Annotated in this window: 233 protein-coding genes, 2 tRNA genes and 2 pseudogenes (2 of these 237 cut by a window edge); 120 read left to right on the forward strand and 117 right to left on the reverse strand. The window is 52.7% G+C overall.

Going from position 1 to position 229,520, the window contains the following annotated elements:
* The 7 genes from trpS to JMG82_RS05425 all read left to right on the forward strand — a co-directional run.
* Positions 1–292, forward strand: the 3' end of a protein-coding gene (trpS, locus tag JMG82_RS05395; protein WP_201353938.1) for a tryptophan--tRNA ligase. The gene continues 695 nt to the left of window position 1, outside the view; 292 of the gene's 987 nt are visible here — the last part of the coding sequence; its start codon lies off the left edge, out of view; it ends in the stop codon at positions 290–292.
* A 134-nt stretch (positions 293–426) separates the two neighbouring features.
* A complete protein-coding gene (locus JMG82_RS05400) occupies positions 427–777 on the forward strand; it encodes a DUF190 domain-containing protein (protein WP_201353940.1) in 351 nt (116 codons plus the stop codon).
* Positions 774–1,157: a fluoride efflux transporter CrcB gene (crcB, locus tag JMG82_RS05405; RefSeq protein ID WP_236579196.1), complete on the forward strand. Its 384-nt coding sequence runs from the start codon at positions 774–776 to the stop codon at positions 1,155–1,157. The genes JMG82_RS05400 and crcB overlap by 4 nt, the downstream gene beginning before the upstream one ends.
* 29 nt (positions 1,158–1,186) lie before the next feature.
* Complete coding sequence (locus JMG82_RS05410; protein WP_201353942.1) at positions 1,187–1,408, forward strand: hypothetical protein; 222 nt, start codon at positions 1,187–1,189, stop codon at positions 1,406–1,408.
* Between the two features lie 87 nt (positions 1,409–1,495).
* Positions 1,496–2,317, forward strand: coding sequence for a hypothetical protein (locus JMG82_RS05415; RefSeq protein ID WP_201353946.1), 822 nt, complete (start codon positions 1,496–1,498; stop codon positions 2,315–2,317).
* Positions 2,318–2,370: 53 nt separating this feature from the next.
* The gene (gene serS, locus JMG82_RS05420) at positions 2,371–3,615 is read left to right on the forward strand and encodes a serine--tRNA ligase (protein ID WP_201353948.1); all 1,245 of its coding nucleotides are present in this window, start codon (positions 2,371–2,373) and stop codon (positions 3,613–3,615) included.
* A 103-nt stretch (positions 3,616–3,718) separates the two neighbouring features.
* Positions 3,719–6,088 (forward strand): tetratricopeptide repeat protein, encoded by a 2,370-nt coding sequence (locus JMG82_RS05425; RefSeq protein ID WP_201353950.1) that lies wholly within the window; start codon positions 3,719–3,721, stop codon positions 6,086–6,088.
* Positions 6,089–6,110: 22 nt separating this feature from the next.
* Here the strand turns inward: JMG82_RS05425 and JMG82_RS05430 are convergent, their stop codons facing one another.
* From JMG82_RS05430 to JMG82_RS05470, 9 genes are all read right to left on the reverse strand, one after another.
* Complete coding sequence (locus JMG82_RS05430; protein WP_201353952.1) at positions 6,111–7,661, reverse strand: 2-isopropylmalate synthase; 1,551 nt, start codon at positions 7,659–7,661, stop codon at positions 6,111–6,113.
* 234 nt (positions 7,662–7,895) lie between these two features.
* Positions 7,896–8,621 (reverse strand): CDP-diacylglycerol--serine O-phosphatidyltransferase, encoded by a 726-nt coding sequence (pssA, locus tag JMG82_RS05435; RefSeq protein WP_201353954.1) that lies wholly within the window; start codon positions 8,619–8,621, stop codon positions 7,896–7,898.
* Positions 8,621–9,241 carry a phosphatidylserine decarboxylase gene (locus JMG82_RS05440; protein ID WP_201353956.1) on the reverse strand — a complete coding sequence of 207 codons (621 nt, stop codon included), beginning with the start codon at positions 9,239–9,241 and terminating at the stop codon, positions 8,621–8,623. Before JMG82_RS05440 ends, pssA begins: the two co-directional genes overlap by 1 nt.
* Positions 9,241–11,229: an ATP-dependent zinc metalloprotease FtsH gene (gene ftsH, locus JMG82_RS05445; RefSeq protein ID WP_201353958.1), complete on the reverse strand. Its 1,989-nt coding sequence runs from the start codon at positions 11,227–11,229 to the stop codon at positions 9,241–9,243. The genes JMG82_RS05440 and ftsH overlap by 1 nt, the downstream gene beginning before the upstream one ends.
* A gap of 2 nt (positions 11,230–11,231) precedes the next feature.
* Positions 11,232–12,062, reverse strand: coding sequence for a 50S ribosomal protein L11 methyltransferase (locus tag JMG82_RS05450; RefSeq protein ID WP_201353961.1), 831 nt, complete (start codon positions 12,060–12,062; stop codon positions 11,232–11,234).
* Entirely contained in the window at positions 12,062–12,439 is a 378-nt protein-coding gene (locus tag JMG82_RS05455) for a response regulator (RefSeq protein WP_201353963.1), read from the reverse strand. Before JMG82_RS05455 ends, JMG82_RS05450 begins: the two co-directional genes overlap by 1 nt.
* A 65-nt stretch (positions 12,440–12,504) precedes the next feature.
* Positions 12,505–13,215 (reverse strand): 1-(5-phosphoribosyl)-5-[(5-phosphoribosylamino)methylideneamino]imidazole-4-carboxamide isomerase, encoded by a 711-nt coding sequence (gene hisA / locus JMG82_RS05460; RefSeq protein ID WP_201353965.1) that lies wholly within the window; start codon positions 13,213–13,215, stop codon positions 12,505–12,507.
* Positions 13,215–13,838 (reverse strand): imidazole glycerol phosphate synthase subunit HisH, encoded by a 624-nt coding sequence (gene hisH / locus JMG82_RS05465; RefSeq protein WP_269089361.1) that lies wholly within the window; start codon positions 13,836–13,838, stop codon positions 13,215–13,217. The genes hisA and hisH overlap by 1 nt, the downstream gene beginning before the upstream one ends.
* Before the next feature lie 6 nt (positions 13,839–13,844).
* The gene (locus JMG82_RS05470; RefSeq protein WP_201353967.1) at positions 13,845–14,744 is read right to left on the reverse strand and encodes a PDC sensor domain-containing protein; all 900 of its coding nucleotides are present in this window, start codon (positions 14,742–14,744) and stop codon (positions 13,845–13,847) included.
* Positions 14,745–15,074: 330 nt separating this feature from the next.
* On the opposite strand from JMG82_RS05470, the gene JMG82_RS05475 reads away from it, so the two are divergent.
* The 25 genes from JMG82_RS05475 (at position 15,075) to waaF (ending at position 40,853) form a co-directional block, all read left to right on the forward strand.
* Complete coding sequence (locus JMG82_RS05475) at positions 15,075–18,494, forward strand: hypothetical protein (RefSeq protein ID WP_201353968.1); 3,420 nt, start codon at positions 15,075–15,077, stop codon at positions 18,492–18,494.
* Between the two features lie 150 nt (positions 18,495–18,644).
* The gene (locus JMG82_RS05480; RefSeq protein ID WP_201353970.1) at positions 18,645–19,379 is read left to right on the forward strand and encodes a hypothetical protein; all 735 of its coding nucleotides are present in this window, start codon (positions 18,645–18,647) and stop codon (positions 19,377–19,379) included.
* Entirely contained in the window at positions 19,372–19,773 is a 402-nt protein-coding gene (locus JMG82_RS05485) for a hypothetical protein (protein WP_201353972.1), read from the forward strand. Before JMG82_RS05480 ends, JMG82_RS05485 begins: the two co-directional genes overlap by 8 nt.
* On the forward strand, positions 19,770–20,282 hold the full coding sequence (locus JMG82_RS05490; protein WP_201353973.1) for a hypothetical protein: 513 nt from the start codon (positions 19,770–19,772) through the stop codon (positions 20,280–20,282). Before JMG82_RS05485 ends, JMG82_RS05490 begins: the two co-directional genes overlap by 4 nt.
* Positions 20,266–21,087, forward strand: coding sequence for a PDZ domain-containing protein (locus JMG82_RS05495; RefSeq protein WP_201353976.1), 822 nt, complete (start codon positions 20,266–20,268; stop codon positions 21,085–21,087). Before JMG82_RS05490 ends, JMG82_RS05495 begins: the two co-directional genes overlap by 17 nt.
* Complete coding sequence (locus tag JMG82_RS05500) at positions 21,074–22,909, forward strand: secretin N-terminal domain-containing protein (RefSeq protein ID WP_201353978.1); 1,836 nt, start codon at positions 21,074–21,076, stop codon at positions 22,907–22,909. Before JMG82_RS05495 ends, JMG82_RS05500 begins: the two co-directional genes overlap by 14 nt.
* Positions 22,893–24,383, forward strand: coding sequence for a GspE/PulE family protein (locus tag JMG82_RS05505; protein WP_201353980.1), 1,491 nt, complete (start codon positions 22,893–22,895; stop codon positions 24,381–24,383). Before JMG82_RS05500 ends, JMG82_RS05505 begins: the two co-directional genes overlap by 17 nt.
* Positions 24,380–25,576: a type II secretion system F family protein gene (locus JMG82_RS05510; protein ID WP_201353982.1), complete on the forward strand. Its 1,197-nt coding sequence runs from the start codon at positions 24,380–24,382 to the stop codon at positions 25,574–25,576. Before JMG82_RS05505 ends, JMG82_RS05510 begins: the two co-directional genes overlap by 4 nt.
* Positions 25,577–25,712: 136 nt before the next feature.
* Positions 25,713–26,177: a type II secretion system major pseudopilin GspG gene (gene gspG / locus JMG82_RS05515; protein ID WP_201353985.1), complete on the forward strand. Its 465-nt coding sequence runs from the start codon at positions 25,713–25,715 to the stop codon at positions 26,175–26,177.
* Between the two features lie 13 nt (positions 26,178–26,190).
* The gene (locus tag JMG82_RS05520; RefSeq protein WP_201353987.1) at positions 26,191–26,790 is read left to right on the forward strand and encodes a prepilin-type N-terminal cleavage/methylation domain-containing protein; all 600 of its coding nucleotides are present in this window, start codon (positions 26,191–26,193) and stop codon (positions 26,788–26,790) included.
* On the forward strand, positions 26,780–27,235 hold the full coding sequence (locus tag JMG82_RS05525) for a type IV pilus modification PilV family protein (RefSeq protein WP_201353989.1): 456 nt from the start codon (positions 26,780–26,782) through the stop codon (positions 27,233–27,235). The genes JMG82_RS05520 and JMG82_RS05525 overlap by 11 nt, the downstream gene beginning before the upstream one ends.
* Positions 27,235–27,843, forward strand: coding sequence for a PulJ/GspJ family protein (locus tag JMG82_RS05530; RefSeq protein WP_269089363.1), 609 nt, complete (start codon positions 27,235–27,237; stop codon positions 27,841–27,843). Before JMG82_RS05525 ends, JMG82_RS05530 begins: the two co-directional genes overlap by 1 nt.
* Positions 27,840–28,742 carry a hypothetical protein gene (locus tag JMG82_RS05535; RefSeq protein ID WP_201353993.1) on the forward strand — a complete coding sequence of 301 codons (903 nt, stop codon included), beginning with the start codon at positions 27,840–27,842 and terminating at the stop codon, positions 28,740–28,742. The genes JMG82_RS05530 and JMG82_RS05535 overlap by 4 nt, the downstream gene beginning before the upstream one ends.
* Positions 28,743–28,788: 46 nt before the next feature.
* A complete protein-coding gene (gene waaC / locus JMG82_RS05540) occupies positions 28,789–29,790 on the forward strand; it encodes a lipopolysaccharide heptosyltransferase I (RefSeq protein WP_201353996.1) in 1,002 nt (333 codons plus the stop codon).
* Positions 29,787–30,695, forward strand: a complete 909-nt coding sequence (locus tag JMG82_RS05545; RefSeq protein ID WP_201353998.1) for a lipid A biosynthesis lauroyl acyltransferase — start codon at positions 29,787–29,789, stop codon at positions 30,693–30,695. Before waaC ends, JMG82_RS05545 begins: the two co-directional genes overlap by 4 nt.
* Complete coding sequence (locus JMG82_RS05550) at positions 30,692–31,780, forward strand: glycosyltransferase family 4 protein (protein WP_201354000.1); 1,089 nt, start codon at positions 30,692–30,694, stop codon at positions 31,778–31,780. Before JMG82_RS05545 ends, JMG82_RS05550 begins: the two co-directional genes overlap by 4 nt.
* Complete coding sequence (locus tag JMG82_RS05555; protein WP_201354002.1) at positions 31,773–32,528, forward strand: glycosyltransferase family 2 protein; 756 nt, start codon at positions 31,773–31,775, stop codon at positions 32,526–32,528. Before JMG82_RS05550 ends, JMG82_RS05555 begins: the two co-directional genes overlap by 8 nt.
* Entirely contained in the window at positions 32,525–33,331 is an 807-nt protein-coding gene (locus tag JMG82_RS05560) for a glycosyltransferase family 2 protein (protein ID WP_201354003.1), read from the forward strand. Before JMG82_RS05555 ends, JMG82_RS05560 begins: the two co-directional genes overlap by 4 nt.
* Complete coding sequence (locus tag JMG82_RS05565) at positions 33,328–34,371, forward strand: glycosyltransferase family 4 protein (RefSeq protein WP_201354005.1); 1,044 nt, start codon at positions 33,328–33,330, stop codon at positions 34,369–34,371. The genes JMG82_RS05560 and JMG82_RS05565 overlap by 4 nt, the downstream gene beginning before the upstream one ends.
* Positions 34,368–34,982, forward strand: coding sequence for a YrbL family protein (locus JMG82_RS05570; protein WP_201354007.1), 615 nt, complete (start codon positions 34,368–34,370; stop codon positions 34,980–34,982). Before JMG82_RS05565 ends, JMG82_RS05570 begins: the two co-directional genes overlap by 4 nt.
* Positions 34,979–36,799 (forward strand): sulfatase-like hydrolase/transferase, encoded by a 1,821-nt coding sequence (locus JMG82_RS05575; protein WP_201354009.1) that lies wholly within the window; start codon positions 34,979–34,981, stop codon positions 36,797–36,799. Before JMG82_RS05570 ends, JMG82_RS05575 begins: the two co-directional genes overlap by 4 nt.
* Positions 36,774–37,865, forward strand: coding sequence for a glycosyltransferase (locus tag JMG82_RS05580; protein ID WP_201354011.1), 1,092 nt, complete (start codon positions 36,774–36,776; stop codon positions 37,863–37,865). Before JMG82_RS05575 ends, JMG82_RS05580 begins: the two co-directional genes overlap by 26 nt.
* Positions 37,866–37,870: 5 nt before the next feature.
* The gene (locus JMG82_RS05585) at positions 37,871–39,106 is read left to right on the forward strand and encodes an O-antigen ligase family protein (protein ID WP_201354013.1); all 1,236 of its coding nucleotides are present in this window, start codon (positions 37,871–37,873) and stop codon (positions 39,104–39,106) included.
* Positions 39,103–39,858 carry a glutamate racemase gene (murI, locus tag JMG82_RS05590; protein WP_201354015.1) on the forward strand — a complete coding sequence of 252 codons (756 nt, stop codon included), beginning with the start codon at positions 39,103–39,105 and terminating at the stop codon, positions 39,856–39,858. The genes JMG82_RS05585 and murI overlap by 4 nt, the downstream gene beginning before the upstream one ends.
* Positions 39,855–40,853: a lipopolysaccharide heptosyltransferase II gene (gene waaF / locus JMG82_RS05595; RefSeq protein WP_201354018.1), complete on the forward strand. Its 999-nt coding sequence runs from the start codon at positions 39,855–39,857 to the stop codon at positions 40,851–40,853. Before murI ends, waaF begins: the two co-directional genes overlap by 4 nt.
* A gap of 164 nt (positions 40,854–41,017) precedes the next feature.
* Here the strand turns inward: waaF and gmhA are convergent, their stop codons facing one another.
* From gmhA to JMG82_RS05640, 9 genes are all read right to left on the reverse strand, one after another.
* A complete protein-coding gene (gene gmhA, locus JMG82_RS05600; protein ID WP_201354021.1) occupies positions 41,018–41,584 on the reverse strand; it encodes a D-sedoheptulose 7-phosphate isomerase in 567 nt (188 codons plus the stop codon).
* An 82-nt stretch (positions 41,585–41,666) separates the two neighbouring features.
* The gene (rfaE1, locus tag JMG82_RS05605; RefSeq protein WP_201354024.1) at positions 41,667–43,103 is read right to left on the reverse strand and encodes a D-glycero-beta-D-manno-heptose-7-phosphate kinase; all 1,437 of its coding nucleotides are present in this window, start codon (positions 43,101–43,103) and stop codon (positions 41,667–41,669) included.
* Positions 43,096–43,497, reverse strand: coding sequence for a four helix bundle protein (locus tag JMG82_RS05610; protein WP_236579197.1), 402 nt, complete (start codon positions 43,495–43,497; stop codon positions 43,096–43,098). Before JMG82_RS05610 ends, rfaE1 begins: the two co-directional genes overlap by 8 nt.
* 60 nt (positions 43,498–43,557) lie before the next feature.
* Positions 43,558–44,553: an ADP-glyceromanno-heptose 6-epimerase gene (rfaD, locus tag JMG82_RS05615; protein ID WP_201354027.1), complete on the reverse strand. Its 996-nt coding sequence runs from the start codon at positions 44,551–44,553 to the stop codon at positions 43,558–43,560.
* Positions 44,543–45,028, reverse strand: coding sequence for a D-glycero-beta-D-manno-heptose 1,7-bisphosphate 7-phosphatase (gene gmhB / locus JMG82_RS05620; RefSeq protein ID WP_201354029.1), 486 nt, complete (start codon positions 45,026–45,028; stop codon positions 44,543–44,545). The genes rfaD and gmhB overlap by 11 nt, the downstream gene beginning before the upstream one ends.
* Before the next feature lie 177 nt (positions 45,029–45,205).
* Positions 45,206–45,436, reverse strand: a complete 231-nt coding sequence (gene ccoS, locus JMG82_RS05625) for a cbb3-type cytochrome oxidase assembly protein CcoS (RefSeq protein WP_201354038.1) — start codon at positions 45,434–45,436, stop codon at positions 45,206–45,208.
* Positions 45,437–45,733 (reverse strand): Dabb family protein, encoded by a 297-nt coding sequence (locus JMG82_RS05630; RefSeq protein WP_201354040.1) that lies wholly within the window; start codon positions 45,731–45,733, stop codon positions 45,437–45,439.
* Positions 45,734–45,803: 70 nt separating this feature from the next.
* Positions 45,804–46,142 (reverse strand): ferredoxin-thioredoxin reductase catalytic domain-containing protein, encoded by a 339-nt coding sequence (locus JMG82_RS05635; protein WP_201354042.1) that lies wholly within the window; start codon positions 46,140–46,142, stop codon positions 45,804–45,806.
* Between the two features lie 56 nt (positions 46,143–46,198).
* Positions 46,199–48,613, reverse strand: coding sequence for a heavy metal translocating P-type ATPase (locus JMG82_RS05640; protein WP_201354044.1), 2,415 nt, complete (start codon positions 48,611–48,613; stop codon positions 46,199–46,201).
* Positions 48,614–48,989: 376 nt separating this feature from the next.
* Here JMG82_RS05640 and JMG82_RS11710 point away from each other — a divergent pair, with 376 nt between their 5' ends.
* From JMG82_RS11710 to JMG82_RS05715, 15 genes are all read left to right on the forward strand, one after another.
* Complete coding sequence (locus tag JMG82_RS11710; RefSeq protein ID WP_236579198.1) at positions 48,990–49,286, forward strand: hypothetical protein; 297 nt, start codon at positions 48,990–48,992, stop codon at positions 49,284–49,286.
* 7 nt (positions 49,287–49,293) lie between these two features.
* Entirely contained in the window at positions 49,294–49,779 is a 486-nt protein-coding gene (locus JMG82_RS11715; protein ID WP_236579199.1) for a UDP-glucose 6-dehydrogenase family protein, read from the forward strand.
* Positions 49,780–49,930: 151 nt separating this feature from the next.
* Entirely contained in the window at positions 49,931–51,178 is a 1,248-nt protein-coding gene (locus JMG82_RS05655) for an oligosaccharide flippase family protein (protein ID WP_201354048.1), read from the forward strand.
* Complete coding sequence (locus tag JMG82_RS05660; RefSeq protein ID WP_201354050.1) at positions 51,171–52,241, forward strand: glycosyltransferase; 1,071 nt, start codon at positions 51,171–51,173, stop codon at positions 52,239–52,241. Before JMG82_RS05655 ends, JMG82_RS05660 begins: the two co-directional genes overlap by 8 nt.
* A gap of 80 nt (positions 52,242–52,321) precedes the next feature.
* Positions 52,322–53,548, forward strand: a complete 1,227-nt coding sequence (locus tag JMG82_RS05665) for an O-antigen polymerase (protein WP_201354052.1) — start codon at positions 52,322–52,324, stop codon at positions 53,546–53,548.
* Between the two features lie 112 nt (positions 53,549–53,660).
* A complete protein-coding gene (locus JMG82_RS05670; protein WP_201354054.1) occupies positions 53,661–54,737 on the forward strand; it encodes a glycosyltransferase family 4 protein in 1,077 nt (358 codons plus the stop codon).
* Entirely contained in the window at positions 54,737–55,288 is a 552-nt protein-coding gene (locus tag JMG82_RS05675) for a putative colanic acid biosynthesis acetyltransferase (RefSeq protein ID WP_201354056.1), read from the forward strand. Before JMG82_RS05670 ends, JMG82_RS05675 begins: the two co-directional genes overlap by 1 nt.
* Positions 55,275–56,504, forward strand: coding sequence for a WcaI family glycosyltransferase (locus JMG82_RS05680; RefSeq protein ID WP_201354058.1), 1,230 nt, complete (start codon positions 55,275–55,277; stop codon positions 56,502–56,504). The genes JMG82_RS05675 and JMG82_RS05680 overlap by 14 nt, the downstream gene beginning before the upstream one ends.
* Positions 56,505–56,716: 212 nt before the next feature.
* Entirely contained in the window at positions 56,717–57,907 is a 1,191-nt protein-coding gene (locus JMG82_RS05685; protein WP_236579200.1) for a sugar transferase, read from the forward strand.
* Between the two features lie 19 nt (positions 57,908–57,926).
* Complete coding sequence (locus tag JMG82_RS05690) at positions 57,927–59,117, forward strand: Wzz/FepE/Etk N-terminal domain-containing protein (protein ID WP_201354062.1); 1,191 nt, start codon at positions 57,927–57,929, stop codon at positions 59,115–59,117.
* A gap of 13 nt (positions 59,118–59,130) precedes the next feature.
* Positions 59,131–60,141: a UDP-glucose 4-epimerase GalE gene (gene galE / locus JMG82_RS05695; protein ID WP_201354064.1), complete on the forward strand. Its 1,011-nt coding sequence runs from the start codon at positions 59,131–59,133 to the stop codon at positions 60,139–60,141.
* Between the two features lie 24 nt (positions 60,142–60,165).
* A complete protein-coding gene (locus JMG82_RS05700) occupies positions 60,166–60,561 on the forward strand; it encodes a hypothetical protein (RefSeq protein ID WP_201354066.1) in 396 nt (131 codons plus the stop codon).
* A gap of 172 nt (positions 60,562–60,733) precedes the next feature.
* Positions 60,734–62,044 carry a transcription termination factor Rho gene (rho, locus tag JMG82_RS05705; protein WP_201354068.1) on the forward strand — a complete coding sequence of 437 codons (1,311 nt, stop codon included), beginning with the start codon at positions 60,734–60,736 and terminating at the stop codon, positions 62,042–62,044.
* A 182-nt stretch (positions 62,045–62,226) separates the two neighbouring features.
* Positions 62,227–63,954, forward strand: coding sequence for a DNA polymerase III subunit gamma/tau (locus tag JMG82_RS05710; protein WP_201354070.1), 1,728 nt, complete (start codon positions 62,227–62,229; stop codon positions 63,952–63,954).
* A 13-nt stretch (positions 63,955–63,967) separates the two neighbouring features.
* Entirely contained in the window at positions 63,968–65,254 is a 1,287-nt protein-coding gene (locus tag JMG82_RS05715) for an SH3 domain-containing C40 family peptidase (protein WP_201354072.1), read from the forward strand.
* 36 nt (positions 65,255–65,290) lie between these two features.
* Here the strand turns inward: JMG82_RS05715 and JMG82_RS05720 are convergent, their stop codons facing one another.
* The 15 genes from JMG82_RS05720 to yajC form a co-directional block, all read right to left on the reverse strand.
* Complete coding sequence (locus JMG82_RS05720; protein ID WP_201354074.1) at positions 65,291–65,953, reverse strand: 3-methyladenine DNA glycosylase; 663 nt, start codon at positions 65,951–65,953, stop codon at positions 65,291–65,293.
* Between the two features lie 119 nt (positions 65,954–66,072).
* Positions 66,073–66,885, reverse strand: coding sequence for a TIGR00282 family metallophosphoesterase (locus JMG82_RS05725; RefSeq protein ID WP_201354075.1), 813 nt, complete (start codon positions 66,883–66,885; stop codon positions 66,073–66,075).
* Between the two features lie 75 nt (positions 66,886–66,960).
* The gene (locus JMG82_RS05730) at positions 66,961–67,464 is read right to left on the reverse strand and encodes a SixA phosphatase family protein (RefSeq protein WP_201354077.1); all 504 of its coding nucleotides are present in this window, start codon (positions 67,462–67,464) and stop codon (positions 66,961–66,963) included.
* 12 nt (positions 67,465–67,476) lie between these two features.
* Positions 67,477–68,613: a S8 family peptidase gene (locus tag JMG82_RS05735; protein ID WP_201354079.1), complete on the reverse strand. Its 1,137-nt coding sequence runs from the start codon at positions 68,611–68,613 to the stop codon at positions 67,477–67,479.
* Positions 68,610–69,005 (reverse strand): S8 family serine peptidase, encoded by a 396-nt coding sequence (locus JMG82_RS05740; RefSeq protein WP_201354081.1) that lies wholly within the window; start codon positions 69,003–69,005, stop codon positions 68,610–68,612. Before JMG82_RS05740 ends, JMG82_RS05735 begins: the two co-directional genes overlap by 4 nt.
* A 43-nt stretch (positions 69,006–69,048) precedes the next feature.
* The gene (gene mfd, locus JMG82_RS05745; RefSeq protein WP_201354083.1) at positions 69,049–72,045 is read right to left on the reverse strand and encodes a transcription-repair coupling factor; all 2,997 of its coding nucleotides are present in this window, start codon (positions 72,043–72,045) and stop codon (positions 69,049–69,051) included.
* Positions 72,042–72,368, reverse strand: coding sequence for a bactofilin family protein (locus JMG82_RS05750; protein WP_201354085.1), 327 nt, complete (start codon positions 72,366–72,368; stop codon positions 72,042–72,044). The genes mfd and JMG82_RS05750 overlap by 4 nt, the downstream gene beginning before the upstream one ends.
* Positions 72,290–73,204, reverse strand: a complete 915-nt coding sequence (locus tag JMG82_RS05755) for a M23 family metallopeptidase (protein WP_201354087.1) — start codon at positions 73,202–73,204, stop codon at positions 72,290–72,292. Before JMG82_RS05755 ends, JMG82_RS05750 begins: the two co-directional genes overlap by 79 nt.
* A 2-nt stretch (positions 73,205–73,206) precedes the next feature.
* Positions 73,207–74,364: a bifunctional folylpolyglutamate synthase/dihydrofolate synthase gene (locus JMG82_RS05760; RefSeq protein ID WP_201354089.1), complete on the reverse strand. Its 1,158-nt coding sequence runs from the start codon at positions 74,362–74,364 to the stop codon at positions 73,207–73,209.
* Positions 74,364–75,899, reverse strand: coding sequence for a GGDEF domain-containing protein (locus JMG82_RS05765; protein ID WP_201354097.1), 1,536 nt, complete (start codon positions 75,897–75,899; stop codon positions 74,364–74,366). Before JMG82_RS05765 ends, JMG82_RS05760 begins: the two co-directional genes overlap by 1 nt.
* Positions 75,896–76,465 (reverse strand): LPS assembly lipoprotein LptE, encoded by a 570-nt coding sequence (gene lptE / locus JMG82_RS05770; protein WP_201354099.1) that lies wholly within the window; start codon positions 76,463–76,465, stop codon positions 75,896–75,898. Before lptE ends, JMG82_RS05765 begins: the two co-directional genes overlap by 4 nt.
* Positions 76,465–78,909, reverse strand: coding sequence for a leucine--tRNA ligase (gene leuS / locus JMG82_RS05775; protein ID WP_201354101.1), 2,445 nt, complete (start codon positions 78,907–78,909; stop codon positions 76,465–76,467). The genes lptE and leuS overlap by 1 nt, the downstream gene beginning before the upstream one ends.
* A 162-nt stretch (positions 78,910–79,071) precedes the next feature.
* The gene (gene secF / locus JMG82_RS05780) at positions 79,072–80,043 is read right to left on the reverse strand and encodes a protein translocase subunit SecF (protein WP_201354103.1); all 972 of its coding nucleotides are present in this window, start codon (positions 80,041–80,043) and stop codon (positions 79,072–79,074) included.
* Between the two features lie 118 nt (positions 80,044–80,161).
* Positions 80,162–81,739 (reverse strand): protein translocase subunit SecD, encoded by a 1,578-nt coding sequence (secD, locus tag JMG82_RS05785; protein WP_201351788.1) that lies wholly within the window; start codon positions 81,737–81,739, stop codon positions 80,162–80,164.
* Positions 81,729–82,013 carry a preprotein translocase subunit YajC gene (gene yajC / locus JMG82_RS05790; RefSeq protein ID WP_201351789.1) on the reverse strand — a complete coding sequence of 95 codons (285 nt, stop codon included), beginning with the start codon at positions 82,011–82,013 and terminating at the stop codon, positions 81,729–81,731. The genes secD and yajC overlap by 11 nt, the downstream gene beginning before the upstream one ends.
* Positions 82,014–82,041: 28 nt before the next feature.
* Between yajC and JMG82_RS05795 the strand changes: the two genes are divergently transcribed.
* The 4 genes from JMG82_RS05795 to JMG82_RS05810 all read left to right on the forward strand — a co-directional run bounded on the left by JMG82_RS05795 (position 82,042) and on the right by JMG82_RS05810 (position 85,526).
* Positions 82,042–83,271 (forward strand): apolipoprotein N-acyltransferase, encoded by a 1,230-nt coding sequence (locus JMG82_RS05795; protein WP_201351790.1) that lies wholly within the window; start codon positions 82,042–82,044, stop codon positions 83,269–83,271.
* Positions 83,272–83,413: 142 nt separating this feature from the next.
* Positions 83,414–84,334, forward strand: coding sequence for a cysteine synthase A (gene cysK, locus JMG82_RS05800; RefSeq protein ID WP_201351791.1), 921 nt, complete (start codon positions 83,414–83,416; stop codon positions 84,332–84,334).
* 138 nt (positions 84,335–84,472) lie between these two features.
* Positions 84,473–85,045 carry an aminotransferase class IV family protein gene (locus JMG82_RS05805; RefSeq protein ID WP_201351792.1) on the forward strand — a complete coding sequence of 191 codons (573 nt, stop codon included), beginning with the start codon at positions 84,473–84,475 and terminating at the stop codon, positions 85,043–85,045.
* Positions 85,046–85,085: 40 nt separating this feature from the next.
* Complete coding sequence (locus JMG82_RS05810; protein WP_236579103.1) at positions 85,086–85,526, forward strand: hypothetical protein; 441 nt, start codon at positions 85,086–85,088, stop codon at positions 85,524–85,526.
* 58 nt (positions 85,527–85,584) lie between these two features.
* On the opposite strand, the gene JMG82_RS05815 is transcribed toward JMG82_RS05810, so the two are convergent.
* A complete protein-coding gene (locus JMG82_RS05815; protein ID WP_201351794.1) occupies positions 85,585–86,490 on the reverse strand; it encodes a LysR family transcriptional regulator in 906 nt (301 codons plus the stop codon).
* 237 nt (positions 86,491–86,727) lie between these two features.
* Between JMG82_RS05815 and JMG82_RS05820 the strand changes: the two genes are divergently transcribed.
* From JMG82_RS05820 to JMG82_RS05835, 4 genes are all read left to right on the forward strand, one after another.
* Positions 86,728–88,773, forward strand: coding sequence for an ATP-dependent helicase (locus tag JMG82_RS05820; RefSeq protein ID WP_201351795.1), 2,046 nt, complete (start codon positions 86,728–86,730; stop codon positions 88,771–88,773).
* A gap of 79 nt (positions 88,774–88,852) precedes the next feature.
* The gene (gene truB / locus JMG82_RS05825; RefSeq protein WP_201351796.1) at positions 88,853–89,692 is read left to right on the forward strand and encodes a tRNA pseudouridine(55) synthase TruB; all 840 of its coding nucleotides are present in this window, start codon (positions 88,853–88,855) and stop codon (positions 89,690–89,692) included.
* Complete coding sequence (gene csrA / locus JMG82_RS05830) at positions 89,680–89,913, forward strand: carbon storage regulator CsrA (protein WP_201351797.1); 234 nt, start codon at positions 89,680–89,682, stop codon at positions 89,911–89,913. The genes truB and csrA overlap by 13 nt, the downstream gene beginning before the upstream one ends.
* Positions 89,910–90,707 carry a 4-(cytidine 5'-diphospho)-2-C-methyl-D-erythritol kinase gene (locus JMG82_RS05835; RefSeq protein ID WP_201351798.1) on the forward strand — a complete coding sequence of 266 codons (798 nt, stop codon included), beginning with the start codon at positions 89,910–89,912 and terminating at the stop codon, positions 90,705–90,707. The genes csrA and JMG82_RS05835 overlap by 4 nt, the downstream gene beginning before the upstream one ends.
* On the opposite strand, the gene JMG82_RS05840 is transcribed toward JMG82_RS05835, so the two are convergent.
* A complete protein-coding gene (locus tag JMG82_RS05840) occupies positions 90,696–92,438 on the reverse strand; it encodes a DUF4382 domain-containing protein (RefSeq protein ID WP_201351799.1) in 1,743 nt (580 codons plus the stop codon). The two genes, JMG82_RS05835 and JMG82_RS05840, sit on opposite strands and share 12 nt — an antisense overlap.
* A 149-nt stretch (positions 92,439–92,587) precedes the next feature.
* Between JMG82_RS05840 and smpB the strand changes: the two genes are divergently transcribed.
* Together smpB and JMG82_RS05850 are read left to right on the forward strand one after the other, a co-directional pair.
* Positions 92,588–93,046: an SsrA-binding protein SmpB gene (smpB, locus tag JMG82_RS05845; protein WP_201351800.1), complete on the forward strand. Its 459-nt coding sequence runs from the start codon at positions 92,588–92,590 to the stop codon at positions 93,044–93,046.
* A 397-nt stretch (positions 93,047–93,443) separates the two neighbouring features.
* Complete coding sequence (locus JMG82_RS05850) at positions 93,444–94,526, forward strand: hypothetical protein (RefSeq protein ID WP_201351801.1); 1,083 nt, start codon at positions 93,444–93,446, stop codon at positions 94,524–94,526.
* On the opposite strand, the gene JMG82_RS05855 is transcribed toward JMG82_RS05850, so the two are convergent.
* The 17 genes from JMG82_RS05855 to JMG82_RS05935 all read right to left on the reverse strand — a co-directional run bounded on the left by JMG82_RS05855 (position 94,523) and on the right by JMG82_RS05935 (position 110,058).
* A complete protein-coding gene (locus JMG82_RS05855) occupies positions 94,523–96,775 on the reverse strand; it encodes a sensor domain-containing protein (protein WP_201351802.1) in 2,253 nt (750 codons plus the stop codon). The two genes, JMG82_RS05850 and JMG82_RS05855, sit on opposite strands and share 4 nt — an antisense overlap.
* The gene (locus JMG82_RS05860; protein WP_201351803.1) at positions 96,776–97,906 is read right to left on the reverse strand and encodes an FIST signal transduction protein; all 1,131 of its coding nucleotides are present in this window, start codon (positions 97,904–97,906) and stop codon (positions 96,776–96,778) included.
* Positions 97,907–97,993: 87 nt separating this feature from the next.
* Complete coding sequence (locus JMG82_RS05865; RefSeq protein WP_236579211.1) at positions 97,994–98,533, reverse strand: peptidylprolyl isomerase; 540 nt, start codon at positions 98,531–98,533, stop codon at positions 97,994–97,996.
* Between the two features lie 148 nt (positions 98,534–98,681).
* Positions 98,682–99,041 carry a 50S ribosomal protein L19 gene (rplS, locus tag JMG82_RS05870; RefSeq protein ID WP_201351805.1) on the reverse strand — a complete coding sequence of 120 codons (360 nt, stop codon included), beginning with the start codon at positions 99,039–99,041 and terminating at the stop codon, positions 98,682–98,684.
* The gene (trmD, locus tag JMG82_RS05875) at positions 99,022–99,738 is read right to left on the reverse strand and encodes a tRNA (guanosine(37)-N1)-methyltransferase TrmD (RefSeq protein ID WP_201351806.1); all 717 of its coding nucleotides are present in this window, start codon (positions 99,736–99,738) and stop codon (positions 99,022–99,024) included. The genes rplS and trmD overlap by 20 nt, the downstream gene beginning before the upstream one ends.
* Positions 99,738–100,265 (reverse strand): ribosome maturation factor RimM, encoded by a 528-nt coding sequence (rimM, locus tag JMG82_RS05880; RefSeq protein ID WP_201351807.1) that lies wholly within the window; start codon positions 100,263–100,265, stop codon positions 99,738–99,740. Before rimM ends, trmD begins: the two co-directional genes overlap by 1 nt.
* A gap of 7 nt (positions 100,266–100,272) precedes the next feature.
* The gene (locus JMG82_RS05885; RefSeq protein WP_201351808.1) at positions 100,273–100,518 is read right to left on the reverse strand and encodes a KH domain-containing protein; all 246 of its coding nucleotides are present in this window, start codon (positions 100,516–100,518) and stop codon (positions 100,273–100,275) included.
* A gap of 4 nt (positions 100,519–100,522) precedes the next feature.
* A complete protein-coding gene (rpsP, locus tag JMG82_RS05890; protein ID WP_201351809.1) occupies positions 100,523–100,750 on the reverse strand; it encodes a 30S ribosomal protein S16 in 228 nt (75 codons plus the stop codon).
* Between the two features lie 97 nt (positions 100,751–100,847).
* A complete protein-coding gene (gene ffh, locus JMG82_RS05895) occupies positions 100,848–102,191 on the reverse strand; it encodes a signal recognition particle protein (RefSeq protein ID WP_201351810.1) in 1,344 nt (447 codons plus the stop codon).
* A 134-nt stretch (positions 102,192–102,325) separates the two neighbouring features.
* A complete protein-coding gene (locus tag JMG82_RS05900; RefSeq protein WP_201351811.1) occupies positions 102,326–103,072 on the reverse strand; it encodes an RluA family pseudouridine synthase in 747 nt (248 codons plus the stop codon).
* A gap of 154 nt (positions 103,073–103,226) precedes the next feature.
* Positions 103,227–103,514, reverse strand: coding sequence for a DUF167 domain-containing protein (locus tag JMG82_RS05905; protein WP_201351812.1), 288 nt, complete (start codon positions 103,512–103,514; stop codon positions 103,227–103,229).
* Positions 103,504–104,667, reverse strand: a complete 1,164-nt coding sequence (waaA, locus tag JMG82_RS05910) for a lipid IV(A) 3-deoxy-D-manno-octulosonic acid transferase (RefSeq protein ID WP_236579104.1) — start codon at positions 104,665–104,667, stop codon at positions 103,504–103,506. The genes JMG82_RS05905 and waaA overlap by 11 nt, the downstream gene beginning before the upstream one ends.
* 56 nt (positions 104,668–104,723) lie before the next feature.
* The gene (locus JMG82_RS05915; protein WP_201351813.1) at positions 104,724–105,452 is read right to left on the reverse strand and encodes a zinc ribbon domain-containing protein; all 729 of its coding nucleotides are present in this window, start codon (positions 105,450–105,452) and stop codon (positions 104,724–104,726) included.
* A 16-nt stretch (positions 105,453–105,468) separates the two neighbouring features.
* Positions 105,469–106,191, reverse strand: a complete 723-nt coding sequence (locus JMG82_RS05920) for a Nif3-like dinuclear metal center hexameric protein (protein WP_201351814.1) — start codon at positions 106,189–106,191, stop codon at positions 105,469–105,471.
* Positions 106,192–106,272: 81 nt separating this feature from the next.
* Positions 106,273–107,160, reverse strand: coding sequence for a glycine--tRNA ligase subunit alpha (gene glyQ / locus JMG82_RS05925; RefSeq protein ID WP_201351815.1), 888 nt, complete (start codon positions 107,158–107,160; stop codon positions 106,273–106,275).
* Entirely contained in the window at positions 107,157–107,414 is a 258-nt protein-coding gene (locus JMG82_RS05930) for a glutaredoxin family protein (protein WP_201351816.1), read from the reverse strand. Before JMG82_RS05930 ends, glyQ begins: the two co-directional genes overlap by 4 nt.
* A 34-nt stretch (positions 107,415–107,448) precedes the next feature.
* On the reverse strand, positions 107,449–110,058 hold the full coding sequence (locus JMG82_RS05935) for a YfiR/HmsC family protein (RefSeq protein WP_201351817.1): 2,610 nt from the start codon (positions 110,056–110,058) through the stop codon (positions 107,449–107,451).
* A gap of 139 nt (positions 110,059–110,197) precedes the next feature.
* Here JMG82_RS05935 and JMG82_RS05940 point away from each other — a divergent pair, with 139 nt between their 5' ends.
* Positions 110,198–112,273, forward strand: a complete 2,076-nt coding sequence (locus JMG82_RS05940) for a TonB-dependent receptor plug domain-containing protein (protein ID WP_201351818.1) — start codon at positions 110,198–110,200, stop codon at positions 112,271–112,273.
* Between the two features lie 23 nt (positions 112,274–112,296).
* On the opposite strand, the gene JMG82_RS05945 is transcribed toward JMG82_RS05940, so the two are convergent.
* The 9 genes and pseudogenes from JMG82_RS05945 to JMG82_RS05985 all read right to left on the reverse strand — a co-directional run bounded on the left by JMG82_RS05945 (position 112,297) and on the right by JMG82_RS05985 (position 121,238).
* The gene (locus JMG82_RS05945; protein WP_201351819.1) at positions 112,297–113,337 is read right to left on the reverse strand and encodes an HD-GYP domain-containing protein; all 1,041 of its coding nucleotides are present in this window, start codon (positions 113,335–113,337) and stop codon (positions 112,297–112,299) included.
* 12 nt (positions 113,338–113,349) lie between these two features.
* A complete protein-coding gene (locus tag JMG82_RS05950) occupies positions 113,350–113,847 on the reverse strand; it encodes a hypothetical protein (protein ID WP_201351820.1) in 498 nt (165 codons plus the stop codon).
* A complete protein-coding gene (locus JMG82_RS05955; RefSeq protein ID WP_201351821.1) occupies positions 113,840–114,709 on the reverse strand; it encodes a damage-control phosphatase ARMT1 family protein in 870 nt (289 codons plus the stop codon). The genes JMG82_RS05950 and JMG82_RS05955 overlap by 8 nt, the downstream gene beginning before the upstream one ends.
* Positions 114,706–115,191, reverse strand: a complete 486-nt coding sequence (locus JMG82_RS05960; protein ID WP_201351822.1) for a DUF3972 domain-containing protein — start codon at positions 115,189–115,191, stop codon at positions 114,706–114,708. Before JMG82_RS05960 ends, JMG82_RS05955 begins: the two co-directional genes overlap by 4 nt.
* A 69-nt stretch (positions 115,192–115,260) precedes the next feature.
* Positions 115,261–115,761 carry a 5-(carboxyamino)imidazole ribonucleotide mutase gene (purE, locus tag JMG82_RS05965; protein ID WP_201351823.1) on the reverse strand — a complete coding sequence of 167 codons (501 nt, stop codon included), beginning with the start codon at positions 115,759–115,761 and terminating at the stop codon, positions 115,261–115,263.
* Positions 115,762–115,797: 36 nt separating this feature from the next.
* Positions 115,798–116,139 (reverse strand): hypothetical protein, encoded by a 342-nt coding sequence (locus JMG82_RS05970; RefSeq protein ID WP_201351824.1) that lies wholly within the window; start codon positions 116,137–116,139, stop codon positions 115,798–115,800.
* Entirely contained in the window at positions 116,132–117,394 is a 1,263-nt protein-coding gene (locus JMG82_RS05975; protein WP_201351825.1) for a peptidase U32 family protein, read from the reverse strand. The genes JMG82_RS05970 and JMG82_RS05975 overlap by 8 nt, the downstream gene beginning before the upstream one ends.
* Positions 117,387–117,932 (reverse strand): annotated as a pseudogene (locus JMG82_RS05980) (chemotaxis protein); the annotation flags it as partial. The pseudogene JMG82_RS05980 and the gene JMG82_RS05975, both read right to left, overlap by 8 nt.
* Before the next feature lie 213 nt (positions 117,933–118,145).
* Complete coding sequence (locus JMG82_RS05985; protein WP_236579105.1) at positions 118,146–121,238, reverse strand: efflux RND transporter permease subunit; 3,093 nt, start codon at positions 121,236–121,238, stop codon at positions 118,146–118,148.
* Positions 121,239–121,350: 112 nt separating this feature from the next.
* Between JMG82_RS05985 and JMG82_RS05990 the strand changes: the two genes are divergently transcribed.
* Together JMG82_RS05990 and JMG82_RS05995 are read left to right on the forward strand one after the other, a co-directional pair.
* Positions 121,351–122,223, forward strand: a complete 873-nt coding sequence (locus JMG82_RS05990; RefSeq protein ID WP_201351827.1) for a CvfB family protein — start codon at positions 121,351–121,353, stop codon at positions 122,221–122,223.
* The gene (locus tag JMG82_RS05995) at positions 122,220–122,999 is read left to right on the forward strand and encodes a histidinol-phosphatase (protein ID WP_201351828.1); all 780 of its coding nucleotides are present in this window, start codon (positions 122,220–122,222) and stop codon (positions 122,997–122,999) included. Before JMG82_RS05990 ends, JMG82_RS05995 begins: the two co-directional genes overlap by 4 nt.
* Here JMG82_RS05995 and JMG82_RS06000 read toward each other — a convergent pair.
* Positions 122,996–124,057, reverse strand: a complete 1,062-nt coding sequence (locus JMG82_RS06000; RefSeq protein WP_201351829.1) for a hypothetical protein — start codon at positions 124,055–124,057, stop codon at positions 122,996–122,998. The genes JMG82_RS05995 and JMG82_RS06000 overlap by 4 nt on opposite strands.
* A gap of 155 nt (positions 124,058–124,212) precedes the next feature.
* On the opposite strand from JMG82_RS06000, the gene glnA reads away from it, so the two are divergent.
* The 4 genes from glnA (at position 124,213) to JMG82_RS06015 (ending at position 127,934) form a co-directional block, all read left to right on the forward strand.
* Positions 124,213–125,643 (forward strand): type I glutamate--ammonia ligase, encoded by a 1,431-nt coding sequence (gene glnA, locus JMG82_RS06005; RefSeq protein WP_201351830.1) that lies wholly within the window; start codon positions 124,213–124,215, stop codon positions 125,641–125,643.
* A gap of 137 nt (positions 125,644–125,780) precedes the next feature.
* Positions 125,781–125,909 (forward strand): hypothetical protein, encoded by a 129-nt coding sequence (locus JMG82_RS11785; protein WP_269089340.1) that lies wholly within the window; start codon positions 125,781–125,783, stop codon positions 125,907–125,909.
* A 109-nt stretch (positions 125,910–126,018) separates the two neighbouring features.
* On the forward strand, positions 126,019–126,684 hold the full coding sequence (locus JMG82_RS06010) for a response regulator (RefSeq protein WP_201351831.1): 666 nt from the start codon (positions 126,019–126,021) through the stop codon (positions 126,682–126,684).
* Complete coding sequence (locus tag JMG82_RS06015; RefSeq protein ID WP_201351832.1) at positions 126,681–127,934, forward strand: ArsS family sensor histidine kinase; 1,254 nt, start codon at positions 126,681–126,683, stop codon at positions 127,932–127,934. Before JMG82_RS06010 ends, JMG82_RS06015 begins: the two co-directional genes overlap by 4 nt.
* A gap of 4 nt (positions 127,935–127,938) precedes the next feature.
* Here the strand turns inward: JMG82_RS06015 and htpG are convergent, their stop codons facing one another.
* Positions 127,939–129,750, reverse strand: a complete 1,812-nt coding sequence (htpG, locus tag JMG82_RS06020; protein WP_201351833.1) for a molecular chaperone HtpG — start codon at positions 129,748–129,750, stop codon at positions 127,939–127,941.
* A gap of 203 nt (positions 129,751–129,953) precedes the next feature.
* Between htpG and JMG82_RS06025 the strand changes: the two genes are divergently transcribed.
* A complete protein-coding gene (locus tag JMG82_RS06025; protein ID WP_201351834.1) occupies positions 129,954–130,532 on the forward strand; it encodes a lipid-binding SYLF domain-containing protein in 579 nt (192 codons plus the stop codon).
* A 42-nt stretch (positions 130,533–130,574) separates the two neighbouring features.
* On the opposite strand, the gene JMG82_RS06030 is transcribed toward JMG82_RS06025, so the two are convergent.
* From JMG82_RS06030 to JMG82_RS06075, 10 genes are all read right to left on the reverse strand, one after another.
* A complete protein-coding gene (locus JMG82_RS06030; protein ID WP_201351835.1) occupies positions 130,575–131,954 on the reverse strand; it encodes a dynamin family protein in 1,380 nt (459 codons plus the stop codon).
* Positions 131,955–131,980: 26 nt separating this feature from the next.
* The gene (locus JMG82_RS06035; protein WP_346727037.1) at positions 131,981–133,912 is read right to left on the reverse strand and encodes a penicillin-binding protein 1A; all 1,932 of its coding nucleotides are present in this window, start codon (positions 133,910–133,912) and stop codon (positions 131,981–131,983) included.
* A gap of 11 nt (positions 133,913–133,923) precedes the next feature.
* Entirely contained in the window at positions 133,924–134,622 is a 699-nt protein-coding gene (locus JMG82_RS06040; protein WP_201351836.1) for an ATP-binding cassette domain-containing protein, read from the reverse strand.
* Positions 134,615–135,712 carry an aminotransferase class I/II-fold pyridoxal phosphate-dependent enzyme gene (locus JMG82_RS06045; RefSeq protein WP_201351837.1) on the reverse strand — a complete coding sequence of 366 codons (1,098 nt, stop codon included), beginning with the start codon at positions 135,710–135,712 and terminating at the stop codon, positions 134,615–134,617. The genes JMG82_RS06040 and JMG82_RS06045 overlap by 8 nt, the downstream gene beginning before the upstream one ends.
* A gap of 75 nt (positions 135,713–135,787) precedes the next feature.
* The gene (gene maf / locus JMG82_RS06050; RefSeq protein WP_201351838.1) at positions 135,788–136,339 is read right to left on the reverse strand and encodes a septum formation inhibitor Maf; all 552 of its coding nucleotides are present in this window, start codon (positions 136,337–136,339) and stop codon (positions 135,788–135,790) included.
* 3 nt (positions 136,340–136,342) lie between these two features.
* On the reverse strand, positions 136,343–136,834 hold the full coding sequence (locus JMG82_RS06055) for a hypothetical protein (RefSeq protein WP_201351839.1): 492 nt from the start codon (positions 136,832–136,834) through the stop codon (positions 136,343–136,345).
* Positions 136,835–136,921: 87 nt separating this feature from the next.
* A complete protein-coding gene (gene alaS / locus JMG82_RS06060; protein ID WP_201351840.1) occupies positions 136,922–139,492 on the reverse strand; it encodes an alanine--tRNA ligase in 2,571 nt (856 codons plus the stop codon).
* Between the two features lie 90 nt (positions 139,493–139,582).
* A complete protein-coding gene (locus JMG82_RS06065; RefSeq protein WP_201351841.1) occupies positions 139,583–139,879 on the reverse strand; it encodes a hypothetical protein in 297 nt (98 codons plus the stop codon).
* The gene (locus JMG82_RS06070) at positions 139,880–140,206 is read right to left on the reverse strand and encodes a hypothetical protein (protein WP_201351842.1); all 327 of its coding nucleotides are present in this window, start codon (positions 140,204–140,206) and stop codon (positions 139,880–139,882) included. It abuts the gene before it with no gap.
* Positions 140,206–140,541, reverse strand: coding sequence for an ElaB/YgaM/YqjD family protein (locus tag JMG82_RS06075; protein WP_201351843.1), 336 nt, complete (start codon positions 140,539–140,541; stop codon positions 140,206–140,208). The genes JMG82_RS06070 and JMG82_RS06075 overlap by 1 nt, the downstream gene beginning before the upstream one ends.
* A gap of 131 nt (positions 140,542–140,672) precedes the next feature.
* On the opposite strand from JMG82_RS06075, the gene JMG82_RS06080 reads away from it, so the two are divergent.
* The 3 genes from JMG82_RS06080 to JMG82_RS06090 are packed head-to-tail and all read left to right on the forward strand — an operon-like array spanning position 140,673 to position 142,457.
* Positions 140,673–141,407 carry a ferredoxin-thioredoxin reductase catalytic domain-containing protein gene (locus JMG82_RS06080; protein WP_201351844.1) on the forward strand — a complete coding sequence of 245 codons (735 nt, stop codon included), beginning with the start codon at positions 140,673–140,675 and terminating at the stop codon, positions 141,405–141,407.
* Positions 141,408–141,411: 4 nt separating this feature from the next.
* On the forward strand, positions 141,412–141,843 hold the full coding sequence (locus tag JMG82_RS06085) for an acyl-CoA thioesterase (RefSeq protein WP_201351845.1): 432 nt from the start codon (positions 141,412–141,414) through the stop codon (positions 141,841–141,843).
* Entirely contained in the window at positions 141,840–142,457 is a 618-nt protein-coding gene (locus tag JMG82_RS06090) for a DUF2238 domain-containing protein (protein ID WP_201351846.1), read from the forward strand. The genes JMG82_RS06085 and JMG82_RS06090 overlap by 4 nt, the downstream gene beginning before the upstream one ends.
* Here JMG82_RS06090 and JMG82_RS06095 read toward each other — a convergent pair.
* From JMG82_RS06095 to JMG82_RS06105, 3 genes are read right to left on the reverse strand one after another with little or no spacing between them, the layout of a single operon-like run.
* Positions 142,454–143,527, reverse strand: a complete 1,074-nt coding sequence (locus JMG82_RS06095; RefSeq protein WP_236579106.1) for a UDP-N-acetylglucosamine--N-acetylmuramyl-(pentapeptide) pyrophosphoryl-undecaprenol N-acetylglucosamine transferase — start codon at positions 143,525–143,527, stop codon at positions 142,454–142,456. The two genes, JMG82_RS06090 and JMG82_RS06095, sit on opposite strands and share 4 nt — an antisense overlap.
* Positions 143,528–143,556: 29 nt before the next feature.
* A complete protein-coding gene (locus tag JMG82_RS06100) occupies positions 143,557–144,252 on the reverse strand; it encodes a dUTP diphosphatase (RefSeq protein ID WP_236579212.1) in 696 nt (231 codons plus the stop codon).
* Positions 144,253–144,295: 43 nt separating this feature from the next.
* Complete coding sequence (locus JMG82_RS06105; protein WP_201351847.1) at positions 144,296–145,477, reverse strand: FtsW/RodA/SpoVE family cell cycle protein; 1,182 nt, start codon at positions 145,475–145,477, stop codon at positions 144,296–144,298.
* 47 nt (positions 145,478–145,524) lie between these two features.
* Here JMG82_RS06105 and JMG82_RS06110 point away from each other — a divergent pair, with 47 nt between their 5' ends.
* The 5 genes from JMG82_RS06110 (at position 145,525) to JMG82_RS06130 (ending at position 149,662) form a co-directional block, all read left to right on the forward strand.
* Positions 145,525–146,490: a glucosaminidase domain-containing protein gene (locus JMG82_RS06110; RefSeq protein ID WP_201351848.1), complete on the forward strand. Its 966-nt coding sequence runs from the start codon at positions 145,525–145,527 to the stop codon at positions 146,488–146,490.
* A 61-nt stretch (positions 146,491–146,551) separates the two neighbouring features.
* Complete coding sequence (gene flgB, locus JMG82_RS06115; RefSeq protein WP_201351849.1) at positions 146,552–146,974, forward strand: flagellar basal body rod protein FlgB; 423 nt, start codon at positions 146,552–146,554, stop codon at positions 146,972–146,974.
* A gap of 20 nt (positions 146,975–146,994) precedes the next feature.
* Complete coding sequence (flgC, locus tag JMG82_RS06120; protein WP_201351850.1) at positions 146,995–147,489, forward strand: flagellar basal body rod protein FlgC; 495 nt, start codon at positions 146,995–146,997, stop codon at positions 147,487–147,489.
* A 13-nt stretch (positions 147,490–147,502) separates the two neighbouring features.
* Positions 147,503–147,808 carry a flagellar hook-basal body complex protein FliE gene (gene fliE, locus JMG82_RS06125; RefSeq protein ID WP_201351851.1) on the forward strand — a complete coding sequence of 102 codons (306 nt, stop codon included), beginning with the start codon at positions 147,503–147,505 and terminating at the stop codon, positions 147,806–147,808.
* Positions 147,809–147,829: 21 nt separating this feature from the next.
* A complete protein-coding gene (locus JMG82_RS06130; RefSeq protein WP_236579107.1) occupies positions 147,830–149,662 on the forward strand; it encodes a peptidoglycan D,D-transpeptidase FtsI family protein in 1,833 nt (610 codons plus the stop codon).
* A 179-nt stretch (positions 149,663–149,841) separates the two neighbouring features.
* On the opposite strand, the gene panC is transcribed toward JMG82_RS06130, so the two are convergent.
* Positions 149,842–150,663, reverse strand: coding sequence for a pantoate--beta-alanine ligase (gene panC / locus JMG82_RS06135; protein ID WP_201351852.1), 822 nt, complete (start codon positions 150,661–150,663; stop codon positions 149,842–149,844).
* 61 nt (positions 150,664–150,724) lie between these two features.
* Between panC and prfB the strand changes: the two genes are divergently transcribed.
* The 13 genes from prfB to JMG82_RS06200 all read left to right on the forward strand — a co-directional run bounded on the left by prfB (position 150,725) and on the right by JMG82_RS06200 (position 163,030).
* Positions 150,725–151,840, forward strand: coding sequence for a peptide chain release factor 2 (gene prfB, locus JMG82_RS06140; protein ID WP_201351853.1), 1,116 nt, complete (start codon positions 150,725–150,727; stop codon positions 151,838–151,840).
* Positions 151,837–152,061 carry a dsRNA-binding motif domain-containing protein gene (locus tag JMG82_RS06145; RefSeq protein ID WP_201351854.1) on the forward strand — a complete coding sequence of 75 codons (225 nt, stop codon included), beginning with the start codon at positions 151,837–151,839 and terminating at the stop codon, positions 152,059–152,061. Before prfB ends, JMG82_RS06145 begins: the two co-directional genes overlap by 4 nt.
* 24 nt (positions 152,062–152,085) lie before the next feature.
* A complete protein-coding gene (locus tag JMG82_RS06150; protein WP_201351855.1) occupies positions 152,086–153,249 on the forward strand; it encodes an OmpP1/FadL family transporter in 1,164 nt (387 codons plus the stop codon).
* Between the two features lie 398 nt (positions 153,250–153,647).
* Positions 153,648–153,995, forward strand: a complete 348-nt coding sequence (gene ndhC, locus JMG82_RS06155; protein WP_201351856.1) for an NADH-quinone oxidoreductase subunit A — start codon at positions 153,648–153,650, stop codon at positions 153,993–153,995.
* On the forward strand, positions 153,992–154,465 hold the full coding sequence (locus tag JMG82_RS06160; RefSeq protein WP_201351857.1) for an NADH-quinone oxidoreductase subunit B: 474 nt from the start codon (positions 153,992–153,994) through the stop codon (positions 154,463–154,465). The genes ndhC and JMG82_RS06160 overlap by 4 nt, the downstream gene beginning before the upstream one ends.
* Complete coding sequence (locus tag JMG82_RS06165; RefSeq protein WP_201351858.1) at positions 154,465–156,108, forward strand: NADH-quinone oxidoreductase subunit D-related protein; 1,644 nt, start codon at positions 154,465–154,467, stop codon at positions 156,106–156,108. Before JMG82_RS06160 ends, JMG82_RS06165 begins: the two co-directional genes overlap by 1 nt.
* A 9-nt stretch (positions 156,109–156,117) precedes the next feature.
* On the forward strand, positions 156,118–157,077 hold the full coding sequence (locus JMG82_RS06170; protein WP_236579108.1) for a complex I subunit 1/NuoH family protein: 960 nt from the start codon (positions 156,118–156,120) through the stop codon (positions 157,075–157,077).
* 1 nt (position 157,078) lies between these two features.
* On the forward strand, positions 157,079–157,657 hold the full coding sequence (locus JMG82_RS06175) for a 4Fe-4S binding protein (protein WP_201351859.1): 579 nt from the start codon (positions 157,079–157,081) through the stop codon (positions 157,655–157,657).
* The gene (locus JMG82_RS06180) at positions 157,654–158,157 is read left to right on the forward strand and encodes an NADH-quinone oxidoreductase subunit J family protein (RefSeq protein WP_201351860.1); all 504 of its coding nucleotides are present in this window, start codon (positions 157,654–157,656) and stop codon (positions 158,155–158,157) included. The genes JMG82_RS06175 and JMG82_RS06180 overlap by 4 nt, the downstream gene beginning before the upstream one ends.
* Positions 158,144–158,443 carry an NADH-quinone oxidoreductase subunit NuoK gene (locus JMG82_RS06185; RefSeq protein ID WP_201351861.1) on the forward strand — a complete coding sequence of 100 codons (300 nt, stop codon included), beginning with the start codon at positions 158,144–158,146 and terminating at the stop codon, positions 158,441–158,443. The genes JMG82_RS06180 and JMG82_RS06185 overlap by 14 nt, the downstream gene beginning before the upstream one ends.
* A complete protein-coding gene (locus tag JMG82_RS06190) occupies positions 158,440–160,287 on the forward strand; it encodes an NADH-quinone oxidoreductase subunit 5 family protein (protein WP_201351862.1) in 1,848 nt (615 codons plus the stop codon). The genes JMG82_RS06185 and JMG82_RS06190 overlap by 4 nt, the downstream gene beginning before the upstream one ends.
* Complete coding sequence (locus JMG82_RS06195) at positions 160,284–161,723, forward strand: complex I subunit 4 family protein (RefSeq protein ID WP_201351863.1); 1,440 nt, start codon at positions 160,284–160,286, stop codon at positions 161,721–161,723. Before JMG82_RS06190 ends, JMG82_RS06195 begins: the two co-directional genes overlap by 4 nt.
* The gene (locus JMG82_RS06200) at positions 161,720–163,030 is read left to right on the forward strand and encodes an NADH-quinone oxidoreductase subunit N (protein ID WP_201351864.1); all 1,311 of its coding nucleotides are present in this window, start codon (positions 161,720–161,722) and stop codon (positions 163,028–163,030) included. Before JMG82_RS06195 ends, JMG82_RS06200 begins: the two co-directional genes overlap by 4 nt.
* Positions 163,031–163,150: 120 nt before the next feature.
* Here JMG82_RS06200 and JMG82_RS06205 read toward each other — a convergent pair whose 3' ends face one another.
* Genes JMG82_RS06205 through JMG82_RS06215 form a run of 3 tightly spaced genes read right to left on the reverse strand, consistent with a single transcriptional unit; the run spans position 163,151 to position 165,895 of the window.
* Positions 163,151–164,548, reverse strand: a complete 1,398-nt coding sequence (locus tag JMG82_RS06205) for a TolC family protein (RefSeq protein ID WP_201351865.1) — start codon at positions 164,546–164,548, stop codon at positions 163,151–163,153.
* Positions 164,549–164,561: 13 nt separating this feature from the next.
* Positions 164,562–165,518, reverse strand: coding sequence for an HlyD family secretion protein (locus JMG82_RS06210; protein WP_201351866.1), 957 nt, complete (start codon positions 165,516–165,518; stop codon positions 164,562–164,564).
* Positions 165,518–165,895 (reverse strand): DUF3302 domain-containing protein, encoded by a 378-nt coding sequence (locus JMG82_RS06215; protein WP_201351867.1) that lies wholly within the window; start codon positions 165,893–165,895, stop codon positions 165,518–165,520. The genes JMG82_RS06210 and JMG82_RS06215 overlap by 1 nt, the downstream gene beginning before the upstream one ends.
* A 524-nt stretch (positions 165,896–166,419) precedes the next feature.
* Between JMG82_RS06215 and JMG82_RS06220 the strand changes: the two genes are divergently transcribed.
* From JMG82_RS06220 to JMG82_RS06335, 25 genes and pseudogenes are all read left to right on the forward strand, one after another.
* Positions 166,420–167,550: a tyrosine-type recombinase/integrase gene (locus JMG82_RS06220; protein ID WP_201351868.1), complete on the forward strand. Its 1,131-nt coding sequence runs from the start codon at positions 166,420–166,422 to the stop codon at positions 167,548–167,550.
* A complete protein-coding gene (locus tag JMG82_RS06225; protein WP_201351869.1) occupies positions 167,547–168,335 on the forward strand; it encodes a hypothetical protein in 789 nt (262 codons plus the stop codon). Before JMG82_RS06220 ends, JMG82_RS06225 begins: the two co-directional genes overlap by 4 nt.
* 118 nt (positions 168,336–168,453) lie before the next feature.
* A complete protein-coding gene (locus tag JMG82_RS06230) occupies positions 168,454–168,642 on the forward strand; it encodes a helix-turn-helix transcriptional regulator (RefSeq protein ID WP_201351870.1) in 189 nt (62 codons plus the stop codon).
* Positions 168,643–168,818: 176 nt separating this feature from the next.
* Positions 168,819–169,190, forward strand: coding sequence for a hypothetical protein (locus tag JMG82_RS06235; RefSeq protein WP_201351871.1), 372 nt, complete (start codon positions 168,819–168,821; stop codon positions 169,188–169,190).
* A 129-nt stretch (positions 169,191–169,319) separates the two neighbouring features.
* A complete protein-coding gene (locus JMG82_RS06240) occupies positions 169,320–169,856 on the forward strand; it encodes a hypothetical protein (protein ID WP_201351872.1) in 537 nt (178 codons plus the stop codon).
* A gap of 66 nt (positions 169,857–169,922) precedes the next feature.
* A complete protein-coding gene (locus tag JMG82_RS06245) occupies positions 169,923–170,657 on the forward strand; it encodes a hypothetical protein (RefSeq protein WP_201351873.1) in 735 nt (244 codons plus the stop codon).
* Positions 170,658–170,937: 280 nt separating this feature from the next.
* Complete coding sequence (locus tag JMG82_RS06250) at positions 170,938–172,845, forward strand: helicase-related protein (protein WP_201351874.1); 1,908 nt, start codon at positions 170,938–170,940, stop codon at positions 172,843–172,845.
* The gene (locus JMG82_RS06255) at positions 172,817–173,323 is read left to right on the forward strand and encodes a hypothetical protein (protein ID WP_201351875.1); all 507 of its coding nucleotides are present in this window, start codon (positions 172,817–172,819) and stop codon (positions 173,321–173,323) included. The genes JMG82_RS06250 and JMG82_RS06255 overlap by 29 nt, the downstream gene beginning before the upstream one ends.
* Positions 173,310–173,549, forward strand: a complete 240-nt coding sequence (locus JMG82_RS06260; RefSeq protein ID WP_201351876.1) for a hypothetical protein — start codon at positions 173,310–173,312, stop codon at positions 173,547–173,549. Before JMG82_RS06255 ends, JMG82_RS06260 begins: the two co-directional genes overlap by 14 nt.
* 24 nt (positions 173,550–173,573) lie before the next feature.
* A complete protein-coding gene (locus JMG82_RS06265; RefSeq protein ID WP_201351877.1) occupies positions 173,574–173,903 on the forward strand; it encodes a hypothetical protein in 330 nt (109 codons plus the stop codon).
* A 15-nt stretch (positions 173,904–173,918) separates the two neighbouring features.
* Positions 173,919–175,748 (forward strand): hypothetical protein, encoded by a 1,830-nt coding sequence (locus JMG82_RS06270; RefSeq protein ID WP_201351878.1) that lies wholly within the window; start codon positions 173,919–173,921, stop codon positions 175,746–175,748.
* 96 nt (positions 175,749–175,844) lie between these two features.
* A complete protein-coding gene (locus JMG82_RS06275; RefSeq protein ID WP_201351879.1) occupies positions 175,845–176,117 on the forward strand; it encodes a hypothetical protein in 273 nt (90 codons plus the stop codon).
* Positions 176,110–176,511 carry a hypothetical protein gene (locus JMG82_RS06280; RefSeq protein ID WP_201351880.1) on the forward strand — a complete coding sequence of 134 codons (402 nt, stop codon included), beginning with the start codon at positions 176,110–176,112 and terminating at the stop codon, positions 176,509–176,511. The genes JMG82_RS06275 and JMG82_RS06280 overlap by 8 nt, the downstream gene beginning before the upstream one ends.
* Positions 176,508–177,083: a hypothetical protein gene (locus JMG82_RS06285; protein WP_201351881.1), complete on the forward strand. Its 576-nt coding sequence runs from the start codon at positions 176,508–176,510 to the stop codon at positions 177,081–177,083. The genes JMG82_RS06280 and JMG82_RS06285 overlap by 4 nt, the downstream gene beginning before the upstream one ends.
* Positions 177,067–177,438 (forward strand): HNH endonuclease, encoded by a 372-nt coding sequence (locus JMG82_RS11915; protein ID WP_488167827.1) that lies wholly within the window; start codon positions 177,067–177,069, stop codon positions 177,436–177,438. Before JMG82_RS06285 ends, JMG82_RS11915 begins: the two co-directional genes overlap by 17 nt.
* A 93-nt stretch (positions 177,439–177,531) precedes the next feature.
* Entirely contained in the window at positions 177,532–177,975 is a 444-nt protein-coding gene (locus tag JMG82_RS06295) for a phage terminase small subunit P27 family (RefSeq protein WP_201351883.1), read from the forward strand.
* Entirely contained in the window at positions 177,975–178,172 is a 198-nt protein-coding gene (locus JMG82_RS06300) for a hypothetical protein (protein WP_201351884.1), read from the forward strand. Before JMG82_RS06295 ends, JMG82_RS06300 begins: the two co-directional genes overlap by 1 nt.
* 339 nt (positions 178,173–178,511) lie before the next feature.
* Positions 178,512–178,664 (forward strand): annotated as a pseudogene (locus JMG82_RS11875) (IS1/IS1595 family N-terminal zinc-binding domain-containing protein); the annotation flags it as partial.
* 205 nt (positions 178,665–178,869) lie between these two features.
* Positions 178,870–179,559, forward strand: coding sequence for an SOS response-associated peptidase (locus tag JMG82_RS06305; RefSeq protein ID WP_201351885.1), 690 nt, complete (start codon positions 178,870–178,872; stop codon positions 179,557–179,559).
* Between the two features lie 80 nt (positions 179,560–179,639).
* Positions 179,640–179,810, forward strand: a complete 171-nt coding sequence (locus tag JMG82_RS06310) for a hypothetical protein (protein WP_201351886.1) — start codon at positions 179,640–179,642, stop codon at positions 179,808–179,810.
* A gap of 69 nt (positions 179,811–179,879) precedes the next feature.
* Entirely contained in the window at positions 179,880–180,308 is a 429-nt protein-coding gene (locus JMG82_RS06315; protein WP_201351887.1) for a class I SAM-dependent methyltransferase, read from the forward strand.
* The gene (locus JMG82_RS06320) at positions 180,305–180,640 is read left to right on the forward strand and encodes a hypothetical protein (RefSeq protein ID WP_201351888.1); all 336 of its coding nucleotides are present in this window, start codon (positions 180,305–180,307) and stop codon (positions 180,638–180,640) included. Before JMG82_RS06315 ends, JMG82_RS06320 begins: the two co-directional genes overlap by 4 nt.
* Positions 180,637–180,894 (forward strand): hypothetical protein, encoded by a 258-nt coding sequence (locus tag JMG82_RS06325; RefSeq protein ID WP_201351889.1) that lies wholly within the window; start codon positions 180,637–180,639, stop codon positions 180,892–180,894. The genes JMG82_RS06320 and JMG82_RS06325 overlap by 4 nt, the downstream gene beginning before the upstream one ends.
* Positions 180,884–181,117 carry a hypothetical protein gene (locus tag JMG82_RS06330; protein ID WP_201351890.1) on the forward strand — a complete coding sequence of 78 codons (234 nt, stop codon included), beginning with the start codon at positions 180,884–180,886 and terminating at the stop codon, positions 181,115–181,117. The genes JMG82_RS06325 and JMG82_RS06330 overlap by 11 nt, the downstream gene beginning before the upstream one ends.
* Before the next feature lie 53 nt (positions 181,118–181,170).
* On the forward strand, positions 181,171–181,350 hold the full coding sequence (locus JMG82_RS06335; RefSeq protein WP_201351891.1) for a hypothetical protein: 180 nt from the start codon (positions 181,171–181,173) through the stop codon (positions 181,348–181,350).
* Positions 181,351–181,567: 217 nt separating this feature from the next.
* Here JMG82_RS06335 and JMG82_RS06340 read toward each other — a convergent pair.
* The 5 genes from JMG82_RS06340 to mqnP all read right to left on the reverse strand — a co-directional run bounded on the left by JMG82_RS06340 (position 181,568) and on the right by mqnP (position 184,305).
* A tRNA-Arg gene (locus JMG82_RS06340) sits at positions 181,568–181,644 on the reverse strand.
* A 50-nt stretch (positions 181,645–181,694) separates the two neighbouring features.
* Positions 181,695–182,414, reverse strand: coding sequence for a uracil-DNA glycosylase family protein (locus JMG82_RS06345; protein WP_201351892.1), 720 nt, complete (start codon positions 182,412–182,414; stop codon positions 181,695–181,697).
* Complete coding sequence (locus tag JMG82_RS06350) at positions 182,407–182,925, reverse strand: DUF6115 domain-containing protein (RefSeq protein WP_201351893.1); 519 nt, start codon at positions 182,923–182,925, stop codon at positions 182,407–182,409. The genes JMG82_RS06345 and JMG82_RS06350 overlap by 8 nt, the downstream gene beginning before the upstream one ends.
* Positions 182,918–183,448, reverse strand: coding sequence for a hypothetical protein (locus tag JMG82_RS06355; protein WP_346727038.1), 531 nt, complete (start codon positions 183,446–183,448; stop codon positions 182,918–182,920). The genes JMG82_RS06350 and JMG82_RS06355 overlap by 8 nt, the downstream gene beginning before the upstream one ends.
* Complete coding sequence (gene mqnP, locus JMG82_RS06360) at positions 183,445–184,305, reverse strand: menaquinone biosynthesis prenyltransferase MqnP (protein WP_430408183.1); 861 nt, start codon at positions 184,303–184,305, stop codon at positions 183,445–183,447. Before mqnP ends, JMG82_RS06355 begins: the two co-directional genes overlap by 4 nt.
* Positions 184,306–184,346: 41 nt before the next feature.
* Between mqnP and miaA the strand changes: the two genes are divergently transcribed.
* A complete protein-coding gene (gene miaA / locus JMG82_RS06365; RefSeq protein ID WP_201351894.1) occupies positions 184,347–185,243 on the forward strand; it encodes a tRNA (adenosine(37)-N6)-dimethylallyltransferase MiaA in 897 nt (298 codons plus the stop codon).
* On the opposite strand, the gene JMG82_RS06370 is transcribed toward miaA, so the two are convergent.
* The 16 genes from JMG82_RS06370 to JMG82_RS06445 all read right to left on the reverse strand — a co-directional run bounded on the left by JMG82_RS06370 (position 185,223) and on the right by JMG82_RS06445 (position 204,944).
* On the reverse strand, positions 185,223–187,526 hold the full coding sequence (locus JMG82_RS06370) for a tetratricopeptide repeat protein (RefSeq protein ID WP_430408175.1): 2,304 nt from the start codon (positions 187,524–187,526) through the stop codon (positions 185,223–185,225). The two genes, miaA and JMG82_RS06370, sit on opposite strands and share 21 nt — an antisense overlap.
* A 107-nt stretch (positions 187,527–187,633) precedes the next feature.
* Entirely contained in the window at positions 187,634–189,121 is a 1,488-nt protein-coding gene (gene nuoN, locus JMG82_RS06375; protein ID WP_201351896.1) for an NADH-quinone oxidoreductase subunit NuoN, read from the reverse strand.
* Entirely contained in the window at positions 189,121–190,647 is a 1,527-nt protein-coding gene (locus JMG82_RS06380) for an NADH-quinone oxidoreductase subunit M (RefSeq protein WP_201351897.1), read from the reverse strand. The genes nuoN and JMG82_RS06380 overlap by 1 nt, the downstream gene beginning before the upstream one ends.
* 9 nt (positions 190,648–190,656) lie before the next feature.
* Complete coding sequence (gene nuoL / locus JMG82_RS06385) at positions 190,657–192,513, reverse strand: NADH-quinone oxidoreductase subunit L (RefSeq protein ID WP_201351898.1); 1,857 nt, start codon at positions 192,511–192,513, stop codon at positions 190,657–190,659.
* Between the two features lie 9 nt (positions 192,514–192,522).
* A complete protein-coding gene (gene nuoK, locus JMG82_RS06390) occupies positions 192,523–192,825 on the reverse strand; it encodes an NADH-quinone oxidoreductase subunit NuoK (RefSeq protein WP_201351899.1) in 303 nt (100 codons plus the stop codon).
* Positions 192,822–193,376 carry an NADH-quinone oxidoreductase subunit J gene (locus tag JMG82_RS06395; RefSeq protein ID WP_201351900.1) on the reverse strand — a complete coding sequence of 185 codons (555 nt, stop codon included), beginning with the start codon at positions 193,374–193,376 and terminating at the stop codon, positions 192,822–192,824. The genes nuoK and JMG82_RS06395 overlap by 4 nt, the downstream gene beginning before the upstream one ends.
* Positions 193,377–193,386: 10 nt before the next feature.
* Complete coding sequence (gene nuoI / locus JMG82_RS06400; RefSeq protein ID WP_201351901.1) at positions 193,387–194,001, reverse strand: NADH-quinone oxidoreductase subunit NuoI; 615 nt, start codon at positions 193,999–194,001, stop codon at positions 193,387–193,389.
* Between the two features lie 10 nt (positions 194,002–194,011).
* The gene (nuoH, locus tag JMG82_RS06405; protein WP_201351902.1) at positions 194,012–195,007 is read right to left on the reverse strand and encodes an NADH-quinone oxidoreductase subunit NuoH; all 996 of its coding nucleotides are present in this window, start codon (positions 195,005–195,007) and stop codon (positions 194,012–194,014) included.
* A gap of 3 nt (positions 195,008–195,010) precedes the next feature.
* The gene (locus tag JMG82_RS06410; RefSeq protein WP_201351903.1) at positions 195,011–197,497 is read right to left on the reverse strand and encodes an NADH-quinone oxidoreductase subunit G; all 2,487 of its coding nucleotides are present in this window, start codon (positions 197,495–197,497) and stop codon (positions 195,011–195,013) included.
* Entirely contained in the window at positions 197,490–199,757 is a 2,268-nt protein-coding gene (locus JMG82_RS06415; RefSeq protein WP_201351904.1) for a 2Fe-2S iron-sulfur cluster-binding protein, read from the reverse strand. Before JMG82_RS06415 ends, JMG82_RS06410 begins: the two co-directional genes overlap by 8 nt.
* Positions 199,758–199,767: 10 nt before the next feature.
* A complete protein-coding gene (locus tag JMG82_RS06420) occupies positions 199,768–201,771 on the reverse strand; it encodes an FAD-dependent oxidoreductase (protein ID WP_201351905.1) in 2,004 nt (667 codons plus the stop codon).
* Positions 201,771–202,001: an NADH-ubiquinone oxidoreductase subunit E family protein gene (locus JMG82_RS06425; RefSeq protein ID WP_201351906.1), complete on the reverse strand. Its 231-nt coding sequence runs from the start codon at positions 201,999–202,001 to the stop codon at positions 201,771–201,773. The genes JMG82_RS06420 and JMG82_RS06425 overlap by 1 nt, the downstream gene beginning before the upstream one ends.
* A gap of 10 nt (positions 202,002–202,011) precedes the next feature.
* Positions 202,012–203,244 (reverse strand): NADH dehydrogenase (quinone) subunit D, encoded by a 1,233-nt coding sequence (gene nuoD, locus JMG82_RS06430; RefSeq protein ID WP_201351907.1) that lies wholly within the window; start codon positions 203,242–203,244, stop codon positions 202,012–202,014.
* 10 nt (positions 203,245–203,254) lie between these two features.
* A complete protein-coding gene (locus tag JMG82_RS06435) occupies positions 203,255–204,064 on the reverse strand; it encodes an NADH-quinone oxidoreductase subunit C (RefSeq protein ID WP_201351908.1) in 810 nt (269 codons plus the stop codon).
* On the reverse strand, positions 204,064–204,573 hold the full coding sequence (locus JMG82_RS06440; protein WP_201351909.1) for a NuoB/complex I 20 kDa subunit family protein: 510 nt from the start codon (positions 204,571–204,573) through the stop codon (positions 204,064–204,066). Before JMG82_RS06440 ends, JMG82_RS06435 begins: the two co-directional genes overlap by 1 nt.
* A complete protein-coding gene (locus JMG82_RS06445; protein ID WP_201351910.1) occupies positions 204,555–204,944 on the reverse strand; it encodes an NAD(P)H-quinone oxidoreductase subunit 3 in 390 nt (129 codons plus the stop codon). The genes JMG82_RS06440 and JMG82_RS06445 overlap by 19 nt, the downstream gene beginning before the upstream one ends.
* Positions 204,945–205,078: 134 nt before the next feature.
* On the opposite strand from JMG82_RS06445, the gene JMG82_RS06450 reads away from it, so the two are divergent.
* The 3 genes from JMG82_RS06450 (at position 205,079) to JMG82_RS06460 (ending at position 207,493) form a co-directional block, all read left to right on the forward strand.
* Positions 205,079–205,372, forward strand: a complete 294-nt coding sequence (locus JMG82_RS06450; protein ID WP_201351911.1) for a hypothetical protein — start codon at positions 205,079–205,081, stop codon at positions 205,370–205,372.
* A gap of 188 nt (positions 205,373–205,560) precedes the next feature.
* Positions 205,561–206,373: a 5-bromo-4-chloroindolyl phosphate hydrolysis family protein gene (locus tag JMG82_RS06455; RefSeq protein ID WP_201351912.1), complete on the forward strand. Its 813-nt coding sequence runs from the start codon at positions 205,561–205,563 to the stop codon at positions 206,371–206,373.
* A 10-nt stretch (positions 206,374–206,383) separates the two neighbouring features.
* Complete coding sequence (locus JMG82_RS06460; protein ID WP_236579109.1) at positions 206,384–207,493, forward strand: toxic anion resistance protein; 1,110 nt, start codon at positions 206,384–206,386, stop codon at positions 207,491–207,493.
* Between the two features lie 30 nt (positions 207,494–207,523).
* Here JMG82_RS06460 and JMG82_RS06465 read toward each other — a convergent pair whose 3' ends face one another.
* Complete coding sequence (locus JMG82_RS06465; protein WP_201351913.1) at positions 207,524–207,829, reverse strand: hypothetical protein; 306 nt, start codon at positions 207,827–207,829, stop codon at positions 207,524–207,526.
* A gap of 124 nt (positions 207,830–207,953) precedes the next feature.
* Here JMG82_RS06465 and JMG82_RS06470 point away from each other — a divergent pair, with 124 nt between their 5' ends.
* Positions 207,954–208,940, forward strand: a complete 987-nt coding sequence (locus tag JMG82_RS06470; RefSeq protein ID WP_201351914.1) for an amidohydrolase family protein — start codon at positions 207,954–207,956, stop codon at positions 208,938–208,940.
* A gap of 15 nt (positions 208,941–208,955) precedes the next feature.
* Here JMG82_RS06470 and JMG82_RS06475 read toward each other — a convergent pair whose 3' ends face one another.
* The 5 genes from JMG82_RS06475 to JMG82_RS06495 all read right to left on the reverse strand — a co-directional run bounded on the left by JMG82_RS06475 (position 208,956) and on the right by JMG82_RS06495 (position 215,779).
* Positions 208,956–210,374 carry an NAD-binding protein gene (locus JMG82_RS06475; RefSeq protein WP_201351915.1) on the reverse strand — a complete coding sequence of 473 codons (1,419 nt, stop codon included), beginning with the start codon at positions 210,372–210,374 and terminating at the stop codon, positions 208,956–208,958.
* A gap of 6 nt (positions 210,375–210,380) precedes the next feature.
* The gene (locus tag JMG82_RS06480) at positions 210,381–211,091 is read right to left on the reverse strand and encodes a phosphoglycolate phosphatase (protein WP_201351916.1); all 711 of its coding nucleotides are present in this window, start codon (positions 211,089–211,091) and stop codon (positions 210,381–210,383) included.
* A gap of 34 nt (positions 211,092–211,125) precedes the next feature.
* Positions 211,126–212,862 carry an ATP-binding protein gene (locus JMG82_RS06485; RefSeq protein ID WP_201351917.1) on the reverse strand — a complete coding sequence of 579 codons (1,737 nt, stop codon included), beginning with the start codon at positions 212,860–212,862 and terminating at the stop codon, positions 211,126–211,128.
* An 89-nt stretch (positions 212,863–212,951) separates the two neighbouring features.
* Positions 212,952–214,511, reverse strand: a complete 1,560-nt coding sequence (locus tag JMG82_RS06490) for a fatty acid--CoA ligase (protein WP_201351918.1) — start codon at positions 214,509–214,511, stop codon at positions 212,952–212,954.
* The gene (locus JMG82_RS06495) at positions 214,511–215,779 is read right to left on the reverse strand and encodes an OmpP1/FadL family transporter (protein WP_201351919.1); all 1,269 of its coding nucleotides are present in this window, start codon (positions 215,777–215,779) and stop codon (positions 214,511–214,513) included. The genes JMG82_RS06490 and JMG82_RS06495 overlap by 1 nt, the downstream gene beginning before the upstream one ends.
* Before the next feature lie 129 nt (positions 215,780–215,908).
* Between JMG82_RS06495 and JMG82_RS06500 the strand changes: the two genes are divergently transcribed.
* On the forward strand, positions 215,909–217,957 hold the full coding sequence (locus JMG82_RS06500; RefSeq protein ID WP_201351920.1) for a hypothetical protein: 2,049 nt from the start codon (positions 215,909–215,911) through the stop codon (positions 217,955–217,957).
* Positions 217,958–217,961: 4 nt separating this feature from the next.
* On the opposite strand, the gene nfo is transcribed toward JMG82_RS06500, so the two are convergent.
* Positions 217,962–218,807: a deoxyribonuclease IV gene (nfo, locus tag JMG82_RS06505; protein WP_201351921.1), complete on the reverse strand. Its 846-nt coding sequence runs from the start codon at positions 218,805–218,807 to the stop codon at positions 217,962–217,964.
* 115 nt (positions 218,808–218,922) lie between these two features.
* Positions 218,923–219,381, reverse strand: coding sequence for a hypothetical protein (locus JMG82_RS06510; RefSeq protein WP_201351922.1), 459 nt, complete (start codon positions 219,379–219,381; stop codon positions 218,923–218,925).
* 91 nt (positions 219,382–219,472) lie between these two features.
* Here JMG82_RS06510 and JMG82_RS06515 point away from each other — a divergent pair.
* A tRNA-Glu gene (locus JMG82_RS06515) sits at positions 219,473–219,548 on the forward strand.
* A gap of 14 nt (positions 219,549–219,562) precedes the next feature.
* Here JMG82_RS06515 and JMG82_RS06520 read toward each other — a convergent pair.
* Entirely contained in the window at positions 219,563–220,069 is a 507-nt protein-coding gene (locus JMG82_RS06520; protein WP_201351923.1) for a Mut7-C RNAse domain-containing protein, read from the reverse strand.
* 131 nt (positions 220,070–220,200) lie between these two features.
* Here JMG82_RS06520 and JMG82_RS06525 point away from each other — a divergent pair, with 131 nt between their 5' ends.
* Entirely contained in the window at positions 220,201–221,511 is a 1,311-nt protein-coding gene (locus JMG82_RS06525) for a hypothetical protein (RefSeq protein ID WP_201351924.1), read from the forward strand.
* Between the two features lie 59 nt (positions 221,512–221,570).
* On the opposite strand, the gene JMG82_RS06530 is transcribed toward JMG82_RS06525, so the two are convergent.
* From JMG82_RS06530 to JMG82_RS06540, 3 genes are all read right to left on the reverse strand, one after another.
* On the reverse strand, positions 221,571–222,590 hold the full coding sequence (locus JMG82_RS06530) for an aldo/keto reductase (RefSeq protein WP_201351925.1): 1,020 nt from the start codon (positions 222,588–222,590) through the stop codon (positions 221,571–221,573).
* A 273-nt stretch (positions 222,591–222,863) separates the two neighbouring features.
* On the reverse strand, positions 222,864–225,425 hold the full coding sequence (locus tag JMG82_RS06535) for a sensor domain-containing protein (RefSeq protein WP_201351926.1): 2,562 nt from the start codon (positions 225,423–225,425) through the stop codon (positions 222,864–222,866).
* Position 225,426: 1 nt separating this feature from the next.
* The gene (locus tag JMG82_RS06540) at positions 225,427–226,086 is read right to left on the reverse strand and encodes a S24 family peptidase (RefSeq protein WP_201351927.1); all 660 of its coding nucleotides are present in this window, start codon (positions 226,084–226,086) and stop codon (positions 225,427–225,429) included.
* Between the two features lie 91 nt (positions 226,087–226,177).
* Between JMG82_RS06540 and JMG82_RS06545 the strand changes: the two genes are divergently transcribed.
* The gene (locus JMG82_RS06545) at positions 226,178–227,455 is read left to right on the forward strand and encodes a DNA polymerase Y family protein (protein WP_201351928.1); all 1,278 of its coding nucleotides are present in this window, start codon (positions 226,178–226,180) and stop codon (positions 227,453–227,455) included.
* 119 nt (positions 227,456–227,574) lie between these two features.
* Here JMG82_RS06545 and JMG82_RS06550 read toward each other — a convergent pair whose 3' ends face one another.
* From JMG82_RS06550 to JMG82_RS06565, 4 genes are all read right to left on the reverse strand, one after another.
* A complete protein-coding gene (locus JMG82_RS06550) occupies positions 227,575–228,093 on the reverse strand; it encodes an O-acetyl-ADP-ribose deacetylase (protein ID WP_201351929.1) in 519 nt (172 codons plus the stop codon).
* Entirely contained in the window at positions 228,093–228,344 is a 252-nt protein-coding gene (locus tag JMG82_RS06555) for a type II toxin-antitoxin system RelE family toxin (RefSeq protein WP_201351930.1), read from the reverse strand. The genes JMG82_RS06550 and JMG82_RS06555 overlap by 1 nt, the downstream gene beginning before the upstream one ends.
* A complete protein-coding gene (locus JMG82_RS06560) occupies positions 228,337–228,570 on the reverse strand; it encodes a ribbon-helix-helix protein, CopG family (RefSeq protein ID WP_201351931.1) in 234 nt (77 codons plus the stop codon). Before JMG82_RS06560 ends, JMG82_RS06555 begins: the two co-directional genes overlap by 8 nt.
* Before the next feature lie 119 nt (positions 228,571–228,689).
* A protein-coding gene (locus JMG82_RS06565; protein ID WP_201351932.1) for a vWA domain-containing protein crosses the window boundary here: on the reverse strand, positions 228,690–229,520 show its 3' portion. 345 nt of this gene lie beyond the right edge of the window; 831 of the gene's 1,176 nt are visible here — the last part of the coding sequence; the start codon falls outside the window, past its right edge — the gene reads right to left on this strand; its stop codon occupies positions 228,690–228,692.

Consider the following 229,520-nt stretch of genomic DNA (forward strand, 5'->3'; position numbering starts at 1 on the left):
TCCCGACGTCTGTCTCGTGTTCGACTACCACAAGGCATTGACAGACGACGTAACCGTTCAGAAGATCGACGCCGACTGCCGTGCCGGAACCATCGGCTGCATCGACTGCAAGAAAATCTGCGCCCAAAGCATCGACCGTCTCCTCGAACCGATGCGTGAACGCCGCGCCACTCTGGATGACGGGACGATCGACGCGATTGTCGAAGAGGGGAACGCCAGGGCCAAAAACGAGGCGGCCGCCACGATGGCGAAGGCGAACAAGGCGGTTTTTGAAATCTCATGCGACATTTAGCGGGCAATGGATAGCGAAACCTCCGCTTCGCGGACATGTCGGAGAGAAACGGTCCACGACCTTCCTGCTTGGGAAGCATAGCGGATACCCTGTCGCTTTCTTTAGCAGCACGCCATCTTGAAAGGATCTGAATTATGAAACGTTTTATCGGCAAACGCAAACTGATTCGAATTTTCATCAGCAACGAAGAGAAATGCCACGGCAAACCGCTTTGGGAACATCTGCTCCTGAAAGCGAAAGAGATGGATATTTCGGGCGCCACCGTTATCAAAGGGGTCGCAGGGTTCGGCGCCCATTCCGAGATCATGGCGTTCAATGTCTGGTCACTGAGCCAGAAACTTCCGCTTATCATCGAGATCATCGATACGGAGGAGAAGATCACGAAATTCATGCGAGCCGCCGATGACTGGATCGAAGAGGCTTTCGTCACGATGACCGATGTGGAAGTGGTCGCCTACAAACACCCCAAACACAGGCACCAATGATGCAGTTTTCCATCATTCTGGCTGTCGGAACGGGAGGGTTTGTCGGTGCGATACTCCGTTTTCTCATCAGTACATGGGTTCAGAAACTCTCCCCTCTCCTTTTCCCCATGGGGACGTTGAGCGTCAATGTGTTGGGCAGTTTCGTTATCGGGTTTTTGGCCCTTTATTTCGAAAATATCGTCGCTCCCCACCAAAAGGCGCTGCTTGTGACCGGCATGCTGGGGGCGCTCACCACCTTTTCGACCTTTTCGCTCGAGACCGTGTCGATGCTGCAAGACGGCCTGTGGGGACGGGCGGCGGCCAACGTCACCCTGAACGCTCTTTTATGCATCACGGCTACGATCGTCGGCATGATCGTTTTTAAGAAAATCTACGGATAATTCTGACATATATCCAAAAAAGGAGCATCATGTACACCATCGACATCGAAAAACGCTGCAGCTGTGTCAAAAAGGACGAGAATCTGGTTCTGCCACAAAGTTTCGAAAACAGAAGCGAAGCGGAACTGACCGCCCTGAAGCTGATCAACCACATGAATGCCAACTACTGCAAAAAACACCGCTTCTACGTCACCGAAGAGAAAGAGAAGCTGACGATCCGCGTCGAACTCTCCTGTCCGAAGGAGATTTGAGAGAGTCCAGGAACCTTTTTAGCGCATTGTCAATATCTTTGATGTAGAATGGATCCTGACATTTACGAAAAAGAAAAGGATACTGCCATGCGCATTCTCTCGGACGATGCATTCGTCACATCGCCGATCAATTCGGCCATGAACTATACATGGGCGGCACTCAGCGCAAGCTGGAAAAACACCCTGATCGTCGCGGTCACGCTTATACTCCTCTCGATTTTGCAGATGGTCCCGCTGATCGGTTTCATCGCCTCCTTCGTTCAGGCGATCGTTCTTTACGCCCTTGGCTACTGGGTCGTCGACAGGTTGAAAGAGAGTGCCGGATACGAAGCGTTCAAAACACAAATCGCCGGGGAAAATTTCAAGGCGATGATGGGAGAGTTTTTCGCGCCCGCGAGCGGATTTTATGTAGGGTTCTTCATCTTTTCTTTGATCATGATGGCGCTCACAGCATTTTTATTCTGGATAACGGGCGGGTTTGATATGATTGCCGCAATGCAGTCGCAAACGCCCGCCGCCCAAGCCTCGCCGGAGCAGGTTTATGCCTTTTACGCCCAGATTCTTGGCACCAGCTCTCCCGCTTTGCTCTTCGTTTTGATCACATCGCTCTTTTTCAGTTATCTCTGGCCCCTTGTCTACGGGTACGCGCTTTTGCAAAGAACCTTTACCGACGCCTTCAACGCCGTTTTCATGTTCTTTTCGACACGGTTCTGGAAAGCGGCTTTCAGGGGCGCCTATTTCAAAATCGTCTCACTCTGGATGCTGATTCTTCTGGGTACCGGTATTTTGATGGGCCTTTGCATCGGCATCGTCATCCTGCTGCCTCTGGGGATAGTGATACTTCTGTGGATGCTCTATTTTACGGCAATCGTCTCGGCGGAGACCTATAATCTCAGCGACGATATCTGATTTTCAATCGCTTTTTTGTAAAATCTGCCATTATCTGAAGATGAAGGATACCGATGGTCGACCTGCGACAGCTTGAAAAAGAGTTCGATACGGTTTCGGCAGCCCTGCAGCGCCGGGGAGTCGACGAAAACCTGCTCGAAAGAATCAAAACGCTTTTCGAAGAGAAAAAAACGGTGCAAAAACGGCTCGAGGCGGCCCAGGCCGAACAGAATGCCAAAAGCAGACTTTTCGGCCAGTACAAACGCGAAGGCAGGGACGTCTCGCAGCTTCAGAGAGAGGTGGCGGAGAACAAAGCGCGCATCGCGGCGCTGGGCGAAGAGCTGCGCGCGCTCGAGGAGAAGCTCACCGAGCTGGCGACGACGATTCCCAATATCCCGGATCCCGACGTACCGGACGGGGCGGATGAAGAGGACAATGTCGAAATCGGAAAAGTTCTAAAGCCCGCACCGTTTGCCTTCAAGCCCAAAGAGCACTGGGAGCTGGCGGAAGAGAACGGCTGGATCGACTTCGAACGGGGCGTCAAAATCGCCAAAAGCCGTTTCAGCGCGCTGCGTTTCGAAGGGGCCCGCCTCGAACGGGCGCTGATCAATTACATGCTCGATTTCAACCGGGACCGGGGGTTCGAAGAGGTTTACGTCCCCTTCATGGCCAACTCCGAATCGCTTTTTGGGACGGGTCAGCTTCCGAAATTCGCCGACGACCTCTTCAAGATCGAGGGGGAGGATCTCTACATGATCCCAACAGCCGAAGTTCCCGTCACCAATCTCTTCAGAGACGAGATACTCAAAAAAAAGGATCTGCCTCTGCGCCTTACCGCCTACACTCCCTGCTTCCGAAAAGAGGCGGGATCGGCAGGGAAGGATACGCGCGGAATGATCCGCCAGCATCAGTTCGACAAGGTTGAGCTGGTCTGCATCACAACGCCCGAAGAGAGCGACAAAGTCTTCGAGGAGATGGTCGCCTGCGCCTCCGATCTTCTCGCTTCGCTGGGGCTGCCCCACCGACTGATGCTTCTGTGTGCCGGAGACATGGGTTTTTCCGCCGCCAAAACCATCGACCTTGAAGTGTGGTTGCCCGGCCAGGGAAAATACCGTGAAATCAGCTCCGTTTCGAACACCCGCGATTTTCAGGCCAGGCGTGCGAAAATCCGTTTCAAGGACGAGAAAAAGAACCGTCTTGTCCACACGCTCAACGGCTCCAGCCTGGCGGTGGGGCGCACACTGATCGCCATCATGGAAAACTACCAGCAGGCGGACGGTTCCATCCTCGTTCCCGATGTATTGAGGCCCTATCTGTAAATGGAATTTGAGGTTTCGGATTTGGAGATTTGGTGTGTAGCGCAAAAGGAAAACACCCTTCTGCCCTCCCCAATCACCCTTCACCTTGAAGACGAGGGATATCATGGCGGCTGAAGAAGAGGTCATCATCCTGGAAGAAGGCGAGGAGGGAGGCGGCACTGCCGAATCTTTCAACGAGCAGGAAAGTCCGACATCCGAAACCCCCGGGCGAAAAAAGAGAAAACTCCTCTTTCTGCTGGGAGGTATCGGCGTGCTTCTGCTCCTCATGGTAGCCGCCCTCGTACTCCTTCTTGCCAAAAAAGAGAAACCGCCGATCGAGAAAGTCGATACCGCCGGTATCGCCAAAAAGATCAAATCCTCCGAAAAGGTCCGACCCCTCGCCACCCCCTCCCAGATCGAAAGAATGATCAAAAAAGCCAACCTGCTCTACGAGAGGGGAAACAAGAAGGAGGCTCTGTCGCTTTTCGAACAGATCGCTACCTACAGCGCATCGATCTCTTATTACAATCTCGGTGTGGCACAGATGAAGCAGGAGCGCTACGACGAGGCGATCGAATCGTTCAAACGGGCCATAAAAAACGGCGAAAACCGCTGCATCAGCGCCATCAATGCGGCCGCATGCGCCCTGCATCTGGGAGATCGGAAACGATTCGAGTACTATCTGCAGATCGCGGAAGGAAATCTGGCGGACAGCTACAACTCCTCCTTGTACAGCTATCTCTACGCCCTGATCAACTACTACAAGGGAAACTATTTCGAACTTCTGAGCGCGGCGACCCATCCTGTTTCGAAGAGTTACGACAAGGAGCTCAACCAGATCGGGGCCATCGGTTTTACCGTTTTCAACCGACCTCTCAAAGCGATCGACATGCTGGAGCGGAGCGCTACTCCGCGCGATTTTCTGGTCCTGGGACAGCTCTACGCGCAGATTGGCGACTACCCCGTTGCCGTTCAGTATCTCCAGCGTGCGCTCCATGAATCGGACTATCCCCTCGAGAGCCGCAAGTCGCTGGCCCTCGTGGAGCTGAAAAACATGATGCCGCAGCGCGCTTCGGAGATTCTTCAAAAGATGAAGAGCGATTTCAAGGGGCGGGGAGAGAAGCTCTATCCCATCCGAACGAAACTGCGACCGTCGGTCTACGATATCCAGGCGGCGCAGCGGCGCTACGCCATCACGGAGATGATCAATCCTCCCAACGCCTACAGGCTCCTTTTCGAATTCGCCCCGTTCAAAGTCTTCAATGCCACACAGACAATCAACTACATCAAAAAGGGCAACGCTTCGATCTATGTTGACGAAACGCCGGAAGCGACGAAGTATCTGAAACGAAGCTCCAGCATCTCCCGCGTGAACCTGAAGATTTCAAAAGCGATCGGAGCAGCCATCGACTACCGCCTGCGCAAAGCGAAGGCCCTGCTGCAGGATGCTCTCAAACACTATCCGAACCATTCGATCCTCCATTACAACCTGGGCCTCACTTACGCGAAACTCGGCAACTTCTCCAAGGCACACAAGCATTTTCTAAGAAGCTACCATCTCGATGCGACCAACTATCTTTCCGCCATCTTCGCCCTGATGTGCGAGAAACTGACCGGCAAACCGATTCCCCAGATCGAGCAGTTCGTCAACGACGATCTGAGCCAAATCGAAAAACCGACGGAGACAGAGCGCTTCTACCGGACACTTTTCTACTTCTATCGGGGTGACATATCGGCCGCTACGAAATGGGTGCAGAGCGAACACAGCAACCGTCCCATCTACCTGCTTCTGGATATCCTGGTCTCATCAAGCCAGGGGATGTGGAAAAGAGCGCAAAAGAGTGCGAAAAAGCTCAGAGACCGCCTGCGCGACGATCTCCTCTCCCATCTTCTTTATCTGCAGATCCGCTACAGGAACGAGGATATCAAACAGTTCAGCATCAAGGTCCAAAGATACCTCAAAAAACACCCACTGAACCTCGATGCCGTCTATTACGGCAGCGCTTTCACGAGAGAGAACTATATCGCCCTGCGCTTCGTAACCGGAACACTCTATCGTTTCAACCACAGACTGGAACAGAAGCTTCTAAGAGAAGTTGAGGATCCGGTGGGAATTGTCGAAGCACTGGCACTGAGCGACATCTTTTTGAAGCAGTACGAAAAAGCCTACGTCCTCTTCAATCAGCTGGTGGACAAGTACAACATGCAAGACAGCCGTACGCTCTTCCTGGCCGCGGTCGCCTCGGTAGGCGCGGGTCACCCCGCGAACGCGTCGGCACTGCTGGAACTTTCCAAACTCACCGATCCCAACAACCTCGAAAGCCGATACGCCCTCGGCCTTCTTTATCTGGAGCAGGGCAATACGGATGCGGCGATTATCCAGTTCTCGAAAATTCCGGACGGTGCCTGCAAACCGGACTATTTCGATTTCGAAATCAAAGATTTCGGGAAAATCGCTCCGGCCCCAGCCTCACCTTCAGCGCCAAACCGCTAACCCGTTCCCAGGCTACGGCGCTTTATACCCCTTCGCACTCATCGATCTGGCACTCGTCCGGAAGCATGGAGAGGTAGCTGTTCAAAGCGCCGATGTAGGCTTTGGCACTGGCGAGCATCGTGTCGATGCTAAGGCCGTGGCCGATCACCGCGTTTTTCGTCTCGTCGAACCGGACATTGACCACCACTTTCGCGAGCGCGTCTTTGCCCTGGGTCACCGCTTCGACACGGTAATCCATCAGCTGTCCGGTATGTCCGCTGATTCTATCGATCGTTTTGAAGATCGCATCCATCGTTCCGTCACCGATACCTGCATCGAGCAGCTCCTTGCCTTCGTGCCTGATTTTGACGGCGGCACTGGGTACCCCGCCCGAACAGTCGGCGATCTGCAGCCCCACCAGTTCGTATGTCTGGGGGATGTTGGTGATCTCGTTGGCGATCAGCATGCGTATATCGTCGTCGTAGATCTCTTTTTTCTTGTCAGCCAGGATTTTGAACCGTTCGAACGCTTTGTTTAGATCCTCGGGGCCAAGCTCGAAACCGAGCTCTTCGAGACGCTCTTTGAAAGCGTGGCGGCCCGAGTGTTTTCCCAGTACGATGCGGTTCGCCTCCAGGCCGATATCTTCGGCCCGCATGATCTCGTATGTCTCCTGACACTTCAAGACACCGTCTTGGTGGATGCCGCTTTCGTGTGCGAAGGCGTTCTTGCCCACGATCGCCTTGTTGGGCTGGGGCTCGATACCGGTAATCGCCGCGACAAGGCGGCTTGTGGGATAGATCTCTTTCGTATTGATGCCGGTTTCGACATCCGTAAAGATGTCGGAGCGGGTTTTTATCGCCATGACGATCTCTTCGAGGGCCGCGTTACCCGCGCGCTCACCGAGTCCGTTGATCGTGCACTCCACCTGCCGCGCACCGTTCATGACCGAAAAGAGCGAATTGGCCACTGCCAGCCCGAGGTCGTTGTGGCAGTGGACCGAAATGATCGCGCGCTCTCCCACATGACTGTGAAGCTCTCTGATCATCTCTCCCATCTCCTGGGGCAGGCGGTAACCCACCGTATCGGGAATGTTGAGCGTCGTCGCACCCGCTTCGATGACGGCATCGAGAATCTCTTTCAAAAATCCCATATCGCTTCGTCCGGCATCTTCGCAACTGAATTCGACATCCGCGGTGTAACCCTTGGCCAGTTTCACCGCCTCGACGGCTCTGCGCACCACCTCTTCGGGCCGCATTTTCAGCTTGTGCTCCATGTGTATCGGGCTCGTGGCGATAAAGGTATGGATCCGTTTGTTGGCCGCCGGTTCGAGGGATTCCCCGGCCTGGACAATATCTTTCTCGACAGCGCGTGCCAGGGAGCAGACGGTGCTTTTCTTCACCGCCTCGGCGATCCGGCGGATCGCGTCGAAATCGCCGGGACTCGCCGCCGCGAATCCCGCTTCGATGATGTCCACGCCCAGCTTTTCGAGCTGCATGGCGATCTTTATCTTCTCTTCGGTGTTCATCGACGCACCGGGGCTCTGCTCCCCGTCTCGTAATGTGGTATCGAATATATAGACTTTCTCTTTTTTCATAGGTTCAATCCTTCATCTTCTAAAAAAAATCGGTTTGTCGTTGTGGAGATTAAAAAAGGGGAGATAGGAGAGTGTTCTTTATTTCGATTTTCGGCAAATGCTTGATCGCGATAATACGGCCGGTTTCCGTCCCGTGCATCGTCTCTCCTTTCCTATTGAATTATGGAAGTATATCATATTGTCCCGCGACCTTTACTGATTTTTATTTTCTCATGATAATTTTTTTCCAATCTTTCAGGATCGGTTGGCACTCTTTCTGAAAAACAGCATGTAGACGGCCCGGCCGACCCCCCAGACGATGTAGAGCGTGATCATCAATGCGAACCCTTCGATCGGAAAAAGATAGAGCAGGGAGGCAACACCGATCAGAAGAATCAGCGTCTTTGTCAGCATTGGCTTTTTCAGCTGCACGGTTTTGAAACTGGGATAGCGGATGTGGCTTACCATAAGAAACGAGAGGAGCAAAACGGCAAAAAGAAGCATCCAGTCGAAGCGGTGCAGCGATTCGTAGCGTTCGTACATCAATACCCATATCGAAACGAATACCGCCGCCGTCGGAATCGGCACCCCGATGAAAACCGTCGGGTCGCTTTTGGGACTCATCACATTGAACCGGGCCAGGCGGATCGCGCCGAAGATGATGTAAAGGGCCGTGACAAGCACACCGAACCGTCCATACGCCTGGGCAACGTTTGTGTACAGAAGAATGGCGGGGGCGGCCCCGAAGGCGACGATATCGGCCTGGGAGTCGAATTCGGCACCGAACCGGCTGGTAGTGTGGGTCATGCGGGCGATCCGCCCGTCCAGGCCGTCGAAAAGCAAAGAGAGGAAGATAAGCCAGACCGCCTTCTTGAAATCGCCGTGAATCGAGGAGACGATGGAGATGACACCCGAAAAGATCGAGGCGGCGGTAAAGAGGTTGGGGAAGATATAGACAATCTGGAAATGGCGCTCTGCCATCAAAGATGTCCGTAGCCTAGAATCGAATAGCCTCCCCTGACCCTCTCTCCTTTTTCGACGGTCGGTGCGATCGGGCCCGGCATCGTGAGTTCCACGATGCCGTCGGTGAGTATCGCCTGGGGCTCTCCGGCAATGACAGGGCCTTTGTGTCGCCGCGCCGGAAGGCCCAGGGCGTACTTCCCGCAGACAACCCGCATCGTCAAGGGCATTTCGCCACAGAGGTATCGGATGGATGCCTGCTCGTTCAACGTGAATGCCTTGGGTGTCTCGGTACCCAGAAAAAGGCCGTGCAAGGGGGTGTGTCCTATCACCTCCCCGGCCACCGGCGATCTGACGACGGCGGGACCGAAAAGATCTTTTTTGATTCTTACCCTCACCCCGCTTTCGGATTTTTCCACGCTTTCGACCCAGCCGTCAACCGGCGAGACGATCGCGTCCTCACGGGTATCGAACGGGGTACGCTTTGGGATATAGAAGAGGTAGGCCGTCGCAAAACTGACAAGAAGCAGCAGCAGATTCACGATCACCTCGTCGCTGACGATCAGAACCAGCAGCGTTGCCGACCAGACAGGCAGTATGTATCGCCAGCCCTCCGGCAGTATGGCTCCTTCCGGGCGCATCAATCCTCTTTTTGGGAGGCCTCTTCCTGCTTGCGGGCCTCACGGGATTGCGCTTTGAGCTCTGTCTCTTCCGGTACGAGCTTCGATTTGATGCCATGCTTCTTTTCAAACTCTCGGATGATTTCACGCACCTTTTTGCCTTCGATCGTCTCCGATTTGAAGAGCTCTTCCACCATCTCCTCGATCGCTTCGCTGTACTCCTTGAGACGGGCGACCACATGTTTGTAGCGTTCGTTCAGGAAACTCCTGACAAAATCGTCCATCTCTTCGGCCGTCTTTTCGCTGTACTCCTTCTGACTGTATCCGCCACCGAGGAACATGTTGGTCTGTTTTTCAAGCACCATCAGCCCCGCCACGTCGCTCATGCCATAGAGACTCACCATCGCCTTGACGATATCGGTCGCCCGCTCCAGGTCGTTGCTGGCACCGGTGGAGATTTCGCCGATGAAGACCTCTTCGGCCGCTCTTCCGCCCAGCAATGTATCGATCTCGGCGACGAGTTCGTGTTTTTGCATCAGGTATTTGTTCTCTTCGGGCTTGTTCAGCGTATATCCCAGTGCCGCCAGTCCCCTGGGTATGATCGAGACTTTCGACACCTGTTTCGCGCCGGGGGTCGTTTCGGCGATCAGCGCGTGGCCGCTTTCGTGGTAGGCGACGATGCGCTTCTCTTTCGGAGAGATGCGGCGCGATTTTTTCTCGAGACCCGCGATGGCCCTCTCCACCGCTTCGAGAAAATCCTCCTGTTCTACCTGCTCCTTGTTCTGCCGGCCCGCCAGCAGCGCCGCCTCGTTGACGATATTGGCCAGGTCCGCCCCGGCCAGACCGGCGGTCAGGCGTGCGATCTCCTCAAGGTCGACATCGGGTGCCATCTTGATATGTTTGACATGCACCTGCAGAATCTTCACGCGGCCCTCGAAGTCCGGCTTGTCCACCAGCACCTGCCTATCGAAGCGTCCCGGTCGCAGAAGTGCGGGGTCGAGCACTTCGGGACGGTTGGTCGCCGCCAGGACGATGATCGGTGTATCGGAGCTGAAGCCGTCCATCTCCGCAAGAAGCTGGTTCAGCGTCTGCTCCCGCTCGTCGTTTCCGCCGATCTGGCCGCTGGCGGCCCGGCTCTTGCCGATGGCGTCGATCTCGTCGATGAAGATGATCGCCGGCGCCTCTTTTTTCGCCTGTTCGAAAAGATCGCGAACGCGCGCTGCCCCCACACCCACGAACATCTCGATGAAACTCGATCCGCTGACCGAGAAGAACGGGACGTTCGCTTCGCCGGCCACCGCCTTGGCCAGAAGGGTTTTGCCGGTTCCCGGAGGGCCCACCAGCAGCACCCCTTTGGGGATCTTCGCGCCGAGCCGGATGTATCGTTCCGGATACTTCAGAAATTCGACGATCTCCTTGACCTCCTCTTTCGCCTCTTCCACGCCCGCGACATCGTCGAACTTGACATTGGGTTTTTCGGAGTTGACAAGCTTTTTGGCACTTCCCATGCCAAGAATCCCGCCCCCCATGTTTTTCTGCATACGGCTTGCGAGGAACATCCAGATACCAAAAAAGATCAGGATCGGCAGCACCCAGCCGAAAAGTATCTCGCCAAGCCAGTTGTTTTCGGTGTAGCCGCTGTACTCCACATTCATCCTGTCCAGCAGCGGGATCAGGGTATTGTCCTCGCCGACTTTCTTGGCGATGTAGAGCGTCTTGAACCCTCCTTCGCTCGAAATCGCCTTGATCGAGGTCTCCCCGATCGAGACATATTTTATCTTGCCCTCTTTGATCATCTTCTTCAGATCGGAGTAGGGAATGGTTTTCGTCTGTGTCACGGGTGCCGTTCCCATCGCATTGGGATTGTTGGCACCGAACTGCCCCTCCTGCGTGCCTATGAAACTTTTGAAAAGAACGATGATCAAAAGCGAAAAGATCGCAAAAGTCAGCAGAGGATTTTTGTTGAAAAAATTCTGATCGTCCGGATTTTTTTTCGGATTGTCCGCCATTTTTATCCTTGTTTTCTGTAAATTTTGGTCCGCCACTCGCTATCGGCTATGGTCTCAAGCAGCTCGAGATCGCCGAATGCATCATCGATCTGCGCCTCTTTTGTATCAAGTATTCCGGAAAGTATCAATAGCCCGCCCTCTTTAGTCCGTTTTTTTAAGTCTTTGGCAATCATCCTGAGCACGTCCGCCACGATGTTCGCCACCACGACATCGTACTCTCTTTCGGCGGCGGGAACCGATCCCTCCCATATCTTTTGCGGCTTTTGATCGTTGAGAGAGAAGTTGTTTTGCGCGTTGTCCACCGCAAGCGGATCGGTGTCGCACGCATCGACCCGGGCACCGAGCATCGAAGCCGCGATCCCCAGGATGCCGCTTCCGCAGCCCACATCGAGAAATGCATCGCCCGGTTTGACATATTTTCCGATCGCTAACAGGCATCCGGCCGTGGTTTCGTGATGACCCGAACCGAAGGCGAGGGCGGGATCGATCATGATATTGCGTTTCCCCTCCTTCGGGGACTCCCAGCTCGGGTAGACATAGAATTCGCCCACTTCGACGGGGCGAATCGCTTCACGGTACTGCGCGATCCAGTCGACATTCTCCTTCGTCTGTGCCGACGTCTCGACACTAACCGCCTCGCCTGTCCTGGCAGCAAGGAGTTTCGCGAACTCCCTGGCGCTCTCGGCCAGCGGCGCCACATCCTCTTTCGATCGAATAATCAGGGAGGTGTCGGTTATTTCGATCGCTTCGGGAAAGAGAGACTGCAGAAAATCGAGGAAAAGGTCGAGATGAGCCGACGGCGTCACCGTCAACTCCCAGTAGGTATCTTTCATCAGTCGTTGAGGCCCAGTACCGCTTCGAGTTTCTCTTTGAGCACCTGCGGCGTGAATGGTTTGACGATATAGTTGTTGACACCCGCCTTGAGCGCCGTGATCACTTCCGCTTTGCCCCCTTCGGTCGTCACCATGATGATCGGGATATCCTCGAAAGAGGCCTCGCCACGCACCTTTTTCACAAGCTCCAGCCCATTCATGTTCGGCATGTTCCAGTCGGTGATCAACACCCCGATATCGTCTTTGTTCGCCTGCATCACTTCCCAGGCTTCCTGCCCATCCGCCGCCTCGAGCAGATCCTGGTACCCCAGCCGATTCAATGTATTTTTGATAATCCGACGCATCGTCGAACTGTCATCTACCACCATGATCTTCAAAGTCGGTCCTTCATCATTAAAAATAAAATTGTCTCCATTTTATCGTCCGCTCCATTTAAAGGAGTTTAAGCAACGATTTCGAACGCTTTTCGCAGATCGAGCGTTCCCTCGTAGAATGCCTTGCCGACGATGACACCGGCAATCTTCCCCGTCGCGAGCAGCGCTTCGATATCGTGCAGATCCCGAACACCGCCGCTGGCGATCGTGTCGATGCCGCTCGCCTCGGCGATACTCACGGTAAAATCGACATTTACACCCGAAAGTGTACCGTCGCGCCCAACATCGGTACAGATGATCGCCTCGACGCCGCAGTCGGCGAATGCCCTCGCCAGATCGGTCGCTTTCATACGGCTCACTTCGGCCCATCCTTCCACGGCGACGTAACCGTCGATCGCGTCGATTCCCACGGCGATCGGGTATTTCGCCGCCATCTCTTTGACGAAATCGGGATCTTTGACGGCGACGGAGCCGAGAATCAGCCGGTCGATTCCAAGATCAAGATAGCGCTCTATCGTCGCTTCGTCGCGGATGCCGCCGCCGAGTTCCATCTTCAGGTTGCAGTTTTTGCGGATCTTTTCGATCTGTACGAGATTTTTCGGTTCTCCGGCGAAAGCCCCGTTGAGATCGACGAGATGGAGCCATTTCGATCCCATCTCTTCGAAGGTTTTGGCCAGCCGCCACGGCACGTCGCTGTAGATTTTGGCGCTTTGCATCACCCCCTTTGTTAGGCGGACCGCTTTGCCGTCTTTCAGATCGATTGCCGGTAAAATTTCCATTATATCTCCACAAAATTTTTCAAAATTTTCAACCCGTTGTCATGGGACTTTTCCGGATGGGGCTGAATACCGAAGACATTGCCGTTTTGTACGGCACTGACAAATTCGTAGCCGTACCATGTCCGTCCGATCACGTACCGATCCGCCGTGACGGCGTGATAGGAGTGGACGAAATAGAGGTAGAAGCCTCGTTCAAGCCCTGCAAAAAGCGGCGTCTCCTTCTGAACGAAGAGTTCGTTCCATCCCATGTGCGGAATCTTGTGGGGCGTTTCGAAAAGACCGGAATCGAAAGGGACCACCTCCCCGGCAATGAGTCCCAGCCCCTCATGCTCTCCAAACTCGAGGCTTTTTGAAAAAAGTAGCTGCATCCCGAGGCAGATGCCGAGCATCGGCTTTCCGCTTTTGGCGAACGCCTTGACGGCTTCGTCCATGCCATTTTGTCTAAGATGCTCCATCGCATCCCCGAAGGCCCCGACCCCCGGCAGCAGCACTTTGTCGAAGCGGCCCACTTTTTCCGGATCGGAAACCACCTGCGAAGAGGCCCCGATTTTGGCCAGGGCGTTGCGGACGCTGGCGAGATTGCCCATATTGTAGTCGATAATCGCTATGAGTTGATTGTTCACTTTGGTCTAACGCTCTTTTCTGGTACTTGTGATGTAAAACGACAGGCCGAAAAGCAGCAGTGTAACACCGCCGATCAGATAGACGGCATAGGTCAGTTTTTCGGGGTCGATTATAGCAAATTTGAAGACAAGCATCAACGCTTCGATCGCCAGCGCAATGATGATGGAGCCAAGAAAGCGGACCATCGTTTTATGTATTTCGTCAGGCTCCCCTCTTTTGTGATGCCCCAGCACCTCCTCCTCGAAGATCGCCTTGACCAGATCGAAAATGGCCAGAGCCAATGTCAAAAGAATCGTCGCCTCGAACATCTCTTTGATATCGATATTGAAGACATTGAACTGGGCCGTGAAAAAACTTTTGACACCGTTGATGAAGAGAATGAGGGCAACAGCGAACAACGCCAGGGAAAAAGCGGCGTAGTTCAGGCGCGTGAAGCGACCGAAAACCGTCTCTCCCGAGGAGGGGTGGACCATGTGGAGCAGTTTGTCCAGGGGGATGTCGGCACAGACGACATATTGAAGCTGACCCTTGTCGTTATAGACCGGATAGGCCGCCGTGACAACGAGTATGCCCTCGATTCTTGAGGGGTAGGGATCGGTCAGAATGCACCGTTTTTCCCTGACGGCACGGTAGTAGTAGGCCCGATCGGCGCGGTTCTCGCCCTCGCCTTTGCGGAATGCCTGTGTTCTGCTGATATTGTTGATCAGCTGGCGTCCTTTGGCATCGAGCACATACAGCGTATCGATCTCCTTGACCTCTTTTTTGATTCTTTTAAGAGCCGTGACAATCGTCTCCAGCGTTACTTCCGGCGTTTTGTTCGGAATATTCCTCGCAAGCAGGTAACAGAGATAGGCCCGCGCCTTGGGCCGTATTTCCGAATACTGCTGAATCTCTTTGATGACCATGGAATACTCCTTGACCTTTTTTAAAATTTTAACGAAGAAAGAGCGTTTTTCAAACTTCTGATTTCATTTGGCAGTGGTTGACATTGTTTTTTACCGATTTTTATTAACTGATGTTGCGCAGTAGACGTCATCATCCACGGCACCAGCGCCGCATAATCTCCGCGTTGCGGCGCCATCGGCGTAGCTTCGGCTATGCCCGAACCTTTTCGCCTCGCATTGCATACGTTCTCGTTGGACGGATGGCGGTGTACATTGCATAACATCAGTTATTAAAAAATATTCCAAGTGTCCGATATTACCATCACACTGTTATCAATTCAAGGAGAATGTATGCGAATCAAGTTTGGAAATATGAGCGTTGTTGCCAGTGCGCTGCTCACAAGTACCCTGCTGTTTACAGGCTGCGGCGGAGGCGGAGGCGGAAGCTCTGTCGATGTCACTCCCCAAAGCACCACCATTTCTGGAAAAGCGGTCGACGGCTACCTGCAAAAATCTCTGGTATGGCTCGACCTCGATGCCGACGGAGTCCTGGACGAAGGGGAGCCTTCGGATATCTCCGACGAAAACGGCCAATTTCACCTGACCATTACGGAAGAGGTCAAAAACGATCCCAATTTCGCGAAAGCCCAGATCGTCGCAAAAGGCGGTATCGACAAAGATACCGGCAAAAAATTCCCCGGAAAGATTATGGCGCCCAACACGGGCGAGGAGAAGATCAACCTATCTCCTGTCACCACGCTGGTCGCCAAACTTGTCGAAAAAGGGGAAGATGTCAAGAAGGCCGAACGGAAAGTCAAAGTCTCTTTGGGCATTTCCGAAAATGTCGATCTCTTCGAAGATCCGAAAAAACTTGAAGAAAGCGGTCAAAAAGAGTTGATCGCAGCGGCGCTCTCTTTGCAAAAGAGTATCGAAATGATCGCGGCGGCCGCCAGCGGAGACGATGAAGAAAAAGCCGCAAAACTGCAGGAAGAACTCTACGATGCGTTTGCCTCGGTGCTTGCCGAAGAGAACACAGAGGGATCGGACGAAGCCTCCGGTGAGGAGACCTCTTCAAAACAAGGCGTAGAGGGGCTTCTTGATGCGGCCAAAGACAAGAATGCCTTGCCCGAAGATATCGAAGACGAACATATTGACGATGCAAAGAGTTTGGCCAAAGATGTCAAAGAGGCGGTCGAAAGCGGCAGGGATTCCGGTGACGTGGAAAAAGCGGCTGCCCTCTACACGGCCGATACGATCTCAGGAACGGTCACCTCTTTTGATGATCTTATTTCAAAAACCAATGAACTAGAAAAAAAATTCCTCGTCTATCGGCTCAAAGATCTGAACCTCGAAGATGCCGATGCTTTGGCGGATGCCCTGCTTGCGGCCGGATTCGATGCCGACAAACTGATCGATCCGAGCGACGAAACACTGGAAGCACTGAAAAACAACGAAAAATTCAAAAGAGTCTATGCCGCGCTTCTTAAAGAGAAAAAAGAAGTAGAGGATGAGAGCGAAGAAGCATCGACACCCCAGGGAAGCGTCGCCGCGACCATCAAACCGGGCTTTGTTTTCTATGAAGTCGATGCGGACGAAGAGGACGGGAGAATCGAGATCGAATTTCAGACCCACTCGCTCAATGCCGACGGCACGGTGGGAGAGAGCGAAAAAGCCTTCGTCAACGGCCATTGGATCACGGATGAGGAACACAGCGACGACAGCGACTATGTCCTCACATCCGACGGCTGGGTGAAGGAGAACGGCAACGACAGGTATGTCATCAATGACGACGGGTCCGTTACGATAAACAATAGGTTCAAAGTCGCCATCGCCAAAGAGAAGGATATCAGCGGCACCTACATCGTACCGCTGGGCGATACGGTCGCCGAGATCGAGATGCCGGCAGGAGCGAAAGAGTACCTCAATACCTATGAGACGATAGCGAAGGGGTATTACATCTGGGACAAAGAGCGTGCCTGGGGCATCGAAGGGCAGGAATACTACGCGAATCTCGGAGAGTTCATAGCGCATCAGTGCGGCGAACACTGGTTCGACGGCAATCACGAAGGCGGTGTCGCATTCGCCGGCACACAAAACGAAGACGGATCCTGGTCCTGCGACGCAAGCGCCACGAGCGGTACGCTTTTTGAAGTAAAAGGCGGCGACGAAACGCATCCGGCGACAATCGTCTCCGAAGATGCCGGAACATGGAAGATCGAAACCGTCAACGGTGTCAAGATTCTGGTGATCCATCCGAAAAATCCGGAATATGCCGACGAAGATGGTGAGACGATCTTCACGGAATTTGATGGAGCGGTCTGGCGTGGAGAGGCCGAACCCGCAGGTCGGCACGAAACCTGGCACGCCTACAACAAAACCGCCTACGAGGCGATCGAACAGTATGTGGAAAATCTGGCATCGTCGCAAACGGATGAGAGTGAGAATACAAACAAAGAGAGCGGTAGCGGCATCGATGCCAAAACCCTCTTCGCCGGCAAAACGGTCTATACTCCGATTTCCGGGCAAAACGGCACTCTGGAACGATGGGTTTTCAGCAATGATTTCAGCAGCGTGACATGGACGGAAATCGAAGGTGGCAACGAGAGCGCGACAGAAAGCATTACCGATGTCGAGGGCGCCTCTTTCGTCACACACGACGGTGAAGAGGAAAGCCGCATCACCATCACCAAGGTAAGCGATGGATATTTCGAATTCACGGTCAATGGCACAATACAGGAGCGCGGCTACTTTGACGAAACGCTCGCCAGAGCCAATCTTCTGGGTGAAGGCGGCAACGAGGGGTCGGCGGAAGAGGGTTCGGGCACATCCGGGAACCCTGACGATGGCGATCATCTCACCGACGAAGAGAAAGCGCTTCTAAACGCCACCCCGATTCTGAAACTCTCGGCGGGATACACCTTCTACGAATTTGACGCAGAAGACGAAGACGGGGGAATTGAAATCGGCACCGGCGTCTATACGCTCGGAAGCGACAACAAAATCTCCGTTACGGAACGCCGATACGAAGGGGGTCAATGGATCGAGGATGACGAAAACGACGATCTGGTGCTAACGGCAGCCGGTTGGGCCCCTGAGACCAACACACCTGCCTACCGGATCAACGAAGATGGCAGCATCGTCGTAGACGGAGCGGAAAAGATCGCGGTCGTCAAAGAGACGGATATTTCAGGAGAGTATACCTACAGAACCGAAGATGGCCAGAGTGTCACCGTCACGATGCCCGCCGGATCGAAAGAATACAAGAACAGCTATGAAAAAGTGGCGCCCCAGTACTATCTGTGGGAGAAGAAACGGACCCACGGCAATATCGAAGGCCAGGAATATTACACCTCTTTCGGTGAATTCATTGAAAACCAGTGCGGTGACCGCTGGTTCGCGGGTGACGAGCATGGCGGCATAGCGTTCGCCGGAACCCAAGACAACGATGGGCACTACGTTTGTGACCCCAATGCCAAGAGCGGAAAACTTTTTGCCGTACAAGGTGGCGACGAAACGCATCCGTCGACTGTGGTTTCGGAAGATGCCGGATCGTGGGAGATCAAAAATGTCAACGGAACCGAAATTCTGTTCATCCATCCGAACAATCCCGACTATCAGGATAGAGAGGAAGAGAGAATTTTCAGCGTCTACAACGGCACTCTCTGGAAAGGGTCGTACGAAAAAGCCGGAATCAAGGATATCTGGACATCCTACAACCAAACGGCGTTCAACGCACTAAAAAGTGCGGCCGAAGGGGGAGATTTCGAATAGAAGACACCCTCTTCTTCGTCCGGGGACACCCTTCCCCGGACACTCCTCTGACGTAGTCGCGATCTTGCGAAGGTACAATGGTTTAACATTCATTTATTCACTATTTATCAAGATTCGGTTACACTATAAAAAAACTTCCCAAGGCGTTTTTTGGCACTGTACTATATTCGAGAAAACGAAACCATTATCAAAGAATCGGAAAACGATATCGTCGTGATATCGCCGACACTCTATTGGTATGCCTTTGCCCAATTTCCCACCAAGTCGTTGGCCAAAGCCCGCAGACTCGCCGACGCCTATCTCGACTCCCGACCCGAATCCTACCGAGACATCCATGTCGAAAAAAAGGAGGAGGGTTTTGATTGCTACGCCTATGACAAAGAGTACCTCACTGCCAAACTCGAAGAGCTCGGAGTTTCGAAGGCACCGGCCTATTTTCTTCAGCAGCTCTCTTCGCAGATGCCGTTGCGCATCGACGAAAAACTCGTCGCCGACGTCATCAACGGCATCTGCATCGAGCTGCCTGACGAAAGCAGGACGCTTCCGACACTCGATTCGCTCGATTTCGAAGCGGTCGCGAAGCCTTTCAACAAACGAGGGTCGGCGACGGTGCCGAAAAAACCGCTCATCGCGCTCGTCGCCCTGCTTTCGATAACGATGCTTCTTGACCTTTCGCTCCGCTACCAGCAGTATGCGGCCATCCGGGACGCCATCGAAAAAATCGGGCTGGACCGCTCCGTCTACGAACTGAAGTCCCTGGTTACGCGCTACGAAAAGAGAGCATCCGAGCAGGCGAAACTCCGCCAGGCCATCCGCAAGGCTCTGAAACAACAGGGCCTCAAAAAACTCAAATGCACTCCCGCCAAAGGGTGCCGGTATGAATAATCCTTTCATCAGAATCTCCCTCGCGAGTGTCGCAGCACTCCTGCTCGTATGGACAGGAGCGGCACTTCTTTTAAAATCCAAAACCGCTTCGGCACAAAAGGAGTATCAAGAAAAGAGTCTTTTGGCGGGCCGGTACGAAAGTCTGAAAAAGGTATGGTCGAAAAAGAGCCAGAAGTATGCGCAGAAAAAACTGAAAACGCTTCTGAGACTCTACAGTATCCGACCCGAAATCAGGAAAAAGCGCCATGAAAAAATCTACACTTTCCAAGTAGATAGAAGAAACGCCGACGCGGTGCTTGGCAAGCTTCTTAACAGTGGACTCGCCCTTTCGAGTTTCCGTGTCGAAAAGATCGATGCCGGGCACCTGAGAGTGCGTGTGGGGGTTCCTCTGTGATCTGGGTCAAACGCGCGGGCATCGCCATTGTCTCCCTCGTGCTCTGGCTCGCACTGGCTGCCGCTTTGGTCTCCAAGGAGCGCCTCTGCAACGCGGTAATCAACAGTGTCGCCCATCAGGAAAACATAACCCTCTGCTACGATGGGCGAACCACAACGTCCACGGGATGCACGATGCGCTACGTGCATCTTCTCTTCGCCCACTCCGCCGTCGCGAAGATCAAAACCTTCTCGGCGACACCGTGGCGCATCACCGCGGAAGGGATCCGGCTGGAGGGAATGGCCGCCGACGCATGGCCGCCTCGCATCAAATCTTTCATACTTTCGCCTTGGAGCGGGCGCATCCACGCCGAGGGGGATTTCGGCATTCTTGATGGCACCTTCTCTGTGGCCAAACGGAGGGTGGCCCTGCAACTGACACCCTCTTCGATCATGCGGCGGCAGTACCGTTCGACACTTCGCATGTTCAAACAGAAAAACGGAAAGTTCGTCTATGAAACGGCGTTTTGACAAACTTCTGCCGGCAGCGGTATGGCTGGGCATTTTTTTGTTCGGTGCCAAACTGGGTGCGCTGGTGGCGGAGATGTTTCTGCCACCGCTTCCGCAGCTTGAATGCCAAAGCGCCCTTTCGCATCCGAAGGAGCGCTACCCTTTCGCCGAAGCCTTTGGGCTCAAGAGCTCATCCGCCCGCCCAAAACCCTCTTCCCGTCCTGCGCCGAAAGTCTCTTTGAGGGGGTATCAGCTGACGATGACGGCGATCGGCGAACCGAGCATGGCCATCATTGTCCACCAGCGAAAAAGCAGGCTGCTCACCGTCGGAGAGACGATCGACGGCTTCAGACTCACGGAAGTCTATACCGACCGGGTCAAACTCGTCAAAAACGGCCAGAGTTACTGGCTGACGATGAAAAAATCGAAATCGTCCATTCGCACGAGACCCCGCCCCTCCGTCCGCGGGAGCAGACCCTCCGCCTACACGGAACAGATCCGGCACGAGGGCGACACCTATTATGTCCCCCGCGAGCTGCTCGAAGAGATGCACGACATCAAAAAAATCTTCAAATATATCTCGCTCAAGCCGATTTACAGGAACAACAAGATGGTCGGTTTCGGTATCGCGAAAGTGAAAAAAGGCTCCGTTTTTGATAAAATGGGTCTACGTAAACGTGATATCATCGAAAAGATTGACGGCAGCCCGCTGACCAGTGAGACGGAAGCGTTCAAATATTTCAACAAAATCAATGAATTGAGTTCACTCTCTTTGACGATCAAACGGGGAAGCGAGCACAAGGAGCTGCATTATGAGATTTTTTAAATATGTTTTATTGATGTTACTTTTGATGCCGGCTGTCGCATCGGCCGAGAAAATCACGATCAATTTCAACAACACCCCCATCAAGGATGTCATACGCTTCGTCGCGAAAGAGACCCACAACAACATTTTGATGAGCGACAAAATCAGCGGTACCGTCAATTTCGTCTCGGAAGAGCCCATCGAGAAGGATGAGCTCATCCCTCTGTTGACCCAGATTCTGCAAAACCGGGGATACACGCTGATCAACGGCAACAACGGCTATTTGATGGTAACTCGCGCGGCCAACGCGAAAAAGCTGGCCAGCCCCTACGAAAACGCGGAAGCGGGCATGGTCACGAAAATCATACGGGTCCACTACGTCAAAGCGAGCGACGCGGTCCAGAAGCTCCGGTATCTCAGCAGCCAGTTCGCCTCGGTCACTTTCGACAACAAGAAAAATGTCATCATCATGACCGATTATCCCAAACACATAAAAAATTTCGAAAAGACGCTTCGCAAAATCGATCAGCCGATGAAGAAGGAGATACGTTTCGTCTCGCTGGACAACGCCGACGCGACATCGGCCATCAAGGAACTCAATACCATTTTCAAGGCGCTGAGTACCACATTCCGATTCCCCGTGACACTGAGCGCCGATGCCAAGAGCAACAAAATCGTCGTTATCGCCGATGCCCACGACATTGCGAAAGCGACTCAGATTGTCAGGCGTTTCGACAGCCAGAACAGAGCCAAAGAGGTGATGAGCGACGTCATTTTCCTCAACAATGCCGAAGCGGCCGCGACGGTCAAGATTCTGACGGGTCTGATGAAAAGTTTCGACAAGGAGACCCAGGCCCACGTATCGGTCCAGGCCAAGGAAGATATCAACGCCATCGCCATCACCGGCACACCCCAGGCCGTTAAACTCATCACCAAGGTCATCAAGAAGCTCGACATCGAGCAGCAGCAGGTCTACGTCAAGGCCCATATCTACGAAATAAGCCAGCGTAAAATGGAAAGTCTGGGAATCAAGTGGGGTGCCGTCGCCGGAGGCATCACCGGAAACGTCCTGCTGACGGGACAGCTTCAGATGGGCGGCAGCGTTTTCACCCTTCCCGATATTCTTCGCGGCGCCCTGAATCTTGATGAAATCGATGCCAATGTCGCGGTCGGCGCCATCATCGACCTGATGAAGCAAAACGGTGCCGTCAACGTGATCAGCGAACCCAACATCCTCTGCATCAACAACAAAAAATCATCCGTCTACATCGGTAAGACCATCTCGATTCTCACCAGCCAGTCGACGGGAGACCAGACCACATCGACCACCCGAAACACCTACTCCCGGGAAGATATCGGTCTGACACTCGAGGTAAAACCGCAGATCGCCAGCGACAACAAAGTCCTGATGGAAGTGAAAACAAAACTCGAGGACATCGACCAGTCGAGCACCAAAGTCGCCGACCGGCCCACCACCTTCAAGCGGGAAGTCCAGACCGTCGCGATCGTCAGAGACGGTGAAAACGTCATCATCGGCGGCCTTTTGAAAGACTATTACTCCAAAGGAGTGACGAAAGTGCCCCTATTGGGGGACCTGCCGATCATCGGATCGATCTTCACATCGAAAAATGATATCAAGGACCAGATCAACGTCATCATTGTTCTGACACCCTATATCGTCAAAGACAGCCAGTCGCTGGCCGAAATCCAGATGAAAATCGCCAAAACCGAAGAGCTCAAAGCCGACCTGGCCAAAGTCCTCGAGAAGCGGCTCAAAGAGCGCAAAGCCACGTTCGAGCGCGATGAAAACGAAAGTGTTCCGACCGATGTTTTCGACCGTTAAAAATCTCGATCTGCCGGCATTTTCGGAGATACCCAACCTCGATTTCTATCTGAAAAACGGCCTGCTATTTGGCATCTACGAAGAGAAACCCCATGCCTGCATTCGTGAAAACCCCGACGCCAACATGCTCAACGCCCTCTCCCACCTGGGCGGAAAATATCCCCTGCTGGTACTCGATGAAGAGAGTTACGACAAACTGAAAAACAGATTCCTGGAGGCGCGAAGCGAAGAGGGTATCGGAGAGGTCGAAGGGTTCGAAACGCCGGAGGAAATCGAAAATTTCCTGCAGAACGAGGATCTGCTCAACAGTGAAAACTCCGCGCCGATCATCCGCTACGTCAACTCCCTGTTCGTCCAGGCGGTCAAAAGACGCGCGACCGATATTCACATCGAAACTTTCGAAAAGGAGGGGGATGTCCGCTTCCGTATCGACGGCGTGCTCAACAAGATCGCGACACTGAAAAGAGGGGCGATCGAATCGATCATCAACCGCATCAAGGTCATCTCAAATCTCGACATTTCCGAAACACGCATCCCCCAGGACGGCCGAACGAAGGTCACCATCGCCGGCTCGGGTGTGGATGTGAGGGTTTCGATTCTGCCGACCTACTACGGCGAGAAGGTGGTCATGCGACTTCTGATGAAGGGCGAATCGATCCCGTCGCTGCACAATCTCGGCTTCTCTGTTGAAATCTACAACAAACTCAAGTCACTGCTCAAACACAGTTACGGCATGATTTTGATCACCGGTCCCACCGGAAGCGGCAAATCGACGACGCTCCACTCCTTTCTCAAAGAGATCGATCACGAGCACTTCAATATCGTCACGATCGAGAACCCGGTGGAATACAATGCGCCGGGCGTCAACCAGATCCAGGTCAACGAAAAGGTCAATCTCACCTTCTCCGAAGCGCTGCGGTCCATACTTCGGCAGGATCCCGATGTCATCATGGTCGGGGAGATGCGGGACAAGGAGACGGCGAAAATCGCCACCCAGGCGGCGATGACGGGCCATCTGCTTCTTTCGACACTCCATACCAACAGCGCCGTGGCGGCAATTCCCCGGCTTTTCGACATGGGCATCGACCCCTTTCTCGTCCGATCCACGCTCATCGGGATTCTGGCCCAGCGGCTGGTGCGCAAACTCTGCCCCTACTGCAAGGTCGCCTATGCACCGAGCGAAGACGACATCGAGTATTTCTATCTCGAAAGCGACACGAAGGTCTACGGCCCAAAAGGGTGTAAAAAATGCGGCTTCACCGGGTATCGCGGACGACGGGCGATCGGCGAGATCATCCTCGTCGACGATGCATTCGGCGCAAAGATAAAGTACGGCGCCGACGAGCAGACCCTTCGGAACTATCTGATCGAAGAGACCGATTTCAGACCGATGTTCGAAGAGCTCAGAAGCATGGTCATCAGCGGTGAAACGAGTATTTCGGAAGCCATCCGCATCGGAGTCAAAGGGGTATGACGTTCACCTACAAGGGGTATGACAAAGCAGGCAAACGTATCCGGGGGACACTGAGCGCCACCTCCCTCGAAGCAGCGAAAGAGCAGCTGAAACATCGCGGATTCCTGATCGAGTCGATCAAACAAAAAACGCAGCTCTTCGTCCGTCCGATTCCTCCCGCTCTCATCGCCGCGTTGGGTCGCAACCTCAGCCTCTACCTCAAAGCCGGCATCTCCCTCAACCAGGGCCTGCACCTCATCGCAGACAACTATCCGAAAAAGAGCAAACAGCATCTCTTTCTACAGGAGGTCGCCCGGTATATCGAAAGCGGAGGCTCTTTTTCCGACGCCCTTGCGGCCCAGAGCATCTACACCGTGCCCTCCTACTTTCTCCATACCATCAAAGTGGCCCAAAAGAGCGGAAACCTCGAAATGGTTCTGCTCGAACTCTCCGACTATGTCCAGGAGCAGGAGCGCATCAAACGGGACGTCACCAAAGCGTTCATCTACCCCTCTTTCATCTTGCTCATCGCCATCGCGATGATCAATTTCATGCTCACGACCATCATTCCGAAAATCGTCGACATGTTCGAATCGACAAAAAGCGAACTGCCCACATCCACCAAAATCACACTCGCCCTCTCGCACTTTTTCCAGACCTATTCGTGGCTGCTGCTGATCGTAACGGTCATCGCAATCGCGGCATTGGCACTCACCTGGAAACGGAACGAAAAATTCGGTTATGCGATGGACCGCTTCGTCTTGAAAATCCCGCTTTTCGGTGAGATGATCGTCTTCATGGAGCTGGGTCGCTTCGGAAGGGTCATGGCCCTGCTGCTGCAAAGCGGTGTCCCTTTCGCCCAGGCACTCAATTTTGCGGCTCAGACCATCGGCAACCGCTACCTGCGGAAACTTTTCGCCAAAATCGCCGAACAGATCGTGGAGGGCAAAAGCTTCACCCAGGCCGTGCGCGAAAACGTCAAATCCCAAGAAATCCCCAACGACTTCGTCAACGCCGTCGCTCTCGGGGAAAAAAGTTCGCACCTCGCCTTCTCGCTCAAGAGCCTCTCCGAGCTATACGCCCAGCAGAACCGCGACAGAATCGAAGTGCTGCTCGCCCTGCTTGAGCCGGTGCTGATGCTCACCATCGGCGGGATCATCGGCTTTTTGGTCATCTCGATGCTGCTGCCGATTTTCTCGATCAGCCTGCAATGAGAGTGCGCAGCGAGACGTCGATCGGCAGCCATAGAGCTACGGAGTTGATCACCCGGATTTACATAGGCATCGAAATAGGATATATTTCCAAAATGCTTCATGCTTCAAAGAAAACTCATCAAACAAAGGAGAGATCATGAAATCTACCCGCAACCCGTTAACTTCCAACCGAACGAAAAAGCGCAAGGCTTTTTCGCTGTTGGAGCTGATGATCGTTATCATCATTCTGGGGCTTTTGAGCGCACTGGTGCTGCCGAACCTCCTGGGAAAGGCCGAAAGCGCCAAACGGAAACTGGTCTGCATCCAGATGAAACAGATCCAGGAGGCTCTCAAATCTTTCAAGTTCGACAACGGCATGTACCCCACCACCGAAGAGGGGCTCGAAGCGCTCCTTAAAAACCCCGATCCGGAAAAGTACACCAATTACGCCCCCACGGGTTATCTGGAGAGCAAAGCGCTGCCTCGCGACCCGTGGAAACATCCTTACGTCTACATCAGTGACGGAACCTCCGTCAACATCATCAGTCTGGGAGCCGACGGCAGAGAGGGGGGCGAAGGCGACGCCAAAGACATCACCCTGCAGGAGTGCGAACGGCAATAACGGGAAACGGTGAATGATTAACGCGAAACCGGTTGGAAGATCCATCATCAAAGCGCTCAAGCCGCCCGCTGAGAACTACAGAGCGCAAGGCGGTGCTTTTACTTTGATCGAACTTCTCATCGTCTTGCTGCTTATGGGCATCGTGTATGCGATCGCGTTCAACAATGTCATTCCGAAAACATCGAAAAAGGCAACGGCGAGCCTTTCGCTGCGGACGATCGACGGCTATTTCAAGAGTCTCTCCGCCTACCGCACGATGGATCTCGTTCTCTATGGCACAGAAAACGGAACGTGTTACCTTACAGGCAACGGGAAAATTCTTGAAACACTGAATCTTCCCCGCGTCGGCGAAGGGTACAGACTCAACCCGGACGAAACGCTTCAAAGCATCGACTATCCCCACCTGAAAATCGGAACGACGGAATTTGCGCCCGTCTTCTCCATCCGTTGTCGAAAAGACGGTATGCTGGATCCGCAGATCATCCGTGTAAACGAGAAATGGCTCTATATCCATCCTTTCGAACCACCGAAACTCTTCGACAATGCCGTTGAGATGGTCTCCTACATCCGCCAAAGCGATTATCTTCCGGACAGGGCCGGCTATGCACAGTAACCAAAATCTAAAATCGGAAATCGGAAAACACCCGCCGTTCACCGCTCGCTATTGCCGGGGCTTCACCCTTCTTGAAGTTCTGCTGAGCATTCTCATTCTTTTCACGATGGGACTGGCACTTTTGAAATTCGACGGATGGATCAAAGAGGATCTTTACCGATACCGCCAAAAAGCCGTACTTCTCTACCAGACGACACCGCTGCTATACGCGAGTATCCAGCGCATCCGTCGCAAGAATGTCTCCGTCTTCGACACGGCACGCTTCACCAAACTCAGAGATGACGAACTCTTCTGGCTCAGAAGTCTCAAAGGGAGAGTCACGGTAGGCAAAGAGGAGAAAAAAACCCTTTTTCAAAGCGGCGAGCTCGATCTGACCTACCGCTACTATCCGCTGCGTCTTGAACAGGGCGAAACGAGCGTCAGCTTCATCAGGATCAAACCGTAATGCCCATTCAAAGAGAAGAAACCGGGTTTCGGAAATCGGAAAATTCTTCCTTCTCCCCAATTTTCAATTTTCAATTATCAACTATCAATTCGACCACGCGCGCCTTCACCCTCATCGAAATGCTTATCTCCATCCTGCTGACCGCCATCGTCTTCACCTATCTCTATGCCACGCTTGAGAGTGTCAGGGGAGATCACGCACGTTACACGAAATCGGTCGGGAGCGTAACGACCAGCCAGAAGATCTACACGCTGCTGATGCAGGATATTACGCAGATGCGAAGTGCCGTGGAGATCATTCACGAGGCGGGGTATGACCGCATCGCATTCAAAACGGACCACTCCGTCTACGGAATGGCCCGCCCCTGGGTCCATTACTACATAAGCCGCAACGAAGAGGCGCTCATCCGTATTGAGGCGACCGCTCCGATCGACTTCTTCCGTACCAACTATGTCGGGGACAGCAACGGCACCTACTTTTTCGCCGACAGACTCGCTGCCGGATGCAGCTCCCTGCGCTTCACACTCAGCGGCCCGCGCATCAATCTGCTTCTTAGATGCAAAGATATCACCCCGATTGTCGCGGTCTTCTACAAGGGGGACCAGTGAGACGCGGTATCGTTCTTTTCATTACGCTGGGTATTTTGATGCTGCTTGCTTCCATCATTTTCCTCTTCCTGCAGCAAAGCGGAACCCTGAAAAAGAGTGTACGCAAAAATGTCGCAGTCATCCAGACCAATCTGATTCTCAGCGACCTGAGTGGCTTTCTCAAATCCCAGAACTTCTCCCAGGACGATCTTTTCTACGGATCCGGGATTCCGGTGTCACTCGACCTGGGACCGATATCCAGTTTTCTCACGATCGATTCCGCCCAGCGCAAAATCAACCTCAACGCGATTCTCGCGTCGGTACAGAAAGACCAGATCGCGTTCGATACGTTCTTGGATTGGATGGAGCGGCACAATGTCAAAAATCCGCGACTGATGCTCGCGCTGCTGCTGGACACCTACGATACCGACGTTTACGAAAGAGAGAGAGGCAGTGAAATCCGGCTCAACCAACCCTGGTTCCAAAATGGTGCCATCGCCAACGCCAAGGCCCTGGAGACGATACTCGAGACCTACCGTATTCTTGGCAATGAAGAGAATCTCTCCTTGCGGCTGTGGAAAGATGTTTTCGGTTTCGAAGGGAGCACTTTCGATCTCAATTACGCCACCAGCGATCAGCTGCAGCTCCTCTACCCGGACTATCCCCAAACGACCCTTTCGAAACTCTCCGCCCATACCGAACGGTACGAAAAGCCCGACGATATTCCGATCGACGACGAATACAAGATGACGATTCTGCAGCCACGTTTTGGCATCACGCCGGTGCTTTCGACGCAGACCATCGCCATTTCGGTCGATTTCAATACGACACAGGAGTGCAGCGGTTCTATGGGATTTTGGATGGGGATGAAAAAGAAAAAAATCACCCATCTGACACTCTCTCCGATTCTTTGTCCCTGATTTTTCAATATTTTTCGATATAATATCAACAAAAATTAAGGTTTGTATGCGCGTTGCAATTGTCCGTCTGACCGCGATGGGGGATGTGATTCACACATTGGCGAGTCTGCAGTTTGTCAAAGAAAAAAGTGCCGATATCGAATTGACATGGTTCGTGGAAGAGAAATTCGCCCCGATTCTTTTCAACAATCCCGACATCGACCATGTCGTGCCTTTGAATCTTCACAGCCTCAAAGAGAAGCTCTCTTTCGACGTGATTGGCGATATCTACAAAAAAATAAAAAGAGCGGGGCCTTTCGACCTCGTCATCGATGTACAAGGTCTCATCAAATCGGCCATCGTCGCAAAGATAGCGGGCCAAAAAACCGCAGGGCTCGACAGGAACTCCGCCAAAGAGGGTATTGCCTCATTCTTTTATCGCCATCGCTATCGTGTGGACTGCGCCAACATCGCGCCGGTGCGCTTCGCCTCGCTCATCGCACAGGCACTCGGCATGGAGATAACGAGGGAGATGCTTTTGAAAAAAAAGCCCTATCTTTTTTTCGACAAAGGGCGCATCGATACCGATATCGACACTCTGTTTTCAAAAAAAAGCAGAAACGTTCTTGTCGTCACCGCCGCCAGTAACGCCAGCAAAACCTATCCCGCAGAGAGGTTCGTCGAACTCATCGAAGAGCTTCGGGACCACAACGTTCTTCTGATAGCCGGAAGCGCTGCGGAGCGCAGAGAGGCCGAAGAGATCGCCCGAAATTCCCACGCCACACTCCTGCCGGCCATGGACCTCAACACCCTCAAATACGCCGTCGGACGATGCGATCTGCTCATCGGCGGGGACACGGGCCCAAGCCATATAGCGTGGGCCATGAACAAACCGTCGATACTTCTCTTCGGTGCCACACCCAAAACGATGATGATGGAAACCCCCGTCAACGTCGCCATCACCTCAGGTATGAGGGTCCACCCCTGCCGTTTCGACAAAGGCGACCGTTCCATCGCGACCATTCCTCCCGAAAAAGTGGCCGAAACGGCCCAAAGGCTGCTGGCGTGAAAGATTTCGCTTACGTCACTTTGTACCGTCTTTTTCGGCTTTTTGTTCTCTATACGCCAAAATCCGTCCGTTTCCCTGTCGTTCGGTCGATGGCACGGTTCGCCTACATCCTCGACCGTCGCCACAGACGCATCGCTTATGTCAATCTCGACATCGCCTTTGACGACACCCTTCCCGCTGAGGAAAAAAAGCGTATCGTCAAACGCACCTACGAAAACCTGCTTTTTCTTATCCATGATTTTGTGCTAAATCAGTCGATCGGAAAAACCGATCTGCTCGAAAAAGTGAAGATCGTCGACCGACACTATATCGATGAAGCCGCTTCCCGAGACAAGCCTCTTATTTTCATAACCGCCCACTATGGCAACTGGGAAATCGCCCCTCTTGTGAGTGCCGCGCTTTACGGACCCATCACCATCGTGGGACGTCCCCTCGATTCGAGAAAAATGAACGAGATTCTCAAAAGAGGCAGGGAGCGGTTTGATGTGGAGCTTGTGGAAAAAAGAGGGGCCATGCGCCGGTTGATCACGGCGCTTAGAAATGGAAGAAACGTGGGGTTGTTGGTCGATCAGAACACCACCCGGGACGAGGGGATCGAAGTGCAGTTTTTCGGAAAAACGGTGCGCCACACGCCCGCCGCCGCCCTGTTGGCCAGGCGGCTGGATCTGGCGGTCGTGCCCATTTTCGTCCGTTCCGACGATCACGAACACTACACGATCAAAGTCTACCCGCCCATCGAACCGGTCAAAACCGAGAATGCGGAAGAGGATATCAAACGCCATGTCCAGGCGCAGGCCGATGTGACGGAACGGGCCATTCGCGAAAAGCCCGACGAGTGGTTCTGGCTGCACAAACGGTGGCGGAGCCATTACAACACCCTCTATGAGAAAGGGCCTGCCCGATGAGAATTCTGCATACCGAATGGATCCGCACAAAAGGGGGCCAGAGCATGCGGGTACTGGAGGACCTCAAGATCATCGAGGAGCTAGGGCATACGCCCTATCTCGCCTGCCGGAAAGAGAGCTGGCTCTATGAAGAGGCGCGCCGCAGGGGCTTTGAAACGTTCGCCCTCCCTTTCGGCCATCTGGCCGATCCGAAACCCTACCTTGAAATGGTACGGCTGATTCAGCACCTCAGAGTGGAGATCGTCCATACCCACAGCAGCAAAGACAGCTATCCCGCCACCTATGCCGCCAAACTGCTCGGCATAAAAACGGTGCGCAGCCGCCATATCGAACTGACCAAAAAGCCGGGGCATCTTTTCCGCCTGGCCGACCGTATCGTCACCACGGGAGAGCGCATCAAAGAAGAGCTTCTCGATTGCGGCCTATCGGAGAAAAAAGTGGTCTCCATCCCGACCTATCCCGACCCGCGGCGCTTCGTCCCCTCCATCGACCGGCGCCGGGCTTTCCGGCATAATTTGACGATAGGCACCGATACGGTCGTCATCGGCACGATGGCCGGCGCGGGAAATCGCAAGCGGGGATGGGCGCTTGTCGACATGATGCCCGCCATCCTCCAAACCCGTCCCGAGACCGTACTGCTCATCGCCGGTGACAGCCGAGGCGATGCGGCCGAGAGACTGCAGGCGCGAATCGACGCCCTTGGCTTGCAAAACCGTGTCCGGTTTGTCGGGTATGTGCAGCCCGAAACTTTTCTGGATGCCGTCGATATCTACGCCTGCCCTTCCGAAAAAGAGGGGCTTCCCCAGGCACTGATGCAGGCGATGATGATGGGCAAAGCCTGCCTCTCCACCGATGTGGGAAGCATTCCGGAGCTGAATGCGGAAGAGAATCTTCTTCTAACCGATAAAGAGGACCTGGCCGGTTTTGCGACGCTACTGCAAAATCTGGCCGGTGATAGAGACCGGATTCGCCGACTGGGCGAAACGAACCGGCGCCTCGCCCTCGAACGCTTCAACCGGGATGTCATGAAAGCAAAAAGCGACCGGCTCTATCGGGAGTTGGCGGAAGGTGTAAAGCGTGGTTGATGCCGTCACCGTCACGATATTGACGAAAAATTCGGAAAAATATCTCGCGAAGTGTCTTAATGCGCTGCAAGATTTCGACGAGGTCCTCGTTTTGGACAACGGATCGGAAGACAACACGCTCTCCATCGCCCGCGGGTATTCCAATGTCCGAATCATCGAACATCCCTTCATCGGGTTCGGCCCCATGAAAAACCTGGCGGCCCGAAGCGCCCGCAACGATTGGATTTTGAGTATCGACAGCGACGAAATTCTGACAGCGCAGTTGCTCGACTCCATCCGGCTTCTGAATCCGAAAACGAAAAACCGGGTCTATACGATGAACCGTCTCAACCATTACCGCCAAAAGCCCATCCGGTGCTGCGGGTGGTACCCGGATGTTGTGGCAAGGCTCTATAACCGTACCCATACACGCTTCAGCGATGCGATGGTCCATGAAAGTCTGATCATAAAACCCGATACCCGAAAAACAAGCCTCAAAGGCCAGATCCTCCACTACCCCTTCGACAGCGCTGCCGCGTTGATCGAGAAAATGCAAAGCTACTCCACGCTCTATGCCGAAGAGAAAAAAAGTGCTTCGTCCCCCGCCAAAGCGTTCTGGCGGGCATGTTTCTCTTTTTTCAAAAACTACATTTTCCGCCGGGGATTTCTCTGCGGCTACGAAGGGCTTCTCATCAGCGTCTCCAACGCCAACGGGGTCTTTTACAAATATATCAAACTTTACGAAAAAACGTTGGAGAAAAAACGGTGAAAACCTCCGTCATCGTCACCACCTACAACTGGCCCGAAGCGCTTTCACTCACTCTCGACTCTCTGCTGCGCCAGACACGCCTGCCCGACGAAGTGATCATAGCCGACGACGGCTCCGGCAAAGCGACCGCCGAAGTCGTGGAAGCGTTCGCGGCCAAAGCCCCCTTCCCCGTCCTCCACGCATGGCAGGAGGATGAAGGTTTCAGGCTGGCGATGTCCCGCAACCGTGCCATCGCCAAGGCCAAAGGAGAGTACATCATTGTCATCGACGGCGATCTGATTTTGCACGAAGCCTTCGTGGAAGATCACCTCAAAAACGCGCAGCCCGGGCTCTATCTTCAGGGCGGACGGGTTCTTCTGGGAGAGAGAATGACGAAAGATATCTTTGCCAAAAGTTTCGACCCGCGAAACATCGGCCCCTTTTCACCCGACCTCGGCAACCGCAAAAACGCCCTGCGAAACAGGCTTCTCTCCAGACTCTTTTTACGCTCCTCCACTACGATGAAGGGAATCAAAGGGTGCAACTTTTCCCTTTTCAAAAAGGAGATTCTTGCCGTCAACGGGTTCGACAACCGATTCGTCGGATGGGGCAGAGAAGACAGCGAATTCGTCGCCAGGCTTTACAAAGCCGGCATGCAGCGCAAAAATCTCAAATTCGCCGCCGTCGCATACCATCTCTACCATCCGGAAAACGAACGGGCCGCACTGCCGCAAAACGACGAGAGACTGCAAAAGACTCTTTTGGGCGATCGTATCCGATGTGAAGACGGAATCGACAGATTTTTGAAGAGGGTGGAGGAATGAAGAAAATCTACTTCGTTCGCCGTCAACACAACCCCTTCGGCGGAGTGGAGCGCTATTTCGAGCGATTGGTCAAAGAGATGAAACGGCGCGGAAAATTCGATGTGGAAGTACTGCATATCACGCAACCGAAATGGATGCCCTCCTGGATCAAACTGCCATGGTACGACTACCAGGTCTGCAGTACGCGCAAAGAGGGGGTCTACTTTTCCAACGACCGCCTCTCCTGTCTGGACATCCACCGCGCCGGCGGCGGTACTCACAAAACGTTTCTAAAGGTCAAGGGATTCAGCCTCAACCCCCTCCATCCCGTTTATCTCTGGCTGGAAAAAAGGGCGCTGGAAAACAGCCGACAGATCATTGCCATTTCCAAAATGGTCAAACGCAATATCATCGATGACTACGGTATCGACGAAAAGAAAATCACCGTTATCTACAACGGCATCGACATGGAAGAGATTCCGGAAGAGGCGATACACGAAAAAAAAGTGAAAATATTCGAAGAGTTCGCGCTTGAAGAGATGGACCTGCCTGTTATTCTCTATGTAGGCAGCGGTTACGAACGCAAAGGGGTTTGGGAATTTCTCGAAATCCTGTCCAGATTAAAATCGCCTTTTCACGCCTTTGTCGTGGGAAAAGAAAAACACATGCGAAAATATATTCAACGGGCCGAAACACTCGGCATTGCCAAGCGTGTTACCTTTGCCGGCCCACGCCGTGACGTGGAGAATTTCTATGCCGCTTCCGATATTTTTCTTTTTCCGTCCCACTACGAACCTTTCGGAAGTGTCGTTTTGGAGGCCATGCATTTCGGGAACGCCATAATCACCACCCGGCAAACCGGTGCAGGAGAAATCCTGGAAACAGAACCCCGGATGGAGACACCGAAAGATTTTACAATTATTCCCTATATAGAAGAGCTGTTACAAAACCGTTCAAAGCTTGAGAATATAAAAAAACACAACCGTACCCTGGTCGAAAACTACTCCATGAAACGCAATGTGGATGAAACCATCGCGGTCATCGAAAAGGTTCTGGATTGAAAGAACGGGTAAAGATCGATCCCGAGCTCTTCATCGGTGACGGAACGGAGAGGCTCTGTTACCTTCACCCCGGAAACCGCGCATGGTGCATCAAAATCCCCCGCTCCTCTTCCCATACGAAACAGCATCGCCACGATCTCAAAATTTATAATAAACTGGCGAAAAGAGAGAACGGTTTTCGTCATATCGCCGCATTCAGGGGAACCGTCATAACGGAAAGAGGCGAAGGCCTGCTCTTCGAGACGGTTCGAAACGGCGACGGCAGTGTGGCGAAAAGTCTGCTGCACTATCTCTACAATGCCCCGGATCGAATCGACGAAGAGATGATTTCGGCACTTCGGGAGTTGGAAAATTTCATAAAAAAGGAGCGGATCATTCTCAAAGACCCGAGCCCGTCCAACCTTCTTTACCAACAAAACGGAAGCGGTGGACGATTCGTCATCATCGACGGTATCGATCTGCCTGCCGTTCCGCTCTTCGCGGATTTCAAAATATCGAAACAGTGGGAGAAAGTCCTCCGTCGTCTCTATCGGGAGAGCGGTGACAATCCTGCGGTTAGGAAACTCCTAGCTGCCTCATGGCCCAATCTGTTTTCACAGGAAGCACAATGAATCTACCCGTCGAGCGGTTGAAGCTCTTTTTCAAGATCAACTTTTTCATCACTTCTCTCTTCTTTTTGGGTTTTCTGATATTCAACAAAGAGACGAAAACCCTCTATTTCACGATTCCCGCGGCCGTATCGACCGCCGCTTTGCTGTATCTGCTCTATTTCATTCTGCTGCGTCCCTTTTTCCGTTTTTACAGAGTCGTCCTTCCTTTGATGACGGCTCTTTTCATCGTAACGAACTATCTGCTGCTCTTCGATTTTTTCCTATTTAGGATCTGGAAATTCCACATCAACGCCATGGTCCTCAACATCATCTTCTCTCCGGCGGCCTACGACAGCATCCAGGTAGGCTACGGCCCGCCGCTGGTAACGGCGCTTTACTTCACTCTTTTTACCGCTTTGGAACTTTGGCTCATTCGTTTCATCAAACGCCACGATGAGCAACTTTTTTCTTGGAACCGCCTGTTCAACAAAACGGTATTGCCGGCCGTCATCGCGCTGTTTTTGTGGGAGAAGGTCTATTACGGCCTGCAAAACATGAAAGCCAACGATCTGATATTAGAAAGCGTCAAACCCATTCCTCTCTATCAACCCTTCACTTTCGCGCGATTTGCAAGCAGATACCTGGGCATCGAAAAGGTTGAACGCAAAACGACCGACATCGCCACCCGCAAGGACGCCAAAGTCCACTATCCTCTCGAGCCTGTCAAAATCGGAAAAACCCATCCCGTTCCCATCTTCATTTTTGGCTCCGATGCGGTTCGTACCGATATGATCACACAGGAAATCATGCCCAGCGTCACGGCCTTTTCCCGAGATGCCACCTTTTACCGAGGCGTGATTACAGGCGGCAACTGTACCCGTTTCGGCCTCTTCAGCTTCTTCTACGGCCTCAACGCCCCTTACTGGTTCGCCTTTCTCCATGCCAAAAAGGGGCCGGTCCTCTTCGATGTCCTGAAACGTCTCCAATATCAGATCGGAATATTCTACAGCACCGATACCCGCTGGCCGGAGTTTCGTCAAACGATCTTTTACGATGTCAAAACACGGATTCATGACCATATGCCGGGCGCACCGTGGCAAATGGATGCGACCCTGACCGAAAAATGGCTGCAATGGATCGATGAACAGAATCTCTCCAAACCCATCTTCTCCTTCGTTTTCCTGGACGCTCCCCACGGTCGATCCTATCCCCAAGAGGCGGCCATATTCCAGCCCGACGGCGGGGGAAGAACCAACTACACCACCGCAAGCGCCAAAGACAGAAAAGAACTTTTCAACCAATACAAAAACGCCATTCATTACGATGATGCGCTTTTGGGGAAAATGCTCGACAAACTCAAACGAACCGGACTCTACGATCGCTCCGTCATCGTTTTCATGTCCGACCACGGGGAGGAGTTTTTCGAACACGGCCATTTCAGCCACAACAACGCCTTCGACAAAGAGCAGACCAATTCATCTCTGATCGTGAAGCTTCCCGGACACTCTCCCAAGAGCATCGACCAACTCGCTTCAAGCATCGATTTCATCCCCTCACTTCTGAAATATTTGGGAGTAAGAAACGCCCTTTCCACTTTTTCCAATGCCCAAAACATGTTCTCCAAATCCTATCACCGAACTTTCGCCACCTGCGGCAACTGGTACCACAATGCGATAATCACACCGAGTTATACTTTTGTCTTTTCCAATCTTCCCAACGAAATTTTGAAAACAAAAGTGTATAAAACCGACGATTACAGCCGCGTATACCATCCCAAAGGGGATATCAGCAAAATTATCTTAGAGGTTTTGAATGAAAACAGAAAATTCATCCAGTAACCGACCGCCCTGCATCGTGCTTTTCAACATGACCCTCTCCGGGGGAGCGGGAAATTACATTGTCACACTGGCGGACGCCTTGGCGAAACAGGGGGTGCAAACCCATATCGTTATTTACAAAGATGCCGTCGATTACGCGATACCCCAGGGCGTTCAACTGCATAAACTTTTGGCGAAAAACAGAAAGGATCTCAAAGGCGAGTTGCGGAATCTGTTGGCGTCATTGAAGCCAGTCGATCTGATTCTCTCCAACTCCACTCCTTCGAACAAGATTCTCTCCAGCCTCCATCTGCCCAATGCGATGCACATAGTTCACAGTGCGGAGACCAAAACGTATCGCGGCTTTTTCGCTCCGCTGAAGTGGTGGTGGCGCAAACGCACCTATCGAAAACTCTACTCAGACAAACACCTCATCACCGTCTCCAAAGGCTTGCAAGAATATATCGTCAATACCCTAAGCGCCCGCCCGCTTTCGATTCATACCTTATACAACCCGTTCAATATCAAGGAAATTCGTCATCTTGCAGATCAAAAGCCAAAAGAGATTCCGGCAAGGCCCTATCTTCTGCATGTTGGGCGATTGAATGTCGGCCAAAAACGTCATGATTTGCTACTGGAAGCCTACAAAAAAGCTGCTATTCCTTACAAACTATATATCGTCGGCGAAGGACCGGATCGGGATCGCATTCAATCGCTCATCGATCAAATGGGCCTTACGGAGCAAGTGATTTTACAAGGACACAGTGACAATCCATACGCATGGATGCGCCATGCCAAACTTTTAATTCTCTCCTCCGATTACGAAGGTTTTTCTCGGGTCCTCGCCGAAGCGCTGATCGTGGGGACTCCCGTCGTCAGTACTGATTGTCCCAGTGGACCTTCGGAAATTCTTACCGGCCAATTGAAAGCCTATCTTTCCCCCCCCGGTAATTTCGATGCTTTGGCTCTTAATATTCAAAAAGCACTCAAGGCGTATCCGGATCTCTCAAGATTCGATCTCTCCCATTTAGATGCCGGGTGCATCGCCCAGGAATTGGTAAAATCCATAATGGCGATGAAAAAATGAGCCTTATGCAATACAATGACCGCTTAAAAAAACGGATTTCTTTTCTACTCAATCTCTTTTTGGTAGTTTATGCAGCACTGCTTCCTTTTTCATACGCATTCACCATCTATACCGGTCCACTTCTGTTGGTTTTTTTGTGGTTGGCGGAAGGGGAGCTGCACCAAAAAACCAAAGCTCTGATTTCCAATAAAGCACTACTTTTTCTCTTGCTCTTTTTCGCTGTGCATATGCTCTCTGTGTTATGGAGTGACAACATTCATGCAGCTATGCGAATTTTGAAACACTATTTTGCAATCATCGTACTTATGGTCGTTATGTACACATCTTTGAAAAAATCTTTTGTACCCTATCTCCTCCTCACCTTTCTTTTTTCCATGTTCGTGAGCGAAATTCTTCTGTACGGCGTCTTTTTTGAATGGTGGCATTTCAAAAAAGCGTCAGTGGCCAACCCCTCTCCCATTATGCACCATGTTTTTTACAGTATCTTTGTGGCGGTTACCAGCCTGTTGCTCCTTTGGCAGCTTTTCAATCCGAAAAACCCATTAAAAATAAAAATATTGGAATTCTTCTTTCTAATATCGACCACCACCAATCTCTTTCTCAATAGCGGAAGAACCGGTCAGCTCGGCTTTATCTTTGCCCTGTTCGTGTTTACAATCAAATTTGCAGGATTCAAAAAAAAATATCTTCTTGGTACATTGAGCGCTTTGCTTGCTCTTTTCCTCTCAGCCTACCAATTCTCTCCCATCTTTCACGCAAAAGTTCACCAGGGAATTTCCGATGTCCGAGGTATCTTCCATGGAAATCTCGACACATCTTGGGGGCTGAGAGTGGCCATGAAGAAAGTAGGCATCCGGATTGTCAAAGATCATCCACTGCTCGGGGTCGGTGTGGGAGATGTGATAGAGACTTTTCAAAGCTATCTCGAAAAGTCAAAAGAGAAAAAATATTCCTTTTTATCCACGATCACCCATGTTCACGACCAGTGGTTGCAGATCACGTTGCAAACCGGCATTGTCGGGCTTATCCTTTTTGTCCTCTCTCTTGTTCAACTTTACAAAATGCCTTTCCACGCCCCCTTGATCCAAGCGACCTTTCACGCGATACTCACTATATTCATCGTCGCTTTTTTCACCGACGTTCCTTTGAGGAATTTCACGGCAGCGCTTTTCGGTTTTACCGTAGGCCTTTTTCTTTTCCTGAGCCGAACCTATTCTACTCTTGAGGAAAGTTATTCATGAAACATTCTCAACGTGTTGGCATTTTCGACAGCGGCGCCGGTGGCCTGACCGTCGTCAAGAGCATTATGGAGCACCGGTTTTTCGATGAAATCATCTACTACGGCGACACGGCGCGCGTCCCCTACGGCACCAAAGATGCCGCCACCATCACCCGTTACGCCCTCGAAGCACTGGAATTTTTCAAAAATTTCGACATCGACCTGCTTATCACCGCCTGCAATTCCGTCAGCGCCCACGCCCTGCCGGAGATGCGCGCCAATGCCGAAATTCCCATCTACGGCGTCATCGACCCTGGTGTCAAAGCCCTGCAAAACAGTGGCCTCGACCCATCTTCGCGCATTCTGATTCTGGGTACCCGCGCCACGATCCAAAGCGGCCGCTATCAAAAAGGCATCGAGGCGATCGGGTACAAAAACATCGAATCGATCGCCCCTTCTCTTTTCGTTCCCGTGGTCGAAGAGGGTGTTTTCGAAGGACCCGTGCTTCAAAGCGTCATGACCCACTATTTCAAAGCCATCGAAACACCCGATGCTGTGATCCTTGGATGCACCCACTTTCCCCTCATCGCCGAAGCCATTCGCGACTATTTCCCCAACGCCCCTCTGCTCATTCACTCGGGGGAAGCGATCGCGGAGCATCTTGAAGAACAAGGATACCTGTCCAAGCGAGTGGAAAAGACCAAACTCAAAATTTTCGCATCGGAAAATCCCGACAATCTCAAGGCGATCGCCGCAAAATGGCTGCAGCAATGAAAATTCTCGTCGAACTGCCCACCTGGCTGGGCGATGCCGTCATGACCACTCCGGCGCTTGAAAACCTTTTCGCCGCCTATCCCGATGCCCATATCACCCTCGTCGGCTCTTATGTGGCCACCGAAGCGCTTAAAGCCCACCCCCGTATCACCCAAACCGTCCTCGACACAACCAAATCGGAAGGATTCCGCCCCCTCAACGTCTATCGCCTTGCCAAAACCCTCGGTTCCCACGACATCGCCCTGACTTTCCGCAGCCACCTCTACTCTAAACTGCTCTTGAAGCTGACCGGCTCAATAAAGATATTCCAATACAAAAAACCTTCCCACTTCTCACTCCCCACTTCTCACTCGGCTTCTGTCGCCTCCGTCCACCAGGTCCAACGCTACCAGGCTTTCATCGACACCGTCACTGGCCGACACGACACACCCGGCATTCTGCTCCTCCATTGGCCTAAAAAAAGCTACGAGCGTCCGACACTGGGTATCAACCCCGGCGCGACCTACGGCAGCGCCAAGCGGTGGTACCCCGAAAAGTTCGCCGAAGTCGCCGCGACCCTCTCCGACCTCTTCGACATCGTCATCTTCGGAGGACCTGCAGAAACCGATATCGCCAGAGACATTGAAACGATTCTCATACAAAAAGGGGTGGAGAACATTCTGAATCTCGCGGGAAAAACCACGATACCCGAACTCTGCAGCGCCATCGGCGGACTGGATTTGTTCATCACCGGCGACAGCGGCCCCATGCACATCGCCGCCGCCTACCAGGTCCCCACCGTCGCCCTTTTCGGACCGACGAAGCACGAAGAGACCTGCCAATGGATGAACCCCCCAAGCACCATTGTCCGCCACGAAATGGCCTGCGCCCCCTGCATGAAACGCACCTGTCCTCTCAAACATCACGCCTGCATGAAAGAGATAACGCCCCAGGAGGTCGTGAACGCAGTCCATGCCATGATGAATAGAGTGTTCAAACAGGAGAAGAGAGAATAAGGGAGCAAAAATCAGCAGCCTGCTTGATGTAGCACACTGGACGCATGCAACGAATGTTCGGCTTATCTTCCTATTGATTGGCATATTGCCAAAGACACCATCGTCCAACCGGACAATCTCATTCTCTGCTATGAACCAACGGCAAGGTGTCAGAGACGACGGATTTATCGATATTCGTTGTCCACCAGCTGACAAAGAATATGGCCGATGAGAATGTGCATCTCCTGAATGCGCGCCGTATCGTCGGAGGGCACGATGATATTAAGATCGCAGACATTGTTCATCTCTCCACCGCCCTTGCCGCTGAGGCCTATCGTTTTGCATCCGAAATTTTTGGCCGTCTCCAGGGCATAGACGACGTTGAGGCTGTTGCCGCTGGTTGAGATGCCGATAAGCACATCCCCCTCATTCGCCAGGGCGGCCACCTGACGGGAGAAAATCTGATCGAAACCGTAATCGTTTCCGATGGCTGTCAATGCCGATGTATCGGTTGTTAGAGCGATGCCCGGCAGCGGTTTTCTTTCGCTCTTGAAACGGCCCATCAGCTCCGCGGCGATATGCTGGGCGTCCGCCGCGCTGCCCCCGTTGCCGCAGAGCATCACCTTGTTTCCTGCCTGAAGCGCTTCCGTGACAATCACACCCGCCGTGTAGATGAAATGCTGCAATCCCACGACAGTCTGCTCCAGGACTTTTTTGTGCGCGTCTAACTCTTTTTCTATGACACTCAGCATGGCTTTATCCTTTCATGTATCCATGGGCGTTGAAGTTCGCTTGCCAATCGACACCGGCTCGCTCTGCGTTTCTGGTTGCGTTTCACGATTTAGAGGCCGAGTCCCTCATTCTCTCTATGGTTTTCGTCGTGCTTTTCCCTTCGACGAAATCGACCAGCCGCACCTCTTTGGCGATATCGCTTCCTACAACCTCCTTACCCTCGTAATCACCTCCTTTGACCAGCACATCGGGCCGGACGACCTTGATGAGTTCGTAGGGGGTATCTTCATCAAAAATCGTTACGAAATCGACCGAATCGAGAGCCGCCAGCAGGTAAGCACGGTCGAATTCCGGATTGACGGGACGCTCGGGACCCTTGAGGCGGCGTACCGACGCATCGGAATTGACGCCGACGATCAGCACATCACCGAAACTTTTGGCTTTCTCGAGGTATTTGACGTGCCCCAGATGCAAAATGTCGAAACAGCCGTTGGTGAAGACAATGCGTTTGCCCCGGTTTTTCAAGCGCTCGACACTCTTTGCCAGCGCCTCCTGCGACTTGATGCGGTGCTCCGTCGTCGATTCGTGAAGCGCCGTTTCGTAGGCGATGATCTCATCCCATGTCGCCGTAGCGCTGCCCAGCTTGCCCACGACCACCGCCGCGGCGGCGTTGGCGATGCGCGCCGCTTCATCGATGTCCCCGCCGCAGGCCAGCACGAACCCCAGAGTCGAAAGCACCGTATCGCCCGCTCCGGTCACATCGTAGACCTCCTGGGCCACCGTGGGAATCGTGCGCATCGTCTCGTCGAAAATCGCCATCCCCTCTTCGGAGAGGGTAATCATCGCCATGTTGAGGTTCAGGTCGTTTTTCAGCCTAAAACCCGCTTCCCGCAAGCTCGCTTCGTCGACGATGTCGATCCCCGTCGCTTCGCTCGCCTCTTTTTTGTTGGGCGTAACAAGCGTCGCGCCTGCATACTTGGAGTAATCCCTCCCCTTGGGGTCCACCAGCACCTTCACGCCGGCGGCCCGCGCCATTTCGATGACATGGCGCGTCAGACGTTCGCTGAGCACCCCTTTGCCGTAATCGGAAAGCAAAATGATGTCGGTCAGAAAAAGTTGGCGCTGTACTGAAGCGAGAATTTTATCCTCCGTCTCTTTGGCGATCTCCTGCCGCGTCTCGCTGTCGAACCGCACCACCTGCTGATGGGAGGCGATCACACGGCTCTTTCGGGTCGTCTTGCGCTGCGGTTCGGTCACAAGGGCATCGGTCTTGACCCCCAGCGATTTGAGCATCAGTCCCAACCGCCTGCCGTTTTCATCTTTTCCGATCGCCGAAGCGACGCTCACATCGGCTCCCAGGGCGATCAAGTTGTTCACCACGTTTCCCGCGCCGCCAAGCACTTCGCTCTCTTCCTGCACGTCGATCACTGGCACCGGTGCCTCCGGCGAAATCCGTTCCGTTTTTCCCCAGAGATAATGGTCGATCATCAGGTCGCCGACGACGAGAATGGCGGGTTTTAGGGTTTGGTATTTACGCATGAACATCCTTTTCGGATGGGTCGTTAGTCGTTGGTCGTTGGTCGTTGGTTTTTTTCTCCAAAGACCGTCTCAACCCATTGATCATACGCCCTATGCTTTCAAGTTCCCGAATCCCGCCTTTTCCTTTTTCCAACTCTATATAATTGATTTTCATGCCAATATAGATTTGGGTTTTCAGTTCCGCTGCAGAACCCAGTGCAATATCTAAAAAACGCCAACTCTCTTTGTCCGAATTCCTCTCCAACCCTTCAGCGATATTACTGGGAATGGAAAGCCCGGAACGTGTAATCTGATCTTTGAATCCGAAATTTTTCAGATCCCGAAATACAACATAATTTTCGGCACTCAAAGCATCTGCCTTCTTCCACACATCCAAGGACTCACATTTCATCATTATCCCCTACTTTGCATACATTCAAGAGAAACACTCCCACTGACGACCAACGACCAACGATTAACGACCACTAACCTCCGTCTCATAAAGCCGCTTGATCTCCGGCAAATACCGTCGTATACCCTCTTCCAGCGACACTTCCGGTTCGTATCCGAGACACTCTCTTGTCGGCTCGATGTCGGCCTGGGTGAAGAACTGGTATTGCCCGATGTAGGGGTTGGGGATGTAATCGCAGGGCAGGTCGGTGCCGAGCTGGGCCTGCAATATGTCGACGATATCCTGAAAACTCCGGGCTTTTCCGGTACCCACATTGTAGACGCCGCTTCGTTTGGGATTGCAGGCTCTGATGTTGGCCTGGATCACGTCGTCAATGTAGATGAAGTCGCGCAGAATTTTGTCGCTCCCTTCGAAGAGCCTCGGGTTCTTCCCCGCCAAAATCTGGTGCCCGAACTGCAGCACCATGGAAGCGGTTTTGTTTTTATAAAACTCCCGGGGGCCGTAGACGTTGAAATAGCGCAATCCCACCACCGGCAGGTCGGTCGTTTCCATCCAGTCATACGCCAGATGGTCCATCGCCAGTTTGCTGAAGCCATAGATGTTGGCGGGCTCTTCCCGCCCCACGGTCTGGGGCGCGGGAGCATTGCCGTAGGTGGCACCGGAGCTGGCGTATATCATCGCCGCTCCCATCTCTTCGGCCATTTTCAGAAGGTCTTTGAAAGCGTTGAGATTGGTGTCGATCATGATCTTCTGATCATATACCGTCGTGTCGCTGATGGCCGCCTCGTGGAATATGTAGTCGAACCTGAAATCTCTGAGCCTTTTCAAATCCTCGGGCTTCGTGATGTCTCCGGCGATGATTTCGCCCTTGAAACCTATCAGGTTTTTGTAGTGACCGAAACTTTTGAGATTGCCGTTGGAGAATGTCTCACCCGTTCTGAAAAGGTCGAACACCACCACTTTTGCGTCGGGATAATTGTCCTGAAAATAAAACGCCAGATTGGAGCCGATGAAACCCGCTCCTCCGGTAATGAGTATTGTTTTGCCATTAAAATCCATGCAATTCCTTTACATCAATTGTGCGATTTTTCTCTACCAGAAGCGTATGCCCCACGCCGGCACGTTTCGCCGCTTCCACGTCGCTCGGCTTGTCGCCGATCATCCACGATTGCGCCATGTCAATACCAAAACGTTTTTGGGCGGCCAGAAACATGCCCGGCATCGGTTTCCGGCAGTCGCATCCCGCAGCCGGATCGTGGGGGCAAGAGAAAACCTGTTCACGGGTGATGTCGATACCCGCTTCTCTCATTTTCTCGATCATCCACGTTGTCAGCTTTTCGAAATCCTCTTCGCTGTAATACCCGCGACCGATACCGGACTGGTTGGTCACGATAACAGGCAGGTATCCCTTTTTCTGGGCTTTTTTGACAAACGCCAAAATCCCGTCGACAAATTCGAAATCTTCGATCCGGCTCACATACCCGTGATCGACATTGATAACCCCATCACGGTCTAGAAAGAGTGCTTTTCTCATCGTTTCTCGATCAGCCAAACCAGTCCCATGATCAACAAGATAAGTGCCGCCCAGGTCAGGAAACCGGGAAGTGCAGCGGTATTGACCGCATGACCACCCGTCGGCATATAGGCAGGGCCCATACTCCATATCCTCCCATTCTCAATTTTCAGTTTTCTCCCGATACCACTACGCGACTCATTCGGGCATTACCCGTTTGTCTTTGCGCTTCTCTTCGATCTTTTTTCTCTTTTTTTCCATCATGACGGCGTCTTTGAGCTCATCTTCCCCGTCATAAAGCGCTCCGTCGAGAAATTTGTGTTTGTCTTCGAATTGGCCCGTTTTGTGACCCCACAGCAATGCAAACAGACCGAACGCCCCTAGCAAAGTGGAGACGCCCAGCATCATTGCCAGAATACCCGAACTCACTTACGCTTCCTTTTCGTAATCGACCACACGGCTCTCCAGCGTCACCTCCTTGATCACCGCAACGACCTTTTGGTGCGCCGGATGGATGCGGTAGCTCTCCAGCCCCGCTCTGTCGTCGAAAGTCGAAGTGAGCACCAGATCCATCGAGCGTTCGGAGCGGGAGAAGTCGACCCCCACCTCCATCGACCGAAGTGACGGGATCTCTCGAGGCAAGGCCTCCAACATCGCTTTCACCTTTTCGATATTTTCACTTTTGTTCTCATCTTTAAACCGAAACATCACAATATGCACAACCATACCATCTCACCTTCTTAAAAAAGGGGCAAGGCCCCATTCAAACGACCAACAATTAAACCCAAAGACGGATTTAGTGATCATGCGTCGCGGCATACTCCGGCGTACAGAAGATACCGCAGTGACACTTGCCCTCTTCGGGAATCTCGTGCTCAATGGCGGGCTTGCAGGGGCACAGACGGTTGTCCGCGCTCACGTGATTGCCCTCTTCATCCTCGATCACCATATAGCAGGGGCACCATCGCTTGCCATAGAGCATCTTGTTGCGGGCCAATCCCATCATCACCCCTTCGTTGACATCCTCATTGGGGTTGTAGACCCAGCCAAACTGCTTGCAAACCTTGTCCGTGAACTTTTTCGTCTTTTCGAATTCCGCCAGGAACTCGTCCGAACTCATATCCACATATTCCATTTTCCCGCCTTCTCTACAATATCGTTTATGCTATCACGCCGACTCTGCATATCCACTTAATTTTTCTTTTTAAAGGCACTCTTGATCCTCATCGAATTGCCGACAACCATCAGCGAGCTCAAACTCATCGACAGCGCCGCCACCAACGGTATGACATACCCAGCCACCGCCAGGGGGATCGTAACGGAGTTGTAGACGACCGAGAGGGCAAGATTCTGTTTGACGAACCTGAAGGTCCGACGGCTGATCAAAAAGGCATCCCGCAGTGAGGTGATGCGATCATCCAGCAAGACCACGTCGCTGACTTCCAATGCCACATCCGAACCGCTTCCCATGGCGATGGCGATATCACTTTTGGAAAGCGCCAGGGCGTCGTTTATGCCGTCACCCGCCATCACGACGATACGCCCTTGGGCATGGAGTTTGTCTATCTTTTTTGCCTTCTCTTCGGGAAAAAGCGCGGCTTTGAACCGGGGAATGCCCACCTCTTCGGCGACCCTAGCCGCCGCTTTCTCGTTGTCACCGGTCAGCATGATGACATCGATACCCAATTTTCCAATCTCTTCGATCGCCTCTTTCGCCCCCTGTTTCGGAAGATCCCGCAGCTCAAATCTCGCCACAGCCTTTCCATCCACGGCGAAATAGAATAGTGTGTATTCGCTATCCTCTTTGACTTCGATGCCGAACTCCTCCATCATTTTCGCGTTGCCGCCCTGCAGGGTATGGCCATTGAACTCGGCCGTGATCCCTCTGGCCTGCACCTGTTTTACCTGCTCCAACGGCACCTCCTCGAGGTACTCGTTGTGCGCTTTGAGATAATGGACGATCCCCTGACTCACCGGATGGATGGAGCTTTTAACCAGCGAATAGAGCCAGTTCACATCGCATTGACCATAGGTTTCGTAGCTTACGACATGGGGTTTGCCCTCCGTAATCGTCCCGGTTTTGTCCAGAACCAGCACATCGGCTTTGGCCATCGTCTCGATGAACGCCGCCTCTTTGAAAAGCACACCGCGCCGCGCCGCCAGGTTGATGCCTATCAGTGTCGCCACGGGCGTCGCCAGCCCCAAAGCGCAGGGACAGGCGATGACGATGACCGATATGGAGACCACCAGCGCCCGTTCGAATTCGCCCGACATCCAGAGCCACCCTAAAAATGTCAAAAAAGCGATGCTCAGAATGGTCAGCGAAAACCAGCCCGAAATCTCGTTGGCAAGACGCTCGATTTTGGGCTTTTTGGTCAGCGACTCTTCCAACAGCCCCACCAGTGTCGTCAGCATGGAGGAGCTGTAGTCTTTCGTCGCCTCGTAGCGGACCACCCCGTCGATCGCCACGCTGCCGCTGACAATCTCGTCACCCGGCCGCTTGTAGATGGGCTCGCTCTCGCCCGTTAGGGAGCTTTCATCAAAACTCCCCTCCCCCGAGACGACGACCCCGTCGATCGCCACCTTCTCTCCCGGCCGTACCTCGATAATGTCACCCGGCTGCACCTCTTCGACCGGAATCATCGCCTTTTCACCGTTTTGCACAACCGTCACTTCCGTGGGGAGGGCGCTGGTCAGTGCATCCATCGTATCCGCCGCGCGCTTCTTGCTCAAAACCTCCAGATATTTTCCTGCGAGCACGAAGGTAATGATCATCGTCACCGAATCGAAATAGACCTCCCCTTTGCCCGTCACCATCGCCCACAGGGAGTAGAGATAGGCCAGTGACGCACCCGCCGCCACCAGAAGGTCCATGTTCACGAAGCGGTTTTTCAGTCCGTACCACGCCCCGCGGAAAAAGACCCATCCACTGTAAAAAAGCGTCGGCGTCGCCAGTACCCATTCGGCCACATTGAGCACCTGCTTCACATCGCTGCGCATTCCAGTGAACATGCCCGTATATTGCGCCACCGCGATCCACATGATGTTCATCGTTGCGAAAATCGCCACCAAAAGGCGGCTGTAGTAGTCCCGCCGCGCCCTGTTGGCCCGTTCCTCCTGCAGTTTCGGATCGTACGGATAGGCATTGTAGCCGATCGCCCGAATCTTTTCGATGATCTGCGAAAGCTTGATCTCCTCCGGGTCCCATACCACATGGGCCTTGTTGGTCGTGTAGTTGATCGTCGCTTCGACAATCCCCTGCGTCTGGTGCAGCACCTTTTCGTTTAGCCAGACACAGGCAGCGCAGTGAATCCCTTCGATGATCAGAAAGATTTCGTAAAGCCCGTCACTTCGCTCGACTATGTATTTCTTCTTGAATCCTTCCAGATCGAATTTGTGCAGATCGTCCGAAAGCTCTTTGGGCGGCTCGAGTCGATTCTTGCCAAGCTTGTCGTAAAAAGTATCGAGCCCTTCGGAGCGAAGAAGATGGTAGATCCCCTGACACCCTTTGCAGCAGAAATAGTGGGTGTCTTCTCCCTCTTTTTCGGTGATCATCACCGATTCGTCGAACTCCAGGTGGCAGTGTGTGCATGGAACTTTGGCCAAAAAAAAATCCTCTTGTTGTTTTGAAGTCAAATTATATCTTATACTGAATATATGGGTTAACCCTCATTGGCATTTGATGATATTGTGCCAAAACAGAAGGTGCCTGTCCGATCAAAGAATTCTTGGCCTTCTACAACCGCAACCGACTTCATGCGTCACTGTATAATGAATATGTGCCTCCACTATGCAGATAGCGGTCTAAGATGCTTGAAAGATGGCCAGTGAAAAATATTGTCATGACAAATGTGGGCAGTTTACGATAGCCATTTTTGCTTTTAATGCATATTCAAAGACAATTAGGATATTATTCGCAACAAAAATCCATATAATCATATGAAAATCTATTCATCCAAAGAAAACAATGCACTCCAATGAAATGAAGAAGTATAGAATCGCCATAGCAGGGTCTAGGTATGTAGACCCCTCCAATGGCCTGCTTCTAGCCCAACACTCGGAAATCAAAACAATTATCAAATCGATGACACCGATAGGATTTACAAAATTTCTCAAAAAGAAGTTCAAAACCGAAAACATCATCTTCTCTTCAAAATTTTCAAGAAAGAGCAAAACACTGTATTACAACCTCTACCCCGGCCATATTATCGTTAAAGAACAGAGTAAAAGAGTAGGAATTTTCGCCAATCTCCTTGCGCAAAGCGCCAAAGAAAGATGATATTTCAATGTTGTTTACCGAAAACACAGAAGCGGAAGCCATCAAATTTAATGCATACCTCGCTATGCGTATCACCTATTTCAACAAACTAAACAGCTACTGCGAAACCTCCTATGGGCTGAAAACACCACATATTATTGTTATTGGAATAGAAAGCGCAGGACTCGATCCTTGTATTGGCATACATTACGACAATCCCTCGTTCGATTACAGTGGCTACTGCCCCTCGAAAGATACAGAACAGTTGTTCAGCAACTACAAAGACGTACCTTCTAATAATACGCGCCATCGTCGAAGCCAACCGAACCCACAAAGACTTCATCGCCAATCAGATCATTTCGAAATTGCCCAAAGACTCCCATGGGTTTCCAACAGTTATGGTAGAAATTTATCATCTGACTATGAAACCGAGTTCGGACAATTTCAGAAGTTCAGCCATACAAGGCTTTATGAAGTGTATGAAAGCAAAAGGTATAGGTGTTATTCTCCATGAACCGATATACAATGAATTTGAATTTTTATCTCCAAGGCTATAAGAAACATGAATGAATTTAAAAAGATGATTGACATTATACTCGCGAACAGACTTTATGTTCAGAACAAAGTATATACTCATGATATTTTCGGCAGCAGTATTTGAATAAATGATTAAAATAGCAAAGGATAAAAGACAATTATTAGCTAATTTCTTTTCTTTATCGGTGCTGCAAGGTGCAAACTTCATTTTACCTTTAATTACTTTACCCTATCTCGTTCGAATTTTGGGAACAGAAAAATTTGGACTGGTTGCGTTTGCCCAAGCATTTATCATGTATTTCAATATTTTTGTAGATTATGGCTTCAATCTCTCGGCCACTAGAGAAATCTCCGTTCATAAAGAAAATCAACAAAAAATAATGGAAATATTTTCAGCAGTGATGACGCTCAAAATCATGTTGCTATTTTTTTCTTTTCTCGTTCTATTGTTTTTGACGAATGTATTTTCAAAATTTGCATCCGATCGCCTACTATATCTACTGACTTTTGGTGTAGTTATTGGACAAGCCATTTTCCCCATTTGGTTTTTTCAAGGTATAGAAAAAATGAAATATATTACAATTTTAAATATTTTAGCAAAACTAATTTTTACAATTGCGATTTTTTTATTCGTAAAGGAACCAAACAACTATTTATTCGTTCCAATTCTCAACTCACTCGGTTTTATAATAGCGGGGATTTTATCTCTATTCATCATCAAATTTATTTTCCATATACATTGGATTTATCCAAAAAGAGACTCTGTCGTGCGTCTTTTCAAAGAAAGCACTCATTTGTTTATTTCCAATCTCTCCGTAACACTTTTTAGTGTCAGTAATACATTCATATTGGGAATACTTACAAACAATACAATGGTTGGTATCTATGCAAGTATCGAAAAAGTCATTGTGGCAATCAAAAATCTATATGTTCCCCTTTATCAAGCCCTCTTTCCCTGGCTTTCAAAAAAGGATCCTCAAAATATCAGAATGATTATAAAAAAGATGGTACCACTCATTTTTGCTGTAAGTTTCATCATTTTTCTGATACTTTTTGTTTTTGCAGAAGATATACTAAGTTTATTGTACAACAACAATAATATTATAAAATATTCTTATATTTTCAAATTGTTTGCAATGATTTCTATTTTTGCCTCCTTGAATATGTTATTTAATATGCTTTATCTTACATCTATAAAAGCCTATAAGGAGCGAATGTCCATCATGCTCAAAAGTGGTTTTTTCAGTATCGTGACAACTTTCACATGTACGTTTATATTTGGAATAACCGGGACCGCTATTTCGGCCGTTTCGACGGAATTCTTATTGCTTATTCTTGGAGGCACTTATTATTTGAAAGCGGAAAAAAATGTCTAAATTACTTATACTTCAAACTGCAGCACCAGATTACCGTAAAAAATTTTTTGATTTACTGCGACACAAATTGGGAAAAGATTTCATACTCTATGCAGGTGAGGACTATTTTGAACCTACCATTCAAACCAGCCCAAATATAAAATTCAGAAAACGGGTAAAAAATTTCTACTTTTTTGGAAGAAGATTTTTATGGCAAAGTGGAATGTGGAAGGATGCTTTATCATCGAATATCCTTGTGATGGAGATGAATCCTCGAATACTTTCCAATTGGATAATTCTTTGTATCAGAAAGACAATCGGTAAAAAAAATATTCTTTGGGGACATGCATGGCCAAGAAGCGGGAAAAACAGTCGTAGCGATATTGTAAGAAACACCATGCGGATGCTTGCAGATATTATTGTTACATATACCAAAACTCAAGCAAAGGAACTAAAAGAAAGAATGCCGAATAAAGATATTCGGTATGCTCCCAATGCTTTATATTATAGCCATGAGATGGTTCCATCAAACAACAGAAATCCAATAAATATCATTTATGTAGGAAGACTCACTAAAAACAAAAAGCCTTCTTTGCTGATTGAAGCCTTTGTGAAAGCCCTTCCTTATATTCCCATGGAAGCCAAACTCATCATGATCGGAGATGGAGATGAAAGAAAAAATATTGAAAAGCTGGTTAAAAAACTAAATATAGAAAATCGTGTAGAAATGCCGGGGCATATTGGTGATTATTATACATTAGCAAAACTATATGCCACTGCACTTTTCAGCGTATCACCAGGCTATGTAGGACTTTCTATCACTCAAAGCTTTGGATTTGGGGTCCCCATGCTCATTTCAAGAGATGAAAACCATTCACCGGAAATTGAAGCGGCAATCGAAAATGAAAATTCAATTTTTTTTAACACCAATGACATTGAGGATTTTGCTGAAAAAATTTTGTTTTTTTATGAAAAAAAAATATCTTGGTTAAACAAAAGAAAAGCTATTTGTGACAATTGCAGAAGCTTTTACTCTATAGAAGCTATGGCTAATACTTTTTTAAATATAACAAAGAGTGAATAATGTTTTTTTTAATTAAGTTGAACTTTTTTATTTTGTTTTTTTTGTATTTTTATGCTTTCATAAAATTAATAAAACAAAAAATGGGATTTTCTCTCGGTATAATATGTGGAGTTCTATATTTTATTTTTATACCTGTTGTTGTTTTTGTTTTTACAGAAAAAATTGAAATTTTTACAATAGACTTTTCAAATACTAATTTAACAGATGTAAATTTATCCACAAATATTTACACATCACTTATATTGATGGCCTATCTTTATTCAATATTGATTTACATTTTTTTTTCGGAATTTTATAAAAAAGAAAGGATTCATTATTTTTTTAATAATCCTTCAGTCAATTGGAAATTTTATTTTTCAATATCTATTTTTCTTGGATTCATAATTTTTCTTGCAGCAGGTATTATGGAAGGGGGCAATTGGTATGTTAGCAGGGAAGAATTTTTCAAAAAAAGTGGAATTTTAGGACTGATACTAATAGATAGTTTTGCAGCGATGAAGATACTATTTATTGCATCTTTAATATATGAATATTATATCTATAAAAAACTTTCAACCATTATTTTTATCACTATTATTTTTTTATTTTCTGTAATAGATATTATAATGACTGGAAATAGGATATATGTATTTGTTGTATTCGCTATAGTTTTTATCGAGTTAATAAAAGCATATGCTGGAAAAATATTATGGATTATTGTTGCTCTTATACCTTTTGGTTACATGATGTCTATTTATAGACATATTCGTGGAAACCTTTTTATTGAGGGATTACCTACAGGAAGCGACTTATTCAGATTGATTCAAGAAACAATTGAAAAGGAACCTCCTGCTATAAAAAATTTTCTATTGGGTATAAGTGAGTCTGTAAATTTCAATGTTTTATATGAAATATTTCACCACACCACATTTCAAAATGCATTATGGGGAAGTACATTTATAAAAACTGTTGTTTTTTTTATCCCAAGATCATTGTGGCCTGACAAACCTTTAAGTATTACTCAGGTGGCGGGAAAATATTTTGCTCCACAGGCGGAACATTTATCCCTTGTAACAACTTTGATTGGAGAAGTACATATGAATTTTTACTTTTTTGGCATAGTTTTTTTACCTTTTATATTAATATTCACAAAGTTCCTCCTAGAAAAATTATTTAATCAAAATAATTTTACTCAAATATTATTATTTATTTTTGGATTATTGATTTTTAGAATGCCATATTCAGATATTTTATTGTTATCTTTTTTTGTTCTTTTTTACTATAAATTCATTTTAATTATAAAAAAGTTCGGAGTACAAATTATATGAATTTATTATTAACAAACCCTCAATCAAACCCAATAAAGGGATTACATTTTGAAAATCAAGCAATGTTAAACTTTCTGTCCACCCATTGTGAGTCAAACTTTTTGGAATTGTTATGAAAATCTTACTAATAGGCCCTTTGCCAAAACCAATCACCGGTGTAAGTCTAGCAAATCAAATAGTTGCAAACTATTTACCGAAATATACTAATACACAAGTAGATATTATCAATACAAGTTATAAAGTTTTGAAAGAAGATATTGGAAGATTTAGCATTAAAAAAATTTTACATTATCTCATACAATACAAAGAACTTCATAAAATTAAAAGAGCTAATAAAGTTTATATTACTATCGGTCAGACATTTTTTGGCGTAGTAAAATATTATCCATTTTTTTTAATAGCCAATATCTATAAAAAAGAAATCATAGTTCATGTTCACGGCAACCATTTATGGAAAGAGTACCTTGATTTGAATGGCATAAAGAAAAAAATCTTTTACAGTATACTGTCTATGGCAGAAAAAGGCATCGTGCTTTCAAAATCACTAGAAAAAAATATGCTACCTTTCATAGATAAGAAGAATATTTATATTCTTGAAAATTTTGTTGAGGATTTTTTGTTTGAGAAGATTAAACCTAAAAAATTTGATTGTTTAAAAATAATTTTTTTAAGCAATTTAATGGAAGAAAAAGGAATAATCGATTTACTTGAAGCATTAATAATATTAAAAAAACAAGGTGTTCCATTTCAAGCTAAAATAGCAGGAGGAATGGATGTTTCAATGCAAGATAAACTAAATGATTATTTTGAGCAATTAAAAAAGAATGTTGAATACTTCGGTTTGGTATATGGAAAAGAAAAAAAAGAATTATTAGATTGGGGAAATGTTTTTGTTTTTCCAACTTATTATAGTATGGAAGGGCAACCCATATCTTTATTCGAAGCTATGGCAACTGGCAATATTATCTTAACTACTCAGCATGCTGGAATACCCGATGTGTTTAAAGAAAATATCAATGGTTTTTATGTAGACAAACAATCCCCACTTTCGATTGCTAATAAACTAATTGAACTAGACAAAAACTTGCGGAGCTACAAATATATATCTGACAACAACATGAATGAAGCAAAAAGGAAATATAGGGTTGAAAACTTTATATTGAAATTAAATGACATTTTGGAAAAATAATGCAAAAATTAAACAGATTCAAACTTCCAAAAAAATTCCGAGGTCGTTCAAATTTAGTCGTGCAATTCTGGTGGTTTACTGATTTTTTTTTCTTTAAACTCTCTCCACAGGTCATGTATGGCTGGAGAAGATTTCTACTGCGTTTGTTTGGTGCAAAGATAGGCAAAGATGTCCTCATTCGTCCAAGTGTCACTATTACATATCCTTGGAAAGTTTCTATAGGCGATTACAGTTGGATAGGCGATAATGTAGAACTTTATAGTTTAGGGGAAATTAAAATCGGTTCAAATGTTGTCATTTCGCAAAAGTCGTATCTTTGTGCTGCTTCACATGACTACAATAAAGAAGATTTTCCTATATGGTCGAAGAAAATCACCATAGAAGATGAGTGTTGGCTAGCGACCGATGTTTATGTGGCTCCTGGTATTACGATAGGAAAAGGTACAATCGTGGGTGCGAGAAGTAGTGTATTTAAAGATTTACCTCCAGGAAAAGTGTGTGTCGGCTCTCCTGCGAAACCCATAAAGGACCGAGTGGTTGAAAAAAAATAATATTACGATCATAGGTGTAAATTTTTACCCTGAAGACAGTTCCACGGGTCTTTATACTACCCAAATGGCCGAGTATCTTTCGAAAAAAGACTACGAAGTCAGTGTCATAACCGGATTTCCCTATTACCCGGAATGGAAAATACGAAAAGAGTATAAAGATAAACCAAAGTATATTGTGGAAACAAAAGAGAATATAACGATATACAGATACAAACAATATGTTCCCACCAATCCGACATTCAAAACCAGAACCTTCCATCTTCTCGATTTTACATTAGGTAGTTTTTTCAACCTCTTCAAGATTGAAAAATGCGATCTTGTCATTTCCGTCGTGCCGTTTACCAGTACCATTTTTATTGGTAAGCTTCTATCTTGGCGAAAAAATGCCAAACTTTGGGCGCATATTCAGGATTTCGAAGTTGACGCAATTTTAGACAGCGGGATCGCATCAAATTCAACTGGCTTCAAAAAACTTCTTTTCACTCTACTTTTTGGAATAGAGAAAAAATTATTAGACAGTGCCGATATCACAAGCACCATCAGTTTTTCCATGATGGAAAAACTCAAAAGCAAAACAACAACACCCCATTACTACTTTCCAAACTGGATCGATGATGATTTTATCGATCCGAAAAAAGCGCAACGGCACCCCTATCTCGAAAGCGATCGGTTTAAAATTCTCTACTCTGGTAACATCGGTGCGAAGCAGGATTGGGATTTTTTTCTTCGCATCGTAAGACATTTTCAGAATCACTCGGATATTGAGTTTATCGTTGTAGGAGCGGGGGCCAAAAAAGAGTGGCTTGTCGAACAGACTAAAGAGATAGAAAACGTCATACACCACATGCCCGTGGAATACGAAGAACTTCCCGATCTGCTCTGCAGTGCCGATATGCATATACTTTTTCAAAAGAACGACGTCATCGATGCTGTCATGCCTTCAAAACTGCTGGGAATGATGGGAAGTAAAAAACCTTCGGTCGTTACCGGCAATGTGGCTTCGGAAGTGGCGACAGTATTTAAAAAATCGAATGGTGGACTTTTTTTCGACAGCAGCGATTTCGAAGGCGTCGTAGAAGCGATAAAAATGCTTTCGAAATCTCCCAACAGACGTGATCAAATGGGACGCAATGCAAGAGAATATATCATTGAACATTTCGCAAAAGAGAAAGTATTGAAAAACTTCGAGAAACAAATACAAAGTTTACTGCGCTGATATTGTGTAAAATCTTTCATCACTCGATAAGCTCAAATTAGTTACTATATAAATTTAAATAACTCATATTGGGAAAGATCACATTGAACAGATATATAGCAAAAATTATTCTCGTGTTTCTCGATATTTTGGCTATTTTTCTGTCAATCGTGACTGCCTATATATTTAGAACCCTCTTTGCTCCTCTTTTTGGAACACAGCATGCTGTACCAATGTCCTATTATACTGATTACTGGCCTGCCTATGGTGTCATTCTTCTGATGTTTTTCTACGAAGGCATTTATACACGCCGTTACGACTTTTGGCATGAAAGCAGACAGATACTCAAAGCGCTTTTTTTCTCATTTTTGATTGTCATGGCGATTCTTTCGCTTTCGAAGACTCCTTACAGCTATTCCCGAACTGTCATTGTTCTGGCTTTCGTTTTTATGTCGTTTTTCATTCCTCTTTTAAAAAACATTACCAAAAAGCTCCTTTTCAAAGTGGGAATATGGAAAAGAGCCGCCACTATATTCGGAGATGACACATTTATACGCGAGGAAATATTCGGAAACCCTTACCTGGGATATATCGAAGCGGATGAAAACAAATCCCAAACTGTATTTGTAAATTCGAAAGGATACGATGCCGAAAGATTGCGTGAAATCATCGATAAAGAGATTTCCAAAAGAAAAGAGGTCGTTTTCATTCCCCTTGTCAACAGTTACGATCTTACCCAGTCCATTATTTATGAATTAACCCATGCTAGAACCAATCTTATCGTCTTCCAAAACCGCCTCAAAAGCGTTCCACGACGTCTTTTTAAAACTTCTTTTGACTATGTCGTAAGTATTCTACTTCTTCCTCTACTGCTTCCGATTCTTGGGATAATTGCACTGTTGATAAAAAGGGAGGAGCCTCACGCCTCGATTCTTTTCAAACAGAAAAGATTGGGTGAAGGTGGCAAACTTTTCGTATGTTACAAATTTCGTACTATGGTAGAAGATGGCGATGAAATATTGAAAATCTATCTCGAAAAACATCCGGAAGAGATACAGTATTACAACAAATACCACAAATACATGAATGACCCCCGCATTACGAAAGTGGGAACTTTTTTACGTAAAACATCCCTGGATGAACTTCCCCAAATTTTCAACGTTCTAAAAAATGAAATGAGCCTCGTGGGGCCGCGTCCCTATCTGCCGGATGAAAAACAGAAAATGGGAGCAGCCGCCGAGACCATTCTTCTCGTCAAACCCGGCATTACCGGTCTGTGGCAGGTGAGCGGCAGAAGTGAGGTCGATTTCTTTCAGCGAATCGACATGGATGTCTGGTACATCAGAAACTGGAACCTGTGGATGGATATATTGATTTTGCTGAAAACCGTAAAGACCGTTATCGTCCGCGAAGGCGCATCTTGATTATGGAGAAACAACCAACATGAATGAAAAGAAAAATCCGTCCGAGAACGAACCCCAAATCGTCATGCCCTACGGCTATATGCCGTACTGCCTGCCGGAAGAAGAAAAAATAGATTTACGGGAATTGTGGGAAATTCTGAAACGGCGGAAAAAAACCGTTTGGCTGACAACTTTGTTATTCGGTATTCTGGCAGGCATTTACCTTCTTTTCGCGCAGCCAATCTACGAAGCGAAAGCGACCATAGCGATAGGCAAACAGCTTGTTAAAAAGAGTGACGGCACACTGGAGACCAAATATTTCGACAATGCCACGACTTTGAAAAAAATGCTCGATGTCAAATACGACACAGCGGGAAAATATCGGGATGACAATGTAACGACCTATGTCGCAAGCGTTGAGGTCCCTAAAAAAACGGAAAATTTTTTGACAATTACAGCGGCCGGTCCCGGAAACAAAGAGGCCGTCGCTATGCTGAAAAAACCGATTGACGAGATTCTTTCGAAACATCAAGTCTATATGCAAAGCATCCTTGACGTTGCCAAGCACAAAATGGAAACACTTTCGGAACAGTTGGAGTACTATAAAACCATAGAGCTGACACGATTGAAAAAAGAATTGGATCTTGTTCAAAAGATCGATCTGAAAAAGATCGACGACAAAATCGCTTTGATCAAAGAGACACAAATCCCCGCTTTGCAACAGAAAATCGACGAATCGAAAAAAGAGATTGAAGAAAAAAAGAAAAACATAGCCGATCTTCAAAGAAAAGTCGATGAAACAGCCAGAAAAGATCCGGCGCTCGCCGCCATGACATCGATGCAATTGGCCAATCTGCAAAACGATGTCGTTCGACTCTCCATGAAGATTATCGACTACCGGTCCAAAATAAAAGAGTTGAGAAAAATCACCATTCCAAACCTCGAAAAAGAGAAAAAGAAAATCGTTGAAAAGATCCTGCCCGCCAAAAAAGCGGCGATTAAAAAACTGGAGTCCATGACCATTCCGCAACTGGAATCTGAAATAGATGAACTGAAAGTCTCCATGAAACCTCCCTATATCGAACAGACCGCCATTGTAGGCAAAATCTTCACACACGACCATCCGGCAAAACCCAAAAAGAAACTGATCCTTGCCGTTTCGTTGATTACCGGTTTGATGCTTGGTGTTTTCCTGGCGTTCTTTTTGGAGTTCCTAGGAAAAGAGAAATAGAAGGGGAATCGTATTGAAAAAAATTTTCGTCACCGGCGGGGCCGGCTACATCGGATCGCATACATGCGTGGAACTGCTGAATGCAGGATACGACGTCGTCGTTTACGACAACCTGAGTAACGCCAGTATCGAGGCGCTTCGGCGGATAGAGAAGATTACAGGCAGACCCGTGACATTCATCAAAGGGGACATAAGAGACGCCAAAATGCTTGAGAGCGCAATGCAAGGATGCGATGCGATCATCCATTTCGCGGGCCTCAAGGCTGTGGGGGAGTCGGTCGAGAAGCCACTGGAATATTACGACAACAACGTCTGCGGAACTCTGTGCCTGCTTGAGACGATGAAAAAAATAGGTCTGAAAACCATCGTCTTCAGCTCTTCGGCGACCGTGTATGGCGATCCCGATTTTCTCCCTCTGACGGAAGATCATCCGCTCCGCACCACCAATCCGTACGGCCAGACGAAGCTGGTCATCGAAGAGATGCTGCGCGATCTTTTCCGATCGGACGAAAGCTGGCGCATCAGCATCCTGCGCTATTTCAATCCCGTGGGTGCGCATGAGAGCGGACTCATCGGCGAGGATCCTCAGGGTATCCCCAACAACCTGATGCCTTTCGTATCGCAGGTGGCGGTGGGACGCCGCGACCATCTGAATGTTTTCGGCGGCGACTACGAGACCCACGACGGAACGGGTGTACGGGACTACATCCATGTGATAGACCTGGCTCTGGGCCATTTGAAAGCGCTCGAATCGCTCGAAAAACCCCAGTGCGAAGCGATCAACCTCGGCACCGGAAAGGGCTACAGCGTCCTGGATGTGGTCAAAGCGTTCGAAGAGGCATCGGGACGGAATGTCCCCTACAAAATCGTCGGAAGACGGCCCGGAGACATCGCCTCATGCTACGCCGATCCTTCCAAAGCCAAAGAGCTGCTGGGCTGGGAAGCGACAAGAGATATGCGGAAAATGTGCGAAGACACTTGGCGGTGGCAATCGAACAACCCGGAGGGATACGCAGACTATTGAAAATCGAGAATGGATAATTGAGAATTGGAAATAGGATACTCGGAACTTTTCGTTCTGGTTCTGCTCGGCTGTGAAATATTCGAAAGCTGGTGGCAGCACGATGGTACTCTTGGAGGGGTACTGGTGAAGATTCGGTACCATTTCCACACCCATCTTTTTTTGCTGTTTGCGATGCATCCATCATTTTGGTTCCTTCTTTTTCTTTTTGTCGCCCGCGGTTTTCACGGGACGCTGCTTGGCCTGATACTGGTCATGAAAGCTTCCGATATCGCCTTCAAACTCTGGATCGTCAAAAAGATCGACGAAGATGCCCTTTCACCCGATTTCCGTGCAATGCTCGCCATGCCGCTTTCACCATGGATGCCATGGATAAATGTGGTTATCTACCCCGCTTTGCTGGCATTGTCCCTGCAAACCTGATACAATATTTCATGATCAATGGTCGGGGAGGTTCACAGGTTGACAAAAAATTCCCAAAATTGATACAATAGTCCCATCAAAACAATCTGACATTTTACTGTTTACTGTGCCACGGCACTTCTACAATCCTGCCAGAATTCTGCAAAATTACAATTCACAAAGAGAAGGAATCATGAGCGAAACCTCCAACCGTACCAACAACAAGCGAACCCATATCCCGGTGGAAGGATACAAGATCGAAGATCTTCGTCAAAAGAGCCTGGAAGAGCTGATCGCCATCGCCAAAGAGCTGGGTGTCGAAAACCCCAACGAGCTCAAGCGCCAGGATCTGATGTTCGAGATCCTCAAATCGCAGGTGAGCAAAGGCGGCTACATCCTCTTTACCGGTATTTTGGAGATCACGAACGAGGGGTACGGTTTCCTTCGCGCCATGGACGCCAACTTCTCCAACTCCAGCAACGACGCCTATGTCTCGAGCACCCAGATACGCAAATTTGCTCTCCGAAACGGTGACGTGGTCACGGGCCAGGTGCGCCCGCCAAAAGAGCAGGAGCGCTATTATGCGTTGCTCAAAATCGAGGCGATCAACTACATGCCCGTCGCCGAGAGCAAGAATCGGCCGCTTTTTGACAACCTCACGCCGCTCTATCCCCAGGAGAAACTCAAACTCGAATACAACCCGACCAAACTGACCGGCCGTGTTCTGGATCTTTTCACACCCATCGGCAAAGGTCAGCGCGGTCTTATCGTTGCCCCTCCCCGCAGCGGCAAGACAGAACTGATGAAAGAGCTTGCCCACGGCATTACGCACAATCATCCCGAAGTGGAGCTCATCGTCCTGCTGGTGGACGAGCGCCCCGAAGAGGTTACCGACATGGAGCGAAGCGTACGGGGCGAAGTCTACAGCTCCACTTTCGACCTGCCGGCACAAAATCATGTGCGTGTAGCGGAACTGGTCATCGAAAAAGCCAAACGTCGCGTCGAAATGGGCAAAGACGTTGTGATTCTTCTCGATTCCATCACCCGCCTCGCTCGCGCCTACAACACGGTCACCCCAAGCTCCGGCAAAGTCCTCTCGGGCGGTGTGGACGCCAACGCCCTGCACAAACCCAAGCGTTTCTTCGGCGCCGCGCGGAACATCGAAAATGGCGGCAGCCTGACCATCATCGCCACCGCCCTTGTCGATACCGGCAGCCGCATGGACGAGGTCATTTTCGAAGAGTTCAAGGGAACGGGCAACAGTGAAATCGTCCTCAGCCGCGCCATCGCCGACCGCCGCATCTATCCGGCCATCGACATCATCAAGTCGGGCACGCGAAAAGAGGAGCTTTTGACCGACCCGAACACGCTTCCTAAAATATGGGCGCTGCGTAATGCGATGCACCAGATGGACGAAGTGGAAGCCCTCAAATTTCTCTACTCCAAAATGCTCAAGACCAAAAACAACGAGGAGTTTCTGAGCATCATGAATGAAGGGGCGTGATTTTGAAATTGACAATTGATAATGCAGGATTGATAATTGTGTGATGATCGAGAATATCCCATGGCAGGCGAATCATTTCGGTTTGAAGAACTTATCAAGCTTCTTACTTCTATAATCGAAACTGCAAAGCAGACCGCTCGATGAATTGTTTATTGTCAATCATCAATTTTGGAGAATGAATAGTGTCACAAGCGCTCGCACTCAAATACCGCCCCCGCCGCTTCGAAGACCTGATCGGACAGGATTCCATCTCCCAGACGCTGGCGATGGCACTGGATCAGAACAGGCTGGGACACGCCTATCTCTTTTCCGGGCTACGCGGCAGTGGAAAAACCTCGACGGCACGCATCTTTTCCAAAGCGCTCCTGTGCGAAAACGGCCCGACCTCCAAGCCATGCGACACCTGCGAACAGTGCCGCATGGCCAACGAGGGACGGCACATCGACATCATCGAGATGGATGCCGCCTCCAGCCGGAAAATCGACGATATCCGCGACCTCATCGAACATACCAAATACAAGCCCTCCGTGGGCCGCTACAAAGTCTTCATCATCGACGAAGTGCATATGCTCACGAAGGAGGCGTTCAACGCCCTTCTCAAGACCCTGGAAGAGCCGCCTGAATTCGTCAAATTCATCCTGGCCACGACCGACCCGCTCAAGCTTCCCGCCACGATTCTCAGCCGCACCCAGCATTTTCGCTTCAAGAAAATCGCCAAACCGCTGGTCATCAAGCATCTGGAGCATATACTCAATTCTGAGAAGATCGCTTTCGAACCCGAAGCTCTCGACATTCTGGCACGCAGCGGCAGCGGCTCTTTGCGCGATACGCTGACGCTTCTGGACCAGGCCATCGTCTACTCCAAAAGCCACGTGGATGTCACGACGGTGACCCAGATGCTCGGCATCATCGATCCCGAATTCCTGGAGAAACTTTTCGATGCCGTTTTGCAAAAAGAGGAAGAGAGGCTGCGGGAGTATCTCAAGGATCTCGAAAACTACGAAGCGGAGATGGTGATCGACGAAATGAGCCTCTTTCTGAAAGAGAAACTCCTGCAGAACGATCCGAAATTCTCCCCGATGCTGCTTGAACGCTTCTACCACATTCTGGCCGAAGCGAAACCCCTGCTGGCACTGGGCACCGACGGCGATTTCGTCCTCTCCCTCACTCTCTTCAAACTCGTCGAAGCCATGAACATCAAGCAGATCGACGAGATGCTCGAGATGCTCGAAGAGGAGCTTGCCGGAATGAAACCGGCGACAGGAGGCATAGAACAGGTTGCGGTGAACAGGGAAACGAAATCGGCCCGAAGCCCAAAACCCTCAGCCAAAAACCAGCCATCCGATCAGCACCCTTCCCTCACCAATCGCCCATCGGGTCTACAGCCCGACAACGCTCTCCGCTTCAAAAAACTGGTCGAAAAGCTCTACGACCGCAACGCGGAACTGGGCAAAGCGTTCGAGGAGAGCATCGAGTTCGTCGACTTCAAAGAGGGAGTACTCTCGTGGGCAAGCCATGCGGAGGGGAAAAACAGGGAGCTTCTTAAAACCCATTTCGGCATCGTGCGCCATATCGTGCAGGACGTTTTCGGTGTCGGCACAAAAATATCGCTGGTCAAATCGGAGAATCCGGCGCCCCCAAAGCGTGAAGCTCCTGCGCAGGAGCTTGAAACGGACACGGATACCTCCGGGCCGGAAGAGACCCAGAGCGAAGACGCCAACGGCGCTACCCATACCGGTTCGATGATCGAAGATATCGACTGCAACAGTGCCGGATGCGTTACGGGAAACTGCAGCGAAGAGGAGCCGAGCAGGGAGTATGACGCCAAGGATATTCTCAACGACCCGATGGTCAAGCGGGCACAGGAGCTTTTCGGCGCCAAAAAGATCGTTATCCGTTCCAAAGTGTAGCCAGGAGAGTGCCGTGCTGCGCACCCTTTTTCTGCTGACGGTCTCGCTTTTTCTGACGACAGGATGTGCGCCCAAACAACCCGCAGTTCCGAAGATCTCCGTATCGCTCGAGGGTTTCGTCTGCCAGGCACCCCCACCCCTCACCGACTCTCAACGCAAAAGGCTCTATATCGATTTTCTGGCCCATCGGTACGCCCCGTGGCTGACGGATGAACTCAACGCCACCGGCTCGGAAGCCACATGGGCCGTCGATTTTTTCAAAAAGAGGTCACTGTACGGTGAAAACAGGCTGCCCCTGCCCAAAAAACGACTCAACGGATGGATCACCAATGCAAACTACAGCGCATTCAACACGCTCAAACGGCATGCCATCGTCATCCACCCCACCTCTTTGAGACTCCTGCCGACGCACCGTCCCGTCTTTTTCGATCCCACACAGCCGGGCGAAGGGTATCCGTTCGACTACAACCAAAACAGCACCGTCAAAGCGATGACACCGATCATCGTCTCCCATGAGAGTCTGGATGGCGGCTGGCTCTTCGTTCAAACCCCTTTCGCACTGGGGTGGCTGCCCCTGCGTGATGTCGCCTATGTTTCACAATCAGAGATCGATCGTATCATGGCTCTTGCGAACGTTGTTCTGCTCAAAGAGGAGACGCCGATTTATGACGCGAACCAGAGTTACCTTTTCCGCGCCAAAATGGCGACACTGTTCCCATCAAGCGGTACGGAATCCTCTTTGTATGCCATCCTGGTTCCCAAAAAGGAGGGCACGAGCCTTCGTCTGGAGCTGTCGATGCTTCCCAAAGCTTTCAGCGCACCGATGCCCCTGAGGATGGATAAGGCGGAAATCCGCCGCGTTGCCGAGGAGTTACTGGGCGAACCCTACGGATGGGGCGGTATGGCGGAAGACCGCGACTGTTCGGCCATGACACGGGACTTCTTCGCACCGTTTGGCATCTGGCTGCCGCGCAACTCCAAGCAGCAGGCACGGGTGGGAAAAGTGATCGATCTATCGAACCATTCAACGGCAAGCAAAGAGAGAGTCATCGTCGAAAAAGGTGTGCCTTTTCGTACCCTTCTCTATCTGCCCGGACACATCATGCTCTATGTGGGCCACAAAAACGGCAGAGCCTATGTCATGCACAATCTTTGGGGTATCCGCACCAAAGGAAACGGCCGCTATATCATAGGCCGGGCCGTCGTCACCGATCTCTATCTGGGCAAGAACCTTCTCAACGCCGACACCGGCGCGCTGCTGATCAAAAGAATCGTTTCGATGAACATTGTCGGGCAATGATTTTTAAACGAAGCTTCGCTCCTCTTTGAATGTGGTTTATCTTTGCAAGGGAGCGATATCGACCCGCTTTCCTTTCTTGTACCGTTTGCAGTACTCCACGATCATGCCATGAAAAAGGGCGTAGATCTGCGCCCTTGGCTGCGTCGGAAAGAGTGCCCTCACTTTGATATCGTAATCTTTGAGTCCTTCGATCAGCCACGCCTGGATGCCTCTGTAATCTTCGAACTCGTATTCCAAGGCCCTCAGCAAGGCGGCGGTATAGGCATCCACGACCATCGCTTCCCGATAGCAGGCGTAGTTCAAAATGGCATCCGCCGTCTCTTCGCCGATCCCCTTTTTGCCAAGAAGCCAATGACGGTCCACCTCGACCTGAAACGTTTCAAAATCTCCGAATTTGTCGCCGATGGCCTGATTGAGCAGTTTGAGGCGTTTGGCCTTGGTGTTGTAGAAACCGGCGGGTTTGATCGCTTCCCGCAAAAGCGCTTCATCGAGCCTCGCCAAACCTTCGATAGAAAGAGCATCGAGTGCGCGAAGGTTCTGTAGCGCCGCTTCCACCTTCTGCCATTTCGTGTTCTGCGTCAGCACGGCCCCGATGACCACTTCGTAGGTGCCGCTGCTTGGCCACCACCATGGATCTCTCTCCTGCACCGGTAAATTTTGCGCGTGCAACGCTTCAAGAAGCTCGTAACTGCTTGTCATTTCAACTCTTTATGCTATTATTAAATCGATGAGTAGAAATTTGTTGTGGTCGACGGGGTGGCAAACCCTCAGTCTCAAACGACAAAGAGGGGCTTCGCCCCGTTCCAAAGACAAACGACTCATTCCTCTTTTCTAGCCTTCAAAGAGACTTGTATCTCCCCATCGTCGTAACACCGGATTTTATAGGCGTCAACCGCCCGCCCGTTTTCGAACGTCGCCACGATCATTTGCAAAATCGTACGGCACTTGTCGGGAACCTCGAACCGTCCCGGAAGCCCCGTCAAGAAACGCTCGATCGGCACTTTCGCGTCCATGCCGATCACATTGTCCCGGCATCCGGTCAGGCCGATGTCGGTCACATAGGCGCAGCCGCAATCGATTACCAGGTCATCGCTGCCTACATGCGTATGGGTCCCGACGATGGCACTCACCCTCTCGCGAAGCATCATTAGAAGCGCCCTCTTTTCGCTGGTTGCTTCCGCATGCATGTCGATGAAAATATATCGGACACCTTCAAAGACGAGAACATCTACGATTCTGTTGGCCGCGATAAAGGGGTTGTCCACCATCGGCATGGCGAAATGGCCCATCACATTGACCACGGCGAGCTTTTCCCCGCCGATTTCAAAGATCCTGACACCCCGTCCGGGAACCCCGTCCGGATAGTTGACGGGGCGAAGAAGCGGGAGCGATTCGAGCAATCCTCTGATCTCTTTTTTGTCCCAGGTATGGTTGCCCCCCGTCATCACGTCGATGCCAGCCGCAAAAAGCTCTTTGGCGTTTTTTTCCGTCAGCCCGAAGCCGTGGCTGGCGTTTTCGTAGTTGGCCACGACAAAATCGAGCCCCTCGCTCTCACGAAGTTTCGATACGAAGCGTTTCACCATCTGCCGTCCCGGCCGCCCGACGATGTCGCCGATGAAACCTATTTTCATGTGCGCTCCTTCGGAGCGGAAGATGGCGATTGGTGATGAGTGATTAGTGATTTGATATTCATAAATTTTTAGTTTTCAACTTTTAGTTTTTAGTTTTTTAGGGTACTCGAAAAGAATCGTATGCCCTTTCATCCGGCACGCTTCTTCCCATTTGGAGGTATCAAACGTGATGGCCACGATACCCGCCGTCGGGATATTCTCTATCGCAATGTCCCCCAGAATGTTGGCCAGCATCGTCAAGCCGGGATTGTGACCGACGACCATGACCTTTTTCGCATTTGCCGGAAGCTGGCAGACAAGATAGAGCAGTGCCTGGGCAGATGCCTCGTAAATACGCTCATCCCAGACAATCTTCTCTTCTTCGTAACCCAGTTTTTCCGCCACGATCTTCGCCGTCTTCTTTGCCCGCTTGGCCGGCGAAGCGACGATCAGATCGGGATGGATACCGAGTCCGGCCAGATATTCGCCCATCAAAGGCGCATCCTCCTTTCCCCGTCTGTTCAGGGGGCGATCGAAATCGCTCAATTCCGGATCGTCCCAGCTCGATTTGGCATGGCGCAGGATGAAGAGTTCTTTCATTTCGGTTTTCTCCTAGGGAAGGATATCGAATGCATGTTCGACATTGATTTTTCCATATCCGTAATAATCGTTTCTGCCGTCGTTTCCGTAAGATTTTTCGCCGATCTTGTCCGCACTCTCTTCCAGAATGGCCATGATCTCTTCCCGCGTCAGATCGGGATTTGCTTCCAGCATCAGCGCGACGACGGCTGTGACGATCGGTGCAGCGGCCGACGTTCCGCCAAAAGCGTTTTCATCGTTGTAGAGAAGATAGTTCGCGCGCAATGTGGCCATGCCGGCATCATCCATCTGATCGAGTGTCGTGATCCCGATATGTTCCCCGCCCGGAGCCATCAGGTCGAGTTCGGGACCGTAGTTGCTGTAGGTTGTTCGAAGGTTGTTGATATTCGTCGCACCCACCGCCAGTACTTCCGGAATGGAAGCCTCGTCGTTGCCGATCGGTTCATCTTCGTTGCCGGCGGCAAAGACGATGACGGTGCCTTTCCCGTTTCGTCCGTTTTTCGCCAGGTCGACGATGGCCTCTTCGACCAGTTGGGGCACGTCCCCGCTTCCCCAGCTGCAGTTGACCACATCCACACCCCACTCTTTCGCCTTCTCGAAAGCTTCGTAGATCTGCGACGCACTGATGTTCGCACCGAATGGGAGCTTGATAAAATAGATTTCGGCATCCGGTGCGATGCCGCTGAGCCCCAGCGTGTTGCTTCTGGCGCCTATGACACCCGTCACCTCGGTGCCGTGGTTCTGGGTATCGTAGAATGGGCGCACATCGCTGCTATGCGTTTCGACATTGTAGGTTTTTTTGACCGCGCCGAAAAGATCTTCGTGATCCACATCGAGTGCATCGTCGATGATGGCGACCTTCACGCCTTTGCCCGTGTATTTCTGTGTCGGCAGCGGATGAATGTGTGCATCGGGGTCGGGATTGATGCCATAGGAGGCGTTCAGTTTCTGGTAGAAAGAGGCATCGTAGTGAAAATACCACTGCTGCGGGTAGAGGGGGTTTTCGTCGTAAGAGAGCGTAGGGGGCGGAGGCATCACGATCGGATGATCGTTCGACGGATCGGAACTGTAGGAAGAGCCGCCCCCGCCGCATCCGTCCAAAAGCAGAAGAAGCGAGAAGACCGGCGCCAAAAGAGCGATCCGTTTCATCGTAGTCTCCATCGCTGCATGATATCCGGCTGGGCGTAGATGACAGAAGGGTTCAAAGAGAGTGCGTTGGCCACATCCAGGGCCGCTTTGGGCGAACGGGTCTTCAAAAGATAAAGGCCGTCGCGGTACTTTCGAAGTATTTGCACATCCGTGTTTGCCAAAATCGCATCGATCGAGGCCTCCGGCGCGATTTTGACGACCAGACGGTTCGGTATCAGGATCTCGGTACCCTTCGCCGTTTTGAACGCAAGAGGCGCAGCGCTGCCGCGCAAACGGACCGATCCGTCGGGCAGGGGCGTCAGTTCGACCCGCTTTCCTTTATGGATATAGAAATATTCTCCGCCGACCGCAAAAACGGCACACAGAGAAAACAGGAGAGTTTTTTTGATCATAGCAGACTTTTCTTGGATGATATTTGTTTTTATATCGGCATTTTCACTGTTTCCTCAACGATTCCAGCACCGTGGCGATCAGATCGTCGTCGTCCCGGCTGCGTGCCTTGAGATACTCTTTTTTTTCGTCATTATACTGTATCGTGATGTTTTCGTTGTAGTTGCTGATCCGTTCGACACCCTTTTGAGCCGCCAGGACTTTGATGGTAACCAGGTCGAGAAACTGCCGCGTCGGCAGGTCGGGTTTGCCGAAACGGTCCTCGATTTCGCTCTCGATCTCGATAACGTCGTGCGGCTCGCTGCATCCGCTGAGCCTTCGGTAAAGCTCCAGACGCACGCGATCGTGTGGAACGAGTTCGTCGGAGATATAGGCGGTGATCGAGAGTTTGACCTCCACACTTTGGCGCTTGGGCATCGCTTCGTGAGTTAATGTACGGATGGCGTCTTCGAGCATCTTCAGATAGAGAGCGTATCCGATCTGCTTGATGTGGCCGCTCTGGCTCTCGCCGATCAGGTTGCCGCCGCCGCGAATCTCCAGGTCGTGGTAGGCCAGTACCGCCCCGCTGCCCAGGAAGCTGTTGGATTCCAAAGCTATGAGCCGCCGTTTCGCCTGCTCGCTCAAAGCCTCCTTGTTCTCCACCAGAAAATAGCAGTACCCCTCCACTTTGCCCCGTCCTACGCGCCCGCGCAGCTGGTGCAGGTCGGCCATGCCGAAGCGGTCGGCTCCGTCGACGATCATTGTGTTGACCTTGGGCAGGTGGATGCCCGACTCGATGATGGAGGTCGAAAGCAGCAGGTCGTATTCGCCCGCCTCGAAGCGGAGCATCTCCTTCTCGGTCTGGGCCGCCGTGATCTTCGAGTGGAGTATCAGGATGCGAAGCTTCGGCAGAATCTCCAGAATTTCCGCCTTCTTGCTCTCGATGCCGGCGATGGAGTTGTAAACATAGAAGATCTGCCCGCCCCGGCGCAGCTCGCGCATCACCGCCTCCTTCACCACCGTTTCGTCGAAACTCTTGACGAAGGTGCGCACCCCTTTGCGCTCCGTCGGCGGGGTGCGCAGTTCGCTGTATCCCTTGATTTTGGATAGCGCCATGTTGAGGCTGCGGGGAATCGGTGTGGCGCTCATGGAGAGCACGTGCACATCGGCGCTCATCTTTTTGAGGGCCTCTTTCTGCTTGACGCCGAATTTGTGCTCCTCGTCGATAATCACCAGTCCCAGGTCGGCGAATTTCGCCCCAAGCAAAGCGTGGGTGCCGATCACCAGGTCGAGTTCGCCTTTTTCGAGACCTTCGAGAATCTGCCGTTTGTGCTTGGCTGTCGTGAAACGGTCGAGTTTGTCGATGCGCACCCCAAAAGGCTCCAGTCGCGCTTTGACGCTTTTGTAGTGCTGGGCGCTCAGGAGGGTTGTCGGCACGACGAAGACGCTCTGGTACCCCGATTTCGCCACAGCCAAAATGGCGTTCATCGCCACCTCGGTCTTGCCGAATCCCACGTCGCCGCTGAGCAGCCTGTCCATCACCCGCCCGCTGGAGAGGTCGGCGAAAATCTCCTCCACCGCCGTCACCTGGTCGGGGGTGTACTCGAATCCCGCCGATGCCCTGAACCGGGCCAGCTCCGGGAAATCGGTCCGTATCACCGCCCCTTTGATCAGCATCCGTTTCGCCGACATGCTGACGATCTCGCCGGCGATGGCAAAGAGGCGCTCCTTGACTTTCGCCTTGAGCTTGCCGAATCCCCCTTTGCCCAGGCGGTCGAGCACCGGCAGGGTGCCCCCCTCGGCGATATAGCGGTCGATCATGTCGAGGTTTTCGACCGGCAGCAGCAGCGTATCGTCGTTTTGGTACTGGATATGGACGAAATCCCGCACGGCGCCAAGCACCTGGTGGGGTTCGATCCCCTTGAAGATGCCGACACCGTAGTTTTCGTGCACCACGTAATCGCCCGGTTTCAGGTCGTCCAGCAGTATCGTGGGCCGTTTGACGGCCCGTTTTCTGAAAGGTTTGTTGAGGGAGACGATGATTTTGTCGGGTGTCAGCAGATTGACGATCCCCTCGTCTTTGACGACGGTGGCTTTGGCGATCTCTTTGATGGGGCTTCGACGCACCAGCGCTTCGTTGGCGGCGACGATAACCAGTTTGCGATCGGGATAGTTGTCGGTCAGAAGATCGACATTGATCGGCTCGATCGCCTTGATACGTGTCGTTTCGGGAACGACGGGCACATCGAAACGCTCCCTAGGCAGGGCGTTGAGTGCGTGTTCGTAGGCAAAGGCCACCTCGCCGGAGAGATCCTTCGCCGCAACGATTCTTCTGCCCGATGCCAGATCCTGTGCCAGATCCTCCAGATACCAGAGCCCCAGGGAGGAGACATCCTTGACGAAGACATCGCTTTCGCTCTCTTCGCACCGTTTCTGCAGCGCCTCGAAGGCCGCTTTCTGAAGCGAAAAAAGCGCCGGTTCGATCTCGATTCTCTCGATCTCCTCGTTCTTGTCGGATTTCTGGGTCTCCACCTCGAAGGTACGGATGCTCTCGACCTCCGTATCGAAAAGGCTGATACGCCACGGCTTTTCACTGCCCGGGCTGAAGATATCGATGATATCGCCCCGCATGGAAACCTCCCCCTTCGCCTCAACGACGTCGACGAAGGTGTATCCCCAGGCGTAGAGTCTCTCCTTGAGACTCTTTAGATCGATATCTTCGCCGAATTCGACAAAAAAGGTTTGCAGAAGCTCCGGTTTGGGCAGAGGATAAAGAAGCGTATGAAACGGCGCGATCAGCAACACCCCGCTCCCTGTTCTTGATTTCCGATTCCCGATTTCCGCATAGTAGCGTTTCAGCGCATCGTTCAGCGCGAAAAGCTCCTCCTGCCAGCTGCGAAGATCTTCGCCCCAGGCGGCTCTGAAATCGGGAAGCACCCTCGCGGTGATGCCGTGGAGTTTCGCTACCGTGGCGGCACTCTGCGCCTCTTTGTCATCCTCGACGAGCAGGATGTCGGGGATCTTCCGCTTTTGAAAATAGTCGTAGAGATTCGCTTCGATCATTGGGTTGCCGTATCCTTGTTGATTTTGAACGCTTCGATGCTGCCGCGACAGACGCCGGTATCACTCTGATCCACCTCAAGAGCCCAGATGTCGCCGATAACGGTGCCGCCCAGATAGACCTCCGCCGCGTGCACTTCACCGTGAATCACGGCCCCTTTGGCGACGATGACATAGCTTTTGGCTTCGACATTTCCCAGCACCTCGCCATCGACATGGACCCCTCCGGCGCTGCGGATATCTCCTGTTACGGTCGTTGCTGGTGCGATGACGGTGGTAGGGCCTGTGCGGCCATATGACTCACCAGTGCGATGAAAGATTCCCATGGTACCTGTTTCACTTTCCTGAAGATGGAGCGGTATCTCTCTTTTTTCCATCGGATAAACCAGTACGGGTTGACGGGCCGTGTCAAAAAACGTATTTCGTAATGCAGATGGGGCGCCGTGCTGAGCCCCGTATTGCCGCTCAGTCCGATGAGGTCTCCCTTGACGAGTGTGTCTCCTTTGTGGACACTCCTTGTTTTCAGATGCCCGTAATAGGTCTTGAAACCGAAACCGTGATCGACGATGACGAGATTGCCGTAGCCGCTTCGCTTGTGGTATCCCGAATATTCGACCACCCCGTCTGCCGTCGTCCAGACCGGATTGCCCCGTTTCGCCCGCAGATCGATGCCGGGATGAAACTCACGGCTCTTTCGTATCGGATGCCTGCGCCATCCGAAAGCGCTTGTCACACCCTCCATCGGCAGGGGCTCCCCGTTGGGTACTATCGAAAAGAGCAGGGCGATCTGGGCGGCCGAGAGCGTGACGTTTTCGAGCCGGGTCGATGTCGAAAAGTTCGTATCCGGCTTTTGACCGACCAGAACCTCCAGGTCGCTGAGCCGGTCTCCGAGACGATCGAGCTCGCGCTGACGCACCTCGATGTGCCGATTGAGCGTCGAAATATTGTGTTCCAGCGTCCCGATCTGCCTTTCAAGGACCTTCTGGCGGAGTTTCGCTTCGTCGTACGCGTCTTCGAGCCACTCGAGATAGAACCATGTCGCCGCCCCCGTTACGACAAGACCCCCGATCACCGCCAGTCCGATCCCTTTGACGATCTGTTTGAGCGTGTACTGCCGGAACGTCTTCGTATCGGTGATCGTGACAAGGAATCTGTTTTTCACGCTTAGACTTCAAATCTTTTCAAGAATGCCTCGGCCACGAGGAACGACCCGAATACCAGATAATTCTCCGTGGGTGTCACACCCCGGAATCTGCTAACATCAAGACCGGCATGTGACGCGGCTTCGGCGAGCTTCTCAGGCGCCATGGCGCGATCGCTTTCGATAGCGATGATCTCCAGACGTTTGACGACAGGCTTTAGAGTCTTCAGTATCGCTTCGGCATCTTTGTCGCTCAGGGCATTGTATACCAAAACCACCTTCTTCCCGTCAAGGGCTTCGGCGACACGCCGGGCACCGAGCAGGTTGTGCCCCACATCGAGCACGACATTGGGGGCAATCCGTTCGAACCGTCCCCTCATACGCACCGCCGCCAGCGCCTCCCAGGGAACCGGATCTCTTGTTAGCAGGGTGTATGCGGCGGCGGCCGTCATCGCGTTTTCACGGTAAAAGTCGGGCCATCCGCACTTTTTGGCCACTTTCTTGATCTCGTGGCGGCAGGTCGCGTTACAAAGCGTTCGGGCACGAAAAAGCGCCACCCCTTTTTTGGAAGCGATCTCTTCCGCGACTCTGCAGACGAGCGGATCGGTCTGAGGGGCCAGAAGAAGCCGCTTTTGAACGCTTCGGATCTTCGTGGCGGCGATCTCTTCGATCGTCTCTCCGAGAAAGGCCTGATGGTCGATGCCTACCGGCGTCACCACCGTCAGCGAGTTCGGAACCACGCTTGTGGCGTCGAACTCCCCGCCGAGTCCCGCTTCAAGAACGATAAACTCCAGCGATTCAAAGGCGACAAGAGCCAGCAGAGTGGTATACTCGAAGTAGCTCAGCGTTTCGGCTCTTTCCGGGGCGAGCCATTTCATCAGTTTCCGGTGAGCGCGCTGCAGTGTCGCATCGTCCGCATCTTTCCCGTCGATCCAGATACGCTCGTTGAATTTCACAATATGGGGAGAGCTGTAGTGGCCGACGTGCGCCCCTTTTTGCCGCAGCATCGTCGCCAACATCCGGCCCGTGCTCCCTTTCGCGTTGGTTCCTACCAGATGCACGACGGTTCCGAGCCGCAGATGGGACTCGACCTCCCTGAAGGCGCCGGGCATGCGTGCCAGATCGATCCGGTCGTAGTAGAGAGGTTTCGTCGCGAGAAAATCGGAAAGATTCTGTTCCATCAGGCTGCGATTTTGTTGCGACCGCCCTCTTTGGCCTGGTAGAGATTCTCATCGGCCCGTTTGAGCATCTCTTCCATGCTTGCATTGGAGACCCTGTCGGCGACGCCGCCGCTGATCGTGATCGGGATGCGCTCGCCCTTGTACATGAATTTGCTCCTGGAGACCACATCTCGCAGTTTTTCAGCGAAGCGCATGGCTCCCTCGCGGCCGGTCTTGGGCAGGACCACGAGAAACTCCTCGCCACCCCACCGTCCGACGAAATCGACCTCCCGGCTGTAGCGGCGCAGCATCTTACCGAAAGAGGCCAGCACCACGTCGCCCGCATCGTGCCCGTAATTGTCGTTGACCGCTTTGAAGTGGTCGATGTCGAAAAGGACGACGGCGTAGTTGTCCCCGTAGCGCTTGAATGTCGCCTCCTGTTTTTTGATGAAATCGTCGATGGCCCGGCGGTTCGGCAGTTTCGTCAGGGTATCGGTTCCCGATTTTTTCCGCTCTTTCCGCAGCGCCTCTTCAAGTATTCGCACCTTTTGACGCAGTTCGGCGATCTCTTCCCTGCTCTTTTTCATCTCGTCGCCCAGTACCCGCGTCTCCGTCTCGAGCGACGTCGCGATGGAGCGTAGTTTGGTGTGGATCACTTCGAACGAATCGCTTTTTAGATTGACGTCGCCGAGCTCTCCCTGGATTTTGCAGATGGCGTCGTAGTTGTTCTCTCCGCAGTCGATCACTCTCACCAGCGCCATGTTGATATGTTCGATGATCGAATCGATTTCGCTCATCTGCGTCGTCACCGCTTTCTTGTCGAGCTCGATCCGCTTTTTGATGATGTAGCGGACATCCTCGATCATCGCCTGCGAAGTGAGAAGTTCGGGGTTGGAGCGGATCTGGGCACTGATCGTCGCGATCTCGTCGTTCATGCCCGAGGCGATGGAGGGGGCAAGGGCCGCGACGAGTATCTGCGCGACGATCGTAAAATCGCCTCCGCCTCCGCTGTAGGATTTCAGGCACTCCGCCAATCCGTTGACCATTGTCTCGAGATCATCGGTTTCGGTCGCGCAGTAGGGGGAGATCTTTTTCAAGAAGCTGTCGTCATACTCCATGACGAAGCGGTTCCAGTGGTCGCGGATTTCGTCGATTTCACTCTTCGTCAGATAGGCCGCGATCTTTTTGCCGTCCCGGGCCGCCATCTCCGCGGCTTTCCTGTTGTGAAGCATCGAAACGGCCTGCAGCAGCCGCTTGATTAGAAGGACATACGCCTGGATGATCTCCGAGCTTTTGGAAGAACCGGCACGCATCACCTCCGATCCGAGATACTGGATCAGCTGATCGACACTTGAGACATGACGGCTTTTGACACTCTTTTGAAGCTCCGGCGAGAGCCGTTTGAGAAATTTATCGAGCTTCTGGCACTCCTCCAATATGACATTGGCTTTTTTGGCGTGTTTGCAGAAAATGTCGCCATAAACTTCCGGTGTAAGTTGCAATCCGCGCGATTTGATCTCCCGCAGCGACTCTTTGATGATCTCCTGAACGGTCATAGTCTACCTCCTCGCAGCGTAATGCGCGAAACAAACGCATCGAGTGCTTTGCCCGACCCCTCTTTGATCGCCTGAAAACGGAGGGCATCCGAAATGATCGCACGGGGCTGGATAGGGAAATCGTAAAATCCCGAAACTGTCTCGGTGCCGTGTTTTTTTGAAGAAGTATAACGGATATTCAATGAAACTTTCGCACGATAGTAGATGGCGTAGCCGTTGACATCGTACTGAATCGGTGTGAAGGAGACACTGTTGAATTTGACGTGCAGCCTCGTCGTCGCACTCTCTTTGTCGGCGACAGCTGCACCGAAGCGGCTGACGATCGCTTCGTTCAAAGCGTCCTTGACAAGAACGGCGTTTTCAGGATCTCTGAGATAGACCTCGATTTCCGTATAGATCTTGTCGGTGAATACCTTTTGCGTGAAAGCCGTCGTCGGTTTGTAGCCGCAACCGATGAGAGTGAACAGTGAATAGTGGATGGTGAACAGTGAGAGAAAAAAGATACGCAGTGATGGCCGTTTCCACTTTCTGGCGACCGACGACCAACGACCAACGACTTGTTTCATTATTTGACGACCAGATTCACCAGTTTGTTCGGCACCACGATCTCCTTGACGACGGTTTTGCCCTCCAGCCATTTGGGCACGGCGGCTTTGGCGGTGGCGATAATCATCTCCTTGTCGGCGTCGGGCGCCACTTCGATCTGGGCTCTGGGTTTGCCGTTGATGGAGACGGCCATGGGGATGGCGTCGACTTCGAACACCTCTTCCTTCATCTGTAGCAAGCCAAAATTGTTCCGTTTGAAAAGACGGTCGCTCAGTTCCCAGGCGATATGGGGCACGATGGGCTCCAAGAGGTTGAGCAGAATCCACATCCCCTCCTGCCAAAGCAGCGGGTTTTCTTGCTTGTCCAGGGCGTTGATCGCTTCCATGCAGGCGGCGATAAGGGTGTTGAACGTAAAGCGCTCGGCATAGACCTCTTCGGCGCGTTTGAGGGCTTCGTAGACTTTGCGTCTCGCCTCTTTTTCGCTCTTTTCCAAGACTTGGTGATCGATGGCCGGCAGTGCGTCGCAGGGTTCGGTTTTCAGCGCCCGGTCGTAGAGTTTGCGCAGGAACCGGTGGGCCCCTTCGACGGCGCTGTCGTTCCACTCCAGCTCCTGGGTCGGCGGCGCGGCGAAGAGGATGAAAAGGCGCGCCGTGTCGGCGCCGTATCGGGCCACCAACTCGTCGGGGTCGACGACGTTGCCTTTGGATTTGCTCATCTTCGCCCCGTCTTTGAGCACCATGCCCTGGGTCAGCAGTCTCGAAAAAGGCTCGTCGATCTTCACGTACCCCAGATCCCGCAGCGCCTTGGTGAAAAAGCGGGCGTAGAGCAGGTGCAAAATGGCGTGTTCGATCCCACCGATATACTGGTCCACCGGCATCCAGTACTCCACATCCTCTTTGCTGAAAGGCACCTCTTCCCATAATTTGCGCGGCGTCGTGTAACGCAGGAAATACCAGCTGCTCTGAATGAAGGTGTCGAGCGTATCGGTCTCGCGCAAAGCGTCGCTTCCGCATCGTGGGCACTTTGTGTGCTTCCATGTGGGATGGTGGTCCAGCGGGTTGCCCTCCCCGGTAATCTCCACGTCGTCGGGCAATGTAACCGGAAGATGCTCTTTCGCTTCCGGCACCACGCCGCATCGGGGGCAGTGGATCATCGGAATGGGCGCCCCCCAGTAGCGCTGGCGGCTGACCCCCCAGTCTTTGAGACGGAAGTTGACCACTTTTTTCCCGAGGCCCTCCTTCTCGAACCAGGCGATGATGGCATCCCGGGCCGCCTGGCCGAAGAGGCCGTCGAACTCCCCGCACCCTTTGACCACGCCCTCTTCGGTGTAAGCGGCGTTTTCGGGGAGTTCCCCCTCTTTGGGGAAGACCACGTATTTGACGCTCAGGTCGTACTTTTTAGCAAAATCGTAATCCCTGCTGTCATGGGCCGGCACCGCCATCACCGCCCCGCTGCCGTACTCCATCAAAACGAAATTGGCGGTCCAGACCGGTACTCTCTCTTTGGTGACGGGATGGAGGGCGAAAATCCCCAGCGGCACCCCCTCTTTTTCGGCCATGTTGCGCTCACGGACCGGCATCCGCCGCATCGCTTCGATTTTCGCTTTCGCCGCATCGTCCAGCAACCCTTTTTTCAGCAGCGCTTCCACCAGCGGATGCTCAGGCGCCACGGCGGCGTAGGTGACGCCACAGATCGTGTCGGGACGGGTCGTGAAGACTTCGAAGCTCTCGATACCCGTCTTTTTAGCGCTCTCCTCATCCAGTTGGAAGGCGAACTCCAGCCCCGTACTCTTGCCGATCCAGTTGCGCTGCATCGCGATGACCTGCGGCGGCCATCCACCTTCGAGCTTTTTCAGATCTTCCAGCAGCTCGTCGGCATAGTCGGTGATTTTGATGTAGTACTGGTACATCTCTTTCTGCACGATCGGCGTATCGCACCGCCAGCAGCAGCCATCCACCACCTGCTCGTTGGCCAGTACCGTCTGATCGTGGGGGCACCAGTTGAGATACCCCTTTTTGCGGTAGATGAGCCCCTTCTCCCACAGATCGATGAAGAACGCCTGTTCGTATTTGGTATAGAGGGGGTCGCAGGTGGCGAATTCCCGCTCTTTGGAGAAGCTGAGCCCCAGGGAAGCGAGCTCTTTGCGCATATAATTGATATTTTCGTAGGTCCACTTTTTCGGGTGTACCTTGTGCTTGATGGCGGCATTTTCCGCCGGCATCCCGAAAGCGTCCCACCCGATGGGATGCAGCACATTGTGCCCCTTCTTGCGCCAGTAGCGGGCGATGGCGTCGCCTATGGCGTAGTTGCGCACATGCCCCATGTGGATCCGTCCGCTGGGGTAGGGAAACATACTCAGCACATACTTCTTGGGTTTCTCTTTGCCGCTTTCTGGCTCGAAACTTTCATGCTCGTCCCAGTATCGTTGCCACTTCTTCTCGATTTCGGAAGGATTGTATTTCATCGACCACCTTTTTTAGTGAATGGTGAAAAGTGAAGAGTGAAAAGTAGTTGTGAACCGCTATCGCGGACCATTTTTTTAATAAAAGGGAGCGAAGCGACCCTCCACAACTTTTCACTTTTAGTTTTTAACTTTTAACTCAAAAAACGGGCAAAAGCCCGTTTTTTAAACCGTTCCCTGTTCGTACATGGCGCGAAGTTTCTCTTTCTCCTGTTCGCGCTTCTTCTTCTCGGCCAGTTTCTGGCGATATTTTTCCACGTCAAAGCCCATCATCATCAACAGCGGGGAGGCGATGAAGATGGAGCTGTAGGTACCGACGACGATGCCCACCAGCAGCGTAAAGCTGAAGCCGTGGATGATTTCGCCGCCCATGGCAAAAAGGGTCAGGACCACGAAGAAGGTGGTCAGCGAGGTCAGGGTCGTACGCGAGAGGGTGCGGGTGACCGACTCGTCGATGACATCGGCCAGTTTTGAACTCCTGACAGTCGTCAGACCTTCGCGGATGCGGTCGAAGACGATGATCGTGTCGTTGAGCGAGTAGCCAAGAATCGTCAGCAGTGCCGCCAGAATGTCCAGGTTGACCTCCACGTTGAAAAGCACCAGTGCCCCCATCGCGATGGAGATGTCGTGCACCAGCGCCATGACCGACGCCACGGCGAAACGCCACTCGAAACGGAAGCTGACGTAAAGCAGGATGCCGGCAATCGCCAGCACCAGCGCCATGAGTCCCTTCTCGCGCAGTTCGCTGCCCACTTTCGGGCCCACCATATCGACCCGTCGAATTTCGAACGTTCCGGTTCCCTCCAGCAGTTTGCGCGCTTCATCCCCAATGTCGGTCCCAAGTTTTTTCGAGCTCGTACGCACCTTGATAACGATTTCGTCCTCGCTGCCGAAATAGTTGACCGAAGCCCCTTCGAAGGTTTTGGAAGCTTTCACCGCTTCACGCACTTTCTGCAGAGGGACTTTGCCTTCGTATTTGACCTGCACCAGCGTACCGCCGGCGAAGTCGATGCCGTAGTTGAACCCCTTGAAAGCGATGAGCGCCCAGGAGGCCAGGACGGCGATGATCGAAACGGCGAAGAATATTTTCGCCTTCGCCATCAGCGGGATCGGTTTTTTATATCTGAATAATTCCATTAAAATCCCTCCTTGCGTCGGGACACGGTCGCCGAACCAAGTTCGTCAACCTTCGCTAACGCTGAGTTCGCTTCGGCAGCGGGCCCACGCGCAGCCAAACCGCGCTTATAAATTTCTATCATGCATTTCCTCCCGCCACTTTGATGCCGAACCATTTGTTCAGACCTCCCTTCTCTATCTTCTGTTCCACCATCTGCCAGATACCGTGGGTTCCCAGAATCGCCGTAAGCATCGACGCCAGAATACCGATACTCATCGTGATGGCGAATCCCTTGATGGGGCCCGTTCCGTAGGCGTAGAGCACGACGGCCGCGATCAGTGTCGTGATGTTGGCATCAAGAATAGCGCTGAAAGCGTTGGCGTATCCCTGTTCGATCGCCTTGGCAACGCTTTTGCCTTCATACAGCAACTCGCGGATCCGTTCGTTGATGATGACGTTGGCATCCACCGCCATACCGACGGTCAGGACGATACCGGCCATACCCGGCAGCGTCAGCGTCGCACCGAAGAGTGCCATAACTGCCAGGATAAGGAAAAGGTTGACCACCAGTGCCACATCGGCGATGACACCGGCGATACCATAGTAAAGAACCATGAAGAGCACGACCGCAAGGAAGCCGGTGATGAGGGCGATCATCGAAGCTTTGATGCTGTCGGCACCCAGGCTGGGTCCCACGCTGCGTTTCTCTTCCATGAAGACCGGCGCCAACAGGGCACCGGAGCGAAGGGCGATGGCCACGTCGTGGGCCTCCTTGACGCTGAAACCGCCGCTAATCTGGCCGCTGCCGCCGCCGATGCGCTCACGGATGACTGGCGCACTGTAGACTTTGTTGTCGAGCACGACCGCGAGCCGTTTGCCCACATTCTTGCCGGTAAAGTCTCCGAAAATCTGCGCACCCTGGGAATTGAGGGAGAAGTTGATAACCGGCTGGTTGTTGCGGTCGAAAGCCACCCGCGCGTCGGTCAGCATCGATCCGTCGAGAATGGGAATCTCCTTGACCAGATACTTCCGGTCCGGATTCTGGGCATCGGGCAGAATGACATCCCCGTATTTGGCCGCTTCGGCCGGCGTCATCTGATCGACCCGAGCCGCCCGCTCCTCGTCGATCGCCATCAGCTGCAGGTGGGCCGCCTTGGCGATGAGCTCACGAATACGCTGCTCCTGTTCGGGCGTTTTGATACCCGGCACCTCCACGAGAATTTTGTCGGCGCCCTGCTTGGCCACCGTCGGCTCCGCCAAACCAAACTGATCGAGCCGATTCCGGATCGTGTCGACTGCCTGGGTAATGGCGTACTTTTTGACCGACGCCACCTCTTCGGGTGTCAGGGAGATCGTATATTTCATCCCCTCTTTTCCTATGGCGATCCCTTCGATCTTTTTCAAAATCTCATCCATCTTCGGAATGTCGTCTTTGTCGAGAAGCTCGAAAGAGATCTTTCCGTCGCGTACCTTGAATTCGTCAATGATCAGATCCTCATCCTCGGCCGCGTACTTGATCGAAGAGGCCAGAGACTTGATCTTCGATCGGATCGCCTCGGCGGTATCGACCCCCAAAAGCATGTGCAGCCCTCCCTGCAGATCGAGTCCGAGAGTGATCTTTGGCCCTTTTGCAAGACTCAATAGAGACGGGGCCGAGAGGGCCAGACCGAAAATCGCCGCGGCGATGAAGACCAAAACGCGGTAATTAAGCTTCATCCTCGAACTTTCTCGCTACATAATCGGGTACGAGTTTGACGATCGTTTCGTCGTTAAGCTTCACTTTGATAAAATCCTCCTCAGGTTTGACCACTTCGGCGATCAACCCGCCGCTGGTCACGATCCTGTCACCTTTTTTCAGCGATGCAATCATCTCTTTGTGCTGTTTCGCCTGCTTCTGCTGCGGACGAATCACCAGAAAATAGAAAATTGCGAACAGAATCAGAAGCGGAAACAATGAAGCCAGAATGCCACCTTGCGAAGCATCATTCATACGATTATCCTTTGTCATGAAAAATTTGATGCAATATTTTACCACTCCAACCATAAGTTTAGGCTTTTTTTCGGCTATCAGTGCCTCCGCCTTCATCTACATGTCACATTTGGGCCTTCATGCGCCCTGGCTGCAGGCCTTTTTGGGAATGGCCGCTCTTTTTGCCTGGCTCCGCATCCCGGTGCCCGCAATGGCATGGAGCGGCTTTTTCACCGGCATTTTCTGGTTCTGGTGGATCGGCATGAGTTTCCGCTACTACGATTTGGGGTGGATGATTCCGCTGATCGTTCTCTCCATCGGAGGCGTCTACGGCATCGTCTTCTGGCTTCTGTCGCTTCTGCGCCATCCGCTCATGCGTGCCGCGGGAGTGGGGCTGATCGAGTTTCTCCACCCCTTCGGCTTCGACTGGTTCCGCCCGGCGCTGCTTTTTACAGGCTCGGTTCTGGGAGACAGCCTCTGGCAGCTCTGGACCGTTCTTGCCGCGCTCGCCCTCTTCCTCTCCTTCCGTCATCCGGGCCGGTATGCGGCGCTTTTGCTGATTCCTCTCGCCCTGCATCGGCCGCCGGCTGAGGATCTCCATTCGGAGGCTTCCGCACTGAAACGGCAGATCCAGCTGACACGGACAAACATCGATCAGGGGAACAAGTGGAAGCCGCGTTATCGCAACGCCATCGTCGAACTCAACCTCCACGCCATCGATCTGGCGGTCGAACAGGGCAAAAGGGCGGTCATACTGCCTGAGAGCGCCTTTCCGCTTTACCTGAATCTCGACATCGATCTGATCCGGAAGCTTCTGAAGATGAGCCGACGCATCACGATCGTCACGGGCGCTCTTTACTACGAAAAAGGAAACGCCTACAACTCCACCTATCTCTTTCGAAAAGAAAAACTGCGGGTTATGCACAAGGTGGTGCTCGTCCCCTTCGGGGAAGCGGTTCCCCTTCCCAAATGGATAGGCCACTGGATCAACGATCTCTTTTTCGACGGAGCCAGCGACTACCGCACCGCATCCCGACCGAGCGATTTCGAAATGCTGGGCAGAAAATGGCGCAACGCCATCTGCTATGAAGCGACCTGCGAGCGGCTCTACGAAGAAGATCCGCGTTACATGGTCGCCCTCAGCAACAATGCATGGTTCATCCCCTCCACCGAACCGACTCTCCAGCGCCTTCTGCTTCAACTGCAGGCCAACCGCCACAAGACCATCATTTTCCATGCCACAAACGGACCGATCACGGATGTGATCGTTCCCCAATAGCGACAGTAGCCCGGTCTCCTCGAAGATCCTCATGGACTTTTTCCCATCCATCGCGAACTCCCCGTCCGAAGCTATTCGCACAATCAACTTTTTATTTATTTTTCTTATGTTATACTGGGCTAAAACCGGAAGGAGAATCACCATGCATATCGCCAACGACGTTTCCGAACTGATAGGAAACACCCCTCTCGTAAAACTGGGATTCGCAAGCCGTGAAACGGGATGTACGATTCTGGGAAAATGCGAATTCATGAATCCCGGCGGTTCGGTCAAGGACCGGATCGGGAAAAACATGATCCAGCGGGCGCTGGAACGGGGCCTCATCGACAAAGACAGCACCATCATCGAACCAACCAGCGGCAATACCGGCATCGCACTCGCCAGCATCTGCGCCTCCAAAGGGCTGCGTCTGATTCTAACGATGCCCGAATCGATGAGCCTGGAACGCAGAAAACTGCTCAAGGCCCTGGGAGCGCAGCTCGAACTGACACCGGCGGCCGAGGGAATGAAAGGGGCGATCGCCAGGGCAGAAGCGCTTCAAAAAGAACTCGACAACGCGATCATTCTTCAGCAGTTCGAAAATCCGGACAATCCCGATGCCCACCGCCATACCACCGCACTCGAAATCATCCGCAACACCGAGGGCAACGTGGATATTTTCGTCGCGGCCGTCGGAACGGGCGGTACGATCACGGGCACCGGAGAGGTTCTCAAAGCGAGAATTCCCGATATCAAAATCTACGCCGTGGAACCCGAAGCCTCTCCGGTACTTGCCGGCGGTGCGCCCGGCCCCCACAAAATTCAGGGCATCGGTGCCGGATTCATTCCCAAAATTCTCGACAGGTCGGTCTACGAAGAGGTGATCGAGGTGGGCAACGAGGAGGCGTTCGCGACAAGCCGCCGAATCGCCAAAGAGGAAGGGCTTCTCGTGGGCATCTCCTCCGGCGCCAATGTCCATGCCGCCATGCAGGTGGCGGCACGCCCCGAAAACAGAGGGAAAATCGTCGTCACCATTCTCTGTGACACGGGGGAGCGTTACCTCAGCACCGAACTTTTCGAATGAAAAAAGCTAAGGAGGAAGCGATTTTTCCTAGACACGGCAAGAACACAGACCGATGTTTCCGGAATCCTTCGCCATCAGGGTGTTTCGTCGGTTCCGTTAATATCCACTACCCAATCATCAGCAACCCGGAGGTTGTCCATGCTTTTTGAAACCATTTGCATCCATAACGGCGCCATCCAGCATCTCTCTCTCCATCAGATGCGCCTTGAGAGAAGTCAGGCGGCCCTCTTTGAAGAGTATGAACCGATCGATCTGGGCAAAGTGGTGCGGCCGCCTTCGGGAAAAGGGGTTCTAAAGTGCCGTGTTCTCTATGCACAGAGGCTTGCAGAGGTCACCTACGAACCCTACCGGCCCCGGCCCGTCAGTACGCTCAAAGCCATCGAAGCCCGAATCGACTACGCCCACAAATTCAGCGACCGGGAAGCGATAGAGGATCTTTTTGCGCGGCGCGGGGAGGCCGACGACATACTCATCATCCGCGAAGGAATGGTCACCGACACCTCGGTTGCCAATATCGCCTTTTTGAAAGATAGGCATTGGTACACGCCAAAAAACCCTCTGCTGAAAGGGACAACCCGGGAGAGACTTCTGCGAAGCGGCTTTCTGATACCCCGGGAGATTCGGCTCGATGAGCTTTCCTCCTTCGAAGGGTTCGCCCTGCTCAATGCGATGATCGGTTTCCAGCCGGTCAAACATGGTAAAATAGTCTGACATCTATTCTATTCAAAGTGATACCGCCATGCTTATCGATATGATCAAAAAAAGAGAGTTCCAGGAGATGATGGAAACGCACATAAGGGAGATGATTCTTTACATGCTCAACAACGATCAGCCCTTCGGAATCCTGTGCAATCTCGAACATGTCACCTTCGATCCGCCGCTTCCTGATGAACTCGCCAAGGTCCTGCAGGATGTCACGCTCTTCATGATCGCGGGATATACCTTCGAAAGTTTCCAGATGGAAGATCATACCCTCTTTTTCGAAGCGGGATTCGGACCCCAGAACTTCGGCAGCGTAGTCAGCATGCCCCTTCTGGCCATTTTGCAGATAGTCGTCGAAGAGACACCTCTGCTGATCAACATGGCCCATCCCATGCTCGACTACCGAAAAGAGAAGGAAGAATCGGGCATCAAGAGTTCGCTCGAGACGTTTCTCAACAATCCGGAAAACAAAAAGTTTCTGAAAAAATAGAAAGAAGGCCGTCAAACGGCCCGGCATCTCTTTTGGGAATTTTTGACTTTCCGAAAACTCAGCATTTGTGCTGCTGCAGATAGCTGACGACATTCTCGATAAAAGCGTCGTGCTTGCGCTCTTTGGAGTATGCGATGTAGAGTTTTCTTTTAATGCGGTGACCACGCAGTTTCGCTTCGAAAAGCTGTCCGTTTTCCACCTCGTCGGAGATCGCCACATGGGAGATGAAAGAGACGATCGGAGGCTGGCTTTCATCTTTTTCCGCCTTGAGTATCGCGGCTTTGAGTGTCGCGGAGCTGTCGACCTCATAGAGCACATTGAGATTTTTGCACTCGATGCCGAGATCCTCGAAAACTTCCTTGACCATTTTTCGCGTATGGGAAGCCTCGTCACGGCAGATCCAGCGGTAGTTGTTCAGATCTTCGGGCTTGAGCGTCTTGGGAAGTGGCCGGTTGCTGAAGATCACCAGTTCATCCTCCAGCCATTCGCGATAGATCACGTCCTCTTTGAATATCGGTGATTCGATGAGCCCCAGATCGATCTGCTTGTTCAAAATGTCGTCGATCACCTGTTCGGAGAGCTCCACTTTGATCTGGACATCATTGTGGATCACCTGCTTGATGTTGTTGAGACATTTTCCGGGAATGATGAAGTTGCCGATCGTGAACGACGCGCCGATGCGGAACGTGATCTCCTTGTTGATGATCTTGATGAGATCGCGCTCGGCATTGTTGATGCACTTTTCAAGGCGCAACGCGATACGGTAGAGGTCCTCTCCCTCTTTCGTCAGTATCACCCCGTTTTTTTTCCGCTCGATCACCTTGCAGTCGAGATATTTTTCGATGAATTTGATCTGCTGAGTCACCGCCGGCTGTGAAATTCCCAGCTTCGCCGAGGCTTTGGAGAAGCTGTGTTCGCGTATGACCGTCAGGAAGGTCTCCCATTTCGCGAAATCTTTCAACATAACAATTCCTTAATATTTTTATTTGTTATTCTATCAAATTATATTTCCAAAAGCAATAATATTTAGTTATCTTTGAAATAATCGTTTGATATGCCGGCGGTCGGCGGCCATCCCGGTCCCTGGCCCTCCTTTCCACCGCTTTTTAACCGATGTTGCACGGCCCGTAAAGAAAATCATGAGGGGTTAAATATATTTTTGCTATACTAAATACACTTTATAAAGCAGACAGAAGAAAACATGGACAGAATACTCGATCAACTCAACGAAGCTCAACGGCAGGCGGCGCAACATATCGACGGGCCGATGCTCATTCTCGCCGGTGCCGGCAGCGGAAAAACCAAAACCATCACAACGCGGCTGGCCTATCTATTGTCACTGGGCATCGATCCCGCCAACACGCTGACGCTCACCTTCACCAACAAAGCGGCCCGCGAGATGCGCGAGCGCGCCCTTTCGATGATCGAAAACCCCGTCTACCCGCCGCTTCTTTGCACCTTTCACAAATTCGGTCTGCTCTTTCTCAAATTCCATATCGAAAAACTGGGAAGAAAGAACGATTTCGTCGTCATCGACACCGACGACAAGAAGCGAATCATCAAACAGATCGACAAAGAGCTGCCTACCCCCCTGGTCGCCAGCGAAATCTCCCGGTACAAAAACTCCTTGATCAAGCCCGACCAGGCGATCGCCCAGGCGGAACACCCCCAGTACAAGAAGATCGCCGCCATCTACAAGACCTATCAGGAGTATATCACCGAAAACAACCTGGTCGATTTCGACGATCTTCTGATGCTGACCCACGAACTGCTCGAAACGGACGAGATGCTCAGAAAAAGTGTGAGCGAACGCTACCGATACATCATGGTCGACGAGTACCAGGACACCAACGAGCTTCAGCTGCAGCTGCTCAAAAAGCTCTGCGACACCCATACCAACCTCTGTGTCGTAGGTGACGACGACCAGAGCATCTACGGCTGGCGCGGGGCGAACATACGCAACATCCTCGAATTTTCGAATATGTTCGAAAAGACCAGGGTCATCAAACTCGAAAACAACTACCGATCGACCGAAGAGATCCTCACGGCCGCCAACCTGCTTATCCAGCACAACCGCAGCCGCCTCGGCAAAACCCTCATCAGCACCAAAGGGAAAGGCAAACCGGTCGAACTCTTTCAAAGCAGTGATGAAAACGAAGAGTCCGACAAGATCGCCCGGGCGATCAAACAGCTGATCGACAGCGGCGTGCCCCCGGGAGAAATCGCCGTGCTCTACCGCATCAACGCCCTCTCCCGCTCGCTGGAAGAGGGGCTGGGCCGCGCCGGCATCGCCTACCAGCTCGTCGGCGGTGTCCGCTTCTACGAACGGGCCGAGATCAAGGACGCCATCAGCTACCTGCGCATCATCGCCAACAGCCACGACGACTTCAGCTTCAAACGGGTCATCAACCGCCCCAAGCGGGGCATCGGCAAGGCGACAATCGACAAGATCGAAAAAGCGGCCTACGAGAAGCATCTCTCGTTGTACCAATTCCTCAGCGAAACGCCCAAAACAGAGCTTTCCAAACTGCTCAGCAAAAAGGCTTACGCCGCCATCAACCGTTTCATCAACGACCTGGAGATTCTGCAGGAGACGCTGGAGCACTCGATCATGGAGTTCATCGACCAGTTCGACAAAACGATCGGCCTCAAAGAGTATTACGCCGCACTGCCCGACGGGATGGAGCGGGTATTGAACCTCGACGAATTCTACGGCCTTTTCCGCGACATGGTCAAAAAAAATCCAGACATGACGCTCGATGCCTTCCTGAACGAAATTTCGCTCCAGAGCGACCAGGACCAGATCAAAGGAGAGCAGATCTCCATCATGAGCGTCCACGCCTCCAAAGGACTGGAGTTCACCCACCTCTTCGTCATCGGGATGGAGGAGGAGTTCTTCCCGCTGCTGGGCGACGGATGCGACATGGAGGAGGAGCGAAGGCTTGGGTACGTGGCCATGACCCGCGCCAAGGAGACCCTGACTCTCTCGACGGTGCAGAGCCGCTTCCACAAAGGTCGCCGGAAGCACCTGGAAAAGAGCCGTTTCCTGACTGAAGCGGGCCTGCTCAAAGGGGCACTCTCCATCGAAAAGAGCACCGGTTACAAAAAAGGGGACCTGGTCAAGCACAAACTCTTCGGTATCGGCCGCGTGCTGGAGGTGAGCCGCGCCGGACGGGACTACAAACTCAAGATCAATTTCGGGGGCAACCGGCGGGACATCCTCTCCTCTTTCGTGGAGAAGGTTTGAACGGTCGTTGGTCGTTAGTCGTCGGTCGTTGGAATAGGCTTTGTTGCCCTTTTGAGATCTCTTTTTTGGAAACTAATCGATGAAATGTTCTAACCGACTTTTTGTCGCTCGTAAGCCGATGTTCGTGGGATCGAACGCCTTTCTCTCCTCCATCAAACGCCGTTACGGTGTCAAAAAAGCGGGCTTTTCGGGCACGCTGGACCCTTTCGCCTGCGGCGTGCTCATCATCGCCTTCGGGCAGTATACCAAACTCTTCCGATTTCTGAAAAAGAGTCCCAAAACCTACCGGGCGACCCTCTGGCTGGGCGCACTCAGCGAGACTCTCGACATCGAAGGCATCAAAGAGATCGAAGAGGTGGCACCTTTTACCAAAGAGAGGATACGCGACACCCTCCTCTCGTTCAAGGGGAATTTTACCTACACCCCGCCCCGATTCAGCGCCAAAAAGGTCGCAGGCGTACGCGCTTACGACCTGGCACGCAACGACAAAGAGGTGGTGCTGCCAATCATCACTTCCGAAATCCTCGATATACGGCTGCTGCACTACCGCCACCCCTTCGTGACCTTTGAAGCCGACGTGAGCGAAGGCACCTACATCCGTTCGCTGGGAGAGGCCATCGCGGAAAAACTGGCATGCCGAGGCGCCCTGAGCCACCTGGAGCGACTGCGCGAAGGGCACTTTCGTTTCCAGCAGGAAAAAGCCCTCAACCCGCTGGAATACCTCGATCCCCCACAGAACAGGTATCTCGGAAATCCCGATGACTTGACCCTCGGGAAAAAACTTCGCGCGGACTCTTTCGAAACGAACGCCCCCGGCCGCTACAGCGTTGTTTTTGACCAATATTTTGCTATTATAGAGATAGAAAAGAGCGGTAAAGTCAACTACCTGCTCAACAAGGTGAAACTATGCTCGTACTGACCCGCAAACAGGATGAAGCGATCCGGATAGGTGATGATATCGTCATCAAAATCGTCTCGACGGACAGAAACAGTGTGCGCCTCGGCATCGAAGCGCCCGGCAATGTGACGATTCTAAGAGAAGAGCTCGTACAGGCCGTCAAAACGGAAAACAGAAAAGCGGTCGGCGAAACGGACAAAGAAGCGCTGGCCGACCTGAAAGCGAAACTCCTGAAGCCATGACGTTCAAAGCCTACGCCAAAGTCAACATATTTCTCAAAATCACCGGTGTTAGGGGGCCGTATCATGAGCTGCGCTCCCGGTTCGTGCGCGTCGATTCGCTCTTTGACTCCCTCACCTTTTCAAGAAAGAAATCTCCCGCCCCGGGCTTCGAACTCATCTCCTCCGTACCGCTCCCTCGGATCAATACGCTGACACGCGCCTACGAACTTCTCAAAGAAGCAGCGCCCGGCATCGAAAAGTTTTTCGAAACCCACAAGGTGATTCTTGAAAAAAGAATCCCGCAGGGCGCGGGGCTGGGAGGCGGCAGCTCCGATGCGGCAGCGTTCCTGAACGCCTGCAACGAACTGTACGGTCTGCATCTGTCCAAAGAGAACCTGGCCCGTATCGGGGAGAAGATCGGCGCGGATGTCCCCTTCTTCGTCCATGGCTACGCCAGCGCCAATGTGGAAGGAGTCGGTGAACGCATCGAACCGTTCGAAGAGGATGTCCCGAAACTTCAGCTCCTCACGCCTCCTCTGCACTGCGATACCGGACTGGTTTACAGGGCTTTTCGCGAACACTTCATCCAGGAAGCCGACCGGGAGGCGGCGGCATCGTGGAAAGATATGAAAAGCGATGAGCTGCTTAAAACACTCGATCCCGTCGAGGCCAACGATCTCTACAAAGCGGCGCTGACCGTCTATCCCCGCCTTCACCGATTCGCCACGCCGAACCGTTTTTTCAGCGGCAGCGGCAGTACCTTTTTCCATCTGCCCGAGCAACCGTCCAGCAGAAGAGTTCAATCAGGGCAGTGATAGCGAAGAGGTGTTGAGATCGACAGTGCTCACACCGTTTTTTCTGACGGGCACTCCCTCACGAAGGCCGAGGAGCCGGCTGTAGCTACCGTCGATATACTCCGCGACAGCCAGGTCGTACGTGCCTTCCGCAAGATAGGCGACAGTGTAGGTTCCGCTCGTCATGTTCACATCGCCTGCACCCACGGCATGAACGAAGCGTGTTCCATTTTCATCGGGTTCGGTTTCGTCGCTTTCGAATCCATTCTCTTTGTAGGCGAAGACGACCAGGGCATCTTTGGAGGCGTTGTAATCTTGCCAATCCCTCACCGTACCATTGATCTCCCCGGAGAGTTCGTTGACCACCAGGCGAATGGTCGGCTTTAGAATGTATTTGCCGCTGTGTCCGGCCTTTACGATCGATTTATGCACATCGAAATCCGCTGTCACTTCGACTTTGGAATCGACGGTGACATTGAACTCTCCCACCGCCTTGTAGCCGCTTTGCGCGCCCCCTGGCACAAAGAGGGGCTGCGTGGAATTGTCGTCGAAAAGAATATGGCAACCGGGGTTGTGTCTGCTCTTTCCGTCTCCTTCGGTCGGATCGAGCCTGAACCTGATCTGCGTGTAATGTCCCGCCGGCAGTACGATATCCGACAGATGGATGCTTTTGCCGTTTTGCAGTGTAAGCAGATTGATCGATTCGGTGCCGTTGAAGTCGGGCGCGGAAACCCACCGGCCGTTGTGATGGTAGAGTATGTCGTTGATTTTTATATAGACACCTTTGACATTCCTACCCAGGAAAGGGGCATCGCTCAGACGCAAAGAGATGGTGCCCGTCCCCTCGCTCGGGGAGATGGCCGCGGTATCGATTTGAATGGTGGTTGTCTTGCCTTTTTCGACTTCCACATCCTCCCGGATTCCCAGAATATCGGTATAGTTTCCATCTTCATCGTATTCGGCAATGGCAAGATCATATTTGCCTTCGGCAAGGCAGGAAAGAACGAATCCTCCGTCTGTCATGTTCACTTCCGCACTCGTGAGGGCATTGGAAAATCGGGTGCCGTTTTCATCCGGAACCGTTTCATGGAAAGAATAGCTTCCATGCCTGTAGGCATGGACCATCAGATGGTCGCCAAAGTCGGCGACATTGGCTATGGTCCCGTTGATCTCTCCAGAGAGTTCGTTGACCACCAAACGAATCGTCGGTTTGAGTATCCAGCGACCGTTGCCCGTTTTGTGGAGTCCCTTCAGTATGTTGAAATCGGCGGTTACCTCGACTTTTGCATCGGCGCTGATGTCGAATTCGCCGATCCCTTTGTATCCCGATTGCTCTGCGCTTGGCAGATCGATCGATGTGTTGGAGTCGTCATCGAATACCACGTAGCATCCGGGATTGTGATCGTGGCCCACATTCTCACGAAGCATGAATCTCAACTGCGTGTAATGTCCCGCGGGCAAGAGAAGATCCCCCAGCGCTTTGAACTTCCCGTTTTGCAGCTCGAGCAGGTTGAACGGCTCCGTTTCATTGAAATCTTCGACTTCAATCCACCCGCTGCCGCTTTTATGTACCCGCAGGCCCACGACCTGTATGTAGACCGCTTTGATACCCGGCAACGCCGGAGCGTCCGTCACATTCAACGAGAGTGTACCCGTCCCGCTTCCGCCGTCCGATGAGCCTGAACCTCCGCCGCAAGCAGCGAAAAAGAATACCATTATGAGCGAGAGCAACAAAGCTGCTGTTTGTTTCATCATTCCATCCTTGTGGTTTTACAATCTCTTCTGAACATTATACATCGATAAGTGTCAGCGAAGTCTAAGCAAGTATGAATGGAGATTAATCCGGAGGCAGAATGATGCTGTATAATAGCAGATCCAATTTACCCTAAAAAGTGACAGCCATGCCGATCAAAATCGTTGCCAAAAACAAAAAAGCCTTTCACGACTACGAAATCATCGAAAAGCTGGAAGCGGGTATCGAACTGCTCGGCAGCGAAGTCAAATCGATCCGAATGGGACGGGTCAACCTCAAAGACAGTTATGTGCGGATTGTCAAAGGCGAAGCTTGGGTCTTCGGCATGCATATCTCGTTCCTGGAAAGCACCAATCCCCACTACAAACCCGACGAAAAACGCCCGAGAAAACTACTGTTGCACCGCAAACAGATCGACAAATGGTTGGGAAGAGTCAAACAGGAGGGACTTGCCATCGTCCCGCTGATGCTCTATTTCAACGAGCGCAACAAGGCGAAGCTGCAGATAGCCCTGGCCAAAGGGAAAAAGTTACATGACAAAAGAGAGACGCTGAAGAGAAAAACCGCCGAACGCGAAGCCCGGGCGGCAATGAAACAGCGCTATTAGCAGGGCTCAGTGCTTTTTGAGTTGAAAAATTGTCCATGTCGGTGCGATGCTGACAGCAGCAAGCGCATAGACAGATGCAACAAGTTCCATGGGTGTCATCGGCTACTCCTTTAAAATAAATTTTGATAATAGTATTCTTCCTTCGTCATACTTTATTTTTGTTGAATTTGCTGATTATTTTTTCCATATTCATTAAATATATTTTATTGTTATGAAAACCAGAACGCCCGTTTATCGATGCTGTCCGAGCCCGTATGGCCGACACACACGAAAGCGTCAAACCGGCGGATTCCCGCAGCTTTTCTCAATCCCTCTGTTGTGTCTCATTCTTTTCTTATGCGAATGTATGCGGTTTTTTGGCACAATTAACGGTAGAGAACAAACAAAGGAGTCTCCCATGTTTTCAACCATGCAGCATCAAAAACGGGCCGAAGAGTTGATCGACGATGCGAAAAACCTCGTTTCCTCCATCGACGAAAGGTTCGCAAAAGCCAAAGAGCGACTGGAAAAAAAGCTTGCCGAAATCGATGCCCTCCGATCGCAATTGATCAAACAGACCCTTGCGAAATTCCGAAAACGGTTCGAGAGTATCGAAAACGAACCTGCCATCGAACTCACACCGGTGGCCGAAGCTCCCCTTGGTGAACAGTTGCAGCCACTCTATGAAAAATCGGATATCGAACCCGTGGAAATCAAGGATGTGCGGGGAGGCAAAGGCGGCGCTTTCTTCGTTTCGCTGCTCGCCGCGCTCCTCACCGTGGCTGTCGCCCTTCTCATCGGCGCCGTAGGAACCGGTCAGCCGGTGGCAAAGGAGACATTCACCGACATCCTCCGCCTCGAAAAGATTTTGGCCTGGCTGAGCGGGGGCGCCTTCGATCCCGATATGGGAAGCCCCGTTTTCGGCATCGTCGTCCTCGCCATCGCCGCCATCGCCGCATGGATGATCGCATGGTCGATCATGATGGCAAAGAGCGCGAGGCGCAATCTTCAGACCGCCGAAGGGATCTATGGCGAAGCGGAAAAGTACCACGAAGTGAAAAACCGTTACGCACAGGCTCTGGACGAACTGGCGGACGAGCTCGACAAACTCGGAAAAATTCTGGAAACCTGCGATATCTATATGCAGGAATTCAATGCGGTGCTGCAGCGCATCATCCATACGGAAGGGAGTGATTTCGAAGCGTACCGCAACCCCTCCAAGGATGCCGTCAAGCGTGCTACTGAGTGCGCCGAAGCGCTGATTCCTCTGCTTAATATCGCCATTGTCACAACGGAAGGAACACCCTCCAGGCAGCTCTCCGACGCGATCACCCACGGCGAGAAGATCGTTTTGGCGCTGATGGAGAATCATCCCATGCCAAAGATGGAAACATCGGAGCAGGAGCAGTATGCGGAAGAAGGTCTTTCCCTTCCACCGGAGAGCGAAGAGGCGGCAGAGTCCCTGGAGATCGAAACAAAAGAGGAGGGAAAGATCCTCTAAGAGGTGCTCTCTTCCATCTTCTTGTCTCTTTTTCTCAGAAGCGATGCGATGTGCGTGGGCGGTACCGGTTTGCTGAAGAGATATCCCTGCATTTCATCGCATCCCATCTCTTTTAAAATCTCTTTCTGTTTCTCCGTTTCGACCCCTTCGGCGATGGTCGAAAGGCCGAGCGCCTTGGCAAGAGCAATCGACGCTTTGACGATGGCCCTGTCCGACTCGTTCTTTTCGATATCCATGATAAACGTACGGTCGATCTTCAGCTTGTCCAAAGTAAACTGCTTGAGGTTCGCCAAAGAAGAATAACCCGTGCCAAAATCGTCGATGGAAAAACGAAATCCCATCTTCTGCAACGATGTGATCGTCCGATATCCCTGCTTTTTGGAGTGCATGAAAGTCGTCTCGGTAATCTCGAATTCGATATTGGAAGGATCGACGTCATATCTTTGAATCGTCGTTTCGACAAAGGCGCTCCAACTTTCGTCCATCAGCTGTTTGCGTGAGAGGTTGACCGCCACAAGCAGATCCTCGATTCCCTCCTTTCGCCACCGGACGATCTGGCGACAGCACTCTTTAAAAACCCATTTGCCAATTTTGATGATCAGGTCGCTCTCCTCAGCGATGGGTATGAATTCGGCCGGAGAGATGAGTCCTAAAATCGTCTCATCGACCCGCAGCAGCGCCTCGACACCCGTCACCTTTTCTTTCTTGAGGCCAAGTTGCGGCTGATAGAGAAGATAGTAGCTTTCACGGCGCAGCGCATCCTTGAGCGCCCGTTCGATCATGTAGTGGCGCTTGACGTTGCTGTCGAGCGATTTGGAATAGTACTGGAACCTGTTTTTTCCCTTCTCTTTTGCCCGATACATCGCCATGTCCGCAAACTGGACGAGCTCTTCTGCCTCGCTGCTGTCATCGGGAAAAAATGCGATACCGATACTGGCACCCAGGTCATAGCTCTCTTCCCCCACGACAAAAGGGTGATTGATCTCGCGAAGTATCTTCTGTGCCACATGCATCGAGGCATCGGCTTGTTTGATGTTTTCCGTTATCAATAAAAACTCGTCTCCTCCCAGTCGTCCGAAAGTGTCGGTCTCCCGCAGAACGTTCTTGATGCGCCGGGAACATTCGATCAGCACTCTGTCTCCCGCACCGTGCCCTGCGGTATCGTTGATTTCCTTGAAATTGTCCAGATCGATAAAAAAGAGCGCACCCTTTCCGCCGTAGCGTTTGGCGCGTTTGAGTGCCCCATCCAGCCGCTCGAAAAGATGCATTCTGTTGGGTAGTTTCGTGAGCATGTCGTGGGTTGCGGTAAAATGGAGTTTCTCCCGGGAAGACTGCAGTTCGGAGATATCCGTGAGCATCGCCACCCGATAGGTCGCTTCACCCTTCTCATTGAAAACGGTATCGATCGACAACCAGGCCAGAAGCTTCGTTGCGTCACGTCGCCTGATGGTCACTTCACCGTGAAAAAGGTTTTTCTCCTCGAGAGAGGAGACGATGTTCTCCATCGTCTCGTCATCGAAAAAGGGGCGGAAATCGACGAGCCGATATCCGGGAAGCTGATGCTTCATGATACCGAGCATTCGGCAGAAGGCATCGTTGACTTCCAGATAGTGACCCTCGCGCGAAGCGATCATGATCCCCTCCGTCGCATCTTCAAATATCTTTTTAATCACATTGAGATACTCCGTCGACTTCTTTTGTGCCGTCATGTCCCTGACGATGGTGATTGTCGTGCGTTTTCCGTTCTCCTTGATGTTTGTCGGCATGATGCGCGCTTCGTAGAAGCATCTTTCGTTTTTAAGATTCATCGGGTAGTTGATGATTTTAAGGGAATTGGTCCGAATCGCTTCGACCGTGGCTTCGTAAAAGAGTTTTGCGTATTCGGGAGGAAAGATTTCATCGATTCTCCTTCCGATAATCTCGTCACGGGGAAGGTAAAGAAGGTCGTCCTTGCCACGAGAAAGAACATCGAGATACTTGCCATCCTCGTCGACATAGAAAATGAGATCGGGAATAACTTTGATGAGCGCGGAAATCCGCCGCTGATAGCTCTCTTTGGAAGCTTCGAGCAGCTGTTCCATCTCCTGGGACGAGATTTCCAGTGAACGCTCGAGCAGATACCGGTCCTCGTCGTGACTGATATATGTCTCGTCCAGTTTATCGAGAAATTTCTTCCACCCCTCGATGGAGGGTACGGTGTCGGGAGAGAGACCGCTCTTTTTGAGAATACGCCGAAGGAGCCGGTGCATCTACGCTTCCCAGAGCAATGTCAGCGTCATGGTTTGGTTGTGCAGGTCGCACATACCCGAATGCATCGGAGAGATCTCTCCGTAGGAGTAGAATCCGATCTGCCTGACACCTTTGGGCAGGACATCCAGGGCCGCTTCGAGTTCCTCTTCTGTCCGCTGTTTCAAAAGAAGCTTTCTGCCCACACAGCTGATGGCGATACTGAGCGCGTCCATTGTCACCGTCTGCCCTTCCGCCATCGTTTCCGCCGCTTCATAGGCACCGTCGATAAGCCGGTCGAAATTGGCTTTCATGAATGTCGCAAATCCGCCTTCTGGCATGTCCCCGGCGAAAGTGATCGACTGATCCTCCTCGCTGACGGCCAATACGGTTCTTACCTTCGTCTCCGCGCTCTCTTTGGATTCGCGAATGGCCAGAGGAAACAGGAGCGCACTGGCGGGCAGCTCGTCGGCGTGCTTTCCCAGATACCGCTTGTAGACTTCGAGCGCCGGTTCGTTGTTGAGGGTATATAAAACGTTCTTTTTCGACGAGGTGATCTCCCGTTCGATGCCGAACCTGTCCCATCCTCCCTGATACCCTGATGCTATTCGGAAATGGTCGCCGTAAAACCCGATGGCACTAACCATCCTGGGCAGCGCGGAACACTGGTCGTCGACGACGAATGTCTTTTCGAACCGGTCATCGTCTCCGGCAAGACCGCCCGTGACGACGATATCCCGCGGTAGCACGCTGTTGATGCCTCTTGTCAGTTCCGAACCGTTGATCGTCAGACCTTCGCTTAGTACCAGAACCGCTTTGAGCTCCTTCTCCTTCATCAGTGAACGGGCCAGTTCGGCACCGATTCTTTTCGATTCGTCGGGAGAATCAATCGGAAACGCCACTTTTTTCACTCTGCTTTTCTCCAGCCGCACGACGGCAACGACCAGCGAATGTTCGAACAATTCATCGTCGAATATCTCCCCTGCGCCGGAACATCCCGCCTTGATGGCCAGGGGATAGGCTTCGCACACTTCCTGCAACGCAGCGTCGAGCGCTTTTTCTCTGTCTATCGCACCAAACATCAGCACCACGGTCGATTCGGAATCGAGCGATCTGTCGAAAGGTTCACTCCATCGGTCGGAGAATCGATACATACGAACTTTCATACTGCTTTCTCCACAAATTCTGTTCATATAGTATCGATAAAAACAGTAATTTTGTTAGATATCTATTGGAATATCCTAATGTTTTGTGGCAAAAGAGTCCACCATTGTCGCTTTGAGTATTTTGACGGTTCGCAGCGGGCGGTCCCTCCTGTCGGTCGGTGTGTTGGATATCTCAAAGACCGTTTTCATCCCCTCTTTGACCCTGCCGAAAATCGTGTAGTGTCCGTTCAGCCATGGCGAGCGGCCCACCGTGATGAAAAACTGGCTTCGGTTGGTATTGGGTCCGGCATTGGCCATCGCGAGGATTCCGGGTTTGTCGAAAACCACATTGGGAGCGAATTCGTCCCTGAAGGGTCTGTGCCAGATCGAATCACCCCCACTCCCCGTACCGGTGGGATCGCCGCTTTGTATCATGAATCCCCGGATGACCCGGTGAAAAGAGACGCCGTCGTAGTAGCCCTCTTTGACATGCCCAAGAAAGTTTTCGCTCGCCAAAGGGGCCCAGTCAGGACGAATTTCAAGCACAATATCTCCCATCGTCGTCTGGAGTCTCACCAGGGGGTGCTCATCGACACGGGTGCGCACTTTCGTATCGTTTGCCGAAAAAAGAGGCATGCAAAACAGAGTGAGAGAAAAAATGAGGATAAAGAGTCGCATGAAAATTCCAATGGCAGAAATTATGGAATCATTTTAGCCAAAAAGGATTGAAAGAAAAGATGAGAGAAAAAGCGTCGGACCCCAAAGGGAAGGGGGCCGAAAAAAATCACTTGCGGCGAAGTTCCTTGATACGAGCCGCTTTACCGCGGAGGTTTCGCAGATAGTAGAGTTTCGCGCGTCGGACACGACCGCGTCGGACCACCTCGATACTTTCGATGCTGTCGCTATAAAGCGGGAAAATACGCTCGACACCAACGTTGTTCGCACCGATTTTTCGTACGGTGAAGCTTTTGCCTGTCCCCTCACCGCGGATGGAGATGCAGACACCTTCGAAGTTCTGGATACGGGTTTTGTCACCCTCTTTGATGTTGACCGCGACACGGACAGTATCGCCGGCGCGGAATTGTGGAATGTTCTTGCTTGCGACTTGCGCCTGCTCGAAAGATTCAATATATCGATTTTTCATCACTTTCCCTTTGGGTAGATTTCAGATATCGGTCAGGTCGAAAATATTTTGTTTTGGCTATCGCCAGCCTTTTTTTCAGGGCGTTAATTTTACTATGGTTTCCCTTTAATAATTCTGAAGGAATACTTAAATTATGGAAACTTTTAGGCCGTGTGAAAGAGGGTGCCTCCAAAAGCTCGGTTTCAAAACTCTCGGCCGAGAGAGAGTCGGCATTTCCGAGCACGCCCGGCACCAACCGACTGATGGCGTCCGCCATCACGAGCGAGGGGAGTTCCCCGCCCGTGAGAATGTAGTCGCCGATGGAGAAGACCTCGTCGGCCCAGAGTTCTATGATACGCTCGTCGATCCCTTCGTACCGGCCGCTGACGAACACCATGTGGTTCTGCGAGGAGGCGAACCGCTTCGCGTCAGCTTGCCTGAAGGGCTTGCCCACAGGCGTCGTGAAAACGATTCGGGCTTCCGGCGACTCGGCTTTGAGATGCTTCAGCGCATCGTCGAGCGGCTGGGGCATCATCACCATTCCCGCACCGCCGCCGGCCGCGGTATCGTCGACCTTGCGGTGTTTGTCGGTCGTGAAATCCCTGGGGTTGAGAAAGTCGACCGAAAGGAGGCCCTTTTCGATGGCCCGCTTCAGGATGGAGTCTTCAAAATACCCCTCCATCAGAGGCCGAAAAAGCGTGACGAACGTAAAGCGCATCAACTCGCTTCCAAAATCTCTCCGGCGCCACGGGTCAGGACTTTTTTTCCTTCCAGATCGACACGCTCGATATAGCGGTCGATATAGGGAATGAGAAACCCTTTCGGCAACCCTTGCGCGACGAGAAGATCGGCGGTTTCGACGACGAGATAGTCGGTGCCCGCCATCCGTTCGATCGCTTTCACCCGACCGAGAACCTCTTCCCCCTCTTGCACATCGAGCCCGATAATCTGGTACCAGAAATACTCTCCCTCTTCCAGATGGCAGGAGGCTTCCCCCGCTTCACGGGTCGTATAGAGATAGAGGTTGGTGAGTTTTTTGGCGTCGTCGACATTGTCGATGCCCTCGAAGCGTACGGTTCCGCGCTCAGGGTTGTAGGAGGCGACGGTCAGGGTGCCCCTCTCGCTCATGAAGCGGGCACCCTTTTTGAACTGTTCGGGGAAATCGGTTAGAAGATTGAGGCGGAGCTCACCCCGCAGACCCACCGTCTTGCCGATGCGGGCAATGGGAAGTTTGTCGGGTTCCATACCCTTTTCACTCCTCCGTCGTCCGCACGTTGACCCGGTAGCTGATGCCGTCCTTGGCTTTACAGCCGCTGATGAGTGTTTTAAGAGCGTTGATCATCCTGCCCTCCTTGCCGATCAGTTTGCCGGCATCCTCTTTGTGCGCGTAGATGACGATCTCATCGAAATTTTCGCCGAGCCGGTTTCTCTCGACGACGATATCCTCCGGATGGGATGCGATGAGTTTCGCGAAATCGCGCACAAAGTTTTCGATCATCTTTTTACTTTCCGGCGAGTTTCTTGACGCGTTCGCTCGGCTGCGCTCCGACACTCAGCCAGTAATTGTAACGCTCTTCATCAAGTTTGACCGTAGCGGGTTCGGTCATCGGATCGTAATAGCCGATCGATTCGATCCAGCCGCTGTCACGGCGCTTTCGGCTGTCTGTTACAACGATTCGATAGAAGGGTCGTTTCTTGCGTCCCATGCGTGTCAGTCTGATGGTTGTCATATTGTCTCCTTGTTAGTGTCTGTTAAATTCATCTGCCTGAAGAGGCACTGACCTAAACGAATGACGGGTTCGTTTAGGTCAGTGTCCCGAAAAGGCGTCAACGGGGAAACCCGCCGCCTTGCATCTGGCTCATCATATTCTGCAGGTCCTGCATTCCCTTTTTGCCGGAGAATTTCTTCGCCATCTTCGCGGCGTTTTTGAACTGCTTGAGCACCTTGTTCACCTCCATCTGGCTCAACCCCGCCCCCTTGGCGAGCCGTCGTTTGCGGCTGTTGTTGAGAAGATCGGGATTTTCGCGCTCCTTCGGAGTCATCGAGCTGATCAGTGCTTTGATCTTTTTGATCTCGCCGGAATTTTCCAGGTCGAGGTCCTTGATGGCGCCGGCCATCTTGCTCATTCCCGGAATCATGCCGATCAGCGATTTGAGCGACCCCAGCTTCTTCATCTGCTCCAGCTGCTCCAGAAAGTCGTTGAAGTTGAACTGCCCTTTTTTGATCTTCCTGGCGACACGTTTCGCCTCTTTCTCGTCGATGACGGCGGTGGCTTTCTCCGCCAGCGACTCGATATCGCCCGCCCCCATCAGGCGGCCGACGATCCGGTCCGGAATGAAAACCTCCAGGTCCGGCATCTTTTCGCCCGAACCGATGAAACGCAGGGGCACGCCCACCTGTTTGGCGATGCCCAGGGCCACACCCCCCTTGCTGTCCCCGTCGTACTTGCTTAGAATCACACCGGTGAGGCCCAGTTCCTTGTTGAAAGCCGCGGCACTGCGGACCGCATCCTGTCCGGTCAGGGAGTCGGCGACATAGAATATCTCGTCGGGATTGAGCGCCTCTTTGACCCGCTTGATCTCATCCATCATCTCCTGGTCGATCGCCAGGCGGCCGGCCGTATCGACGATGAGGACATCGTAATTGCCCTCCTTCGCCTTTTTCAGCGCACGCTTCGCCACTTCCACGGGGTCCTTGATCGATTCGTCGGCGAGTACGTCGACTTCGATCTGGTTCGCGATCTGGCGCAATTGCTCCACGGCCGCGAGGCGCTGAAGGTCGGCGGCCGCAAGAAGCACCTTTTTCTTGCGGAGTTTGAGATAGTAAGCGAGTTTGCCGGCGGTCGTCGTCTTTCCCGATCCCTGCAGACCGGCCATCATGACCACCGTAGGAGGGGTCGGGCTGTAGACGAACCCCTGTTTGCCCGGTGCCGTCAGAATCTCCGTCAGCTCGTTTTTGAGTGCCTTGAGAAAATTCTCTTTTCCGATGCCGGCGAGCTTCGTCTCCCGCTCGACGACACTCAGCAGCTCTTTGACGACCTTGTGGTGCACATCGGCCTTCAGCAACGACTTCTTCAGCTCGCCAAGGGCACGCTTCAGCGCTTTTTCGTCGTCCTTGAAGCGTATTTTGCTGATGGCATTCTGAAAACTGTTGCTCAATGACTCAAACACGGATCATTCACCTTCCTCGATTGGTTTCGGACTCTGCAGGGTCTATTCAAAGTGCGGCATTTTACCTTATATAGACTTTAATTTTAATTAAATATAAGATTGCATCGCCCGGAGGCAACAGACGACACCCCCTGCTACCTGCTGATGAAAACATCGAATCCTTTCGGCTCTTTCGCTTTGAAATCGTATCCCAGCAGCTTCAGCTCGAGAGCGTGCAGAAGCATGCGGTTGGTCTGGGCGGAGGTGAGACCATACTGCCGGTCGCCGATGATCGGATGACCGACGCTTTTGAGATGCAGGCGGATCTGATGGGTCCGGCCGGTCTCTATGATGACCCGGAGTTTGGTTTTGTGCCCCGAAATCATGATCGGTTCGATGTGGGTGATCGCCTCTTTTCCCTTGCGGTCTATCTTGCTGTAGGCGTGGCCGTTGTGCTTGATCGTCTTGATCGGTTTGTCGATCGTCATCGGTTCGCTGACGATTCCGTCAACCCAGCAGGTGTAGACTTTGTAGACGGCGCGCGCCTTGAAAGCTTCGAGCGCTTTCTTTTCGAACGCCTTGGTTTTGGCAAGCAGCAGCACGCCACTGGTTTCACGGTCGAGACGGTGAAGAAGCTTTGCGCCCCCAAACTCCCTCGCAGCCTCGTCGCTGGTCAAGAACGCCGGCTTGTTGAGCGCCATGACCTCGTCGTTTTCGTAGAGTATCTCGACTTGATGGAGTTTGAGAACACGGAATTTCGTATCGACAGGGAGCTCTCCCCGCGCGATAGCCACCTTTTTGTTCCCCACATAGACGACACCTCTGTCGATCAGCTCTTTTGCTTTGGAGTTCGACAGCCCCATCTGTACAGCCAGCAGTTTGTACGCTTTCTCTTTTTCCATCCGCTGTTTCCTCTTTTATATTACCCTTCTTTGCAGCCTCGATGCATCGCGACCCTTTCGCACAACACACTGCTTTGCGACGCTTTGGCGGGATGATCGAGCGACGCGCCTCTCCGCGCGGCGGAAGAGATTTTTTCCGACAGCAAAAGGTTGTTCACGATGTTGTATCCTCAATGAACCGCATCAGTTTCTCGCTCTTTGGAAAGCGGATGCGTTTGCGCTTGGAAGTCTCTCCCGAAACAAAACGCACCTCGCTTTTGGGGACTTTGAAGAGTTTGGCGAGAAACTTCACAAGCTCTTTGTTGGCCGCCCCCTCCACCGCCGGCGCCTTGACTTTCACCTTCAACGTGTCGTCAAATACACCGGCAATCTCGTTGCGGCTGCTTGCCGGCCGCGCGCTGATGAAAAGATCGACATGATCGGTTTGGATATCATACCACACTGCGGATCTCCTCGAGTATCGGCTCCAGCGAAAGGGGGGTCGAAAGATGCAGAGGCGATGCGGCGAAGGCACGCTCCAACCCATCCTCGAGGCTCTCCAGTTCGCAAAAGACCGCCCCCTCCACCGCATCGAACATCGCTCGTTGGTTGAAAATGTGAGGACCGGTGACCAGCCGGCATCCAAAGGGCACCGCTTCGGCGGGATTGTGTCCGCCCACGGGTACGAAAGCACCGCCTAGAACGACGATGTCGGTGATGGCGTAGACATTGACCAGCTCCCCCATCGCATCCACAAGGGTGATGGCGTTTTTAAAACCCTCTTTTTCACTGAATCGGCCGAAGCCGAGTCCGTGCGCTTTCGCCTCCCGTGCCAGCAGGGCGGCCACTTTTTCGAACCGCTCCGGATGGCGCGGCACGACGACGAGCTTCGCATCGCTGTGGCGGGCTCTCCAGGCGATGAAGGCGCGAAGAATCCCCTCCTCTTCCCCTTCGTGGGTGCTGGCGGCCGTCACGACGGTGCCCTCCGGTTTTTCGTACCGTTTCGTCGGCTCGGGCAGCTGTGCGAGTTTGATATTGCCCGTCACACGGATGTTGACGGCCCCCAGCTTTTCCAGCCGTTTTCTGTCCTTTTCGCTTTGGGCGAAAACCACGTCAATCCAGGAAAAGATTCTGCGGTAAAACCATGCGAAGCGAAGATAGCTTTTGTAGGACCGGTCGGAAATCCGTGCGTTGATCAGGAGGGTTTTTGCCCCCCGGCGCTTGGCCAGACAAAATAGCAGATACCAAAGCTCCGCCTCCATGACCACCAGGGCCTTTTGAGGTTTGAGCCAAAACCACAGCAGCGGCTCGAAAGGGAGGTAACGCACCGCTTCGGCCATCTTTTTCGCCTGGGCATATCCGGTCTGCGTTGTTGTCGTGATCGCCGTCTCGTCCCTCTCAAATGCCTCGATGAGCGGTTTGATGGCACGCGTTTCGCCGAAACTGCAGGCATGGAACCAGATACGGTGCGCCGGCAGCGGAGGGTTGCGCCAGAGAAAGAAGCGTGCGGGAATGGATTCTCGGTACTTGCGCTTGAAAGAAAAAAGAAGGAGCAAAGGGATCGAAACGATGTACAGAACCCACGCAAAAAGGGTATAGACAAATGTGAAAATCATGGCTTCAACACAAAAAGGCGCCGTTGGCGCCCCCATGACCGCACCGTGGGAGAGAATTATTCAGCGGTCTCTTCTTCTTTCTGCATTTCAAGGTAGAGAATGCGTCCGCAATGCGGGCAGGTGGTGATCTCCTCCCCTTTGATCACTTCCGCGTAGGTTTTGTCGTTGATCTTCATGAAGCAGCCCATGCAGGCCTGTTTGCGTACCGGAACGACGGCCGTATTCTTCGCCCATCGGCGGATCTTGTCGTAGAAAGCGAGAATCTTCTGGCTCATTTTCGCGACCAGCTCCTGCTTCTGCCCGAACAGCTCCTGCTTCTGCTTCTCGATATCGGCGAGCTCCTTTTCGACCTCCTCTTTCAAAAGGGCGCTCTTCTCTTTCAGGGCTTCCAGCTCCCCTTTTTTGGTTTCGATCTCCGCTTTGCGGGTTTCGATCAGATTTTCGAGACGTTCGATCTCTTCGTTGGCAAAATCGAGCTGTTCCCTGGCGATCTCCTCTTCGAGCTGGAGCGCTTTGATCTCTTTCTCGGTTTTCGCTTCCGCCGTCTTCTTCTTGTTGGCTTCGAGTTTCTCTGTAAGTTCCTGGATGTGCAGATCGTTTTTCGCCTTTTTGAGCTCGGCATCCCGGATATCCTCTTCAAGCTCGAGAATCTCCCGTTCGACGGCGCTTTCTTGCTCTTCGACTTCCGCGAGTTTCGCCCGTGCTTTGGCAATTCTCGGTTCGAATGCGTCAATAGCCTGGTCGATTTTGGACAGTTCTATAAGCTCTTCAAGATGCTTGTTCATGGATGGTTTTTCCTTATCAGATGTAGGTGAAGGGGTTGATTGATTGTGCAATTATAACCGGAATCGGCAAATTTTTCAAATAGGGCGCCAGCGCCTCGGCGAAATACTTTTCACTCTCAAAGTGGCCGATATCGGCCATCATCAGCCCCTTCGAAAGCGCTTTCATCGCATCGTGGAATTTGATGTCGCCGGTGAGAAAAAGGTCGGCGTCGAGGGTGTCCATCAGCCCCGCGCCCGCGCCTGTCGTCATGGCGACCCGGCGCACACTTTTTTTGTTGCCGACGATGCGCATCTGTCCCAGTCCCAGTCTCTCTTTGATACGCTTCAAAAGCGCATCGCTTCGCCACTCTCCCTCCGTCACGCAGACGAATCCCTCGCAGTAGGCGACATCGAAGCCCAGAACCTCTTCGAAAACGTACCGGTTCAGATGGGTCTGGTCGAAGTTCGTGTGCATCGCGATCATCGCATGGTTCTTTCGAACCATTTTCCGCAGCAGGTTGGCCGGGTACTCGTTCCACAACAGCCGCTTGAGGCCCGAAAAGATAAGCGGATGGTGGAGGATGAAGAGGGTGTTCTCCTCCGCCTCTTCGATCATGCCCTCATCGATATCGACACTCAAAACGATGCGTGCAGCCTCCTGCCCTCTTTCGCCAAGAAGCAGGCCACTGTTGTCCCAGGATTCCTGCAGCTCGAAGGGGCTCAATTCGTCAAGACGCTCATAGATTTCTGCGATGGTCATCGAAACTCTTTTTGCAACTCTAAACCGAAAATTGCGGCATCCCGCACTCTATGCCGAAAAGGACAAAAGAGAGCAAAGCGGTCACGCTTCGCCACGGATTCGGCGCTCCCGCTCGCCTTCTTGCTCTTTGTACAGTTCGGCGCACCCTTTGGCCAGCTCCCGGATTTTAAGGATGTAGTTGGCCCGTTCGGTGACCGAAATCGCCTTGCGGGCATCGAGAGTGTTGAAAAGGTGCGACGCGATCATGCACTGATCGTAAGCGGGCAGCGGCAGTCCCGCGTCCAGACAGCGGCGGCACTCTTTGGCCGCATCGTCAAAATGGCCAAAGAGCATCTGGGTATCGGCTGTTTCGAAGTGGTATTTCGAAAATTCGTACTCGCTCTCTTTATGGACATCGGCATAGGTGGTCACCTGGCCATCCTTTTCGTTCCAGACGATATCAAAAACCGACTCGACCCCCTGCAGGTACATTGCCAGCCGTTCGGTGCCGTAGGTGATCTCGGCCGCCACCGGATCGCACGGCAGGCCGCCAACCTGCTGAAAATAGGTGAACTGCGTCACCTCCATGCCATCGAGCCACACTTCCCAACCCAACCCCCAGGCACCCAGGGTCGGCGATTCCCAGTTGTCCTCGACGAAGCGGATATCGTGCCGGCTCAGATCGAGCCCCAGATACTCCAGGCTTTTGAGGTAGAGGTCCTGGATGTCGTCGGGGCTTGGTTTGATGAGCACCTGAAACTGGTAATAGGCCCCCAGTCGGTTCGGGTTCTCCCCGTACCGGCCGTCGGTTGGGCGGCGGCTGGGCGCCACGTAGGCGGCCGCCCACGGTTTGGAGTCGAGGCTTCTTAGCAAGGTCGCCGGATGGAAAGTCCCCGCGCCCGCAGGAATGTCGTAGGGCTGAACGATGTTGCAACCCTGCCGGGCCCAGTAGGTCTGGAGCTTGAGAAGGAGGTCGGTGAATGTGATCATCTGATATCCAATGCTTTCTTGATTTTGGGTTCGTCGAAACCGCAGATCCATTGACTGCCGATCAGAACCACGGGCACACCCCGGCAACCGTGGCGTTCACAATCTTTGGCCGCCTGTTTGTTGGTGCTGATATCGATCGTCTTGAATTTGATGTCGTTTTTCTTGAAGAAGGTTTTGGCGCGTGTACACCAGACGCATCCCGGTGACGTGAAGAGAACCACCTGTTTCTGGCGTTTCGGTTTCGCTTCGGCCATGGCACACCTCCTGCTGTTTGGAATTTTTGTGGAATTATATCATTTCAATCGCCTCAAGAATGGTCTGATACTGAAACTGACTTGCCAGATTCTTCAACATCGCGGACAATTCGGGATCTGTTGCTTCTATTTTTTCGATCACGTCATCGATCCGTTTCGCATCCAGCAGGATCACCACATCATGGAGTTCTCTCAAACGCGCTTTATCCAGCTTGTACAATCTCTTTTTCAAAGATTCCGTATCAATCGTCTCCAAACTGCTCTCTTCGTCGTTGCTTTCGTTGGAGCGGTAAAGGTAGGTCAAACCCAGATATTTCTGCATCGTCTCATAAATCTTTTTCACACTGTAGGGTTTGGCGACAAAATCGTCCAGACCGACTTTCAAGATCCGCTCTTTTTCATCGGAGAAGACGCTGGCGCTGAGTCCAACGATCTTAACGCGATCTCCATCCGGAAGGGAACGGATGATTCTGGTCGCCTCTTCGCCATTCATAATGGGCATTCGATTGTCCATCCATATGAAATCGGGATGCCAGGTTTTGAAACGTTCCACCGCCTCTTGCCCGTTGGTGGCCGTGGCCACCTGCAGTCCCAGCGACTCGATCTGGGTACGCAGCAGCAACCGATTCTCCTCTTTGTCTTCGACGATCAGAATCCGTTTGTCCCGATCCTTCTTGGAAACACCGACGATCTCTTCATTTTCCATCTTTTCGAAGCTATGCGTCATTTTTTTATTTTCATCGCATACCTCGGCAGGGATCATCGCACGGAAGGTGGATCCGACATCCTCTTGACTCTCGACCTCCAACTCTCCTCCCATCAGGCGGACATACTGCGAAACGATCGACAATCCCAGGCCCGTACCGGTTTTTTCGGAAGCGCTTCCGACCTGGATAAAGGGTTCGAAAATTTTCTTCAGGTTTTCCCTGGCGATACCCACCCCCTCATCCTGCACCTCGATCACCAGCTTTCCGTCTCTATAGCCGATATGAAGCAGAACGGTCCCCTTTTCACTGTATTTGACGGCATTGGTGAGAAAATTGATGAGAATCTGTCGTATCTTCTTCTCGTCTGCGAGAATGCAACCGGGTAGGTTGGAGGCCACTTTCGTCTGCAAAGAGAGCTGTTTGCGGTGGGCACGCACTTCCATCAACAGAACAATATCTTTCGCGATGGATACAGGGTCGACAGGACCCTTTTCCACTTTCACTTTGTTCGCTTCGATACGTGAGAGGTCCAGAACGTCGTTGATCAGCGTGAGCAGGAATCGTCCGCTTCTGTGAATGATGGAGAGCTTCTCCCTCTCCTTCTCATCCAAATCACGATCTTTGAGCATCAACTCCGAAAATCCAAGAATCGCATTCAGGGGGGTACGCAGCTCGTGACTCATATTGGCCAGGAAGACCGATTTGGAACGGCTGGCATACTCCGCCTCCTCTTTGGCACTTTTCAACTCCGATGTCAGACGCTGGAAGCGTCTGTGCATATAGAGCCCGTAAAGAAGAAAGAGGATCAGTAGTCCGATAATGGCGGCCAGGTAGTAGAGTATCGTACTTTGCTGCGCAAGTTTCAGGTTCTGTTTTTTTATAACAGCCTGATGGTGAAGAATTTCGGCTTTGACGGCCGCGATTTTTTCCCTTTGGGCTCGGATGGTGCGATCGAGTTCGGCGATGGTGGCTTTCTGGGTTTCCAACGTTTTGGCCCGTTTCACAATTTGCCGTTCCTGACGCTCCAGTTTCTTTTCACGCTCCTTCAGAAGTTTTTGACGTTTTTCGATCTCTTTCTCCAGTGCGGCGAGTTGCCGCTCTTTCGCTGTAACCTGTCGCTCTTTCTCCTGCAGCCGCCAACGTTGTGTTTCCAGTCGTTTTTCTGTCGAACGTAATTTTCTTTCATTCTCTGCAAGCTTCTTCTCTTTTTTGCGATATGCCTCCGTCAAGGTTTTGAATTTCGATTTCAGTTTTTCAATCTCCTGCCGTTTCGACACGATCGTCTCCTGGAGTCTCCGGTTCTGCTGCAGCAATCGGTTGTATTTCAGCTCCTGTTCTTTCAAGGCCCGTAAAGAGGCCTCGAAAAGCCGGCTGATACCAACTTCGCTGCCGCCTGTCAACAGAATCTCTTTCGATACATGCAAACGATGCTTTTCTATGTTTTCCCTATTGATCTGAATCCGGGCTCGGTGCCTGCTGTCGAAATAGATATTGATCATGATCGATTCAGCAGAATCGGCATCGCCGGTGATCAGCAGCAGCGGCAGAGACGCGGGAATCATGCGATAGATTTGAGGAACCTCTTTCGCAAAAGGCCGGTCGACAAAGAGGAGATGATAGTTTTTCAGTCGGTTTGGGTCGATCCTGTCAAGTGAAACCACTTCGACGGAGAGATCGTGAAGCTTAAGATTTCGTGTCATCGATTTCAAGCGCGGATAGATCCGTTTTCGCCCCTTTTCATAGACGGCGATCACAAACTTTTCTTTTTTAAGAGCGGTATACGGCCATCTCGTATTTTTTGCGAGCAGATAGATATAGGCGGATATCAGATCTTCGTAACTTCTGGGATTTTCGTAGCGTATCTTCGATGCATCGCTGACCATGACCACCGACAGCACCATCAGGGCCATCAGCCAGACTTTTTTATAAAACCACATACAACAACCTATCTTTTCTGATATAATCGAATATATTCAATTTTTGATTAGAGCATTCCTAATGAGATACGCTTTTTTTCTTTTCTCTCTCTTATTCTGCATGAATGGCTGGAGTGCTGATGAACTGTTTGATCTCACATTGGAAGATTTGAGCCAGATACCCATTATGGAAACGGGTGCCACACTCACCGAAACGGATCCCAGAACATCCCCCGCTTCCGTTACAGTCATCACCCATGAACAGATCGTCCGCGCCAATCCGAAAAATCTGGATCAACTGTTGGAGATTTACGTTCCCGGATTGACCTACTCCCACAGTGTCCATGGAGATCAGTTGGGAATCCGGGGAATCATAAGCGACCGTAACAACAAAATTCTGCTACTGGTCAACGGCAGGCAAATGAATATCAAAGCCGCCGACGGCGGCGCGGCGACGGAACGGTGGTTTTCGCTGCTGGGGGACATTCGCCGCATCATGGTTTACAGCGATCCGGGATCGGCCGTCTTCGGCCCCGGAGCCATCGCCGGCGTCATCAATATCGAAACTTTCAGCGGTAGCAATTATGAGGGCACCGATTTTCATATGGAAGCGGGCGCCGTGGACGAGCTTCTCTCCGCGGAGGTCCGCCACGGACAGAAACTGGAGAACGGATTTTCGCTCTTTCTTTATGCGGGTATTGACAAAGCCCATGGAAGTGAAACGGACCATGCCCACCACAAACTGGCTTTCGACTTGACCAACCGTCCCTGGGATACAGATAAAATTCTGATTCATGCCAACAAAAACATGCCCATCGAAACGACCCGTATCGGTCAAAGTTTTCACGACCAGCCCAGGGAAAAACTCCACATGCAACTCGATGGAGAAAATTTCACACTCTGGGGCCGATGGACGCAAAGCGGTATCGCCATGCCCTCCGGTCAACACCGTTATGCCGTATTCGATCCGAAAGATTTACGTGATACGGGAGCAAAAAACCGTCAAGCCACGTTATACGGTCAATATCACTCGACTTTGTCGGATAAAGTCGATATAACATCATCCATCAGTTATATGCAGACAGACGTGGATATCAATACGGCGCAACAACCGACACGAGGCAAAAAATGGGTCGAAAAGAACACCTATCTGGCGACTTTGGCGCAGATCACCCCCGATTCAAACCATCTGTTCGCTGTGGGTTGTTCCTACTCCTACAACGATTTCAAACATTTCAACCAACCTTTTTTAGAAGTGATGGAGAGAAAATGGTACTCCGATATGCTCTCCTTCTATGGTGAATATCAATGGATCGTCAACGACAGATGGACCGCTTTTTTTGGAGCCAGGGCAGACAAGCACCGCTTCACACAATGGATGTTTTCGCCACGCATTTCCGTCGTTTACCTCCCCACTTCCTACGATACGATCAAACTAATTTACAACCACTCTAATCGCCATTCGGACGATTACGATCTGCTCCTTCAACACGACCTGTTGGATCAGAAAGGGGATCTGGAGACAATCGACCACTACGAGATCATCTACGATCACCGATTGGACAGCAGCTGGAAATTCGAGTCCTCTTTTTATTTCAACGACCAGAATTTGGTCGCCTACAACAAAAACAAGAAGCTGCAAAGTCATCTGGGTCGCCTGAGGATATGGGGTATCGAAGCCTCTTTTCACTATAAAACGGACGATTACGAATTCGATCTCTCCCATACATTCACCAAACTGGGCGATTTCGATCTGGCCGACACCGATCTTGATACCCAATTTGTCAGTGCGATGCCCTATGGATACGGCCACGACCTGATGGCATGGGACAACCATATCACCAAAGCCCGTCTAACCTGGCATTTGCAAAAAGGGCTGGAATGGTTCAACAGTCTGAGAATCTTGTGGGGAAAACCGGGAGCCGTGGATATGGCCGATTACAATATGGATACCCACCATTACGACCCGAAAAGTTCCGATTTCTGGAAAGAGAACGATTGGGATCTTTTGAAACTGCCCCTCTACAAAGACTCCAAACGGGCTTTCGGACTTTCAGCCTTTTTGGATATAGGTATCATCTATCGTCCCAACAGGCATTGGCGTTATGGTTTGCATATCTACAATCTGCTGGGACTTTTCGACGACGACCTCAACAAACGCAATTATGTCAATATACCCAGCCATACCATCGATGAACCGGCATCGGTAGCGATCGATGTTGCTTACTCTTTTTAGAAAAACGCCAAAGCCGCTCTTCCTCAATCCTGCAATCGGGCTCTGATATCCACGAATTCGTCGAAATTGTCGAGAAAAAGATCGAGGAGTTTCGGATCGAACATCCTGCTGCGGTTCTCCTCCATAAAATTCCTGGCTTTGTCGATACTCCATGCTCTCTTGTAGACTCTGTCATGGGTCAAAGCGTCGAAAACATCGGCGATGCAGACAATACGCCCGGCGATACTGATCTCTTCCGCTTTTTGTCCGTACGGATACCCTTTACCATCCCATCTTTCATGATGATCCCGTGCGATAATCGCTGCGTAGTGAAGAATGGGTTGGGTGGAATCTTTGAAAATTTCGTACCCTTTGATCGCATGGGTTTTCATGATTTCCCACTCCTCGGGCGTAAAAGAACCCGGTTTGTTGAGTATATGATCGGGAATGGCGACCTTGCCCGCATCGTGCATGGGTGCCGCCTTGTGAATCAGTGTAATCTCCTCTTCACTCAAACCGTACATCGAAGCGAGACGTTTCGAAAATTCGGCGACACGCACGACATGTTTGCCCGTTATATCGTCTCTTTTTTCAAGCAAAGCACCCAAAACAACAATCATTTCATCCTGGGTATTTTGCAACTCATCGTTGAGTGTGCGAATCTGTGCTATTCCCTCTTTTACCCGCTCTTCCAGATTGTGCTGATAGTCGTTGAGCTGTAGATGGGTCTTAACCCGCATCAGCACCTCTTCTGCGGCAAAAGGTTTGGTGATGTAGTCGACGCCTCCCTCCCGAAATGCACGCACTTTGGCTCTCGTATCCTCCAGAGCGCTGATGAAGATGATGGGGATAGAACGGGTTTGGGGATCTTCTTTGAGACGATGACACACTTCGAATCCGTCCATCCCTTCCATCCGGATATCAAGGAGAATCAGATTCGGTATCTTTTTGGCGACGCTTTTGAGTGCCAGTTCCCCGTTGGAAGCCAGACGAACGGTGTACCCGTTTCTTTCGAGAATCTCTCTGAGCAGTTGCAAATTCTCCATCCGGTCTTCAACAATAAGTATTTCATATCCCTTGTTCATCTCATTCCTCACTTAGGTTTCCAGTGAAAGGGCGTTCATGATATACATCTCCAGGTTCGCACCCGTTACGCCCCGCTCGATCGCGTCGTCGTAGAACTTCGCCACCTTCGTATGATAGGTCCCGTAGTCGTAATAGGGAAAGTGAATCTCCCACGCCTTTTTGATCATTTTTTCCGCCATCTTCTCCATCGTCCACTGTTTGAAAATCTGCAATACACCGAAAAAGAAGAGCGTGAAGAAGACTGCCAGAATGATGGCGATGTGGCAGTCGATTTTCGCAAGAAGTTTGTGAAAGAGAAGCGCGAGGGGAATCAATACGATATTCCAGACGACGATCATGAAGAGATAGGCGCGTCCAAGACGCAGTTTGACACCCGGTATCTGCCCCTCCAGCGGCATATTGTCTACCAGAAGCTTATTCGCCTTCATCAATTCGTTGAAACGCATCGGATGTTTCGGCTGGGTATAGAGAAAAGGCAGCAGCTTTTCGTCGATCAGTTTCTCAATCATTGCACTCCCCCTTGTAACAGATAATCTCCCCCACGCTTTTTCCCAGCGAAGCGGCAACCACGCTGCATTTTATCTTCAGCAGATAAAAGGTCGGGCGCGTGGAAGTGTCGTTGAGCGATTCGTAGTTTCCCATCCCTTTGGATATGACAAGATCGGCCTCGTTGTAGTGCCTTCGCATCGTTTCGCTCATCCGCGAAAGGTCGAGTCCCGGCGTATCGACGCCGCTGTCTATGATCACAGCCACCTCGTCCAGGCCCGCTTCCTTCGCCTCCTGGAACGTCACGTCGTTGATGATCGGCACACCCCGTACCACGTAACCGAATCGGATATCGGGATAGAGCCGCTTCAGTTCACGTATCAGGAGTTTGTCGAAGAGGTGTTCGCCGGCATTGTCGCCGATCACCAGCACGTTTCGGGCCGATTCGAGCATCTGCCGCAACCGAGCGCTGTCATCGATAGCGAAGGGGGTCTCGAAAACTTTCGCCACCTCCTCTTCCAGGTCGAATTGCTCCGTCGCCGCCAGGTCGATCACGTTGCCCGCCACAGCCGCCTTCAATGCGGCATGGAACCTGTCCACACTCTTTTCGATGGTCGCTTCGATAAAGGGAATGAAGGCCCTGGCATGCTCCGTCGCCTCCCTCTTGAAATCGCGATAGATGTCATCGGTCCGCAGTATCTCTGCGATCATCGGATAGACCCGGGCTGCCACCTGAGGAGGGGTCTGGTCAAAAGACCATGCGGGTACATCGCATCCGACCCTGTCTAGAACCTTTTTCGTCGTATTTCTGTCGACACCCAGTGTCTCGCATACTCTCAGCGCCTGGGAGAAGATGCAGGCAACGCACTCGGGCGTCATTTTCATGAGCGGCGTCCCGCGTGCTTTTCGACCATCTTGCCCCACATCAGCTTGTATTTACGTTTGACGAACTCCAGCTCCTCTCTCGTGGCATTGAGTTCGCCGGTGAGAGTTTCGATCGTCCGCCTATCTTCGTCGTAAAGCTCCTGCATCGACATCAGCGCCTCTTTGAGAAACTGGTTCTCGTTCTTGAGAGCTTCGAGGGTCTCCTCCTTCGCGTCGACGACCTTCTCGTGCATCGAAAGAATCGTGCCGATCGTCTTTTCAACAAACTGCAGCCCGTCTCCCGTCTCCATATCGACCCTGAGCACTTCGCCCTTCAAATTGCCGCTTGAGGTCGGCAGATTGCCCTGGGCTTCGGCTCTGATGAAGATCTCTCCATCCTCCTCTTTCGAGTCGACCATACCCCGATCGATCAGATCAAGCACCTCATCGAAATCTTTTCCGACCAGTTTGGCATAGGCCCGGATATTCAGCCATGTACTCATTGCAACTCCTTCTTTTCACGGACGGGTGGATTGGGGAACCGACGCTGCATAAACATCAAACTCGGCGGTTCATTCGGCGATCAGAACTTCGATCTCCGCCGAATCGGTCTCGACCTTCTTCGCTTTGGCCAGACGGTCTTCGGTGAGCTTCACCTTCAGTTCGTCATCGTCGATGGCCAGAATCTGCATCGCCAGGTAGGCGCTGTTGATGGCGCCCGCTTTGCCGATAGCGAGTGTCGCGACAGGCATGCCAGCCGGCATCATAACGGTACTGAGCAGCGCATCTTCCCCGCGCAGGTCGGAAGAGCTCATCGGTACGCCTATGACCGGCTTGATCGTCGTGGCCGCCACGGCCCCCGCCAGGTGCGCCGCCATGCCGGCTGCCGCGATGAAGACGACCGCGCCGCGCTCTTCCGCCTCTTTGATATAGGTTTTGGTCCTCTCCGGGCTTCTATGCGCCGAAGAGATGATCAGTTCATAGGGAACACCGAACTTCTCCAGCGTCTTGCCGCACTCTTTCATCACCTCGTAATCGCTCTTGCTTCCGATAATAATCGACACAAATCGCATACTCTTTTCCTCCTTTTTCAAGCTGCAGGGCGAAAATCAGACGATCTGGTCTTCGCTCTGCAGCGCATCCGGCTGGTCGTGCTGTTTTCTGAAATCCTCTTCGTCGCAATAGACTTTCTCCTCTATCGTCAGTCTGAAATCCCCGAAATCCTTTTTGAGCACGAACCCAAGAAAATAGATCGACGCGAAAATGCCTACTCCCATGTAGATCAAATTGCCGATGGCCGTGATCAGGGATTTCTCCATGCCCAAAAATCCGGCCAAAAAAGCGAACACCGTGATCAGCACCAGCGAGCCGACGAAGGTGGCGACGACGGTACGCCACTGCCACGCCCACCATATGCGCAGCAGCCTGCCGCGTGTAAGCTTTTCATTCATCGAGAGGCTTTCTCAAAAAAGTGAAAGGCGGCAGAGGAGCGGGCAGGAGTATCGGATTTTCGTTGCCGCTGTGGATGCACTCGTAGGTTCTGCCTTTGGGCGTCTGAAGCTTTTTCATCTTCAGCCACCAGCTTCCGTCGGACTTTCTGAAAATCGTGCCCCGTTCGTTTTCGACCTCCCGGGCAACGGGTTTGGGCGAGAGGATCTCCATCTCGTCCCCTTCGCAGACCCTGTCCTTGACAAAGAAGGCCATCCCCGCCTCGTCCACCAGCGCTTCGACCTGATGGGTTCCCTCGCTGATCGAACTCTCCAGGCTCTGCGTCCCCTCCCTCTCGAAGGGGCGGTGGATCAGGTAGGCGTCCGTAAAGCCCCTGTGCTTCGTCGTATGCAGCTCCTTTTGATACTTCCGGGCATCGAACCGCCCCGCGTAGAAATCGTCGATCGCCTGCCGGTAGGCGTGGGCTGTGACCGCCACGTAGTAGGGGCTCTTGGTGCGCCCTTCGATCTTGAGCGAATCGACGACGCCGGAGGCGAGAATCTCGTCGATATGGGAGGCGAGGTTCATGTCTTTGGCATTCATGATGTAGGTGCCGATCCCCTCCTCCTCTTCAAGCCGGAACGTTACGCCTGTTTCGGGGTTTTCCGCATAGAGGACATAGGGAAAACGGCAGTCGTTGGCGCAGCTCCCCCGATTGGGGACCCGGCCGCTCTGCAGGGAGCTGATGAGACAGCGCCCGCTGTAGGCAAAACACATCGAGCCATGGACGAAGACCTCCAGCTCAAGATCAGGCAGCGCCTTTTTGATCGCCTCCAGATCCCGCAGGCTGATCTCCCGCGCCGCGATGATCCGGCTGACGCCGATTTCGTAATAAAACTGCGCATCCAGCACATTCATCACGTTGGCCTGGGTCGAGAGGTGGATCGGAATCTCCGGCGCCACCTCTTTGGCCATCTTCACAAGCCCGGGTGTGGCGATGATAAAGGCGTCGGGCCCCATCGCCGCCATCTTCTCCATGTGGCTGCGATAGAGTTCGAGTTGCGAATTGAAAGGAAAACCGTTGATCGTGACATAGACCTTTTTGCCCCGCGCATGGGCGTAGTCGATTCCCTCCTGAAAGGATTCGTAGGTGAACTCCTTGCCGCTTCGGATACGCAGGGAAAAGTGGCTCACTCCCCCGTAGACGGCATCGGCGCCGTAGGCGAAGGCGATTTTCAGCTTTTCAAGATTGCCGGCGGGCGAAAGCAGCTCAACCATTCTTTTCGCCTCCTCCGAACTGGGCGATCAGCGCTTCGATCTCCTCGTTGGAGAGCACCTCTTCCGTCCCTTTGTCGCCATGGATGTGGCGTGCCGACCGGACGCGCTTGCCATCTTCGATCTTCCCTTCGAAGAGTGCGCTCAGATAGCGGTTCAGCGCCCGCATGATGTTGATGACCCTTTCGATCTTCTGGCGGTGGATATCCTGGTACTGCATCGTATCCATCGCGCCGAGAATTTTGCTGGTGGCATCTTCGAGCGTTTTCGTCGACTCGTCGGCGAGTTTGTGCAGAATCACCGCCTGCGTCGCGGCGCTGCCGAAACGCTTGATGTGGGGGAATTTTTTTCGCAGGGTCATGAAAAGCTCTTCGAAATCCTCTGCGATCACCTGCATTCTCTCACTCGCCGACAAAGCCTCCTCCACATCGTTCATGATCCCTTCGAGTGCATCGAAAATTTCACCCGCTTTCTCCTCCGAATCGCGGGTCACGTCATCGAGCTGCTCCACGACACGATGCTCCCGGGTCGCCGGCGGCGGTGTGATCACCTCCTCTTCCAGCACATCGTCCAGTGAGACATCTTCCCCGTCTCTTTCAAAATCTCTGTCGAGGATCGTTCCGTTGTCCGACAACTCTTCCGATTCCATCTCCAGCTCTCCCGCCATGATGGCGTCAAGCTCTTCTTGTGTCATTGACCTCCTTTGGTCGTACAAAATCCTTTTGATTATAGTGCGTTGTTCATTATAGGAAAATTATCGTCCCATTTCAATACGATTGACTACCGCATAGAGCGTGGGCAGGTAGAAAAGGTTGAGCATCGTGCCCCAGATGAGGCCGAAACCGATCGCCACGGCGATCGGCTGGAGAATGACCGCCTGCCCCGTCGCGAAAAAGATCAGGGTGAAGAGCCCGAGAAAAGTGGTGATGGAAGTGATGAGGATGGGACGCAGGCGCAGCACCGCCTTGTTAAAAAAGGTTCCCGCATCGTGGGTGCCGTGGAGAAAATCGAGCATGATGATGCCGTCGTTGACAACGACCCCGGCGAGTCCGAGGATGCCGATGACGGAAGGCATCGAGAGGTTGATTCCCAGCAGCAGGTGTCCGGCCAAAGCGCCCAGAATCGAAAAAGGAATGACCGACATGACCATCAGAGCGTATTTGATTTTCGAGAAAATAAGCAGCAGGGCGATCAGAATCAGAAAGAGTGCCACCACGGTGGCATGTTTCATCTCTTTGGCGAGCTGCCTGTTTTTCTCTTTCTCCCCCATCAGGTGGATTTTAACACCTTCGGCTTTGACACTTTCTAGCAGCGGCACAATGGCGTCGAGAACGTCGTTGGCCGTCGTTTTTTGTTTGTCGATCGTGGCGAAGACCGTTTTGACCACCTCCGCATCCCGTTTTTTTATCTGCATAAAATCCCGTGACTTGACGAAGTCGGCGATCTCTTTGAGTTTTACGTATCGCCCATTGGGAAGGGGATAGTCGAAATCCTCCAGCCGTTTCAGATCGTCTTTGTACGTCTCTTCGGTACGAATTTCCACCACCCCTTCTTTGCCGAAAGTCATCGCCTGGCGCCGTGTAAGAAAATAGCCAGAAAGCAGACGCGCCACGTCGCCTTCCGTCAGCCCCAGACTCTCCCCGTAGTCGTTGACGCGTATCTGCCACTCCATCTTTCCGTACTGAAGATTGTCGCTCACCCCCCTCACGCCGGGCACCGCGGCGAGCGCCTTTTTGACACGCTCCATCGCTTCGACGATCGTTTCGTCGTCACTTCCGGAGAAATTGATCTTGATATCGTTGCGGATAACGCCGATATGACGCTGCCTGACCCCGAGCTCCTCGAGATGGTACCTTTCCCTGAATGGGGCGATGATCATTTCGATCTTTCCGGCCAGTTCGTAGGTTGTGAGCCGCCGCCGTTTCTCGGGGTCGTTGAAATCGAAAGAGAGATTCAAAATGGGGTTGAGGTAACGGTTGATCCAGTCGGTATCGACAAGATCGTAAAGCTCAAGCGTCACGTAGAAAGAGCCGTTGTCCTTTTCGTTCTCTCCTCCCATCGTGGTCCGTGATCCGGCCACCGCGGAAACCGATTTGAGGCCCAGTTCCTTCCTGTGCTTCAGCAGCACCGCCTCGATCTCTTTGGCCACCGCGTGGGTCTTTTCGATCGGCGTATTGAGATCGGTCCGTCCCGTCACGTAGATGAAACGGCTGTCGAAGGATGGAAAAAACTGGAAATGGATCTGTTTGATCATCAGAAACGTTGCCAGCGGAATACCGACGATGAAGAGTGCCAAAAAGAGCTTTTTGTGTCGGACAATGAATATGAGCGACCGTTCGTATCTCTTCTGCAGAGGTCTCCAGTCCACGACGCTTCCGCCCTGTCTCAAAAACTCTTTGGCATGAAGGGGAAGGAAGAGGAAACTTTCGATCAGCGACCCGAGCAGCACCATGATGACGACGATCGGAATCAGGATGATGAAATGGGAAATCTCTCCGGAAAGAAGGAAAAGGGGCAAAAAGGCGACCACCGTCGTTACCGTCGCCAGTGTCACGGGAAGAATCATCTCCCGCACGCCGCGCAAAACGGCAAGATGGCGTTCCATCCCCTCGTCGATATAGCGTTGGATATTCTCGGCCACCACCACCGCGTCGTCGACGACGATGCCGATGACGATCAGAGCGCCCAGCAGGGAAACGATGTTGATCGTATATCCGGTGTAGTAGATGAAGAGCAGGCCGATGGCAAAGGAGAAGGGAATCCCCATCGTCACGATGGCGGCGATTCGGAAATTGACCAGCAGCGTCATCGTGACGAATATGAGTATCAGGCCGAACATGATGTTGGAGACGATGACATCCAGGCGCTTTTTGATCGGTATCGAGGAGTCGTGATAGATGTCGAACACCACCTCGGGGTACCTCTTTTTCAGCCTTTCGACAAGTTTTCGCAGCGTTTTGGAGAGGGCGATGGCATCGCCTTGCGAGGCTTTGTAGATTTTCAGCGTCACATTGTCGAGCGTGTTGAAGGAGGAGAGCGTGGCGCTTTGGGCCAGTCGCCGCGTCACTTTCGCCACCTCCCCCAGCCGCACCGTTTTTCCGTCGACAGTAAGGCGGGCATCCTCCCACGCCTTGGGATCCTTTTTTCCGTGGACCGTCGATAGAAAAACATAGTTGCCCGGCTCTTCGATGTTTCCGACCGGATAGATATAGGAGAGATGGGAGATGGCACCAAGCAGCGATTTTGGGCTGATGCCGTAGGCCGCCACCGCGTCGGAGTCGATTTTGACGAGAATCTCCTCGTCGGAGTCGCCGTAGATTCTCACTTCGGCGATCCCCTCGGTGTGCATGATTGTGCGTTTGACGCGCTTGGCCACGTCGATGAGCCGCTTGCGGTCCAGCGTTTTGGAAGCGAGCGAAAGGGAAAGAAGGTCCCGCTTGCGCGTCAGCAGCGTCGCCACCGGCTCCACCATGTCGGCCGGAAGGTACTGCCGGCTCGCCGCGATGGCGTCTTTGACCTTGTTCAGCACGTCGATGGCGTCCGCGCCGTCTGCGAGAGTGACGATGATATCGAAGCGTCCGGGGACGATGATGGTCTCGGTGGTTTCGATGCCGCTGATCCCCTCGATGGCGTCTTCGATATCCCGCACCGCCATCTTGTCGAGTATTTTGGCGCTGGAGCCCGGGTAGCCTCCGGAGATGTCGATCATGTCGAGCGTGACATCGGGAAAGAGTTCTTTGGGAATATCGCGGTAGGCGTTGATGCCTGCGATCAGGATGAAAAGCAGCAGCACATGGTTGAGCCGCTTGTTGGTGAGAAAATATTCGATGAACCGCATCCGTGTCATACTCCGAAAAAATTATCGATTGGCACATTGTAGCAAACCGCTTCCCTCCCATCGCACACTTTTATCGCCCCGGCTCTATGGAACCCGACTGAAAATCCGCTATAATCGCCCTATGAACGCATATCTTGAACTTGGCACCGTCAACCGCCTGAAAATCGCCAGAGAGACCGATTACGGTCTTGTTCTCGCCAGCACCGAGGCCAAAGAGGTGCTGCTTCCGAAACGCTACATACTCCCTTCGATGAAAATCGGCGACACTATCGACGTTTTCGTCTACACCGACAGTGAAGACCGCATCGTCGCGACAACGCAACAGCCCGAAGCGATGCTGGGGGAGGTGGCGCTCATGGAGGTGGTCGATGTGACATCCCATGGCGCCTATCTGCATTGGGGGCTTCCCAAAGACCTCTTTGTGCCGAAGATGTTTCAGCGCATGCCGATGCGCAAAGGGGACCGCCGGATTGTCCGGGTCGCCTACGACGAAAAGACCCATCGCCTCGTGGGTACCGAAATTTTCGACCGGCAGCTGAAAAGAGCAGGACGCAACGATCTCAAACGCAACCAGGCGGTGGAGATTCTCGTCTACGCCAAAACCGACCTTGGGTACAAAGCGGTGGTCGAAAAACGGTACGACGGCCTGGTGTTCCACTCCGACATTTTCGAACCGATGAAGATCAAAGAGACCAAAACCGCCTATATCAAACAGATCCGCGACGACGGCAAGATCGATCTGCTTCTGCGCCCCATCGGCAAAAAGAGCGATGATATCGCCGCGGACAAAATTGTCGCCTTTCTCGACAACCAACGGGGAATGATGCCCCTGAACTACAAGAGCGATCCGGAACGGATCAAGGCACTGCTCGGGCTCAGCCGGAAAAATTTCAAACGGGCGTTGACGAAACTGCTGGAACAGGGCAAAATCGAGGTGAAAGAGAACGGAACCTATCTGAAAGCAAAACAGAGAAAGCGAGAAGTGAAACCTTGACGGTAGATTTACACAACCATACGAGCCGCTGCAATCATGCGGAAGGATCGATCGACGACTATATCGAAAAAGCGATCGCGGAAAAGATCGATATTTTCGGTTTCTCCGACCACGCCCCGATGGATTTCGACCCCCGCTACCGGATGGGGTTTGAAGAGATGCGTGCCTATGAAAACGATGTCAGAAAGGCCAGGCAAAAGTATGCCGGACGCATTGACATCCGCCTCGGCTACGAAGTGGACTGGCTGCCGGGCCACATGGATGAGCGGGTACTGAAGGCCGATGTCGACTACCTGATCGGTTCGGTTCACTTCATCGACAGGTGGGGATTTGACAATCCCGAATTTATCGGCAGATACGAAGGGGCCGACATCGACACTATCTGGCAGGACTATTTCGATCTCGTCGAAGCGATGGCCCAAAAGGGGTGCTTCGATATCGTCGGCCACCTCGATCTGATCAAAGTTTTCAAATATGTCCCCAAAACCGATGTCCGCCTGATCGCGGAAAGGGCGATGGATGCCATCAAAAAAGCGGATATGGTCATCGAGATCAATGCAGCAGGATACCGTAAACCGATCGGAGAGGCTTACCCCAGCCGTGAACTGCTGATCATGGCTTACGAGCGGGATATCCCCATCACCTTCGGTTCGGATGCCCACAAACCGGAGCAGGTGGGTTTCATGAAAGAGGAGATTCACAAACTGGCCCGATCCATCGGTTACACCCGTGCCGCCCACTTCAGAAACCGCGACAGGGCGTTTGTCGACTTTTAGCGATAGTTTCCGAAAAAAAGATCGAAGAATATCGTGAAGGAGTAGTTGGGATGGAAGTGGTGCATTTTATGGAAATTGATAGCGGGTATCGCTTCCATATAGAGCCACTTTTTCCACACGCTCCTGCGGTAGCCGAACGCTGTCGTATAGCTGTAGATGCCGGAATACTCCTTGGTTTCATCCGTGTCGTCGGGTGTGTATTCGTAATGGGTATGGCCAGAGAAACTCTGAATCAGCCGCATGCCGCTGTGGCCTGTCAAGCCCCAGTGGTAACTTAGACCGATCCCGTACGCCATCCCTTTTTTGTGCGCTCTTGTACCACGGTTCAGTTGCACTCTAAAAAGGGTCTCTTCCCACGGTTCCGTGTCGAAATAGAGATCGGTCTTCTCGGAAAAATCGTATTTTTCCGAATATTGAAAGATTTGAACCGGCTCGACAACCCATCCCCCCGGTTCGAACACCATGTTGTATCTGGCGCGAAGGTAGGGATGCAGGCCACTCAAACCCAGGGAATATTTGGAATAAATTCCGTATGTTTTCGGGGCGAAGTAATTGATTCCGACCTTCGGGGAAACCTCTTCGCTGCCGTTTTCGGTTTTTTTTACCAGGTTTTCGACATTGTCCTCATTAAGGTCTTCGATAAACAGGCGAAGTCTTTTTCTAGTCCGTGAAAGCGGCAGGTGCACTCGGACATTGAAATTCGTCTCGTCCGAATCGAGGGAACGTAACGCCGTACCCAGACGCAGACGCACATAGCTTATGGAAGTTTCGCTGAGGTATTTCTGCGTTTGAAAAAAGGTATCGGTCTGTTGCCGTTCCGCTTCCAGAGGCGTTTCGGTACCTCTTTCGGAAATGTTTTCATCCCCGCCAAGCCATTGGTACAGACGCCTGTCGATCGCTTCCGACCAGTCGACCACTTCACCCGAAACCGTTTCGTACCAGTTATCCACCCAGGATGTGTTCGCATCGGTGGCACCGGTCTGTGCCTCGAGCGGGGTGAGCATCCATGAAAAAAGCAGACACACGGCGATGGTTTGCATCCACGAAAAATTTTTCATGCCTCTATCATAGCAGTTTCGGTTTCAAGTTCCGCTTGTATTGCAAAGGATGGAAACACGAAATGTTCCTGCCTATTTTTTAAGCAACCCTTTCACTTGCCTCTTACTTTTTTTTTGTTACAATACCCGATATTTCAATTTTCCAAGGAGAGAAAATGGGCAAATTTGTCAACAATGTCGACGAGTTCTTCAGATTTTGTGCGGATAACGATGTCAAATTCGTAGATCTGCGCTTCACGGACATCAAAGGTGCATGGCACCACCTGACCTACCTTCTGAGTGCTCTTGACAAAGATATGCTGAGTAACGGACTTCCCTTCGACGGCAGTTCCATCGAAGCGTGGCAACCGATCAACAAATCGGACATGATCCTCAAGCCCGATATCGAAACGGCATTCCTCGATCCCTTTACGGCCGATCCGACCATAATCATCTTCTGTGACGTTTTCGATATCTACAAAGGCCAGCTTTACGAAAAATGTCCCCGATCCATCGCGAAAAAGGCGCTCAAATATCTCGAAGAGTCCGGCGTGGGCGATGTGGCATACTTCGGCCCGGAAAACGAATTCTTCATTTTCGACGATGTCCAGATCAAAGACGAGATCAACGAGTCCTTCTACCGTGTCGACAGCGAAGAGGGCGAATGGAACGACCCGAGCCGCAACGACGATTTCGGCAACATCGGCCACCGCCCCCGCACCAAAGGCGGATACTTCCCCGTCGCACCGACAGACAGCATGGTCGACCTTCGCGCCGAAATGATGCAGGTGCTCGAAGAGGTCGGACTGGAAGTGGTTCTCGGACACCACGAAGTGGCGCAGGCCCAGGGAGAAATCGGCGTCAAGTTCGGATCACTCGTCGAAGCGGCCGACAATGTCCAAAAATACAAGTACGTCGTGCGCATGGTTGCCCATCTCAACGGCAAAACGGCGACCTTCATGCCCAAACCGCTCTTCGGCGACAACGGCAACGGAATGCACGTCCACCAATCCATCTGGAAGGACGGCAAAAACCTCTTCTACAAAGAGGGAGAGTACGGCAACCTCAGCGACACGGCTCGCTGGTACATGGGCGGCGTTTTGAAGCATGCCCAGGCGGTCGCGGCTTTCACCAACGCGACAACCAACAGCTACAAGCGCCTGATTCCGGGTTTCGAAGCTCCGAGTATCCTGACCTACTCCAGCCAGAACCGCTCCGCTTCCATCCGTATTCCCTACGGTGCCAGCGAAAAGGCGGTACGCATCGAAACACGTTTCCCCGACAGCTCCTCCTGTCCCTATCTCGCTTTCACGGCACTGCTGCTTGCCGGAATCGACGGTATCAAAAACCAGTACGAACCGGTCGGGCCGATGGATATCGACCTCTTCGAGCTTTCACTCGATGAAATCCGCGAAAAAGGTATCCAGCAGATGCCCCATACACTCCGCGAGGCGATCGAAGCGCTGCTTACGGATAACGAGTTCCTCAAGCCCGTCATGACCGACGATTTCATCGAAACCTTCAAAAACTACAAATTCGAAACGCAGATCTGGCCCGACGAGGCACGGCCGACCGCATTCGAATTCAAAACCACATACTCCTGCTGATACCCATCCGCGCCACTTCCTGGCGCGGACCCTTCGCCTTCCATAAAATTCATTTCCGTTAACACTCGGTTGACACCCGAGCAAAACTCCTCTTTTATAATGACAATCTCTTTCGGCGACGCTATATGGAGGTTGTTATGCTGTTACGTATTTTTGCCATGTTTTTTGCCATCCTGCTGACGATCGGTGCCGCCATCAAGCAGCACGGTGACACACAGGAGAATAGAATTGAAAAGCGGCAGCATGAAACGATCACTTCAAAATAGCGTATAATTACGGTAGTGTTTTTTCCTGTCGGATAGCCGACGAAGATTCGCCGGAAGAGAATGGCGAAGCGGTGCACACGATACCGTGTCACACATAAAAGGTTCAACGATGATCAATATACTCATGATAGAAGACGATGTCGACATAAGCTCGCTTTTGACCAAATTTCTGGCACAGTACGGCATGAAGGTCGAGAGTGTCGAAACGCCGAAAGCGGCGCTGAACGCCCTGGAACTCGACCATTACGATCTCATCATTCTCGATCTCACCCTTCCCCAGATGGATGGCCTGGAGCTTTGCAAACTGATCCGAAAAGATTACGATATCCCCATCATCATTTCCAGCGCCCGAAGCGATCTGACCGACAAGATCATAGGTCTCGAATACGGCGCGGACGACTATCTTCCCAAACCCTACGAGCCGAGGGAACTGGTGGCGCGCATCCAGACGGTCCTGCGCCGATACCGCCCTACCCTTCAGGCCGAAAGCAGCGATTTCGAACTGAACGAAGGAAAAATGCAGATCCTTTTCAAAGGGAACAAACTCGACTTGACGACGGCGGAGTACGAGATACTGCGCCTCTTTCTGCTCAATCCCGGCACCATTTTGACCCGCGATTACCTGGCCAACAATGCCGAATCGATCTCATGGGAGAGCAGTGAAAGGACCATCGACGTCATCATCAGCCGTATCCGCAGCAAACTCGGCGATAATCCCAAACAACCCCGCTATATCCACTCCATCCGCGGAGCCGGATACAAATTCACGCCGTGAACCGACACTCCCTCTTTTTCAAACTCAACCTCTTTTTTCTCTTCACCGTCGCGGCGCTGATCGCTTTTTTTGTCATGACGGTACGGGAGTTCGAAGCGCAAGAGCTCCATCTCATCGAAAAAAAGGTGCTTCACGACGAAGCGGAGATCAGAAAAATCATCCTCGAGGAGGTGGGCGATCCGGAAAAAAGGTTCAAAGCACGCGGCTACCGGGTCATCGAATATCCCGAAACCATCAAATCCGATCTCAAGCAGATATTCCGGCATCCGCCCAGCTCCTTTCCTCTGATCGTCTCGGAGCGGATACTCGACGGCCGGCTCAAAATCTACCGTGACAGCGACAATCTCTACTTCGAGCTCATCGGCCCCGACCACTCCACGATGATCGCCTCGCCCATGGATGTCTACCGCCCCAAATGGATTCCCTTCCTTTTCGGGAGCATGATGGCCATTCTGATCCTACTATACTGGACGATGCTGCGCAGCCTCAAGCCGCTCAAAACTCTGGCCGAACAGATCCGCCGTTTCGGCGAAGGGAATATGGATGTCTCGACCAAATCGGAGAAGCGGGACGAAATCGCCTTCGTCGCCAACCAGTTCGATGCCGCCGCCAAAAAGATCCGGGCGATGAAAGAGGCAAGAACACTCTTTATGCGCAATATCATGCACGAACTCAAAACCCCCATCACGAAAGGGAAACTGAGTGTCGCACTGATGAACGGGGGAGAGGAGGAAGAGGTGCTTCGCCGCGCATTCGAACGGATGGAGCAGCTGATTCAGGAGATGGCGGAAGTGGAGATGATCACCTCCCAATCTCTCGATCTCAATCCCGATGTCTGCGATCTCAAAACGATGGTCAACGACGTCTCGACGCTCCTTTTCATCGAGAACGACCGGCGGGTGCAATTCGTATGTCACCCCTGCAAAGTGATCGCGGACTGCAAAACGCTTACCATCGTCATCAAAAACCTCATCGACAACGGGCTGAAATATTCACCCGACAATTCGGTGGAGATCTGCTGCAAAAAGGGAGTCATTCAGGTGATCAACAAAGGGGAACCCCTTCCCAAGAATTTCGAAGAGATCATTGAACCTTTCGCGAAAGGGGAGCCCAACCATTCGGAAGACAGTTTCGGGCTAGGTCTTTATATCGTCAAATCGATTCTCGACGCCCACGGTGCCGAACTGGACTACCGGTATGAAGGCGGGCGCCACATCTTCTCCATTCGCGGGCTGAAACCCGCCAAATGATACCTTAGATCGCTTTTGCGATCAGGCGGTTCAAACGGGCGTTGAAGTCGGCGATGTCGTCGACTTCGAGGCCGGCAGCCATCTTCGCTTCATCAAGCACGACGTGGGCGATATCCCGCGTGACGGTTTCGTCGTTCTTTTCGAGAAGTTTTTGGAAGATTTCGTTGTCGGGGTTGATCTCCAGAATCGGTTTGGGTGTGGGGACCTCCTGTCCCATCTGACGCAGAATCTGCTGCATCGCGATATCGGGATCGTTCTTGTCGAATACGACCACGGCGGGCGATTCCTTGAGGCGTTTGGTCAGACGGATATCTTTGACATTCTCGCCAAGTTCGGCTTTCATCGCGGCTACGATCGAAGCGAACTTCTCCTTCGTCTCTTCGCCCACTTCGCCCTCTTCTTCGACGTTGGCGATGTTCTCAAGCGGCGTGCCGTCATATTCGGTAACGGTGGGCATGACGATGGCATCCACCTCATCGTCGAACAGAAGCACTTCGATGCCCTCTTCCCTGTATTTCTCGAGCAGTGGCGAGTGGCGGAGCAGATTCTCGTCTTCGCCCATAAGGTAGAAGATTTTCTCCTGCCCCTCTTTCATGCGTGCCTTGTACTCCTTGAGGGTTGTATACCCCTCCTTTTCGCTCGATTTGAACAGCATCAGGTCAAGCAGCGCATCCTTGTTTTCAAAATCGCTGTAGATACCCTCTTTGAGCGCTTTGCCCATCTCCTTGAAGAACCCTTCGTAAGCTTCCCGATCCTTTTCTAGCAGCTTTTTGAGCTCCCCCAGGATCTTCTTGACGCCTGCTTTTTTGATCTTGGCAAGAATAACATTCTCCTGCAGCATTTCGCGGCTGACGTTGAGCGGAAGATCCTCGGCGTCGATGATACCCCGCACAAAGCGCAGATACGTGGGCAGCAGCTCTCTGTCTTCATCGGTAATGAAAACCCGTTTGACATAGAGCTTCACACCCGGCTGGTAATCGACACGGAAAAGATCAATCGGCGCTTTTTTCGGAACATAGAAGAGCGTATAGTACTCCAGTGTCCCCTCGGCACGGGTATGAACCCACAGGAGAGGATCTTCGCTGTCGTGACTGATCTGCTTGTAGAACTCCTTGTAGTCTTCCTCTTTGAGTTCGCTTTTTGGCAGACGCCAGAGTGCCGAAGCCTTGTTGATCTGCTCCTCCTCGCCTTTCTCGTTCACCAGATAGATCGGGAAAGGGATGTGGTTGCTGTATTTTTCGACGATGCTCTTGATGCGCCATTCGCTGGCGAACTCTTCGGCATCATCACGCAGATGAAGAGTGATGTCGGTGCCGTAATCCTCTTTTTGGGCCTCTTCGATCTCGTACTCGCCATTCCCCTCGCTGACCCACTTCCAGGCCTTTTCCTCGAGGGGCTTGCGACTGACAACCTCCACCTTTTCGGCCACCATGAAGGAGCTGTAGAAGCCCACGCCGAACTGACCGATCAGATGGCTGTCTTTTTTGGCGTCACCGGTGAGGCTCTCGATGAAACTCTTCGTACCGCTTCTGGCGATGGTTCCCAGGTTTTCCACCATCTCCTCGTCGTTCATGCCGATACCCGTATCGCTGACAGTCAGGGTTTTTTTGTCTTTGTCGAAAACGATAACAATTTTGCTTGGCAGGTCGAGTTCCTTGTACTTTTCATCCGTCAGTTTGAGAAATTCGAGTTTGTCCAGAGCGTCGCTGGCATTTGAGATGAGTTCCCTTAGAAAAATCTCTTTGTTGGAGTAGAGGGAATGGATCATCAAATGGAGCAGCTGGTTCACTTCGGTCTGAAATTCATGTTTCGACATGACAAAACTCCTCGTTTTTTTGATGAAATTTTACAATGTTGATATTGGCATTGTCAAGTTTTATAATGTTTGTAATTTTAGGGTTTTATGTGCTTGTTGGCACAAAATATCTTTGAGTGTCAAATCGACGCGGAACACTTTCTTCTCAGCAAGAGCTGCCTGCCGATTTGTTATGATATTGGAAACAATTCGGGAGGTCGTCGATGAGACAACGATTGAAACTGGTGCTCGCTCTTGTGGCTGTCGTCTTTCTCTTTTCGGGATTTTTTGGAGGCGACAAGAGCAAAGAGGAAATCCAAAAGGCTCGTCAGGAGATACGGAAGATGAGTCGCGAGACACTGCAGATGCTCTATAGATATGTACCGCAAGCCCGCAGCCAGGTAAAAAATGCCTATGGGTACGCCACATTCTCCAATATCGGCATCAATCTGTTTCTCCTTTCGACGGAGAACGGTTCGGGACTCGCCCATAACAACAAAACAGGCAAAGATATCTTTATGAAAATGTTTTCGGGCGGAGTCGGTGTTGGCCTCGGTGTCAAGGATTTTCGCATTGTCTTTATTTTCGACAACAAAGAGGTATTCGACAATTTCGTGAACAGCGGATGGGAAGCCAACGCCCAGGCGGATGCCGCCGCCAAAGCCAAAGAGAAAGGAGGTGCCGCCAGTGCCGCCGTCACCGTCGCGCCCGGCCTTCACCTCTACAAGATAACCAAAAACGGCCTGGCACTGCAAGCCACGATCCAGGGAACGAAATACTGGAAAGACGACGAACTCAATTAAAAAATTAGCGGTAGACTACGTACCTCGCACCCGCCGAAATTTTTAACTTTTTATGCCTTCACCACCTGCTGGACTGACGAACTGGTCGTTGAGTTTTCTGATCGCCTCCTTACTGTAGTCGATCACATGCTCCAGTTTATCGGCGGCGCGGCGGCTCCATCCTTTTAACCAGATACGCAGCATCGGACGATACCAGCGGATATTCTGTTCGATCGCACGGGCGATTCGTGGATCTTTCTGCATCCAGCGCTTCACTTCCATGCGTCCGAAGAGATGGCGCATTTTGAAGTGGATAAAGAGAAACAGAACGATCGCGGCGGCGTAGACTGCCACCACCCCTCCCATGGAGGAGGGAAGCATGCCAAGCGTGAAAAGAGAGCCGACACCGGCGGCGATCAGCCCCGCCAGCACGAGGTCGGCGACCATAACGCGGCGGCCCCAGCGACCGAGTGCCTTCCGCAGCAGCGGCAGTTTCTCGGTAACGATCTCTTTCGCGAAATCTTCGAGCGCTTTGGAGATGCGATAGGCACGCTCGATCTTGACCCCCTCCATCCGCTCGATGATTCTGGCCAGATCCTCGTCTTTTTTCCGCTTCAGGCGTTCTGCCACGGCCGGATCGTCGATGGCCACCATCGCGTCTTCGTTATAGATGGCGAAGAAATTTCCGGAGATGAGCCCCTGCTGCGAGAGCGCCCTCTGCCAGGCGCCCATCACATCCTCCAGGTTGTCCTCTTTGGCGGTGGTATCGATCTGGTTGAGAATGTAGAGCATCTTGTTGGCGTCCCTGCGCCCCACCGTCGTTCCGACCAGATGCTCCAGCGTATCGCGCATCGCGCCGGGTTCCGGATGGCGCGCATCGAAAAAAATGAGCACCAGATCGCTCATCCCGATAATGTGATCGGTGATGCGCAGTATCGAATCGCGCTGGGCATCGGCATCGAAACCGGGAGAATCGATCAGAATCTCCCCTTTGATCACATCCGATTTGACCGTCTTGAGCTGAAGATAGAGGTTGACACGGCTTCCCTCCCCTTTTTCGACCTTCTCCACCTCTTCGCTGATATTGTAGAAAGGAAAGCGCGGATCGGCGTCGAGCGCCAGACCCGGAAGGGTTTGCACCTTCTCGTTGTTGCCGTAGCAGATGACGGTGAATTTGTCGTCGACCGCCTGGTTGCCGCTTTGCTGTACCTTCACCCCGAGATAGTTGTTGATGAAAGTCGATTTGCCAGCGGAAAAGGTTCCCAAAACGGAGATTAGCGGCCACCAGGAGATATTGGCTGTATAACTCTCTTCAGACCCAAGAAATCCCAGGGAGTGGGCGATCCTGTCCAGATTTTCGTACTGCCTGATGACATCCAGCAAAACCGGATTCTCTTCTTTTAGATGCTGCTTGAGCTTTTTGTACCGCTCTTTTGTCGTCATATACGTCCTTTATGGTGTAACGTCAATTAGAATATAATCTCTTCCTCCGTGGGGGAGGCCTCCACGGCAGGCAGCGGGGAGAGATCGGTATAGATCACATCCTTTCCGTTCCGGGTCGCATGGTAAACCCCTTCGGGTTCTTCGAACTTTCGCATGAACTCCGGATGTTTCTTTGCCAGCGCCCCGTAAAAAACTCGGGCCACCGGGGCTGCCGTCCGACCGCCCGTTTCGTGTTTTGGAAGGGGTGTATTGTCATCGTTTCCGAACCAGACAACCGTTTCCACATCCGGTGTAAAGGAGCAGAACCATGTATCCACACTGTTGTTGGTGGTTCCGGTCTTTCCTGCAATGTCGATCCCTTTGACCCTCGCGTTTCTGCCGGTCCCCCGCCGTACCACATCTTTAAGTATATCAATCATCAGATAAGCCTGCGGTTTGGGATAGACCTCTTTGCCCACGCTCTCTGTATGCTCAACCAGTCTGCCTTTGTCATCGTAGAGGTTGACCACCAGTCTGGGTTCGTGCAACACCCCCATGTCAGCAAAAACCGTGTAGAGGCGGGCCATCTGAAGAGGGGAGAGGGCGATGTTCCCCAGCGCGATGGAGAGGTTGTAGGGAAGATCCTCGATACCGAAAACATCCAGTTTGCTGTGGAGTGTCGTGATTCCAATTTCGCTCACGAGGTTGATCGTCGCCAGGTTTCTTGAATGGACCAGTGCCTCCCGCAGCGTGATCATCCCTTTGTAGTCCTTTTCGTAGTTTTTGGGCTGCCACAGTTTGCTGGTGTTGCCTTCGTCGAAACGATAGGTCCGGGCGATGTCGGGAATCCGGCTTTCGGGGTTGTATCCCAGATTGAGCGCGGTCTGATAGATAAAGGGTTTGAAAGCCGAACCCGGCTGGCGCCGTGAAGAGACGGCCCTGTTGAAAGCGCTTCGGGCATAGTCGACCCCGCCGAGCATCGCTAGCACATCCCCGCTCCTGCCGTCGAGCACCACCATCGCCCCGTTGAAGGTTTCGGAGATGTTCACATCGTCACCGTGCCGTTTCCGGTAGGCTTCGTAACCGTACTTCAGCGCATCGCGCGCCATCGCCTGATACTCCAGATCCGCGGCCGTTTCGATCCTGTATCCGCCCGAACGTATGTCGTGGTATTTCGGAAGCAGCCGGTTGATCACCGCATCGACGATATAGGGGGCACGGTTTTGTGTCAGCGTGTCGTCGTACACCTTCGGTGCCTCCTTGATCTCACGCATATAGGTCGCCTCGTCGATCCATCCCAGTGCCTTCATGCGCTCCAGCACCCGGTTGGCCCGCGCCATCGCGTTGGCGTAGTGGCGCGTCGGATCGTAGGCGCTCGGCGCTTTGGGAAGACCGACTAAAATGGCGATCTCTTTGAGTGTCAGCTCGTCCAGATCTTTGTGGAAATAGCCCAAAGAGGCTGTCCGGATGCCGTAATATCCGTGCCCGAAGAAGATCGCGTTGAGATAGCGCTCAAGAATCTCCTCTTTCGTGAGCTCCTGTTCCAGGCGGATCGAAAGGAGTGCCTCCTTGATCTTTCTTTTGATCTTCTTCTCACGGCTCAGAAGCGTCGATTTGATCAGCTGCTGGGTCAGAGTCGATGCCCCCTCGACCATTTTCCTCGCTTTGATATCTTTGACAAGCGCCCGGAAAATCGCTTCGGGATTGACACCGTGATGCTCGAAAAAAAGTGTATCCTCGATGGCGACCAGCGCTTCGATCACCCTGCCCGGAATCTCGTCGTAGGAAACATAGATGCGGTGCTCCTTTTCAAAAACGTTGGCGATCAGCCGGCCGTTGCGATCGAAAATCTGCGTCGTCTTGGGCGGATTGTAATGCACCAGCGGCTCCACTTCGTGGCCGATTTCGAAATAGAGATAGACCAGATACCCGAAAAGGGCCATTGCCGCCAATATGGCGAGGCGGACTAGCAGTTTCACAAAAAATTTTATCAACTTCTAAACTCCCGATGTGCGAAATTGGCGGCGATGAGCGCTTTGGTATAGTCCGACCTGGGGAAGGAAAGCACCTCATCCATCATCCCGCGCTCCATCACTTTCCCCTTTTTTATGACGACGATTTCACGGCAGAGCTTCGCTGCCGTGGCGATGTCGTGGGTGACAAAAAGCATCCTGAACCCCATCTCTTCCTGCAGGTCAAGGAGCAGTTTCACGACCATCTCTCTAAGATCGGCATCCAGCGCTGTGGTCGGTTCGTCCAGCAAAAGCAGCTTCGGCCGCGACGACAGGGCCATGGCGATGACCACCCTCTGCAGCTGTCCGCCGGAGAGTTCCGGGGGGAAACGGTTCAGCAATTCACTCTCAAGCCCGACCTGCGCCATCCGCTCCGGCGCACTCTCCGCCGCCACGATCCACTGATCCCGGATCTTCGTAAGAGGGGAGAGAGCGGTGAAGGGGTTCTGTGGCACATAGGCCACCGTTTCGCCACGCCGCAGCCCAAAATCGCTTTCGCACGCCAGACGGGCTTTAAAACCTTTCGGAAGCATTCCAAGAAGGGCCTTGAGCGTCAAACTCTTCCCGCTGCCGCTCTCCCCTACCAGTGCCAGAGAGCGGCGTATGGAGAAGGCGATATCAACAAAGACCTTCCCCTTTTTGGAGATCGTCAGAGCGCTGCACCTAAATTCACCCATGCAGCATCCTTTTGATCGCTTTGAACAGTTCCCGGTACCGTTTCGGTTTCACGGCCGTCCGAAGAATGACACGCAAGATGGGACTGGAAACGGTCGGCGGGCGTATCGCGCCCACCTCGAACCCCATCTTCTTCAAACGATCCCGCAAAATCATGGTCGTCTCGATATCGGGCATCGGAAGCGGAACGATCATCCCTTCGGGCATCGTCCCGGCAAAAGGCTCCGCCACCGCTTTGAGCCTCTCTATTTTCCGCGAAAGCTTTTTGCGTTTTTTCATGATGTAATCGAACCCCTCGTGAGCGAGGGCGATATCGAACAGCGAAGGGGCCGTGGTATAGATCAGCGGTTTGGCACGGTTGTGCAGAAACGAAACGATCTCTTCGGAGGCGAGAATATAGGCGCCGTAACTTCCGTACGCCTTTCCAAGCGTTCCCATCTTGATATGTCGTGCATCCGGCTCGATGCCGTAATGGTCGAAAACACCCAGAAGATTGGGTCCTGTCGTTCCGCTGCTGTGCGCTTCGTCCACGATCATCAGGGTGTCGAACCATTCGGCGATCTCGAAAAAATCCCTTTTGACCCTGTCGCCTTCCATCGAATAGATGCCTTCGACCGCAATGATCCGTCTGCCTCCTGCCGGCACATCGGAAAGCTTTTCGATCAGATCGGCCGGATCGTTGTGGGCGAAGGTGACGACGCGCCCCCGCACCAGCTTCGCTCCCACCATCCCGCTGGCATGATAGCTCTCGTCGATAAAAAGCACATCACCCCGACGCACGAGGGATTCGATCAGACCAAGGTTGGCCAAAAATCCGCTGCCGACCACCACGCCCGCTTCGAATCCGTTCGCTTCGGCGAGGCGATGTTCGAAATCCCGGTGAATGGGATGGTATCCTCCCACAAAAAGCGATGACTTCGGCGCATGCCATGGAAAATCCGCCACACGCCGGCAGGCGCCTTTGAAAAGCTTCCGCTTGTGGGCGAGTCCAAGATAGTCGTTGCTCGCCATATCAACAGCGTCGGGATCCGCCATCACGGGGGTGCGGAAACGGTTGGCACGGCGCAGGGCGGCAAGCTCTTTTTTATACATAACGGTCTTCGCCCTTTTTTAGTGAAAAGTTTCGGAAAGGTCGCTTCGCTCCTTTTATCATTTTGAATGCCCCGCTCACGCACTCTCCAGCCAGGGCACCAGTTTTTCGACCGTCAACCCCATGGCGCAACTCTCGTACCCCCGAACACTCTCGATGTAGGGTTTGCAGAACCCTTCCACCATGCACGCGCCCGCTTTGTCGCGCCACTCTCCGCTTTCGATATACCGTTCGAGCGCTTGTTCGTCAAAGGGCGCGAATCTGTAGACCGTATCGGAGAGATCGATGAACATCTTCTTTTCCGATTTGTAGACCATGCAGGTGATGATGCTCACGTCGCTTCCGCTCTGCATCCGCAGCAGACGCCGTGCATCCTCCCCGTCCCTGGCCTTGCGGAGAATCTTCCCATGGGCCGTGACGACCGTATCGGCACAGAGTATCGGGGTTTGAAGACCATACTTCGCTTCACAGGCCCTCATCTTTCCCATGGCGGCGTGATAGACGAAATTCTTCGGAATCGAATGATCCAGAGCCTCCTCGTCGAAATCGCATCCGACCTGGGTGAAGTCGATCCCGTGCTCGCGAAGTATCTTCGCGCGGGTCTGCGACGAAGAGCCCAGAAGCAGCATGGCTCAAAACCCCCTCAGATAGATACCGAGCACGAGTGCCAAAACACCCAGTGCGATATTGACCGGCAGCATCAGATTGGGAATGGGTGCTAGCATCTCCCTCGCTCCGGAGAGGTCTCCGGCCACGAAAAAGCGCTCCGCCCGGTTACGGCGATAGACCATCGCGGCATAGTTGAGCGTCATCACGAGCCAGACCGCCTCTTTGATATAGACGACCGTCGCCAATTCGCTGCCGGGCGCTCCCACCGCAAGTCCCATGATGAATCCGGTCAGCAAAATCAGCACGATGAAAGGAAGTACCAGCGCAAAAAGGTTGCGCACAATCTCCAGTGTCCGGGCAAGACGGACCTTCGGGTCGTCGATATGCTGCAGCCCCGGATGGACCGCCAGACGCATGCCGATCATGCCGCCTACCCAGACGATGGCACCCAGCACATGCAAAAAGACGATAAAGAAGGAGAAGTTGTTGAAAAATTCGACGGCAAACTCTTTCATACACTACCTCCTTTCAGATGGCAGACAGTGAACGGAAGATGCTTTCGATACCTTTTCGCTGCCGATTCGCATTGAGTTTTCCAATGGCTACTGCCCAATTGTCTTTTCCAGATACGTCATCGCCGCCGCTTTGGCTTCTTCGATCGCTTCAGGTTTTTTGCCGCCAGCCTGGGCGAAGTCGTCGCGCCCGCCTCCGCCACCGCCAAGAATCGGTGCGATCTCTTTGACCCACGCTCCCGCCTTCACAGGAGTGTTTTTCTGACCCGCCGCGATAAGCACTTTCTCCCCTCTTTTCTGGAAGAGCATCACCGCCACTTTGTCGTGGCCATTTTTCAGATCGTCGATCATCGTCTTGATGTCACCACCCTCCACCTCGTCGACGACGACGGTGACATCGCCGATCTTTCCAATTTTTAGATCACTTTTTCTGCTCTTTTGCGCCTCTTTGAGCGACTGTTTGAGCTCTTTGACCTGCTGCTGGAGTTTTTCGATTCCCTGCAGAGGGTCCTTGGCCTTGAGTTCCGTGGCGATGTGCGCCAGCGTCTCGCGCATTTTTTTGACCCTCTCGTAGGCCGCATGCCCACAGACCGCTTCGATGCGGCGTACCCCGGCGCTGACACCGCTCTCTTTGGTAATCAGGAACATCCCGATCTCCGCTGTGTTGTGAACGTGGGTACCGCCGCACAGCTCGATACTTTTCTCTCCGAAGCTGACGACTCGCACCTTCTTGCCGTACTTTTCACCAAAGAGTGCCATCGCCCCTTTCGCTTTCGCCGATTCGATGTCCATCTCCTCCACTTCACCGGCGATACCGCGCTCGATCTTGTCGTTGACCCACGCTTCGACCGCGGCGATCTCCTCGGACGTCATCGCCCCGGGATGGCTGAAATCGAAGCGGAGCCGGTCCGATTCGACCAGAGAACCTGCCTGTGCCACGTGGCTGCCCAGAATCTCTCTAAGGGCGCTGTGCAGCAGGTGGGTGGCGCTGTGGTGCTTGGCGATCTCGTGGCGTGCCGTATCGACGGCCGCTTCGACGAGATCGTTTTCGCACATCTTTTCGACCGCTTCGATTTCCGAAAGATTCATCTCGAAAAACCTCTTCGTATCGACCACCCTAGCGAGCGTTTCGCCGCTTAGTGTCTCGCGCAGTACGCCCACGTCGCCCGCCTGGCCGCCGCTTTCGGCGTAGAAGGGGGTGATGTCGAGCATCACCCATCCTTTCTGTCCGGGTTCCAGGCATTTGACACGGGCGAAACTCTCGTTCAAAAGCGCCAGCACCTTGCTCTCGGCCGTGAGATTGTCGTAGCCGACGAAAAGATTTTTGCCGCACGCTTCCAGAAGCGCTTTGAAATCTCCCTCCACTTTCGCGTCCCCACTGCCTTTCCACGCCGCTTTGGCCCGCTCCCGCTGCGCCTGCATCAACCGCTCGAATTCGCCGATGTCGACCTCGAGCCCCTTTTCTCTGAGCATATCCTGTGTCAAATCGAGCGGAAAACCGTAGGTATCGTAGAGCTTGAAGGCCACGGCGCCGCTGAAGAGCTTGTCGGTATGGGCGAGCTCTTTTTCAAAGAGTTCGATGCCAGCGGCGATCGTCGCGAAGAAGCGCTCCTCTTCGAGCTGCATCATCTGCTTGACCGTCTCTTTCTTCTCGACGAGGTAGGTGTAGTGGCCGCCCATGATATCAACAAGAACATCGACCAGTCCGAACATGAAGGGCTCACGAAGACCCAGCATGTAGCCGTGGCGTACGGCGCGGCGCAGAATGCGGCGCAGCACGTAGCCCCGTCCCTCGTTGGAGAAGTTGACCCCCTGGGCCAGCAGGAACGTTGTCGAGCGCAGATGATCGGCGATGACGCGGTAGCTTGCCCCTTTTTCATAGACGTAGGGCCGGCCTACCAGCTCTTCGACACCCCGGATGATCGGCATGAAAAGCTCGGTATCGTAGTTGCTGAACTTCCCCTCCTTGACCGCCACGACCCGCTCCAGTCCCATGCCGGTGTCGATGGAAGGTTTCGGAAGCGGTGTCAGGTTTCCCGCCTTGTCACGCTCGTACTGCATGAAAACGAGATTCCAGATTTCCAAAAAGCGGTCCCCGTCGCCGCCCAGATAGTCTTCGGGCCCGTTGAAATGCTCCGCCCCCTGGTCATAGAAGATTTCGCTGCAGGGACCGCACGGACCGGTGTCGCCCATCTGCCAGAAATTGTCCTTGTCTCCCATGCGCAGAATGCGCTCGGGGGCGATATGTTTCGCCCAGATTTGTGCCGCTTCGTCGTCGCTTTCGTGGACGGTAACCCAGAGCTTCTCGACCGGCAGTTCCAGTATACCTGTTACGAACTCCCACGCGTAGGCGATGGCTTCCTCCTTGAAATAGTCACCGAAGCTGAAGTTGCCCAGCATTTCGAAAAAGGTGTGGTGGCGTGCCGTATGCCCCACATTTTCCAGGTCGTTGTGCTTTCCCCCCGCACGGATACAGGTCTGGCAGCTCGTGCCTCTGGGTGGGTTCGGCGCGGGAACCTCCCCGGTGAAAATGTTTTTGAAAGGAACCATTCCCGCGTTGGTGAAAAGCAGCGTGGGATCGTCGGGAACCAGCGGCGCGCTTTCGTAGATAGTATGCCCTTTGGAGGCGAAGTAGTCCAAAAAAGCCTGTCGAATATCCATCAAACTCAACCTTCGAAGTGATTAAATTGGATTGATTTTATCCAAAAACTTTTGAAATATCGGTTATCGCAGAAAAAGAGGCGGGTGAAATCAGCTATTTTCACCCTTTTTTTCGGGTTTTGTTTCCATCATCGACGCGATGGCGCCGACGATCAGAGGGGTGAAATAGGCCACGGTTTCGGGGGCGAGCGTCTGCCACAAAAAAGAGGAGCCGGCACGCTTGAGATCTCCTTCGGCCAAGGCGCACAGCAGATCCGAGACATCGATACCGGGATCGGTTTCTCTCAGTCGTTTTTTTGCCTCCCCAACAGAGAGTTTTTTGGGAACGTAACGCCCCTGCGCGATCGCTTCAAACCGTTTGCGGGCTTCGGTCAGACTCTCATCCATTCAGACCCTCGCCTTCATGGCCAACCGCGTAAAAAGCGCCGCGCAAAGCAGCAGCACCGCTCCGGCCGCAAAAGGCGCCCCGGTTTCCGATACATAACGGGCGAAGAGAAGGTAAAGACCCCATACAGCAAATCCGACCGCCCCGAGCATCGCCGTGACCGCGGCGACTATCCACGCCACCATCCATCCACTCCGGTAGAGGGTGTTTTGCAAAGATGCCCGCTGCTCCTCCATGAAGAGGGTGGCCGACTCCTGAAGAGCCCGGCTTTCTGCTTCGAGCAGGTCCATCAGAGCGATGATGAAATCGGATACGGTCACTTTGGACATCAGTTTTTCCCTCCCAGGATTTTCCCGAGAAGAAAACCGACACCCGCCGCCACCAGCAGTGTACCGACCGGATGCTCCTTCTGCTGCCGCCTGATCGCTTCGATCGCTTCCTCTCCCTGATCTTTCAGGGCGTCGAATTTCTCCAGCTGCTCCGGCGGTATTTCCGAAGCGATCCGCTCCTTCACGCCATCGAGAGACTCCCTGAGTTTCGCCTCGCCGACCTTCCCTACCGTTTCGGTGAGCCTGAGAAGATCTTTTTTCAGTGTCTCGATCTCCTTTTTGAGTGCCTCCACATCGGCTCCCGTCGTTTCGGACTGCGTATTTTTTTGTGTCATGAACCCCTCCTTCAACAGGATTTGTACGCCAATTCTTAATTATACCCCAAAACGTTCTTGCCGGCGGTTTTTGCTACAATGACGCCACCGTTTTATCAAAATTTTTTCATTATCTCACAGGAGTCACGTTTATGCAGCAGATCGATATCAATTCGGACGAATTCCAGGCGGAATTGGAAAAGACCTGGAAATTCGTCGAAAAAGTCAACAATCAGTTCGGTTTCGTCCAAAATCCCGACGCGGAGATCAACGAAGGGGTCGCCATGGGACTGGCCCGCAATAGAATGATCTACGGCAAACGCTACTGCCCCTGCTTCATGGTCATCGGTGAAACACCCGAGGAGCGCAAAGCGGCCGACAACCGCATCTGCCCCTGCAAACCGGCACTGGAGAAAGAGATTCCCGAACAGGGCCACTGTCACTGCGGCATCTTCTGCACCCCCGAATATGCCGCCAGGCACGCCAAAGAGGAGGCGATCGAAGAGGCGGTTCACCTCCACTCCCGCGGCCTGAGCAAAGAGGAAGCGCAGCTGCTGGTCGAAAAGGAACAGCTCGACGGCGACGAACTCGAAGCATTGTTGGAGGCCAGAGAGCTGGGCATGGTCTCTTTCGAACTGATCGATGTAAGGGAGCCGATGGAGTTTCAGATGGGACACATCAAGGGTACCGACAAGCTTTGGCCGACCTCCCGGTTCTACGACTGGTTCGAAAAGATTCAGAACAAGAAAGAGGACCGCATGATCCTCTACTGCCACACCGGAAGCCGGAGCTACCAGGTCCAGCATGTCATGAAAGCACAGGGGTTCAAACATATCGGCAACCTGACCTACGGCATCATCGCCTTCAACGGGGAGATAGAGCGCTAAAGCGATGGCTGCCTCTCCCCTCTTTGGCCACCGCTTCACCGTCCCCGAAAAGGCGATCGACTTCAACGGGCACGTCGGCAATGTCAACTACCTGCAATGGATGGTCGAAGCGGCCGCCGCCCACTCCGAATCGGTGGGCTGGGATTTTGAACGCTGTATAAAGGAGACGGGCGGCACGTGGGTCGCCAAATCCCATCATATCGAATATCACCGACCCGCATTCGCCGGCGAGAAGCTGCAGATAGAGACCTGGCTCGATTCGATCGAAAAGATCAAAGCGGTGCGCCGCTATCGTATCACGAGGATCTCCGACGGCACGCTCCTGTGCGAAGGCAGAAGCGAATGGATCTTCGTCCACGCCGAAACGATGCGGCCGGCGCGTATTCCCGAAGCCGTCGTCCGGGCCTTCCGCCAAGAGGGAGAAAAGAGAACATGAAACATTCCGCTCCTGCACACTATTTTCCCCATCTTCTTCTGGGCGGCTACATCATTCTTTTCCTCCTCTGCGCCATCGATCCCCTCGACAAAGCCGTCTGGATCGCGGAAAACCTGACCGTTCTGCTGGTCGTGGTGCCACTGGTACTCACCTACCCGAAATTCCGCTTTTCCAACACCGCCTACGCCCTGATGAGCGTCTGGGTCTACATGCACACGGTCGGCGGACACTACACTTTCGCGAAGGTCCCTTTCGACCTCGTCAACGACCTTTTCGGATGGGAACGCAACAACTACGACCGCATCGCCCACTTCTCGGTCGGCTTCTACGCCTACGCCATCGCCGAACTGATCGACAGAAAACGGCTCGTTGCAAACCGCATCATGCTCTTTCTCTTTCCCGTCTTCTCCATCGTCACGATCGCGGCGCTTTACGAGATCGTCGAGTGGATCGCCGCCGTCTCCCTCAATCCTCAGGCGGGGGCCGACTACGTAGGGGCACAGGGGGATGTCTGGGATGCCCAGAAGGATATGCTATGCGACACGCTGGGCGCCGTGTTCGCTACTTCGATCTATCTACTGACACAGAGGCAATCCCTGACCCAACGGCGTTAAAGTACCCCCTGCAAAAGGGCATTGGCGATCGCCTCGGCACCTCCCGGTCCTATCAATCCCTCCAGCCGGCGGCTGGCCGCTTCGACCGCCTCGGCATCGATGTTCAAAAGATCATCCACCACCAGCTCCGATTCCCGTTTCACCCACGCGGCCCCCTTCTCGCACAGGAATTTCGCGTTGAAATACTGGTGGTCTCCGGCGGCATGGGGATAGGGAACGAAAAGGGTGGGAATGCGGTTGGCGACCAGCTCCCAGAGGGTGCTGGCACCGGCACGGCTGACGGCGAAATCGGCACGAGCGATCTTTTCGTGCAATGCTTTGTCGAAAGGAAAAACATCCGCGTCGATTCCCACTCTCGCGTATCCCTGCTTGACCCGTTCGAAATCTCTTCTGCCGGTCTGATGGATGATTGCGATGCCGCGATCTTTCAATCCGGAAGCGGCTTTGAGGGCGAAATCGTTGATCGCCGACGCCCCCTGACTGCCGCCAAGGAAAACAACGGTGCGGATGGTTGCTCGGGTTCTCGCTTTTTGGAAAAAGACCTCTCTGACCGGATAATCGATGCGCTCCCCATCATAGGAAGAGAAATAGGCTCGGCAGAAAGGGCGGAAGAGCCGGTTGAGACGTCCCGGCACGGCGTTTTGCTCGTGGATAAAGAGGGGCACGCCCGATGCCAGAGCGGCGAAAGAGGCGGGAGCGGCCGAGAAGCCTCCGACACTCAGAACCGCCGATATGCCGTGCTCTTTCAGATAGCGGCGGGCGGCGACACTGCTTTTGAGCACCTGCCCCAAAGCGGCCGCCTTGCCAAAGCCCCGCCGGTTCACCACACCCCGCGTGGGCAGAAAGAGTTTGTCGGCAAAATCCCCGTCGGCGTCGAACCACTCCCTGTCCTGTCCGCTTTCGCTGCCGATGTAGAAAGGGCGGACACCCTGGGCCAGCAGCGCCTCTTTGACGGCACGGACGATGGCCAGGTGCCCCCCGGTCCCGCCGCCGGTCAGAAGGATAGCATGTCGGGTGCCTGGCATTGAACGCAAAGAGGATTCGCCCACCTTTTTTTCACTCCCGATCATCCATTCCCCATTTCCGCTTCACCATCCATTCACTCTTTACCGCTCACCGTGGCATACGCGGCCTCGAGCGCGTCCATCAGTCCGTCGTAGGTGATGTCGGGGCGTTCCGCCAGAATCTCCTGCATCACTACATTGTCTTCCCTGCCGTTCCAGACCTTGAGGTAGGTGCCCTCTTTGTATCCGTGCATCTGCCGAAACTGGTTGAGCGCATTCTTGCCGATATAGAGCCGGTAAAGTTCGTCGAAACCGAGCCCGACGGCATCGACACACTCCCAGAACTGCTCCAGCAGCTCTTCCCTGTAGGCTACGTCGTCGGTTTTGATCAGTGCAAGCGCCATCAGGTCCTCGAAGGGTTCAAGCAGCGTCTCGATTCTGGCATTGTCCGCTTCGCTCCAGGAGGTCGGGAGTTTGACGGCACTCACCTTCATCGTCGCATACGCCAGTTTCGCCGCCTCTTGGGGCACATGAAACCGAAGAATGTAACTCATGACAAAATGCCAGATATCGACCATCTCGATTTTGATGTTCTCAAAATCGATACCTCCGGCGATATTTTTCCAGTGTTTCCAACTGAAACTGTCGATCAGTTCCGCCGTCTCCATGACAATGCAGCGTTTCCAGTTGATGATCTTTCCGTGCTTCGTCACCCCCTCACGCCACTTCACTCCGTTGGTCTCGTCGTTGAGCCGCTGCTGCAGACGGAACATCTCTTCGAGTTTTTTCACCTTGTCCAAATCGTATCTCCTTATGTGTGCTTGAGAGACGGTACTACAGATTCGCCTCTTTGCTCATCGAGAGGGCCAAGCCGATACCGATCGAAAGAGCCACGACCTGCGATCCGCCGTAACTGAGGAAGGGAACGGCAATGCCTTTGAGCGGAATGACGCCGCTGATGCCCAGGGCGTTTATCAAAAAGGCAAATCCGATGATCATCGCCAGCCCCGAGCAGTAGAGATAGTAGATGGTATTCGGGACTCTTCCCGCGATTCTAAGAAGCCGGAAAATGATGAACAGAAGCAGCATGACGACAGCTCCCACACCCACCACCCCGATCTCTTCGGCCATCCCCGCCAGCACGAAATCGGTATGTACCTCGCTCAGAAAACCGAGCTTCAAAACGCCGTTGCCCAATCCCACGCCAAAAAGCCCGCCGTGATGAATCGCATGCAGCGAGTTGCTCACCTGATAGGGCTCCTCGACCAGATTCACCTTGGGAACGGCATGCGCCCACTGGGGAAAAAGTTTGGCCACAGAGTTCTGCAGCATGAACCACCATCCCTTGAAACGCTCGATCCGGTGGGGAGAGGTGACAACGAAAGCGGCCAAGGCAAGCCCGCCCACCAGAATCGAAAAGCCGAATATCCGAATGCTGCTGCCGGCGAAGATCATCATAAACAGCAGGGTCGCCGCCAAAACGACCACCTGTCCGAGGTCGTTCTGAAAGATGGCGATGATGAACATGATCGCGGCGAACACGATAATGTAGGGAAGCAGAAGTAGAAGCTCCTCTTTGAGCGTGTAGCGCACATCCTCCGACCGGGCCGCATGTTTGGGGATGACCCTGCGGGAAAAGCTCCACGCCAGGAAAAAGACGAACCCCACTTTGAAGAACTCGACAGGGGCGAGCGAAACGGGCCCCAGCCGTATCCAGCGTTTCGCACCGCCCACTTCCCTTGCGATCTGCTCGGGAAGGAACGGGGTGGCCACCATGAGAAAAGCGGAAACGACCAGTAATGTGAAGCCGAGCCATATCACGACCTTCTTGGGGTTCTGACGCGCAATGTACCACATCAGGACGATGCCGGCCACTCCCGCAACCAACTGGCGGAGAAGAAAGTGGTAGGGGGGAACATTGTAGAGCAGAACCGTATAGGCCGAAAGCGAATAGCTGAAAACAATGCCGGTCACAATCAGTGTCACGGCAGCGAGAAAGAGGGAGCGATCGATCATACGGCGTTTCTTTTGAAAAGGTCTGTAGATTTTTGATATTATATGAAATGTTAACTGATAGTAAGGTTTGCTTTCTGTTTTCCCGCATCTTTTTTGCGATGCTCCTTCCGCTGTTTTGGACGGGATGCGAAACGCATCTTCCGAAGGAGGAGAAAAGAGCCGAAACGCCTCGGTTTCTCCGCTACACGGTCAAGTCCTATCAGCAGACCATGCAGATTCTCGACAACCTGGGCTACACCCGGGAAGCTTTCAAAAAAGGGATGGAGCAGGTACCCGACATCGAACTGACCCGTATTTCGGACCGGTGGTCGGATGAAGCGAAAAACATTCCGGTCGAGGTAAAAAAGAGCATCTTTTTGCGCCTCCTGGCATCCGGGGCGCTCAAAGCCGATCGGGAAGTGGCACGGGAGAGAAAAAGGCTTCTGGAAATCCTTCGGAAAATCCCCCAGGGACCTGTTTCCAGAAAGGAGAGCCGGTGGCTTCGCCGTCTCGCCTACAAATACAAAGTGATCAAAAAAGAGAACGGCATCCTCACCCCTCCGCTGCTTGAAGAGCTGAAAAAGCGGGTCGATATCGTTCCGGCCTCCCTGATACTCGCCCAGGGCGCCGTCGAGAGCGGATGGGGCACATCCCGTTTCGCGGTAAAAGGCAATGCACTCTTCGGACAGTGGAGTTTCAGCAAGAGCTCCATGAAGCCAAGGGAGCAGCGGAGCTATCTGGGCGATTACGGGCTGGCCTCGTTCAACACACCTCTCGATTCGGTCCGCGCCTATATTCTCAACCTCAACACCCACCCCGCCTACAGAGAATTCAGGGAAATGAGGGCCAAGCTGCGGCGCGAAGGCAAACCCCTTTCAGGCACCCTTCTGGCCCGGACACTCGAAAACTACTCCGAACGGGGGGAAGCGTACATTAAAGAGCTTCTCAAAGTCATCCGCGTCAACAACCTCTCCTGGCTCGACCATGCAAAACTGAGCGAAAACTCCCCCGTCATCATCCATCCGGATGCGTGAAATCGTTTTTTGGGAACGATTTTTGCTTCATTTTCAGCAAGTCATCCGGGAGGAATGAAACATGCAGATCAGCCGCGTTCACGGGTTGTTGGAAAAAGCGCTCGACTACCGGGCCATGCGCCAGGATATGATCAGCTCCAATATCGCCAATGTCGATACGCCGAATTATCGAGCCCGCGATATCTCATTCGAATCACTTCTGGCCGAAAAGAGCGACGAGCTCTTCGCGCACTCTCCCAAGAGGCTCGAAATGCGCCTCACGAACGAAAACCATATCGGCACTGCCCGGGAAAAGGAAAGTAAGAGAGCGGAGATCTTTTTCAGAGACGGGCATACAGCCCGAAACGACGGCAACACGGTCGACCTGGATATCGAGACGACCGAAATGGCGAAAAATACCGTCGTCTACAACGCCCTGGTAGCGGCATTGAAAAAAGACAGTGCCATTTTCCGCAGCGTACTTGATGCCTCGGCAAAAACATAAAGGGATAGAAGGAGTTTTCAGTGGCATTTCTAAACAGCTTCGACATCAACGGCTACGGCCTCTCCGCCCAGCGCTTCCGCGTCAATGTCATCAGCTCCAACATCGCCAACGCCAATACCACGCGCACCGACGAAGGCGGCCCTTACCGGCGGCGGGAAGTGGTTTTCAAAGCTTTCAATTTCGATAAAGTTTTACAGAGTAAAATAGATGAAAACACCGGCTTTCTCCCCTACTCCGATCCGCTGGATGAGGGGATGGCCGGTGAAACGGCGAATCCGCCGGTAATGGGCGTTCTCGTCGACAAGGTGGTGCGGGACGACAGTGAACCGAGAATGAAGTACGACCCCTCCCATCCCGATGCGAATGCACAAGGGTATGTCGCCTACCCCAACATCAACCCGGTGATCGAAATGGCCGATCTTATAGAAGCGACGCGCGCCTACCAGGCCAATGTGGCGGCGTTTCAGAGTGTCAAGGCGATGGCCACCAGCGCCATCGATATCTTAAGAGCGTAGGAAAGAGAGGACAATGGACAAGAACGTACAGGGTGTCAGCCAGCTCTCCACCAGCGAACTTCTCAAGGGCAAAAACAAAGGCGGTGTCAAACCCGGGGGAAAAGATTTCGGAGACGTTCTAAAAGAGACACTGGATGAAGTCAACGCCCTGCAGCAGGATGGGCAGAAAGCGATGAGCGATATCGCGACAGGACAGGTCAAAGATCTCCATCAGGCGGCCATTGCCATCGACAAGGCGGAACTCAGTATGAAAATGATGCTCGAAGTACGCAACAAGGCGATCAACGCGTACAAAGAGATCCTCAGAACCCAGATCTGATTTCAGAACGAACACCACGACGTGTCGCCGATTTTCTCCACATCCAGCGAGCTTGACAAGCGTATTGGCAAAAAGACCAAGCTGCTGCTGCTTCTTCTCTTTCTGCTGATGGGTATTCTGGTCTTCATCGGCTCGATTCTGCATACGGCCGTGGGCAACCGGCATATCCCGAAACTGGTCATCAGCGAAACGAATCGGGCGCTGCGGGGAAGCATCGTCAGCGAAGAGGGATTCAAACTCGCTTTCAGTCAGAAACTCTACAAGGCGATGGTCAATACCAACAATATCGATCCCGACAAGCAAGAGCTCTTCGTCAATCTCTTCAGTATCTACAGCGGCATCCCCGCCAAAGTGATCTCCAAAAGGTTGAAAAAAAAAGGCAATGTGGTTCTCTCCTATTCGATCGACGCGAATAGGGCGAAATATCTCAAAGAACTGGCCCGCAAGCTTCGACTGCTCAAAGTTTTCATCCCCTACCGCACCAGCAGCGGCCGCATCATAAAGTACGGTTTGAGCATCACCGAAAGCGGTGAATCGCGCATCTTCGCCTACAAAGACATTCTGACACCCGTCATGGGATTCATGCGCAAACGCGAAGAGGATGGCTTCACCCGTCCTGTCGGCGTCAAAGGGCTCGAAAAGTATTACGAAGAGGAGCTTCGCCCCATCCAGAACGGTCTAATCAAGGGGGAGCGCGATATCGGCAACACGATCATTCTCAACGCCGACAGCTTCGTGCGGCCAGCCGTCGACGGCATGACGATCCGTCTGAATATCTCCGTAGGGCTCCAGAAGGCCCTGGAAGCGCTGCTTGACAGAGCGAAAAAAGAGCATGAAGCCAGCGAGATCATCGCCTGCGTCATGGAAGCCAAAACGGGAAAAATTCTCTCCATCGCCACTTCCAACCGGTACGACCCGGACAATATCCGAAAAAGAGACTACCCGTCACTCAATGTGGCCGCCGCGGAATACACCTACGAACCCGGCTCGGTCATGAAGCCGATCACCTTCGCCCTGCTGCTCAGAGAGCACAAAGTCAATCCGATGGAAGTGGTACGCACCTACAACGGACGGTTCAAACTGGGCAGAAAAATCATCACAGATGAGCACAAAGAGGCGTGGATGAGCGCCGAAAACATCATCGTCTACTCTTCCAACATCGGCATCGCACAGCTGGCACAGCGTCTTGATGGCGTCGATTTCACCGAGGGTCTGAAAGATTTCGGTTTCACCCAGAAGACCGGCATCGACCTTCCCTATGAGCATACCGGCATCATGCCCCACGTCACCCAGATGGAGAGCGAGATCTACAAGGCGACCGTCGCGTACGGTTACGGGATGCGTGCCACGCTCCTGCAACTGGTCCGCGCCTACAATGTCTTCAACAACCGCGGCCGGCTCGTGGAACCGAAAATCGTCGCCGACATCGTCGATCCGATGGGCAAACACTATCCGGTTCCCAGAAACGAAGAGGAGCGGCAGGTCATACCGCCGGCCACCGCCTATAAAATGCAGAAAATTCTCGAAAAAGTTGTCAAAAAAGGGACCGGTACCAAAGCCCAGATTCCCGGTATAGAGGTGGGAGGCAAAACGGGCACCGCCCATATCGCCGCCAAAAAACGGCGCGGCTACGCCAAACACTACAACAGCACCTTCATCGGGTTCGCCAACGACAAGACCCACCGCTACACCATCGGCGTCCTTGTCCGCCAGGCGAAAAAGCCCTACCATTACTTCGCCGCCATGTCCGCCGTTCCCGTGTTCAAAGAGGTTGTCGAATTGATGATCGAACAGGGGAAATTGGTTCCCGACCCCTCTTTGGGGATCTATGCGAAAGCGACAAAGCACCATTGACACCAAATAAGAAAAAACCGCGGGGGAAAAACCGATTGTCAAAAAAGAGGGGGAGTGGCCAGGCAAGCTGGGTCGGGTGTGTCATTCGGCCACTCCCAATGAAAAGTATAGAAGATTCGACCCTTTTTCAACAGGGCATTTTCGCCACAAATTTTTCCGGAAAATGACAAGTCGGACGATCAGAGCCAGATATTGTCGATCAGTCGGGTTTTCCCGACTTTCGCCGCTACCAGAATGAGCGTGTTTTTGATCTCCACTTTTTCAAGGGGCATGAAGTCGCGGTCGACGACGGCGATATATTCGACATCGATACCCCGCATAATCTCCCGCATCGCCAGTTTGATCGCTTCGGCGTCGGTTTCGCCCGCCATGACGAGACGGGAAGCCCGTTTGAGCGATTTCGATATCGAGAGTGCCCGTTCCCTCTCCTCGGGATTCAGGTAGACATTGCGGCTGCTCAGCGCCAGGCCGTCATCCTCTCTTACCGTATCGACCGGGACGATTTCGACAGGCAGAAAAAGGTCTTCCGCCATCTTCTTTAGAATCCGAAGCTGCTGGGCGTCTTTTCGGCCGAAATAGGCACGGGTCGGCTGCATCAAACCGAAGAGTTTCATGACGATCTGTACCACACCGTCGAAATGGCCGGGACGGCGGTGCCCTTCCAGTATGTATCCCAGATAGGGAGGGGCTTTGAGCGTCACTTCGTCCCTGTGGTACATCGCATCGGTTGCCGGCATGAAAAGAATGTCGACACCCGCCAGCTCGCAGATTTTCCTGTCCGCCTCTTCGCGCCTGGGGTATTCGTCCAGGTCCTCGCCGGGAAGAAACTGGGTCGGGTTGACAAAAATCGATACGACGACATGGTCGTTTTCCTCCCGTGCCTTTCGTATCAGCGTAAGATGGCCCTGATGCAAGGCACCCATCGTGGGAACGAAGCCGACACTTCCTCTCATCTTTTTCCTGACCGCTTGTATTTCTTCAATATTTTTGATAATTTGCACAGAAAACCTTTTGGGTATAATTGCGAACAAAATCGGATATTTATTATAGCAAGGACAGGATATGGACAGTTACGAATTTTCCGAATTGATGAAAAAACTTCAGACCAAAATTGAAAATATCAAAAACATCGTCAAACCCGAAGAGATCAAAAAACGTCTCGAAGAGATCTCCAAAATGGAGATGGAAGAGGACTTCTGGAGCGATGCAAAAAGAGCGGGCGAGATACAGAAAGAGAAGAACCGTCTCGAGCGCCTTCTGAAACGTTACGAAGAGGCCGAAAGCGCCGTGACCGACGCGATGGAACTTTTCGAGATGGCGACCGAAGAAAAGGACGACGAGACTCTCGAAACCCTTTTCGCCGAAGCGCCTGAGATCGAGGAGAGGGTCAACAAGGTCGAAATCGAAGTGATGCTCAGCGGGCCCCACGACGCCAACAACGCCATCGTTTCCATCCATCCGGGTGCGGGCGGCACCGAAAGCCAAGACTGGGCGAGCATCCTGTATCGGATGTACCTGCGCTGGGCGGAGCGTCACGGCTTCAAGGTCGAAACCCTCGACTACCAGCCCGGCGAAGAGGCGGGCATCAAGGATGTGAGTTTTATTATCAAGGGTGAAAACGCCTATGGCTACCTGAAGGTCGAAAACGGCATCCATCGTCTCGTGCGCATCAGCCCCTACGACTCCAACGCCAGGCGCCACACCTCCTTCGCATCGGTCATGGTCTCTCCCGAAATCGACGACGATATCGACATCGAGATTGAGGACAAAGACCTGCGCATCGACACCTACCGCGCCTCCGGAGCAGGCGGTCAGCACGTCAACAAAACAGAGAGCGCCATCCGCATCACCCACATCCCCACCGGCATCGTGGTCCAGTGCCAGAACGACCGTTCACAACACAAAAACAAAGCGACGGCCATGAAGATGCTCAAATCGCGCCTCTACGAGCTGGAACTGGAGAAGAAAAGAGCCGAAGCCGAGGGTGTGGAAAAGAGCGACATCGGCTGGGGCCACCAGATTCGAAGCTACGTGCTGGCCCCCTACCAGCAGGTCAAGGACACCCGCAGCGGCCAGGCTTTCAGCAACGTCGACGCCATTCTCGACGGTGATATCGACAAGCTGATCGAAGGCGTACTGGTGGCCGAAGCGGAGAAAGAGAGCGGAGAGAAAAAATGAGTGGATGGACATGCTCCCACCAGATAGGCAACACGTGCGACCTTCTGGGCCGTCCCTGCGAGCCGGGCATGAAAGGCTGCACCCTCTACGGCAAAGCGGTCTTCGCCGACCCTGCCACTCCCTCCAACGAAGCGGTCGCCAGACGGGAAGCGATGCGCAAGCAAAAGGAGCAGGAAGAGGCGATGCGGCGCCTGATGGAAGCGGCGAAAAGAGGGGTATAAACCCATCCGGAAAAAGGATACACCATGAGGCATTCACGCCGACCGATCGTTCAGACGACACTTCTTGCATTTTTCGTCACGCCGTTGCTGGCGACCAACGGTGATCTGCTCATAGGTGTCGGGGCCAAAACCCGTGGAATGGGCGGTGCCGGTATCGCCTACGGCCACAAGTCGGAATCGACTCTGGTCAACCCCGCCCTCATTGCCACGACCCCTTCAAGAGAGATGAGCGTAGGTGCGACGTTTTTCTATCCCGACATCGAAACCAAAACCTCGATTATGGACGATTACGACCCCAGCGATAGCGATTTTTACGTCATCCCTTTCGCTTCCGTCTCGAAACCGATGGGCGATCATTGGTATGTGGGCCTGGGCATGTGGGGGACGGCGGGCCTGGGCACCGATTTCGAAGGCAATCCCGCACTCTTTAACATGCAGACCCAATTGATGCTGATGCAGATCGCCCTTCCCGTCGCCTACCGGATGGGAAACTGGAGCTTTGGCGCCGCCCCCATCGTCGAATACGGTTCTTTGGATATCTCCTACCATCTGGGCGGCATAAAAATCGACCCGGATGCGGCGAATGATTTCGGTTTCGGTTGGTCCGCCGGCTTCACCTACGACTTCGGCAACGGCCTCATCGTGGGAGCCGTCTACAAATCCCCCGTGGAGATGAAGTACAAAGGCGTTCTTTCGGATGCCACCCTCGGTGCACTGGATGACAGACTCACCCAGCCTGAAGAGATGGGCGTCGGCATCGACTACAACTGGGCCACACACCACTCCGTCGCCATCGACTACAAACGCATCGGCTGGGGATCGGTGGAAGGGTACGAGGATTTCAACTGGAAAGACCAGGATGTCTTCGCCATAGGATACGAATACGCTACCACGGAATGGGCACTGCGCCTCGGTTACAACCATGCAAAAAGCCCCATCGAACTCTCACCGGGCGGGTTCAGCAATGGCGGGCTGCTCAATATGCTGAATCTTCTGGGCTTCCCCGCCACCGCCGAAGACCACTACACGACCGGTGTGAGCTATACGATCAGCGACATCTCCTCCATGGATCTCGCCTTCGTCTACGCGCCGCAAACAATGGTTGAAGCACCCATCGTTTTGAAACAGAATATCGCCGTCAGACATAGCGAATTCAGCTTTACCGTACAGTATAACTATAAATATTGAAAGTGGTTGGAAAGAAGGTTCCAGTGCCTTCGTAAGAGGCAGTCCGCAAAAGGATATCTGACACTCCGATTCAGCGTGGAAAACGATCCAAACTTCTACGGCGCGATGAATTGTCAAAAGCTGCCATGAAAGCCAGCGGGTAACCATCATGACAGGAAAAAATACTGAAAATGGGGTAAAAAGCTCGAAAAATCATGGCTGAGCATGGGTTTTTAGAGACACCCGATATTATCTTTTTTGTTTATTTACAACATTTTCTATCGTTTTTTTATAAATAAAAGAATACAATACACAAAAGCAGTTACTTGTAACACTGCAAAACAACCTGTTTATAGACGTCCTGTAGAAAAGAGTGTGTCTTTTTTACATTTTTTTCTCATCTTTCCTGAAGGTTTTGAATGGAATCTTTCCTTGTCTATACTGCGGGAGTGACGTTCGCCGTATTTCTTCTCTATTTCATCGGTGTGGCCATCGCCCCCTACAAACCAGATAGCGTCAAAAACGACCACTTCGAGTGCGGACTTCCTGCAAGCAGCGATCAGCCCAAACGGGCGAACTACGGGTTTTTCGTCTATGCCATCATGTTCATTGCAGCGGACATGACCGGGCTCTTTTTCACCCTTTTCGTCTTCGATCTGAAGGGGCACAGCGCTCTTGTTGCCGGGCTCTTCGCCCTGCTGATGGGGGGTGCGATCACCCTGGCCATGCGGGAACTTCAAATCCACGACAAAGGCCTGTCGCGATGATAAAGATACTCGATTTTTTCGACTACGCCCGGAGTGAAAGCCTATGGATGGCCCATTTCTGCACCGGCTGCTGCTCGCTTGAAATGGCTGCGGCCATGGGCCCCCGGTACGATTGGGAGCGTTACGGCTATATGTCCACGCCAACCCCTCGCCAGGCCGACGTTTTGATGATCACGGGCCTGGTAAGCAAAAAGATTCTCCCTGCCCTTCTTCGCACCTACGCCCAGATGCCCGAACCCAAATATGTGATGGCCCTGGGTGCGTGCAGCTACGACGGCGGTCCCTACAACGATTCGCTCTCCGTCATCAAAAATCCCACGGAGATTCTTCCCGCCGATGTCTTCGTCGCGGGATGCCCACCCAAACCGGAAGCGATCATCGAGGGGCTCGAAGAGATCAAACGCAAAATCAAAGCCAAAGAGCCCAGTGCCGCCAGCCAGGGTGGCATCTGGAAAGAGATGGAGTTCTGATGGAGCGTATCAAAGAGAGGCTGAAAACCTTTTCGACCGAGTACGTCGAAGAGTACAAACCCACCTGGATCAAAACCAAACTCACGGACGCCAAAGATATCGTCGCTCTCGCCGCCTCTCTCAAATCGGAGGGATTGCGGACATTGAGCACCGTCAGTCCCACCGATTTTCCCGAAGAGGGCATCATGGAGATGAACTACTTCTTCGAAGACCTGGAAGGACGGCGCAACTGCTGGGTCAAATGCGACATCCCCAGAGATCTGGAATCGTGCGTCATCGACTCCGTCACCCCGGTGATGCCCTCCGCCGAATGGCACGAGCGGGAAGCTTTCTCGATGTTCGGGGTGAAGTTTCGCAACCATCCCGACCTAAGGCCCATCATTATCAGCCAGGATTATTACGGCAAATTTCCGTTTCGGAGCGATTTCGACTGGGAAGCCCACGAAAAGGAGCAGATGGAGCACATCAAAACGATCGTCCGCGATTTCAAGTCGCAGCAGCAAACCAACGAAATCGAGCTCGACCCGGAGGGATCGGAAGTAATCCTCAACTGGGGACCGACCCACCCCGCCAGCGGTCCGATCCGTCTGAAAGTGCGATGCGACGGAGAGGATATCGTCGCCGTCGATCCGGAGATCGGATACGTCTGGCGGGCGCTGGAAGATCTGGTGACCCGGAAAGATTTCGTCGGAGCCATCGTGGCGGTGGAGCGTCTTTGCTTCATGGACAACATCAATTCGATGACGGGCTACTGCATGGCCGTCGAAGAGATCGCCGGTACCGAAATCACCGAGTTCGCCAAATGGATGCGGGTACTTTTGGGCGAGTGCGCCAGAATCTCCTCCCACATGATGGGCATGGGAAACTTTTTCAACACGATGGGCCTGCATACGATGATGCTGTGGAATCTGGACGTTCGGGAGTTTTTTCTCGATGTTCTGGAATCCTACAGCGGCGCCCGGATCGCGACGGCGGCGATCGAACCCGGCGGAGTGCGCTACCCGCTCGATATGAAGCTGATGGATGAGCTCCAAAGGGCACTGGATAAATTCGACGCGACGATCGGGGATATCGAAAACGTCTTCGCGAAAAACCCCACGATGCGCAAACGGGCTACCCAAATAGGCAAAATCGGCAAGGACGAAGCGATCGAGTGGGGGCTCAGCGGCCCCGTCGCCAGGGCCAGCGGCGTGAAAACCGACATTCGGATGTGCGAACCCTACGCCGCTTATGACCAGGTCGACATGGGCTACCGCACCCAGGAGGGCGGCACGGCGGCGGACCGTTTCCAGGTGCTCTTCGACGAACTGAAACAGTCCGTCGACATTCTGCGCCAGGCCAAACGAAGAATCGAGGAGGGGGTCGCCTCCAAAGAATTCGACCCCGCCAGAGACCATATGGTCAAAGTGCCGAAAAAACTGCCCGCGGGGGAGGCCATCAGCCGTGTCGAATGGGCACGGGGAGAGGTTCTGATGCACCTGGTGACACGCGAGAAGGCGAAATCTCCCTATCGCCTCAAAATGCGCGCTCCCAGCGTCAACCACACGATGGTTCTCGACCGCCTCCTTCGGGGCAAAACGCTTTCGGACATCCCGCTGGTGTTCGGAAGCCTCTACATCTGCCAGGGCGACCTGGACCGATAAGGATTGAAGATGATACAGACATTGATCGATGCCTTAGTTTTTCCGGGTTTGCTCTACGCCCTGGTATGGACTGTCGGCCTCTTCTGGTTCTTCCGGAAATTCATGGCGCCCCTGCACAAACGTGTCGGTCCCTATTTCAACGGTCCCCACGGCAGCTACCAGACCCTTTTCGATCTGACGAAACTCTGGACCAAAGAGTCGATCACCCCCAGGGGCGTCAACCCTCATCTCTTTTCTCTGATGCCCCTTCTGGCACTCATCATCGCGCTGCTTCCCAACGCCTACGTGCCGTGGACACCCGCGGGAGCGGCGCTTAAAAGCCATTACAGCCTGCTGATACTCGTCGTTCTCATCGGCATTGAGCCGTTTCTTCTTTTCCTGACAGGTTTCGGTTCGGAAAACAAATACTCCTTTCTCGGAGGCATACGGGTCCTGACCCAGGCGATCTCCTTCGAAACCGCCTTCTTCCTCTCGGCCCTCGCGCCCGCGCTTCTGCTGGGCACACTCGATCTTGCGCAGATCGTGGAAAAAAGCAACCTGCTCACTTTCATCATTCTTTTACCGGCTTTGGCCCTCTATTTCATCGCCCTGCTGGGGCTTTTGGAGCAGCCGCCTTTCAACATTCCCGATGCGGAACAGGAGATCGTCTACGGATTTCTGACAGAATACAGCGGCACCAACTACTTTCTGCTCAACCTCTCCAAATTCGTGGAGTTCATGGCGGTTTTCGCCGGTGTGGGAGCGCTCTATCTGGGAGGGTACAAAGGAATCTTTTTCGACGGGTATATCTGGTTTTTTCTCAAAATGCTCATGGTCGCGGTCGTCATGATCACCATCCGTGCCGCGACTCCCCGCGTGACGCTGAAGCAGATGCTCGCCTTTTCCTGGCGCTGGCTGGTCCCGCTGAGTCTGCTCGATCTGGCATGGGTACTCTTTGCTAAAACCTTCTTTTTCAGTCAGGGGGCCTGAAATGTTTTTGACCGATTTTATAAAAAAAGTGATCCGGGTCTCCAAAGCGCTGAGCGTCAAAAGCCCCGCCTACGGGCATGACTACCGTTTTGAAGCGGCCCACCACCCCGGCCGCTACCGGGGGCAGCACCGCATCGACTACGAAACCTGCATCGGGTGCGACGCCTGTAACAAAATCTGTCCGGTACACGCCATCACGATGAAGAAACTTCCTTTCAAAAAACGAAATATCGTGCCGGAGGTCAACCTCTCCGTCTGCATCTTCTGCGGCCTTTGTGAAGATGTCTGCCCCACGAAGCCCGAGAAATCGATCAAACTCTCCGGCGGCCGCTACGACATGCTCACCGGAGGATGGCATGAGAGCCAGGAGGATTTCTGGGTCCATGTGGAGATTCCCGAATCCTACATCAAAAGCCGCCTCGAAGCGGAAGAGGCGGCCCGTGTCGCCAAAGAGCTGAAACAGAAGAAAAAAGAGGCCCAGGCCAAAGCGGCCGCCGCGGGAAAAACGGAGGCCGCCAATGGGCCTTCTCCCTCCCTCGACCTCTCCTCCGCACCCCTTCCCGAAGGAGACGATCAATGAGTGCGCTATTTTTGTTGACTATCGCTTTGATTCTGGCCGTGGCATCGCTTTTTATCAGAAAAACCGTCCCGGCGATGATCAGTTTCGCCCTGATGATGCTGACCCTCGGACTCTTCTATATCTCGCTGGACGCGACGCTGCTGGGACTTTTCCAGATTTTCGTCTATACGGGCGGCATCGTCGTGCTCATGCTCTTTGGCATCACGATCATCGGCGTCGAATTTCCCGAAACGCCCCCGCGCCCCTGGACCGCCGTCACCGCTTTCGGGCTTTTCGTCGCCATGAGCCTATTTTTTCTAAAAGGAAGCCATACACTCGAAAAAACGCGCTCATCGGTGACGGAAGATCCCGGCCTCTTCCTCACAGGGTACGTCGATACGGTCATACTCTTCGCCCTGATCGCGGCGGCACTGTTATACGGCACCGTCAAAATGGTCGACGTTCTAAGAAGCAAACCCGCTTCGCACCCGCAGAAAGGAGCCGCCGATGTTCGGGATTGAGATGGTGTTCGCCTTCGCACTGTTTGGCCTTGGGGTGTATGGCGTCGGTTCGAGGCGCGATTTTCTGCGCATCTTCTTTTCGCTCGAAATGATGGTCAATGCAGTGATTTTGATGCTGGCACTCTCCGCGCGGCATCTTGGTCTGAGCGAAAATATCGAACTGGCCTACCTCATCATCGTCCTGGCGACACTGGAAGCGGCGGCGGGCCTACTGATTTTCGGCGCCACGCACCGCATCACCCGGGCGATCCGCCCCGACGATCTGGGCAACGAGGAGAGAGCATGAACCTTCCTCTCATCCTACTGATTCTACCGTTCGCCGGCGCCGTCGCGGCCTATCTTCTGGGACGCTTCAAGACCCCACTTGCCTTCTGGGTGGCCGAAATCACGGGGGCCATCCTGTTTGGGGTGAGCCTTCTGCTGCTGATGGAGTACCGACAGCCCATCGACATCCCGCTGGAGTGGTACCGCTTCGGCGATTTCGCCATACCTTTTGGCATCTACATCGACAAACTCTCCCTCGTCATGCTGCTGATCGCCACCGGGCTGGGATTTTTGGATATCCATTTCGCCCACGACTACATGGGAGAAGATCCCCACCAGCCCCGCTACTACGCCAAGGTCCTCTTCTTCATCGGCGGCATGATCCTGCTCGTAAGCGCCAAAGAGCTGGTTCCGCTCTTTGTCGGGTGGGAGTTCATGGGACTTGCGAGCTATCTTCTCATCTCCTTCTGGCACCAGAAAAAAGAGCCCGCCGACGCGGGGGTAAGCGCCTTTCTCTTCACCCGCTTCGGGGATATCTTTCTCTTCGCCGCCATCGGGTCGCTCTACTATGTCGCAGGCACCCTCGACATGGTCCGGTTGAACGAACTGGCCGCATCGGGCACGCTTGATAGAGACTTCATCTTCGTCATGGCGGTCTTCATCTTCATCGCCGCCATCGGCAAGTCGGGGCAGTTTCCCCTCTTTCCCTGGCTGATGCGCGCGATGGAGGGGCCGACCACCGTTTCGGCACTGATACACGGGGCCACGATGGTTAATAGCGGTATCTATATCGTCGCACGTCTTTTCGATTTCTACATGGCCGCGGAAGCGCTGGCCGTCGTCGCTTCCATCGGTGCACTCAGCGCCTTCATCGGTGCCACGAGCGCCCTGGTGCAGCGTGAAATGAAAAAGGTGCTGGCCTACTCCACCATGTCCCACCTCTCCATCGCCTTCGTCGGCCTCGGCGCCGGTTCGCTGGCGGCAGGCATGACCCACCTGGTCAACCACGCCGTCTTCAAGGCGCTGCTCTTTCTCAGTGCCGGTGCCATCATGCTGGCGGCCCATCACGTCAAAGACCTCTGGCGCCTGGGCGGGTTGGGGAAAAAACTGACCTATACGGCTCTTTTCATGGGGATGGGGGTTCTCTCTTTAGCGGGTATTCCGCCTTTTAGTGGTTTCCACTCCAAAGACGCCGTCATCGCCCATGCCATCGCCAATCCCCAGACAACGGGATTGTTGGCGCTTCTTGTCACCGTCGCGGGGCTGCTTTCGATGGCTTACGGCGGACGCCTCTGGGTTCTCATCTTCGCCGGCAAGCCACGCGATAAAAAGCTCAATCAATCGGTCAAACCCCCATCGAAATTGTGGATCGTTCTGCCCCTGGGGATCATGGCGGCCGCGACACTGCTCATGGGCTTTTACCAGGAGCCGATCGCCGAAATGGTCAGCGAAAAGGGGTTGACCGCTCCTCACGTGGCGGGATTGCTTCCATTTATGCTGATCACAATCGCCCTGCTGGCCTGGCTGGTCTGGTTCTATTACGCCAGGCGGCTCGACCTCGTCGAAAAGATCGCGGCCCAGCCGTTGATGCAGACGATCCACAAAGTGCTCTTCAACGGCTATTTCATCGAATATCTGATCCTCTGGTTCACCCGCAGCTTCATCGTGCAGAGTTTCGCCCGCGCCGTCAACTGGAGCGACCGCAGGCTTGTGGATGGCGCCATCGACGCCACCCTTCCTTTCTCAAAGAAAACCACCACCCTTTTCGCCCGTTTCCAGCCCAAAAGAAGCGGTGAAAACGCCGGAGCGATGGCCCTGGGACTGCTGCTGCTTCTTATCGCACTATGGATGGGAGGTGCGGTATGAGCGCCCTGATCTTCATCTTCGGTCCGATACTCCTCGCTGCCCTTGTCGGTTGGATGGGCCGAAAAGATGGCGCATGGGTCCGCTACGTCGCCCTGGCGCTTTTTACCCTGTTGCTGGCCTACGCGCTTTGGCTGCTTCGGCACGTCCCGCACGGGGGCTATCTTTCGCTCGGAGAATTCCTGAACGTGCCCGCCTTCAAATTCGCCCTGACATTGCAGGTCGATACACTCTCGGCCATCATGCTGCTTCTGACGGCGACGCTTCTGCTTCTGGTGGGGCTTTCGAGCTGGACGATCGACCGGCCGGGGCCCTATTTCGCACTTTTGATACTCTTTAGCGGCCCCATCGTCGGTGTTTTCGCCACGACCAGCCTGCTCTGGTTCTTCATCTTCTGGGAGCTTACGTTGGTGCCGATGGTTTTTCTGGTAGGCATCTGGGGCGCCGAGCGTCGTATCTACGCCGCCGTGAAGTTCTTCCTCTACACCCATTTCGCTTCGATGCTGATTTTGCTGGCCTTCTTTCTCATCTATGCCCAAAGCGGCGTGTTCGATATGACGCAGCTCAAGGAGTCGATGCTTCTTACGCCGGCACTCGTATGGTGGCTTCTTTTCATAGGTTTCGCCGTCAAAATGCCGATTTTTCCCTTTCATACATGGCTGCCGGACGCCCACGTCCAGGCACCCGCTCCGGTTTCGGTCCTGCTGGCGGGCGTGTTGCTCAAAATGGGGGCCTACGCGATGATTCGCATGGCGATGCTGATGATGCCCGAACAGGCCCATCGCCATGCATGGGTCGTACTGACGCTCGGGCTCATCACACTCTTTTACGCGGGATTCATGGCCATCTACGAAACCCATCTGAAAAAGATGGTGGCTTACAGCTCCATCTCCCACATGGGGCTTGTGACGGTGGCCATCGCCACTTTGGGTTTCGGCGGACTGAGTGCCGCGCTCTTTGAAATGATCGGCCACGCCCTCATCATCTCTCCCCTCTTTCTTATCGCCGGTTTTCTCCACCACCGGACGGGAAGCTGGCAGATGGGCGACATGGGCGGGCTGATGCAAAAAGCCCCCTGGCTCTCCGCCGTTTTCGTGCTCGCGGGCCTGGCGGCGCTGGGTTTGCCCGGAACCGCCGGGTTCATTGGAGAACTTTCGATTCTCATCGCCTCCATCCATCGGTTCGGCCTCTGGATGGCTGTCGTCGCCATCGCCTCCATGGTCGGGGCGGGCTATATCATCTGGACATTCCGACGGGTCATCTACGGGGAGATATCACGGGCTGTCGAAACGAACGATTTCTCCATGAACCGGGTCGAGTTCGCGGCTTTGGTGATATTTTCGGTGCTGATTCTGTGGTTCGGACTCTTTCCATCCCAGCTCTTTAGCATCATCAACGGTGCCTTCGACGCACTGCACGCCACGGGAGGTGCCCTGTGATCAGCGCTTTTTCGATTCTTTTGACATCGGCGATACTCTCGCCGCTGCTGTGGCGGACGGAGAAAATGCTCAAACCCTCCGCCCTGCTCGTGACGCTGATAGCCCTGCTCTTCTCATCGAAGGCGGTCGGCCTGGCCGGTTTCGCACCCTCCGCGGCCGGAACGCTTTTTACCCTTGTCTTGCTGATCGTTCTTGCCGCCGTCATCCTCCATACCGAAGAGGCCCTGACCGTCACGCAGACCCTTTTCCTCGGAGCCGCCGCCGTGGCACTGCTTCAGAGCCGGTCGCTTCTTGCTTTTCTTATCGCTTTCGAAGCGGTGAGCCTCGTATCGGTCGTGCTCACGAGCCATATCCGCACACCCGAGCAGGCCGAAGGCGCCGTGAAGATATTCGTCGCCGGCGCCGTGGCGACCGGCATACTGATGTTGGGGGCCTTTTTCTATACGTTGTCCGGGGGCCGGCTTCTGGAGCCGCTCACTACAACGCCGAACTATTACGGCACGGCGGGCATCGTCATCATGCTTTTGGGCCTCTTCTACAAACTCACCATCGTGCCGATGCATGCCTGGGCGGCGGACACCTACGCACTGGTACGCTCGGACCATGCCGCGCTGCTGGCGGGCGCCGCGAAGACCGCGGCGGCCCTGGCGGCGTTCTTGATGTTCGCACCGGCACTTAAAGAGATGGTCTCCCTTTCGGTGCCGCTTCTTGTTACTTTGGCGCTTCTTACGATGACGGTGGGCAATTTCATGGCGCTCTTTCAAAAAAGGGTCGCGAAAATCCTCGCCTGGTCCTCCGTGGCCCATGCCGGGTATATGCTTCTGGGATTTGCGGCAGTGCAAAGCGCTCTGGCCAAAACCGGCCTGCTCTACATGGTCGTCGCCTATCTCTTCATGCAAAGCGGCGTCTTTCTGGTTCTTGATAGGTGGCGCAAAGAGGGGAAAGAGACTCTCGAAGAGATCGCCGGTTTCGGTACCACCCACCCGCTCATGGCTCTCTTTTTCACGGTGCAGCTCTTTTCACTTGCCGGCATTCCACTGCTTGCGGGTTTCATGGGCAAAGCGGTTCTCTTCTACGCCGGCGTCGATGCGGGGCTCTGGTGGGCAGTGCTGATCGCACTTCTTAATTCCGCGCTCTCCGTAGGCTACTACATCTGGGTGGTCAGGTATCTCTGGTTCCACGAAACGAAGGAGAAAAAAGCGCTCGTTTCGGAAAAAGGGAGTGTGGTGGCTGCGCAGTCGCTGCTGCTGGCAGGTACGCTCTTTTTCGGCATCTTCGCGGGCGTCGTCTTCAACGCCGCCGGCTGAATGCTTCGAAAAAAACCGCGATGCCGACAGGACCCGCTGCCTCCAATCCGTTCACAGTATCGCAATTGGCGGTAGCGAAGAGAAGCGAGCGCCATCACAGGCGCTTCGAATCAAAAGAGATCACTTTTTCTCCGACGTTTTCTCCGCACTGTAGCCGGTGTTCCACGCCGGCTTGGCGTCGAAACTGCCTCCCAGTGCCAGATGGAGGTTGACCCGGTTGGCAAGGCGGTAGAGGTGCATCTGAACCCGCTGGACCTTCGCGTCGATCCACTTGCCCTGGGCGATCAGCACGTCGATGATGGTCCCCTCACCGATTTGGTAACTCTCCATCGTCATTTCGTAGGCTTTTTTGTACTCTTTTTCCATTTTGCTCAGATAGTCGTACCGGATGGCGAAACCCTTCTCTTTGGTCAGCGCATCTTCCGTTTCCCGATAGGCCCGAAGCACCGTGGCACGATACTGGGCGATAGCCGCTTTCTGTTCGGCCGTCGCCGCGGCGATTCGCGCGTCGATGCGGCCATTGTCGATGACCGGCATGAACAAAGATCCGACCAGTTTGGCGATCGTATCTTCCACATGGTCGTACCCGGCCTGGAAACTGAATCGAAACGAGGGAAGTTTGAGCAATTCCATCGCCTTTTCGTTGTGAAAGGCGGCGGCGACACGATAGCGGGCTGCAATCAGGTCCGGCCTGCGATTGAGTAGATCGGCGGGAATGCCGGATGGCACGGGGGCGGGAACCGGCACCAGCTTTTTGGGAGTGATCGATTCGTCGGGATAGCGTCCCACCAGAATCGCCAGGGCGTGAGCATCCAGTTTCTCTTTTGAAGTGAAGGACTGGCGCATCTCCCTCGACTCTTCGGTCATGGCGGCGACCATATGGACATCCCGCTGGGTACCCGCACCGATCGATTCACGCTCTTTTGCTACTTTCAGGGCCTTCTCCTGAATACCGACCACCTCGTCCATGAAGGCTTTGAGAAGACGGTCGGCATTGAGACGGAACCAGATGCGTGCGGTATCGGCCGCCAGAGACTGGCGCGCCCAGGCGTAGTCGGCGGCCATGGCCCGCATCGTCTCTGCGTCGGAGGCGGTCAGGTTGGCTACCCTGCCCCAGATGTCGGGCTCCCAACTGACGGCTGGCCCGAAGAAGGCCCTATCCTTCTTCCTGCCGTCTCGGTCGGTAAAGCTTCCTTTGATATCCACTCTCGGGTAGATGCCACTTTCACTCAGTCGCATCAGAGCGGCTGCCCGTTCGACCCTCGCCGCGGCGACGGTGAGGTCGGGATTGTGGGCCTGGGCCTCTTTTACGAGGTCGGTCAGTATCGGGTCGTTGAAGGTGGCGACCCACTCATTGGAAACTTTTCCCGTCTCCGCGGGAGAGACGAAACGCTCGGAGGTTTTGACGGCACCCTCCAATGGTTTCGTCGCCTCGGACAGACTTGCCACATTGTGGGCGCATCCTCCCAATACCAGCACCGCTGCTGCGGAAGAGGCTATGGTTTTGACATTTTTCATCCCAATCCCTTCATCAATGGAATCGCAAGAAGTGCGACCAGGTGATCATGCGCAACAGAATCTTACGCACGATGGCGACATGGGACCAGTACCCCTCTTTGGCACCGTAAACCGCCACTTCAGCATCGATTCCCATAGGAAGTCCAAGCTCGCTGATGTTTTTGTCCAGCGTGATGATTGCGGGCACCAGGCCCGGAGGAAGCTGACGGGTAAAGGAGACCATATCCTGGCCCGGTTTCAACTCTCCTTCTGCCATGACCGGCAGGACTTTGGAGACGTGTCCCTGAAACGTCATACCCGGATAGGCGGTAAAGACCGCTTCGGCGGGATCTCCAACGTGGATATTGCTGGAAGGCTCCTGGGGGAATCCGGCAACCAGCGTGGCCGTGTCGGCGTTGACGAAGCTCATCATGGGCTGAAAGGGAAAAGGGACCGCCATCTGGCCGGGTCGCACCCGCACATGGGTCACATACCCGTCGGAGGGTGCCCGCACGGTGCAGCTTTCGAGGTCGAACATGGCGTTGGCAAGCTGCGCTTTGTACTGGGCTACCTGTTTTTTATACTCTTCGATTTCGAATTTCGATCCGCCGGCCCGTTTGCGCAGCTTGATCACATCCTGCAGGCGCTTCTGGGCGAATGTCAGCAGCGCTTTGATCTCGTCCACCTTCGCCTGGTAAGGGGTCGGGTCGATTTTAAAAAGTACCTCGCCTTTTTTGATCGGAACGTTGGGTTTGACCGGCACCTCAATGACCTTGCCTCGGACATTGGAGACGATCTGGGTCGTGACGTAGAAGATACGCGCCTTTTTGGAAGCGGGATGGAAGTAGGCCATCCCCATCAAAAGGTGTCCGATCAGCAATACGCCGCCAAGAACCGCGGTGGTCAACGACCATTTGTTCACAGGAATTTTGAAGATTTTGAAAATCGCCCAGCAGAGTGCGGCGTAGGTAAGCAGCATCAAGGTTTCCATCAGGCCACCTCCCCTTTGCCGCTTTCGCGTCTATCCAGCTTCGCCTGAAGGGTTTCGACCTTTTTTTCCAACGCTTCCAGTTTTTTGAGCTGTTCACGGAACTCTTCGGAGGGCTCCACCGCCACCTTCTCCACACCCCATCCCTCTTTGGGGTTGTAGAGATAGGCCCAGATCCACAGAAAGGGCCAGATGGTGTGCATCAGAAAAAGGCTCACCCAGCCTGCCGCATGAATCGCCTCCCTGTGGGGATGGTTGCGCTTTTTGGCGATTTCGTAGGGTATGTCGTGGATGTAGATGACAAGATAGACCAGAAAAATCGCCACGACGACGAAGATTCCCAATGCGACAAAATCGAGTATTCTCGGCTCGATATGCATGGTACTCCTTTTTAATAGCATTCCATTCAAAAATCGGATGCAATGTGCAACATCGGTTAATAGATGCTATCAAAAATTTATAGACATGCCCCTTAAATACCATGGGCTTTGTATTATATTCGCTGAAATTCTGTTTCGGTAACCAAGACTACCCAAAACAGAGATTCGAGACATATTCGGAAAAAACGGAAAAGCCCTCGGTTTCTTGGCAGGAATTTTTTAAAAACGGCTCAAGCAGAGGGGGAAGAGTGGTTTATACGATTCTGGCAATGGAATGTCGTGTCAAAGAGTAAATGGTATCGAAAAATCAGTTAAGCTAGAGGGTTGAAGATGGCGCGCCCGGCACGATTCGAACGTGCGACCGCTGGTACCGCAAACCTCTAATCTAACGTTTCTTAAGCTATTAATTGCCCTTTATTAGGTGTTTTTCTCTTCTTTATCCTCTATTTTGATACCTTTTAATGCTATAATGATTCCATCACAAGTGGGACTTTAAAGTGGGACCCACTTTATGAAAGTGGATTATGGCAAACAAAAACCAATATTCTGAAAAGATTGAAGGTATAAGAGGGCTAAAGGCTACACCCGACTTCAAACGGTTTCGATACCGTTGCAAAATAGATGGGCAAGAGTTTACAAAGACATTCGATTACTCAGATAAAGAATGGACTAAAAGAGACCGCATACGCAATGCAAGGAGAGCGGCAGAGGCTTTCAGGGATGAAAAAGCGACAAATGTTACACAAATCTTCAGCTCAGACACAAAGCTCGACATTATCGCAAAGGAATACTTTGATAACGCCTGCGAACAAACAGAGTGGACAGCACACCGCAAGCGGCAATATGAGCTTTATATTCAGCCTTTTATAGGAAAAAAGCCAACAGGCAAGATCATTCGCAACGATATTGACCGGATACGTGCTTCTATGGAGCAAGCAGGGCGAAGTAAACAGAATGCGAACGGATGCAGCCCCCGTACCATTCATAAAGTCTTGTTTCAGGTGCTAAAACCGATTTTAGTCTATGCCCAGGAAAACGGCGCCATCGATACCGTTCCAGCAATCAAGCTACCCGGCAAAAGACAGCGTAAAAAGACGGTGACAAACGGTATGGAGAAATTGGCCTTGCTCTATCATACCGTTATGAAGCTATACAAAAATGACCCCTTTTATCGGGCACTATTCCTTTTTGCCATACAGGGGCGGCGATGGAATGAAATCAGAACTCTGCGGTGGGAAAACATCCATTTTGAGCACAACTACTACACCATAGAAGCCCAATACAACAAAATTGGAGAAGACCAACATTATGATCTTTGGCACCCAATCTATGAAGCACTCGAATCGTTGGAGGATAGAAAGGGGCTGATATTCAAGTCACCTGTAACAGGGAAAGAGCTTCACAGTCCGCGTAAACAGCTAAACCGCATCAAAAAAGCTTCGGGCATGGATAACCTAACCATGCACCTATTCAGGCATATAGCCGTTACAGCAATGGGAGAAAACGGCGTACCGGGCACCGTACTATCCGCCGCACTTGGACACGTCAACAGCGCGACGGTAGACAAACACTATCGAACGATCAACCACCTCAAAGGCAGCAAGGATGCAACAGCGGCACTGGAGAAGATCATCGACGTGGAGGTGGAGGAATGAGTGTTTCAAAAGATGATCTTCTCAACTATATTCAGCAGGTTGCAGAAAACAAAAATCTTCTTGATCTTGACGTAATAACATCGCTTACCCATTCGCTGGAATCTGCACAATTCGCGAATAGCTATTATGGTAAAGAGTTGTTGGATCGGCTTGAACGAGAAAAGCAAAACCTTCTTAAATATGATGCGAGCCAAGAGGATGCTGCCGATGTAGCGGAGAGGCTACATCACATGATTAGTGTGTCGCCCGGTGAAGATGAAGAGTCCCGCTTTTTTATAGAGGTTTTGAATGAGGTAATAAAAGAAAGCTGCATGGGATGGGCCGCTTGGGGCGATATGATTGAGAAAAAAGACTTCATCAATGGGGTGATTGAAAATACACTTACATCGCGTTATTGGCTTCGTATAGTGGAAATGGAAGAGCAGCTCAATTTAAATAGAGCAGGCGGGGCACGGAATGAATACAAAAAAATCGAAGATGCTGCAAAAAAATTGAGTGATTATTTCGATGATGCTCACCTAACATATGAGATCAATAGAGTGATTAAGGAGAGGGGCCAAAACAGGGCTAATCGATTGACCAGAGAAATAGTTTTGAAATCGTCTTTTTTTAAATTTCATCATCTGGCAATAGAAGAGATGAAAATGAAGACTACTACAAAAGCAAAAAACTTAGCGAACTATCTAAATCGGAATTTGATGGATGCGGATAAAAGCTATAAACCCCAAAAGAAAATAGCTAAACTTCACTACAAAAACGTTACCTTCTACTATTTCGGCATATAATTTTTTGCCTCATTTTGTCGAAATTTGACACTCATAGAGTGCCCTTTCCTCTTCGATGTTTGAGATAATACTCTCATATCAATCGATTGATAAACAATCACAATTTAAAGGTAATCACATGGAAAATCAAAAAAGATGGCTAAACCCGAAAGAACTTGCTCAAGAGTTTGGAATTGCCCAATCCACCCAAGCAAAGCTTCGCATGGAGGGGAAAATCCCCTATTCCAAAATCGGGAACAAATTCATTCGATATGACCGCCGCGAAATCGATAAATGGCTTGAAAAAAACAGAGTCATATCTGCATGAAGCAAAATTTAAATAAGGAAGCGAAAATGTAAGAAACCGCCGACCAACGGGACAGCGGTAGATTTGACGTATAGCTGCTGCAATTCTACCCGAAATCCCCCAAAAATCCAAATCGACAATCTGAAAAAAGTTGCCTCATAGAGGAGGCCCGGCTATTGCCTAAAAAAGGAGGAAATATGCAATTTTCAAATAAAGAAGAGACACATGAACTGCTGCTCAGCCTGCTTGAAAACAGAAGTGACGATTCGGCATTGAACAGTAGCTGCTGCAAAACTGCACCAATCACGAACAATGTTTGCGATCTTCGAGAAGTAGGAATTCAAATCACAGCTGAATTGCTCGAAGCGGCCGGATACGGCCCGATGATCGGTAAAAAAGAGTATGCCGAAAGCGTTGGATGCAGCCGTTCAGCGGTAAACAACTACATCATGAAGGGCTACGGTATCCCAAATTATAAAAAGCTTGGATCGCAACACGACGCGCGGATAATTTTCGCGCTGAAAGACGTGGCCGAAGATTTAGCGAACCAAACGGTTAAGACCGCGTAAAGGCCGCCCCATGCTGAAGCTGAAAAAAACGGTGACGCAACACTGCCACAAATGCGGGCGGGCCATCACGTCGATCTACTTCATCCTAAGCTGCAGATATTGCGGCGCACGGTTTTGATGAGGTGCGGCATGGATACGCTCAAATCCTGGGTTACCAACCGCATCCTTTCCGATCCGTTGCGCTACGGCACAGACGAAGGCGATCTGCGACTGATCAACGACTATTTCAGGGTGCAAGGGTGGCGGCCCTTGACGCGGCAAATGTTCAAGGCGGTACAGGCTTGCATCCGTTACCGAAACTATTTTCTGCTTGAAAACGAAACCTTCGACTTACGAAAGAAACGCACGGCGTTGGAGCCGATCGGACAGCAGGCGACGATATGGGACTACCTGCCCCAAAAGACGGCGAACGACTCCAAAAAGCTGGTGAAGTATTGGGTCGTCCATCCCGACCGGCTGCACCTGTCAGACGAAAAGATCAAGGAGGCTTTGCCCGATGTCGCCGATCGTCACATCACGGCGGCGCGCGTAATGTATCCGCTACTGAAGGCCAACCCGCCTTTGAAAGTGGAAAAACGCAAAAGGGCGCCCAAACGGCTACGCATCAACGGCGGCGGCATCGGTCGGAAACGGTCGAGCGGTGAAGAGGAAGCGGCGAACGGGTAGCGGCCCGTCCGTCACTTGAGGAAAAAGCGCGTAAACGTATTATAGCGAAAAACGCGCCATGCGATCATGTATATCGTATTCACAACAACGCCTTACCATTACGAGCGGTTGCGCCAAACTTTCCCCGATCCGTCTGGCATCGAACGGGACGGCCACAAAGTGCGGGTGATGTATTTATTCGAAGGCTTACGGCTATCGGACCAGCAGGTCATGCAAGTGGGGCTGATCAAAAAGAGCATCGAAACATTGACGGACGGTAGCGCGCGCTTTGAAACGAAAGCTTTCGCCAACGACGGCCCCGTCTATCGCGTCAACGATTTTTTCAGGCGTTACTGCCTTTACCGATCATGGCCTGAGTGGTATTGGCCGCGTCATCGTAAACAGTTGATGAGGTGGGCCAGCCGATATGCCCAAAGGCTTTACGAAAAGGGCTTATTTTGCTTTGAAACGGTGTTGGGCTATATGATGGCTGCCAACAAAAGCATGAAAGGCAAAATCGACGATTACGAAAAGCTGGAGCAAAAAGCCCGTTGGGTGTATGCCGTCACCATGAAGCGCATCGAGGCGGGCGATTTTGACAAAGCCGACCCCGAAACGCTGAAGCAGATACGCAAGGAGGCGGGTAAAAAGGGCAACGCACAAAGCCAGCGCACCCGAAAAAGCAAAGCGGCAGAAAGGCGCGAACGGCTGCAGCAGCTAATCAACGACGGCACGGCCGACCCGAAGCTATTGGCCGCCATGCTCAAGGTAAATGAACGCACCGTTTACCGCGACCTGCAAAAGCTGGGGGTGCGCCAATGATCCGCCTACATTTTACCACTACCAGCCAGCAGCCCACCGCATCAACGCCACCCGCCCAGCCTACCACACCATTGGCACAGCTGGCTAACCGTTGCGCCATCCCGCTAACTGCCCGCACCCCATGGGGGTGGCTATTATACGACTTGGTAAATGTCAAAGCCCGAAATTTAGGGCTTGAGAGCGGTTTCAAACACCTACATTTATACATACGGGTTTGCTAAATGTCAAAAACCCACATTTATACATACGGGTTTGCTAAATGTCAAAAGGAGCGCGTGAAATGAACGAGACAAAAAGAGGTGGCATCGTACTGAGGCCCTACCAGCGCGACATCATCGAGCGGGCGGCCAACGCGTCGGGTAACGTGCTAATCGAGGCCCCCACGGGCAGCGGCAAAAGCGTCATGGCCAAAGCGTTGGCACGGCTGGAGGTGGAGCGCGGGGGCAAAGTGTTGATCGTCGCGCCGAAGATCATGCTGCTTGACCAGTTGGCCGCCATGTTCGCCGACCTGGGTCCCGAAGTGATCCACGGCCAAAAAAAGCATGACATCAAGGCGGGGGTTTTCGTTTCGACGGTGCAGACGGCGCATCGACGGAAACTTGGATTTACGCCGTCCTTGATACTGATCGACGAGGTGCATCACGGCTTTACGGGAAAGATGATCAAAAAGCTGCTTGAAGACTTCGACGGCAAACTGATCGGATTGAGTGCCACGCCCTACGACAAAGAGGGCAAACCGCTCAAAGGCTTCGATCTGCACCTCAACGCCTACGATACCCGTTACATGATCGAGCGCGGTTACCTGGTGCCGGTTTACTCTTATGCGCCTGTCAAGGTCAATTTGGAAGGCATACGCACCACGGCGGGGGATTACAACCAAAGCGACCTTGAGGAGCGATTCAACACCATCGAGAGCATCATGCAGGTGGTGGGGGCGACGAAAGCGGTCATCAAGGAGCGAAAGCAGGCGATCGTCTTTTGCATCACGATCAACCACGCCGAAGCGATGGCTGCCGCGTATCGTGACGCGGGCATCGAGGCGCACGCCATGCACTCCCAGCTATCCAAAGAGGAGCGCGACCGCCGCATGGAGGCGTTCAGGCGGGGCGACATCAAGCTATTGACCAACCCCGACATGCTCACCACGGGATTCGACCACCCGCCCACCGATACCGTCGTTTTAGCCAGGGCGACGAAAAGCCAAAACCTCTACCGTCAGATGGTGGGGCGGGTGTTGCGTCCATGTGAGGGCAAAAGTGACGCGGTGCTGCTGGATTGCGCGGGGGTGGTGAACGAGTTGGGGTTACCCACCGACCCGATACGCCCCCGCCGAAAGCGGCAAATCGCGAACGGCATGAAACGGCGGTGCGAGGAGTGCGGCGGCGACAGAGTTTACCGCCGCGTCGTCAAAAGCCGCGCCTATTGGCAGTGTCCCGAATGCGGCCATTACGAAGCGATCGAGCCCAAAGGCTACGCCTGCGAGGGGTGCGGGCGCATATGGGGGAATGACGGGCGTTACAGCGCGAAAGACGGGAAGCTGCTGCTGCTTTGCGATTGCGGGCATGAGAGCGTCGTAAGCGAGGCGACCAGTGAAGAGGCGTTGCGGGCGATCTTCGACCCTGCCATCGTTGCGGCGGTGCAAAAGCGCGTCGTGGCGGGTTACGCCCTTTGGCTGATCGAAAAGAAGGGAGCGGCGTTCATCACCACGCCCGAGGCGGCGCGACAGATACGGACGCTTAACGCCTACGTCAAAGACCACCCTGACGCGGTGCCGCGATTTGAGGAAAGCATCGTAAGGCAGCCCGACGGGTGGCGCATTTTTCCGCGAGAGTATGAAATAGGCGCAAAAAGCGTTGAGAAGATGCGGGCGGCATTTTACAACGCCAACCGTTTCACTGAAGCGGCCCGCCTGCTTGACGAGCTGCTGCAGCTGGAAGGGAAGCCGCCCTTGAAGCGGTGGGTGATCGAAAAGACGTTGCAGCAGTTGGAAAGCTCACCTGTGGAGGGCATCGAGCGTATGACGGTCAAGCGGCTTAAAAATCTCTACTCCAAACGCAAAGACTGCAACACCATCGACACGTTCATCCCCTTCATCGAGGAGGAGCGGGGTGTTACGGCACTGCCCAAGCAAACCACATCAAACATAAAAGGAGAAAACCATGACCCGAAAATTTTACGCCATCGATGAGCCTATCACCCTGCTTTTATTGGCATGGAACACGAAGCAATTCAGAGAAGTGGGCGACACCGAAGCCTACCTCAACACGCTTCATACTATGAAACGGTTTGAAAGTTTTACCATGCTTATCGAACTGATCGGGTTGGCCGAAGCATACGTCAAAGGAGGCTTTGAAGGGGTAAGGGAGCTTATCATCGACAGGATAGCCGAATACGGCAAAGGGCCCAATGATCCGTTCACCCTATGGATGAATGGCTTTTTACAGATGACGGAAGGACAAGAAGTGTCTAAGTGGCTGGAGATGCTGGAGATAGCGGCGGCCCGTGTCGCTTACAGGGAGAGCGGCGGGTATGAAGGCTTTATAAAGAGGGTGAACACGATTGAGAAAATCATGGAGGCGTTCGAAAGGGGTGGCCGGAGCCTACTTGGAAAATGCGATGGAAAAATTCAACACGAGACTGAAGGAGAGGAGTATGACCATGAGTGACAACGTTCGTTTTCGGCCCTATTTGCCGAGTGAATTCGTAGAAATACTTTACCGATGCAGTTCGGCATGCGGTCTCTCTCTTGGGCGCATACTGACTGAGTTCCTGCTCGATAGCAGGAAATTCGAGAAGGTAGAGGAGCTATGTCTTGGAGACGGTGACGACGATGAAATTGCCGAAACGATTTTGGGCCCATCATTTTCGGATGATATGCAAGAATTTGAATGAATAAAAAAACCAGGAGGAAATAGGATGGAAAAAAACGAACTGCTGAAGAAGCTCACGAACGTCGAGCCGGAAGTGTATCACGTAGAAGCGTGGGATGCAGATGTCAAACTACGGCCCATCACTATCGACGAATTCGCAAAAACCCATAAGACGATGCTTGCAGATGGACATGAGAATATGACACTCGACCAGCTTCTTGGCATTCAGATCGAAACGGTCTCGATAGCAATGGTCGATCCGAAAGTTACGGCCAAGGAGCTGTCTGGCATCGATGTGAACAAAATCGCCGGGATGACTGAAATTTATGAACATATTATCGCTATGGGGGATTTCCAGCGACATTTTCAAAAGTAGGACAGGAGTTAAACAATGGCAGCTAAAGTCGGAACCGTACTGATAGACATCAAGGCCGACACCGCGAAACTTGTAAGCGGTATGAAAAAGGCCGAAAATGTCGTCAAAAAATCTGTCGACAACGTGAAGAGAACGGTGCTTGGCATAGCGGCCGCCTACGCATCCATCCAGTCAGTACGGGCGTTTAAAGACATGGTGAGCGATGCCATCGACGCAGCTGACACGACGGGTAAACTTGCCGAAAAACTTGGCATGACGACGGAGGCATTGACGCATCTGCAATATGCCGCGAAATACTCGGGTGTTTCCGTCGATAAGCTCAACGCCGCAATGTCGGCCATGATCAGACGCACGAGCAATTTCATGCGAAACGGTGGAGGGGCGGCCGCCAAGGCACTGAAAGAACTTGGCATAAGCATGGAATTTGCAAGAAAGCATTTCACCGATACGGAAACCACTTTCAAAATCATTGCCGATCGACTTGCAAAGCTCCCGGACGGATTCAGAAAGACGGCCATCGCCCAGGATATTTTCAGCAAATCTGCAGCGGACGTGATACGGTTGGCCAATACTGGTTCCGAAGGATTGGCCAGAATGGCGAACGAGGCCGATCGTCTTGGCATCACCATGTCTACATCGCAATCAAAGATCGCTGCAGCCATCAACGATACCATGGATCATTTGAGGTCCATCAAAACAGGAATGATCAACCGTCTTGTCCAAGGAATGCAGCCGGCAATCCTTGCCTTTGCCAAAACCGTGGACAAATGGCTGACCAACGCCTTTATGGGCGGGGCCAAATCCGCAAATGAATTCGGAAAAACGACCGTTGTGGCCATAGAAAAAGTCATAGAGGCTTTCGGCTTCATTAAGGATGTTGGAACGGGCATCTCGATGGTGTTCAAGGCATCACTCTATTCGATACTTTATATCTCCAAAGCCGTTATGGACGCGATCAACGTGACCGCTTCCGTTGTCACGGAAAGAATTAACGACATTCTCAAACTCTACAACATGGTTGCGGATAAATTCGGGTGGGGCAAAAAAGATCTCATCGGGCCATTGATCGATACATCCTGGACGACGAACGCCATGAAGCAGCTCAAACAGGGCATTAGCAAGGACATGGATACGCTCATGTTCGATTCCGGCCAAAGTGCCGCAAAAAAGTGGATTGAAGGATTCAGGGAATCGTATAAGAACATTACGGAGACGGATTGGACTCCAGTGAAGCCGGAGGGTGAAAAACTACCCCGGTACAACGATCTTTTCGTCCCGTATCTTCAAAACATGAAGACGTTCAGAAACAAGGCGAAAGAAACGGCAGATGCGATATACGAAGCGTTCAAGGGCATGGAGCGACACCTGAAAGACACATTCGAAAGCTTTTTCGACTACACGTCCGACAAGTTTCTTCGATTCGGCGATCTCGTGGAAAATGTTTTGCACGAGATTTACATGCAGATGATGCGCACGACGATCATCAATCCGCTTGTCGGCGGGTTGACCGGCATGCTCCCATTCGCCAAGGGCGGGGTGGTCCAGGCGTTCGCCTCCGGCGGCATTGTCAGCCAGCCGACCGTCTTTCCGATGGCGAACGGCCTGGGATTGATGGGGGAAGCGGGAGCCGAGGCGATCATGCCCTTGACCAGAATCAACGGCGATCTTGGGGTGAAGGCTGTCCCAGGCAACGTGAATATTGTGGTCAAAAACGAAACGGGTTTCCCTGTGGAACTTGAGACTCTGCGAAACGGTCTCGATAGCAATGGCGACAGAGTAATCGAAATCGTCATGCATCATCTCAATACGGACCCGGAATTCAGGGCGGCGATCAAGGACGCATGACGTGCCCACCTCCGACGAGATTCATTTGTGCGTCATGGGCCCATGTTTTTCAGGCAATACGTCAAAATTGGAAAATCAAAATATAGAGGAGGAGCAATGAAGTTCGATGAAGCACTTCTTAAAGCGCGTATGGTAGCGGGCAATCCGAACGCCACCAAGAAAGAGATCGTGAATGCATACAAGGCATTGGCGCATGCCAAAATCGATGGAGCGATTATTGGGGACATTGCAAACATGGGAAGCATAAGCTTGCCCAAAACCGCTCATAGCAAAAAGGCGAAAGAGAATATCGCGTTGCAGAAATTTCTCGTCGGATTGGGACCGATCGGGATGATGGAACATTTGAGAAAGGAACGAGCCAATGCATGAAGAGATCAAAACCGCATTGCGACGGGTGCCTGCGATCCATGAACGGATAAAAGCGATCGAAGAAAAGATCAAAAAACACGTTAAGTTGCCGAAAGATCCAAGAGAGCGTGCAAGGACCATTGTCAACTATGCAGGGTATACGGATGACAAAAATATCTTTTTCGATATGCAGCATGTCGCGAATAGCATCCTGGCGGCAAAGCCGGACTTTGCTCCTATTGGCGCATCTTCCGAAGCGATCGAAGCGGCAATGACGGCGATTGGGACACGCGTTGAGAGAATGGTGCGTCAGCTTGAGCTTGCCAAGCTGTTGGAACTTAAAAACAAATTCAAATACATTGAGAGCTTTTACGACGATGCACTTATCAAAAAAATTAAAGAGGAGATACGATGACTTATCGACAGGCCGCGAATCTTGCCGGAACAAGCGTTACTGAGCTGAAAAAAGTTTTCAAACCGGTGCTCGAAGCGTATGAAGAAATAGGGTTGCCCGCCGAGATAAGCAAGGAAATGCTGGATCTTTGGCAACATGGCTCTCTACTACGTAACTGGCTATACACTCTTGATAAACTCAATGCCAGGAAAATGCTCCTTGATCATGTGCCTGGTGCCAATGGCCGAGTTGCAGACGAGGTAATAAAGGGTGGCCTCGTCGTCGATCCTTGGACGTTGTATCTGTCCGCCGCATTATACACGATCGGCGAACCGTTGCCTGCAGAATTCGATGAACGGATCGGCAAACCTATCCAAGCGCATTTGGAAAAGCGGCGTATCTACCAGGAAAAGATCAAAGAAGAACGCGCCAAAGCCAACAGTATTCTTGCAGGCTTGCGTAGAACGCTCGAAAAGGCCGCGGCATCATTCGACAAAATAGATCCGAATGTTATCCATGGCCTCCCTTGTGAAATAGCGAAGAACAAAATAAATCAGCTGATCGAGTTGGCCAAAAATGCCGAGAAAGCCTAAAAAGCCGTGCGCATGGCCAGGTTGCCCAAACCTGACTGATGGCATATATTGCGAAGAGCACCGCAAAGCGAAGAACAGAGAGTACAAAGAGCACAGAAAAGACAAAGCGGAGCAAACTTTCTATGGCTCTGCGCAATGGAAAAAGATCAGGGCTATGATACTAAGGCGTGACGGCGGTTTGTGCCAGGCATGCAAACGCCAAGGAGTCATAACGCCCGCAACTATTGTCGACCACATCATCGAGATCAAAGACGGTGGTTGCGCGACATGCTCCGACAACCTTGAGTCGCTTTGTGCTTCGTGCCATGCGAAGAAGACAGCGGAGCAAAGAAAAGAGAGGGAGGGGTGGGGTTGAAAAGATTTTCGAAACTCCATTCCATCGCTCGCCCAGCCTCGATTTTTTGCGCACCATTTTTGAATCGTTTGATTTTCGCATAAAGGATGAGCCGTGAGCGGACGTGGGGGACCCAGGCAGGGAGCTGGACGACCTCGAAAAAACGATAGCAAGCTCAAGAAAATCTTCAATAGAAGCGTCGGCCTTGCAAAGCTGGACAAAATCGGAGCGGCAGAAGAGAAGCGTATCGTCGCTTTGCTGGCTGAAGAAGGTTTGTTGCACCGACTCGATGCGGCCCTGATACGCTGCTATGCCTTGGCTTTCCAGGAATGGAATGCAGCCGAAAAGGCGTTGCAGGAGCAAGGCATCATCATCGAAAATTCAAGCGGCAATCCCGTCACCAGCCCCTGGTTAAGAGTACGAGACGGCGCACACAAACGGATGATCGATGCCGTGCGGGAACTTGGACTCTCCCCAAAGGCCCGCTCGAAGCTGATTCCTGCTGAAAAAATCGTCGAGGAAGATGAGATGGATAGCTTGATACAACAGGATGTGTAATGGATAAAATCACCCGACGCGCGAAAGAGATCGACAATCATGTGAAACAGGTGGCCAAATTGACGGGACGAAGTCATGCCGAAGCTATCGCCATACTCCAAGTGGCCTTGTCTATGTCGCAAACCCGGGAACTCAAAGCGATCGCCGCACGCCTTGACGAGTTGATTGATTTGCATGATCGTTTTAGGCAAACGTGATCCATTTCGACATCGTGCTGGGCTGTACGAATTCGCACGGCAGCCTGGTGGCGTAAACGTCTCCTTTTTGATGGCCGGGTGCAAAATCGCACCCGGTATTCGACCGCTTAAATGTTTCTGCCCTTCTGAATTTTCAAACACTCCAATTGGCAACTGATCCGATACCCTCAAATACTGACGAAGCTTGATATTCGATGGAAGAAGGAAGTGACGGATCTCCAATTTCTGTAATATCGAGTTAAAGTAAAGAAACGTGTATCTAAAACCCTATGATATCTTCGGTATTATGGGGTTTAAAAAGGACTTTTTTACAGATGGTTCGTAAAAAAGTGCCCATATTGCGGGTCGAGGCATACAAAAAAACATGGTCATTTTCGTGGAATACAACGATACCTCTGCCTTGAATGTCGTCGAACTTTTTCCTCCTCAAGACGTCGAAGGAAATTGCTTCACACGCTTTTCAAAAACTATGTTTACCATCGTAAACACTAAGAGAACTCGCCGAGGAATATGGACACTCTCGTGTATGGGTCCAGGCGAAGATTCATGAGTATGAACCTTCCATAAGAGAACGACATCCCCGGTCTGTCGTTTTGGTGATTGATGCCACCTTTTTCGGAAAACGTCGGGATAAATTCGGAATAAGGCATAATAATAAAAATCCGGGTGCTTATTGCCCAGAAAAAAGAGAGGTATTATGTGTGGACGCGTCGATATTCATGACCTTGAACCGGTGAAAGAGGATGTCAAGAAATACTACGAAGGCAACGTCGAAGACTATATCGTTTACAACACGCTTGGATACAACATACCGCCTTCTACCGATTTACCGGTATGGCATGAACACGGTGGCAAGGGCATTCTCGAATCGATGCATTGGGGCCTTATTCCGCATTGGGCAAAAGAGAGAAGCACAAAATATTCTATGATCAATGCCAGGGCAGAAGACGTGGCGAAGCGGCCCGCTTACTCTTCGTCTTTCAAGCGACGGCGGTGCCTAATCCCCGTCAATGGCTTCTATGAGTGGCAAAAAGTACCCGGCATGAAAATAAAGCAGCCATGGTATTTCACATCGAAGGAAAAGCCATACTTGTTGCTTGCAGGCCTTTGGGACGAATGGCGTGACGACCAAACGAAACTGCGAAGCTGCACTATCCTCACCACTGAACCAAATGAAATCATGAAACCAATTCATGACCGTATGCCCGTGATATTAAAGTTTGAAGATGCCGGGTTGTGGCTTGACGAAACGTTGCAAGATACATCTTTATTGCGCCATCTTCTTAAACCTGCAGACGAGGATCTTTTATCTGCATGGCCTGTATCCCCGATTTGCAACTCTCCAAGCGTCAATGAAGAACGGTGTATTCTCCCTTTGAAACAATAGAAATAAGTAGTAATATCCTTGCAAATTGCAATAATAACCCTTTTTATGATATGATTAGGCATCTCAATGAAAGGAGGAAGATGACGGTAGCAGAAGCAGCGAAGATCTTGAAGCTCACACCTCAAAGCGTACGAGAGCGAATGCAGTCGAACAGTTACGCCACGAGAGTGCTGATGAAGTTCATCATGAGCTATTCCGTAGAAGATGTCAAAATCAGATTGAAGTTGCTCGAAGAGCTGGAAGAGTCGTAGCGAACAAAGACCGGCGGGCACGGTCGGCAAACTGCAACCCGCCGCATCAATCCATGAAAGGAAAGACAAATGAATGATAACAAAAAAACGGTAACAGAAACCCAAGTTATTGAATGTATGAACCAGTTGCTTGCCAATAAAGGGCAAGAGATTATGGGGTTTGAAGTCATCTCTTTAGGTAAGAGAAACATATTCATTTTAAGCAAGAAAAATTACAGCGATATTGCTTGCGCCGATCTTGAAAAGATAGCCGAGGCATTTGGCGTATTGGACGAAGATGGAGCGATTATATGCAGCAATGGAACCCAGGCAACGCCAAAAGCCGATGAGGCCATAACGATCTCGTTGAGAAAGGAAGCAGCCGGTTGGCTGACAAAACTCCACAAGAGATACTTTTTCGGCCTCTTCGAGCCAATATGCATAAATGACAAAGAAGAATTTCAATTCAGGGATGCAATAGCATCAGTTGCCAAAGCCATTAAAGGAGGTGCGGCATGAACGACGATAAAAGACAAACGACCGTTTACAACATTTTAGGAGCGATAGCCACCCATGCGGTGAGGCTGGAGACGCTGGCGGACGCGATGAGCAACATCGTATTGCTTAAAGACTATTATATGAATCTGCACGACGAAGATAAAAAGACCCATGAAGAGGAGATCGAAAACCTCTTCGACAAGTTGGGCGTGATCGTCGAAGATATGAACGATCTATCGACGGAGATTAGAGAGAAAGCCTATGCTACCAGAAAGAGCATGAAGGGGCTATCGTTGGCTATCAGAGAGGAAACCGAAGTCACCAGAAAGAGCATGAAGGATGTGTGGCTATGAGCATGATGGAGCGCATGAAGGATTACCCGCATGAAGTGACGATCGACACCGACAGGCTTTACGATCGGCTGGAGGAGCTGCAAGGGGTGGCCGACCTTTTAACGGCCTTGATGGTCGCTTGTAAAGATGGCGCGATGGACAATCCATGGACGGCTTTGGAAACGCTTGCAGGCACAACCTACGACACGACTAGGGGGCTATACGGCCTTATCGAAGAGGCGGCGAAACAGAAGGGGGCGAACGATGAGCGATAAAACGAAATACAGCATCCTTGACATCGAAGATTCGGTCAACAACCTAAAGGGCCTGGCCGCCATGGTGGACCATTTCGGGCTGAGGCTCAACGAGCTTATAGGCGAAGAGGATGAAGCGGACGTATTCGCGGTGATGCTTATACGCGATCAGATCGAAGCCGAGGCGGTCAGGCTGAAGCGCATCATGGACGGGCTGGCGCAAGAGCGAAAAGTGGCGAAATGAAGGGGAGGCGAACGATGGAGAATAAGCGAACGCTTGAGGAGGGCATCTAGGAAGTGGCTAACGCTTTGATGGGGTTGGCGGCGATCGTCGAAGGATGGGGCAATTACATCTCGGGGGACGCGGGCCCCGCCTTGGACGGTAGCGACGCATTGGTCGCTACGGTCATTAGCCAACAGATCAAAGCCGAAGCCGATAAGCTTAGGCGAATTATGGACGAACAGCTCAAAGAGTAGAGGGCGGCGAACATTACAAAAAATAGAATCACTTGATCCTGTCTTTTTCGTGGGCCGGATTTTTCTTTAAAAATGTTCACCCGGCAGATAATTAAACAAATTTATTTGTTTCCAAATTATTTTGAAGTGGGACTTTGAGTGGGACCCTGCAGAACCTTAAGCGAAAAACTGTTTTTGGAAAATTGCTTTCAGCTTCGGTGCTATCGGACTTTGAAGATGGCGCGCCCGGCACGATTCGAACGTGCGACCGCTGGTACCGCAAACCAGTGCTCTATCCAGCTGAGCTACGAGCGCATCTCTTTGTGGACGGGAATTATACATAAAAACAGAACGGATTTCAAGAGTCAGTCGGAAATTTTGCGATTTTTTCTCAACAGATGCATGGGGCCGAAGAGGCGGTGGGCCGTTTCGTTGAGAATAAACGTATGGTTGTAAGGATGTTCGAGCCGATAGCGACCAAAGCGGGAAGTTTCCGGTATTTTAAGGATCGTTTTGGCGATGCTTCCGAAAAGAATCAACTCCACGTCTTCGTTGAGACGTGAAAGCAGTGAACGGATGAAGGGCTGCCACGCTTTGGCGTGTCGGCCCGAGGCACGCTTCTGCTCGAACACCAGTGCCGCATTCAGAAGGAGTACACCGTTGGCTTCAAAATTTTCGCGCAGATCGTCGATTGTGGCGATCAGTGCCGATTTGTCGATCTGGCCGATCGCCTCCTGTGAGAGATTTTCTCCTGAAAGCAAACCCTCCGCAACCAGTGCCATCTTGATGAAATTGCGCAGGCTCGTGGCCCGGTTGACCGCTTTGGAGAGCCCTGTTTCCGAAAAGATCGCGTCGACAGCCCCGTCGATGAAGGCATGTCCCGTCGCCGATTCTCTTCGGGGGTAAGGGTCCTGCCCGAAAAGAATGTAACGGACTTCCGACTTTGGAAGTGTCCGGAAGGCATTGAAGATACGCCCTCTCTCGGGAATTGTCTCTGCGCTCTCCACGAAACGGCGATAGTCGGCATCGAGGGCGGCATAGGCGGCCTCCACATCCGGCCGCCATGTGGGATGCACATCAAGCATGGATTTTTGAAAACTTCAGGACAAGCTCCACCTCCCCTTTTCCGAGGCGAAGTTGTTTGGCGATGGTTTCGCTGTCGAGTCCCTGGGCGTGAAGCTGAAGAATCTTCTGCTCATCGGGAGCCGAGTGCTCGGCCGCAAAGGTGACCCTCCGCACTTTTCCGTCCAGCTTTTCGACACGCTCCTGCAATTCGGTATGGATTGCGTCAATCTGCTCCTGAAGATGCTGAATCTGCAAAACGAAAGGCTGCAGCTTTTTGTTGAGAAGTTGTTCCGGAAGTTCGCCATGCTCCTTTCGCTCTTCCAGCTCGAAGCGCATCATCTCCTCTTTGAGGCTCTTCCTGAGACTCTCCATCGCTTTGGAGAGTCTGAAAATCTCACGGTTGAGTCCGTCAAAACCGGCCTCCATCATCGCCAGTTTCCGTGACACCTCCCTGTCTTTGACGGCCATGTAAAGCACGATGATCAGCATGATCACCGCCAGCCCTGCCATCATCCAAAAAGTTTCATTCACGTTTTTTACCTTTCATTTCCCGAATCATTACGCGTTCTCTCGCGACGACATACTGGCTCCACTCCTTTTCGTCCCGTTCGTGAAGACGGATAATTTTGGCAAGCTGCGTGTCGAGGGCTTCGAACCATACCCCCATGTCGCGTTTGGGGAAAAGAGGCATGGTGATGCGACCGTAATAGCGTTTTCCCGGCTTTAGCACCGGTTCTTTGATACGGAAATGCTCAAAGCCGATCGATTCGATCGGAGTGTGGTGTGCCAGCTCGATCCGTTCGGGTTCCTCGTTTTTGACGATCTGGGTCAGAAGATCGACTTTGCGGTGAAGCTCTATCATCAAATGCAGAAGCACCGGATCGGTCTCTTTCGTCTCCCCGCGCGCCTTGGCGATTTTAAGCCACTGTCCGATCGGGTCTTCGTCCGTTTCGCTCAGTTTCTGAAACTCCCGTTCGAACATCCCGCTCTTCTCTTCTGCCGCTTCGAAGGCGATCTCCAGAGGGGCGGGTACGAGCCTCACCTGTTCGTTCACGAGATCCCCCTGTCGATCGCAACCAGAAAGAGATAGACGAAACCAAGATAGCCGTTGACGGTGAAAAAGGCATGGTCAATCTTTGAAAAATCGCGGCTGACGATGCGGTGTTCGTAGGCAAGCATCGCGGCGGCGGCAACCACCGCCAGCCACGCGAAAACTCCGAGCCCCGCGGTGGCGGTGAAGAAAGACCAGAAAAGAACCGCAAGCGCATGCAAAAGCCTCGCGAGAAACATCGTACATTCGCTTCCGTATCGTGAAGGGATGGAAAAGAGCCCCTGCTCCCGGTCGAAGTCCATATCCTGCAGAGAGTAGAGCAGATCAAAACCCGCCACCCAGAACATGACGGCGACCGCGAGCATGACCGACCACATCGGAATGGCACCTTCGACCGCCACGGCTCCGGCGATCGGAGCCAATCCCAGCGAAAGGCCGAGAACCAGGTGGGCCATTTCGGAAAAGCGTTTGAACCAGGAATAGCCGCCGAGAACGGCGAGGATGGGAAAGGAGAGCCAGAAGGCCAGATCGTTGATCGCATAGGCGGTGGCAACGAATATCAGGGCGTTGATTAGAATCAGGATGCGCAGATGGGTGGCGGAGAAACGGCCGTCGACACTCGGACGTGTTCTGGTTCTAGGATTGAGTGCATCGATATCCCTGTCGAGGTACCGGTTGACAAGCATCGCGAAGTTCCGTGCACTGACAGCAGCGAGAACGCCCAGGAGGAGCAGGTACCAGCCAAACCATCCGCCGGCGGCCACGATCATCGCGATGAAAATGAAGGGCAGAGAGAAAACGGAGTGTTGAAACATGATCAGTTCGTTGAAATCTCTGAACCATTTCGCTATCGACACGATCGCCCTTTTTTTAGTTCTGATTTTATCATATAATCGGCTATATGAAAACTGTAGCTATTCTGGGTTCCACCGCGTCCGGAAAAACCGATCTCGCCATCACTCTCGCTTCCCGATTCGATGCCGCCATCCTCTCCCTCGATTCCCTCGCCATCTACAGAGAGATCGATATCGCATCGGCAAAACCCACACCCCGGGAGAGGGGAGGCATTCCCCATTTCGGGATCGACGTGATTGCACCGGACGAGCATTTCAGTGTCAAAACTTTCATAGAGATCTACCGCGATGCCGCCCGGTTCTGCAGTAGGAGCGGGAAAAACCTCATCATCGTCGGGGGCACCGGATTCTATCTCAAAATGCTTATGGAGGGTATCTCGGAGATTCCTAAGATTTCGGAAGCCACGGCGGCAAGAGTACGCACTTTTATGAAGAGTCCGGAGAGAGCCTACGAACAACTGCTTCAAATCGATCCGGAGTATGCCCGAAACATCAAAAAAAGCGACCGTTACCGAATCGAAAGGGGGTGGCTTCTGTACTGCGAAACGGGTATCTCACCCTCCCGCTATTTCGCCGAGCACCCGCCGACCCCGATTCTTGGAGAGATCTCTCTTTTCGAGATCGAGCGGGATAGAGCCGAATTGCAGGAGCGTATTGAAAAACGGACGGAGACGATGCTCGAAAGGGGACTGGTGGACGAAGTCGCGAAATTGGAGAAAAAGTACGGAAGAACCCCCAATCCCATGAAGGCGATCGGCATCCTCGAAGTGCTGGACTATTTCGACGGAAAGCTCTCTTTCGCGCAGATGCTAGAGCGCATCGTCATCCATACCCGACAGTTGGCGAAACGGCAGAGAACTTTCAACTCCACCCAGTTTCCGTCCCATCCGAAAGGGAGTCCCGAAAGACTGCTGCCTGAAATCTCAAAGATTCTCCAGGGTTAACGCCTCTTCGCATAGCTTTTTCCAGGCGCCGCCTCTTCGCATCTTCGCACACTCCTTGAAGTTTTCAACTGCCCGTTTTTCATCTCCGACGAGACGATTAAGAAGCGCCGTTTCGTAGCGCCATCGCGCGGCACGCTCCTCGATCAGTTTCAAACGTCCCATCGATTCGGCCACGCTCAGCGCCTCTTTGTAGAGTTTCTGCTCTTTGAGAAGCCTGATCAGTTCAAATTCGGCCCAGGGAGAATAGGGATGGCTTTTTTTGATGTTCTGCAGATCGATCAGGCGTTTTAGCAGCCATACCTGCTGCAGCCGGTCCTGCTCTTTTTTCGCTGCCTCGTACCCTATGCGGTAGACTTCCGCCAGACGCATGTCGCTGCCGTAGCGTTTTGCCATCTCCCTGATCTTCTTCATCTCTTCCGCATATCTGCCCAGTGCGTGCAGCGCCTTGACTTCGTACCATTCGAGCGACGGACAGAGCTTCAGCGGATCTTTCGCCAATGTCCTCAGCTCCTCCGCGGCATCCAGCGCTCTTTTGTACTCCTCTTTCAAAATCAGCACATTGGCCACGCGGCACAGCCACGTGACGCGCTCGTTGACCGGTTTGTCCTGCAGATGTTTCCTCGCGATTTCCAGCGCTTTGGCATACTGGGCATAGATGATATAGCAGTCGTAGAGGAAGGCGTCGTACCGAGGCGTTGGCTTGACTCCGAAAGTCTCAATCATCGAGAGGGCGGTTTGGCACTCCTTCTCAGAGACGGCTTCCTCGAACGCTTTCCACGCCGCCTCTTCGAGCGCCTTCTTCGCTATCTCCTTCGCTTTCGCATCGGCAATGGCCTCCACCTCTTTCTCCAGTGAAAGCGCCTGAGAGTAGCGTTTTTGTGCCACAAGCAGCTTTATTTTGGCCGCCAGCGCCTTGTCCGCTATGGGCGTTCCTTTGTATTCTCTCATCAGGGTTTCGTATTTCGCCATCGCTTCGCTGGCGTTGACCTCGTTGCTGACAACGAAGAGTTCATCAAGATTCTTTTTCGCCTTGTCACTGAAGGCGCCGTAGGCGAATTGGTCGAGATAGTTTCTGTACCAAGCGATCGCCTCCTTCGCATCGCCCTTCTCGTCGTACCATTCGGCGATCTCGAAAAGTATCTCCTCGTACATCTCGTCAAGTTTTTTTATCTTTTCCAGCAGCGCTTTATCAAGTTCGATGGCAAGATCGTATGCCCCCCTTGCGGCTAGCTGCCTGGCGATGGTATGGGTGTCTTCTTTGTCCCTTAGCAAGAATGCACGGTTCTTCTCCAAAATTTTCCGGAAATATTCGATCGCCTCCTTTGTCTTTCCTCTCTCCAGATATCGCACACCGAGTTTATAGGCCGCCAGCGAGGCGACATCAAGATCCTTCGCGCTGTAGTAGGCGTCGAGATAGAGTTTCGTCGCCTCTTTCACCTTGCCGTTGATGTAGAGCTGGTCGCCGAGATAGATAAGTCCCAGTGTTCCGAATTTCGTATCTTTGTGTTCTTGAATGAGCCGGTTGAAGAAGTAGTTGGCATCACTGAGAAAGCCCGTGGCGCTGTAGACCCGAGCCATGAGGAGCAGAACTTCCGGAAGATACTCGTCGGAGGCGTAACGCTTGATGAATATTTTTCCGAGTTTGATGATTTCGTCGGCATTCTCCTTCATGCCGCTGCGCACCAGCGCTTTGATTTTATATCGCAGAAAATCGCTTGCAAATATGGAGTGGGGATAGAGTTCGAGCGCTTCGCTGGCAAGGTCGTACGCCTTTTTGTATTTTTTCGCATTGAACGCCTCTTTCAGAGCCATGAACTTTTCGATATCCCGATTCTCCTTCATGAAAACGGGTTCCCCGTTGATATCGACGGCACCGACCACAGGAATAGCGTAGCTCCTCAGATCGAGCGGAAAAGCGAGCCCTTCGTCAAATCTCTTCTCTTTGCCCAGATAGGGGGGCGCATCCTCATAGCCGATGACGACCCAGTGTTTCGCTTTTGAGAGCTCTTTGGCCGGCAAAACGGGCCGTTCGTGTATAGGAGGTGGCAGTGGACGGATGAAACTTCGACGTTTTGGAACGATACGCACAAAAAAGCGTTTTTGGATCGCCTGAAAATCTATCTTGAAAAATTCGCTGCGGATCGGTTTGAGATCCGTCTCCGGCATTTTTTTGAAATCACACTGGAAAAGAGAGGGATCCCCCCGCTCGCCGTAGAAGGTTTTGCAGACAAAAGGGTCACTGTCTCTTATGTGCAAAATAGCGAAGGGAGCATTGCTCTCCATCCCCCGTTTCAGGTCGATGGTGAGCGCATGGAGCGTGGCATTGAAAAGAAAGAGGGAGAGGATGAGCCGGGTGACGATCTGTGACTCCTGCTCCGTTCAGGCACGGCTTAAAAGCCGCTCGCCTGAACATAGGCGGTGATGATCTCGAGGATCGGATCGACCGCGACGAAAGCGAAGACTGTCATGAAAGCGGAAAAACCGATGATCGTCTGCAGCGGTTTCGATGTATTCTGCGCATACACCGTCCCCTCGTTCTGCGTGGGATCTTTCAGGAACATGTAGACGATCAGCTTCAGATAGTAGTAGACCGAAATGGCACTGTTGAGCGCCATGATAAGGGCCAGTACGATGAAGTTGCTGTTGACCGCGGCACTCATGACGTAGAGTTTGCCCCAGAAGAGTGAAAACGGCGGGACACCGGCCAGCGAAAGCATAAAAAGTGCCATAATCACTGCACCGACCGGTTTGATCTGAATCATTCCTGAAAATTTTTCATAGGGATGGTCGAAGCGGTTGTCCCACAGTTTTGCCTTGTGGCGGGAAACCCACAGCATAGCGAAAGCACCGAGGTTCGTGAAGAGGAACATGATCCAGTAGAAGAAAAGCGCGCTGTTCGCCTGTGTCGTTCCGATCATGATGGCGGCCATGACGAAGCCGGCATGGGAGATGGAGCTGAAGGCGAGCATCCGCTTCACATCGTGTTGCACGAGCGCCATGATATTGGCCAGAGTCATCGTGATGACGACCGCTGCGTAGAGAATATCTCGCACCCAGACTACGTCGCTTTGGATCAGGAATCCGAAAACCCTCATGGCGACGACAAAACCCGCGATTTTCGGAACGATGGACATATATCCCGCCAGCGTCGCGCTCGCTCCTTCATAGACGTCCGGCGTCCAGGTATGGAAAGGAACCATCGAAAGTTTAAAGCCAAGAGCGGCAATCATGAATGCGATACCGACCAGCAAAATCGTCATATTGGCAAAATTTCCGGCTTCCAGAACCTCTGCGATTTTGAAGAGTTCCACACTTCCCGTCAATGCATAGAAGATCATCGCACCCATCACGTAGAATCCGGCTGCCAGCGCACCCATGACAAAATACTTGATCGCCGCTTCGAAGGAGTTGATCCTGTTGTGCAGCGCGATCAGCGTATAGAGTGCAAGGCTCGCGGTCTCGAGTCCCACGAAAATCAGAATGAGGTTGTCGCTGGCGACCATGAACTGGAATCCCGCCACCATGAAGAGGAAAAGGGCGAAAAACTCCGGATAGCTGAATTCATGGAAGCGTTTGGATGTCAGTGCAAGCGGGATGAAGAGCATCGAAGCGACCAGAATGACAATCTGCGACAAAATGGCTATACCGTCGATCAGTATAACGTCGAAGAATCCCCGCTCCCCGACACTCTGACCAAAAACGGCACCGAGATCGACGAACAGGATAAGAATGCTGAACATGACGTAGAGTGTTTTGTCCAGGTCCTTCCTGATTAGATCGATAACAAGAATTCCCAACCCTCCGGCAATCGCTACAAGCATCGGGGTCAGGGTACCGAGGTTCAGCGATTCCATGCTGACTGAAATTGGCTCTAACATTATTCCGCCTCCCTTTTGATTACCGTCGGTTTGATGATATCTTTGGCCTCTTTGGTAATCGCTTTTTTATGCATGAAAGAGACGAGCGACTCGACGCTCGTATTGATAGGTTCAAGAACCGGTTTCGGATAGACACCAAGCCAGACCGTCACGAGTACGAGCGTCCAGAGTGCCATACTCTCTTTTCCGTTGAGATCTTTGAGGTTTTTGTTCTCCTCTTTTGTCACTTCCCCGAAGAAGGATTTCTTGTAGAGACTGAGCATATAGACCGCACCCAGAATGATGCTTGTTCCAGCCAGTATCGTCATCGTATGGGAGACCTGATAGAATCCCGCGAGACTCAGGAATTCACCTACGAAACTCATTGTCAATGGCAGGCCCACCGATGCCATCACCATGATCCCCATGATTGTGCCGTATCGCGGCATGACATGCGCCAGTCCGCCGAATTCACTCATCAGTTTCGTGTGGCGTCTGTCATATATCACGCCGACAAGCATAAAGAGTGCACCCGAAACGATACCGTGGCTGAGCATGAAAAATACGGATCCGGCAATCCCTTCCGGGTTCATCGCGAATGTGCCGAGTACGATAACACCCATGTGGGAGATGGAACTGTAGGCGATCACCTGTTTCATGTCCTCCTGGGCGTAGGCGACCATTGCCGTATAGATGATCATGATGAGCGAAAGCACCGCCACCGGGAAGATCATATAGACCGATGCGTCAGGAAACATCGGAAGCGGCAGGCGGACGAGGCCGTAGGTACCCATTTTCAGCAGTACCGCAGCCAGAATCACCGAACCGATCGTGGGTGCCTGGCCGTGGGCGTAGGGAAGCCATGTGTGGAACGGGAACATCGGCACTTTGATCGCCAGTCCTATGAAGAAGGCGATAAAGAGCCAGAACTGGTAGTTCTCGGGTAAAATCAGGCGGTGCCATTCGGTGATGGAGAAACTCCAGACACCGGTGGCCTCATGATAGAGATAAGCCATGACGAGCATACCCACCAGCATGATAAGCGATCCCGCAAATGTATAGAGGAAGAATTTGATGGCCGCATAGACCCTCAGATTGCCTCCCCAGGCGCCGATGATGTAGAGCATCGGAACCAAAGAGAGTTCCCAGAAGACATAGAAGACGATCGCATCAAGAGCGACAAAGACGCCGACCATCGTCATTTCGAGAAAGAGAAGCGAGATGATCATGTTTTTCAGGTCTTTTTCAACACTCAGCGCGATCAGCCCCACCAACGTGATGAATGTCGAGAGGACGACGATGAAAAGCGATATGCCGTCAACACCCAGATAGTAGTTGATGCCGAAGCTTGGGATAAGGGGCAATACCTCCACGAACTGGAATCCCGGATAGCTTCCGTCGAAACTTAACCATAGCCAGAGCGAGAGCAGGAATTCGATCGCAGCCACCGAGAGACCATATGCCCGGATCGACTCTTTCGAGACGATAAACCCAAGCAATCCGGCAACGGCCGGAAAAAGAACCAAGACTGATAAAATGTGATCCATACCTACTCCTTAACGCACGGGACTGTAAAAGATGGCTGCAAGCAACAGAATGAGCAGACCCACTCCCATCCAACGCAGCATGTTGGAAAGGTTGCCGCTCTGAACGACACGGGACACCATACCGGATTTGTAAATGGTCGTCGCAATGAAGTCGACGGTCGCATCCACCACTTTCAGATCGAGATCCTTCCAGAAAATTCTGGAGAGCTCCCCATAGGGTTTGCAGATATACTCGTCATAAATCTTCGGAATATAGTACTGGTTGAAAAGAAGCTGATAGATGAACGACTCTTCCCATTTCTTGCTGAATCCGCCTTTGCTGTATTTGTACACAGCGAAGCCGATACCGCCGAGCGCGATCGCCTGGGTCACAACGATCAGCGTCCAGAAGGTAAAGGTGGAAACATGGAACTCTTCGATCGGAAGGATGTGTTCGACTACGTGAACGAAACTGTGTTCGAAGAATCCCGCGATGATGGCAAGAACAGCCAGAGGTGCCATGGCCCAAAGCATGTACTTATAAGCTTCGTGCGGATGGTAACCGAAAATTTTGTATCGCTCTTCACCGAAGAAGACCAGCATGACGAGCCGGAAACTGTAGAATGCCGTCAGACCCGCCGTGATCCACAGAACCGTCCACATGATGTAGTGGTCGCCGGCGAATGCCGCTTCCAGGATTTTGTCTTTCGAGAAGAAACCGGCGAGAGGATAGATACCGGCCAGGGCCACCGATGCAATCGTCATCAATATCATCGTCCACTGCATCTTTTTGGCCAGGCCGCCCATTTTGAAGATGTCGAGCTCATCGTCCATGGCATGCATGACGTTACCTGCGCCCAGGAAGAGAAGGGCTTTGAAGAAGGCGTGCGTCATCAGGTGGAAGAGTGCCACCCAGTAGGCGCCGATACCTGCCGCTACGAACATGTATCCAAGCTGTGAAAGCGTCGAGTAGGCGATAATACGCTTGAGGTCGCGATTGACCAGGGCCATAGAAGCAGCGAACATGGCGACAAAAGCGCCCAGACTCGCGACAAAAAGGCTAACTTCCGGCACGACACTGTAGAGCGGATTGGCGCGGATGACCAGGTAGACGCCCGCTGTAACCATCGTCGCGGCGTGGATCAGTGCGGAAACGGGTGTCGGGCCCTCCATAGCGTCTGCCAGCCAAGTATGGAGCGGAAACTGCGCCGATTTGCCCATCGCACCGATGAAAAGAAACGCTGTTATCATCATCAGGATGCCCGCATCCATCTTGTCGACCTGAGCAAAAACCTCTTCGTATTGCAGGCTTCCGAAATTCCAATAAACCAGGAAGATGCCGATCAGCATCCCCAAGTCAGCGATACGGTTCATGATGAAAGCTTCATTGGCAGCCCAGGAGGCGCTCTCTTTATGGTACCAGAAGCCGATCAGTGCCCAAGAGCAGAGGCCGACGCCCTCCCAGCCGATGAAAAGGCCAGCGAAGTTGTCGCTCATAACCAGAACCATCATCGAGAAGACGAAGGCCGAGAGCCAAGCGAAGAAGCGGTTAAAGGACTTGTCGTGATCCATGTATCCGATTGAGTAGACATGGACGACAGCCGAAACCGTCGTTACGACAAACATCATTATCGCCGTCACCTGGTCGACGTTGAATCCGAACGGAATGACCAGACCGCCGGCATGGATCCAGTCCATCATTTTGACATGGACCTCTTCACCATGTGCGACATGCAGAAGCAGAACAACAGAACTAATCCACGAAACGATCAGCAGTGTTGACGTTGCGATACCCGTAACAAGATTCTTCGGCCTGTCGGCGAAAAGTGCCGCGAAAAGCGATCCGACAAGCGGAGCGAAAAGTGCCGTATAAAGATATGTTTCCATGTGCTTCCTTTACCCGTGCATCGACTGCATAGAATCAATATCAAGCGTTCCGCGCCGCTTGTACCAGACGATCATCAGGCCGAGCCCGACCGCCACCTCGCTTGCTGCCACGGCGACAATGAAAAATGCGAACATCTGTCCGGTCAGATCACCGTAAAACTTCGAAATCGCCGCAAAGCCGACATTGACGGCATTGAGCAGAATTTCAGTCGAAAAGAGCAGCATCAGAAGATTTTTCCTGCGATAGACACCGACAAGGCCGATACTGAAAAGTAACGCCGAAAGAATCAGATAGTGACTGAGTGTAATCATTGTGCACCCTTTTCTTGAAATTCTTCATCCACTTTGAGCGTCAGACTCTCGTCCATCTTCTTCCCTGCAAGGATGATGCCCGCGACCATGGCGACAAGTAGCATCACCGCCGCCACCTCGAAGGGAACAAGATATTTCGTAAAGAGGACGATACCGACAGCCTGCGGATTCTGTACACCCTCGGTCATCGGATAGAGCGCTTCGATATGATCCGAAACGATCGGTGCGACGAATGCAATGACGAGCAGAAGCGCCGTCATGCCGCTGAGCAGAAAGACGAGCTTAGGTGCCCGTATATTCTCCTTCACTTCGCGCGTCGTATCGAAGAACATCATACCAAAGGCGTAAAGAGCCATGACGGCACCCGTGTAGACGATAATCTGCACGACACCGAGGAAGTCGGCATCCAGCAGGAAGAAAAATCCGGAGATCATGATCATTCCTGCCGCCAGCGCACTCATGGAGTAAAGTGCATTTTTGCTCATCACGACTATCGTGAACATCGCGATGGTGACCGCGCTGAAAAGATAAAATGCTATTGCTTCAAACATCATCCGATCCTTAATACGCCGTCGGCGTTTTCTTGATACGCTCATCCGCGTTCGGGCTGACCGCACCGAATCCGTCGAACTCCTGCTGCTTGCCCTCCTTGAGGAAATCAAGCGGCGTCAGGATGTCGTCTCGCAGTACGAAATGGGCACGCTGTTCGCTCGCGTTCTCGTACCGCTGTCCGTGGACAATCGCAAGTTCCGGACACACTTCCGCACAGTAACCGCAGAAGATGCAGCGCCCCAGGTTGATCGTATATTCCGTCACCTCTTTGCGCTGGTTTTCGTCGTATCGAGTATCCATGCGGATACAGTTGGCAATACAGATTTTTTCGCAGAGCCCGCAGCCGATACAGCGCTCGTTCCCGCTTTCAAGCAGCCGGTACAATTTGTGAACCGCACGGTAACGCGGAGATATCGGAAGCTTCTCCATCGGATATTTGACCGTATGGATATTGAATCGCACCATTTCACGAAAAACGACCCACAATCCGACAAAAAGCTCTCCCTTGAACGTCCGTTTCATCACCTGCTTGAACTTGTCAAGAGGTTCGGTCGGCCGTTCATCAACCGGTATGAAGGTATAGTTTTGTTTGACGTTTCTATCTTTGAACTGTTCGAGACTCATTCTCTCCCCCTTACATCATCAATACGATGCCGGTCACGACAACGTTTATTACTGCAATCGGCATCAAAACTTTCCAGCAGAGCCACATCAACTGATCGGGACGAACATGCGGCCAAGCGGCACGGGTCCAGAGGAAAAAGAAGAAGATGAAGGAGACTTTCAGGATAATCGCCAATGCTCCCGGTATGAAGCCCCAGTCATTGAAGCCGCCCAGAAAGATAAGGCTCGCCAGGAATCCGAGGGTAATCATATTGGCATACTCACCGATGAAGAACATACCCCACCGCATACCGGAATACTCCGTCGCATATCCCGCCACGATCTCCGCTTCATGCTCCAGAAGGTCGAACGGAGTTCTGTTGGTTTCCGCAAAGCCCGCGATCAGAAACAGAATGAAGGCGACCGGCTGGCTCCAGACGATCCAGTCGGTAAATCCTCCCGCCTGGTAGTTGTTGATGTCGATCAGCGAAAGAGAACCGACCATCATCAGCGGCGCAAGAATACTCAGCCCCGTCACCACTTCATAGCTCAGTAGCTGTATCGCCGTACGCGCCGCACCCAGCAGTCCCCATTTGTTCGAACTCGCCATCCCCGCAAGCAACGGAGCGAACAGTCCGCTTGCCATGACGCCGAGCACAAACAGCACACCCACATTGATATCGGCGATGATCGGATGCACCGTGACACCGAATATCTCGAACTCGGGCAGCAGCGGAACGGCCGCCAGGGCGATGAAGGCTGTCGCGGCCCCGATGATGGGTGCGATTTTGAATATCGGTTTGACGGAATTCTGCGGAACGATATCCTCTTTCGTAAAGAGTTTGATACCGTCGGCTGCCACCTGCAGGACACCATAGGGGCCGACATGCATCGGTCCCAATCTTCTCTGCATGAAAGCCAGAACTTTCCGCTCGATATACGTACCGAAACCTGCGAGTGCCGATATAACACCCAATACCACCAAAATCTTGATCACCGTGGCGATAACAAATCCAGTTAATGTCATGGCTTACACCTTTTCTATCGTTACGTTTTGATACCGGTTGGCTGAAAAGAGTCTCTCGGTTTCGATTGCCGGATCGAAATCGGGCACCATCACAATCTCTCCACCGATAAACTTGTCAGACGTGACAGCGAGTTCCACACTCCCTTCGGGAAGAGTGATACGTACTCTTTCCCCTTCTTTCAGGCCGAGACTTTCCATCTTTTCCGGCGAAAGCTGGAGTTTCGCGTCGGTTGCGATCTCATGGGCTCTCTGGGTAAATTCGTTGAACTGAAGGACCGGGTTGCACCGGTAGGCGATCTCGCCTTTTAGCGCACCTTTCCTGTCGATCTTTCCTGCCGCAATCTTTTTGGCCTTCTCAACCTTTTTGACATCAAGGTGATAACCACGAATCTCCTCGCCTTTGTTGGTGTAGTGGTTGGGGAGATCGTCAAATTTCAAAGGTCTGAATCCTTTCGCTTCGGGCAGCGCCGCCGTGTAATCGACCGTCAAACCTGCTCTTAGGCCCAGCGCATTGGCAATGTCATTGAGCACGTAGCCCTTATAAGGAAGCGCCACATAGGTCGGCACGACACGCTTGTCGACATTGGTGAAGGTTCCTTCCTGCTGGTTAAGTGCCGGCATATCCAGGTCGCCCCGTCCGGAGGCGCTCAGGATGAAATCGCCCGCCGCATTGTAGCCTATCACATACTCGCCGGGTTCTTCGTCGAGATCGCATATGAGGCTGACCCCCAGCGTATTGGTTCGGCTGGGCAGCACGACGACCTTGAAGTCGGTGTACTTTTCGATCATGCCGGCAAGTTTCGCAAGATTCTCCGCCTTCGGATGGTTGATGAGATCCTCTCCAAGGATGATGGAGAAAGACTCTTTTTTGGCGAGCATCTTGGCCATTCTGTCGTCAAAATCTTCCGGAGCATCGAGGATGCCAAGAAGGGTGTTGATATCCGCTTCGACCTCTTTCTTGACCTTCTTCGGCACCATCTTGGTCACCTCTTCAATCACCTCCTTCTCCTCGCCGGTCTCCTCGTCTTTGACCTTTTTGGTCACTTTTTCAACAACCTTCTCCTTCACGGTCTCCTCGATGGTCTTCTTCCCTTTCTTGTGAAAAGAGTCGAGGTATTTCACCACATCTTTCGGCAGGCTTTCCCTGTCACCGAAGAGATCGAGAATCAGGTAGAGCGCCGCCTCTTCAAGGCCGGGCTTGTGATTGATCGCCATGAGGTTTTTCCCGAACCCTTCGACGACCGGGTCTTTGATGGGATGGAAATAGAGTCCCGCTCCCTTGTTCATCTTGATGGCGTTGTTGAAAGCGAATCGGGCACGGGGATTGTCGCTTTTAAGCTGGGAGCCGATGCTGACGACAAAATCGCTCCGATGCACGGCATCCAGATCGCCGTTCCAGAGGTTCGTACCTGTCACAGAGCCGTAGGCTGCCATGAATTTCTGGAATCTTCTGGCATCTTCGTTGACAAGCCTGTATCCGTGTTTCGTTTTGAGATGCTGAAGTATCAGGGCCTCTTCGTTGGTAATGGCCGAACCGAAGCGGATCGTATCGGCTTTCTTGAAAGCTTCGAGCGCTCTGTCGAACGCCTTCTCATCCTTCCCTTCCACACGATTTTCGAAATCGTATCCGAACCTTCCGGCCCCACAAAGGGAGACATAGTTCCATTCGTTTTTGACACGGTAGATTTTGGGCTCCGGATTGTCGATACTGGTGTGTTTGACATCGTAGTAGAGATGGCATCCTGCGCTGCAGTGGGCACAGGCCGCGGGAATGGAGGTGAGTTCCCAGGCATTGGATGTGTACTGAAAATCGCTGCTGACCAGGGCACCGACCGGACAGACGGCGATACACTCCCCGCAATCCGTGCATTCGAGCGTCTCACCCGTAGCAGGCCCGATCAGCGATTTGTTCAGTTTGTTCCACATCGCATAGGCGTCTTTTGGCATGCTGTTCTTGAGTTCTTTGTCGAGTGCTTCACCGCCTCTGGGAACCGTCTTGAGGGCCGCATCGCCGATCATGTCCTTGCAGACCGTCACGCAGCGTTCGCAGACGATGCACAGCCCCGGATCGTAATGGATCAGACCCCACTCCTTCGATTCCCGTTGAATATCTTTGATAGCGTAGTGCTGCTCATCGACACCCATCTCCAGTGTATAGTTCTGAAGCTCGCATTCGCCCGACTGGTCACAGACACCGCACTGCAGGGGGTGGTTGACATCATACACTCCCATGATGGCACGGCGCTCTTTGGCGATGTTGTCCGTCAGCGTCGTGATCTCCATCCCGTCCTTCGCTTTGGCGTTACAGGCGTAGACCTGTTTTCCGTCGGCTTCCACCAGACAAAGGCGGCAGGCCAATGTCGGACTGCAGCGTGTCAGATAGCAGATGGCGGGAATGAATATATCGTTGGCACGTGCTACATTGAGGATAAATTCACCCTCTTTCGTTTTGCACTCTTTCCCGTCTATTTTGATCGTAATCTCACTCATTGGCTTGTCCCACTACTTCTATTTTGCTTTGACTGTACCGATAATTCGAAGATAACAAATCTTCACTTAATCCCAAGTCAAAGGTCGGATTGAGCGCAATCGTCCCTTTCAATGCTGGGTCGATTTTAAACACCCTCTCCATCTCTACACCGCCGACATTCAATTTCACACGCATTCCCTCCTTCAGTTTGGCGGCCACGGCAAACTGCTCCGCACCGTAAAGAAGAGGCTCTTCACTTCCGAGCTGGGCCGCTCTGTATGTCTGCGGGCCGAACTGCAGCACGGGATCGCATCGGTAGATCACCGGCCCGTTGAACTCGGGCAGCTCCGCTATCTCTTCGAGCGAGGAATCGATGGTGTGCTTGAGACGCTTGAGCTCGTATCCCCGCACTTCGCCGTCCTGGTTGCTGAAGTAATAGGGGATATCGTCGAAATCGACCGCCTCGAATCCTTTCGATTCGGGAAGCTGCCGGGTATAATCGATGGTATATTCCGCCGAGACCCCAAGAGCGTTGGCAAGATCGTTAAGCAGAAAGCCTTTGTAAGGAAGTGCCGCATTCGTCGGAACGACCCGTTTGTTCAGCGTCGTGAAAGTCCCCTCCTGCTGATTGAGCGCGGGCATGTCCAGATCGCCGTCACCCAGAGCACTCAGGACGAAATCCCCAGGTGCGTTGTACCCCACGGAAAACTTACCGGCTTCATCGTCGAGATCGCACAAAAGCGCGACACCGAGAGAGTTCGTTTTGGGGGCTACGGGGAGGACGCTGACACCGCCGAACCGCTCGAAAAGCGCCGCGATACGGGCAATCTGCTCCGCTCTGGGGTGGTTGATGCAATCTTCACCGACCACCAGGGCGATCCGCCGGCATCGCGCCAGGGAAGCCGAAATCGTCTCCAGCTCCTCCTCGCCGACGTTGCTCTCCGCACTCAGGTATCCTTCGTCAAGCTCTTCGAAAAAATTCCCGATCTTTTTGACATCGATCTTTTCTTCGAGCAACGTTTTGGCCAGAAGCGCCAGCACACCCTCTTCGGTCCCCACTTCGTATTTGACGAATTGGGTCACGACATTCTGCATCTGCACATCTTCCATCGGATGCATATAGATCACCCGTGCGTTGTGCCGCTTGGAGGCCATCGTAATGTGGTACCGCACTGCGGGATTGTCGGTTAGAATGCGCGTACCGAGCACGATCACCCCGTCGGCATCCGCCAGCGATTCCAGCGAGCCGTTGAAAAGGGTTTTGCCGCTCATCGTGGCATAGCTTTCGAGGAATCTCTGGTAGTTCCTCGCATCCTGATTGACAAGCCTGTACCCTCTTTTTTCCTTCAGTTTCTGAAGAATCAGTGCCTCTTCGTTGGTGATACGGCTTGAAAAGCGGATCGTATCGGCGCGCTCGAAGGCATCAAGAGCCCTTTTGAAAGCCTCCTGGTCTTTTTCCGCGACACGGTTTTCAAAATCGTACCCGAACCGGCCTGCACCGCAGAGCGTCGAAAATTCGAATTCGTTCGTCACCCGGTAGATTTTCGGTTCGTTGCGATCGAGCGCCCCTTCGTATTTGCGTTCGTAATTGAGCGCGCATCCTGCGCTGCAGTGGGCACACGATGCAGGGATCTTTTCGAGTTCCCAGGCGTTGGCCTTGTACTGGAAATCGGTGCTGATCATCGCCCCCACGGGACAGACCGCGATGCACTCGCCGCAGTTGGTGCACTCGAGCTCTTCCGTCCCCTTGGGCTGGATGCGCGAGTTGTATCCGCCGAAATGGATTTCGATCGCATCGTCCCCGATCACTTCGTTGCAGACATGCACACACTTCTCGCACAGAATGCAGAGCGACTCGTCGTAACCGATAAATTGCCATTTGCGAAGATCTCTCTTGTGGTCCCTGGCTGTAAAATCCTGCGAATCGACGCCAAATTCGAGGGTTTTGTTCTGCAGATCGCAAGCCCCGCTCTTGTCGCAGACTCCGCATTCGAGAGGGTGGTTCACATCGTAGAGCTTCATGATGTTCTGCCGATGGCTGAAGAGTTCGGGCGAATTGGTCCGCACCTCCATCCCGTCGAGCGCGGGGGCCTGACAGCTGAGGATGAACCCCTCCGCGCCTTCCACTTCGACGACGCAGAGGCGGCATGAAGCGATCGGTTTAACCTTTGTCAGATAGCACATCGTCGGGATATAGAGACCTGACCGGCGCGCGGCCTGCAGAATCGTCTCTCCCCTCTTTGCTTTGACTTTCTGTCCGTCAATGGTCAATGTAATCATCTGCCCATCCTTATACTGCCGTCATCGCGATGTAGTAGCATCGCATGCAGCGTTCCGCTTCGGCGATCGCCTCTTCCTGCGTAAAGCCGAGATTGACTTCGCGATTGTTGTATTTGCGCTCGTCAACACCCAGTTTTTCACTGACCTGCCGGGGAAGACCGGGAAGCCATCCGGTCACCTTCTCTTTCTTGTCGTAGACGCGCAGTCTGCGGAGGTGATCTTCCATGATCTCTTCGTCGGTCAGCGTGATCTCACCGGTATGGACATATCGCGATATCACCGAAGCGGCGCGGCGCGCTTGTCCCACCGCGTTGACGATCGTCATGGGACCGTATTCGCAGTCGCCGGCGGCGAACAGCCCTTTGCGGCTTGTCATATAGTCGCGGCCGTTGGTCTTGAGCGTTCCCCAGCTTGTCAGTTCCAGCTCCCACTCTTCGGGCAAAAGCCCCAGATCGGCGGCCTGACTGACGGCGGGAATCAGATAATCGCACTCGATTTCGAAGTCGGCCCCTTCGATCTTGACGAGCTGCGGACGTCCGCCGTCGGGATTGGGAACCAGCTCGAACCGATTGACCTTCAGCTTTTTCAGGCATCCGTTCTCATCCTCGATGATCTCTTCGACCGCCGAATGGAAAATGAACTCGACACCCTCTTCCACCGCTTCGTGATACTCTTCGTAAGTCGTATTGCGGATAATCGTCTTCTCGTCCCGGCGATAGAGCATGATCACCTTCTCGGCGTTGCATCGGATCGAGCAGCGGACGACGTCCATCGACGTGAACCCCCCGCCGACACAGACGACCGTCTTTCCTGTCAGGTCGACCGGCTCGCCGATGCGGTACTTCTCCCAAAGGTTGACCTGGTCGAGGAAGCTGATGGCTCCCCAGTAGCCAGGCATATCTTCCCGCTCGTTTTTGGCACGCACCTTCTTGGAAAGGCGCGTCCCGAACGCCAGCAGCGTCGCGTCGTACTCTTTGTCGAACTTTCGAAGCATGTCGGCATCGACTTTCGTATTCATGATGAAGTTCGTTCCGACGCTTTTTGCCAGTTCGATATCTTTGTTGTATTTTTCTATCGGCATGCGATACTGCGGTACGCCCACGGCGACTTCTCCTCCCAGGACGGGAAGTTCTTCGTAGACATCGCACTGGATCCCCTTCACTCCCAGGTAATAGGCTGCGGTCAGCCCCGCGGGGCCCGCTCCGACGATGGCGACTCGCTTGCCTGTTTTCTCCTTCACCGGATCTTGCGGATGGAGCCATTCGAATCCATGGTCCGTTTCGTAGTCGGCGCCGATGCGTTTGAGCTCCATGATCGAAATCGGTTCGTCCAGATTGGCCCGGCGGCACTCGTCTTCGCACGGATGGGGACAGACACGGCCGCAGGTGTGTGCCAGCGGCATCGTTTTGCGCGTCGCCTTCAAGGAGTCGTCGTAACGCAGATCACGCACCCCTTCGATATAGGCGGGAATGTCGACATGGGTCGGGCACGCATCCATGCAGGGAGCCGTCACCTTGGCGATGTAGTTTATCTCCTCGTCGTCATACTGCGGTGACTTCTTCTTGTTTTCGATCAGATCCATGAACGTGTCGTGATAGTGCTCCATCATGTCCAGCAGCGGTTTGGGCACGGTCCGGCCGATTTCGCACTTGCTCGTCTCCATCATCGTGCGTGACACTTCTTTCAGGTGCGCAAGATCGTTCACTTCCCCTTCGCCACGGGCGATTTTGTCCATCAGGTCATAGAGGATGCGACCGCCCCATCGACCCGGCGCGCAACGTCCGCACGCCTCCGAATATTTCTGGTAGGTCTGCGCATACTCCGTCCCGAGACGAACGACATCGACGCTTTCGTCGAAAATCGCGAAGCCGTCCCATCCGATGAAGGCTTTGGCATTGCGGTCCGCTTCGTACTGTTCGGGCAGTTTGTACTCGGACTCGACCCACTCCTCTTCGGGCTTGCCGCGGTTGTCGATGAACTCGCCGCGCCAGGTCGAAAAAACCACTCGAGCCACTATTTTTTCCTTCTCACCATGATGGTCCAGTCGACTTCGTTGAACTTGAGCGAGTTCAGCAACTCATGTCCAGCCTCCTTGACCAGATCGGCGCTTTTTTGAATCGGCGAAAAATCGCCTATTTCGAAGAGGAAGATCGCCACTTCACCCGGTTTCGTACCGGTCTCGAGCAGCTCCATCATTCTGTCGTAAAACCCATCTTTCAGATGGCGCAAATCGTAACGTACCATACTCCCTCCCTTATCTGTCGATTTCGCCGAAGACGATATTGGTGTTACCGATGATCGTGACGACATCGGGGATATAGGTTCCCGGCAGAATATCCTGCAGAATGCCGCAGTGCCAGAAACTCGGTGCACGCACTTTGAGACGGTAGGGATAGGGCTCGCCCTGTGAGTTGATATAGAAGCCGAGCTCCCCTTTCGGGCTCTCCGTCGGAACGTAGACTTCACCCACCGGCGGACGCATTCCCTGTGTCACCAGCACGAAGTGCTGCATCAGCGAGTAGTTCTGCGTCATGATATCCTCTTTCGGTGCCGAAATGTACTGGGGCACGTGGGCCATCAGTTCCGGCTCCGTCTCGTCGTACATCGCGATGAGTTGCTGAAGGATACGTGCCGACTGGCGCATCTCTTCCATATAGAGTTTGTAGCGTCCGTAGCTGTCACCCGTATCGGTAACGGGAATATCGAACTCCAGTTCGTCGTAGAGTTCGTAGGGCTCCTCTTTGCGAATATCGTACTCGATGCCCGTGGCGCGGAGGATCGGTCCGGTACAACCCCAGCTCTTCGCCAGCTCCGCGTCGATGATGCCGACACCCTCCAGACGCATTCGCCAGATACGGTTCTCCGTCAGAAGATCCTCATAATCCTTGATGTTGGAAGGAAGCTCGTTGACGAATTTCGCCAGAGCCCCCAGCCAACCTTCCGGCAGATCGAGCGGCACACCGCCGATGCGTACCGCCGAGTGGGTCAGGCGGGCGCCGCAGTAATCCTCCATCAGGTCCATCGCGTATTCCCGTTCGCGGAAGCAGTAGAGGAAAACACTCATGGCCCCGACATCCAGAGCATGCGTCGCCAGCCAGAAGAGGTGGGAAATGATACGGTTGAGTTCCAGCAGCATCGTTCGGATCACTTTGGCGCGTCTGGGTACCTTCTCTTCGATGCCGAGCAGACGCTCCACCGCCAGAGCGAAGCCGTAGTTGTTCGCTGTGGCGGCGATATAGTCCATCCTATCGGTCGTCGGGAGAAATTCGTTGTAGATCATATTCTCCGCCATCTTCTCCATGCCTCGATGAAGATACCCGATATCAGGCACCGCCCGGACGATCTGTTCGCCGTCGAGCTCCAGAATCAGTCGAAGCTGCCCGTGCGCGGACGGGTGCTGCGGTCCGAAGTTGATCACCATATGGTTGTCTTCGCGTTCGAACTCCAGGTTTTCGAAAAATGGCCGTAGTTTGTTGGTCTGTTGCATCCGCGTCCCCTTATTTTCTCTTATCCAAAACTTTTGAATTCTCTTCCGACATCTTCTGAATCAGGAAAACGCCCTCCTCTTCCTGATAGCTGAGCGGAGTCTCTTCCTCTTTGTCGACCATTTCGGCCGGTGCGCCGCGTGGCACTTCGTGTCCAAGACGCGCAAAACGCTCCGTATCGTAGCGGTCAATGCGTGCAGGATCGCGGTTTTCGGGTCCGATGATATCGCGGGCCTCTTTGCCGAAGATTTTGTCGACTTCATACCATTGCGCGAATTCGTCCCCTTCCAGCGGATAGGTTTTTCTGAGAGGATGCCCTTCCCAATCGTCGGGCATGATAAGACGCTTGAGGTAGGGGTGGTTGTTCACTTTCACACCCATCAGGTCCCACATCTCCCGCTCCGCCCAGTCGGCGCTGCGGTAGAGGGGATTGACGCTTTCGACCGCCTGGTTCTCCTCGACGAAACATTTGACGCGCAGACGGCGCGCTTCATCCAGATTCAGAAGTTGATAGAAAACCTCGAACCCTCCGCGCTCCGCCAGAAAATCGACAGCACTCAGTTCCGAGAGCATGCTGTAACCCCGCTCCTTCTTAAGGGCGCTCAGTGCGGCAATGTTGTCTTCGGGATTGATGAAGATGACAAGCTGTCCGCGCTGAAGATAGGCTTTGAGCACTTTGCACGCCTTTTTGACCGCGGCCAGGTCGTCCGCATAAGGGCTGCTTTCGGGCACGGGCTCTTCGGGAATACGGGGAGCCACCCAGAAACGGTCGGTGTAATAGGCTTTTTTCTGGACATTGTCTTTTGGAGTATAGGGTCTCATCATACCAGCCTTTTCGGTTTTTGGGATTTGTTGGCAGACTCTTTGCGTATCTTCTGCTGCAGCAGCATGACCGCATACTGGAGCGTCTCGGGACGCGGCGCACAACCCGGCAGATAGAGATCGACGGGAATGACACGATCGACACCCTGAACGGTCGCGTACGTATTGAACATTCCCCCCGTGTTGGCGCAGCTTCCCATCGAGATGACCCACTTGGGTTCGGTCATCTGATCGTAGAGCCGGCGAATGAATTCGGCGTGCTTTTTCGTCAGCGTGCCCGCCACAATCATCAGGTCGGCCTGGCGCGGGGAGGCCCTAAAAATCGTACCGAATCGGTCAAAGTCGTAGCGGCTCGCACCCGATGCCATCATCTCGATCGCACAGCAGGCAAGTCCGTAGGTCAATGCCCACAATGAGTTGCTTCGCCCCCAGTTGAGTATTTTGTCAACCGTCGTCAAGGCGACCGGCAAGCCGCCGCTTTGCGTATAATTTACTTGATGCTGTGCCATTCAAGCGCTCCTTTCTTCCATGCGTAGATAAATCCGATTGCCAGCAATACAATAAAGAGAATCATTTCGACGAACCCAAACCATCCGAGCACTTTGAAATCGATCGCCCATGGGAACATGAAGATGATTTCGACATCGAAAAGAATGAAAAGAAGTGCGAAAAGATAGAACTGTGCCGAAATGGTATTGGGCTGCTTCGTAACCTCCGGCCCGCACTCGTAAATGGTGAGTTTGAGCTTTTCGGTATCAAGCCGAGCCAGCTTGCGGCTTACAAACCGCGCCGCGAATATCGTGAAGCTGAAGGCACCGAAGGTGATCAGCAGCAGCAGAAAGGCACCGAAATATGGATGATCTACAGCCATATGTGTCATCTAAACCCCTTTGTTCAAAGCCGTTTATGCTTTGTTTTGTGTCTATAAACCAATGTTAGGGTAGTTTAACAAATAAACTTTAAATCAAGATTGTACCACCAGAGAGGCTCCATTAAAAAAAAATGATGTTTCGCATGGAAACAGAGAGCATGGAATCTTCCGTGAAAAAGCTGCATTTCCAAACTCTGTTTCGCAAAGGACGGTTGAATTTTTTGCCGATTTCCGATGATGAACGCATTCCTAATCATATCAGGAGGAACCGTTTCTTCGAAAACAACCGGCCGGCCAACGTCTTCATCCGACCGGCACGACGATTCACTGCCATCACCAATGGGGAGCCTATCGGCATCGATAACACTATCCGGCTCAAACCGGCCCGGCAAAAGCGGTTTCATCGGCACACGAGGCCAGCAAGCACCGATGGGTGAAATGTGGCCGCCCCATTCTCACGAGCCTCCCGGGCTGTTGCATCGATATGATATTTTGGTTAAAATCGTAACATTTCAGACTCTTTTGGATAACGCATGGATTACAGAAAAATACTCGGTTTCGTTTTTCTCGCCTATGGACTCGCCTGGACGACGCTGGGGACACTCTTTTGAAAAAGGCCTCCACCATGGCGTCGGGACGAGATGCCGCTTCCGGAGCAACTAGGCCCTGGATGCTGTACTTTTTCGCCCCCTTCCTGCTTATGGGTGTCGCGTCATCGCTGGTCGCCGGGCATTACCGATTTTTTCTTTTCAAACTGGCCGGTTTCGGACTCTACTATGTCGCAATCCGATGTATCGAGCGGGGCAACCGGATGGCGTTTGTGTACGAAAAAGCCGCGATCGCCCCAGCACCCCGCCCTCCCTGCCGTACGATCGGCAGCGGTGCCCTCTTCTCGGCGGTCACCTTCTTGGGAACCACGGTCACCGACGCTTCGTGGCTGCAGAGCCTCGTCGTAGGCACCGTGACGGCAGCCGGCGCTCTGCTCTACTACGGAACCGACCCCGTAAGGGACAAACTGCCCGACAGCGACGCCGATATCGACACTTCCCACCTTCTTGCAAGCCTAAAGGAGGCCAGGGAGCGTCTCAAAGCGATCGATGCGGCAAAAAGATCCATGGACGATCCCCGACTCGCCGCGCTGCTGGGGGAGACTCTCCGCCATGCCGAGAGAATTTTGCATGCCATAGAACAAGATCCCGCCCTTCTGCGCCTGGCCAGGAAATTTCTTGTGGTCTACATAGACGGCATCGCCCGCGTGATGGAGCGTTACGCGCAGCTGAAAACGAAAGGTATCGACGAAAAAACCAGGGAAAATCTCGCAGCGTTGCTGGAAGAGGCCAACCGCCGCTTCGAAGCGGAACGGCAGCGACTCGACCAGGGCGATCGGTTCGACCTGGAGGTCCAGATCGACGCAATGCGGGAATTACTCAAACAGTGAAGGAGGCATCGTGGAACGAAAGGAACAAAGCAAAGATGTGACAAACGGAAACGAACCGTTGAGACAGAAGGAGAATTTCACGCCGCCCCTGCCCCACGAGGAAGAGAAGATCGAAGAGGCGATGGCCTCCCTGACACCCGGCGACCGAAGCTCCGTCATCCGTTTCGCAACAAAAGCGCAGGCAAAGCTGGACGAAATTTCGAACCGAATGATCGAAAGCGTCCGAAACAAGGATCTGGGCGCCGCAGGAGAAGATCTCAACCGGATGGTCGCCGCCATCCGCGGCTTTGATATCGACTCGCTCGACCCCGGCAAAAAGCTGGGATGGTGGCAGAAGCTTCTGGGCAAAACGGAGCCACTCGCCCTCTTCATCCAGCGCTATGAAGAGGTACGCAACCAGATCGACGCCATCTCCGCAGATCTGGAACGCCACAAGGCCACGCTCACCCGCGATGTGGTGGCGCTGGACAAACTTTACGAGGCCAATCTCGAATATTTCCGGAATCTGGAACTCTATATCGAAGCGGGAGAACGCAAACTCAGGGAACTGGAGGAGACGATCATCCCCGGGTATGAGAAAAAAGCGGAAAAGGGAAAGATGCTCGATCTTCAGGAACTGCAGGAGATACGCGGTTTCCGTGACGATCTGGAAAGACGTGTGCACGACCTGCGTCTTTCGCGCCAAGTGGCGATGCAGGCACTTCCGTCCATCCGACTCATTCAGGAAAACGACAAAGCCCTCATCGACAAAATCAATTCCACTTTGCTCAACACGGTCCCGCTGTGGCGCAACCAGCTGGCCCAGACCGTCACGATCTTCCGCAGCCACGACGCCGCCAAAGCGATCCGGCGGGCCGGGGACCTGACCAACGAACTGCTGGAAAAAAACGCCGAAGGGCTGCGCGAAGCGAACAGAGAGGTACGCATCCAGATGGAACGGGGAGTTTTCGACATCGAAAGTGTCAAAAAAGCCAACGCCACTCTCATCGAAACCCTCAACGACTCCCTCCAAATCGCCGAAAAGGGCAAAAAAGCGAGAGAAACGGCCCTGGAAGAGCTCCAAAAGAGCGAAGCGGCCCTCAGGGATGCCCTGCTTCGCATCGAGGCAACAAGAGAGTAGCGGCAAGACTCCCACGAAAGGAAGCGGCGCCTAACGCTCTTTGCAGCAGCGCTCCACCAGGCGGCGCAGCCGCGCCACTTCCTCACGCAACAGGGCGATCTCCCCCGCCGGCGAATCCGGTCGCTCCGACCCGGACGGTTCCAGGGGACGCTTCTGCTCCGACACGGGCAATGGATCGTCCCCGGTTTTCGCATCATCCAGCACCACATAGTTGACTCTCTGCCCGTTCTCTTCGAGCGTCACCCCTTCAAGTTCTCCCCGCTGGATCTTTTTGATGACGCTGTAGATGCTCACGCGGTTGAGTTTCGCATACTCTTTGACGGTGATTTTTTTCATGACCGAATCTCCGTTTTTGATTGTAATTTTACACCATTGTGTTTCGAGCCGCATCGTATCTTCTTGACTTCACCGACTATACGCTCTATCATTGAAGGATGAGATTACGCCAAAAGGACCTTTGATGCAGACTGTCGACATCCACATGCACCTGCTTCACTCCGAAGCGACGTTCGAGCGCCTTTACGACAAGCTTGCCATCCGCTTCTTCGCCAAAAAACTGGGAGCCGATCCGGCCGCGCTTGTCGCCGAACCCCACCGCGCCTACTGCGACACGGTGATACGGCGTGTCGGCGAATCGAAATATCTGAAAAAAACGGTCATTTTCGGCGTCGACGCCCGGGTCGATGAAAAGGGACGGCAGATCCACCGGGACCTGACGGTCTGCGCCACCAACGAAGATGTCTACGCCCTCTACCGCCGGGCACCCGAGCTTGTCATTCCCTTCATGTCGGTCAATCCTCTGCGTCCGGATGCGCTCGAGCGGGTGGAGATGTACGTCGACATGGGTTTTAAGGGAGTGAAATTCCTGCAAAACTACTGGAATGTCGACACGACAGAGGCGCGTTTCGTCCCTTTTTTCGAAAAGTTGCGGCAGAAGGGGCTGCCGCTTATCGTCCATATCGGCAGCGAAAGCAGTGTCCACTCCTACCCGGCATGCGAAACTCTGCGGATGCTCGAAGGGCCGCTGCGCGCCGGGGTCACCACCATCGCCGCCCACATGGGGCTGGAGTACTCCCTCCGCCATCCTATAAAGGCCTTCTCCAAAAATCCGAAACACTTCGGCGATAACTACCACCGGCTTCTTGAGATGCTGGAAGCGCACAAAAACCTCTACGCAGACATCTCCGCCATTCTCACTCCGGTGCGGGCCAAGGTCCTCCCCCACCTGGCGCGACAGACCCAGGTGCATGACAAACTGCTCTTCGGCACCGATTTCCCGGTCCCGTTCACGACCCTCTTCAACACCCACGACCTCTCTTTGCGCAGGCGCAAGGAGCTGAGCCGAATCGACAACCCCTTCGACCGCTGTATCGAAACGCTTCTGGAGTATTTCCCCAAAAAGAACCCGCTCTGGCACAATCACAAGAAAGTGCTGCGGGACTCTTGAAAGGCGAGGGCGTTTCTACGTAACGTTCCGCCCGGCCATCGCAGCGGGATATCCCCGCGCCGTCGCGATGCGCACAGCCTCCCCGGCGATGGCCTCCTCATCGAGCGCCGAGAGAATTTCCAGCGTGGAAGGCAGAGGCCTCTGCCCATCACAAAGCCCCTCCGCAGCAAGATCGTTCACGATCGCTTCGGCCATGTCGGTGACGGAGGAGACCTTCACGATTTCACAGCAGGCATACCGTGGCCGCGGAAAGATGACTTCGGCGACCCGCAGCGTCGGATCTTCGCCGGGAATCTGCTGGGCGCCGAAAAGCGGCGGCCCGCCCACTTCGGCCGTGGCGAAAGAGGGAAGATAGCGGGCCAGAAACGCCACGGCCCGGCGGGTGCGGCTCTGCACAAGTGTATCGGGCCACCCTTTTTCGATCATTTGGACGAACTTTTCACCCAGTTTCGGCTGGCTGCTCCCTTCGGCATTGGCGACGAGCCCGTGTTCGAAGAGCGTGATATCCTTCGTCATGCCGTGCAACTGCACATACCCTTTGGGGTAGGGGGTGAACTGCCCCATCCCCCGGGGAGTTCCGCGGCGGCCGTGGAATACCATTTCGGGCCACACTCCTTTCCTTTCCGGCCAGTGGGCGGTATAGGCGGCCTTGAACTCCACCATGCGGCGTCTGCGGATACCCAGCATGTCGTCGATCTCGCCGGTACGAAAGCCTGCCGCGTTGATCAGGTAATCGACATCATGAAACCCCTTTTGCCCCTCGCACCTCAGACGGTACCCCTGTGCCGTCTCAACGACTTCCGCCACACGGCTTTTTAGCCTCAGATCGACATTTTCCATCGTTTCCAGCGCCAGGGTCGCCGCACCGGCCATGCGAAAGAGGTTGAGCCCGTACTCCTGCACCAGCACCAGCGGAAATTTCAGCTTTTTAAAGTCCAAAGATCGGGCGACAGGAACCATCCAGTCGGCGGGCGACGCCGGTTGGCCAGGAAGCCCCTTTTGGGCCAGCTTTTCGAGTTCAAAACGCCCAAAAAGCGTAAAATAGTCCGCCGGGTCGCCCAAGACCTCGTTGGCCGGGTCGGCCGCTACAAGTTTTTCGTATTCGTTGCGCAGCAGACGAAGGCGGGGAAGCAGCGCTTCGGGATCGCCCTCGTCGCTTGTCGGCACAGCGATGACGGTCGGACGCCGATCGACGACGAAAGGGTAGAGCCGAGCGAACTCGATCGACTGCCGCATCAGCGTGACGCACTGCTCGTCGGAGATCTCCCGATAGAGGTTGCCGCCGGCATGCAGATGGCAAAAAGGCGGACCGTCCACCAGCGTGCCGTTTCGCTCAAACAGCGTGACGCGGCAGCCCAAACTCCCCAGTATCAGAGCCGCCGTCACCCCGGCGACGCCGCCGCCTACGATGCCGACATGGGTATTGCGCCGCATCTTCTCTCACCCGTGAAAAAGTTCGGCGATCTCACCGAAACGCTCCACCACCGCGTCGGGATGCTGCTTGGCGATCTCTTCGCCGTAGTTGTAGCCGTAGGTGACGCCGACGCTCTGCATGCCGGCACGTTTTGCAGCCACGATGTCGTTGCTCGAGTCCCCCACCATGACCGTCTCTTCCACCCTCGTTTCCAGCCTCTCGCACGCGCTCAGCAGCGGCATGGGATCGGGTTTTTTCCGCGGCAGGTCGTCACCCCCCAACGTCAGCGCGAAAAACTCCGCGATGGCCAGCTTTTCGAGAATCGGTTTCACAAAGAGGGAAGGTTTGTTGGTTACCACGGCCATCGTGAAACCCCTTTTTTTCAGGCTTTTCAGCGTTTCTCGGACATCGGGATAGAGGAGCGTCCTCTCGCAGATACGCTCCCGGTAGGCCTCCATGAAGATCGCCAGCGCCTCCTTCAGCGCCTTTTCATCGGGACCCTCGGTGATCTCGCGGCTTCCGGAAAGAGCACGGGTCACCAGCACTCTCGCCCCGTTGCCGACCCAGCCGCGGACCGTCTCCTCGCTGTAGGGCATGCGTCCCAGCGCCTTCATCGTTGCATTGAGCGCGGAGGCCAGATCCGGCGCGCTGTCGATCAGCGTTCCGTCCAGGTCGAAAAGAATCGCCTTCTTCGTTTCGAACATCACAGCGTTCCCTTTTGGATCAAACCGTTCCATTCGCTTCCCATGCCGATGAGAGGGGCGATCCGTTTCAGGCCAAAAACCCCATCGATTTGCCCTCGTCTTCGAAACTTCCGCCCTGCTCTTTCTTGATCTCGGCGATGAAATCTTCCGTGGTGAAGAGTGGTTCTTCTTTCACGGCGACCCTGTAGGCGGTGTTTTTCACCACCAAATCGATCTGTCCGCCGGTGAGGTCGTACTCTGCCAACCGCTTTATGTCGAAATCTCCGGCGTAGGGGGCGTCGGCAGGGAGCATTTTTTTCCAGAGCGCCATGCGCTGGCTCTGATTCGGTTTTTTGAAGGCGATCTTGTAGTTGAAACGGCGGGAGAAGGCGGTGTCGAGATTCTCCAGCAGGTTGGTGGTGGCGATGAGCACCCCTTCGAAGTGTTCGATCTGCTCCAGGAAAATGTTCTGCATCTGGTTGTGCATCTTGTCGGCACTGCTGCCGGGTCCCGTGCTGCGGCTGCCGAGAAACTGGTCGGCTTCGTTGAGCAGCAGGACCGGCTCGCTTTTGCTCTTGGCGGCGAGTTCTTTGAAAGTGTCGAAGATCTTTCGGACATTCTTCTCGCTTTCGCCCACATACATCGAGAGAATCTTGGAGCAGTCGAAGCTGAGCACCTGCCGTTTGAGGGATTTGGCCAAAGAGAGGGCCGTCATCGTCTTACCCGTGCCCGGCGGTCCGTAGAAGATGATGCGGGCGTCGATGCTCCGCGCTTTCGTTTTGATCCCCCATGCCTTGAGACGCTGGGCCACCTTTTTATCCATCTGCTTCAGAAGGCTCTCGAGAATTTCCCGGGTCTGCGGATTGAGCACCACATCTTCCAAGGTCGTTTTGGGATCGATCAGTTCGAAAATATCCTGTTCCTTGACCAGCTGCCCCAGCTTGAGTCTGGTGGTCTTTTTCTTCTTCTGGGGGTGGATGATATCGTGCAGAATCTCTTCGTTGATGAAAAAGGAGCGGGTGATGCCGCCGAAGGGATTGAGCATCTCGTCGTAGTCGATGATATCCTCGCTTACGAGCCTGGCCCCCTCTTCCAGCAGTGCGCGGTTTTTGAAACGGTCATACTCGTCGAAGCTGACCAGGTCGATGAGGGTGTTCATATCGCGCAGATTCCCTTCGCCTCCGGCATACTCCTCCTTCAAAAGGGCCAGAAAGATGATCTGCTCCTTTGGATCGAGATCCTTCTCTTTGAAAAACTCCTCCACGACGATGGGCTCATGTGTCACTGCGACACGCTCCTGGATCCGTTTTTCCAACAATGAGAGTTTGGTCTGCAGACGGCTGATGCCGGGGCTTGCTGCATTGAAGCTGTGGCGGGCCGATCCCATTTTGGTATAAAGATCGATGCGCAGAAACTGGTCTTGCAGGTATTCCAGATGGTCGGTGTAGGGGGTCACTTCGGGAAGCACGAGGTCAAGGTTGCCGTTTTCCAGAAGTTTCAGAAACGAGACGCTCAGACTCACGTTGGCATGAAGAAGCTCCAGCAGGGAGAGTTCTCCCGGCTTGATGGCATGGAAGCTGTTTTGCATCAGCCAGCCGAGTTCGAAAAGGTTCCTGATTTTTTCAAGGTGCAGGACGTAGCCATAGGGTTCGTTCCCATACATTTCGCTCAAAAGCTCGACCACGCCGACCTCTTCGCTCCCCTCCACGTAGCGCCGCGCCATCGCACGGAGGATCTCCGCCTCCTCCTCGCTGCATTTGAGGGCATCGAAAATCTCCGTTTCGGCCACCCTGTCCTTTTGCAAAAACTCTAAAAGGTATCGCATTTTTTCCTTTGTGAACGGTTGTTTTGTTTGTAGAAGGGATTATAGCGAAATATGCCGAGGGCCTCCGAAAAACCGCGAAAGCGGCGCTTTCATCCCCCTGCCGCTTCGGCCTCTTTTTTCAATGTCTCTTTCAAGAGGCGTTTGAGCACTTTCCCCGTGGCGTTTTTCGGAAGCTCTTCAATGATGCGGATATCTCTGGGAAGCTTGAAGTTGGCCAGCCTCTCCTTAAGATACTTTCTGAGGGCTTTGAGATCGACCGTTTCATTCTCGGCGGGCTCGATGAACGCGACCGGCACCTCCCCCGATTTTTCATCCGGCATGCCTACGACCGCCGTCGCTCCGACCCCCTCGAAAGCGTTGATCACCTCTTCGATTTCGCGGGGATAGATATTGATGCCTCGGGAGATGATCAGATCCTTCTTGCGGTCGACGATGAACAAAAAGCCCTCTTTATCCAGATAGCCCAAGTCACCGGTAAGAAGCCAGCCGTTGACGATGGTTTCATCGGTTGCCGTGGGCCGGTTGAGATACCCCTGCATCACATTGTCGCCCCGAACGATGATCTCCCCGATCTCGCCGACAGGAAGCTCCAGCATATTCTCGTCGACGATCTTGATCTCCACGCCGGGAATGGCGGGACCCACCGAAAGGGGCTTTTGTTTCCAGGGCGGGTTGACCGACACGACAGGGGAGCATTCGCTCAGGCCGTACCCCTCCAGCAGTTTCGCCCGCTTAAATTTGGACGTGAATCGTTCGATCGTCGCCTCGCTCAGCGGCGCGGCCCCGCTGACAAAATAGCGGATTTTCTGGAACCACATGAAGTACCATGGCAGTTTGGCCCGGCTCAGGGCGTTGTAGACGTCGGGAACGCCTACGAACATTGTCACCCGTTTGAAGAGAATCTGCTTGATAATGTTGGAAAAGGGCATGATTTTGCGGACGATGACGTAGCTGGCGCCATAGTAGAGCGGCATGATGACTGTCACGGTCAATGTAAAAGCGTGGAACATCGGCAGATAGACGATGAAACGGTCTTTGCGGGTGAAGTTGGTCAACTGGCCGATCGCCTCGCAGTTGTGCATGATGTTGCGGTAGCTGAGCATCGCCCCTTTTGGGTTTCCGGTGGTTCCGGAGGTGTAGATGATGACCGCCAGGTCGTCGAGGTTGGGAAGCTCCACCGTCTCGTGGCTCTTTAAAATTTCGAAAATTTCGTCAAAGCCGATATTTTTGTTGTCGAGGGCTTCGTATTCTCCTTCCCAGACCACCTTTTCGATTTTCGTCGACCCCCACAGCGGTTCGACCACCTTTTTCTGCTCCGCGGAGGCCATCAGCATCCGGGCGCCGCAGTCATTGAGAATGTATGCGATCTCCTCGCTTTTGAGGAAAGTATTGACCGGTACCGCCACGGCACCCAGCTTCGTGATGGCGAAAAGGCTGATGACAAACTCCTTGGAGTTTTGCATGAAAATCGCCACCCTGTCGCCTTTTTTAATGTCGGAAAGCTCCAGGAACCTGGCCAGAGTATCGACCTTTTTCAAAAGCCTCTCGTAGGTTATCTTTTCATTTCCGACAAAAAGCGCCGGCCGTCCCGGCCTGCGCGTCGCATGGTGCGAAAGCATCTCGTAAAAGTTCTGAAACGGGTAGTTCATCAGAAGCGATATCCTACGGAAACGGTTGCCAGATAGGCGCCGCCTTTGTCGAAGGTTCCCGCAATGCCGTTTTCATTGGGCGGCGTCGAGACGCGGCGCTTGTCTTTTTTATCGTACAGCAGCGCAAAACCGGCTTCCCACCGTTCATCGATACGGATCACCGACCCGACGGAAAAGATCTGCGCATCCGAATCGGGAAGCTCGAAGCCGACGGTTTTTTCCGGTATCGGCGTTTCATCCCACGCGTATCCAAAAAGCATATCCCATCTCTCATCCACATGCCATGTCAAACCGATGCGGAAAGTATTGGTATCGTCCCAGTCCTTATCTTTCGGCTCTCCCAGAATCGATTGCTCGACGACAGGATCGTCGAAATTGAAATCGAGTTTTTCGTACTTGCTCCAGAACGTACGCTCATAGACCGCCTCCACTTTCACCCGGCCGAAATCGTGGGATACCGCCAATGCCAAAGTCGCCGGAAGCGGAACCTCCACGTCGGCGCCGGTATCGAACCAGCTCTTTCCGATCGCGACTCCGCCGCCTTTTGCATCCCCTTCGACCGTCAGATCGACGTTGGAGCGATAGGTGACACTCAGGGTCGTCTCCTTTTGAGGCCGGAAGGAGAGCGCCAGATTGTAACCGAAATCGAACGAATCCCCCTCCATGTTCTGGGCATAGAGAACTTGACCGATGAGAGGATCTTCACTGTAGGCGCGGACCGTTCCGTCGGTATAGATCACCCGTACGCCGCCCCCGATACTCCACTGTTCGTTGAACGTGTAGGAAAATGCAGGATTGAATTCGACGATCGCGAGGGTAAATTCCTCGGCATAGGAGCGCTGCGGCTGATCGTTCCACCGCTTGGTGAGCCCCCCGGGTGCCACGACGGAAAAACCGAAACGCCAGTTTCCGAACTTGGGACCGACGTAATGAAGCGTCGGAACCAGAAAATCCTCGCTTTTTGATTCGGAATCGGCCGCTACCAAACCGGCCAGCGGTGCCACGGCCATTCCGCTGAACGCGATTTCCGGAAGATGGATCAGCGTCAACGCCCCCTCGATCTGCTGCCTTTCATCCAACCATCCCATATTGGCCGGGTTGTAGTAGTTGGCATCCGCCGACTCCGCACCCGCCACATAGGCCGCACTCAGCCCCAGCGACCGGACCGATTGTTCCGGCAGTTTGTACGCGCTTGCATGAAGCGAGAATGCCGCCGTACAAAGAAGCGCTGTTGCCGTGAGCCATTTCGCAATTTTCCGCTGCTGCATGGTTTTTCCTTGTTTGGGTCGATTTGTAGCAATCATATCCAATCGCGGATAAAGAAAAAAATAAATTAACCTGAAACTTAAAGTTTCCATACTAAAATGTTTCAAATCCATTCACATAAGGAATGAAAAATGAATCGGCGTCACTTCGTCTCCATCGCATTGACGGCTCTCCTTCTGACAGGATGCGGCCCCAGCACCTCCGACAATTACAAAGAGTCCCAGGCACCGGGCGGCTATATCCTTTTCGACAGCGACTCAGGCAACATTCCTTATCCCAACGACATCCTGATGGACCCGCAGAGCGGAAAAATCCATTTCGACACGAGGCCCGAGGATGACGATTACGTTGTCAAGTCCGCGCTCAACACCCTCGACGGATTCTCCACCACATCCCCTCTCTCCGTCGGTGTCAGCAATCCCGTGGATCCCGCATCGCTGCAGGGGCGTGTCCAATTTCTCGACATTGATCCCAATCACGGTATCCTGCAGCCCGATTTCGTCGCGACAGCCTCCGAAAAGAAGATCGCGATCGTTCCCACCCATCCTCTTCAGGAGAACAACCGTTATCTCGTCATCCTTCTCAAAGGGATCACGAACGAAGCGGGCAGAGCGATCGAACCCGACTACGTCACGTCGCTGATTCTTGGCAGCGATTCCCTTCTCGATGCGTCTGGAAATCCGAAGATCGTTCTCGATGACGACCCGGCCGTCAATCTCGAGAAAGTGGGCAAAATCGAAGCGATCCGTCAGCACACCCAGCAACTCATCGCCGCATCCGGCGTTCCCGTTGATCAGATTCTCGATATCTGGAGCTTCAAAACCCAGTCCATCGGCAAAGTGGCGCAATCCCTCGTACAAAACGGTGCCAACGATGCGTTTCTCGGCCTGCAGAGCACCAAGCTGACATCCAAAGAGATCCTGCTGTCTGCCGGTTACGATGTCAACGACACGATGTACGGAATCGCGGAAGTCTACGCGGGACGTCTGGCGAATATTCCCTATTATCTCGGCATTCCCACGGCAGACGACCCCACCGCCCCGCTGACGAAATCGTTTTCTTTCCCATCCGACAGCGATATGCCCGAGGAAACGGGACGGGTCACGATCCCCGTGCTCGCCGCCGTTCCCAATGCCGCATCGGGATGCGAGGAGCCGGATGGGGGATGGCCCGTCGCCATTTTCCAGCATGGTATCACCCGCAACCGTCTCGATGTCCTGGCCATTTCCGAAGCTTTCGCGAAAATCTGTTACGCCGTCGTGGGCATCGATCTTCCTCTCCACGGCATTTTTGATCCGTCCAATCCGCTCTATGATGAATACAACGCGACGACGCACACGGGGGAACGTACCTTCGATCTCGACTTCCTGACGCAGGATGCCAATGAGACGATCCTGGCCAAAGTACCCGACGGAAAACCGGACACCTCCGGCGTTCACTACATGAATTTCACAAGTCTCCTGACAACCAGGGACAATGTCCGCCAGAGCACTTCCGATTATGTCGCTCTCTACAACGCCATCCTCACGGCACAGAAAGATATCAACGGCCTAGAATTCGACGAAAACAGAATCGTCTATGTCGGCCACTCCCTGGGAACCATCGCAGCGTTCGGCTACTTCTCCTACCAGGAGAGTGCGGGACAATCTTTCAATGAAGTGCTTCTCTCCATGCCGGGCGGTGGCGTTACGGACATCATGCTTCATTCGCAGACATTCGGAGAGACCGTCATCAACGGGCTCAAAGAGGCGGGGCTCGAACCCGGCACCTCCGCCTTCAATGCCTACATCAACGCCATGCAAACGATCCTTGACGATGCCGACCCGCTCAATTTCGCCGCTTTGGCGGCAACAAAACAGAAGTTTCTGATTCATGCCGTCAAAAACGACGATGTCATTCCCAACACCATTCCGACATCACCGATGGCGGGGGGCCTCTACATTCTCAAACTGATGGGTGCCGTCGATATCACATCGCTTTTCGAGCCGGGCGAAACCGTCAAACGCGTCTATACTGACGACAAAGATATCTTCACACTTTTTGCCAAAGGCGACCATCGCTCCCTTTTCATCCCCGACTACAATCTGGACACCACGATAGAGATGCAGACTCAGATGGACTCTTTCATCCTTTCGCAGGGGGCTCTCATCGATGCCAATCTCTCCCGAATCGTCGATTGACGGTTCAGGAGACCATCAGATCATAAAGGGCGCGAATCTCCTGCGCCCAGATACTCTCGTCGATCGTTTCCAGAACCAATGGAATGTCGTCCATCCGCGGATCGTTCATGATGAATCCGAAAGGGTCCCATCCAAGCTCACCGCATCCGAGCGAGTGGTGTCTGTCCACGCGGCTTCCAAGCGGCGGTTTTGAGTCATTGATATGCATCCCCCGAAGATATTCGAAACCCACGATCTCGTCGAAGCGCTTCATCGTCTCTTCATAGGCCTCTTTCGTACGCAGGTCGTATCCGGCCGTGAACGTGTGGCAGGTATCCAGGCAGACCCCGACACGGCTTTTGTCCCTGACTTTGTCGATGAGATAGGCCAGATGTTCGAACCGATACCCCAGATTGCTCCCCTGGCCCGCCGTGTTTTCGATGACCAGTGTCACCCCTTCGGTCTCTTCGAGGGTGATGTTCATCGCTTCGGCGATTCTGTCGAGGCACGCCTCTTCGGAGATCTTTTTGAGATGGCTGCCCGGATGGAAATTGAGTTTGTCGAGCCCCAGCTGTTCGCATCTTTTGACCTCGTCGATGAAGGCATCCAGGCTCTTTTGGCGTTTCTGCTCTTCGGGATGCCCCAGATTGATCAGGTAGCTGTCGTGGGGCAGTACATGTTTTGCGTCGATACCGCTCTCGGCCAGGTTGGTTTTGAACTTTTCGATCGTCTCCTCATCCAAAGGTTTCGCTTTCCATTGACGCTGGTTTTTCGTAAAGAGAGCGAAGGCTTTGGCACCGATCGCCCTGGCGTTGAGCGGGGCGTTGAAAACGCCGCCGGAGGCGGAAACATGGGCCCCAACATATTTCATATCTCATCTCCCTTACTTTTCATTTCATCGACTCCACGTAAAGCCGGCATGCGTTCGGCACCCCGTTTGGGGATATCATGGGTGCCGACACACCTATCACACTGTTTGGACATCTTTATGGTATCTCCGTCATTTTGATTATGATATGGTTTATCCTGTCTTTGAATCGGGTATATCCCGAACCAAAGGCGTAGATTATATCGAATTTGTCCGGTTCGTAAATGCGCTGGACACTCCGTCCGTTTTCCTCGCTCAGCCCTTCGCCGTCAAAAATCGGCCGTTTTGAAAAGATGGCGGCCAGTGTCCCTTTGGGATAGGAGACATGAAGATATTTTCTGTAAAACTCCTCTTCGCTCATGCAGCCGCGATTGACGCACACCCGCCTGCCAATCGTCAATTCGAAGACCGCCCTGCCCGACGCGTACACCTGGACTTTGATCCTCTTCTTTCCCCGATAGACGAAGCCCTGATCGGCATACTTCAGTGTCGGGGATTTGATGACGATCAATGCCGATCGGGGCGATTCGAATGTTTTAAAAACGCACCCTCCAAACGACAGAAGCAAAATTGCCAAAAAAAACTCCGTAAACTTTTTCAATCTCTCGCCTTTTGATTTATATAAAATTAAGCTAAATTCACTATAATTTCATCCACAAACCGTTGATGGCCCCTTCATCTAGCGGTCCAGGATGCAAGGTTTTCATCCTTGTCACAGGGGTTCGAGTCCCCTAGGGGTCACCACGTTTTCTCCAAACTCACCTCCCAATATCCAGCACATTTTCTGATACACCAAGCAACTGAACGATTTTTTGACGCATGCGGCCTGCATGCGTTCCCTGCCAGTAGACTTTTTTGCATTTGGGGCACTCCCAGAATCCCTCCAGCCAGCGATAGGTCTCTTTGGGAACGGCGTGCAAACGGCGGCGTTTGTCGCAGGGAACCATTTTACGATTGCAGCAGAGGGAGCGGTGAAACGGGTGGGCGTACCTCGGCAGATCGAGCATCGCGCTCAACCGCTGCACCTGTCTTGTCGCATCGCCACAAAAGAGCAGTACGACCGTATGGGGAGATCGTATCTGCAGCCGACGGTCGCAGGTAAGACCGATGCGGCCAAATCTGCACATTCCCAGCAGCTCATTGTCCGTCATGTCGTTGCGATAAACGGTATCGAAACCAAGAAGACGCAGATATTTCGCCACCTTGGCCAGATGTACGTCACAGACGAAGCGGTACGGCATACGCCAGACCATTCCCGGTTTCACGGCAGACTTCCTTCCTTTTTCACTATCTAATTGTAGTATGTTTTTTGCCTCGGCACATAAAATCATTTCTTAATTACATATTAAGTATTACGGATTTATTATATTATTAAACCACTATACAGGAGGGCATTATGAAACCATGGTATAAGACGGTAATCACAGCAACCGCGACCGCGATGCTCCTTCTGGGATGCGGAGGTGGCGGGGGTGGCGGCCACCACGAAGAAGGAGCAGGAGGCGGGACCGGTGGTGGAGGTACCGGTGGCGGAACAGGCGGTGCGAATGTCAGCGTCTACCTGAAAGGGGCTGACTGGGCGGCCTATGCGGCGAGTGAGTGGAAAGCCATCGACATCGATGCGCTCGGAACCGACAAAATATTCACGTTCGAACCGGGAAGTGACGGCAAATACGGTGTCGCCATCCACTGCAAGGATGACAACGAGATCCTTATCTACCAGGCGACAAGAGGGGAGATGCCGGAAGTCGATGGGGGATGCGAAGATAACGAAGCCACCCGCTACAGTGTATCCGGAACGATCAGCGGCATCGAAGGCAATAATGTAGCGATCTCGATGAAAGGGGCAACCCAGTTCAATCCAAACATTCTGTTGTTAGGAAACACAACGCCATACGAACTCAATGCGACGAAAGGCACATCGGACCTGGTAGTCGCAGATATCACGATAGGAGAGGATGAATTTACATTCAATCAATTCGGGATAAAAAGAGACATTGAAGTCAATCAAGCGCTCACAGGCCTCGATTTGAACCTGACTACAAATTCCATTAAAGCCGTAGAACACAATCTTAGCGTTACCGCTTATGGAATGGGAACCGCCACATTCATGTCGAAAAACGGATCACACATCCTTATCGGTCTATATGAAGGCGGTGATGGTGGCAAATGGTACGCTCTTGCAAGCGGAACGATCAAAGGCGACCTCTACACCTTCACTGCGTTCAGCGAGGACGAAAAACGAAGCATCTTCGAAACGGTGAGCGCCACCGCTGATCCCGGCAACAAGACGTACAATCCCGAGTCCATCGCACCGTTCGAAGCCAACGCGAGCCGTAACGGCGACACCGTCTTCACGAATCTCGGATATACGCCCTCGGCCACATCTCCCGGGCTGAAAGCCTACTATATCAGTCTTTCGCAGGAGTCACCCGATCTGGAATACACCGTTTTCATCACGACCGGATGGCTTGGAAACGAAACGACATACACGCTGCCCGAAAGCGATCTTGCCCAAACGACAGGATGGAACAACGATTGGAGCCTGGGCGGCAATCAAATCGAATGGAGCGCCATGGCTATCATGGCAAACAAAGAGTTCGCCGAGGTGCTTGGCAGTGCAGTGGAGGGAGAAGAGGACAAAACACCGCTCTTCATGACCGAAAATCTACTTATGCACTGGTCTTCAAACGGCGGAGAGCTGTAAATAGAAGAGCCGAATCGGACCGAAGGGGCCTCGGCCCCTTTCGGTTTTTTCATCTCCCCTCAGCCCATCGGATACATAATCGCTTCATGGACGCCGTCACAGGCTCTCATCACTTCCTCATCCAGACGCGTATCAAGAGCCGCCAATGTATCGTCGAGCTGCTTGGCGGAAGTGGCCCCGATGATGGATGATGCGACAAAATCGTGCTGCATGCTCCATGCCGTCGCCAGCGTCGTTACACTCAATCCCGCCATCTCGGCGATTTCCATATAAAGCGCCGTCGCTTCGAGCGTTTTGTCGTTGAGATATTTCGCCGCCTGGGCCCTTACCCGCGGGTTTTTGTCCTTCAGATAGCGGGTGAAACGGGCCTCGGGAGGAAAAAACTCTCCATTGTATTTGCCGCTTAGCACGCCCCCCGCCAGCGGCGCGTAGGGGAGCAGGGAAATCTTCTCTTTTCGGCAGACCGTCGCCAATTCATCCATGAAACGACGGTTGAGCAGGGAGAAATTGTTCTGGATCGACTCGAACCGGGCCAACCCCAGATAGCGGCTCGCCTCGTTGGCTTTGGTCAGACCGTAGGCGGTGTCGTTGGATGTGCCGATATAGCGTACTTTGCCGCTTTGCACCAGCCGGTCGAAAGCTTCGAGGCTCTCCTCGATCGGCACCACCGTGTCGGGCCAATGCATCTGGTAGAGGTCGATGTAGTCGGTTTTCAGACGCCTCAGGCTCCCCTCCACCGCCCGTTCGATATGAAAGCGGTCGATCGCCGTAAGACCGTGCCGTATCGGAGGAACGAACCAGCCGCTCGCCGCGCCTGCGACTTTCGTTGCGAGAACCACCGAATCCCGCGGTTTCGTTGCCAGCCATTCTCCCACAATCTCTTCGGTGACACCCGCCCACGATGCACGCGGAGGAACGGGATAGAGCTCCGCCGTATCGAAGAAATTGATGCCACGTTCGTATGCTTGCTCCATAATCTCGAAAGAGTGCTTTTTGTCACAGAAGGAACCGAACGTCATGGTTCCCATGCCAAGGGGAGAGACCCGCAATCCTGTTCTGCCTATATAACGATATTCCATACACTTCCCCTCCGAACATTTTTATTGGCAACCAACGATGCCGCACACGCTGAAACTCCGGATGACAGGGAATTCTGCGTAACATCGGTTAATAAAACGTTGACAGTCCGTTTACATCAAACGACTACCATTGCGCATTGCAGTTTGAGCGTTGGGGAGATATTGCCATGGAGTGGTTGGAGATGTCGCTTGAAGGAGGCGCCTTGACAATAAGCCTGTATATCCTTCTTTTCGTGCTCTTTCGCTCTTTGATGAAACTTCGCAACCGATAGCTCACGCCTTCTCCCCCAGCCATGCCATGAAGGTTTCAATCGGCATCGGCTTGCTGAAATAGTATCCCTGTGCCAGGTCGCACCCGAATTTTTTGAGAAAGGCGAGTTGCGTCTCGTTCTCCACCCCTTCCGCTACCGTCTTCATCCCGAAATGGGCGGCGATATCGATAATGGTCCGGGAGAGGACCTCGTCGTTGGGATTGATGCCGATATCTTCGACGAATCCCCGGTCGATTTTCAATGTTTTGATCGAAAGGTTCTTCAGGTAAGCAAGAGAGGAGTATCCGGTGCCGAAATCGTCGATACTGAATCTAAAGCCCATTTGGCGGAGTTCCTGGAGTTTCTTGTTGGTCTCTTTGAAGTTTTCGATAAAGACCGATTCGGTCATCTCCAATTCGATGCGGGAGGGGTCGATCTCCCCTTTTTCCGCCATCTCTTTCACCATTTCGATGAAATCGCTCCGTACGAACTCTTTGATACTGACATTGACGGCCACATAGTCAAGAGGAAGCACCATACTCTCCTGGGCGACACGTCTGAGAACCCACTGCCCCAGTTCGTGGATCAGGCCGCTCTCCTCGGCCAGAGGAATGAATATGCCCGGAGAGACCAGCCCGCGTTTGGGATGTTCCCACCGCAGCAGCGCCTCCGCGCCTACACATTTTCCCGTCGAAATCTCGATCTGAGGCTGATAGAGGAGTGTGAGCTGATTCTTTTCGATCGCATTGTGGAGCTCCTGCAGCAGTTCCGTCTTGTTCATCGTGCTCTTCTCCAGCTTGCTGTCGAAGATGCGCACGCCATTCTTGCCCGCCGATTTCGCCTCGTACATCGCCACATCGGCCTCTTTGAGAAGATCGAAGAAATCGCGGTCATGGGTGAATAGCGTGATCCCGATGCTGACACTGAAGTGGAGTTTGCGCCCCTTGATCGCGAAGGGGCGCGCCACCTCTTCGCGTATCTTTCTGGCCACGATTTCGCTCTTCATCGCCGCCTCTTCGGCATCTCCCTCGATATCCGAAAGCAGGATGACAAATTCATCCCCGCCGAGTCGGGTGACGATGTCTCCGGTACGCATCAGATTGGTCAGACGTTTGGCGAGCTGCTGCAACAGGTAGTCTCCCACATCGTGGCCCATCGAATCATTGATCTGCTTGAAGTTGTCCAGATCGAGGAAGAGAAGGGCGTTGGTCGTATGGTTGCGCTCGGCCCGGAGCATCGCGATCTTGACATGCTCGAAGAGAAGTTTCCGCCTCGGAAGCCCCGTCAGCTCGTCGTAATAGGCCAGATAGTCCGCCCGCTCCCTTGCGATGCGCTCTTTGGTCACGTTGCGCCCGTAGAGGTTGACCCGCTCCTTGTCGAGGATGACGATATCGAACTGGTATACCGTCTCCTCATACCGCAGGTCGAGACTTTTATGCTCCCCGCTGCAGACATTCTCCAGAAAACCTTCCCAGCGCTTCGGATCCGTATTCTCCAGCCCCACATGGATCATCCGCGCCGCATCGTTTTCGATCAGAATGGAATGGGAGTGGCAGGAGATCTGCATGACGGGATTGGGGTTTTGGATGTAAAACTGCGCGAACGATTCAATCTGTCGTTTGTGCTCCAATTCCTGGGAGATATCCTCGACGATACCGATCGCTCCCACGAGCCGGTTTTTCGAATCTTTCAGCGCCGTGGTTTTCATACGGATATAGACATCGATGTCGCTGGTCGTCGTATGGTACACTCCCTCGTAATAGCCATCTTCCAGTCCGTTGTAGTCGATCGGCATCCGGATCGCCGGCACGATGCGCCTGTCTTTGAGTTTTTCGAGATTGAAGCCGATCAGTCTCTCCCGGCTCGAACCGAACAGCTGGACGAAGTGCTGATTGACGTTGACGACATTGAACTCCTTGTCGTAGAAGAAGATCCCCACCGGAACATTGTCGAAAATCAGTTCGATCTCCGCCCGGTGAGCCCTGAGCGCACGGATCCAGTGCTCGTTCTCCCGCCGCAGCACCATCGCGTCGACGATCGTTTTGTGTATCCTGCCCGAACTGGAGATCAAAAACGCGAGATAGATGACAACCATCACCCCCATCATCACTTCGATACCATGCGGACTGATCAGAAGCCACAGGGCGGTACCGCCGAGTGTGATCAGCACATAGGTGATCGCGGTGATCCGTTCCGAGGAGAGGGTCGTGATAGCACCCGAAGCCATCCCTCCCATGACAAAGGCCATCAGAAAATCGTAGGCGATCCCCTGTTTGCCAAGAAAATACCACAGTCCGCTCACCCATACGACGGCACTGGCGAACATCCCTATCCACTGCAGCACCTCCGCCCGCACCACGGGAATTTCGTCCTGATGCGCCTTGTAGTAGAGATAGATTCCAAGCCGATAGAGCATGGCGCCGACGACAATTCCGTACCAAATGACGGCATTTTTGCCCGATTTGGGCCAGTAGACGACAAGAACGACGAGTCCCGCCATGATATTGACGATAATGCTGAAGGGAATGGAGTCGTAGACCAGATCGATCAGGTCTTTTCGGATTTGCGGTTCGTACCGTTCCATACTACGACCCCCTCTGCATGATGGCTACCGCCTCGCCGATAATCTGAATCTCCGAGGCTTCGGCATAGATCACGGGATAGGCGGGATTGAGCGAGACACAGGCTAGACCGTCCCTCTCTTTTTGTCGCACCTGCTTGATAAAAAGCTCTTCGCCGATTCTCAGTACGTAGATGCCCCCGTTGCGTACCCGTTGGCGGCTGCGGTCGACGGCGATCAGATCCCCGTCGTGCAGAAGCGGCTCCATCGAATCGCCCCGCACTTCGAGTGCATCGATATTTTTCAGGTATTTGCGGCCGCCGAGCAACCGAACGAGCGCCTCGTCGATAGCGATCGTTTCGTAACTCTCCTCCCAGTTGATCGCGCCGTTGCCCGCCGACGCGTTGATCTGCCTGAAATAGCGGATCGTCGCGACCTTCTCCGTATTCTCCTCCAGCGATCTGGGGGCCTGGTCGTAGAGTAGCCAGTTGATACTGATTTTGCGTTTGGCACAGAAATCGGCGATGGGAGCGAACGGGATGGAACCCCGCTTTTTCAGCACGGCAAAATAGGCAGGGGCGATCCCCAGCGTTTCGGCGACATCCTTGTCCAACACCCGGCGTTCACCCACCTCACTGCTCAAAATATCCTTGAGTCTGCCAACTACTTCATCGAAAGAGAGCATCGTTCTTCTTTAGAAAATGATATTTTTTTGCACCAATCATACCATATCGGCCTACAATAGTTTCTAAAAACCCCGGGAAAAGGAGTCTTCCATGATCATCCATCTCGATCTCGACTGTTTCTTCGCCTCGTGCGAACGTCTTCTCGACCCTTCTCTCGCAGGCAAGCCTATTGCCGTGGGCGGACGGGGCGATCCGTTCATCTTCGCCCCGACTTCCAGGCGCAACATCGATGTCACGCTCGAAAACAGCGGGGCCTTCGTGCCGACCCTTTTTTACGATGCCCAGGCCGGTTTCGACGACTATTTCGTCGAAGGGGGCAGAGTCCGGGGCATCGTCATCACCTCCAGCTACGAAGCGAGAGCTTTCGGTGTCAAAACCGGCATGACGATCCGCGAAGCGCTGCGCCTCTGCCCCCGCATGATCGTCCGGCCGCCCAACCACCTCTTCTACCACGACCGCTCCCACACCCTCAAACAATGGCTGCAGAAACGGATCCCGGTGCTGGAGCAGTACAGCGTGGACGAATTTTTCGGTGACGTGGGTGGCTGGATTCCCGATAGGAAGGTGGAAGCCTTCTGCCATACCCTGCGCCGGGAGATCGAGAGCACATTCGGATTGCCCATCACGATCGGAGCCGCCCCCTCCAAATGGATCGCCAAGCTCGCCACCGGAGCCGCCAAACCCTCGGCAGGGAACGGGGTGAAAGTCATTTTTCCGGAGACGGTTGACAACTTTGTCAACCCACTTCCCATCGACGCCTTTCCGGGCATCGGGCGGGGATTTTCGAAACGCCTGAAAGCCTATAAAATCGAAACCCTCGGTGATCTGAAAGCGGCGAAACACCTGCTCTACCGCTGGAAAAAACCGGGCATACAGCTCTACCATCGTGTCAACGGTGACGACAACGAACCGGTCGTCGCCGGCCGCGACAGGCGTTCCATCGGCATCTCACGCACCATCGATCCCGTCTTCGACCGCAACGAAATCCGAAGAAGGCTTATCATCCTCTGCCGCCATCTGGCCCATCTCGTCGGAAAGATCGACGCCCATCCCCACACCATTTTTCTGGGGATCAAATACCAGTTCGGCCAAAAGAGCAAACGCAGCGTCACCGAACGCTTCACCTTCAGCGAGCTGACCCTGCGCAGAAGGGTGCTGGAACTTTTTGATACCATCGACATCTACCGGAGTCTCGCCATCGTCCGGCTTGGCATCAGCTGCGGCAATTTCGCCGTAAAACCGGTCACCGAAGGATCGCTGCTGACCTACGCAGCCGATCTCAAGGCGCAAAAACTTTGGCAGCAGACCGCCATCGTCCGGAAAAAATACGGCATCGATACGATCCGTTCGGCCGTGGAGATGATTTGATTCAGTCGTTGGTCGTTGGTGAAACGGAAGCAGATGCTCCTCTTTTCTGTCGTGCAATTTCGCCAATTTCGCACAAACTTCCAATCAAAATCGGATCAACGCGCGCCGATGACCAATGACTAATGAGCAGTCGCCTTCTCAAACACCTTCCGGCTCCTGTCGGAATGGAAGATGAAGGTCACATCCATATCCGGATGTGACTTTAGGAAATCCTTCACCGTTTTGTAGGCGATCTTCGCCGCCCGATCGGCGGGAAAGCCGTAGACCCCCGTGGAGATAGCGGGGAAAACGACGGAGTCGCACCCCAGTTCCACGGCAACTTTCAGGGAGTTTCGGTAGGCGTTGGCGAGCAGTTCGTCGCACCGGTCGCCACAACGTCCCCAGATGGGGCCGACGGTATGGATGACATACTGCGCGGGCAGGTTACCCGCTGTGGTCGCCACCGCTTCGCCGGTCGGCAGGCCGTCGGGGTATTGGGTCCGTCGGACCTCTTTGCACGCCGCCAGAATCGCCGGGCCGCCGGCGCGGTGGATCGCCCCGTCCACGCCACCGCCTCCCATCAACGACCTGTTGGCGGCATTGACGATGGCGCAAGCCTTCTCTTTCGTGATATCTCCGGCTTTAATGTGTATCGGCATCAATACACCTCTTTTCGATGGGCCACACGAACAAGTGTGATGATGAGCACATCTTCTTCTCTCACATAAATGATACGATAATTCCCCGCTCTCTTTCTAAATTTACCTCGATATTTTCCTTTCAGAGGTTTATCTCCGGAAAATTCGCCTTTTTCAAGTTGACCAATTTTTTTCCATACCAATTCCAAATCTTTATGGTCAATTTTTTTCAATTCCTTGAACACGCTATGAGGAACGAGAACCTTATACATTTTCCAATCCGAGTTTTTCCCTCACCTCTTTCAGCGAATAGAGTGTTTCTTTTCCGTTTTTTATATCGTCCAATCGCTTGTCGGAGATAATCTCGTCCAGTCTATCCATATAGGCACTCACCGCCTGTTCAATCAGCCATGTTCGGCTTCTATCCAACTCTTTGGCAGCTTCGTCGAGTGTTTTCAACAAATTCTCATCCATTCGTATATTGATCGCTTTTTTCATAAGGCTCCTTTTTTACTTTCAACATTTTTGTCAGATCGTTGATTTTTATCCAATGCCCTATGCCGATTCGCGGAGCGAATCATCATGCCCATTGTCTTTAAAAATCTTTTGTAGATACATTATACTACATGTGGATTCAAAAGTATCCTTTTTCCAAAGGGGACCTCTTTCTCTTCGGGCAGTACCCAGATCGTATCGTAAAACGGTTCCGTTTCGGGAAACCGCCCCTCTCCGTCGGTGAAATAGATCAGAAGTGCGGTCTGGGGCAGCTCTTTGTCTATGGTCTCGAACACCGGCCGAAAATCGGTGCCGCCGCCACCTTTGAGAGTGAAGTCGAGCACTTCGCCCGACCGGAACCGGTAGATACCCTGGATTTTGGCGTCGCATACCAGCAGATCCACTTCCGCATCGGGGAAGCTGAGCATCATCGCCTCCAGTTCGCCCATGAAAAGCCCCAGCAGTTTTTCGTCCACCGAGCCGCTGGAATCGATGGCGACGGTGACGGTGAGCCGCTCACTGGTCGTGGAAGGCAGATAGATGCCGTAAGCCAGCGCTTTTCTGTTGGGACGGGCGTAGGTGTAGTCGCTTTTGAGATGGCGGTGGATCGCCTGGTAGAGTTCGCTGCGCCAGTCGACGGAGCCTTGCACCCCTTTTTCGAAGAGCCGTTCCAGTCCGGCCGGCGTTTTGCCCTGATCCTTCGCACGTTTCAACGCCTCCTGCATGGCGTTGGCCCACATCTCTTCCAATGCCGGCTCCAGCTCCTGGGGTGGAAGGGGGAATTTCTCGCTTCCTTCTTGTTTTCGCTCTTTGGAAGGGGCCTGCTCTTTCTGGCGGTTTCTGTTCTGCTCGTTGAACCCTTCTTCGTTGCTCTCGTCGTCGTTGTACTCTTCGTTTTTGATCTCATCTTTCAAAACGGCGTAGATTGCTTCGGCGTACATGCCGGAAAAACG

The organism is Hydrogenimonas urashimensis (assembly GCF_016593255.1).
Lineage (GTDB): Bacteria > Campylobacterota > Campylobacteria > Campylobacterales > Hydrogenimonadaceae > Hydrogenimonas > Hydrogenimonas urashimensis.

Excerpts from the sequence above, each read along its gene's own strand:
- JMG82_RS05865 (WP_236579211.1), bottom strand. The coding sequence starts at position 98,533 with ATGCCTCTTTTTTCGGCAAACGATACGAAAGTGCGCACCCGTGTCGAT.
- JMG82_RS05720 (WP_201354074.1), bottom strand. The coding sequence starts at position 65,953 with ATGACAAGCAGTTACGAGCTTCTTGAAGCGTTGCACGCGCAAAATTTA.
- rho (WP_201354068.1), top strand. The coding sequence starts at position 60,734 with ATGAGCGAAACCTCCAACCGTACCAACAACAAGCGAACCCATATCCCG.
- JMG82_RS05930 (WP_201351816.1), bottom strand. The coding sequence starts at position 107,414 with ATGGCCGAAGCGAAACCGAAACGCCAGAAACAGGTGGTTCTCTTCACG.
- rplS (WP_201351805.1), bottom strand. The coding sequence starts at position 99,041 with ATGAAAAATCGATATATTGAATCTTTCGAGCAGGCGCAAGTCGCAAGC.
- JMG82_RS06000 (WP_201351829.1), bottom strand. The coding sequence starts at position 124,057 with ATGAAAAATTTTTCGTGGATGCAAACCATCGCCGTGTGTCTGCTTTTT.
- JMG82_RS05670 (WP_201354054.1), top strand. The coding sequence starts at position 53,661 with ATGAAAATCTTACTAATAGGCCCTTTGCCAAAACCAATCACCGGTGTA.
- csrA (WP_201351797.1), top strand. The coding sequence starts at position 89,680 with ATGCTCGTACTGACCCGCAAACAGGATGAAGCGATCCGGATAGGTGAT.
- JMG82_RS06555 (WP_201351930.1), bottom strand. The coding sequence starts at position 228,344 with ATGTATAAGGTTCTCGTTCCTCATAGCGTGTTCAAGGAATTGAAAAAA.
- JMG82_RS05900 (WP_201351811.1), bottom strand. The coding sequence starts at position 103,072 with ATGGAAAAAGAGAAAGCGTACAAACTGCTGGCTGTACAGATGGGGCTG.
- JMG82_RS06145 (WP_201351854.1), top strand. The coding sequence starts at position 151,837 with ATGAGTGGATGGACATGCTCCCACCAGATAGGCAACACGTGCGACCTT.
- JMG82_RS06450 (WP_201351911.1), top strand. The coding sequence starts at position 205,079 with ATGGAAACAGAGAGCATGGAATCTTCCGTGAAAAAGCTGCATTTCCAA.
- crcB (WP_236579196.1), top strand. The coding sequence starts at position 774 with ATGATGCAGTTTTCCATCATTCTGGCTGTCGGAACGGGAGGGTTTGTC.
- JMG82_RS05805 (WP_201351792.1), top strand. The coding sequence starts at position 84,473 with ATGCTTTTTGAAACCATTTGCATCCATAACGGCGCCATCCAGCATCTC.
- leuS (WP_201354101.1), bottom strand. The coding sequence starts at position 78,909 with ATGAAATACAATCCTTCCGAAATCGAGAAGAAGTGGCAACGATACTGG.
- JMG82_RS05635 (WP_201354042.1), bottom strand. The coding sequence starts at position 46,142 with ATGGAATATGTGGATATGAGTTCGGACGAGTTCCTGGCGGAATTCGAA.
- JMG82_RS06280 (WP_201351880.1), top strand. The coding sequence starts at position 176,110 with ATGCATGAAGAGATCAAAACCGCATTGCGACGGGTGCCTGCGATCCAT.
- JMG82_RS06235 (WP_201351871.1), top strand. The coding sequence starts at position 168,819 with ATGCAATTTTCAAATAAAGAAGAGACACATGAACTGCTGCTCAGCCTG.
- nuoH (WP_201351902.1), bottom strand. The coding sequence starts at position 195,007 with ATGACATTAACTGGATTTGTTATCGCCACGGTGATCAAGATTTTGGTG.
- JMG82_RS06380 (WP_201351897.1), bottom strand. The coding sequence starts at position 190,647 with ATGGATCACATTTTATCAGTCTTGGTTCTTTTTCCGGCCGTTGCCGGA.
- lptE (WP_201354099.1), bottom strand. The coding sequence starts at position 76,465 with ATGAAACAAGTCGTTGGTCGTTGGTCGTCGGTCGCCAGAAAGTGGAAA.
- JMG82_RS06215 (WP_201351867.1), bottom strand. The coding sequence starts at position 165,895 with ATGCATATCGAGCCGAGAATACTCGATTTTGTCGCATTGGGAATCTTC.
- serS (WP_201353948.1), top strand. The coding sequence starts at position 2,371 with ATGGTCGACCTGCGACAGCTTGAAAAAGAGTTCGATACGGTTTCGGCA.
- JMG82_RS06010 (WP_201351831.1), top strand. The coding sequence starts at position 126,019 with ATGATCAATATACTCATGATAGAAGACGATGTCGACATAAGCTCGCTT.
- JMG82_RS11715 (WP_236579199.1), top strand. The coding sequence starts at position 49,294 with ATGTTGTTTACCGAAAACACAGAAGCGGAAGCCATCAAATTTAATGCA.
- JMG82_RS05810 (WP_236579103.1), top strand. The coding sequence starts at position 85,086 with ATGATCAAAAAAAGAGAGTTCCAGGAGATGATGGAAACGCACATAAGG.
- JMG82_RS06465 (WP_201351913.1), bottom strand. The coding sequence starts at position 207,829 with ATGAAAAAAATCACCGTCAAAGAGTATGCGAAACTCAACCGCGTGAGC.
- JMG82_RS05500 (WP_201353978.1), top strand. The coding sequence starts at position 21,074 with ATGAGATTTTTTAAATATGTTTTATTGATGTTACTTTTGATGCCGGCT.
- JMG82_RS05415 (WP_201353946.1), top strand. The coding sequence starts at position 1,496 with ATGCGCATTCTCTCGGACGATGCATTCGTCACATCGCCGATCAATTCG.
- JMG82_RS06550 (WP_201351929.1), bottom strand. The coding sequence starts at position 228,093 with ATGCCGATACACATTAAAGCCGGAGATATCACGAAAGAGAAGGCTTGC.
- JMG82_RS06345 (WP_201351892.1), bottom strand. The coding sequence starts at position 182,414 with ATGCTTGATGTGCATCCCACATGGCGGCCGGATGTGGAGGCCGCCTAT.
- cysK (WP_201351791.1), top strand. The coding sequence starts at position 83,414 with ATGCATATCGCCAACGACGTTTCCGAACTGATAGGAAACACCCCTCTC.
- JMG82_RS05735 (WP_201354079.1), bottom strand. The coding sequence starts at position 68,613 with ATGAAACGGATCGCTCTTTTGGCGCCGGTCTTCTCGCTTCTTCTGCTT.
- JMG82_RS11785 (WP_269089340.1), top strand. The coding sequence starts at position 125,781 with ATGCTGTTACGTATTTTTGCCATGTTTTTTGCCATCCTGCTGACGATC.
- JMG82_RS06220 (WP_201351868.1), top strand. The coding sequence starts at position 166,420 with ATGGCAAACAAAAACCAATATTCTGAAAAGATTGAAGGTATAAGAGGG.
- JMG82_RS05935 (WP_201351817.1), bottom strand. The coding sequence starts at position 110,058 with ATGTGGTTTTATAAAAAAGTCTGGCTGATGGCCCTGATGGTGCTGTCG.
- JMG82_RS05475 (WP_201353968.1), top strand. The coding sequence starts at position 15,075 with ATGCGAATCAAGTTTGGAAATATGAGCGTTGTTGCCAGTGCGCTGCTC.
- JMG82_RS05815 (WP_201351794.1), bottom strand. The coding sequence starts at position 86,490 with ATGTTGAAAGATTTCGCGAAATGGGAGACCTTCCTGACGGTCATACGC.
- JMG82_RS06525 (WP_201351924.1), top strand. The coding sequence starts at position 220,201 with ATGAAACCATGGTATAAGACGGTAATCACAGCAACCGCGACCGCGATG.
- JMG82_RS05510 (WP_201353982.1), top strand. The coding sequence starts at position 24,380 with ATGACGTTCACCTACAAGGGGTATGACAAAGCAGGCAAACGTATCCGG.
- JMG82_RS06250 (WP_201351874.1), top strand. The coding sequence starts at position 170,938 with ATGAACGAGACAAAAAGAGGTGGCATCGTACTGAGGCCCTACCAGCGC.
- JMG82_RS06225 (WP_201351869.1), top strand. The coding sequence starts at position 167,547 with ATGAGTGTTTCAAAAGATGATCTTCTCAACTATATTCAGCAGGTTGCA.
- miaA (WP_201351894.1), top strand. The coding sequence starts at position 184,347 with ATGAAAACTGTAGCTATTCTGGGTTCCACCGCGTCCGGAAAAACCGAT.
- JMG82_RS06165 (WP_201351858.1), top strand. The coding sequence starts at position 154,465 with ATGGAGCGTATCAAAGAGAGGCTGAAAACCTTTTCGACCGAGTACGTC.
- JMG82_RS05920 (WP_201351814.1), bottom strand. The coding sequence starts at position 106,191 with ATGACCATCGCAGAAATCTATGAGCGTCTTGACGAATTGAGCCCCTTC.
- JMG82_RS05550 (WP_201354000.1), top strand. The coding sequence starts at position 30,692 with ATGAGAATTCTGCATACCGAATGGATCCGCACAAAAGGGGGCCAGAGC.
- JMG82_RS06175 (WP_201351859.1), top strand. The coding sequence starts at position 157,079 with ATGTTTTTGACCGATTTTATAAAAAAAGTGATCCGGGTCTCCAAAGCG.
- JMG82_RS05530 (WP_269089363.1), top strand. The coding sequence starts at position 27,235 with ATGCCCATTCAAAGAGAAGAAACCGGGTTTCGGAAATCGGAAAATTCT.
- glnA (WP_201351830.1), top strand. The coding sequence starts at position 124,213 with ATGGGCAAATTTGTCAACAATGTCGACGAGTTCTTCAGATTTTGTGCG.
- JMG82_RS05725 (WP_201354075.1), bottom strand. The coding sequence starts at position 66,885 with ATGAAAATAGGTTTCATCGGCGACATCGTCGGGCGGCCGGGACGGCAG.
- JMG82_RS05585 (WP_201354013.1), top strand. The coding sequence starts at position 37,871 with ATGCAATACAATGACCGCTTAAAAAAACGGATTTCTTTTCTACTCAAT.
- JMG82_RS06160 (WP_201351857.1), top strand. The coding sequence starts at position 153,992 with ATGATAAAGATACTCGATTTTTTCGACTACGCCCGGAGTGAAAGCCTA.
- JMG82_RS06270 (WP_201351878.1), top strand. The coding sequence starts at position 173,919 with ATGGCAGCTAAAGTCGGAACCGTACTGATAGACATCAAGGCCGACACC.
- fliE (WP_201351851.1), top strand. The coding sequence starts at position 147,503 with ATGGACAAGAACGTACAGGGTGTCAGCCAGCTCTCCACCAGCGAACTT.
- ftsH (WP_201353958.1), bottom strand. The coding sequence starts at position 11,229 with ATGGCGGACAATCCGAAAAAAAATCCGGACGATCAGAATTTTTTCAAC.
- JMG82_RS05855 (WP_201351802.1), bottom strand. The coding sequence starts at position 96,775 with ATGCACCGGCTCCTTCGGCGTATTCTCAAAAAGAGCGGTCTCTCTCCC.
- smpB (WP_201351800.1), top strand. The coding sequence starts at position 92,588 with ATGCCGATCAAAATCGTTGCCAAAAACAAAAAAGCCTTTCACGACTAC.
- JMG82_RS05990 (WP_201351827.1), top strand. The coding sequence starts at position 121,351 with ATGAACGCATATCTTGAACTTGGCACCGTCAACCGCCTGAAAATCGCC.
- JMG82_RS06305 (WP_201351885.1), top strand. The coding sequence starts at position 178,870 with ATGTGTGGACGCGTCGATATTCATGACCTTGAACCGGTGAAAGAGGAT.
- JMG82_RS05450 (WP_201353961.1), bottom strand. The coding sequence starts at position 12,062 with ATGAAAGATACCTACTGGGAGTTGACGGTGACGCCGTCGGCTCATCTC.
- JMG82_RS05950 (WP_201351820.1), bottom strand. The coding sequence starts at position 113,847 with ATGATTGAGAAACTGATCGACGAAAAGCTGCTGCCTTTTCTCTATACC.
- JMG82_RS06490 (WP_201351918.1), bottom strand. The coding sequence starts at position 214,511 with ATGAACTACCCGTTTCAGAACTTTTACGAGATGCTTTCGCACCATGCG.
- JMG82_RS05610 (WP_236579197.1), bottom strand. The coding sequence starts at position 43,497 with ATGATGAAATGTGAGTCCTTGGATGTGTGGAAGAAGGCAGATGCTTTG.
- JMG82_RS06040 (WP_201351836.1), bottom strand. The coding sequence starts at position 134,622 with ATGGGTGAATTTAGGTGCAGCGCTCTGACGATCTCCAAAAAGGGGAAG.
- yajC (WP_201351789.1), bottom strand. The coding sequence starts at position 82,013 with ATGAATGATGCTTCGCAAGGTGGCATTCTGGCTTCATTGTTTCCGCTT.
- secD (WP_201351788.1), bottom strand. The coding sequence starts at position 81,739 with ATGAAGCTTAATTACCGCGTTTTGGTCTTCATCGCCGCGGCGATTTTC.
- ndhC (WP_201351856.1), top strand. The coding sequence starts at position 153,648 with ATGGAATCTTTCCTTGTCTATACTGCGGGAGTGACGTTCGCCGTATTT.
- JMG82_RS05675 (WP_201354056.1), top strand. The coding sequence starts at position 54,737 with ATGCAAAAATTAAACAGATTCAAACTTCCAAAAAAATTCCGAGGTCGT.
- JMG82_RS06475 (WP_201351915.1), bottom strand. The coding sequence starts at position 210,374 with ATGCGGCGCAATACCCATGTCGGCATCGTAGGCGGCGGCGTCGCCGGG.
- JMG82_RS06105 (WP_201351847.1), bottom strand. The coding sequence starts at position 145,477 with ATGATCGATCGCTCCCTCTTTCTCGCTGCCGTGACACTGATTGTGACC.
- JMG82_RS05440 (WP_201353956.1), bottom strand. The coding sequence starts at position 9,241 with ATGCGCCCGGAAGGAGCCATACTGCCGGAGGGCTGGCGATACATACTG.
- JMG82_RS06080 (WP_201351844.1), top strand. The coding sequence starts at position 140,673 with ATGCAGCAGATCGATATCAATTCGGACGAATTCCAGGCGGAATTGGAA.
- JMG82_RS06445 (WP_201351910.1), bottom strand. The coding sequence starts at position 204,944 with ATGACACATATGGCTGTAGATCATCCATATTTCGGTGCCTTTCTGCTG.
- JMG82_RS05495 (WP_201353976.1), top strand. The coding sequence starts at position 20,266 with ATGAAACGGCGTTTTGACAAACTTCTGCCGGCAGCGGTATGGCTGGGC.
- JMG82_RS05760 (WP_201354089.1), bottom strand. The coding sequence starts at position 74,364 with ATGGAACAGAATCTTTCCGATTTTCTCGCGACGAAACCTCTCTACTAC.
- murI (WP_201354015.1), top strand. The coding sequence starts at position 39,103 with ATGAAACATTCTCAACGTGTTGGCATTTTCGACAGCGGCGCCGGTGGC.
- gmhA (WP_201354021.1), bottom strand. The coding sequence starts at position 41,584 with ATGCTGAGTGTCATAGAAAAAGAGTTAGACGCGCACAAAAAAGTCCTG.
- JMG82_RS06090 (WP_201351846.1), top strand. The coding sequence starts at position 141,840 with ATGAAACATTCCGCTCCTGCACACTATTTTCCCCATCTTCTTCTGGGC.
- JMG82_RS06195 (WP_201351863.1), top strand. The coding sequence starts at position 160,284 with ATGAGCGCCCTGATCTTCATCTTCGGTCCGATACTCCTCGCTGCCCTT.
- nfo (WP_201351921.1), bottom strand. The coding sequence starts at position 218,807 with ATGAAATATGTTGGGGCCCATGTTTCCGCCTCCGGCGGCGTTTTCAAC.
- JMG82_RS06095 (WP_236579106.1), bottom strand. The coding sequence starts at position 143,527 with ATGATCGGGAGTGAAAAAAAGGTGGGCGAATCCTCTTTGCGTTCAATG.
- nuoI (WP_201351901.1), bottom strand. The coding sequence starts at position 194,001 with ATGAGTCTCGAACAGTTCAAAGATAGAAACGTCAAACAAAACTATACC.
- JMG82_RS06075 (WP_201351843.1), bottom strand. The coding sequence starts at position 140,541 with ATGACACAAAAAAATACGCAGTCCGAAACGACGGGAGCCGATGTGGAG.
- JMG82_RS05840 (WP_201351799.1), bottom strand. The coding sequence starts at position 92,438 with ATGAAACAAACAGCAGCTTTGTTGCTCTCGCTCATAATGGTATTCTTT.
- JMG82_RS06110 (WP_201351848.1), top strand. The coding sequence starts at position 145,525 with ATGTTAACTGATAGTAAGGTTTGCTTTCTGTTTTCCCGCATCTTTTTT.
- rfaD (WP_201354027.1), bottom strand. The coding sequence starts at position 44,553 with ATGGATTTTAATGGCAAAACAATACTCATTACCGGAGGAGCGGGTTTC.
- nuoD (WP_201351907.1), bottom strand. The coding sequence starts at position 203,244 with ATGCAACAGACCAACAAACTACGGCCATTTTTCGAAAACCTGGAGTTC.
- trmD (WP_201351806.1), bottom strand. The coding sequence starts at position 99,738 with ATGCGCTTTACGTTCGTCACGCTTTTTCGGCCTCTGATGGAGGGGTAT.
- JMG82_RS05525 (WP_201353989.1), top strand. The coding sequence starts at position 26,780 with ATGCACAGTAACCAAAATCTAAAATCGGAAATCGGAAAACACCCGCCG.
- JMG82_RS05915 (WP_201351813.1), bottom strand. The coding sequence starts at position 105,452 with ATGAACAAGCATCTTGAAGAGCTTATAGAACTGTCCAAAATCGACCAG.
- pssA (WP_201353954.1), bottom strand. The coding sequence starts at position 8,621 with ATGGCAGAGCGCCATTTCCAGATTGTCTATATCTTCCCCAACCTCTTT.
- htpG (WP_201351833.1), bottom strand. The coding sequence starts at position 129,750 with ATGTCGAAACATGAATTTCAGACCGAAGTGAACCAGCTGCTCCATTTG.
- gspG (WP_201353985.1), top strand. The coding sequence starts at position 25,713 with ATGAAATCTACCCGCAACCCGTTAACTTCCAACCGAACGAAAAAGCGC.
- JMG82_RS06265 (WP_201351877.1), top strand. The coding sequence starts at position 173,574 with ATGGAAAAAAACGAACTGCTGAAGAAGCTCACGAACGTCGAGCCGGAA.
- truB (WP_201351796.1), top strand. The coding sequence starts at position 88,853 with ATGAAATGTTCTAACCGACTTTTTGTCGCTCGTAAGCCGATGTTCGTG.
- JMG82_RS05430 (WP_201353952.1), bottom strand. The coding sequence starts at position 7,661 with ATGAAAAAAGAGAAAGTCTATATATTCGATACCACATTACGAGACGGG.
- JMG82_RS06240 (WP_201351872.1), top strand. The coding sequence starts at position 169,320 with ATGGATACGCTCAAATCCTGGGTTACCAACCGCATCCTTTCCGATCCG.
- purE (WP_201351823.1), bottom strand. The coding sequence starts at position 115,761 with ATGCGATTTGTGTCGATTATTATCGGAAGCAAGAGCGATTACGAGGTG.
- hisA (WP_201353965.1), bottom strand. The coding sequence starts at position 13,215 with ATGGAAATTTTACCGGCAATCGATCTGAAAGACGGCAAAGCGGTCCGC.
- JMG82_RS06560 (WP_201351931.1), bottom strand. The coding sequence starts at position 228,570 with ATGAAAAAAGCGATCAATATACGAATGGATGAGAATTTGTTGAAAACA.
- nuoN (WP_201351896.1), bottom strand. The coding sequence starts at position 189,121 with ATGTTAGAGCCAATTTCAGTCAGCATGGAATCGCTGAACCTCGGTACC.
- JMG82_RS11915 (WP_488167827.1), top strand. The coding sequence starts at position 177,067 with ATGCCGAGAAAGCCTAAAAAGCCGTGCGCATGGCCAGGTTGCCCAAAC.
- JMG82_RS05660 (WP_201354050.1), top strand. The coding sequence starts at position 51,171 with ATGTCTAAATTACTTATACTTCAAACTGCAGCACCAGATTACCGTAAA.
- JMG82_RS05425 (WP_201353950.1), top strand. The coding sequence starts at position 3,719 with ATGGCGGCTGAAGAAGAGGTCATCATCCTGGAAGAAGGCGAGGAGGGA.
- JMG82_RS06085 (WP_201351845.1), top strand. The coding sequence starts at position 141,412 with ATGGCTGCCTCTCCCCTCTTTGGCCACCGCTTCACCGTCCCCGAAAAG.
- JMG82_RS05795 (WP_201351790.1), top strand. The coding sequence starts at position 82,042 with ATGCAATATTTTACCACTCCAACCATAAGTTTAGGCTTTTTTTCGGCT.
- gmhB (WP_201354029.1), bottom strand. The coding sequence starts at position 45,028 with ATGAGAAAAGCACTCTTTCTAGACCGTGATGGGGTTATCAATGTCGAT.
- JMG82_RS06410 (WP_201351903.1), bottom strand. The coding sequence starts at position 197,497 with ATGAGTGAGATTACGATCAAAATAGACGGGAAAGAGTGCAAAACGAAA.
- JMG82_RS11710 (WP_236579198.1), top strand. The coding sequence starts at position 48,990 with ATGAAGAAGTATAGAATCGCCATAGCAGGGTCTAGGTATGTAGACCCC.
- JMG82_RS06435 (WP_201351908.1), bottom strand. The coding sequence starts at position 204,064 with ATGAGACCCTATACTCCAAAAGACAATGTCCAGAAAAAAGCCTATTAC.
- JMG82_RS06185 (WP_201351861.1), top strand. The coding sequence starts at position 158,144 with ATGTTCGGGATTGAGATGGTGTTCGCCTTCGCACTGTTTGGCCTTGGG.
- JMG82_RS06440 (WP_201351909.1), bottom strand. The coding sequence starts at position 204,573 with ATGGCACAGCATCAAGTAAATTATACGCAAAGCGGCGGCTTGCCGGTC.
- JMG82_RS06025 (WP_201351834.1), top strand. The coding sequence starts at position 129,954 with ATGAGACAACGATTGAAACTGGTGCTCGCTCTTGTGGCTGTCGTCTTT.
- JMG82_RS05520 (WP_201353987.1), top strand. The coding sequence starts at position 26,191 with ATGATTAACGCGAAACCGGTTGGAAGATCCATCATCAAAGCGCTCAAG.
- JMG82_RS05955 (WP_201351821.1), bottom strand. The coding sequence starts at position 114,709 with ATGAAAATGACGCCCGAGTGCGTTGCCTGCATCTTCTCCCAGGCGCTG.
- JMG82_RS05970 (WP_201351824.1), bottom strand. The coding sequence starts at position 116,139 with ATGAATGAAAAGCTTACACGCGGCAGGCTGCTGCGCATATGGTGGGCG.
- JMG82_RS06150 (WP_201351855.1), top strand. The coding sequence starts at position 152,086 with ATGAGGCATTCACGCCGACCGATCGTTCAGACGACACTTCTTGCATTT.
- JMG82_RS06315 (WP_201351887.1), top strand. The coding sequence starts at position 179,880 with ATGAATGATAACAAAAAAACGGTAACAGAAACCCAAGTTATTGAATGT.
- JMG82_RS06480 (WP_201351916.1), bottom strand. The coding sequence starts at position 211,091 with ATGGAACGGTTTGATCCAAAAGGGAACGCTGTGATGTTCGAAACGAAG.
- nuoK (WP_201351899.1), bottom strand. The coding sequence starts at position 192,825 with ATGATTACACTCAGTCACTATCTGATTCTTTCGGCGTTACTTTTCAGT.
- JMG82_RS06055 (WP_201351839.1), bottom strand. The coding sequence starts at position 136,834 with ATGAAAGAGTTTGCCGTCGAATTTTTCAACAACTTCTCCTTCTTTATC.
- JMG82_RS05685 (WP_236579200.1), top strand. The coding sequence starts at position 56,717 with ATGTCCTATTATACTGATTACTGGCCTGCCTATGGTGTCATTCTTCTG.
- JMG82_RS06330 (WP_201351890.1), top strand. The coding sequence starts at position 180,884 with ATGAGCGATAAAACGAAATACAGCATCCTTGACATCGAAGATTCGGTC.
- nuoL (WP_201351898.1), bottom strand. The coding sequence starts at position 192,513 with ATGGAAACATATCTTTATACGGCACTTTTCGCTCCGCTTGTCGGATCG.
- JMG82_RS06030 (WP_201351835.1), bottom strand. The coding sequence starts at position 131,954 with ATGACGACAAAAGAGCGGTACAAAAAGCTCAAGCAGCATCTAAAAGAA.
- JMG82_RS06425 (WP_201351906.1), bottom strand. The coding sequence starts at position 202,001 with ATGGTACGTTACGATTTGCGCCATCTGAAAGATGGGTTTTACGACAGA.
- glyQ (WP_201351815.1), bottom strand. The coding sequence starts at position 107,160 with ATGATCACATTCACCGACCTCCTTCTCAAGCTCCAGACCTACTGGGCC.
- JMG82_RS05820 (WP_201351795.1), top strand. The coding sequence starts at position 86,728 with ATGGACAGAATACTCGATCAACTCAACGAAGCTCAACGGCAGGCGGCG.
- JMG82_RS05860 (WP_201351803.1), bottom strand. The coding sequence starts at position 97,906 with ATGTATCGATTCTCCGACCGATGGAGTGAACCTTTCGACAGATCGCTC.
- JMG82_RS06395 (WP_201351900.1), bottom strand. The coding sequence starts at position 193,376 with ATGTTTGAAGCAATAGCATTTTATCTTTTCAGCGCGGTCACCATCGCG.
- JMG82_RS06500 (WP_201351920.1), top strand. The coding sequence starts at position 215,909 with ATGAATCGGCGTCACTTCGTCTCCATCGCATTGACGGCTCTCCTTCTG.
- JMG82_RS05655 (WP_201354048.1), top strand. The coding sequence starts at position 49,931 with ATGATTAAAATAGCAAAGGATAAAAGACAATTATTAGCTAATTTCTTT.
- JMG82_RS05565 (WP_201354005.1), top strand. The coding sequence starts at position 33,328 with ATGAAGAAAATCTACTTCGTTCGCCGTCAACACAACCCCTTCGGCGGA.
- JMG82_RS06455 (WP_201351912.1), top strand. The coding sequence starts at position 205,561 with ATGGCGTCGGGACGAGATGCCGCTTCCGGAGCAACTAGGCCCTGGATG.
- JMG82_RS06255 (WP_201351875.1), top strand. The coding sequence starts at position 172,817 with ATGACCCGAAAATTTTACGCCATCGATGAGCCTATCACCCTGCTTTTA.
- prfB (WP_201351853.1), top strand. The coding sequence starts at position 150,725 with ATGGACAGTTACGAATTTTCCGAATTGATGAAAAAACTTCAGACCAAA.
- JMG82_RS05985 (WP_236579105.1), bottom strand. The coding sequence starts at position 121,238 with ATGACACGGATGCGGTTCATCGAATATTTTCTCACCAACAAGCGGCTC.
- JMG82_RS05690 (WP_201354062.1), top strand. The coding sequence starts at position 57,927 with ATGAATGAAAAGAAAAATCCGTCCGAGAACGAACCCCAAATCGTCATG.
- JMG82_RS05505 (WP_201353980.1), top strand. The coding sequence starts at position 22,893 with ATGTTTTCGACCGTTAAAAATCTCGATCTGCCGGCATTTTCGGAGATA.
- JMG82_RS06300 (WP_201351884.1), top strand. The coding sequence starts at position 177,975 with ATGGATAAAATCACCCGACGCGCGAAAGAGATCGACAATCATGTGAAA.
- JMG82_RS06170 (WP_236579108.1), top strand. The coding sequence starts at position 156,118 with ATGATACAGACATTGATCGATGCCTTAGTTTTTCCGGGTTTGCTCTAC.
- JMG82_RS05575 (WP_201354009.1), top strand. The coding sequence starts at position 34,979 with ATGAATCTACCCGTCGAGCGGTTGAAGCTCTTTTTCAAGATCAACTTT.
- JMG82_RS06310 (WP_201351886.1), top strand. The coding sequence starts at position 179,640 with ATGACGGTAGCAGAAGCAGCGAAGATCTTGAAGCTCACACCTCAAAGC.
- JMG82_RS06190 (WP_201351862.1), top strand. The coding sequence starts at position 158,440 with ATGAACCTTCCTCTCATCCTACTGATTCTACCGTTCGCCGGCGCCGTC.
- JMG82_RS05410 (WP_201353942.1), top strand. The coding sequence starts at position 1,187 with ATGTACACCATCGACATCGAAAAACGCTGCAGCTGTGTCAAAAAGGAC.
- JMG82_RS05630 (WP_201354040.1), bottom strand. The coding sequence starts at position 45,733 with ATGGTTGTGCATATTGTGATGTTTCGGTTTAAAGATGAGAACAAAAGT.
- alaS (WP_201351840.1), bottom strand. The coding sequence starts at position 139,492 with ATGGATATTCGACAGGCTTTTTTGGACTACTTCGCCTCCAAAGGGCAT.
- waaC (WP_201353996.1), top strand. The coding sequence starts at position 28,789 with ATGCGCGTTGCAATTGTCCGTCTGACCGCGATGGGGGATGTGATTCAC.
- JMG82_RS06065 (WP_201351841.1), bottom strand. The coding sequence starts at position 139,879 with ATGGATGAGAGTCTGACCGAAGCCCGCAAACGGTTTGAAGCGATCGCG.
- JMG82_RS06320 (WP_201351888.1), top strand. The coding sequence starts at position 180,305 with ATGAACGACGATAAAAGACAAACGACCGTTTACAACATTTTAGGAGCG.
- JMG82_RS05960 (WP_201351822.1), bottom strand. The coding sequence starts at position 115,191 with ATGAGTACATGGCTGAATATCCGGGCCTATGCCAAACTGGTCGGAAAA.
- JMG82_RS05975 (WP_201351825.1), bottom strand. The coding sequence starts at position 117,394 with ATGGTTGAGCTGCTTTCGCCCGCCGGCAATCTTGAAAAGCTGAAAATC.
- waaF (WP_201354018.1), top strand. The coding sequence starts at position 39,855 with ATGAAAATTCTCGTCGAACTGCCCACCTGGCTGGGCGATGCCGTCATG.
- JMG82_RS06210 (WP_201351866.1), bottom strand. The coding sequence starts at position 165,518 with ATGGAAACCTTGATGCTGCTTACCTACGCCGCACTCTGCTGGGCGATT.
- JMG82_RS05945 (WP_201351819.1), bottom strand. The coding sequence starts at position 113,337 with ATGAACAAGGGATATGAAATACTTATTGTTGAAGACCGGATGGAGAAT.
- JMG82_RS06260 (WP_201351876.1), top strand. The coding sequence starts at position 173,310 with ATGACCATGAGTGACAACGTTCGTTTTCGGCCCTATTTGCCGAGTGAA.
- rfaE1 (WP_201354024.1), bottom strand. The coding sequence starts at position 43,103 with ATGCGTAAATACCAAACCCTAAAACCCGCCATTCTCGTCGTCGGCGAC.
- secF (WP_201354103.1), bottom strand. The coding sequence starts at position 80,043 with ATGGAATTATTCAGATATAAAAAACCGATCCCGCTGATGGCGAAGGCG.
- JMG82_RS05765 (WP_201354097.1), bottom strand. The coding sequence starts at position 75,899 with ATGACCGTTCAGGAGATCATCAAAGAGTCGCTGCGGGAGATCAAATCG.
- JMG82_RS05750 (WP_201354085.1), bottom strand. The coding sequence starts at position 72,368 with ATGGGAATCTTTCATCGCACTGGTGAGTCATATGGCCGCACAGGCCCT.
- JMG82_RS06535 (WP_201351926.1), bottom strand. The coding sequence starts at position 225,425 with ATGGAACGGTACGAACCGCAAATCCGAAAAGACCTGATCGATCTGGTC.
- JMG82_RS05665 (WP_201354052.1), top strand. The coding sequence starts at position 52,322 with ATGGGATTTTCTCTCGGTATAATATGTGGAGTTCTATATTTTATTTTT.
- waaA (WP_236579104.1), bottom strand. The coding sequence starts at position 104,667 with ATGATTTTCACATTTGTCTATACCCTTTTTGCGTGGGTTCTGTACATC.
- JMG82_RS06045 (WP_201351837.1), bottom strand. The coding sequence starts at position 135,712 with ATGTATAAAAAAGAGCTTGCCGCCCTGCGCCGTGCCAACCGTTTCCGC.
- JMG82_RS05485 (WP_201353972.1), top strand. The coding sequence starts at position 19,372 with ATGAATAATCCTTTCATCAGAATCTCCCTCGCGAGTGTCGCAGCACTC.
- JMG82_RS05470 (WP_201353967.1), bottom strand. The coding sequence starts at position 14,744 with ATGGTCATCAAAGAGATTCAGCAGTATTCGGAAATACGGCCCAAGGCG.
- JMG82_RS05580 (WP_201354011.1), top strand. The coding sequence starts at position 36,774 with ATGAAAACAGAAAATTCATCCAGTAACCGACCGCCCTGCATCGTGCTT.
- JMG82_RS06485 (WP_201351917.1), bottom strand. The coding sequence starts at position 212,862 with ATGCGATACCTTTTAGAGTTTTTGCAAAAGGACAGGGTGGCCGAAACG.
- JMG82_RS06325 (WP_201351889.1), top strand. The coding sequence starts at position 180,637 with ATGAGCATGATGGAGCGCATGAAGGATTACCCGCATGAAGTGACGATC.
- JMG82_RS06415 (WP_201351904.1), bottom strand. The coding sequence starts at position 199,757 with ATGATTACATTGACCATTGACGGACAGAAAGTCAAAGCAAAGAGGGGA.
- JMG82_RS06275 (WP_201351879.1), top strand. The coding sequence starts at position 175,845 with ATGAAGTTCGATGAAGCACTTCTTAAAGCGCGTATGGTAGCGGGCAAT.
- JMG82_RS05730 (WP_201354077.1), bottom strand. The coding sequence starts at position 67,464 with ATGAAAGAACTCTTCATCCTGCGCCATGCCAAATCGAGCTGGGACGAT.
- JMG82_RS06285 (WP_201351881.1), top strand. The coding sequence starts at position 176,508 with ATGACTTATCGACAGGCCGCGAATCTTGCCGGAACAAGCGTTACTGAG.
- JMG82_RS06180 (WP_201351860.1), top strand. The coding sequence starts at position 157,654 with ATGAGTGCGCTATTTTTGTTGACTATCGCTTTGATTCTGGCCGTGGCA.
- JMG82_RS06495 (WP_201351919.1), bottom strand. The coding sequence starts at position 215,779 with ATGCAGCAGCGGAAAATTGCGAAATGGCTCACGGCAACAGCGCTTCTT.
- JMG82_RS06540 (WP_201351927.1), bottom strand. The coding sequence starts at position 226,086 with ATGCTCTCTTTCGATGAAGTAGTTGGCAGACTCAAGGATATTTTGAGC.
- JMG82_RS06230 (WP_201351870.1), top strand. The coding sequence starts at position 168,454 with ATGGAAAATCAAAAAAGATGGCTAAACCCGAAAGAACTTGCTCAAGAG.
- rimM (WP_201351807.1), bottom strand. The coding sequence starts at position 100,265 with ATGGAACCCGACAAACTTCCCATTGCCCGCATCGGCAAGACGGTGGGT.
- JMG82_RS06530 (WP_201351925.1), bottom strand. The coding sequence starts at position 222,590 with ATGGAATATCGTTATATAGGCAGAACAGGATTGCGGGTCTCTCCCCTT.
- maf (WP_201351838.1), bottom strand. The coding sequence starts at position 136,339 with ATGCTGCTTCTGGGCTCTTCGTCGCAGACCCGCGCGAAGATACTTCGC.
- JMG82_RS06545 (WP_201351928.1), top strand. The coding sequence starts at position 226,178 with ATGATCATCCATCTCGATCTCGACTGTTTCTTCGCCTCGTGCGAACGT.
- JMG82_RS06205 (WP_201351865.1), bottom strand. The coding sequence starts at position 164,548 with ATGAAAAATGTCAAAACCATAGCCTCTTCCGCAGCAGCGGTGCTGGTA.
- JMG82_RS05400 (WP_201353940.1), top strand. The coding sequence starts at position 427 with ATGAAACGTTTTATCGGCAAACGCAAACTGATTCGAATTTTCATCAGC.
- rpsP (WP_201351809.1), bottom strand. The coding sequence starts at position 100,750 with ATGACAACCATCAGACTGACACGCATGGGACGCAAGAAACGACCCTTC.
- JMG82_RS06470 (WP_201351914.1), top strand. The coding sequence starts at position 207,954 with ATGCAGACTGTCGACATCCACATGCACCTGCTTCACTCCGAAGCGACG.
- flgB (WP_201351849.1), top strand. The coding sequence starts at position 146,552 with ATGCAGATCAGCCGCGTTCACGGGTTGTTGGAAAAAGCGCTCGACTAC.
- JMG82_RS05740 (WP_201354081.1), bottom strand. The coding sequence starts at position 69,005 with ATGATCAAAAAAACTCTCCTGTTTTCTCTGTGTGCCGTTTTTGCGGTC.
- JMG82_RS06370 (WP_430408175.1), bottom strand. The coding sequence starts at position 187,526 with ATGGAGAGCAATGCTCCCTTCGCTATTTTGCACATAAGAGACAGTGAC.
- JMG82_RS06070 (WP_201351842.1), bottom strand. The coding sequence starts at position 140,206 with ATGTCCAAAGTGACCGTATCCGATTTCATCATCGCTCTGATGGACCTG.
- JMG82_RS06245 (WP_201351873.1), top strand. The coding sequence starts at position 169,923 with ATGTATATCGTATTCACAACAACGCCTTACCATTACGAGCGGTTGCGC.
- mfd (WP_201354083.1), bottom strand. The coding sequence starts at position 72,045 with ATGATCGAAGCGAATCTCTACGACTATTTTCAAAAGCGGAAGATCCCC.
- JMG82_RS05850 (WP_201351801.1), top strand. The coding sequence starts at position 93,444 with ATGTTTTCAACCATGCAGCATCAAAAACGGGCCGAAGAGTTGATCGAC.
- JMG82_RS05835 (WP_201351798.1), top strand. The coding sequence starts at position 89,910 with ATGACGTTCAAAGCCTACGCCAAAGTCAACATATTTCTCAAAATCACC.
- JMG82_RS05885 (WP_201351808.1), bottom strand. The coding sequence starts at position 100,518 with ATGATCGAAAACTTTGTGCGCGATTTCGCGAAACTCATCGCATCCCAT.